Source organism: Sulfurospirillum deleyianum DSM 6946, assembly GCF_000024885.1.
GTDB lineage: Bacteria > Campylobacterota > Campylobacteria > Campylobacterales > Sulfurospirillaceae > Sulfurospirillum > Sulfurospirillum deleyianum.
The window spans coordinates 1037010-1267695 of the sequence record NC_013512.1 but is presented as its reverse complement, the minus strand read 5'-3'; the positions used below and the strand labels follow the sequence as shown (position 1 = coordinate 1267695).

Below are 230686 nucleotides of genomic sequence, written 5' to 3'. Positions count from 1 at the left end.
ATCATCTTGTTGCTCAGGTGTTAATTTAGAATATTCCAATATAAAAAGAGTGTCAAAAAAATCTTTTTCTAGTTTTTTTAACATTGGATTTTCTTCATTTTTTAAATCTATAGAAGTTTCAATTTCTTTATTTTGATCATTCTCTTCGTGATCATATATTTTTTTCATACGATTATAAACGTCTAATTCTGTTTCATGTTCTTTGACGGTTAAATTTAGTTCATTATTAAGTGGAATAATTTTTTCATTATCTGACCATTGTTGTTCATATTCAATATTTTTTTTGATTGAAGTATCCAAGTTTTTATAATTTTTTAAATATTTGAGAGAAGATTTTATTTTATATATTTGCTCGCTAATATAAATAGGGGAGAAATACTGTAAAAAATCATAAATTAATGGAGGCGATTCTTTTGCTATGTCTTTGTAGTATTTTGATTCTGAAATACTCAAAAGTTGACACGATATTTTTTTATATTGTTGTTTCATTTTTTTTCACTTCTTTTGCCGTCCTTGAAGAAATTACACCATTTGTATAAAAGAAATTTTAGCTTATATGAAAGTAATTATGAAAGGGGAAAATAGAATTTTTTGTAATTAGTATCGGACGAAGTGCTATTTAAGTCTTTTTCTATTAGAATGAGATTTTAGTATTACTTCTTGCAAAACTATAAAATAATCAAAATGCGAATATATAGCAATTTAGTAAATATGCATTATTTACATGTTTTCGTAGCATTATTTAAACAATAATACTATTTATTACTATTTTAAGGTTAAAGGGAATAAAATAATATCCCATTAGACAATCAGATATATTTGCGTAACTCAAAACGGGGGCGTATTGAGCTGTAGAATTATCTGGATGGTAAAAAGTATTGATCAAACGTTAATGGACTTCAATCTCTTTCCTTCCTACTATAGTTTCTCTCTAACATTTCCTCAACGTGTGATAATCGCTCTTTATACATTACTTTAGTCACGTATTGCCTTTACATGTAAAATGTGTCCGTAGGACATAGACAATAACCGCCTTTAAAAAAATAAGGTTACATGAAAGAAAATAAAATGATCCATCAGCATTTAAGTATTGTAGTACCCTTTTATAATCCACCGTATGAAGCTTTTAAAACATGTCTGGAAAATATTCGTGTTCTTGATCCTTTAGAAGTTATCTTAGTTGATGATTGCTCAACAGATACAGCCATTATTGCTCTTGCAAAACAAAGTGGATTTACCTATCTCAAAACACCTTATCAATCAGGGCATGATGGTTTACCTTTTAACATAGGCTTGCAGCATGTTAAAGGTACCTATGTTTGTAAAGTTGATGCTGATGATCTTCTCTTAGAACTACCTGCTACTATGCCCTATAACATCCATCTTGCAAGAATCAATCGTAGTGTAGATCCAACCAATCTAACGCTTGAAGAACTTATCTTAGCTCCAAGGTCGATTCATAACGGTGCTATTATTACCACGGATATAGCAAGAGATGTAACATTTTCAAACGATCATGCTATTTTTAATGATGTCCTAACACTTCTTCGTCTTTTATACCGTAAAGAGCGCTTTAGTGTACATCCCACAATGAATTATATTTACAATGATATTCCTAATTCTATTCAAACCAGTAAACCAAGACATTACCACCGCTTGCGTCATATTCAAACGGTGGCACGCTTTTGTCAGTTAGAGGCTGTATCGCATGAACAAAGCGAATACTTCCTCAAACTTGCCATGCTCAATTTCCGTTATGGTGCCAAAGCGAGAAATATGTTAAAAACACATATTTCTAGTAAGGAACTAGCATAGTGTTCACTCAAATAGAAATAAATCTTTTTACATGTAAAGACAAAAACAAAAACCAAGGGAAGCAAATGATGGGGAAAAGAGTGAAGTGGCGTGAGCTAAAACCAATCACTAGTAAACACAAAGAGACGGTATGTTGAGAGAAAAAAAAGAAAAAAGTAGGATAAAAAGTAGCCTGTCCCCTTTTTTTGTTTTAATAGGCATTGGTATAGGTTTTGCTGTTTTGGATTACCTTGATTCTAACAATTACGATCCCGATGAAATAATGAATGATATTAACCTGATTAAAGACGGAATTTTAAATTGGCTAAAAGAGTTTGATTTGGCTGAGGATATTCTCCCAGATGTTTCCAACAATGAAGGCCATAACGAAAACTTCTCCTCACCACTCGTCCTAGACCTAAACGGAAACGGAACCACATCAACCTTCATTGCCCAAACCAATACTTACTTCGATATGGACGGAGATGGCTTTAAAGAACGAACATCATGGGCTGAAAGTAGTGATGGCCTCTTAACCCTAGATTTAAACAATGATGGTGTTGTTACTAACGGAGCTGAACTTTTTGGAAATAACACGAAACTAGCAAATGGTACCTTAGCTAAAGATGGCTTTGCAGCCCTAAGCCAATACGATCTAAATCATGATAATATCATAGATACCAAAGATAGCATTTACGCGCATCTTAAAGTCTGGATGGACACCAACAGCGATGGTATCAGTACCTCAGATGAACTTAAAACACTCGAAGAGTTAAACATCACCTCCATTAACCTAAACGCCACAGAGACTTCAACCTCAGAAGCTTATAACCAAATCTCAGATAGTTCTTCTTTTACCCAAGATGGACAAACAAAAACCATCAATGACGTCTGGTTTTACCAAAACAAATCCGATACCACCTATGACTACACCACACCCATCAAAGAAAGCGTTGCGGCACTTCCAACCATTGAAGGCAGTGGCAGAGTCAAAGACCTAAGAGATGCGATGAATGATGATAGTGTCTTAGAAGCTAAAGTTACTAACCTTCTTAACAATGCTTCTTCTATGAGCTTTGCTAACTTTAGTACCACCTTTAAAGATATGGTCGCACGTTGGAGTGGTACCGATACCATCAGTGCCACGGCAACCAGAGGAGAACAATACATCCTTAACCATCCTTACGGATATATCAATGCAACACCCATTAAAGTCAAAGAAGTCTATGCCTATGCCAGAGATGTTGCCATCTTAGAAGCCTTTGCAGGAAAAAGCTTTAGTATGGTTGCCGATGGAGTAACGACATCTGATGTTATAGGAACTGAAGCCAGTGTGGCGATGAATGAAGCCTATAAAGAGCTTCAATATTCCCAAATGATAGCCTTCCTCAGTGATGCCCTGTACGGTGAATCTTTAAGTAAAGATGAACTCATCACCAATCTTCAAACCACACTTACCACTACACCGAGTGACACACTTTCTACCTTACTCCTTTCCACCATGGTCTATCGTTATGGGTTAGATACTTTAGAGAGTTTCGATGACACACTACTTTCAAATACAACCTTTAAAACAGCATTGAGTACCAATGGCATTAATTATAGCATCAATGCTTTAGGTGAAGTGGTTGGGACGTATGGCGATGTTGGGGAGGGGAGTAGTGGGAACTTTTACCTTTTTACATGTAAACATTTTACAACACTAAAATCTTTACATGTAAGAAATGAAATTCAACACAAAGGGGCACAACGTGGTGAAGAAAACAGGGTGGCGTGAGCTAGAAAAACTATACAAAAAGCAAGGAAAGTAGAATGAACCAAACAGAACAGCAAACTACACGAGAAACAAAAGTGGCACATGCCATAGTGTCCTATCCTGAGTTGTTTCCTCAAACCATTCAAGATGCTGTTATAAAAGGAGAGATAACACTTGGGATGAATCCTTATCAAGCACATCTTAGTGGAGGAGCTTATGCTTTTAGAGTCATTGCAGACCCAAAACATTGGAAGGATGATGCAGACCCTTACCGTGTCATACAAGCACAAACACTTCATCCTGATGATAGTCAAATATGGATGACATTCCAAAATGAAACACAATACCCAACTGAGGGACTACAAGCTTTTCAAGTTACCTTTCAACAAGGAAAAGTAGTAGATATTCAACCTCTTGCAAAGGAAACAAAATGCTAAAAATAGGAGTAATCACCATGGTACTACTTAGTTTTTTAAATGCAGGTTGGTTTAGCTTGCTCTTTGGTAGCAATCCAAACCCCATTAGTATTCCTATCGACTTAAGCCAAGCGGGAAGTGTGGTGGAAAAGGAAGTAAAGATAGAGGAATCGTGGAGTTATCATTTGATTTTACAGTTTGCCGTTCATGATCGCAAGGAAGATGGCGGTCTGGATGGTAAAAGAGTATGGAAATTTCTAGGATTTAATAGCTATGACCCACGTGATGGGAAGCAAGTAGGATATGTAGATTATAGACTAGCAAAGAGTGAATTGGGTGATTTGATCGATGAAACGTATGATTGTGATGGAACCGTTGTTCCTATCAAAATAACGATACATCAAATCAATCAAGACAATACGAAGAAGTTAATTGCAGATAATCTCTACATGACAAAAGGTAATGGCAGTGGAGCATACACAAGAGATATTACGACTATTTCTTTAGATAAAGGCAAATATATTTTTCGCATCGAAAATATTGAAGCCTTTTCTGAGATGATCGGTCGAAAAGTTGATTTTACTATCTATATCAATAAAAGAGATAAATAACATAAAGGAAAAAAACAATGTACACTATAACCATAAAAATAGCAGCGAGTGGAACGGCTTACACCAATCCTGATGAGCCTCACAACTCTTTAATGTCAAGGGCGGAGTTAAAATGGGCAGTATAAAAAGCTGCTAAAAAGTAGTTTTTACAACCAAAAGCTTAAATGAGCAGATTAGTTCTGCTAAAGTCTTTTTTCAAATATATTGAAAGGAGACAGATGCTTAAAAAAGGTGATGTAAAAATGATTCATAAGATGCTCAAAGATGGTCTGAGTAAGAGTGCTATTGCACGTAAACTTGACATTAACAGAGATACCGTTGCGAAGTATGCGAAGCTGCCAGAGGGTTATATTCCTGTTATAAAAAGAGAACCTGTAGAGACAACGGTTGATCCGTATCTGCCCAATATAGCAAGAATGCTAGAAGAGGCACACGCATTAGGTATTTCTATCCCCAATACATCCATATATGATGAGATTCAGAAACTTGGTTATCGAGGAAGTCTTCGGTGGATGAAAGATATTATGCTTCGTTATGAGCTTCGTCAGAAAGTAAAAAACGAAGAACCACTTGTCAGATTTGAGACAAACAAGGCTCAACAGATGCAAGTGGATTGGGTTGAATTTCCCAAAGATAATTTATCTGCATTTGTTGCAACTATGGGATACTCTAGAGCATCTTATGTGGAATATGTGATGGATGAGAAAGTAGACACTCTCATAAAATGCCACATGAACGCCTTTAGTTATTTTGGTGGTGTGCCACATGAGGCACTCTATGATAATATGAAGACGGTTATTTCCAAACGCAATGCTTATGGATATGGTAAGCATAAATTCAATGAACAATTCCGCGACTTTGCCCAAAAACATTGTGGTATGGCTTTAAAAGTTTGTAAACCTTATCGTGCACAAACCAAGGGAAAAGTAGAGAGATTTAATCACTATTTCCGATACAGTTTTCACAATATGTTTAAAGTGAGACTTTCCCTGATGGGCTATAAGATGACATTAGAAAATGCCAATGCGGCAGTCATAGATTGGTTAGATTTTACAGCAAATGCGAGAATACATCAAACAACACTCCACAGACCGTTTGATCTGTTAGCAGAAGAGCAATTGCAGTTGCTTCCTCTGCCTAAGACTTATCATGGGATACACCCGCTCAAAGCCACCACTAAAAGTGTAACACAAGATAGCCAAACATCCAATAGAATAACTATTCACATTCCCACTCGTGATCTTCAAAGTTACGATCAATTTATACCTATGTTAGCGTATATAGTTTTACCTGCCTATACGCTAGGAGGTATATTATGGCATTAAATACACATATCGAAACGTTATGCAAAGAGCTTCAACTCTCAACCGTTAATGACGTTCATCATGAAATGGCTAATCGTGCCGCAAAAGAGGGTTGGAAATATGGTGAATATCTTTATGAGATACTCAAACTCGAAGCAAACAATAGAGCTGTACGCTCTCGTGCTACTTTGACAAAAATGGCAGGATTTCCAACCATTAAAACACTTGAACAGTTTGATTTTAATTTCACAGTTGGTGTAAATAGAAGACAAATTGAGGAGCTCTCAACATTAGAGTTTATCAAGCGAAATGAAAATATCATCCTTCTTGGACACTCTGGTGTTGGGAAAACCCATCTGGCTATTGCACTGGCGTATCAAGCTGTTCAAAAACGTATTAAAGCAAGATTTATCACAGTAGCTGATCTTATTTTGCAGATGAGTAACGCAAAAAAAGAGAAACGCTATGATTCATTTATACGTCAAGCCATTATGGCACCAGCGTTATTAGTCATTGATGAGATTGGCTATTTCCCAATGAGCAAAGAAGATGCTCATCATTTCTTTCAAGTGATCTCTAAACGCTATGAACGTGGTGCAACTATCGTTACATCCAATCTCGTCTTTAGTCAGTGGAGTGGCATCTTTGCCAATGATAAAGTGGTAACGACTGCCATTTTAGATAGATTATTACATCACTCCCATATTATCAATATTCTAGGAGATTCATTTCGTTTAAAAGAGAAAAAAGATGAGGGAATCGTAGATTCAGATTTGTATAAGTTTAAAGCTAAAAATTCGGTGAAAGGAGAAGAAATAACGCAAGGTGCTTAAGGTTACGTTTCGTAATTTTTTTACGAAAAAACTGCTGAATTTAACTCCGCCCTTGACAAGCGCATTGACCCTTTGCTCTCTATCAAAACACAGAAGCTACACGATAATCGATTAAGTGACAGTATTGACTATATAAGAATAGATGATACCAATAGCAAAGTAGAACAACTCCAAGGGATTGAATATGATAGCTTAGAAGCTATGCAAAAAGGTCGAATATTTGACATCGAAAAAGGTGGCAAGCCTGGTATCTTACTTGTCAGTGTTAACACCTATAAACAGCTAAAAGCTCATTTATTGAAACATGATGTTTTTTGCATAGATGCGAATAAATACAGAATCGCTCTTAAAAAAGCTGCTCAAATCACTAACCAAGACTACCAAGGTAGTCATGGATTGAGATGGAATTTTGCACGGGAGCGTTTTTCAAAGATTCAAGTAATTGGCGGGTTGACTTACGATCAAGCACTACAGCAAGTAAGCTGGGAAATGAAACATGAGAGGGCAAGTATTACGGAGCATTACCTGAGATAAGAATTGAGCGATATGATAAAGTACTTTTAAATTATAAGAAATAAAACAAATAGGTAAATATATTCAATGAATAGGAAAAAATCATGGAAATACAATTGAAAAAAAAGCGTACCAGTCTATGGGATTTATATGAAGATAAAATTCAATTTTTTATTGCAAAAGGTATATCTCTAGCATCTGTTCATAAATTGATCATTTCGGAAATGGATATTCTTCAGAAACCCACATATGATGGATTTTACAGATGGGTTAAGAGAAAAGGCTTCTAGCCTTTTCTCTTATAAACATATTCTTTATGAAAATTGCTTAGCGTGATACTCTAACAAAAACGGTGGCATGTTTTGTTCAATTACATTAAGAGTGATAGATACATTATCTAATAGAATGTGACATTCATCATCATCTAGCTTTGTATTTATTAAACTAGCCATATATTTTGAAAAAGAACGTAAAAATAATGGTCTTGTATTTAATGATCCCAGCTGAAAATCATTAATTGCATTCACGAGGTCTTGTTTAGATTGAATACTTTTTTGCTGCGTTGATAAAAGTGTGATTTTAAAAAAGTAATATAAAAATAAATATGGTCTTGCTCTAATAGAATCTTCTAGGTCAAAAAATTTCAACAGTTTTTCACCAATTTTTTTAAAAAAGTTTGCTGCATTGTTATGATCAAATAATTTAATCAATATTGCATCTATCAATGTGCTTTTGACAAGTTTTGCAGCATTGTTCCGAGATCCACTATATAAGATAACATCATCAACGAGATTTTGAAGCTCATCATTATCTTCCCCACTTGCACTATTAGGGTTAAGAAATATAGGAAGAGAGCCTAAGAAAATAAATGATGGATTGATATCTAACTGAGTAAATAATTGAAGAAAAAAAGTGTGCGGTAGTGCCGCCACTCCACCAGATTCATAATTTTGAATATTTCGTAAACTTACATTGATTTTATCTGCAAATTCTTTTTGCGTTAATTTCATGTGATTACGAACGTAAATAATCCGTTCTATTATAGAAATATTTTTAAAATCAAACAATATTTTCCCCATAATCTTGACATTGTAATCATAATAATGATAATATACGAAATATTATGTTATTTAATACATTATAATGATAAAGGAGAAAATATGAGTTCGACCGCCCCTGTTGATCTCCTTGACCTTACGGTTAAGGATGATTATAACATTTTTATAATTAAAGAATTTGGTGTATGTGCATCTAAAGATGTTAATGAAAATATACTAAAAAAGCTTTTTTTCATGAGTACTTTTGCTGAAATATCACAATGGGTTGAAAAATTTTCAAAATCAAAAAAATTTATTGCTAACCCCTCTTCTGCGAATAATATAGATCGTGAAGTTTGTTTAGCAGCAATTCACAAACTTATCTATAAAGCTATAAAGGGTCTTAATGATCGTAAAAATGGGCGTGATTTAAAATTACTTTATGCCTCCAAAATAGGCGATTACAATCTAATTGCAGCAATCCTCTCAAGTATAGCTCGAACATATTGGCTTGACCATGGGTTTATGTCGAATTCTAAGAATTGACTTGCCATGTTTGAAGAATTAGAAAATGTATTAATTGATATCAAAAATGAGCTGAGTTTAATGAGGCAACTGTTCGTCTTAACGATGGATAGTATAACTACTAAAAAGCAAGTTGCGAAGTTTTTATGTGTAAGTACCAAGACTATCGACAACTATATAACGGATGGAAGATTTCAAAAGAATGTGCATTATTTTCTTGATCATAACGATGTTATTGTATTTATACCAGAGTCAATTCTCATGTATAAAAAAGAACGAAAAAATAATAAAATTGAGAAGTCACCACAACAAATACATCCAATTTCAAATAAGTTTTTACAAAATAAAGGTATGAAAGTTGGCTAAGCAAATTGTCAAATATGTTTATGCAGACATAAAATTTACTATAAAAGAGTTATTTGGATATTGGTATCTAGACTTTTATTTGCCCAGTGGTCAACGTAAAAGAGGGACAACAAAAGAAAAAGCAAGCCAAAGTGGGCTCAGAATTGTTAAAAAGCAAATAATCCCAGATATAGTTGTTGGACTAGGGAAAGAACCAGAAAAGTGTAAAGATGAATATAAAGAATGGACGCTTAATGAATTTGCTCAAGAGTATTTTGAGTTACAAAAAACGCAATTGAGAGAACATACTCTCTATCGTAATATTTGTCACTATAGGAAGCAAATACTACCATATTTTGGACATAGATTATTGACTACATTGACACCACTTGACTTAGAGAAATGGCAAAATCAATTGCTGTCAAAATATAAACATTCAACAGTACAGCGTTATCGTTCGATATTGTATTCCATGTTTAAAAAAGCCTTTATTAATGATATTATTCCTAGAAATCCGCTTGAAAAAGTAACCGCTCCCAAAATGCTTCCAAATGCTATGGAGGAAGAAGAGTCTCAAGATCCTTTCACACAAGATGAAATCAATACTATCATGAGTCACGCTACAGGATATATGGCAAATTTTATAAAAATCATGCTTTCAACAGGTATGCGGCCAGGTGAACTTGTTGCCTTAACATGGACAGATATAGATTTTAGTCGCAAAATTATCAGTGTAAACAAAACAAGACTTCGTTCGCCTAGGTCGAAAGCAGTAGTTGATGGGCCTGTAAAAACCAATGCAGGAAAACGTAGTATAGATCTTTTCCCTGCTACTGAAAAAGCTTTTTTAGAACAACAAGAGCTTACAGGATGGCAAAAATATATTTTTCTTAATCCCTCTAATAGACCTTTTTATAACCATGATGTTATTGGAGTCAACTTTAGAAATATACTCAAAAGAAGCAGTATAAAAGAGAGAGTCTTATATAATTTAAGGCATACTTTTGCATCACAATTGATTTCAAATGGAGCAGATATTGTGTATGTAAGTAAAACTTTAGGTCATAAAGATGTGTCCATTACTCTTAAAATTTACACTAAATTTATCAAAGAAGAAGATGCTGTAAGATTAGAGAAAATGAAAAAAATAGACAAGTTTATGGTCAAGTTTGAAAATGATGATTGATTAAATACCGAAGATAAGGGCTTTTGAGATGAAAACACGTGTTTATTATGATGATACTGACGCAGGTGGTGTGGTTTACCATGCCAATTATTTGAAATTTTGTGAACGAGCGCGCAGTGATTTGTTTTATGAGCAGGGGAAAAGTCCCGCAGTAAATGGTGGGCATTTTGTGGTGCGCCATTTAGAGGCTGATTTTTTTAAACCAGCTCTTTTGGGTGATCTTCTCGAAGTGAAAAATAAGCTTATAGAATTAAAAAATGCTTCTTTGATTTTACAGCAAGAGGTCTTTCGAGGCACAGAAAAACTCTTTAGCATGACCTCCACTTTAGCCTATGTTAAAGAGGGGAAGCCATGCAAAATCGACGAGGAGACAAAAGCTTTTTTTATCTTGGTGTTTAAGGAACACGTATAAATTGGTTACGTTCTGGTTGGTAAAGTGAAGTGTTATAGACAACTTGATTTTGAAGTATAGGCTCATCAAAGAGACGTTTTGCTTGACCTTCAAAGAAGTCATAACACAAATAATCAATCCCTATTGAGGTTGAGTAATTGACCCAGTCATAGACAATGTCATGCCCAAACATGGCATTGATCTCTTCTAGCCCTGCGGGTGCTTTTTGAATCGAGTTGGCAATGTACATATGGTCTCTATCCTCATACTGTGTGAGGGTAAGAAGCAGTGGATTGTAGTTAATTTGGGTTGAGAGCAGAGCGTAAGGGTTGAGGCTGTTGGCTCGAAGTTGAGAAGCTATTAAACTTGACGTTACAATCGGGGTGTTCAGAAATAAAGAGGCTTTATTTAAAGAGCCGTTGCCTTTGAACATTTGTTTAAAGTTCGCTTTGGCATTTTCAACACGTTTTTCATAAAAAACATTTGCAGTGTGTTTTTTAACCGATGCATTGAGCTGATAACTGAGGCTACTGCCATCTTCAAAGGTTCCTACACGGGTATTGGCTTTTTCACTTAAAAGAGCAATCTGTTGGTCATAGTCAATGCCACCAAAGATGATGTTGGTATTGGTTGTTGGAAAGCTTGTATGGTGAAGTGTCGGAATAAATACAGGAATATGCTGTTCATGAGAAGCAATGACTGCTGCACCTTCTTGTGTGACGGGTGCAATAATGTAATGATATCCACCCGCTTTAATCGCATCGAGTTCTTTAATAATCGAATCAGCTCTTTCATCGCCTGAGTTAAAAACATTAAGGTCAAAATAGTAATTTTTATAGAGTAAATAAGAAATAACGGAATTGACAGAGGTAATAGCATACTTTTTAATGGTTCTTTGTGGCACTAAAACTGCGATTTTAATCATACTGTTATCATCGTTCAGTGGAGGAGGGGTTAGCGCACTGCTTGGTGTTGATGCAACACTTTCTGCTTCGATGCTTGAAGGTGTTTCTAAAGTACTTTTGGGTGTTGGCGTTGCCATGGCAAGGGTTGAAGAGGTGATCGTAGTGTCAATCGTGACGGCTTCATCAGGTATGCTTTGGCTTGGTTTAACCGTTTGGGTAGAGGGTTGTGAACCAGGATAGCGTGTTGTACTTTTTGTTGGGGTAGAGCGTTTCGCACTGGAAACATTGAATGTACTTGGTTTATAAGGTTGAGCGGTATTGGTGGTACCACATCCCGTCAGTAACAAAAGCCCAATGGCAAGGCTTAGCCAGATTTTCATAACATACTCCTTACTTTTAACAAATCTGCATAAACCTCTTTTTTAGCACTAGGGTTTCGCAGTAAAAAATTGGGATGAAACGTCGGAATCAATTTTGCTTCGCCAAAATGAAGCACGCTTCCACGTATCGTATCCATAGGTGTTTCGTATTCGCCTGTAAGATGGTGAAAACTTGTTGAGCCAAGCGTTACGATAATTTTCGGTTGAATCAGTTGAATTTGCTGCATCATATAAGGCTTACAACATGCCACTTCTTCAGGTGTTGGAACACGATTTTCAGGTGTTTTACACTTTAAAATATGGGTCACATAGACTTCTTCTTTAGGAATTAAAAGAACATTTTCGATCATTTTAGCCAGTAATTCGCCGCTTTTCCCACTAAAGAGCATTCCCGTTTCATCTTCGCTAACACTTGGATTATCTCCAATGAACATCACTTTAGCTTTGAGATTTCCTGCACCAAAAATGATATTTTTACGGCTTTTAGAGAGGGCGCACAAATGACACTGAGCTACAGTGGCTTTCAGCTCTTCAAGATTGCACGAAAGAGCCGATGATGTGCTCAGCGCAAGAGGTCGATACTCTTGAAAGTATTCAAATCCCATTGCTCTGTATTGGTATAAGAGTTTTAAAAGTCGTATTTTTTCAATCTGAGTCATTCTTATATGGTAGCTAAGCGGTAGTTAAAGTATCCTTATCCCCTTAAGTAAGCCTTGGTTTAGGGGTGTCCTTTCATTTTGTTTTGGATGACAAAGCGTCTCTATTTTGTTTTCTATGAGAAGTCTATGTCCATAAAAAGTGAAGAATATTTGCAAAATTATGAGCTTTATGTATATAATTAGCGTATCTAAATAGGGAGTGTTGATCGAAATGCAGAAAAAAATTAAAGTTCTTTTGATTGAAGATGATGTGGCGGCCGCAAAGGAAGTTGCTGATTTTTTAGATACGGTGGGTTTTGAAGTTAGCGTTGCTGAGACTGCTGTTGATGGACTTTCTAAACTGCTTTCTTCATCGTATGAACTCCTACTGCTGGATCTTTCTTTGCCTGATTTTAGCGGGTTTGAGGTGATTAAACAGATTAACAATCAAAATACTATTCCTATTATTGTTTTAAGTTGTCATTCAGACCTTGAGGCAAAGGTAAAAGCGTTTCGTTTTGGGGTTGATGATTATTTGTGCAAGCCCTTTATGCTTGAAGAGTTAGAAGTGAGAATGTGGGCGATTTTAAAACGCTGTTCGATGATTAAGTTTGAATACTCTAAAACCAGTTTGAGTGTTGACTATAAAAATCAAACGATTTCTCTCAATGGCATTCCTCTCTCCCTTACTGCCATCGAATACAAAATACTCTCTTTCCTTATAGAGAATAAAAATAGGGTTGTTTATCGGGATGTTTTAGCGATACATCTTTCTTCTTTAAGTTCTCGCCAATCGCTTAATTACCACATTCAGAACATTCGAAAAAAGCTTGGGGATAACTCTAAAAAGCCAAAATTCATTATTACAGAGTACGGAACAGGATACCGTTTGGTTATGTAAAAAAAGGTTTAAAACTTATAATCCTCATAAAAAACAGATAATATGTGATAATCTTTCAGTATAATCAGGCCTCTATTTGAAATGCTTGAAGGAATATTATGACGCAATCAGCAGTAAAAAGCTTAAAAGAGCGTTGTCAAGGGATGCGTGTTTTATATGTTGAAGATGATGAGGTAACGCAAAAATATACCTATGCGCTTTTGTCCAATATCTTTGAACATATTGATATGGTCAGTGATGGACAGAGTGCTTACGATAAATTTGTGGATGCAAAAATCACGATTCCTTCTCTTGAATTACCTCTTAAACTCTCTTATGATTTGATTGTCGTTGATTTAAAAATCCCCAAACTCGATGGTATTTCACTGATTGCAAAAATACGTAAAATTTGTCATGAAACGGCGATTATTATTACCTCTGCGTATAATGACAGTGACTACTTTTTGGAGTCTATTCGTTTAGGGGTGAATGGCTATGTGTTAAAACCATTCGATTTTGACTATTTTTTAGAGACATTAATTCGGGTTGTTGATAGCGTGAATCTTCAAAAAGCGACACACACGCATATGCAACAACTCGCACAAAAAGTTGAATTGCAAGAGTCTGCTTTGTATGATCAAAGTTTTAAGGAGATTCATACCAAACTTCCCAATAAAAAATTTTTAGAGGAGCATTTAGCCCTTTTATCACCCCTTGAAATTCCTCTTTTTTTTCTCATTCATATGGATCATTTAACGCATTATATGAAACTGTATGGCGCTAAGATAAGCCATGAAATTGTCCAACGTTTCGCAAGAGAGTTACATCATGTCGCTCAAACGCTAGGTTATCGTGCGTTTGAGCTCTCTTCGAATGACTTTGTTTTGTTTAAAGCCACATGTGCTTTGGATACGGAGCAGATTTACGCAGATATTATGCACGTGGTTGATACGCTCAATGAACATCCTTTGGAGATAGAATCTTTACCTAAAAAGATCATGATAGGGATTACTGTTGGGGTAACATTTGATCACGAGGAACTTTTTAAAAAAGCTTATACCGCACTTGATTTTGCCAAGCAGATGGGCAAAAAATTTGTGGTTTATACCAGCAATTTAGATGAAACGGCGTGTTTGAGCAGTGATTTTTATTGGCAAGAAGTGATTGCAGATACCCTTGATAATGATGATGTGATTCCTTTTTATCAACCCGTTGTCAATGCCTGCGGTGAGATTTTAAAATATGAGGCATTAATGCGCATTAAAACCAAAGATGAAGCTGGACAGGATATGTACGTTTCGCCCTCTTTGTTTTTAGATTTATCCAAACGTACCCGCCAGTATGATCGCTTAAGTTACCGTATGATTGAGAAGGTATTGGCGAAGATGTTTTTAAATCCCACCGTGCTTTTTTCGATTAATTTAAGTGAACGTGATATCGTCAATAAAGAGATTCGTACGCTGTTGCGTACACAGTTGCATATGTTTAAAGCGTCGTATGGATGTTCGATGTTGATGTTTGAGATTTTGGAGAGTGAAAAAGGGATGAATGCACAAGTCATCAAAGAGTTTTTGCGTGATATTGGGTACGATGATGCGCCTATCGCTGTGGATGATTTTGGCACAGGCTATTCTAATTTTGCACATCTACTCCATCTCTCTCCGACACATCTTAAAATTGATGGTTCTTTAATTCGTCAAATTGATAACGATGAAAAGGTACTGCATCTTGTAGAGGGTATTGTTGCTTTTGCACACGCTTTACATGTAAAAACGATTGCAGAGTATGTTCACAATGAAATAATTTTTAAACGCTTATGCCAAATCGGTGTGGATGGTTTTCAAGGTTATTTTGTAGGGGAACCCTCTTTGGAGTTACGATGCCTTTAACATGGGATTATAGTCATATTTTTTTGCTAGGCTTACTCTCTTTTAGTGGTGTTGGTTTTGTGCTGTGGCAACGAAGTCAATCACAATTAGCCCGTTTTATGGATTTGAGTATTGAGGGGATGGTTTTGTCCCACAATGGTGTGATTGTCGAGGTCAACCAGCGGGCTATTCATCTTTTTGGTTGTTTTTCTAGGCATCAGTTAATTGGAAAAAATCTTTTGGAGTTAGTGGCTCCTGAGTCTTTAACATTGGTTGAAGCACAGCTTCGTTTGCCTCGTGTGGATATGTATGAGTGTATGCTTCAAAAATGTGATGGTACAGCGTTTTGTGCATTGATTCGTGGAACAACGGTGATGAAAAATGAGAAAAGTTTGCGTGTCACAGCTTTTTTGGATTTAAGTGAACTCAAACAATCTTACTGTATACGTGAGAGCAATGCCCAACTTATGCAACAGATAGAAAAAAACAAACAACAAGCCATGGTGCTCATCCAACAATCCCGCCATGCGCAAATGGGCGAGATGATAAGCATGATAGCCCATCAATGGCGCCAACCGCTCAACATTCTCTCTTTGATGACGCAAAATATTGTCTTTAAATACAAAATGAAAGCGCTGGATGATACGCTCATGGATATGTTTAAAGAAGATGCCATGCGCCAAATTTCACAGATGTCTAAAACCGTGGATGATTTTCGTGATTTTTTTAGACCCGATAAAACAAAAAAAGTGTTTGATGTTAAAAAACAGCTCTTGCATGTTATTCAGATGGTCAAACCTTTGTACACGATGCATCGCATTGAGCTTTCATTAGAGGTCGATGAGGGACTGAAACTAGAGAGTTATCCCAATGAGTTTAATCAATGCATGATTACGCTTTTAAATAACGCTAAAGATGTGTTGATAAAAGCACATCATGTAGCGGAAAAATTTATTATTATCACAGCATTTATCAATGATGCGGGGCAGGTTGTCATTTTGGTAGAAGATAATGGCGGAGGCATTGATGAGAAAATAGTCGCACATCTGTTTGAGCCTTATGTCTCAACCAAAGAGGCAAAGAGGGGTACAGGGTTGGGACTTTATATGACCAAAATGATTGTGGAAGAGCATATGCAAGGAAAAATCAGCGCTACCAATGCACAAGGCGGTGCACGGTTTGAGATTATTTTATAATTAGACTTCTTTCATAACCCTTGAAAAGATAAAGAGTTTGCTAAAAGTGCGTTGATTTTTAAAACTCAAAATTGAGTCATAGCCGTAGCTATAATGATCTTTTTAGTTTTAAAAAGTGATGTGCTATCATCGATACTCTTTTTTCAATGGGTTATGAAAGAAGTCTAGTAAAAACTTAAGCGTTTTTACATGTAAAAGTATTTAACTCAGCTAAAGTGCTCATGCACATAGATGTTAAGTATAGTAACGCTAGTGAGAGCATGAAGAAACGTAAGCTCACTTATTTCTCATGTTTAGTGGGTGTGTTATACTCTGTTGACTTAAAAGGAGTTGTGATGCGTTACATCATGGTTATCTTAGTGGTTGTCTGTTTTTTTGGTTGTGAGAATAAAGGGGTGCAAACAACACGCATTGACTCCTTAGAATCATTGAAAAGTTTTATCAAAGATGGGCAAGAGAAGGGGTATTTCCCCAAAGAAATTTTAACGGGGCTCCCCACGTTTCCAAAAAGACTCCAACCCGTTGATCTGGAAAACCGCACGATGCTGACGTGGGATATGCACGCAAGGTGTGAGGGCAGTGGCAAAAAAATCGTGTTAGCCCTTGATGCAACAAACCATTCTATCGTGTGTGATGCGGGTGATGTGGCGTATATCGCAGGGGATGGCGATGACTGGGTCGATGACGCCGTTGATAATGACATTTTTTACATGGGCAAAGGCGACGATACGGTTCACAATAGCTATGGAAGCGATATCTTTATCTTTGAAGAAAATTGGGGGCATGATGTCATCGAATTTAGACCCGAAAGTGTCGATACGGCTCAAATTAAGGGTTATGATGGCTCGTATCCGTGGAAATATACGTCGTTTATCATCTTTGGAAAAGGGATAGAACGTGAAGATATTCACTGGGAGGGCGAGCGTTTAGTTCATACAAAAACGGGTGATTCTATCAAACTTAGCTCACGAGAAATCAATATTTTGTTTGCGAATGAAAACAGCGCAAAGCTCAAAGATAAAAACTTTATTCCCACCAAAAAAGTACCCCAAACCATAGCACTAGAGCAGATTAAAGGCGAATCCCTTCATATTCAAAACAACACGCTTTTTCTTGCCAACCAAGGTTTACTCATCATTGATGTCCACGACATCAAAAACCCCATGTTACTCTCAGCGTTGCACCATCTTCCAGGCATCGCAACATCGGTGAGCATCGTGGGCGACATCGCTTATGTGACACAAGCGGCTCCTTATTTTTCGGAGGGTGCTGGGGGTTGGGTGAGCATCGTGGACATTAAAGACTTGCAAAATCCAACCATACTAAGCACTCTCAATTTTGGAAACAACATCTTTAGCATAGCCACAAATGGCAAGTACCTCTACGTCGCCGATACCAACTTTAGCCATAAAGACCAAAGGGCATTGTCGATTTTTGATGTTTCTACACCCAGTGAGCCTAAGCTGGTTTCAAAGACAAAGCTACACGAGTACAGTCGGTTTATGGCGTATGCCAATGGGCTTTTAATCCTCTCCACATTCCAAGACTATGTGAGTATTTTTGATGTTGAAAACCCAAAAGAACCACAAAAGATGGCACACACGTTAGCGTTTGATGGAAGAGCCGTGGGGCTAAAAATGTACCACAACACACTTCTCATCAACCAAGACAAAGGGGCATTAAGCCTGTTTGAAATCACCAAAGACAAACACATCGTGCCTCTGTGTGATGCGCAAACAAACCCTACCAATCGCTATGCAAGCAACAGTCCTAGTGCGATGACGCTTCACAATGGAATCATCTACAAAGCACAATACCAAGATGGCGTGAGTCTCATCGACATGAAAAACTGTCAAGTTTTAAAAACAATCCCGTTTGATGGCGTCTCCATTGCATCGGTGGGTGTTGTGGGAAACACGCTGATTGCGATGAATAAAGAAAAAGCTTTTTTCCATGACCTCAATGCCAAGCAAGTGAGTACCAAACCATCGGCGCAAACAGACCCGTACGCAAATCTGAGCAAAGACCAACTTCAAACCCTTCTGTACCAAGCCGCCCAAGACGATAAAGCAAACGACGTCATCGCTTTATGCAAAGCAGGAGCAAACCCAAATTTTGCAGGACATGAGCGGCACACACCTGTGCAAATTAGCGCACGCTTAGGAAAACTCAACGCCTTGAAGGCACTCTTGGAAAATGGCGGAAGAGCCGATGGAGAAAGCATGATGTTCGCAGCCCTTAGAGAGCAAATAGAAGCAATGAAATTGCTTGAACACTACGGAGGCAACATCGCCCAAACCGATAAAGACGGCTGTAGCACACTCCACTATATCGCCCAAGATGGCACCGTAGAAATGGTACGCTACCTCGTCGAAAAAGGCGTCCCCCTCAACGCAACATGCAGAGGCAAAGAGAGTGCTTTAAAATGGGCAAATTATGGCAAAAATATCGAGGTGATACAGTACTTGGAGAGTAAGGGGGCTAGGTGACACATAGAGTTTCTAACACCCTGAGAGCGTTCCCTAATTTTGCGGGAAAATTGAAAGGGCGTTTTCTGCTAAATTGAGTTTTTTGTTTAAATCATATCTTGATTTCGAAGACTTAAAGTAACCATTATGTGAATAAGTTAGTGATTTTTCTTCTAAAAACTTTTTTTCTTCTTCAGTGATTTCTTTTATAGTCTTACACACTTTTTCATAGTTCTTTTCTAGTTCCCCTTCGAGTTTATACAAACCGTATGAGATAAGTTCATCAGCATAGTTGATAAAGTCGCTTTCTGGTGTTTTTTCATTTCGCTTATTTACGACAAATTTATAGATTTTATAGGCTTCTAAAAGTTGTTGATAAATAGGAGAATCTTTTTCTCCATTGAATAGTTTATAAAGTTTATGGCTTTTATCAACGGTTGAATCATAAACTTCTTCAAGTATTTTGGATTTAGAATTTTTCGCAACTTCTGGCATTTCATAAAACGTTGCATACCAAAATTTGAGAACCATGTCGCTATGAATTGATTCATTGAGATTTTTACTAAAATGATTTTCAAATGTATCACCTCTTTTAGCAAGATAACCCACGTGATTTAATTCAAAAAGTGTTTTAGTGTATGTATTAAAATTCCTATTACTAATTTTGTCTCTAAAATTTATGGGAGACTGGGTATTGGTAGCGTCTGTTATTTTATCAATTACATCTTGCTCGTTAGTCTCATAGAGTCGGATAAGGACATAAATTCCATCTAGCTTCGTTCGATCTTGTTGGTAAATATCATAAATGACATTGGTAGTTTGTAAACCATTGACGATGACTGGATTTTTGGTTTCAATCGGATAATATCCAGCTTGCATTTCTCTTGGAATTTTGATTTGTTCTGATATGATGGTGATGCCATTATTTAGAAAAGGGAAGTACTCTGCAAAATCACTTTCTATGGTCTCTTTTATATTTTTATTGGTTTTGTTGTATCGTAAAAACCCTCGAATGTTATCACTAAATGCTGTATCTATTCGTTTATTAATGCTTTTTTCTTCATCTAATAATTTACACAATTCTAAAGCTTTAAGTCTAAAATTTATGGCTTTAATATTTTGGATTTGAAATGATATGATGGCTTGAGGGTCATGTTTGAGTGAAATATTTGATTTTTCTGCCATAAAACTAAATTTAACATCTTTTCGCTTTTTGTTCTCAGATATTAAATTGTCTATTTTGTTGTAAAGGTCGTTAATATCATATATCTTTAAATTTTCATTTTCATCAAGGTGTCTTTTGATTAGGTCGTCATATTGCTTATCTTTTTCTCCAGCGAAAATAAAATAGAGTTTTGTATCTACTATTTTTCCAGAAGAAACAATATCTTTATATTTAACAAGACCTGTGTTTACTTTTGTATTTAATGGTAAATTTGTACTATTATCGTAGACAAAAATATTTCTGTAATCATTAATAAATTTAGATAAAACAGTATCACCAAGACCTTTGCCATGTTTTATTTGAAAGATGTGCATGGTGCATTCATTCTCGTCTTCATCAATATAAATACCATCTATACCACCATCATGGCTTCCTGTTCCATTTTCTATAGTGCTAATATTTTGCATGACTTCATCAAAGCTTTGATCTAAAAAGGCAGATATACAGAGTATTTCAAACGCTAAATCATCAGAAAGATTAAACTTATTTTTTATTCTATCAAGATAACCAGTAATAAATAATTCTTTGTTCATGAAATACCTTTTTAGTATTTGAATTTGAAGATATATAGTATAACATATATAGAAATGTAAACTGTTTTGATTGAGAAAATTAAGAAATACCACAATGATAATTCATAATAATGATCTATCAAATCGTTTACATGTAAACTAAAACTTAGCTATGATATACCGTAAAATTTTTGAGGAAAAACGTATGAATCCCCTAACTCCTTTTTTAGAAAATCAATTCGTGTTTATTTTAGATGGTGCGTTTGGTACGGAACTTGAGCGCAAGGGCTATGACATTAACGATTCACTCTGGTCAGCGAAGTTTCTCATGGAAAAGCCTGAAGCCATTGCTGAGGTGCATTTGGATTATTTAAGAGCGGGGAGTGATTGTATTACGACGGCGAGTTATCAAGCCAGTTTTGAGGGGTTTATGAAACGAGGGATGAGTGAAGAGGAAGCCAAAGCGCTCATCGCCTCTTCGGTGCAGATTGCCAAAAAAGTACGAGATGATTTTTGGGCGGATGAGACAAACCGCACGAAGCGATTAAAACCGTTGGTCGCAGCTTCCGTTGGGCCTTATGGGGCGTATTTAGCCGATGGTTCGGAGTTTCGTGGTGATTATGCGCTGGATGTTGAAGCCCTTCAAGCTTTTCATGCCAAACGACTTTTAACGCTCATCGAAGCCAAACCCGATTTGCTGGCGTGTGAGACCATTCCGTGTCTGAAGGAGGCGAAAGCCTTGTGTACGCTTTTAGAGGACTATCCTGATGTGAGCGCATGGATGAGTTTTAGTGCCAAAGATGGCGAACACATTAACAGTGGTGAGAGTGTGCGTGAATGTGCGCAGTTTCTGGAGAATCAAAAAAACATTGTGGCTATTGGCATTAACTGCACGGCGCCCGAGTTTATCGAATCACTCATTGGCGAAATCAAAGCGGTCTCTTCAAAGCTCATTATTGTCTACCCAAACGGTGGAGCTACGTATAATGCGCTTACCAAAACATGGAATGGTCTTTCTAAAAATGCTTCGTATGGAAAAATGGCGTACGGGTGGTATCAAAAAGGGGCAAGGTTAATTGGGGGATGTTGTCAAACCACGCCTGAAGATATCGCTCAGATTGCGAAGTGGGTACGAGGTTAAAAGGGTTTACATGTAAGGAAAAAATCCTTACATGTAAGAAACTCAGGCAGGTTCACCTGCTGGCATTGTTGCTGCCATCGTGGCTTTTTTCTTACTGCGCTCCATCGATTGAAGCACTAAGTATTGTTCACCAAATTTAAGCATATTTTCCATTTCATCGTCAAATTCTGCGTAGTGTCCTTCTTCTTCTAAGACCAGTTCTTCAAAGAGTTTTTTAGAGACGCTATCGGCATGATTGCCACACTCAAGGGCAAAGTTGTTGTACATCACAATAGCATCTTCTTCGCTTTGGCGTGCAAACTCAATCATCTCTTTAACGGTAATAATCTGTTTCACCTCTTCAGCGGCTTTCATCTCAATGGTACCTTTTAAAAACAAAACCCTATCGGCTAAGCGTTCAATGTGCAACATTTCCATAATGGCGATACGCTTAAAGAGGCTGGAGAGAAGGTCGTATCCTTGGTCATCACAATGGAAGTGAAAGAACATGTACTGATGGACTGCTGAGAGTTCATCTCCAATCGCACGGTTGAGTAATTCTATACTTTTATCACGTTTCATTCTATCTCCTTAAAGGGGGTATTTGTGGAACATACTACCATAAAAAGTGAAAATAAAATCTAAGAATTTATTGGATTATCGTCTAATAATCGTGTGGAATCCCTTTGATGTGCAACATAAAATGCTCCCGATTGTCCAGGTCATTGAGCCAACCATAATTGGCATCACTTTTATCGTCAAGTTCTTTGATATAAGGTTTAATGTCCAAAAGCGGTGTGCTATCAAAAACATCCAGTCCTGAGACGTAGAGTCTGTTATCAATGACATTGATAAGTTTGACAATGCTTAACCCAATGGGATTGGGGCGGCAGGGTGTTCGTGTGGCGAAAAGTCCTAACTCTTTGTTGGCTAACCACGGTGGGGTAAAACGCATTTTAGGCTTCTCTTGGAGCTTGTCAATATAAAAAATGACATAGATGTATTTAAAACGTAGTAACTCTTTAAGACCCTCTTCGTATCTTTCATCAAGCTCAATGTAAAACTCACCTGTATCGTTGTGCACAGGCTGATAAGGGGCATTGGTGCTATAAGGCGTGTGAATCACTCCAATAGCTTCAAGGGAAATCATAAAGGCACTCCTTGTAATACTTTTTTAGAGTTTATCGTATCTGAGTTTAAATTTTCTACGGAATTGTAAGTCTGTGATGAAAGTGTATTCAAAAGAGAAAAAAAGTATTTACATGTAAAGTTACCATGAATTGTTTAGTCTGCCAATTAGAAGACTAAATTCTTTACATGTAAACTGTTTTTTGCGCTTTGACAAAGAGTTTTAAATCTTCGTAATTGAGGGGTTTTGCGTACAAATAGCCTTGAAATCTGTCGCATCCTAGTCTTTTGAGTTTAACCTCTTGCTCTTTGGTTTCCACCCCTTCTGCAAGGATAGCTAACTCTAAATTTTTACCGATGCTAATGATGTTTTGAACCATCTTCTCAGCGGTGATATCTTCAATGAGTGTATCCACAAAGCTTTTATCGATTTTAAGTTCATCTATGGGGAGTTTTCGTAAAATACTCAAAGAAGAATATCCTGTACCAAAGTCATCCATAGAGATAGAAAGCCCCATAGAACGAATTTTTTGCAAAAGCGGTAAGAGGTATTCGATATCTTCAATAAATAAGCTCTCTGTAATTTCAAGGCATAAAACAATGTTGGTAAGTTTAATCGTCTCAATTTCGTGCGTGAGATGTTCTAAGAAATTGGCTTCCATAAATTGTTTAATAGAAATATTCAGCGAAACTTGAAAGCTAAAGCCCATCTCTTCTTGAAAGCTTTTCATCTCCTCTAACGTTCGCTTCATAATAAAATCGCCCAGTTTTGGCATGAGACCTGATGCTTCAGCGACAGGAATAAATTTATCAGGTGGAACAATGCCCAACTCCTTGCTGTTCCACCTGACCAACGCCTCAACGCCATACATCACTCCCTCATGTGTCATCTGTGGCTGATAGACCATATAGAGTTCATTTTTTCCTAAGGCTTGACGTAAATTTTGCTCTAGGGTGACACGGTTGAGATAGCCTTCTTGCATGGAAGGGGCAAAAAGGCGCACACTGTTTTTATGTTTTTTGGCTTCATACATCGCAATATCGGAAGCACGCAAAAGCATATCCAGAGTGTGCCCATGCTCAGGATATTTGGCAATGCCAATGCTCGCTCCAATAGCAAAATTAAACTGCCCAATGACATAGGGTTTGGAGACTTCTTGCATGATTTTTTCAGCTTGTGCTAAGAGTTCTTGCTCATCAACGAGGTAACTTAAGAGAATAAACTCATCGCCTCCTTGACGAATGGCAATACTCTGAGTTGCTTTTACATGTAATAAGCGTTTGGAGAATTCAATGAGAATTAAATCGCCAAAGTGGTGACCAAAACTGTCATTGACATTTTTAAAATGGTCTAAGTCAATATACAAAAGGCTAAAAGGCGGGGCATTCTCATAAATCCAATCGTTCATGCATTGTTGAAAATAGGCTCGATTGGGCAGTTTGGTTAGTGAATCGTGGGTCGCTTGAAAAATCAAATCCGCTCGTCGTTTTTCTTCTGCATGGGCAATCATTCTAAATAAGAAAAACAGCAGAATATAGATGCCTACAAAAATGAAAAGATAAAACAAAACGTTGTGAATAAACTCTGTGATAATGTGCGCACTCTCAATCTCTGAGAGAATCCATAACGCATAGCGAGGCTCGTATTTGAGGGCTATTTGGATGGAATGCCCTTGCGCATCGTATGCGGTGGCAGTATACGTACGGGTGTTGGTTTTAAGCGTCTCTTCGGCAATAGCGTATTTTTGCGTAATAGCGTTAAAAATGCCTTGCACAAAGTGCTCAGGAAGCGCTTTGGTGTAGAGTTCTTTGGGAATTTCGTGATTGGAGGATTGAAACTGAACAAATTTGTCCCGATCTCGAATCAGTGTCACTTTATTGTAATCGCCCAAAGAGAGGTTTTCGGTGTAAAGTTTAAAGGCTCCTTCGATGCCAAGACCAGCGGTCATGACGCCTAAAAGTTCACCTTCATCGCTGTAAATACTTTTACGAAGAGGAATACCCCAGCGCCCACTAGCAGCGATAAAATAGGTAGTGCCTAAGACCATCTGTTTTTGAGTGAGCGTGTATTCAAAAGAGTCTTTAGTGATGGGATTTTGGCGTAAATTGGGGAGTTTTGCTTTATCAAATGCGCTATTGACATGCAGATAATTTCCCTCAACATCCACAAAACCAAAAGCAACGACTGAGGGGTTGATGCGTAAAAGTTCATCCAAAATGCGAGGCTCTTTTTCTTCTAAGACGCGTTTACCCAAAACATCAAGAATCATCTCCTGAGAGAGAAGCAGTGAGTGTGTAGCATTGCCCACAAGTTTGACCAAATTGGTTTGATCCGTGGCGTACTGTTCATTAAGATTTTGCCACTTATGATAAGAGACAATGCCTAAAAATAAACACCCACCGATAAGAAGAATGTAAAAAAGCATCCAAATATTCTTTTGAATTAGCGCCATACACTCTCCTTAAAAATTCTTCTTTAATAATCTTAACATAAAAATCGTCAGCCAATACTTCACTTTTTAGTAATTTTGATAACCGATATTATAAATTCTTAAGAAGAAGGGACTATAATCACGGTTTTAAACGTAGCCTAAGAGATAAAAATAAGAGTTCAGTATGTTAAAGTATTATAAAGAGTTGGTTTTTTTTGTCCAAAAATTAGTGGGTGATAAAGAGCTTGCTATGGATATTACGCAAGAGACGTATAGCAAAACACTTGAAAAATCCAAAGAGATGTTCATTGAAAATGAGCGGGCTTTTTTATACAAAGTCGCTCGAAATATTGCTATTGACCTTTCACGAAAAGATAAAAATAGAGTTTTTATCGCTTATGAAGAGGAAGATTATTGTTGTCAAAAGAAGGAAGAACCGCAAGAAATTGCCCTTGAAGAGTACAAACAAGAACTCCTTTTAAAAGCCCTTGATACACTACCTAAACATTTAAAGCATGTGTTTGTTTTGCATGTTATGGAAGGATACAGTAAAAAAGAGATTGCTTCCATGATGAATCTAAACATTAACAGTGTTCAAAAATACATTATTAACGCCACAGCCAAACTAACCGAGTACATCCACAATGAATAAGGAAGTGAAGCATGAATCCTACCCTAGATAAAGAAGCAAGTTATTTTTTAACCTGTATGAAGGATGGTTTTACCCAAGAGCAAAAAGAGGCGTTTGCGCTTTGGATAAAGCAGAGCCCTTTACATGAAAAAGCATTTGAGGATGTAAAAAAACTCACCTCTTTTTACAGAGCTTTGCCTCAAAACAAGCAAACAGAGGTGATTGAACATGTGCATGCTGAGATAAAAAGAGAGCGCATTTTTAAACGTAGGCGAGTGTTGGCAATGGCGGCATCGTTACTTATTTTCTTTTGTGCCATTAGTTATGAACGCTATCTCGCTTTTTTTGTACCGCATCACTACTCGACTCAAAAAGAGAGGCAACACATAATCCTTCCCGATGATTCAACGGTTCTTTTAGACGCTAAAACCAAAGCCTCCATTCGCTGTAGTTCCTCCAAACGAGAAGTGCTCTTAGAAAAGGGTAAAGTTTTGTTAAGTGTGACTAAAAATCCAGACAAACCCTTTTGGGTGCAAACAGGTGGGATTAGCATTAAGGTTTTAGGGACACGCTTTGAAGTAGAGCATTACGATGATCATGTTGATATCAGTGTTCTTGAGGGCATTGTTAGCGTTCAAAAAGGAGAAGAGCATCTTTTAGCAACCCTTACAAAAGGCGAAAAACTCTCCTATTTAGCAACGAGTGATCGTATTTTGCTTCAAAAAGTTGCTCCAGAGATGATTGCCTCATGGAAAGAGGGGGTATTACGATTTCAAAATGAGACGCTTTATAGTGCTATTGATGCCTTTAGTTACTATCATGACCTTAATATTTCCCTTCAACCTGAGCTGGAAAATCAGCGTATTTCAGGCTCTTTTGCTATTGATGAAGTTGATAAATTTTTATACGCTTTAAGCAAAATTTATACTCTTAATGTACGTAAAATAGGCGATACACTGTATATTCAAAAAAAACAGAGAAAAAATAATTAAATTTTTTCTTCTGCGTTATATCCATTTTTTGCATACCGAAACGTCTTATTATTTAGAGAATAGTTCTCAATATTGTTATTATGCGTAAAAAGGGGGAAAATGGATGGGTATTAAGTATTCAAAAATAGCGCTGTGTTTGGCGTTATATTCAAGTGTGTATGCACAGAGTTTTAGTGTAAATTCGCAAAGTTTAGAAGAGGCGATTCAAAGTATCGCAACACAAGCGAAGATGCCTTATATGGCTGATGGAAAGTTACTTAAAGGTAAAAAAGCACCTACCTTTTCCAATGTTGAGACACTCAAAGAAGCTTTACGTAAGGTTTTAGAAGGCAGTGGTTTAGAAGCTGTGATTGAGAATGAAACAATTATGATTCAGCCAAAAGCACAGGTGGTTTCAACTCAAACTAACGATAGCGATGCGGTACTTTTAAAGCCCATTAGTATCTCCTCCACACCACAAAGTACGGTGGCAACAACGGTGATTGATAGTACGTACATTCAAAGCGCACCCACAGCCAATCATACCATTACGGATTTATTTAGAGGAAAATCGTATGTACAATTTGATCAAAGCTCTCTTAGTTCTGCCACAGGAGGCGAGATAACACCACCTAAGGTTTCCATTTTTGGAAGTAAGCATTATGAAAATAATTTTATGCTCAATGGTGTGAGCAATAACAATGACTTAAATCCAGGGGGTTCAGAGCTTGGAACTTCTGATCTGACTGGGCAACCTAGCGGTGAAGCGCAGTCTTTATTTATTGACACCTCTTTGGTAGAGAGTGTGACCATGCATACGGAAAATGTCTCCTCTGAATATGGCGATTTTTTAGGGGGAGTGGTGAATGCAAAGCTTAAAGATGCGGCAAAAGATGGCTGGCATGGCTCACTCAGTGCTCGTTATACTGAGGATTCATGGGCAAGATTTCACTTAACTGAGGATGAGCGAGAAGAGGCTGAAACTACCACAACAGCAAAGCTCCAACCTGAATTTAAGAAGAAAGATTACTCTCTTTCCTTACATGGACCTATCAGTGAGCATTGGGGGTTGATGGTAAGCTACGCTAAAAAGGAGTCGGAGATTCCTTTGGTGACCAAGTATGTAGTCCCCGATGGTAATGGGGGTTGGACACGGGATAAACTAAACCAATACAGAGAGAGTGAAAACTTTTTAATCAAGCTCAATACCCAAGATTATGATAATTTTAAAGCCAGTTTGACGGCCATTTACGCACCCTATACCCAGTCTAAATTTAATCCAAATTTTAAAGATTCAAACTATGACATTAAAGGGGGTGGTTATACACTCATTTACGAGATGGAAAATGATTTAAGTTTTGGTAAGTGGAAAAATACACTCAGTTATCAAATGAATGAAGTCTCAAGGGATTCGAGCAGTAACATCAATTACGGTTGGAGAAATACGCTTGCAGGAGCCAATTTAGATTGGAAAAACAGTACAACATCGACCACCTCTTCTGAGGGTGGTTTTGATGATTATGAGCAAAAAAAGCAAATCTATGCATGGAAAAGTGTTTTAGATGTTGAGCCTTTTAAAACCTCTGAGCTAGAACATGCCATAAAAGTAGGGTATGAAGCGAAGTATTCCCTTGTGAGTGCCGAGCGAGAAGGCTACACTGCTTATGCGGTTGTCAATGCAAAAGCCGATACCAGTGTGGTGGGGAGTAAGGAAGATGGTATTTTAACAGGAAGTCAATACTTCACTCGAAAAGTGATAGGTATGGCGCAAGAGCGAGAGGTCGATTATGCTTCGTATGCCGCCTTTTTAGAAGATAGCATTAAAATTGAGCGTTTTACCATCCGACCAGGCATTAGGGTTTCTACAGAGAGCATTACCCATAACATTGACCCTGCGTGGAGACTTTTTGTCAATGCCGATGTTTTTCACGATAACGTCTTAAATATCTATGGTGGAAGCAACCGCTATTATGGTGGACAAATTCTCTCCTATGCAACTCATATGCCACTTCAACCCTATGTTTTCACACGAACGAGTGCGACCGCCGCATGGGTTGCTGGTACAACAAGCAACGCCGTGTCGTATGGTTTGGGTGATTTGAAAACGCCTTATTCGGATGAGTACAATGTAGGAACCTCGCTCAATGTTTACGATACCCTCTTTAGCGTGGATTATGTCAATCGCTCTTATAAAGACCAAATTCGTTCTAAAACCATTAGTACAGGGCCGACGTACCGCGAGTATACCAATGAAGGTGAGAGCAGTTATTGGGGTGTGACGTTTGCTATCTCTAAAGAGTATGATTTAGGTTCTTTGGGAAAACACGCCTCTAAATTTTCCGCCACACGCTCGTTTTCAAAGTCTAATAGCTTTGATCCACTGAGTGCCTTTACGGACAATGAAGAGAAAAGTTATTCCAATACCCATATTACCTATAATGGACGTTTGACGCCAGTAGAAGATGCACCTGCTACTGATTTTAATCGTCCATGGGTCATTGCGTACACGCATGTGGCAGAACCGTATGATTGGCTCAACCTCACAGGCGTTTTACGTTATCAAACCGCTTCTAAAGGGATGCTAACGGATGGTTCTGGTTTGGTTGATCCTAAGGGTGTTTTAACCAACGCCTATGTCGATGTGGACTATAAGCCAACCTTCAATGTGGATTTATCGACTGCTATCACCACAAAAATCAATGGTCAAAAGTTTATTTTTGGGGTGGATATTTTAAACCTTTTCAACCGTAAAAACGATGCAACCACAGGTTATGGAAGCAGTAGCAGTGTCTCAACGGTGACCTATACGATGGGTCGTCAATTTTACGCCAATGTCAGGTATGAATTTTAAGCATACACCCTTTTACATGTAAAGCTTTTTTCTTTACATGTAAAGGTTTTAAACACCACCACATTTTAAAGGTTTTAACAATGAATATAAAAAAAATAGGTTTAACATGTTTGCTGGCGATGTGCTGTACGCTAAGCGTATCCGCACACGAACTGGTATGGTACGATGGAAAGTGGGCGCACGAGGGAAGTGATTTAACGCCTGATAAAAAAGTAACGTTTGGCACCCTTAAAAATGGGGTACGCTACGCCATTATTCCCAATAAACTGCCCAAAGGAAGGGTATCGCTTTATTTAAACATGCAAGTTGGCTCTTTAATGGAGGAGGAGAGTGAAAAAGGGTTTGCCCATTTTGTGGAACATATGGCATTTAATGGCACGAAACATTTTCCAGCAGGCTCTTTAATTCCCTTTTTTCAAGAAAATGGGATGAGTTTTGGAGGCGACACCAATGCCCACACTTCACTGGCGGAGACGGTTTATAAACTTAACCTTGCCAAAGTCGATGATGCCTCTGTAGAGAAAGCCTTATTCATTTTACGTGATTTTGCCGATGGCATGCTCATGGAAGAACACGAGGTGAAAGATGAAATAGGGGTGATTCTCTCTGAGAAAAAAACACGAGAGAGTGAAGAATCTTTAGCCAAAGATGCCAGACGAACACATCTCTACAAGGGGACAAAATTTGAGGATAATGTCATTGGAACGGAACAAAGTATTCAAAGTGTTACGTCAAGCAACTTAACGCACTTTTACACCACATGGTACCGACCTGAGCGTGCGATGGTTGTGGTGGTTGGTGATATAGAGGTTTCAAAATTAGCCCCTATGGTGGAGAAAACGTTTCATAGTTTTAAAAACGACACACCCCCTCCTGTGGTTCACGATTTTGGTGAAGTTAAGCGACCAGTCTTTGAGCTTTTTGTTCAGCCTCGTGAGATGGACGGGGTTAGTTTTTCACTCTCGATTATCCATCCACGCATCTTCTACAAAGACACCCAAGAGAGACTAAGAGAGTCATTCGTTCAATCCATGGCATCGTATATTTTCAATCAACGCTTACGAGAAATAGGACTCAAACATCCACATCTTTGGGGCAAAGCGCAATTTTATAACAGCTCTAAAAAAGGACTTTTACCCTCAGCTGGGCTTAGCTTCATCAGCAACAGTGAGCATTGGGAAGAGGCGTTAAAGAGCTTGATAAAAGAGAGTAAGAGTGCGCAAGCGTTTGGCTTTAGTGTGGAGGAGCTTAGTCAGGCTAAAACAGTAATAGGTAGAAACCTCGATAAAGCCATCTTAAATGAGGCGAACCAAAAAAGCAGTGACATCGCCAATGGATTTGTCACCATTGCCAACAGCGGTGCGGTGTATACCTCCTCACAAGAGGATAAAAAGCATTATGAACAGTTTTTACCGACCATTACGCTTGCTGAAGTCAATGCGGCGTTTAACGAGGCGTTTGCTCCAGAGAATAGAACGCTGGTTGTGAGTGGTAAGCTCAAAGCGAGCCATGAGCAGATAACGCAAGCATGGAAGAGTGCTCAAAAACAACCGTTTCAGGCGTACGAAGCCAGTGTAAAAAAGGAATTTCCTTACTTAAGTCTCCCAAAGGAGGTTACAAGCCTGCCTAAATTAGAGAAAAAATCATTGGGTAAAGATGCCCCCACACTGTATGTCGCACACTATAACGACACACTGGATATTTACATGATTCCAACCAAATACGAGCACAATCAGGTGATGGCTCGTTTGATTTTTGGAGAAGATAAACCTTTTGGCGAGAGCGTTTTACCTTTACGTAAAATCGCCTCGACAGTGTTATCAGGAAGTGGCATTGGAGCGCTTTCTCCCACAGAGGTTTCCAAACTCTTTGGTGGGTTAGGACTGAGTGTGAGTGAAGGATTTGATGATGCCAACTCGGTGATTAATGGCAGTGCAACAAGCAAAGATTTCTCCCCTCTTATGCAAACGATGTGGACGCAGTATGTAGACCCAACGCCCAAAGAGTCTGCGCTGATTCGCTTTAAACAATCGCTTGAACTGGGTGAACACCAAAAAGAAAAGAGTGTGGAGGGCGTGGATCAAGCGTACAGTGCTTCGTATTTTCATGGGGACTCAAAGCGTTATGCGTCTATGAGCCTTGAGAGCTTAGAGCAGTATCGCTTAGAGGATATTCGTACATTTGTGAAAAATCAAAGGGATTTTAGTCGCAAAGCAACCATGATTATTACCGGAGATTTTGAACCCAAAAGTGTTCTCAAAGAGGTGGTACGCTACTTTGGAGTGCATGAGAAAAAGGCTCATAAAGCTTATGACACACACCTTCAATCCGCCTCATTTCCAAGCCAGAGTTACCATGAGCGCATCGTAGAGGATAAGGTCGATAAAAGTGTGGTGTACCGTGTGTTTGAAAGTCCTGTTGAAAACATAGAAGATAGAAAAAGGATTGCAACCATCAACATTTTATCTGCGGTACTTAAAGACAGGCTTCGCAAAGAACTGCGTGAAAAATCAGGCGTTGCGTATAGTCCCTCCGCTTCGTTTAAACATTCAATCAATCCTGTGGACAAAGGCTTTGGACTGTTAAGCATGAAAGTCACCACACAAACTAAAAACAAGCAAGAAGCGCTGGCGAAGATGGATGAGATAGTGGCAGATTTGCTTTGCAGTGGTGTGAGTGAGGATGAGATAGAGCGCTTAAAAGCTCCAATGCTCACTTCATGGAAGAGCGGCCTGCGTAAAAGTGAGCTTTGGCATAATCTCTTAGATAGAGAACTGCGCCATGAACTCCCTTTTGTGCAATGGCATGAAAATTATCCCAAACTCTTAGAGCAGATTCATGCGAAAGATGTCAATGAAGCCTTAGCGGTCATTTTAAACACGCAAAAGAGCGCTGCGTATGTGATAACCTCAAAGGGAGTAGTCAATGAATGAATTAATTGTGTGTAAAGATTTGCGCTTTGGATACGGTAAAAAAGAGGTCTTGCATGGGCTCAATTTTACGGTTAATGAAGGCGGAATTGTGGGTCTTTTGGGCAGAAACGGTGCGGGGAAGAGTACCACCATTAATATTTTAATGGGCTTTTTAGAGCAAACTTCAGGGGAGTGTTCCATTTTGGGGCATCCAAGTTATTCCATTCCGTCTTATGTGAGGCGGGATATTGGCTTGTTGCATGAGGGGTTTATTCAGTACGATTTTATGAGCATTGAGGGGATTGAGAAGTATTACGCTTCGTTTTATCCGCAGTGGAATAGGGATTTGTATTATGATTTGGTGAGCCGCATTAAAGTGCCGTATTCGAGGAAGATTACCCGTCTCTCATGCGGACAGCGTTCTCAAATTACCTTAGGGCTTATTTTAGCGCAATCACCAAAGCTAATGATTTTGGATGACTTTTCCATGGGGTTAGATGTGGGGTATCGAAGGTTGTTTTTAGAGTTTTTGCGTGATTACGTGGATACGTACAAAACCACGGTCTTACTCACCTCGCATGTCATTCAAGAATTGGACTCGTTTTTGGACAAAATCGTCTTTATTAAAGAGGGGGATATTATCTACGATGGTACGAAAGAGTCGTTTCTCTCCTCGTTTTACGCGTATACCATTCCCATTGAAGAGTCCAAAAAAATTCTTACATGTAAAGCGATAGAAAACATTGAATACGGCAATAAATACGCCCATATCTTTGGCTACAGATCCAAAGAAGCGATGCAAACATGTTTGAGAGAATTTGGTGTGGATGAAGCGGTGGTTAGGGCGTTAGAACCCAATGTACTTCATTTAGAAGATGCCTTTGTTGGGCTTACAGGGAGATATTAGATGCAACAGATAGATACAAAAACAATGTTTAGTGCGGTCTTGCTCAAAGAGTGGATCAAGTTACGCCTTTTGGTATGGGTGCCTTTTTTGGTTTTAATCGCTGTGTTGATAGATGTCTACATGCGCTACAAAGGGGTGGTGGCATCGCATGGGGCGGCGGCATTGTGGCTGGATTTGATTTATAAGCAGAGCATTCATTTTGTGAAGCTCAAGTGGGTCTTCATTGGAGGAGGCATTTGGTTTGCGTGTTTGCAGTTCTTGCCTGAGTGCTCCAATAAACGTCTGCGTTTGCTCTTTCATATTCCAGTGGCGCATCAAATTCCGATGTATGCGATGCTTTTTGTAGGAGTTTCTATCATGGCGTTGTTATTTTTGGGTGCGTATGTGGGACTGTATGGGGTCTTTTCATTTTTCTATTTTCCACAAGAGCTCTCCTCTGTGATGCTTCAAACCACACTTCCGTGGGCATTGGCAGGATTGGTTGCTTACTGTGCGAGTGGCGCAGTCATTGCTCAATCGGGCGTGTATCGTAAATTAGCATTTGTCTTTTTGGGGTATGTCCACGTAGGCATATTAACCCAAACAAATGGCTTTGATGCCTTTAATGACCTAGGGCTTTACGCCCTAAGCACACTGGCGTGGCTTTTTGTCTTTGAAGCTGCGGCATTGGGTGTGAAGGAGGGAAGAGCATGAGAGTGAGTCTGCCTAAATTAGCACTCTTTTTTCTGGTTGTTTTTGTCCTCTCCTCGTTCATTCCTACGGTGTACAACCGTGCGACACGGGTGGATCGTTTTAGTTTGAGTGGCGATTTTAGTCCGCTTTTGAAGTCGTTTATTATTTGGGAAAATAGCCCTGATGAGATGTTCTTTAAAACGCAAAAGGGCGAACTCCTTGAGAAAGCAGAGGCGCATAAAAACATGCCGTTTATCTTCTCTAGCAATGTCAATAAATGGGGCGGTTTTCCTTTACATGTAGACAATCAAACCTTTAGTTACGAAGAGGCAAAACGAAACTCACAACGGATGCAACTCTCCCCTCGTTATGTCTTCTCAAAGCCGATGCCGTTGCAGATTTTATTTGAAAATACCCCTTTTGGAACGCAATTTCCTCTGCCAAAAGATGTGGTCATTTTTAAAGAAAAAGGACTTGAATTTACAACCATGAGTGATGGTGTGGTGGATGCAGCAAAATCGCTAAAATTTACCAAAGCCTTAAGTGATGCGGGACTGACATTTCCCATTGCTTACGTTGCCACCAATCCAACGCCTCTTAAATCCTTTGATGAGGGCATGATGCTCATGGATGCAAAGCACAAGCTTTTCCAACTTAAAATGCTCAACAATGAGCCTTTCGTGCGTGATATGAAGATAAATCTTCCTGAAAAACCACTCTATATGACCTTAGAAGAGAATTCTAGGAAGCTCTATTATGGGTTGATTGCAACCTCTTCAAATGTCTATATCTACACCTATAATCATGAGCTGATTGAGCTGCCTTTGAAAGGGTATGAGCCTAAAAAACACGCTGTGGTGATTCGTATGAGTCCTCTCTATCAGAGTTTGATTCAAACCGATATTAGCGATAAAAATGTTCCTGTGGAGTACATTGCCACTGATACAGCGTTTAAACCCTTCTCGTTTTATCAGCAACGTTTTCCTGAGTCTATTGTGGAGACTTTAGCATTGAACGAAAAAGGACTCTCCTTTTTAACACCCCTGCGTCTTAAACAGTTTTCAAATACCGAGGGTGGCATTGTTTTTGATATGAGTCTGGCAGAAGATAAGCTCTTTATGGGATTAGGTATTCTCTTAGCGCTCTTCATATATGTGGGGTATAGTCGCTTCAAGCACAAAGCCATCAACGCGCTTTCCATGCTCTTGATTGCACTCTTTGGTTTGCCAGCACTCATCGCTATTTTGGTGTTTGGGGATGTGAGTCAATACGCTCGCAAAAGAGAAAACTAAGCGATGATGCTTTTACATGTAAAGTCTTCAGGGCTTTACATGTAATGCTTTACGCTCTAGGTTTATGAATTTTTCGAAGGGTTTTTAAAACACTAATCGCAAGGGCAACGAGGGCTGGTCCTATAATAAATCCCCAAAAGCCAAACGCTCCAAGACCTGCGACAATGGAGAAGAAAATAATAAACTCATTGGTGCGTACTTCGCCTCCATTCATCGAGCGATTGACATAGTTTAACATGAGCAGTTTGACGATGTTATCAATAAAAAATGCCATCATCGCCCATGAATAGAGGGCAATAATGACCGCATTCATCACATCCCCTTGCCAATACTCACTAATCGCTACAGGTATCCACACAAGCGCTGTTCCGACAATGGGAATCACCGAGCTTATACCGGCTAAAAATCCAAGCAAGAGAGCATTATAGCCATCGAAAAAAGCGATAAAAAGCCCAAATGCTAAGCCTTGCGTTACCATAACTCCTAAAAGGGTGTAAAAAACGACGGAAAGCGTAATGCTCATCTCAGAGATAAATTGGCGTTTAATGGTACGAGAGAGAGGAACGATAGGTATTAAGAAGAGAAATAAAGAACGCCCATAGAGGTTAAAAAAGAAGAAAAAGACGATAATCATCACCATTTCACTTAGCATTCCCAAAAAGGTTTTAAGCCCACTGCCTAGCCACTTAGAAAGTAAGGCTATAATCTCATCTTTGTGCATGTTTGAGAGCATAATCAGCGTTTCAAAAGGCTCTTTTGCCCACGAGAGATAAGAAGGCAGTAAAGTGATATCTAAATGAATTTGGCTATCAAACGTCCGAATCGTTTCAATGATGGTTGTTGGGTGTTGAAAGAGTTGGAAGAAAAAAAGACTTAGAGGTAAAAAGATGATAAGGGATAAAAAGAGTGTCATTAACGCCGCACTAAACAGGTTCTTTTTTGCGGTGGAGAGTGAGGTTTTTTGCGTCAATAGTTTTAAAAGAAAACGTTGAAGCGGTGCCATAGTAAGGGCGAGTAAAAGAGCCACGCCTAAGCTTTTAAGAAACGGAGCAAAGAGCCAAATGAGCACACATAATGTAGCAATACTGAGCCAAATGAGAAAGGTGTTATTTTTCATAAATGTTTCGCTTCGTGTTAAGATGGTTTTATTTTAACATACAAAGAAGAAATAAGCTATCATTCGCTTTTAAATGATAATGGAGTCATAAAAATGAAATTAAAGCTATGGATAATAAGTTCGCTAGCACTGCCTTTGCTGCTCTGTGCGGGGGTCGATTTTGAGTGGCGTTACAGCTTAAACAATCGCTACCATGCAGACCCTTATGGGTATCGTTACGCATTGGTGGAGCGTTTTAAGGTGAGAGAATCAGGTGTGGTTTATCTGCTCGATAGTGTGCGTGAACCCTCAGATGCGTATATGATTTTTAGATTAGCCGAACTCTCAGGCAAATCGTATGAGCATATTTTGCGTATTTATCGTCAAAATGCCTCATGGCGTGATATTGCTCTTCTTGCAGGGATAGACCCGCATTCTCACGCCTATGAGGCACTTCGTCATACGCACGATTTACGAGATGATTATCGTAGTGATCGAAGACGCTATGAGCGTTATGAAGATAAGGGCGTGGTGATTAGGCGGGAGGAGATTTACATTCCTCAAACGTACCAAGAACAGCAAAGACGCTACCCTGATCATCGAAAGTACCAAGATGAAGGGTATGATGAAAGGTACAGAGGGCATTAAGCCCTCTTACTCTTTACGCTCTAAAAAGGTCTCTATCTCTTGAATAGCTTTTTTATTGGAGAGGCTAAATTTAATCTCAATACGGCGTGAAGCGTTTTTATCTTCTAGTCCATTTTTAAAGATTCTATCGCTATAAGAGCGTCCAATGGCACTGATGTAGCGTTGCAAAAGGGCATTTTTGCTCTCATCCCATGAGTAGATAAACGCCATGACCGCATAGGCTCTTTTTTGCGATAAATCAAGATTATTCATGTAACTTCCATCCGAATCGGTATGACCTTCAATCATAATATGGTCAATGTTATCCCTGATATCCGCATCGTTTAAAAGCACCTCTAAGTAAGGCTGTAAGGTCTCTTTGAGCTGTTTTTTTGCCTCAGGTTTAAGCTCATACGAGCCTACATCAAACAAAATGCCTGAGGGTAAACGAATCGCACCGCTGTTGGGGTCGATGTTGATTTTTTGCCCTAGCTTTGATTTTAACTCTTGCACCACTTTAATGCGAATGCCTGTCAGGTTTTTAATCCGTACTTTGGTGATATTCAAATCCTCTACCAAACGCTGGTGTGCAGTGCTCGTATCTAAGAGTTTTTGGGAGAGCAGGGCAAGTTCACCTTGTTTGAGCTTAAGGGTATTGCTGGTGTTGCTTAGCTCATTTTGTGTAACCATCAACGCTCCCTTGCTCTCATCTCGCTCGTTTTCAACCTCTAAAAGTAGGCGTTTGAGGCTCTCTATCTCTTTAGCGCTGAGTTCTAACTTTGCATCATTTTCCTCAAGAGCTTTGCCTTTTTCGGCTAAGAGTGCACGTGCGGCAAGTAAGGACTCTTCCGAGAGGATAACATCGCTTTTGAGCTTTGAAAGCTCCTCTTGCAAACGGGCTTGAAGCGTGGTGAGCTCTAAGGTTTTTTGCTCTGAGGCAATCAGTTTATCGCTGATACGTGCGACATCTCGTTTCTTTTGTGCGAGTTCTTCTTCACTCATCACCAAGGCTTTTTTCTGAGCGTCAAGGTCGGTTTTAATGGCACTTAAATCGCTTTGAGCATAGACGTATTTGATAATAATCGCCCCAATGAGTAAAATAAAAACAAACAACAAACCTGCCATTAAGTCCGCATACGAAACCCAAAAGGTCTGGTCACTGCTTTTTGAATGAAGTTGTCTCATGAGCGTAGCGCATCCATTTTATGAATAATCTCCTCCGTCTCCGCATCAATGATTTTTAGACTCTCTTTGAGCGATTCGACTTCAAGATTGGGTTCGGTTTCCACACGGGTGAGTGTACTCTCTTTTAAGGAGCGAAGCAGTTCTTGTTGGGTGGCTAACATCTCTTCGTTTGCCTCTTGCATCTTTACATGTAAAGATGTGGTGTTGGCGTTGAAGGTGTCTAGTTTGCTCAGCATTTCATTGTGAAGTTGTACTAAATTGCGCTGTTTTTCGCTTGAATGTGCCAACATTTCCATGCCCGTCTTAAAATGCTCTGCACTCTTTTTAACCGCTTCGCCTTCAAGTTTGAGCATTTCATCAAACAGGCTAAATTTACCCTCGATGGTGCGACCTAAGCGTTCAAAAAAGTCGCTAGAACTTAGACGTTCAAACATCTTGCCAATGTTCTCAAAGTGTTGTAAATTTTCTTTGAGGTAGGCTTGTTCTATCTCCTCTTTCGTCCAAAAAAGTGAAGCCGAAGCGCTCTTAATGCGCTGAACTTCTCTATCAAAATGACTTAAGCCCCGCTTTTCAAAAAAGAGCCACCACAACGAGAGCAAAATACCGTAAATAGAGACATAAAACGCTGTGCCTACTCCGCTTAAAAGCACGGAAATTTCTTGTTCTAGCGCACTAGAGGTTTGCGAAGAAAAATCGGGCAAAGTAAGAGCAATAGAAATAAACGTTCCTAAAATACCCATTGTTGGGAAAACCCCAGCGGCGATGGAAGCGTAGTTATCGTTGCGGATATTTTTGGCATAATCGTCCATAAAATTATCAAAACTGGCATTGGATTTTTCCATCTCGCCAATACGCATCAGATTTTTATGAATGTAGCTGTTGAGTTCGGTCTGAAAGCTCTGTTTGAGGCGTTTAAATTGGCACATACCAAACTCGCCATTGTGTTTGGCAAAGACCAAAGCCACGATAAAAATAAGTCCAATGAGCACAATACTATGTGTCCCCACAGCAAAGTGAAGAACACCCACATAGCCTAAAAGAAAGTAGAGATAAGCAAGAGTGGGTAGGGCAATGAGTTTGGCGTAAACGAGCGCACAGTTCTCTTCTTTACTCTCCAAAGCGCTTAAATCTTTAAGCATGGTATCCATTTTTTGATGCATGTAAAACCTTTCGAACAATATCTGTTTGCGATTATAACGCACCTTTTTATACAAAGGGTTAATACTAATTTTTACTTAATCCTAAAAGACTACAATATTTGTAGGCATTCATAGAAAAACTTAAAAAAAAGGAGTCGTAGATGGGTGAAGTTTTACAAACCGTTGCAAGCAGAGATATGGTTTTACCAAATGCTTCCAAGCTTGTTGAAACAGCTTTTTTGGGTTATGGTTATGATGTGACAGGGCTTTATTGTCATCCCAATGGTGTACGTGCCAATGTGATTGATATGCCTCGTTTGTTGGAAGAAAAGCCAGAGAGATTTGAGAAAAAAATTGGAACGAGCTCGGATACGAAGGTTGTGGTTGCTGAAAATGCTATGGAGTACTGCTCTAAGCTCACAGCAAAATTAGCAGTAGATGCATCTTATAAAAAAGTCTTTTCAGGCGCATTGTCTTTAAAATTTGATTATGCCAATAGTTGCTCTTCCAAATACTCTTTTGGTAGTTTTTTCCTCATTATGCGTAAAGCAAGTCTCTCTTTGGTTGTTGATGCCAATGATTTAAAGCCCTATGTCAAAGCGCAGTTCTTAGAAGATGTGCAGACAAAATCGTGCGAAACACTGATTCGTCTCTATGGTACACACTTGATGAGTAACATTACCTTAGGGGGACGACTGGAGGTTTTGTGCCGTTCTATTGTAGAAGATGAGCGTAAAGAGTACTCCATTGAAGTGGGTGTGAAAGCATCGGTTAAAAAAATTGTCAATGTCTCCTCGGAGCTGAGTTACGATGAGAGTGTTGTTTCAAAAAATAAAGAATTAACCGTCAATATTGAAACTATTGGAGGTGATCCTTCTAAATGTATGATTGATTCGTTTGATTATACAAAGGCAAGCAGTGAACTTAAGAGTGATTTTTCCGCATGGCAAAATAGTCTCAACGATGAGAACATGACCTTAGTTGATATGGCAAAAGGCTCTTTAATCTCGATTGCAGATCTTATTCCTAATGATGCTGTGTATGCAAGTAAAAAAGAAGCACTCGTTCTTGCTATTGATCGTTATCTTCAAGAGAATCAATTTTCAATGGTGGATGCCCCAAAACCACTCTATCGCTATTTTTCGCCTTACATGGATGACCATTTTTATACGATGAATTGGAATGAACTTAAATTTGGCAATGGCAATTACAGTTTTGAACGCATTGAGTGTTTGATTTATGATTTAAAAGTGCCTCATTCTATTCCACTGTATCGCTATTATAGTGAACAAGAGGGTGATCATCTGTATAGCACGAGATGGAGTGAGCTTAAAAATGGTGATAAAGGGTATGTTTTTGAGGGCATTTGTGGGTATGTTTTTCCTGATGCCAGTAGTGATAAACGACTCGTTCCCCTCCATCGATACGTGCATGTAGGTAAAACACGAGGTAAAGAGATGCGAATGGATCATTTTTACACGCTGAATCCTTCGGATGTAGCAGGTGGAGGATGGATTGATGAGGGAGTTATTGGGTATGTGTTACCGCCGCTAAAAGACTGATGTGTTTACATGTAAAGGTTTCTCATGTCAAAGTATATAAAGATGTTACGAGAGTATAGTGTTCAATCTTTCTTGCAGATTCGATTTGAACAACTTTATGGGAACATACAAACGCAGTTACATACCTTTATGGCAATTGGCGATGAGGAAGCTTTACATCAGTACCGTGTGGCGATTCGCTCCATGCGCTCTTTATGTCAGAGTTTTGAGGCGTTTATTGAAGAAATGCATTTTAAAGCTTTAAACAAGGCGTTAAAAAGCTTACAAAAAGAGAGCAATGCGATGCGTGAGCGTGATGTTTTTTTAGGCTACCTTCAAACATTAGTACCGCTAAAGCATGAAGATTTTCATGCTTTAGTATCTTTAAAAGAGCGTCTTTCTCAAGAAAAAGAAGAGGCGTATACCTCTTTTTGTGGAGACGATATAACAAGACAAAAAAATCTTTTAAGTATTCAGCACTATGTCAAAGATGCTACATTTTACAAGGCATCTTCTACGCAAAGTTTAATCAAGCCACTCTATACGATTATAAAACAATTACTGAAAAAAATCATTAAGAACTCTTCTTCCTTAGATATCTATGACAAGCCTAAAAAATTTCATGCTTTGCGCCTTGGTTACAAAACATTGCGCTATGTTCTTGAGTTCGCTCATGTAAAGCAGAGCGCTAAAAAATCTAAAATGATGCAAAATAAGTTTGGTTTGGTACAAGATACCTATAATTACTGCATCCTCCTAAAACGATATGCTCCATCCAATTCTTCTTTTTTTTATGCTACGCTTAGCTCTTTAGAAAAGGATTTGCAAACCTATAAGCGTTTATGCCTTCAAAAAGAAAATCTTAAAACGCTTCAAAATATGAAACAAAAACTAAAAAAAATCTTTACATGTAAAAAGGGATAGATGCCAAAGTTAACCTATATTGCCCATTATCCAGAACATTTAAAAGCGCAGATTCGTACGTTGATAGAAGAAGAAAAATTGGGAAAATACCTGCTCTTAAAGTATCCAACGACACATTCACTCACCAGCGATAAAGCACTTTATGCTTACGTGATGGAACTTCGCACAGCTTTTTTACGTAAAAGTGAACCCATAACCAAAGTGCTTTATGACGGTAAAATCAGCGACATCAACGATGCTCTAGGTTTGCACCGCATTACCATCAAAAACCACGGAGGCAGGCTTCGTAGTAAAAGCGAGATTCGGGTGGCAAGTGTGTTTAAAACAGCCCCTGAAGCCTTTTTAAAGATGATATGTGTCCATGAACTCTCCCATCTCAAAGAGAGAGAACACAACAAAGCCTTTTACGCTTTGTGTGAAAAAATGGAGCCAAGCTACCATCAATTAGAGTTTGATGTCAGGATTTATCTCACGCATTTGGAGTTATTTGGAAAGCTTTACATGTAAGCTCCAAAATAGGATAAAATAACGCATTTTTTTTGAGGATATGCTCATGAGAGTTTGGATTTGGATGGTACTATGTTGTGGATGGGTTTATGCGCAAACCCCTCAGAAAAATAGTCTCTCCTTTGCGCTTACTCCTGAAATGTACGCATCGTTGATGGCGCAAAGTGTACAAGGCTCTCTTCCTCAAACCTTCAAATATGAAACGATAGAGTTACTCGTGCAAAAAGTGTACAGCAAACAAAACAGAGTGCACTTAGAAGCGACAACCAAACAGTATGACGCTTTATTAAAAGAGCTAAAAAAGCATACGGTTTTACCTGCAAAAGTCAAAAAAGAGTGCAAAGAGTTTTCCTCATTGGTTATGGTGAGTCAGGGTGTTGAGTATATTTTGCATATCAATGCTAAAGAAAAAAAACCTTTAGAAATTCTCTACGACAAAGAGGCGTGTTTGGAACATTTCAATCCGCAAGAAAAACTTTTTATCGGTGGGTATAACAAAAAAGGGGTTTTTCTCAATGCCAATGGCGATAAAAAGCGTTTAGCCACGCATTAACGTATGCAGTTGCGTCCTGCTTTTTTAGCTTCGTAGAGTTTTTGATCGGCTTTCATATAAAGTTCATCAAGGGTTTGTATTGGTGGTTGTAACATCGCAAGTCCAATACTTACGGTAACACTCAAAGTTTTATCCACTCCGTATTCGATGATACATTCACTAATCTCTTGACGCAAACGCTCCATCTTCGCTCTGGCTTGTTCTTCGTTTACATGTAAGAGTAAAAAGGCAAACTCTTCACCTCCAATGCGTGCGACAATATCGCTTTGACGGATACTGTGTTTTAAATGGCGTGCGAGGGTGCTAACCACAATATCCCCCACAGGATGCCCTAGCGTGTCATTGATGCGCTTAAAAAAGTCAATATCCAAAACAGCAAAACAGAGAGAATGTTCATAACGCAGAGCTTTGATGATCTCTTGTTGCGCTAAAGTTAAAAAATGCCTGCGGTTAAACAAAGAAGTGAGGATGTCGGTTTGGGCGAGGTGCTGGAGTTCTTCTTCAAGCACAATACGCCTTTGAATCTCTTTTTTGAGCAGTGCTTGTTCTTTTAAAAGCGCTTCTTGAGTTTGAAAAGATTCTTGTTCATAACGTGAACGATGATACTCAATCCAACTAGCAATAAAAGAGATCGTTAAATAAATAATAGAAAAACGCATTTGAAAAGAGAAAGAATAAAGCGTATGAATATGTTCAACGAAGATAAATAAGCTAAGAATAATGCCTAAAAACAGCGTACTAAACATAAAACCTGTACGACTTCCCAGTAAAAAAATGATGCCTAAAGGATAGGTAAAAAGCCATAAAATAAGAGAGCGGTCTTGATATGAATGGTAAAGCAAATACAAAAATAAAATAGTGAAAAAGAGAATGACAGAGTAGTAAATCTGATAGACTTTGTGGGTGGAGGGAATAATAAACAGTGAACCAATCAGATAAACACAAAAAATAATCAAATAAGAAGATAAAAAAAGATGTTCCAAGTAGATATTAAAAAGAGCCGCTCCAAGCGATAAAGGCACCATCAAAAATGTAATCCACACATAATGGTTTAATCGTGCCAAATCCTCTTTGTTAGTGACAGGAGAATGAGAAACAATACGGTCAACAAGGTGTTGCATTTTGACAAAAAGCGTGACCATCAGTTTCTCCCTTCTTTAAAAATCAAAGACAAAACGTAATTGTGAGGTTTATGTGTAAAAACAAAAAGGCGACGCATTATATCGCCTTTTTATAAAAATTACTTACTTTCGTTAGCTTCTTTAAGGGCTGCTTCTACATACATTTCACGCAGTTTTTTTGCCATAGGACCTGGTTTTCCATTGCCAATAGGCTTGCCATCAATCTCAATAATCGGTAAAACAAACGTCGTCGCACTTGCCATAAACGCTTCATCCGCATTAAGTGCTTCTTCAATGCTAAAGAGACGCTCTTCCACTTTGATGCCATGCTCTTTAGTGTGTTCGAGTAAAAGTTTTCTTCGAATACTCGGCAAAATAGCATTAGAAAGCGGGCGGGTGATAATCACGCCATCTTTCACGATAAACGCCGCAGAAGAAGTTCCCTCAGTCACCATGCCATCTTCAACCATCCACCCTTCATAGACGCCTTTTTGGTGGACTTCTTCTTTGGCTAAGACTTGACCTAAAAGGGAAGTAGACTTGATGTCACGGCGTTTCCATCTAATATCTGTCACACTAGCGACTTTTACACCAGTGGTTGCTAGAGGGTTGTTGATAATGTTCTTTTTAAAGGTAAACGCCATAAATGTAGGAGGTGTGTTTTCAGGAAAGAAAAATTCACGAGGAGCAACACCACGTGTTACTTGCATATAAATGCCACCTTCAACAATTTCATTTTTAGCGATGAGAACATCTAAAATGGCATCAAGTTCTGCTCTGCAAAAAGGCGATGCAAGGCTAATTTTCTTCAAACTCGCTTCAAAACGCTCATAAAAAGGAGCTTTGTCTATCACTTTACCGTTAATAACAGGTACCACTTCATAAATACCATCACCAAAAATAAATCCTCTATCAAAAATAGAAATCTTGGCATCTTCTGCCTTACAAAAATCACCGTTTAGAAATACAATATTCTCCATTGCTAACTCCATAAAAAAATATCCGCCATTTTACTCCATAATAGCTTAGGGGAGTGCGTAATAAGTAAGCAATGACAATTTTTTAGGTAAGACTATTTTTTCGCCCTAAGGTAATAATCACAGCCTCTCGTGACCAAAACAAAAGAAATCGCTTACTTTCAATAATTTGAAAAACCACTTGCCATCCATGCACCACTTCGTTATTGAGTGTTTCTTCCATTTTTTTAACAGGAATACCAGACGCTCCTAGAAAAATGGTTCCAAACCCTCCCTCAACAATGGTGACTACTTTGTATTCACTAAATTCCATATCGACTCCTGAGTGTTTTTTGGCATTGTAACATCTTCATAACGGCTTTTACATGAGGCAATGGGGTTAATGAAATTAAGCAATAAAATCTTTACATGTAAAGTGAAAAATTTTAAAAGTAGCCTCGTCCCCATTGACACATTTACATTTGTGTTAATGTCCCCTTTCATCCAAAAAGAATTTTAGGGGAGGGCTAAACTTTTAACTTTTCATCAATTTATTAGACTAAAGGTCTTGGAAATAAAGACGAAAACAGGCTTAGGGTTTATTTCATTTTTTCCAAGTCTAGCTTCATCTGTTTAAGCACCATCAACAAATCACCAATCTTATTTTTGCAGATACCAAATATCACTTCTGCATCCAAATCAAAATAGTGATGCGATATAAAATCTCGAATTCCTTTTATCTTTTTCCATTCAATAAGAGAGTAAGATGCTAAAAGCTTATTATCAGTAATTTTATCGATATTTTTTAAACTCTCTCCGATAGCAATGAGCTTCATGCAGATACTGTCTAGCTTTTCTTGTCCTTCTTTGGTGTCCATAAAATCATTTTGGCAGATTGCAAATGTGCATCGCTCTTGTACGATGACTATTGCTTCGATAATCTGTTCTAAAATATCCAGTACAAGCTCTTTATCATACATAGATGCCATCCTTTAAAATTCTCTTTTTTAAAGAAGGGTTCATCTTGTCTCTGAGTCTTACAATATCCACTTTGGTATCAAATGCTTTTTCGAGGCTCTCTTTTAAATCATAAAGTAAAAAATAGTCACTTAGTTTTGTATCGATAGCAATATCAATATCGCTGTCATAACGATTTTCATTGCGTGCAAATGAACCAAAGAGTGCTATGTTTGATATGTGATATTTTTGTGCAAACTCATCTTTGTGCTTTGTTAGGTAGACCAAGATTGCATCTTTGTTCATAGATTGCCTCCTTTGTTCAAATTTTCATAAAGTTAAGTATATCAAAAATACAATACCTTCTCTTTTCCTCTCTTTACATGTAAAAAAATTTCTGTCCATTTTTTCTACGGAATAGGGCAATGTGGAGGCTACTTTAATGAAATTAAGCAATCAAATCTTTACATGTAAAGTGAAAAATTTTAAAAGTAGCTTCGTCCCCGTTTATCTGAATGGCACATGGCTCAAACGCTTTTTTTCAACAAAACTGATGGATTACGTGGCACGAAAATCAAGTGATTAAAGCCCTAAAATAGGGCTTTAACTTATGTTCTAAATTGATTGAGAATGGTGTTGAGTTTTTCGGTAAGGGTATTGAGGTGCTCACTTGCCCCTGCGATTTCTTCCACACTTCTGGTATTTTGCGTTGCTAACGTATTGATCTCTTCGATTTTGGAAACGATGGTATCGATTTTTTCACCTGTTTGGATGTAGTCGTTAACCGTTTTTTCATTGAGTTTGGTTGCAACATTCATCATAGAAACAGTGTTATCCAGTTTGCTTTCCACATCCCCCGCGAGCGCATTTAATTCTTGGATTTGTGCTGAATTAACATTCATTCTCTCTGAGCTGTCCGTGATAGCTTGAACAATGACATTAATGGTTGCGTTGATTTCAACCAAACTTTTTTGGGTGCGCTCTGCTAAGGTGCGTACTTCATCGGCAACGACTGCAAAGCCTCTTCCATGCTCTCCTGCACGTGCAGCTTCGATGGCAGCATTGAGTGCTAGAAGGTTTGTTTGATCAGCAATATCGCCGATGACGGTAAGAACATTTTTAACTTGGTCGGCATCAGAGTTAAGTTGTTGGATTTTTTGTGCAAGTTCTTGCTCTGTTTGCGCACTCTCTTGAACACGCTGTCCTAGTTTTTGAAGGAACGTACGAGCACTTTGGAGTTCATTATTTGCCTTAACAATCTCTTCTTTTGAAGCTTTTGCTTCATTGACGGAAGAGACAATTTCTTGTTTGGTTTCGCTTGACATGTGTGTGGCTTGAGCAATGATAATTGAAGAGTCTTCCACACGTTTGCCCACTTGCAGGGTTGTCGCTGAGAGCTCATGCGCAATCGATGCATTTTCAGAACTGGTCTCTTTTGCTAATTTGATGGTTGAGTGAACTTTATCGATAAATTGGTTAATCTCATGGGAAGCATCACCAATTTCATCTTGATTTTTAATAGCTAATTTTTTGGTTAAATCACCATCACCCGTTGCCAAATCATGGGCAGTTTCTTTAAGGCTTAAAAGAGGTTTGGCAATCATACTGGTGGTAAGAAAATAGATTGCAATAATAGCCAGTAAAGCAACGATAAAACCAGCGACAACTTGCAATGAAGCATTGCTGTAAAGTCGATCGCTCATATTTTTATCCAGCACCAACGCTTTCGCCAATATAATGTCTCGTGGTACTTGAATCAAAACCGCCCAGGGTTTACCCGTCTGCCCCAGCTGGATGGGAGCAACCGTTTCTATCATGCCACTCTCATTGTTGATACGAACCAATGCCTTACCTGCTTGAATGGCTTCGTATATTTTTTCCCAATCTTTAGGCATTACTTGTTTAAAATGACCTCCGATCATGGAAGGATTCTCGCTTTGGGCTACTAACAGACCATTGTCAGCAATGATGGACACCTGTCCATGCGCTTCAAACAATCCTGAATCAACTTTTTTGGCAATTTGCTGAACAAAATCTAAGTTATAATCCGCACCCGCAACTCCATAAAATTTTCCATTTACAGTAATGGGCACAGACATCGTTGCTAGGAATACTTGCTTGCCTTGTACGATATAAGGTAAAGGTCCAAGCACACTCTCTTTATTTTGCTCACGTGGGGTAATATACCAGCCACCTTTTAGAACACCGTTAGGATGCTTGTCGTAGGTGTCGTACTCGACTAAAGGTTGAACGGCAATGTTGCCTTTATCATCACGCGTCCAATAAGGGGTAAAACGCCCGGTAGTAGGATTGTTACCGTCTTTGTCTACATGGAAGTTGGTATCCAAGCCATCGATTGCATTTGGCTCCCAACAGGAGTAGGTACCATTAAAGCCCTTGTTACGTTTCAATACATTAAGAAGCACAGCGTTGAGCTGATCACGACCAATATTCAGAGCTCCATTAGCATCTTTAGGTTTGAGTTTACTCACTTCAAAGGTATTAGCCATCGTACGCGCAGCATTCAACGCCAACTCCAATTCAGACTGAATGGTACCGCTTTGCTCGCCGGCTAAATTTTGCAGTCTCTCCATGTTGAGTTCCGTCAATAAAGAAGAAACCTCCGAGGATACGACATCTTGTGTGCTTTTAGATGAATACAACCCATACCCCACCAATAAAATCACTGCTGAAATCAGACAAAGACCAGCTATTAAAACAATCTTCGTTTGAATTGATTTAAATATCATCGCACACCCCCTTTTTTATTATTGTTTGTATATAAACTATACCATTCACTAACGTTGCTATTCAGTGTTTACTCCTTGAGATGAAACTTATTAATTGAATGTGTGTTACACGGTAACAAATATTAGAATTATGAGAAATATAATCAAATTTCTTCATGCCATAATTTAAATGTTCAAGATTTACTTAAAAAATAATCGTCATATCATCAATGAATGATGAACAATAATAGGGATTTGAGCTAAACTTTTAACTTTTATTTCGTCATTTTAAGTTACTCATGCAATTTTTTGAGATGAAAAACCAAACATGAGCTTTCATATTTTTAAAGTCTAAGTTCGCCCGTTTGAGTCTCATCTAATCATAGGGAACTACTAAAAACAATTAACATCTTGCTTTCTATTTTTATTTTTTTCTAAAGTATTTTTCTACGGAACACTCTATGCAATTCTCTGTTGTGAAATAAACTCACACAAGGAGAAGAGAATGTCAGAACTTAGACAAATTGCTTTTTATGGCAAAGGCGGAATTGTGGTAAGTCTACCACTCACAAAATACACTCGCTGGTATAACAGATTATTTCTTCAACTGCGTAAGATAAGAGGAGAGCTTTCGCTCCTCTCTTTACATGTAAAGAGTTGTTTTTAACTTTTTATTGCAACAATTTAGAATGCTTTCCAACTTCCACCAAAACCAATTCCACTTCATCGTTATTGATTTTGTATTTTTCACTATTTTTGTCACGTTCTAAGCGATTGTATAGCAAAATGAGACTATAAAGTGAGGATGAAATTACAAGGGGTTGTATGCAAAACACTCACGCACCAAGCGACATAAACGTCTCTTTATGGACGGACAAATATTTTTCCAATACCAAAACCATCATCGAGCACTTTGGCGATATCGAGGTGACGTATGCCTTCTTTTTGCGTCGTCCCGTGCTCTGCGCAACACGTTTAGCCACCGAGTGGATTCAAGCACAAGCGTTGCATCGAGGCATAGAGGTCAGTATTGACGTGACGCATGAGGAGGGCGAATGGGTAGGAGCGGGTGAGCCTCTGTTTTATCTGAGCGGTTCTTTTTTTCATTTGGCGGAGCTTGAAACGCTCATCTTGCAAAAGTTGGGCTCAGCGTGTGTGGCGGCGTACAATGCGTATGAGATGTGCGAGAGCCTTCCTTATGTTGCTTTTTTGGCGATGGATGCACGCCATTGTGCAGGAGTGGATATGGCTGAGATGATGGCGTATGGGGCATCGGTTGGCTCAAAGGCCGCACAGTGTAGACTAAAAGCCGTAGGCTTTATCGGCAATGCAACCGATGCAACGGCGCATTTTTTTGGTCGTGAAAAAGGGCTAGGTACGGTTCCTCATGCGCTTATCGGTTATGCGGGCTCAACGATTAAAGCGGCACAGATGTTCCACGAATGTTTTCCGAAAGAATCTATTCCTATTTTGGCGGATTATTTTGGTCGTGAAATCACCGATACCCTAGAGGTGTGTAACGCTTTTGCTGATTTAGCGCACGAGGGAAAGATCGCCGTACGCCTTGATACGCATGGCGGTCGCTTTTTAGAAGGGCTGGATACGCAAGAGAGCTATGCTGTTTTAGGACGCCATGCGCCTGATGCCATGCGGGATTATCGTACCGAAGCGGAGTTGCATGATCTTATTGGCACGGGTGTTTCAGCAGCGGCATTGTGGCGTATGCGTGAAGTGCTTGATGATGCAGGATTTCCAAAGGTTGGCATCATCGCTTCTTCAGGCTTTACCCCACAAAAATGCAAAAGTATGGCATGTGCCAAAGCACCCATTGACATTATTGGCACAGGCTCGTTTCTTCCTGAACGCTGGAGTGAGAGCAATGCCACAGCTGACATCGTTGCATACGGTGGAAAACCAATGGTCAAAGTGGGACGGGAGTTTTTGCTCTTAAAGTAGTTTTCTAAACGGCATCAATGCATAAGAGCGTTTAAAACGCTCTCATGCCTTTTTACATGTAAAGCCTAAAAATTAGAGGGCTAAACTTTTCTATGATAAAAACAAAGCCTTTTCAGAGTTTATTTTTGACTAGGGACGCTCTTTTTTTTAGACTTTAAATTCGTTGAGTTTCTCCTCCAGTGCAACGCCCCAGTGATCTAAGATGGTTGAAATCTCCATAATCTCTCCACCTTTTTCATGGTTGGCATGGAAGATGGATTCCATGGTGAGAGAAGAGGTTTTGATGTGCTCTGTTGTTTGTTTCACATCCAATGATTTTGTAGCGATGGCATTGGAGAGTGTAATGTTCTTTTGCGCTACCAGTACGAGTTCATTGAGGAGATGATTGGTTGTTTCTGAGACACTTTGGAGCATGTTGATTTCGGTGGCATTCTCTTTCATCTGTCCACTAATCGAGGTGATAGCATTGACGATGCTTGAAATCGTGATGTTGATTTCCTCAAGGCTTTTTTGAGTCTTTTCTGCCAAATTTCGCACTTCATCCGCAACCACGGCAAAGCCACGACCATGCTCTCCCGCACGTGCGGCTTCTATGGCGGCATTGAGGGCTAAAAGATTGGTTTGATCGGCAATATCATCAATGACACTGAGAACATTTTGCGTTGTTTTTGCCTCTTGGCTTAACGCCATTAATTGATTGACTAAGAGGTTTTCTTTATGCACACTTTGGGTAATTTTTTGATTTAACGCAAGGATGTTTTGTTGGGTGTTGTTGAGATGATCTCCCATATTTTGCATCTGCGTTTTACTCTCATGGGCATTGTCATTAATTTCATCAAAAACGCTCTGCATTGCAGTAACATGGCTAATACTCTGGTCAATAATCACCTTCTCTTTTTGCGTTTGGGTCTGGAAAAATGAGGCAATCTGCTTGAGTTGCGAAGCAATTTGGGCATGTTTACTCGCATGGGTTTGAAATCCTGTGATGGCATGTCTCATTTTCTCTTTGAAAAAAAGAACAGAATCTAGCATTTTGGCTGACTCTTCGTTAAAACGGGTGTTAATGTGAAAGGTTTTGGTCAAATCCATAGACGCTAAGGCTTGGTTGATTTGACGACTCAAATCCACACCCCATTTTTTCTCATCAATATCGTGAAAGACTAAAATGAGGGCAAGAAGGTATTGAATGATAGCGCCTATGGTGCTTGTTGTAAAAAAATAAGCGTTAAAAGGAAGTATCAAAAAAGCGGCAATATGGATAATTCTCATTCGTAAAAAAAGAGATTTCATTTTTGGGTCTCCTGTATGAATTAAAAGTGGCATTGTACTTCATACAGAAAAATAAAGGATTGATGTGTGTCAAAAAAGAAGATAAATTTACTCCTTTTTAGAGACAAAACTCTTTACACCTTAAAAAAATCCCTCAAATGCCCAATACTACTGTATCCCATATTTAAAATACTCTCTTTTGAATTGCCGCCTAAATGTGGTGTGCAGATGAGATTTGGCAGGCAGATAAGCTCTGTGTCTTCCACAGGTTCTTTCTCAAAGGCTTCGAGTGCCGCCCCTGCGATTTGTCCCGTTTTGAGTGCAACTTTAAGGGCGTATTCATCAATAATTCCACCCCGTGCGGTGTTAATAATAAACGCATCACGTTTCATACGTTCAAACTCTTTGCTTGAAAACATGCCGTGTGATTCAGCTGTGAGGGGAAGGTGAATGGAAATGATGTCGGCTTTTTCAAGTATCTCCTCTTTGCTGGCAAAGGTAATGCCATAGCGTTTGGCTTCTGCTTCGTTGTGGGTGCGATTGTAGACTAAAATCGTGCAAGAAAAGGGAGCTAAAAGCTCAATGACACGTTTGCTAATATGCCCAAACCCAAAGAGTCCAATGGTTTTACCGCTAAGCTCTCTTCCCCCATTGACTTTCCAAATGCCCTCTTTTAAAAGGGTGGTGGAGATATGCAGGTTGCGAATGAGCGAGAGCATAAAACTAAGCGTTATCTCCGCAACAGAGTTGGCGTTGGTTCCACCACTCCAGCCAAGCGTAATGCCTCGTTTTTTCATCGTTTCGACATCAAGATTATCGAGCCCTACACCATAGCGAGAGATGATTTTTAACGAGGGAGTCTGCGCTAAAATCGCCTCATCCATAATCTCTCGCCCCACAATCGCTCCATCCACACCCTCTAAAAACGAAACGATGTCTTGAGGTGTTTTAAGGCGGTTTTCTACGTTAAGACGCACATCGCTAAAGTGTGTTTTAAGCTCTGCAACCAACGCTGATGAGCGTGAAAATAAAGGGGAAAGTACCGCTATTTTCATTCTATCTCCTTGTTACATGTAAAGTAAATTTTTTTTGGCAACGCCTAGTTTTTGAGCAATGCCAAGGGCAGCGGTTCTTCCATCAAGCGCAGCATTGACGACTAAGTTTGCGCCTCGAACCATGTCGCCTCCTGCAAAAATAAACGGGTGGCTTGTCTCTTTGTTTTCATTCACCACCAAAGTGTGAGCACGTCCATAATCCAGATGAAGCGCATCAAAAAAGTCATATTTTTGCGCATCAAACCCTAAAGCTAAAATGATGCTATCGGCTTTAATGCAGGTGTGTTCCTCTTCGTTGTAGCAGAGTTTTCCCGCTTTATTCATGTAGGTTTTAACGATATCAACGCCTACAACGTGGTGGTTGTCATTGAGAATGGCACGTTTGGGTGCATGGCTAAATAAAAACTCTACCCCTTCTTCTTTAGCGTAGGCAATCTCTAAGGCACTGCTAGGCATGTGTGCCTCATCTCTGCGGTAAACACAGGTTACCCGTTTGGCACGATGGCGAATGGCGGTACGAAGTGCATCCATGGCAGAGTTTCCTCCTCCAATGACCACGACGTGTTTGTTTTCAAAAATCGCCTCATGAAAGTTGTGATTGAAAAGATTTTTTTGAGTGAGCATGAGGAGTTCCATCACATGATGCACCCCTTTGGCATGCTCATTTTCCATGCCCGATTGACGACCAAGTGGAGTACCCATGCCTAGAAAAATGGCATCAAACTCCTCTTTGAGGCTTTGCAGACTCACATCTTTGCCCACTTCGGTGCGGTAATGCACTGTAAGTCCCGCCTCTTTCATCCACTCCACACGCCGTAAAATAGTGTGTTTAGGCAGTTTAAAGTTAGGAATACCATACGTTAAAAGCCCACCGACTTTATCCTCTTTCTCAAAAATTTCGACGCTAATGCCCATACGCATGAGAAACGTCGCACAGCTAAGTCCAGCAGGGCCACCACCGACAACAGCCACTTTGTAAGGTGTGGGATTGGGGTGTGAGTAGGAAGGAACGGCATGGTTTTCAAAGGCCGTTTCATTGAGATAGACTTCAATGTTTCCAATGCTCACGGCATGATGAGGCGTTTTCTCTAAAGTACACGAACTCTCGCATAAGCCCTGTTTTGGACAGACCCGTCCTAGAATTTCAGGAAAGGGCGAGCGAGCATTGGAGAGTTCAAATGCCCCTAAAATATCCCCATCGTATGTTTTTTTTAACCATTTTGGAATCTCATTATTTAAAGGACATCCTGTACGGCAAAAGTGAAATTTACTCTGAAGCCCTCGCATAATATCCACAGGACACTGAATACACCGACTCGCTTGCTCCATGGCTTCTTGCGCATCAAAATCGTGATAAATAGGGTGAAAATCAAAAATGCGCTTTTGTGCGTCACGTCTTTTGGGATATGCTTTGGTTAAATGATATTTTCTCATATTTACGCCTCTTTAATAACAATACTGTTTACATGTAACTCTTGCCCACCCACCATGCGTACCGATTCGCTCTGGCATTTGGGGCAGATAAAATGGTTCTTTTTGAGCACACTTCGCTCATGGCACACCTCGCACTCTAAGATGACATCGCACAGCTCGATGACTAAGGTAGCACCTTCACAAAGCGTCTCCTCTTTAAAGGTGTCAAAAGAGCTTTGCAGTAAATGAGGCTCAACCCCGCTTAAACGCCCCAATGCGATTTCAATGCGCTCAATGGCTTTGGCGTGGTGTTTTTTTGCCTCTTTTTCGCACACATCAATTAACGATGCAACGATGGAATACTCATGCATGAAAGCCCTCAACGTGGGCGTAATCCATCAGCGAGAGTGCATGCGTTGGGCAATGCTCCACACAGGCTGGATTGTTGTCTCGCTCAAAACAGAGGTTGCATTTAAGCGCATAGACTCTCTCATCTTCTTTGACCATTGAAATAGCACCATACGGACACGCTAAAGCACAGCATCCACACCCCACACAGGCTGTTTCATCCAGTTTGATAAATCCTTCTTCCAATGAAATGACGCCATGCGGACAAATCGCCAAACACGAAGGCGTTTCACAGTGCATACACTGAAGCGGTGCCATTTTGCCGTAGCTTTGAATGACACGGTTACGTGAAAGGAGTGGTAGTGACGTGGTGTACGCCTCTTCAAAAGAGATGTTCGCATGTGCCGCCGCACAGGCTAATTCGCAACTTAAACACCCAATACAAGCATCGGTTTGTGTGATAATAAATTGATGGCGCATACTCAACGCTCACTGCACGAAATACAAGGGTCAATGCTATTAAAAATGAGTGCGACATCTTCGATGGCATTGTCTTTGAGCATCACTTTTAGTGCTTCCCAGTTCATATAACTGGGCACTCGCCACTTCATGCGCTCAGGCTTTTGAGATCCATTGCTTTTGAGATAATACATCAGCTCTCCTCTGGGTGCTTCACTGCGAGAAGTGGCTTCGCCTTTTTGCACCACACTCTTTACATGTAAAGCAATTTCTCCCTCAGGTAAGGCGTCAAAGGCTTGTTCTAAAAGGCTCATGGATTCGAAAATTTCATAAAGCCTGACCATTGCCCTTGCGTAAACATCGCCTTCACTTCGGGTGATGACCTTAAAGCTAAGCGCATCATAAACAGCGTAAGGAGCGCAAAAGCGTACATCGTTATTGACCCCGCTGGCTCGTGCGACAGGGCCTACGACACCCAGACTCAGTGCCTTTTCGTGTGGTAAAACGCCCACACCTTGAATGCGCTTTTTAAGGCTCTCATCGGTTTCAAAGATGTGAACAATCGCTTCAAGCGCTGTGCGTGTTAACACCATTTTTTCTTTCATAAACGCAATTTTTTCAGAATTTAAGTCGTATTTGACACCACCAATGACATTGGCGCTCAAATCCATACGATTGCCCCAAATCTGCTCTTTAATATCTTGAAAATGCTCCCTTGCTTCTAACAAAGAACCCATTAAAGTGTGGCGTTTGAGAAGGTGCGCAAGCATGGCGACATTGAAAAGATGGCTTGCTACCCGTTTGGTTTCATCGGCAATCACCCGTAAATAGGCTGCACGTTTAGGAATGGTGATGTGCGAGAGTTTTTCCACTGCCATGCAGTAGGTAAAAGGGTGATTATTGGAGCAAAGCCCACACACCTTTTCCGTGATAATCAGGTTTTGTAAAAAGTTTTTTCGAAGAACAATCGACTCCATGCCACGGTGCACAAAGCCATTGATCATCTCAACACTTTGAATGGTTTTTCCATCCGCATTGGGGGTGATGTTAAAATAGACAGGCTCTTCAAGGGCGACATCAAACGGTCCTAAAATGCATTTCACATCAGCCATTGTTTTCTCCTTGTGCCATTTTTACCTTTTCCCATAAGTGGCGAGAAACCTCACCATTCATCGCTGAAGAAAGAGGAACATACGCCTCATAAATAGCCTCTTTAATGCTCTCATCAATGAAGAGTTTAGCAGGATTAGGATGATTTTCTAACGTAATGCCATAAAGCTCACTGAGTTCTCTTTCCGCCCAATTCGCACTCTCAAATAACGGCGTAATGGAGGGAAGCAGGGGCGTTTTGAGGTGCAATTTTAAATTAAAAAGTACCCCTTTGATATCAAAATGATAGAGAATGTCATGCCCCTCATCCACGCGAGCACAGGTTATCATGCACACCCTTGCGTGCATAGTTTGTAAGCCTTTGGCAAACTCCTCTAAAGCGTTGGTATCTTCTATAGAAGCCCACAACGCATCGTTGGAAATTTCAAAGGAGGTTGGAATGTCAAGGGTGTTGGCAAGGTGGGTGAGGTTAGATTGTAGGTGTTTCATGGGTTTAAGACTCGTTGTGAAAAGGTATGGGTGCGTCTGCACGTTGGGCAGAGGCGAAAGTGTTCTTCTAAGGAAGTAGACGTGTGACCAAAGGCTTTGTGTAAAAACGAATCGCTCAGGGCTACCATCTCTTTTCCACACGAAGAACAGGTTGTAAGAGAAACGTTTGCATGGATGGCGTGGGTGTATTTGTGTTCTTGAAGTGAGATGGCAGTGGTTTCATCGCTCATACGAAGCGCACCTGAGGGACAGTAATAAATACAGTTACCACACAGCGTACAGCTATTGTGCCAAAGGGTAAAGTCATACATAGACTCTGTTTGCGCTGTTTTTTCAATGCAAATGGCATTAGCTGGGCAAACAAAAAGACAGGTATTGCACAGAACACACAGGGTGTTTTCAAATTTAATGGGCATGGTATCGCTCCCTCCAGAGTTCACACGCTTGCGCAAGTCCTTGGGCTATCTCTTTGGGAGAAGGCGGACAGCCTGAGATATTGACGTCCACATCGACAAAGGTATCCAAAGGACCTGTAATAGCGTAACTATCACGAAATACGCCTCCACTAATCGGACAAATGCCTAAGGCTACGACAATTTTTTTTGAGGGTAGTTGTTTCAGCGCTGCTTGTAAATAGGGAGTAGAACGTGCGGTAATCGCTCCAGTAACCAGAAGAATATTAGCAAGGGTAGGGTCATTTGTATAGACACATCCTAGGGCGTCAAAACCAAACTTAGGTAAAAGCACACTGGCCAAAATCTCAACATCGCATCCATTACACGAACCCGTGTTGATGCGGTAAACATAAAGTGTATCATTCATAGCATCTCTTTAGGGGTAAAAAAGATTAAAGAGGGCATTGTAACAAAAAAGTGTGAGATTATGAGGACTTACATGTAAAATAATCACACAGCATATTTATTAAGCATTAATTCTATAAAGTTCTTCACGAAATAGGAGTTAGGAGGCGTATGAATGCAATGGAAGCATAACTTAAAATTAAGTCTATCCATGATAGCTCTGTTGTGGCTGGTTGTGGGATGTGCAACCACAGCACAGATGCTCCCACAATACGAAGCAAAGTTTAGAGCAGGGGATTTTAAAGGGGCAAAAGAGGTCTCAAAAGGAGTTTCCAATGACATTTTATGGTCACTGCAAGAAGCCACCGCACTTAGGATGCAAAAAGAGTATAAAGCGTCCATTCAAGTCTTTGATAGTGTCGATAGTGCCTTTAAAAAGTATGATGAACAACTTTTACTAGGCAGTGCGACTCAAAATGTGGGTGCGGTGCTCATTAACGATACGATTATGGATTATGAGGGGATGACGTATGATAAGGTGATGACCAATACGTATAAGGCGATGAACTTTATGCTTTTAGGCGACCACGCTAATGCGAGAGTAGAGTTTAATCGAGCTTTAGAGCGCCAACGAATGGCACAAGAGTATTTTGGAAAAGAGATTGCTATTGAAGAAGCGAAGTTAGCCAAAGAGAGAGCGCAAAATCAGCAAAAAAACATTACCGTAGGGCAGAGTAAAGAGGCAGATTCGATTATTGCGCAAAACTACAAGTTTTTAGATGCGTATGAGAAATATCCTAACTTTAATAACCCCTTTGTCAATTACATGGCGGGGCTTTATTTTTTAAAAATGAAGGATTATCAAAAGGCGGTTGATTTGCTCAAAGAAGCCTATGGTATGACAAAAAACCCACTGATTGAGCATGATTTAGCGGTGTGTCTGAGTGCGCTTTCTGGTAAGGTCGATAGCAAAGCTTATGCGCATATTATTTATGAGAGCGGGTACGCAAGCAAGAAGAGAGATTGGAAGATAGCCCTTCCTATTCCCATTCGTCATAACAACCATTGGCAAGTCTATATGCCAAGTTTAGCGCTTCCTACCCTAGAGCCTGTGCTAGATGAAATGCCTTATATTAGTGTTGTCAATGGGGATTTTAAAAGTAATACCTTTAAAATCGCTTCGATGGATGGCGTGATTGCCAGTGAGTTTGAAAAGCGTTTTCCTGCTATTTTAACCAGAGCCATTATGCGTACGACCACCGATTTGGTGTTGCAAAAAATCGCAGCCGATCAGGGAAATATTTTAGCGCAAGTGGGTGTAGGCTTAGTTGGGGTACTTAAAAACAATGCGGATGTGCGAAGTTGGCAGAGTTTGCCTAAAAATTTTAGTGCCCTTAAAGTCCCCCTTAGCAATGGTGTGTTAGAAATATACGATGCACACGGCAGATTGTTGTTACGCGATAGTGTGGATGTGAGTAAAAATTATATTTATGTGGTAAGAACCTACAATACACAAGGAGGCGTTTATTATGACAAAGTTGCTTTCTAAAGCCCTAAGCGTTGCGTTTGTCGCAGCTCTTTTAAGTGGTTGCGCACCCAAAATGTGCGTATTACCTGAAAATATTTCTATCGCTCAAAACTTTTGCGACACCTTTGAGATTACCAAAAACGAGCGTTGGCTGAATGAAAACAAAGAGGTGCAATTTAGCGTACGCAATCTCTCCTCTTTCCCACAAACTTTCCTGTATAAAGTGGAGTGGAAAGATGCGCAAGGCTTTGTCATTGATTCTCGTTTAAATCGTTGGCAAAAAGCAGAACTCAAAGAAGGGCGCACACACGTCATTGATGCGGTAGCTCCTATTGCTGAGGTGAGCAGTTATATGCTTTTCATTGAAAAAGAGGAGTCAGCGACGACTGATTCAACAACATCCAATTCTCATTAAAAGGATAAAAAATGTTAGTTAAAAAGAGTTTTACAGCAGTGCTATTAGGAACACTGCTTTTAAGTGGATGTGCAAGACAAGCCACTTATGTTAAACCCACCGATGTACAAAGCAATGAGGCGGTCTCTTTAGGCATTGATGAGGTGGATATTGAAAAAGCAGTAGCTGAGGCGGTTCAAAGTATGCTAAAAAATCCATACCTTATGAAAAATGACGGAAGACAGTATGTGGTTGCCATTTCAACCGTTATCAACGATACGATGCAACGCTTCGATACTGATTTATTAACCAAAAAAATTCGTATCGAGTTGCTTCAAAACGGTAAAGGTAAGTTTATTACCACCACTGCCATTCGTGCGGGTGGACCTGAGGATGCCATGAGTTACCAAGTCCGAGAGCTTAGAAATATCAAAGAGTTTAACCAAAAAACCATTGCAGCTGAGGGACAGATAATAGCGCCTGATTATTCACTTTCAGGTAAAGTGATTCAAAGAGACACCAAAATTGGCTCAGGTGATAAACGTGTGGATTACTCGTTTCAACTGACTATGACCGATATTAAAACAGGTTTGGCGCTTTGGGAAGGTGAGACGAAGGTGAGCAAAATTGGCTCAAATGATTCAACATCGTGGTAATTCACGGTTACATGTAAAGGCATTTAAAGAGGCAATTTTGCCTCTTTAAACATTAGACTTCTTTACATGTAACTCTCTTTTTAGAACATTAACGTGCGTATTGGCACTCAATTTCCTCTTTGGTTGCTTTTCTTACATCGGCTACAACGGCATGAAAAATAACATCAGTTCCCGCAAAAGGGTGATTGCCATCTAAGATGACATGCTCAGGCGTTACTTCTTTAACGAGGTAAATAATGCTCTCTTCTTCGCCACTGAGTTCATCTTCAACAATCTCTTCAAACTGTTCACCCACATGGATATGTTCGTCAAACTCAGCTCTAGGTTGCGTTACAATCAACTCTTCATCAAATTCCCCAAACGACTCTTTGGCAAGCAGTGAGACTTCCACTTCATCGCCCACATTTTTTCCCTCAAGTTCTTTTTCCACTTTGGCAAAAATATCGCCATATCCACCATGCAGATAAATGAGTGGTTCATCGCCTGTATCTAAGGGGTTGCCTTTTTTATCGACCACACGGTAACTGAGCGTTACCACACTGTTTTTACTGATTTTCATTTTTTTCCTTTAAATAGTTTTTGAGTCTCTCAACACCTTCTCTCATATGCTCGATGCTTCTCGTGTAAGCAAAACGGATGTAGCAGTTGGTGCCATTGGTTCCAAAATCAACCCCTGGGGTCGTGGCGATGTGGATATTTTCCAAAAGCTCTTTGGCAAAGCTGAAACTATCGTCTGAATAGTGTGAGACGTTTGCCCAGATGTAAAAGGCTCCCTCAGGCTTAGCGTCAATGTCAAAAAGTTGCGATAATTCACCATAAAGGTAGTCACGTCGCTTTTGAAACTCAGCTTTAATCTCTTTTAAGTAGGCGTCATCAAAAGCCTCTAGTGCTCCATACTGACTAAGCGTAGGTGCACAGATAAAGAGATTTTGAGCGACCATCTCGGCATGGCGGATTTTCTCTTTTGGCACAATGACCCAACCTAAACGCTGACCAGGGAGACAGTAGTATTTTGAAAAACCGTTAATGACATAGACGTTTTTACTTCCAAATTCCAGCGCACAGGAAGCTTCTTTTTCATACGTAAGCCCATGATAAAGCTCATCAGAGATAAAAGCAATATTTTTCTTCTCACAGTACGTTACCAAACTTTTGAGGTTTTCTCTATCGTAGATGTTGCCTGTGGGGTTGGCAGGTGAGGAGATTTGCAGAGCATCGAGTGCGTGCGGTTCTAGGTGTTTTACATGTAACTCAAAATTGTCCTCTTTTCCAATGGGCATAAAACAAGGATGAATCTCTAAAAGATAGGCAAAATTTTTATAGCACGGATACGAAGGGTCGCTAAAGCCAAGCGTTGTGCCTTTTCCAAGCGTTAAAGCATAAGCAATGAGAAACGCACCACTCGTACCTGGGGTTAGAAAAATCTGTTCGATGTCTATTGTAACGCCATACGTCGTTTGATAATGCTGGGCGATTTTTTCACGAAGTTCTACTAAACCATGACTTTGGGTATAAGAAAATTTATTCTCATCAATACTTACATGTAAAGCTTGTTTGACTTTAGGTGAAGGAGGAAGGTCAGGCTGACCGATTTCAAAATGAATACAATCTTTATAGTTTTCTGCTTCTTTTACTATGTCCATAACAATAAAAGAGCTCATCTGGCTACAACGCATTAGCTTTTCCGTTTTTAACGCAATTATAGCCAAATATGCTTACACACAAGCGGTAGAGAGAAACCTTTGTTTTAGTGCTTCAAAAGGGAGTTTTCGACCAATAACGACCAATAACGAGTGACGTTTTTGCTCAAATGGTGAACCATAATCAAATCCAACGACCTTATGTACGCCTTGCACAATCAGGCGATTGGGTTCATCTTTAATGGCGAGAACTCCTTTGTATCGGAGCATATCGTTGCCATACTCTTCAACAAGCTCTTCCATAAAAGCACCTATTTTTTTTATATCTAGTTCTTCTGCCTCAAATACATATGAGATGATATCGTCATTCCATGATTGGGATGGTTTTTGGGTAGAAAAATTTTTAAATTGGATGTGTTTGACATCTTTAGCTTGATAAAATCCTTGAGAAACGCCTAAGGCATCATTGATTTCAAAAGCATCCAGTCCTAGCCAAATCTCTTTAGGTAAAGCACCCTTATAGGCTTCAAAAATTTCTGCTTTAGAGTTAATTGTATGAAGGCGTGAGAGTACAAGCTCTTTTTGTGCATCATCAATTTGGTCTGTTTTGGTTAAAATGATACGATCCGCAAACCCAATTTGTGCCGCACAGACGCGGTGTTCATCAAGTTGTTTAAGGACATGAATGGCATCGACTAAAACAATGACGGCATCTAGCATAATACGCTCTGCGATTTCTTCATCAAAGAAGAAGGTTTGTACAATGGGAGAAGGATCCGCCACCCCTGTCGTTTCTAAAATCAAACGATCGACTTGTAATTTTCCTGTGTCTATTTTACGGAGGAGATCATGCAAGGCTTCTGTGAGTTCTCCTCGTATACTGCAACACACACATCCATTACTCAGTTCAATGACTTCACTGTTTGCATTGCCTTTAAGTAATGCGCCATCAACACCCACAGAACCAAATTCATTTTCGATAATGGCTACTTTCTCACCATCATTATGTTCTAAAAGGTAGTTAAGAAGGGTTGTTTTCCCTGCGCCTAAAAAACCTGTTAAAATTGTAACAGGTAGTACGTTTTTTGTTGACATAAAAAGTATCCTTGTAAAAAGTCTGAAAGCAAAAAGTAATGTTTACTGCACCACTACAGTCTCTTTTTGCTAACAGCAGCGTATCGAACCGTTTGCGCCTCCATAACGGGCTTCAACACGGTTACGGTAAAACTCTTCATAACTCATTGGTTTTTCATCGGGATGGGTTAATTTCATATGTTGGACGTAAATATCATAATCAGGCATTCCTACGATTTGACGGGCGGCTTGACCAAGATATTTTCCAGCTTTAACCAGTTTGTCAAACATCGTTTTTCCTTTACATGTAAAGAAGGCTAAATCTCTTAGCCTTCTTAGGGTGTGGTCTTAGTGTACCGCACCTCTTAAAATTTCATCTGCGTTTGCAGGAAATGGAGCATAAGGAACTTCAACAACGGTTGGTTTATCGGTTTGAAGTGCTTTTAAGCATGCTTGAACGGTGAAGTAAATCATCGTAACCACAACAATCATAAAGAAAACAATCAAAATACCGTCAATTTGGTTATTGAAAATAACACGCTCAACCGCCTCTTGAGATTTAAAAATGGCATTGGGTTTGAAGTTTCCACTTGTTAAAAGGTCTTTGAGTTGATTTGCTTTAGCGAAGAATCCAATCGCAGGATCTGCACTAAATGCTTTATACCAACCAGCACTCATCGTACAAATGACCAACCATGTCGCAGGAACGATGGTGACCCATGCGTACATTTGGTGTTTCATTTTAAAGAGCACAACCGTACATAACATCAAGGCAATAGCCGCCAACATTTGATTGGTAATACCAAAGAGAGGCCATAACGTATTAATACCACCCAATGGATCGACAACGCCTACATAGAGGAAGTATCCCCATGATGCAACGACTAAACCTGTTGCTAAAAGGTTAGCAAAAAGTGAGTCTGTTTTTTTAAGATTTGGATTAATAAGTCCTAGCAAATCTTGTAACATAAAGCGTGCGGCACGGGTACCTGCATCGACTGCTGTTAAGATAAAAAGGGCTTCAAAAAGAATGGCGAAGTGGTACCAAAAGGACATAGAACCAAGACCACCAAGAGCACCATGAAGAATTTGAGCCATACCTACAGCGAGTGTTGGAGCACCACCGGCACGAGAAATAATACTACTCTCGCCCACATCAACAGCCAGTTGCTTTAGAACATCAGGGGTAATGACAAAGCCCCATTGGCTCACTGTTGCAGAAGCAGCAGCAGCAACGTCAGCTAAACCTGTTGGATTCAGCGCTGCAAGTGGGGAGTTCATCGCAAAGTAGACACCTGGGTCGATAATAGACGCAGAAATCAATGCCATCATACCAACAAAAGATTCCATCAACATCGCACCATAACCGATAAAACGTGCTTGTTCTTCATTGGCAAGCATTTTAGGGGTTGTACCTGAAGAGATAAGGGCATGAAATCCTGATACCGCACCACACGCAATCGTAATAAACAAGAAAGGAAAGAGACTTCCTGTCCATACTGGACCGTGGTCACCAAAAGCGTATTTGGTCATGGCTGGCATTTTCATATCAGGCATTAAAATAACAATACCAATAGCAAGACCAACAATAGCACCAATTTTTAAGAAAGTAGAGAGGTAATCACGAGGAGCTAAAAGTAACCAAACCGGAAGTACTGCTGCAATAAAACCATAAGCAATCAATGACCATGTTAGCGCAATACCGCTAAGATCAAAGTAAGGTGCCCATGTTGGACTTGCGGCAACTTGTCCTCCTAACATAATACCTGCAATTAAGCCTACAAAGCCGACAAGAGAAATCTCTAAAATGCGACCTGGACGGATATAACGTAGGTAAACGCCCATAAAAAGAGCCAGAGGAATGGTAAACGCAACGGTAAAGGTTCCCCAAGGACTATGGGTAAGAGCTTTGACAACAACCATTGCTAAAACGGCTAAGATAATCACCATAATCATAAAGCACGCAACGAGCGCAATGATACCAGGGAGCGTGCCTAGTTCTGCTTTGACTAATTCACCTAAAGAGCGTGCGTCTCTTCTCGTGGAAACAAATAACACCATATAATCTTGAACTGCACCTGCGATAATTACACCCGCTAAAAGCCATAGCATACCTGGCAAATAACCTAGTTGTGCTGCAAGTACAGGACCAACTAACGGACCAGCACCTGCAATCGCTGCAAAGTGGTGACCAAATAAAATGACTTTATTGGTTGGTACAAAATCCAATCCGTCATTATGACGAAACGCTGGGGTCATACGGGTATTATCAACTTTTAATACCGTATTGGCAATGTAAAGACTGTAGTAGCGATACCCAATCAAATATACACACACCGAAGCAGTGAGAATCCACATCGCATTAATCGTCTCACCACGATTTAGTGCAACATATCCGAGTGCAAAAGCGCCTAATATGGCTATAAATAGCCAAATGATCTTTGAAGATGCGCTGGTACTTTGTCCTGTCATCTTTTCCTCTCCTTTATGAAATGCATTTATATAAACTCAACACGCCTAAAACGTATCATATATTTTTTGATTTTGGGTTTAATTTTTTGCTTTTGTAATAAAAGATATTCAAAATGTTTCAAAAAGTAGTTGAGCATGAAAATATGGGGTTTGCATGAGATGTTGTGTGAGATAAAACGAAGATAAAAAAAAGAAAGTGTGAAGAAAATACACATATTTTTCTAAGGAATAAATCGTATGAAGTGAAAGAAGTTAAAGTAGCAAAAATGCGTGGTGGGGATTTCACTTAAGGTTATCCAGTGTGAATCTATTCTTTAGAGGTTTGTTTTAAAGATTTTTTGAAATTTTTGAAGGAACTCTTGTAAAAAGGTGCCCATTAAGGGCACGCTTGTTATTCGGCTACGCTAACTTCAACAGGATCACTTTCCCAAATACCGTGTTTGGTGCAGTAACTGTGTGCGACAAGGTTAAGTTTTTTACCTGTAGGGATGATAGTAAACGTCACTTCTGCTTGTCCTTTTTTATCTTGACCACCGAGTGTTCCTGCGACAAAATCGGCTCTGGCTAAAAGGGTATCTGCATTGTAAAGTTGGACATTGGCAATGTAGTGGTCAAAATCATCAGGATGTGAATAAGCATTACCTACTTTGACAGTGACTTTAAACGGCTCATTTTGTTTCGCCTCGTTCTCACAGGTAATAAAAGGTGAGTGTCTATCGATATAATCCTTTTTTGCTTCTCTCTCAACGGTGTCAATATCAACATAACGATTGATTTTTGGCATTTTAACTCCTTTGTTATCTTTTAAAGTTTTAAAATGATACAGAAAAGTCACACATAAAGAGATAAAAAATAAGATTAAATGACTCTGATTTATAAAAATTTAAGAAGCAGAGTCGTTCTGCTTCTTTTGAGACTTAAATAAGGGTAAGGGGAACTTTATGGTGATCAAGCCCAAGGCGTTTTTTATCGTGAATGCCCAATGCGAGTGCAAGAAGTTCTGGAAGGGTTAAAACAAAAAGGTTTATCTCTCTTCCGGCAACCTTTTCAAGCTCTTTTTGATAAAAATCAAACATCACAAAACTGCGTGCATCAACCACAAGAACAAAGTCTGCAGCGTGGTCGAACATATCAAGCATGGCACGTGATGCGAGTTGTTTGGCTAAAAGAGAAGATGTGCTTAGAACCTCATACCCATCACTTTCATACACACTTGCATGTGAAACCATTTTGAGATCGACACGCTTAAGAATGGTAGATAGAAGTGTTTCATCAAGATATTTTCTTGCACGACAGGCATTGGTTCCTCTAAAAAGAGCTACTTGAAACTCAGAAAAAGGGTGCTTAAGTTCTTCTTGAAGTTTTTCAAGACCAATCTCTTCTATCAAGAGCTGTTCTAGTGAACACACTTCAACGTCTAGGGAAAGAGTGAGGTTCTGTTTTTCTAAACGCTCTGCTATGGTCGCACTAAGTGTCGCATCATTTTGCAGGATATCTTTGGTGTAGGCATGTGAGATGAAAGAGCTTTGTTCAACACAAAGAATAGCACGTTTTTCACGTGCAGCAAGGCTTAAGTTGTAGGCATAGTGTTCTAAAAATTTTTGTTCATCAATCCCTTTATACTCAGAACCTACATCCGCTTTTGCCCCTTTAAAAGGAATAGCGTCGATGTGCAAATGCTCAAGAAGTACCAAGGCAGAGCGAAGAAATGGAGCCGTTTTTTCACGTTCAATCAGGCTATCAAAAAGAAAATAGTGTTTCATAGACTTCCCTTATAAAAGAGTGGTAAAGTGTGAATGTTTTTCAACAAACGAAGAGAGAAAAGGACGGTGTTGCATGACTTCATTTTTAAGCGCAACAATCTTCTTTTCAACATCTGCACTACAAGGATAGATCTTTTTGCAGAGCTTTACATGTAAAAACAGACCGATGTGTTCGTTGGCAATCACGTTTAAAATGTGATGTTTTTGTTCAGGATGTTTTTGAAGCATATCGTAGGCAAAAGCAAACAGGGCATCTCCTTGATAATCCTCAACAAAATCAAGGACAGGCGAAGCGTAATGATAGATGATATAACGCTCAAAAAGCGCTCTCTCTTTGCCATCCACATAGGCATCTAAAAGGTCAAATTTTTGGTAAAAATCATCGGTATTGATGATAAGGTCTTTGGTAACACGTTTAGAACTTAATGGCTCTAGGGTTAAGCTTTTTCCAAAACGTTCAATGACACCTTTAAGTAAAGCATCACTAAAGAGAGCTTTGCCGTTGATTTTTAAGGCACTAAGACTTCCCTTGGGATAATCAAAGTTCACCTCTTCATTTTGAATCTGCGCTAGAAGTTCATACACTGTTTTTGTGGTGTCAATCGTAATGAAATGCTTTTTATAATAAGGCAAAAAATCTGTTTTAGCATCAAAGCGAAAGACGCTAAGTTCGAGTTTACACTCCATATTATAGGGCTCCTTTTAGATGGGTTGATTTATAGTAGCGCAAGATTACTTGCAAAAATCTGTTACAATCAAAGTACTTTCCCTCTAATGGCTTCTTAATGGCAAACATCATACAATAGAGCACTTTAGTAAGCGAGGCATCATGTCAAAAGAGGCGTTTTTTATTTCCCTTTTTAACAGCAAACAGATTGGTGATGATGGGGCAGTTCTTGGAAACTATGTCTATTCAAAAGACCTTTTTTGCGAGGATATTCACTTTAAACGTTCGTGGATGAGCTTAGAGCAGATTGCGCAAAAAAGCATGTTAGTCAATCTCTCTGATGCCATTGCGATGAACGCAAAACCACGCTATGCGCTCATTGGAGTCGTGCTTCCCAAATCTTTTCATTATGAAGAGATGCGTGCGTTAAGCAAAGGGTTTTTAAACATTGCTCATGCGTATGGTGTGGAGATTGTCGGAGGCGATACCACCGCAGGTGAAAAGGTGATGATTTCCATTACCGTTGTGTCTACGCTTCAAGGAAAAGCTTTGGAGCGAAAAAATGCCAAAGTGGGTGATTTGGTAGCATACACAGGCAAACTGGGGGAGTCTTATCGAGGACTCACTCGGCTTTTACGAGGAGGCTCTCTTTCAAAAAAAGCACGGTTTATCACACCGACACTCAAAGCCAACTTTGTCTATAAAAGTGCTAAATACCTAAGCGCTGGTATGGATATCTCCGATGGACTCTCCAAAGATCTCTCTAGGCTCTTAAAAGAGAGTGGCAATGTCGGTTTACATGTAAAGAAAAAACTCCCTAAACGCCTTTTGTGCAGTGGTGAGGAGTACGAGATGCTTTTTAGTTTCAATCCTCGCCATAAAAAGCACATTTTACGTTTGGCACAGCAGACACGAACAAAGATTAGTATCATTGGTAAAGTAGCACGAAAACGTTACCGATGCATCTGTAAAGAACACCATTTTTAACCATTTTAAGGACAACCATGACACGACAATTTTTCCTCACCCATTCACCCATTAACGCTACGTTTACGAAAAGCAGTAGTGACTTTGTGGTGAATGAAATCCCCCTTTATCCGTTTAGTGGAGAGGGTGAGCATCTCGTTTTACATGTAAGAAAAAAAGATATGACCACATGGGATATGCTTCAGTATTTAAGCGAAGTGAGTGGCTGTAAAGTGCGCGATTTTGGCTATGCGGGGCTTAAAGATAAAGAGGGCATGACCACACAGTACATCTCCTTACATAAAAGTTTTGAAGCAAAACTTGCCAATTTTTCCCATGAAAAAATCAAGATTTTAGAGAAAACCTACCACAACAATAAAATTCGCACAGGGCACTTGAAAGGTAACCGCTTTTTTATACGTCTTAAAAAAGTCAGCCACATTGATGCGAAAAAACTTCAAGATGGGCTTAAAAAAATTGCTAAAGAGGGCTTTCCAAACTTTTTTGGCTACCAGCGTTTTGGCATTGATGGCGATAATTACCTCAAAGGCAAAGCGATTTTAGAGGGCAGTCGTAAAGAGCGAAATCCGAAGATGAAAGAGTTTTTTATTAACGCTTATCAGAGTTATTTGTTCAATAATTGGCTCTCAAAACGCATCGAAATTAGCCGTTTGATTGAAGAGTTTGGTGTGAGTGATGGGGCGAGGGCGACTAATCTTCCTAAAGAGATGGTTGCAAATCTTAAAAAACAACCCCAATTTTTTAAAATGATGCACGGTGATGTCTTACACCACTACCCAGCGGGAAAAGCCTTTGTGTGTGAAAATGTAACAGAAGAGTTGCCCCGCTTTTTAGAGCGAGGCATTAGCATTGCTGGTTGGTTAGTGGGTGGAAAAAACATCAGAGCCGAACATGAAGCGGGTGTGATTGAGCAAGAGATGTTCAAAGAGAGCGAGCCATTTTTAGACAAAATCAACGGAAGCCGTCGTTTTGCATGGAGTTTTGCCGAAGAGGTGGAGGGGAGCTACAAAGAAGAAGAGGCATGGTTTGAGATGCACTTTTCACTCCCTAAAGGCTCTTACGCTACGGTAATAATAGAAGAACTTATCAAAAATAATGTGTAAATCTAAGCTTCTATGAGCACACAAGAGAATAGCCAACGCCTTTAATGACTTGAATAGATTTAGGAGGAATTTTAAGGCGTAGTCTTTTTACTAAAGCTCGGATATTGCCTTCTGTTGTTGATTTTCCTTCCCAAACATACTCTTCAATCTCGTAATAAGAGTATGTTTTGTTGCGTTTTTTGCTCAATAATTCAAGAAAAAGTATCTCTTGTTTTGATAGTTTAATCTCTGTCGTTTGATGCAATAAAATGTGGTTTTTACAATCAAAGGTAAATCCTTCTCCTAATGAAATAATTTGCGTTTCATTTTTACAAAGATTTTTTATTTTTTGTACCAATTCATAAACGAAAAAAGGTTTTTTGATATAGTCATTACAGCCAAACTCATACGATTTTTTGATTTTCTCCAAGCCAACATCCGAACTAATCATAATGACGGGCGTATCTTTATAGTTGATGCGTAAATATTCTAACACATCCAAACCACTTAAAGAGGGAACATTAATATCAAAAATAAAGCACGAATACCCATTGGTTAAAGCGCTAAGAGCTTCTTCACCATCTGTAAAGGTATCGACTTTGAAGTTTTCATTTTCAAGCCCTATTTTGATAGTACGCAAGAGTCTTACGTTGTCTTCAAGCACGAGAATTTTCATAATGACATACCTTTAATTGAATCGTAAATTTTGCTCCAAAGCGTGAATTTTCAACGCTTATTTTGCCATGCATCTTATCTTCTATAATCATTTTACTCATATACAAACCTATACCTAAACCGTTTGATTTTGTTGTGACATACGGGTTGAAAATATCTTCAATGTTAGGCTGAGATACGCCTCCTCCATTGTCTTCGATAGTGAGAATGAGATAATCGTTTTGATTAAAGATGGTTATTTTAATCATCCCTTTTAAGGTTTTAGTCTTCTCTTTTTGTTTTAAAATCTGCTCTTTCGCATTATTGATAATATTTAAAAGACTTTGCATAAATTCATTTTTATATCCGTAAATACATAAATTGGAGTTTTCTTCTATATCCATAAGAATTTCAATGTGGTTATAACGAATGGTATGATCGACAATGGAGAGGATTTTTTCAATGGATTCTTGAATATTAAAGGTGATTTTTTCATTCGAAGGTTTGAGAAACGTTTGAAAATCATCAATGGTATCGGTCATGTACTTAATTTGAGTCATCACATCATTTTGATACGCCGCGTGTTCTTCTTCTAGGAGTCTGTGTTGAACATAAAAATACTCTTGAACAATCGCTGAAATTTCAATGAGGGGTGTTTTCCATTGATGGGCTATGGAACTTAAAATTTCGCCTATTTCCGCAAGTTTTGATTGTTGAATAATAAACTCTTGCTGTTTTCTCTGCTTTTGCATAGCGTGACGTATGTCTGTTATATCAAGAAAAATAGCAACATTGCCTTTTAAATTATAGGTATTTTGTGCGTATTCAGGATTTTTAATAATAAAAGTATGCTTTTTGTTATTGTCTTTACATGTAAGATCAATTTCAAGTGCAGAAAAGTTTTTTCTGGTGTGTTCAAAGAGGCGTTTCATTAAAACGTTAATCGTGTTATCTTCAATCAACGTTTTGAGTTGGATGTGGGGTGAATTTTCAAAAGATAACTCTAAAAATCTTTCAAAGTTTTTATTGCTCTCCACAATAAAACCATTTTCGTTGTACCAGACAATGGGATGGTCTAGGGATTCGAGCAAGATTTTATCAAATTCCATTCTCTGCTCTAAGAGATGTGTTTTCTTGATACGAACATAGATATTATAAATCAAGCCAATAATTAAAATGAGTAAAAAAGGCGAAAGAATAAAGACGATGTTAATGAACAGTTTGTATTTGTCGAAAAAATTTTCAGGTGAGTTGATAAGTTTTGTTGTATTGGAGAGAGAAATAGTGAACTGTTTTTGAAACGATTCTAGTTTTTTATAATTGATGACCTTCTCAAAAAGAGTGTATGTATTGATTTGGGGATGAAACGTATACGATTTTAAGATATTATTGATTTCAATAGATGCTTGATGAGCCATTTTTTCTACATGTAAAATGTACCCTCCAAATACAAAATCAATAAATTCATTATCCGTGACAAAAACTGGTATTTTGCATTCGTTTAAAAACAGGGTTAATTGTAGATTGTCAACTAAATTTCCCTCTTTATCGTTATAAAATCTTACAAAAAAAAGTGCTTCATCTTCACGAAACGCATGAAATAAGCTTTTAAGTTCACTTAAAGAAGAAGACCTTATGTACTTAAATTCAATCTCATCTTTAAATCGCATCATGGCTTCTTCTATAAACGTATGCGTGTCATTGCCATTTTTACTCTCATCATTGACGATGTATATTTTTTTAATGCGAGGCAAGGTTTCTTTGATAAAAAAAATATTTTCCACAATGAGTCTTTTTTCCATCAGCCCTGAAGTTTTAGGGAGAAGATTGTATGTTTGCGCTATTTCTGATGGAGATTTTTCTAACCCGATAAAGTAAATATTTTGATTTAATCTTAATTTTTCATAGTTTTTGCAGACAAAATCATAGGCAAAATTATCGACGGCAACAATGAGGTCAAACTCTCTTTTTTCAAGCTGAAGTTGATAGCTTTTTGTTAAACTATCTAAGTAATTTTCTGTGTTAATTCTTTTAGAATCCATATATAAAACATGTAAATAGCAGTTTTCTTTTTCAAGATTTTTTTGCAAAGTATCAATAATGGTATCACTCCAGTAATACCCTTTATGATAAGAATTAATAATTAAAACATTTTTGATATCTAACGCAAATGCGGTATGTACAAAAAGAAATAAAGCAACGAAGACTAAAGGTATTTTGTTCATTCATCTCTCATATAAGCTGTATTAAGTGCGGACAAAACGTCCGCACTTCTCACTAATATTTAAAGAATAGTTCTTGTAAATATTTAGGATTATTTGATTTGGTAAGACCTAACATCAATAAAACTCTTGCTTTTGGAGTACTCAGTGTTCCTCCTGCAATTGTGCCATATTTGTCATCAGCCACTTCCATATTATGGTTAATCATACCCAAAGATGTTCTAGGCGTTCGAACAATGGCAACACCTTTTTTAGTCGCTTTTTCAACAGATGGTAAAACAAATTCACTCATAGAAGCGGTACCTGCACCTGCGTGTACGATTCCTTTTGCTCCACTTGCAACCAACGCATCAATGACGGTACCTGAATCGTGAGCATAGCCATAGTTAATATCAACTCTTGGTAGTTTAGTGATAGTGCTAATATCAAACTCAGATTCGTACGTATGTTTATTAAGAGGGTTTTTAAAGAATACAACTTTACCATCTACAATTTGACCAAGATAACCAAAAATAGGCGCTTTAAAGGTATCAATAGTAATTGAATCTGTTTTTTGGACATCTCTTGCAGCGATAATTCGATCATTTAAAACTATCATGACACCCTTGCCAACAGCCTCTTTTGAACCAGCCGTAAGAACCGCATCATAGAGGTTCATTGGACCATCCGCACTAATGGCAGTACCTGGTCTCATAGCACCTACCATAACCACAGGTTTTTTACTTTTAACGACAAGATTGAGAAAATAAGCTGTTTCTTCCATTGTATTTGTACCATGGGTGATGACAACGCCATCTACATTGTCTTGCTTTAAGAGACTATTCACTCTTTTTGCTAATTTTAGCCAAATATCAGTCGATATATCTTGACTTGCCACTTGTGCCACTTGTTCTCCAGAAAGATTAGCGATATTTTTCAGTTCAGGAACGGCTTGCAATAATTTGTCAACGCCTGTGACTGCGGCTTGATACCCTTCATATTGTGTACTTGAAACTCCAGAACCTGCAATTGTTCCACCTGTAGCTAATACAACGACATTTGGTTTGGCTAATGCCAAAGAACTAGCAATAACGGCTAAAACGGCGACTTTTCTTAACATCTTTTCCTCCATGAGAATAGGGTATTTTTTAGGATTAAACGCTTTGTGCACAAGTATTTAATTGCAGAAAGTTTATAATGTCAAAATTACATTATTGTGAATTTTTAGACTTTATATGAAAACTTTTTGTGCGGAATCTCTGTTCTTTAAAAAGCTTTTATGTGAGGGTGATTAAGGGTGGTTATAGGAGAACTTATTAAACTTTAGCTATAATCCAAGCTTCAAAAGGTGTAGCAGGTGATTGCTTGGGCACTCACGCTCAAGAGGAAAGTCCGGGCTGCATGTGAGACATGGTTCCGCCTAACGGACGGCTAGGGTAACCTAAGGGACAGTGCAACAGAAAGTAAACTACCATTCTGTCGCCCTTGCGAAAGCATAGCTTTCGTGAGATAAATGGAAGATGAGCTTTGCTTGTCTCTAAAAAGACAGTTTAATGGAAAAGGTGAAACGGCGGGGTAAGAGCCCACCAGCGCTTTGAGTAATCATCGCGGCTATGTAAACCCAACCTGCAGCAAGAAGGGATGGTTTTGGTCTCACACACGATAAACCCTTCGCTAGAGGCTTACTGTAAAGTAAGCAGTAGATAAATAATCACCCAACGACAGAACCCGGCTTATCGCTACACCTTTTGACACAAAAGCCTAAAATCAAGGATACATTTGGAAAATCTTATCTTTTTAGCGCATGTGGTGCTTTTGATGGTTCTCTCTCCCATTATCTCTCGTCTTTTTCGTATTCCAACGCCTGTGGTCGAGATACTTCTTGGCTCTTTAGCCGTTTGGGTTGGCTTTTTACATGTAGACAATGAAGTCTTTAAAAATCTCGCAAAAATTGGTTTTTTCTATCTGATGTTTTTAGCAGGGCTTGAGATTGATATTCAACGGTTTTTACATTATAAAGACCGTTTTTTAAAAAAAGCTATTTTGTATTTTTTCTGTTTGTATAGTATCTCTTTTGTTTTATATCTCTTTTTTGATTTATCCCCTGTTTATATTGTTGCTATTCCGATTGTTTCGCTGGGTATGATTATGGCGTTAATCAATCAGCATGGGCGTGAACATCGTTGGTTGGAACTTTCCTTGATTATTGGCGTGATTGGTGAATTGGTAAGTATTGGGGCATTGGTTATCTTTGATGGTGCTATTACCCATGGACTTGGATGGCATTTTGCGAAGAGTATTTTAATTTTGATTGCGGTCTTTTTTGCAACTTATTTTTTATTTCATTTTCTTAAAATTCTTTTTTGGTGGTATCCTGAGTTAAAACGCATTATTATGCCCAACGACGATACGATGCATCAAAGCTTACGTTTTAGTATGGCACTCTTCTTTATCTTAATTGCTACGATGCAGTGGCTTGAAATTGATATGGTATTGGGTGCCTTTCTTGCGGGTATTTTTATCTCTAACTTTTTTGCGCATAAAAAAGAGCTTCCGCATCAGCTCTCTATGTTTGGGTTTGGTTTTTTAGTCCCACTCTTTTTTATTTTCGTTGGAACAACGCTTAATTTAAATTTGGTTTTTACACCAGATATCTTAACTCATGCACTTTGGATTGTCCTTGCTATGGTTGGAGCGAGAATGCTCAGTTCCTTTGCGGCGTATTACAGTTATTTAGGATTAAAAGAGACGATTCTTTTTTCTTTAGGTGATTCGATGCCTTTAACCTTCTTGGTTGCTATTGCTACGATTGCGGCTAAAAATGGGGCGATTGGTGAAAATGAGTATGCTTCTTTCATCGTAGCGGCATTGATGGAAGGCGTTGTCATTATGATTTTAATTCAGCTTTTAATGCATGTTTTTAAACGGTATGATGTTAAAAATAAAATCAATGAGTAAGAGGCGATTGTTTTAAGTTACAATGTTTATTTTACTTTACATGTAAACTATTGGAGTGAGGAACACAATGAAACACTGTTTAACAATCGCAGGCTCAGATAGTAGTGGCGGGGCTGGAATTCAAGCTGACTTAAAAGCGTTTAGTGCCAATGGGGTGTTTGGTATGAGCGTCATTACCGCTATCACTGCGCAAAATACGCAAGGTGTTTTTGATGTACAAGATGTGACACCTTCCATGATTGCTCATCAAATCGAAGCGATTTTTGATGATATTCGTGTAGATGCGATTAAAATTGGTATGGTTTCACGCCCTGAAACGATTGAAATCATTGCAAAAACACTCAAAAAATACCCTCTGCCTCCATTGGTGATTGACCCCGTAATGATTTCAAAAAGTGGATACAACCTTTTACAACCAGAAGCGCAAAAAGCACTGATTGAGCTTTTATTGCCAATGGCAACGCTTATTACTCCCAATCTTCCAGAAGCTGAAGTCATCGTAGGTTATAAGATTAATACCTTAGCGTTGATGCAACAAGCCGCATGTGATTTACATACACTTGGATGCACGTATGTTTTAGTAAAAGGCGGACACTTAGAAGATGATGCTACGGATGTTTTGTTTGATGGAGAGACGTTTTCTTTTTTACATGTAAAGAGGTTGGAGACAAAAAATACGCACGGAACAGGGTGTACACTTTCCTCAGCCATTGCGGCAAATTTAGCCAAAGGCATGTGCGTTAAAACAGCGGTTGAAGAGGCAAAAGCGTATATTACCGAAGCGATTGCACATGGGTTTGCGCTTGGAAAAGGGGTAGGACCTGTGCATCATTTTTACGCTTTGTACGAAAAAGCAGGGATAAAGGAGTAAAGGATGCAGATAGAAGCTAAGATAAAAGAGGCGTTTGAAATCTTAGAAAAGCGTGTACCACTGGTTCATCATATCACCAATTATGTCACTGTTAATGACTGTGCCAATGTGGTTTTAGCCATTGGTGCATCCCCGATTATGGCGGATGAAGAGAGTGAAATGGAAGAGATGGTAAGCTTAGCGGATGCGTTGGTTTTAAACATTGGTACAGCAAATGAGCGAACTATTGCTTCCATGCTTAAAGCAGGAAGCGTTGCGAATGCAAAAAACATTCCTGTGGTGCTTGATCCTGTGGGCGTGGGTGCGACAACTTTTCGACGTGAAAGTACACAAAAGTTATTGGATGCTATTGCGTTTAGTGTCATTCGTGGCAATCGGGCGGAAATGAAGACGTTAGCAGGACGTGAAGCCAAAAGTTCAGGCGTGGATTCACGAGATGAAGGTGATGATGGGATAAACATTACTCAGGATTTAGCGCAAAAATTAGGCTGTGTCATTGCAATGACAGGCAAAGAGGATATTGTCTGTCATGCAAAAGAGTGTTACACCCTTCACAACGGCGACAAAGCTTTACAAAATGTTACAGGCACGGGATGCATGAGTAGTGCGTTGATTGGTGGATTTGTAGGAGCGACTCATGACCCTTTACTGAGTGCTATTTTAGGAATTTCAACGATGGCGATTGCGGGTGAAATAGCAGATAAAAGTAAAGGGATAAGCTCTTTTAAAATGGCTTTGATAGATACGATTGGTGTGATGAATGGCTCTTTGATGCTCGAAAAAATTGAGATAAAGCAGATTTTTTAAAAAAGGTTTTCTATGGAAACAATCACACTCTCCCAATTTGCTCCTGCTTTTTTTCTCACCCTTTTTGCAGGACTTAGTACAGGCTTTGGTGCCTTGTTGGCATTTTTTTCCAAAGCCAAAGATCATACATTTTTATCGATTGGGATGGGATTTTCAGCGGGTGTGATGGTGTATGTCTCTTTTGTGGAGATTCTTGATAAATCAAAAAGCTCTTTTGGCACACTCTACAATAGTGAAGTTTTAGGGGAGACTTTGGCACTGCTTTGTTTCTTTGGAGGCATTGGCTTAAGTGCGTTAATTGATAAATTTATTCCCGAGGATGTCAATCCGCACGAGCTTAAAAGCGATAAAGAACTGAGTGTTTTAAAAGAGGGAAATAAACACTCTGTACTGCATGATTCAGCTTTAAAACGTACGGGTATTTTTACGGCTCTTGCGATTGGTATTCACAACTTTCCAGAAGGGTTTGCGACGTTTATTTCAGCATTGGATGATTTAAGTTTAGGTGTGAGTATTGCCCTTGCGATTGCGATTCACAATATTCCTGAAGGCATGGCGGTTTCATTACCGATTTATCATGCAACAGGTAATCGAAAAAGTGCTTTTTGGTATGCGTTTATCTCAGGATTGGCTGAGCCTGTGGGGGCTGTTGTGGGATTTTTCTTGCTTTTGCCTTTAATGGGAGAGTTAACGCTGGGTATTACCTTTGGGATGGTTGCGGGCATTATGGTGTACATCTCTTTTGATGAGCTTTTGCCTTCCGCTAGGATGTATGGGAATGCGCATACGACGATTTTAGGCATTGTGCTTGGGATGTTGGTGATGGCGGTGAGTTTGGTTGCGTTTAAGTTAATTTAATGTGTAGAAAAGAGAGCGTCTGTGAAATTTGAATTTTTAGGAACAGCTGATACAGGTGGAATTCCTTTGCATTTATGTTCGTGTGAAGTGTGTGAAGAGGCACGGCTTAATCAAACGAGTAATCGCTCTACAAGTGCCTTTTTAGAGTTGGATGATGGCAGTGTCATTTTATTGGATGCGGGGTGTGATAGCTTGATGGATCGTTTTAACACAACGACGATTCGAGCTGTTTTTTTGACCCATTTTCATGCGGATCATGTTTTAGGATTGATTCGTTTGCGCAAATCAGCCCAGAAAATTATCTGTTATACACCCGATGATACAGAGGGATTTGGGGATTTGTTGGTGCATAAAAACAACATTGAGTACCGTATTGTAGCGCCATTTGAAACCGTAGAGATTGCAGGTGTTAAAATAGTGGCGGTGCCTTTACTTCACTCCAAAGTTACACATGGTTTTGTACTCTTTACATGTAAAAAGCGTGTGGCGTATTTGACCGATTGTGGAGGGATGAGTGAGGAGAGTCTTCTTTTTTTAAAGGAGCAACACCTTGATTATCTCTTTTTGGACGCTGCGTATACACCTTCGTTTGATTCTGATAAACATCTAAATTGGGAGAGTGCGCACGCTTTGATTGAACGCATTAACCCTGAGTATGGCTATTTGATTCATGCGAGTTGCCACACGCTTTTGGGGCTTAAAAAAAGAGGTGTGAGCTTAACGTACCCGTACATTGAACAGGGATTTAGCCTAGAGGTTTAACTACTTGGCTAAATCTTTTAGCTCACGCTTAAAATGTTGTACTTTGGGCGAGACGACAAAGAGACAGTACCCTTGATTGGGGTTGTTTTTGAAGTAGTCTTGATGGTAGGCTTCTGCTTTGTAAAAAACTTCTAAAGGCTTGATTTCGGTGACCATAGGTTTCGTAAATTTGGAGCTAAACGTTTTAAGTGAATTTTGCGCCTTTGCTTTTTGCGTTTCATCGTGGTAGAAAATGATTGATCGGTACTGGGTACCCACGTCATTTCCTTGCGCATTGAGGCTGGTTGGGTCATGAATGAGCCAGAAAATTTTTAAAATTTCTTCATAAGAAATGATGGAAACATCATACGTAATCTGCACCACTTCAGCATGTTCTGTTGTACCAGAGCTAACCGCCTCATAGGTTGGATTTGGAAGTTTGCCACCTGCATAACCACTGATGACATCTATCACACCTCGTGTCTCTTCAAAGACGGCTTCTAAACACCAAAAACATCCGCCCCCTAGGGTTGCGACTTCGTGTTTCATAGCGGTATCCTTTGCATGGATAAAAGTAGAAAAAGTAAAAAATAATAAAAAAAAGGGTAAGAAAAGAGAGTAGGGGGAAAAAGAGAAGAGTTTACTCTTCATCCTCATCCTCTTCAAAAGGCTCTTCGCCATCTTCATCTTCAAAGTAGATATCCCCTTCATTGCCATCATAATTATAATCGCTTTGATAGATCGGATCATCCTCTTCATCATCAAACTCATCCTCTTCATCAAGTTCCTCTTCGTAATCATCTTCATTCATTAAAATCTCTTCCACTCTGTCAATAAACGCATCAACATCACCTATAAAGAGTTTTTCATAGCGTAACGCATCCAAAATAAATTCACTTGAACACCCGCTTTCTAAAAGAAGTTCTTTCAAATCAGCCATCATCTACCTTTGCATTTTTTCGCAATTTTACACTAATTTTGGATGTTTTTCAATTCTTCTTCATAGGCTTCAAAAAGCGCATCATGTTTTACATGTAAAGACTCAAACTGCTTATAAAGGAGATTTAACGTCTCTTCATCGCCTTTAAGTTCTTTAGAGAGACGTTGTAATTCGCAAAGGTCATTGCCAGAAGAGATGCGTATTAAAGCCTCATTTTTTGCCTTTATTGCCTCTTCAAGATGCATAATCTTTGCTTCACATTTTTCTATCTCTTTTTTCAAAGGAGAGAGTTTAGAACTGCGCTCTTGAATGAGTTTGGTACGCAACTTTTTCGTTTCATTGTAGTCACTTTGAGCGACTTTTTTAGGTGTATTTTCAGACTCTTCTTCCCAGCCAATTTTTTCTAAAAATGCTTCATAGCTTCCATCAAAAAATTCAGCTTTTCCTTGGTGAAAAATAATCAGCGCATCGGCTAAGGTTTTAAGCATCATCTCCGAGTGGGTGACTAAAATGGTTGAGCCTTCAAAGCTTTGAATTGCTTCTGTGAGTGCTTCAATGGAGTACATATCAAGGTGGTTGGTAGGCTCATCCAAAAAGAGAAGGTTGGCAGGGGTAGCGATAATTTTTCCGAGCATGACACGACTTCTCTCACCACCTGAGAGCACAGAAATCTCTTTTTCCGCACTTTTGCCTGAGAACATCATCCCTCCACAGATGGCTCGCACTTTGGTAATGCCTAAAAGGGGATCGACTTCATAAATTTCATCGATAATCGTATGTTTAAGGTTAAGTCTTTGAATATTGGTTTGCCCAAAATGAGCGATAGCTGTTTCAGGATGAAAAGAAAGAGAGCCTTGTTGTAGAGCTAATTCACCCGCTAAAACATTTAAGAGAGTTGATTTTCCTTTTCCATTTTTACCGATAATCGCAAGGCATTTTCCTTTTTCAAGTTTAAAGGAGAGGTTTTCAAAGAGGGGCTTTGTTTCCTCATAGCCAAACCCAATGTTTTGCGCATCTAAAATAATTTTAGCAGGTGTTTTTTTATAGTTAAACGAAAAGGAGAGACTGCTTTCCTCTTCCAAATCATCCATTTCACCCATTTTTTCAAGCTGTTTAGCTTTACTTTGCGCCATAACGGCTTTAGAGGCTTTGGCTTTTTGACGGATAATAAAATCTTCTAATTCTGCTCTTTTTTTATCCAAATTGGCTTTGGTTTTAAGATAGCGTTCATCGTCCTCTTCAAGTTTGGCGTAGTATTTGTGCGTGTTTCCCTCAATGAGTAAAAGGCTTTTTCGTCTCAGTCCCATCGTGTGCGTGGTTACCGCATCCATAAAATCCCTATCATGGGTGATGAGAATCAGCTCACCCTTAAACTCTTTTAAAAAGGTTTTTAACCAACGCATTGAGACGATGTCAAGATAGTTTGTCGGCTCATCCAAAAGAAGCATGGAAGGGTTGGTCGCTAAAAGTTTGACGAGGTTGAGTCTGATTTGATAACCGCCTGAAAAACTCATGGGGTCTTTTTCCAAATCTTCCTTTGAAAAACCAAGACCAAAAAGCATTTTTTCAATTTTATAGACATCAAACGCTTCATCACCATGCAGAGCTGAAGCGCACTCCTCACGGACGGTTTTGTGCGTGAAGTGAAGATGCTGACGCAGTGTTCCAATGGTGTAGTTTTTAGGAATAAAAACCTCGCCACTATCGGCTTCTTCTTCGCCTAAAAGGATTTTAAACAGGGTTGATTTTCCTGAACCATTACGTCCTACAAAGCCTATTTTATTGCCTCGATTGAGCGTAAAACTGATATTTTCAAAAAGGGTTTGTTCTCCAAAATGTTTAGAGAGGTTAGTAACTTGAATCATACAAAAAGCTCTTTACATGTAAAAGTGGTTTAGGCTTCTAATGAAGCCTAAAAAAAACTCATTCGCCTTGTTTTTCTAAGGTGTTGAGGGTATCTAAAATAGATTTTTTAGCAGCATTGCTAGGACCTGAAATACGCATGGTAAATTCGACACGGCTATTTTTTTCACGTCCTTCATCAGTGTCGTTACTTGCAATCGCTTTGGTATCGCCATATCCTGCTGAACTTAAACGCTCTTTAGCAATGCCATTACGAATTAAGACACGAATGACCGCATTGGCACGCGCACTGGAAAGTTCCAGATTATCCTGATATTTTGAACCACGAGGTGGAGGCGTGGTATCGGTAAACCCTTTGACAACGACATCGACATTTTGAGGAAGCATGGTGATAATATCAGAAATGCGCTTTAAAAAGAGCATAGAATCACTGTTGGTAATCTCCGCAGAACCTGGTGCAAAAAGCATTTTGGTTGGAAGTTTAAAGATCGCCCCATCAATCTTTTGATCCAATGAGCCTTCTCCTAAACTCATCTTCTCAATCATTTGCGCCATTCTAGCAATCTCTTCGAGTTGAGCACTCATCCCACCCACATTGCCTTTGTCTTTCTCTTTTTCTTTTCCCGCATCGCCTGATTTGACATTGAGGTTCATAACAGGAGTGGTTTCTTCAGGTTTGGCACTGTAATCGTAAATTTTGACAAACTCTTCTTTAAGTGCCTTCATCTTCTCCGTATTGACAGAAGCCAATGCGTAAAGCGCAATAAAAAGCGCCAGTAGAAGGCTTAAAAAGTCAGCATAAGGCACTGCCCATTTTTCACCGGCTGGGCACTCTGTTGGTTTACATTTCTTTTTACCCACAGTGATTCCTTACGCTTTATCGAACTGGCTTTTTTTCTCTTCCATTGGAGAGAGATAATTAAGAAGTTTTGTCTCTAACATACGAGGATTGTCACCATGTGAAATGCCTAAAATACCCGCTAAGATAACCTTTTTTTCTTTAATAAAATCATGCGATTTTGCTTTGAGTTTATTTCCCCACGGTCCCATAAAAATATACGCACCCGCAATACCTGTTACGGTTGCCGTAAATGCACCCGCAATACCAGCTGCCATCTCCGCTGGGTTATCTAGTTTTTGAAGGGCGAGAATCAGTCCTAAAACCGCACCAATCAAACCAATAACAGGACACGACTCACCAGCTAGAAGCCAATAGTGCGCCGCACCATGATAATACTCTTCTGTCTCTTCGAGCATAATCTCTAAAGTCTCTTCAATCTCGTGCGCTTCGGTGCCATCGACTGCCATACTGAGTCCTTTTTTAAAGAACTCATCGTCCATAGCATTTGCATGGGTTTCAAGTGCCAAAATGCCATCACGACGTGCGATAACCGCTAAATCAATGATCTGTTTAATGCGTGCATGTAAATCAACGGGAGATTTTTTGAAAACCAGTTTAATCTCTTTAAATGCGGCACGAACATACTCAGGGTGTGTACCTGTCATGGCTGAAGCCATCGCTGTAGGAACAACAATAATAAAAGAGGTGATATGAAGAACATGCAGAGGATTGCCACCCTCCATAATATCTCCAATAGCGATAGAGGCAATTGAGATGACCATGCCAAGGATGACGGTTAAATCCATAAAGGTAGCTCCAAAAATAATATTTAAACAGTTTTAGCCATTATCGGTTAATATGTAAAAAAGTTTACATGTAAAGGAATCATATAACAAAAATCCTTAGTAAAAACAGTTTTAAGAAGCAAAAAGGGTAAAAATGGATTTGTTGTATAATGACAAAAAAATTGTAGGAGGTGCATGGCTATGAAAGACCATACCTGTTGCATCAGTAGCTTTTTTAAACACTTGAGTGGCAAGGCTGAGTCGAGGTGTGCAAAAATTGTTGATGTAGCGCATAGGCTTTTTTTAGATAAAGGCTATGAAAATGTCAGTATGAATGATATTGTCAAAGAATCCGGTGGCTCTTTATCGACTCTGTATAAGCATTTTGGTAACAAATCGCAACTGCTCATTTATGTATTAGAGCAAAAATCGGAAGAGCTTTTTGGTGAGTGGGGCAGACAAAGTGCGAATTATGAAGGGCGTTTGGAAGCGTTTTTAATGATGATTGGTACATCCTATTTGGATATCTTAGTGGAAGATGATGCTATTTTATTTAATCGATTAGCGGCTTCGTTAGGCTATCTTGAAGAGACAAAATCCATCAATGAAAAATTTTTACATGTTATGATGCGTCCGGTTACGATGGTCGCTGAATATTTAGAGCATGAAAAAGAGTGTGGAAGAATCGAGGTAGAAGATACAATGCTGTGTGCGCATCAATTTTTAAGCTCACTCGAAGAGCCTTTTATGTTTCCCCGTATTTTAGGTGTGGAAACGGATGTTTCTGAAGCGCTTCGTATGAAGGCGTTAAAACAGATTGTTACCATTTTTTGTCGTGGGATTGGCGTATCAAAAGAGTCGTAAATGCTTGACTTATTTACATTTTGGGATTATAATTCGCCCAAAAAATGTAATGTAATGTACATTACACAATTTAAATGGAGCAAATAGATGAATAAAAAAGAAGTGTTACACTACGCAATAGCTCTTGGTTTAGGGGCTTTTGTTTTAGTAGGGTGCAGTGGTGAAAAAAAAGATGCACACGCAGGTGGGATGCATGCGATGCCTCCTTTACATGTAACGACTTACACGGTTAAAGCAGAGAATATCCCTGTGAGTTTAGAGTATCCTGCTAAAGTAAAAAGCATGCAACAGGTCAATGTAGTTGCCCGTGTGAGTGGTATTTTGGAGAAGAAATCTTTTGTAGAGGGAAGCTTTGTCAAAGCGGGGGAGAGTTTGTATCAGATAGATTCTAACCGTTACGAAGCTCTCGTACAAGAAGCTCTTGCGGATGTCGGTGTGAAAGAGGCGACCTTGAAACAAGCCACCCGAGATTGGGATAGAATCAAAGTCTTATTTGAACAAGATGCCATCAGCAAAAAAGAGCGAGATAGCGCACTTTCTGCGTATGAATCAGCTCAGGCTTCTTTAAAAGCTTCACAAGCGACGTTGAAAAAAGCACAGATTGATTTAGGCTATACCGCGGTCAAAGCGCCAATTTCAGGTTTAACCAGTCTGAATACTCAAGATATTGGAAGCTATGTAGGCTCAAGCAGTGAAAATCTCAATCTAACCACTATTACCCAAATGGATCCTATTTATGTTGAGTTTTCTTTACCTGACATTGAACTTTTGAAAAAACGATATACGATGAATGAAGCTCAGTGGAATAGCATTGCTAAGGCGAAGTTGCCTGTACAGATTAGCACGCCTGATGGCAGTGTTTATGACAAAGTAGGAACCTTAGACTTTTTAGACAGTTATGTCGATGAGCAAACATCAACCATTAAAGCTAGAGCTACCTTTGCCAACCCTAATCACAGTTTGATTCCCGGACTTTTTGTACGTGTGAATGTCGGTGGATTGATTTATAAAGATGCACTGAGTATTCCTCAAAAAGCACTGCTTCAAGATGCCACAGGTTCATACGTTTATGTCGCTAAAGAGGGTAAAGCAGCTAAAGTTCCTGTTAAAGCTGGAACGGTACACAATGATGCTTACATCATTGAAAATGGTTTACATGTAAACGATGTCGTGATTACCAATAACCTCACTAAGCTTCGTCCAGGTTCTGCCATTGTGGTTGCAGAAGCAAAGGAATAAGGTATGTTTTCAAAATTCTTTATCAACAGACCTATTTTTGCAACCGTCCTTTCGATAGTTGTGATTATTGCGGGTTTGATGAGTATTCGGGCGTTGCCCATTGAGGAGTATCCTGAGGTAACCCCTCCGCAAGTAAGCGTTGAGGCAACTTATGCGGGTGCGAGTGCGGAGACCATCTCTAAAACCGTAGCAGCCCCACTAGAGCAGCAAATTAATGGTGTGGAAGATATGATTTATATGTCTTCAACGGCTTCTTCAACAGGCTCATTAAGCATTAATGTTTACTTTAAAATTGGAACTGATCCTGATCAAGCGACCATTAACGTCAATAACCGTGTCCAAGCCGCCCTTAACAAGCTTCCAAGCGAAGTTCAAGCGCAAGGTGTGACGGTCACCAAGCAGTCTTCGACCATTTTAAAAGTTATCTCGATTATCTCACCCAATAACAGTTATGATGAAATTTACATGGCTAACTATGCGCTCATTAACGTCATTGATGAGCTTAAAAGGGTTGAGGGCGTGGGTAATGCTTCTTTGTTTGGCAATCAAAACTACTCCATGCGTGTTTGGATGAAACCTGACCAGCTGGCAAAATACAATCTCACACCCACCGATGTCATCAATGCCATCTCCGAGCAAAATGCGCAGTTCGCAACGGGTCGTTTTAACCAATCACCTTCTAAAACCTCTCAAGCGTATACGTTTACCGTGACCACGCAAGGACGTTTTGACAAAGTGGAAGAGTTTGAGAAAATTATTTTAAAATCAAACAAAGATGGCTCAACCCTTCGCTTAAAAGATGTAGCACGTTTGGAATTGGGTGCTGAATCCTACGATGTGACATCTACTTTAAATGGGCAAACGATGGTACCTATTGGTATCTATTTGCAATCAGGTGCGAATGCGCTTGATACCGCTAAGCGAGTGGATGAGGCGATGGAGAGATTATCGAAGTCTTTTCCTGAAAATATGGAGTATCGAACACCTTATGATACGACTAAATTTATCCAAATTTCAGTCAATGAAGTCGTAAAAACGTTTGTGGAAGCGCTTTTGCTCGTTATTGCGATTGTCTATCTTTTCTTGCAAAATATGCGTGCAACGATTATTCCTGTTTTGGCGATTCCTGTTTCCATCATCGGAACGTTTGCGGGAATGTATGCTTTAGGCTATTCCATTAACCTTCTGACGCTCTTTGGGTTGGTTTTAGCCATTGGTATTGTTGTGGATGACGCGATTATCGTCATTGAAAACGTGGAGCGGATTTTACACTCTGAAAAAGAGATAAGTGTAAAAGAGGCTACCATTAAGGCGATGCAAGAGGTTACAGGTCCTGTTGTGGCGATTGTGCTTGTTTTGTGTGCGGTCTTTATTCCTGTATCGTTTATGGGTGGGTTTACGGGGCAAATGTACCAACAATTCGCTATTACCATTGTTATTTCCGTGATTATCTCAGGTATGGTCGCATTGACATTAACTCCTGCTTTGTGTGCGATTTTTCTGAGCAAAAAAGAGCCAAAACCGTTTTGGTTTGTTAGAAAATTTAATGAATTTTTTGATGCCTCAACCAACTGGTTCACGAGTGGTGTTAGTTTAGTGGTACGTCATAGTGTGATTAGTGTGATTGTTTTTGCAGTGCTGATGGGAATGACCTATGGACTCTTTCAAAAAGTGCCAAGTTCTCTTGTGCCTATGGAAGATAAAGGCTATTTGATTGCGGTGACAGCTCTGCCTCCTGCTTCTTCCTTGCACCGTACGCAAGCGGTCAGTGCGCAGGTGAGTGACATTACCAATCAAATGCCAGAAATTGCTTATAACATCTCTATTTCAGGCTTTGACCTTTTAAGCGGTGCGGCAAAAACCAATGCGGCAACCACCTTTTTACCACTCAAAGATTGGAGTGAGCGAAAAGCCCCCAATCAGCACTCAGAAGCCATCAGTGGTGCGCTCAATGGAGCCCTTTTTGGTGTCTCTGATGCGACCATTTTTGCACTCAACCCTCCACCGATTATGGGGCTTAGTATCTCAGGTGGTTTTGAGATGTACTTGCAAGATAGAACAGGCGGTTCACTAGAGGCACTAGGTGATATCGCGGATCAAATCGTGGCAAAAGCGAATCAAAGACCAGAACTTGCAAGGGTTAGAAATTCACTCAATATGAAAATTCCTCAGTATAAAGTGAATTTGGATAGAGAAAAAGCCAAAGCTTTAGGCGTTTCGATTGATGATGCGTTTAAAACCATGCAAGCAACCTTTGGTGCGTACTATGTGAATGACTTTAACCTCTTTGGTAGAACCTATCAGGTCAATGTCCAATCTGAGGCTGATTTTAGAGAAAAACCTGAGGATTTAAAACATGTGTTTGTTAAATCCAGTACGGGTAAATTGATTCCTTTAAGTTCGTTAGTGAGTTACGAGCGAAGTGTCGGTGGCGATGTGATTGAGCGTTTTAACGTCTTTGCTGCAGCCAAAATTGAGGGTGAACCTAAACCTGGATATACCTCTGGTGATGCACTCAAAGCCATTGAAGAGGTAGTTAAGGAAGTAGCTCCTGAGGGATACGCAACTGCGTGGGCGGGAACGTCTTACCAAGAAAAAGCGATGTCAGGCAGTGGAAGCCAAGCCTTCATTTTTGGTATCATTTTTATCTTCTTGATTTTAGCGGCGCAGTATGAAAGGTGGCTCATGCCACTTGCCGTTGTAACAGCGGTTCCGTTTGCGGTATTTGGAGCGATTATGGCGGTTTATTTACGAGGGTTAAGTAATGACATTTACTTCCAAATCGGGCTTTTGGTCTTGATTGGACTTTCAGCAAAAAATGCCATCTTAATTGTTGAGTTTGCGATGCAAGCTCAAGAGAGAGGCAAGTCTATTTTTGATGCGACGCTTGAAGCGGCACGTCTTCGTTTCCGCCCGATTGTTATGACCTCTTTAGCCTTTACCATTGGTGTTTTACCACTGGCTTTAAGCTCAGGTGCAGGTGCAGGGAGTCGTCATGCGATTGGTACGGGTGTTATTGGAGGGATGATTGCCGCAACAACCATTGCGATTTTCTTTATTCCCCTGTTTTACAACGCTTTAGCTAGACTCAATGCAAAATTTTCTAAAAAAGGAGAGCGTCATGATGCGTAATATCTATGCCCTCTCATTATCAGCATTCATTTTTGCTGGGTGTTCACTCTCTCCAGAGCTAAACATCCCCACAACACAGTTTCCAGAGCGCTATGAAGCGGTGGCTTCAACGCCAAGCAGCACAACGCTCATGCAGTGGTGGAAAGCCTATGGCGATGAAAAATTAAGTGCGCTTATTGAGGAGGCATTGGCAAATAACTATGACCTTCAAACCTCTATGGCAAACATCTCACTTGCCCGTGCCACACTCTCTAGCAATACGTCCAATCGCTACCCAAGCCTTGATGTGGAGGGAAGTGGAAGAAAGTATCGTAGCAGTGCAGATACCTTTAGCTCAACCACGCACAACACCTATAACACTTTTGGGCTGAGTGCCGTTTTGAGTTATGAGCTTGATTTGTGGGGAAAATACAAAGAAGCAGAAGCCTCTGCAAGAGCCTCTTTAATTGCCAGTTATGCCGCCAAAGAGACGGTGAAAATCGCTTTGATTGCCAGTGTGGCGGATGGATATTTTACGCTTGTTAGCCTCAATGAACAGCTTGATATTGTGAAGGAAACCATCACGGCACGAGAAGAGGGCTTGAAGCGTTATCGTGTTCAGTACCAAGCAGGCTCCATCACCAAAGCGACCCTTTTACAAGAAGAAGCGGAGCTCCGCAGTGCGCAAATCAATAAAGACAGCCTAGAGCAGTCCATCGTGACACAACAAAGTGCGTTGGCGGTATTGGTAGGAAAGTCACCTAAAGCGATTGCGGAATTTGCCAAAAACAGTTTGCCTAGAGTGCTTCCTCAGGACATTGCCGTGCCTTCCTCCTTGCCATCAGAACTCTTAAACAATCGTCCTGACATTAAACAGGCTGAAGAAAACCTCAAAGCGGCGAATGCGAACATTGGGGTTGCCAGAGCGGCGTATTTTCCTAGCATTAGCCTCTCGGGCGTTTTAGGCTATGAGAGTACACAGCTTTCCAATTTGGTCAGTTCTCGCTCAGCCATGCATAACTTTGGGGGAAGCGTGGCATCACCTCTGTTTAACATGGGAAAAACCAGCTCAAGCGTTGAGAGTGCCAAAGCCAATAAAGAATTAGCAGAGATTAGCTATGCTCAAACGGTTCAAAAAGCGTTTCAAGAGAGTTATGATGCGCTTAATACCCGTCATATTTTAAGCACCAAGCTTGAACACCAAAAAGCCTATCTGGATAGCATGGCACAAGTGTTTGTGCTGAGTAAGCGACAGTATGAGGCAGGGTATGGAGATTATTTAGCGCTCTTAGATGCGAAACGTAACTACCTCTCCGCCCAGCTAGCGCTTATTCAAGTCAAACAAGAGCTTTTAAGCTCAGGTGTCTCTTTGTATAAAGCCTTAGGTGGTGGCTTTGATACAGAGCGTTTTAGTAAAGAAACCTCTGCTCTTTAACCTTTATATGTAAAGCTTCTTGTATCATAGCAAGAGGCTTTACTGCTTCATTTTTTTCTTAGAACATTGTAGAATTAGGCATGTTTTTTGGAGAATTTATCTAGCTTAAAAGCGCATTTCTCTCTATAATCTACAGTTACATGTAAACGATAATGAAAGGAATTTGGATGAATGAAGCGATGGAAAAGTGTCGTTTAGACATCATTGACGTGATTGAAAGGTTATACCCCAAAAGCGATGAGATGGTGCAAAGTAAGATTTCAGCGCTTAGTTTTTTCCTAGCTTCTTCTCCCAATGAATTTAAAAGTATTGTTTATGAGCCATCCCTTTGTATTATTCTTCAAGGTTCAAAAGCGGTGGGATTTGGACATCAGATGTATCACTATCGGGAAAATGAGTACCTTTTAGCCTCAACGCATATTCCTGCGGATGTTAAAATCATCGAAGCCTCTACGCAAAAGCCTTATCGAGGGTTGACCCTTACGTTTAGTTTGGAAGCCATCTATGAGGTACTTAAAAATGTTGATGCTAACAAACTTAAAGTTCAGCAAAAATCAGAGAAAGGACTCTTTTTTGATACCTTACATGTAAAGCTTTACGAACCTATTTTACGGCTGGTAAAGTTACTTGAACGCTCCAATGAAGAGATTGCTTTTCTCTCGCCATTGATTATGAAAGAGATTTTATACACGCTGATTAACGAGAAGAGTGGTTACTTTCTCACTAAATTTGCGATGGAAGGAACGACTTCCAATAAAATCGTTAAAGCCATTTCTGAAATCAAACATAATTTTAGTGAAAAACTGAACATGGCTGAACTTGCTAGGCGTATTGATATGAGTGAGTCACATTTGTATCAGAATTTTAAAACCATCACCTCTCTCTCCCCACTGCAATTTCAAAAGAAACTTCGCCTTGAAGAGGCTAAAAAAATGCTCAGCGTTCGCAATATCGACATCTCAGAAGTGGCGTTTTTGGTTGGTTATGAAAGTCCTTCACAGTTTAGCAGGGAATATTCCCGTATGTTTGGTATGCCTCCTAAGGAACATCTTAAGCATTTGCATGCGTAATTTGCATTTTTTGGAGAAATAGGCATCTGTTATAAAGAATTGGTCTAGGGGTAAAAACAGATTTTTTTTATAATGACTTCGAAACATTTTAGGAAGAGGAGTTCATTATGAATAACCAAATGAAGGCATCAAGACGTGATTTTATGAAAAAAAGCGCATTGGTTGGTGCGGGATTGGTAGCAGTGAGTGTTGACGCACTGGCTACCAATACAAAAGAAGCCTCTTTGCAACCCCAAGGAGGCATGGTCGTGACAAAAGTATGGGATAAAACATTCCCAAAGAGTCAAAACGTAGAACACCAAAAAGTGAGTTTTAAAAACCGTTATGGCATTACCCTTGTTGGTGATGTGTATATGCCTAAACATCTCAAAACACCTTCTCCTGCCTTAGCGATTTCGGGTGCATATGGAGCGGTTAAAGAGCAATCATCAGGACTTTATGCGCAAATTATGGCTGAGCGAGGCTTTGTCACACTAGCGTTTGACCCTTCTTTTACAGGGGAGAGTGGAGGCGAGCCACGCAATGTCTCTTCGCCTGATATTAACACCGAAGATTTTAGTGCGGCGGTGGATTATCTAGGGATTCAAACCTTTGTTGATAAAAATCGCATGGGTATTATCGGTATTTGTGGTTTTGGAGGCATGGGTTTAAATGCCACTGCCATTGATAAACGAGTTAAAGCCGTTGCGGTAACCAGTATGTACGATATGTCTCGGGTAATGTCTAAAGGTTACTTTGATGCAATGAGTCTTGAAGAGCGCACAAAATTACTTGAAACACTCAGTTTGCAACGCTGGGAAGATGCCAAAAAAGGAACGCCAACTTTGGGTGGTCGTATATTGCCTGAGACACTAAAGGGGGATGAACCGCAATTTGTTAAAGAGTATTTTGATTATTATCGAACCTCTCGTGGATTTCATGTACGTTCGCTTAATTCCAATGGGGCATGGAGTGCCACCAACGCACTGTCGTTTATGAATATGCCACTGATGAGTTATATCAAAGAGATTTCTCCACGTCCATTGCTTATCATCGCAGGGGAGAATGCACACTCACGCTATTTTAGTGAAGATGCCTACAAAGCGGCCAATGAGCCTAAAGAGCTGATGATCATCCCCAATACCGTTCATGTGGATTTGTATGACAAAGTAGAAAAAATTCCGTTTGACAAACTTGATGCTTTCTTTAAAACGAATTTGAAATAAAAGCATAGTAGGAGTAACGATGAAACGATATGTTCTTTTAGGATTAATCGGTGTGTGTTTGAGTACACATATTTTTGCGCAAGAGGGAGAAAAAACAATGCAAACCATTTCTAAAGTAGAGTCACGAGCGTCGATTGATGTGAAACAATCCGAGTATAAAAACTATTTTACAGGCGATGTCAGAGTCGATATGCTCTATCCACAAAGCAATACAAAAACGCATAGCGGTGCCCATGTGACGTTTGAACCTCGTGCTAGAACAAATTGGCATGTTCATCCTGCGGGACAGCATATTATCGTGACCTCAGGGGTTGGGTATTATCAAACGTGGGGCGAGCCTATGCAGATCATCAAAGCGGGTGATGTTGTTTGGATTCCAGTAGGTGTTAAACACTGGCATGGTGCCTCTAAAGAGATTGCTATGACGCATTTAGTGGTGACAGGAGCCGATGAACATGGAAAAAATGTGGAGTGGTTAGAGCCAGTAAGTGATGAGCAGTATTTTTCCAAAAACTAATCTTTTTTAGGCTAGGGTAACAAACTCCTAGCCTAACATGTACATTTAACAAAACTTCTACACTTGTTTTACCTTCACATAACATTCAATACAAATGTAAATTTTTAATGAAAAAGGCTATTTATGAAACATACCCGTACCCATGTACACAAGAACGATGCAACACCTCTTTGGAGCGCTGTTTGGGCGATGTCGTTGTGTGCTATGGTCTTAGTCGCATCCGAATTCATGCCCGTGAGCCTTCTCACGCCCATTGCAACAGATCTGCATATGAGCGAAGGGTTTACAGGGCAGTCCATTGCTATTTCAGGGCTTTTTGCGCTCATCACCAGTTTATGGCTGACATCATGGATAGGGCATGCAAATCGTCGTAAGGTTTTACTCTTTTTTACATTTTTGATGGGCATATCGGGCATTGTAGTCTCTTTTGCTCCCAATGCAACGGTTCTTATGGTCGGTCGCGCGTTATTGGGTGCATGTATCGGTGGATTTTGGTCGATGTCTGCCGCTGTTGTGATGCGGCTTGTACCTGAAAAAGCTATACCAAAGGCGTTAGCATTGCTTAATGGCGGTAACGCACTATCAACCACCATTGCCGCACCTTTGGGGAGTTTTTTAGGAGGTATCATTGGTTGGAGAGGGGCATTTTTTACTATTGTTCCTTTGGCTGCGATTGCTTTTATATGGCAATGGCGCTCATTGCCTTCTTTGCCTGCTACAAGACGAGAAGATGGTAAAAAAACATCGGTGAGACATGTGTTAAAACTTTTAAAACGCACGGATGTGAGCTTGGGAATGTTAGGAGCGATGTTTCTCTTTATGGGGCAGTTTGCGCTTTTTACCTATTTACGACCTTTTTTAGAGAGTGTATTAGGAATTAATGTTGAAGTGCTTTCATTTATTTTATTGGCAATGGGTCTTTGCGGTTTATTAGGAACATTCGCAATCGGTCATGCTTTAAAAACACTGCTTTATAGCCTCTTAATTGGCACACCATTCTTGATGATGGTGATAGCTCTTGCCTTAACCTATATGGGTTCATCATTTTTTTGGGTAGTTGTTTTACTCTCTTTGTGGGGGTTTTTAGGAACTTCCATACCTGTTGCATGGTGGACGTGGCTCGCTCAGACACTACCGCATGAAGCAGAAGTAGGGGGAGGGCTTATGGTGGCGATTGTTCAACTCGCTATTACATTGGGCGCTTCCATTGGTGGGATTTTTTTTGATGCATTTGGCTATCAAAGTACGTTTTTATTTGCAAGTTTATGTTTTGCTAGTTCTGTGTTTGTGGCTCTTATTATTGCTTTTCAACACTCTTTACATGTAAAGTCATAAAAGAAGTAAAAAAGACTCTTTGAAAAACCTTTAGTTCATTACAATTCTTTTTATAACTCATCTTTCGCACCTAAATCCCAGCAATTCTTGAGTTGCACTTCGTAGTGTAGCAATTATACTGGTAAAATCCTTATTGTTCTTTACAATCTCATCAATTTGTGCTATTTTGTCCATTATTTCAATAAACGCTTGCATAGCAATAGAAAGCGTGTAGAGTTCACACTCCAAATCTTTAAATAATCCACCAATGGTTTTTGGCTCATGGCTGATTCTATTGATGTAGCTGACAATATTGTAAGCAAAGAATGAAAGTGTCATTCTAGCAATCAGTGCTTCATAGATTCTATTTTCTTCTTGTCCAAACCCAAAGTATTCTCTGAGCTCTTTATAGCCTTGTTCTATATCCCATCGTCGTTTATAAATCTCAATAATCTCTTCATCATTGAGTTCTAAATCGGTGGAGACAATAGGGATGAGATTGTCGGTGGTTTTAATAAAAACAATTTTGAGTTTCCCTGCATTTTTATGTTCAACAACGGTTGAAAAATAGCTAAAGCGAATCTTCTTGCCATATGTTCCCACTTTGGCATTTTTAAGCTTTTTGTGTTTTTCATACATGGCATTCAGTGTTTTTTCTTTGTCATTAAAGTTCCAAATCTTAGTGTTGTTAGCAATTCTTGAAATGACCTTTAGACCCAAATCGTTCATCTCTTGGATAAAGGCTGGTTTAGAGTACCAACTGTCAACCAGCAAGTAATCAGCGTATATACCACTGTGTACAGCTCTTTTTACCATAGCCAATGCTATCTTAGACTTACCCTCCATAATCTCCATTCTTCGTTTGTAAGCGTTGCAACGGATATCGAGTTCTGTACTAAACTCTTCAACTTTAACGCGGGCATAGTTTCCCATGCTCATTGCAAAATCTATCATAAAATTTGAATAACCATCACTATAATTCAAAGAAACAACATTGATCCCTCTAATGGTTCGCTTCTCTTTATTGCTCCAAAGTCCATCACGACTCCCCTCTATATATTTACCTGTTTTACCCTCAACCGTATCATCCATAATAAAGACTTTTATTGACGAAGCATCTTGGACTTTATGCAAAAGCTTGATGATTTTTAAAGTGCTTAAAGAGAGAAGTTTTCTCCAGTTGTAGCTACTATTTTGCAAAAGTCTGTAGTAGGTGTCTTTTTTAAAACTCTCATTGCTTTGGTGCATAAACGAAGATATCTTTTTATTCATCACCAACATATAGACAAAGTGTAATACAACAAGATAGGGGGCTACGCCTTCTCTTTTCTTTACAAAGTTAGCACGGTGTAAAATACTCTTGATGTTTAAGAGTTGCAGTGTTTGATATATGGGGTTTTTAAGCGTTGTATTTATGGCCGATAGGATCTGTTCTTGAAGATTCATGGATGATATTCTTTATTTTTATTATAGCTAAAAGTGCCTAATATAGGGCTTTAACAGACTTTTTTCATTTGTCAATATGGAGATGGCACTCTTCTAAACGCTCGAAAGAATAGCCTTTTTAGACTATTCTTTTATTGGAATTAGGTGCGAAAGCTCAGTTATAATTCAACTAAGGTGGAAAAAATGAAATTTAAAGTTTTTGCTTTTGGTCTTTTATGTGTTTGGTGTTTTAGTGTTAATCTTATCTTTAACGGACAAGATCATCGCTATACGGAGATGGCTAAGGTTCAGGCACAAGAAATCCTCAAATCACACGAGCAGTCCCTGCTTATTGTACACTCTTAAGAGCTTCGTGTGATAGAAGCGGTGGCATTTAATGTCACCGCTACCAAATCTACAAAGCTTTTTTGAGAATCTTCTCAATAACTTCTTTCGTATACACTTCATCCATTCCAAAATAGTGCGCATTATCGACAGCGTTTTCAATAATAGCAGGAATGCTTTTTTCTTCGATGCCACAGTGTGCAAATTTCGTTGGTGTACCAATTTTTTTAAACCATGCCTCAAGAGCCTCAATGCCTTCTTTAGCACTTTCACGTCCAAAAATAGTTTGGGCAAAACGCTTAAATTGTGCCTCATTTTTGTCTTGATACCACTTCATCCATGCTGGCATAATAATGGAAAGTCCCGCACCGTGAGGAACATTGCAAATGGCGGAGATGGCATGTTCTATCATATGGTTTGGAAATGTAACCCCTGCAACCCCCACATGCGTTAAGCCGTTTAAGGCACACGTAGCAGCCCACGCAAATTCGCCTCTTGCATCGTAATCATCTGGATTGATAAGGAGTTTTTCGGTCGTTTCCATCACCGTTGTAATAATCGCCTCAATCTGTTTACTGATAAATACAGGATGCGTCGTTGCCGTAAAATACCCCTCGATACAGTGTGCAATAACATCTGAAGCCGAATAGACCAAATATGCCTTGCTCACAGAGCTTTGAAGCAAAGGATTGATGATGGAGAGTGTTGGGTAAAGTGCTGGTGCTTGAATAAAATACTTTTGGTGTGTTGCATCGTTGGTAATAACCGCTCCATGGTTCATCTCACTGCCAGTGGCGGCTAAGGTTATGATGTCAAAGATAGGTAACGCCTTTTCAATGGTAGCTTTGCCTAAGAAAAAATCCCACACATCACCCTCATAGAGTGCCCCTGCCGCAATGGCTTTAGAGCTATCTAGCACAGAACCACCACCCACCGATAAAATCGCATCGACCTTTTCTCTTTTAGCGACTTCAATGCCTTCATACACTTTGGAAAGCAGAGGATTGCTCACAATGCCACCACATTCAACAAAAGCAATGTTATGCGATTTTAAGCTGAGCACAACGCTCTCAAACAGACCATCGTGTTTAATGCGCTCACTGCCGTAGGTGAGTAAGACTTTTTGAATGCCATTCTTTGCTAAGTGTTTGCCTATCTCTTTTTCTTTATCTTTGCCAAACTCAATGCGTGTCGGGTTCCAAAAGGTGAAATTTTCCATGGTTTTCCTTTAATTTTGTTTAGCGTATTATAAAATGAAATGGGCTTTTATCGCTAGATTGATTGTCTGTAAAATTTGCCTAATTCTCCAAAATGCTTTACATGTAAAGCATTTAAGTCTGAAATTCACTCATATAGGTGCGATACAAAAGCGGTACTAGATTGCGTTGTAACTTAGGATTGTGTCTGCTTTGAATGGTGGTGGCTTGAAAAAAGCGTTGCCATTGCTGTTTCACCTCTACTTCTTCTTTAGAGTAAAGCGGTGTGTCAAAGGAGACAATGGAGTGAATTTCATGGCTTGATTCATCCCTCAAAAAGGCTAAAGAGCGTGTTGTGTCGTGAATAATAAAAGGGATTTTGCCTAAGCGTTTGGAGAAGTGTTCGCCCAAAAAGGGCAAAATGTTAAATTTACTTGCAACTTTTGCGTAGAGTGTGCCATCTTCTAGCTCTTCAAAACGGGTAAATCCGTACATTTTATGCACTAAACTCAACAGTTCTTTTTCCAGATTTTGGATATAAAAAAGATGCGCATTGGTGATATTTGCAAGCTCTTTTGGGTTTTTAAATCCGATACGAATGTACTCGAAAAGCGCCATTTCATGCTCTTTTGTATCGCATAAGAAGATGTTAAAAATGGTGCGTTGCCTCTCTTTGCTAAAGTGTTTTTTAATGGCATGTAATACTTTTTGTGCTTTCTGCTCATCGCTAAAGATTTCATGACAGCGCTCAAAACAGAGTGAATCTAACGGTTGTTTAACAATGCGTGTGAGCGGTAGCTTTTCATAATATACCTCATACACCAGCGTTAAAAACCCCTCAAAACTCCCATCATACAGCAGTATCATTAGAGCTCTCCTGTGTAGATGGAGGTATCAAAGAGTGTGGGCTGAATAATGTCGCCTCCTTGATGAATGAGAGCAAGTTTGAGCCTCTCTTCATAAAGGGTAGAGCCACGATGAAAATCATTTCCTGCAACGATAAAATAGCGTGCTTTTTTTAGCGAGATTTTGAGTTGTTTTAAATCCTCAAAATGAAGTGTTTTAAAACGTCTGGCTTGTAAAATTTTTAGGACACTTCGAATGCCAAGTCCAGGGATGCGAATCATCACCTCTTTGGGTGCGGTGTTAATGTCAATGGGAAAAAAGTCTAAATGGCGCAGTGCCCAGAAGGTTTTGGGGTCAAACTGCATATCTAGGTTTTCATCTTCGTTTAAAATCTCATCGTACGAAAAACCATAAAAGCGAAGTAACCAATCGGCCTGATAAAGCCGGTGCTCACGAAGCAGTGGCGGTTTACAAAGCTCAGGAACGGGGAGATGTTTATGGTGATTGACCGCAATGTACGCCGAGTAATAGACCCGCTTTAAAAGAGCCTTTTGGTATAAAGAGGAGGAGAGTTTTAAAATGTCAAAATCACTTTCACTGGTGGCGCCTACAATCATCTGTGTGCTCATAGAAATGGGTTTGTTCTGACGCTCTAACGTAATGTCACGTGCGTGTTTAAGAGGTGAGAGGAGTTTTTCTTTGCTTTTATCGGGTGCTAAAAGCGCCAAACTTTTGGCACTAGGAAGCTCAATGTTGGAGCTCACACGATTGGCTAAAAGGGTGGCTTCGTGAATCAGCTCTTTGGAGCTTCCAGGAATGAGTTTGACGTGAATGTAGCCGTTAAAGCGGTACTCATGGCGTAAAATGCGCAGGGTTTGCAAAAGAAGGCTCATCGTATGGTCTTCGTTTTTAATGATGCCTGAACTTAAAAAAAGCCCCTCAATGTAATTTCGTTTGTAAAAAGCAATGGTAAGGTCCGCTAGTTCTCGTGGGCTAAAGGCGGTGCGAGGCGTGTCGTTGCTCACACGGTTAATGCAGTACGCACAGTCATAAATGCAGATGTTGGAGAGTAAGACTTTTAAGAGCGATATGCACCGTCCATCGCTGGTAAAACTGTGGCAAATCCCGCTGTTGTGGGTGCATCCAAGCTCACCCGTTTTATAGTTGTTCTCGCTGCCACTAGAGGAGCAGGAGACATCGTATTTGGCGCTATCGGCTAAAAGGGTTAGTTTATCCATGGGTGACATTTTCATACAAAAAGCATACTGTGTTTTTACATGTAAAGGCTAAAATATTTCAAAATGAAATGTGTTAATCTCACAATTTAATTAAATAAGACAAAAATTGGGTTATAATTTTGAAAACAGTTTAAGGAGTGATGATGGATAAGAAAAAATTATTTTTAGAGGCGATGAATTATCGTCATGCGTGTAAATTATTTGATACCAGCAAAAGGATTTCGCCAGAAGATTTGAACTTTATTTTAGAGGTGGGACGACTCAGCCCTAGTTCCTTTGGCGTCGAGCAGTGGAAATTTGTTGTGGTGCAAAACCAAGGCTTAAAAGAGGCGATTGAAAAAGCATCATGGAATCAAAAACAGATTTCGACGTGCAGTGATTTGTTGGTGATTTTGGCTAGAAAAGATGTTAGAAGTAGGGATGTTTATACCCAAAAACAACTTAGCCGTTTGGGTTTGGCTCCTGAGGCGTATCAGGGTTTTTTAGGGGTTTATAAGGGTTGGGTTGATGGCAGAGATGACCATACCATCGAGATGTGGAGTGAGAAACAGTGCTACATTGCAGCAGGAAACATGATGAGCGCAGCGGCGTTTATTGGAATTGATTCGTGTCCGATTGAGGGATTTGAGTTTGAGAAAGTTGATGCGCTTTTAGAGATTGACACATCCGTGTATCAAAGTGCTTTGCTCATTCCTTTTGGGTATCGTGCGGGTGAGCAAAGAAGCAAACACCGCTTAAGCTTTGAAGAAGTGGTTGCGTTTAAAAAATAATACGTGCCAATCCAAGCGTAAATAAAATCAGTGCGACCTCTTTTAATGAGGGGTCGTATGTGAGTGTAAAAAGCGCACTTAAGAGCAGTATTGCCCCCAAAAGAAAGGGTTTAAGATAGGCTTTTAACTCTTTTTTGAGCCACTCTAATTGGGATAGAGAGAGTTCGACTTTAAGCTCCCCATCGCTGATTTGTTTGATGGAGGATTTGACATGATGAATGGTTAAGGGAAGTGATTTAAACTCTTTTATTATGCTCTCCAAAATGCCTTCATCCGCCCCTAAGGCTTTAGGAATATTGTCTTGTAAAATGGGCAAAATATCTTTAATCCCATTAAAATTTTCAATATACGTTGTCCCCAACCCCTCAATAATCGCACTCACACGCAAAATATAAATCGCCTCTTGCGGGAGTTTAAAGGGTAAATCACGGGTAGAATTTAAAACATCAAAGGCGAGTTTTTGCATGCTCTCAGAGCTTAAATTTTCATTGCCAAAGATGTCAAACATACGCTCACTTAAAAGGGCTAATTCACTCACAGGTGCTTCATACGCAACGGTTCCTAAGCGTTTACTCGCACTGATGTAGAGCTCATAATCTTTCTCATTGGCAGCTTTTAAGAGCTCAATGATGGCAATGCGTGTTTGATTTGGGATGGATTTGACCATACCAAAATCAAGCAGGATTAGCTCACCTTTTGGGGTAACAAGCAAGTTTCCAGGGTGAGGATCGGCATGAAAGTAGCCACGAAGGAGCATCTGTTCGGTATAAAACGAGATAAGCTTTCCAATAATCGCTCTAAAATCAATCTTCTCTTTTTTCAAACGCTCTTTATCGTCAAAACGAAAACCCTCTTCAAAACTCATCACCAAAGCATCTTCACTGCAATACGCTTCCAAAGGCGTTGGAAAACGAATACCTGAGCGGACGTACATGGTAGCGAATTTTTGAAGGTTATGAAGCTCGGTGGTCATATTGACCTCTTGAAGAATCATCTTTGAAAACTCAACAATCACCGCTTCAATAGAGTTTTTCGTGTAGTGCGAAAACAGAGGTCTGAAAAGTCGATTGAAAAAAGAGATAATGCGTATGTCTGCACGGACACGTTTTTCAATGTCCAAACGTCTTAGTTTAATGGCTACTTTTTGCTCATCCAAACGTGCTTCATGCACTTGCCCAATCGACGCTGAGGCAATGGGTCCCTCGTTGAAAGCTTCAAAAGGCATGGTAGGAAAAGCACGAGAAAGGACAATGTTTAACTCGGCTTTGGACATGGGAGGCAGTTGGTCGTGGAGGGATTTTAACGCATCCAAATACTGAGCACTAAAAAAGTCCGCTCGAGTGGCTAGGACTTGCGCTAGTTTAATAAAACTCGCCCCAAGCCTTACAATCGTCTGTGAAAAGGCAATGGGGGAGAGGGGTTTTAGAAGAAAAAGACGCTCCTTTTTTTTGAGCAGAAGGTAAACACTCAGCAAAAAAGAGAAAACATCATAAACCCTTTTGGGATTGAATAGATGCCAATACATCAAGAGAGTTTTGATTTGAGCTCCTCAATGTCACTTTTCGTCGCAAGACCTAATTCATCCACCACTTCTTTAATCATCTCTTTGATTTTGGCTTTGATGCGCTCATCTTCATCTTTGCCTCTTTGAGAGATAGACTCGATAAAACTCTTTGCATCGCTAGTGCTGATTTTCCCTTTTTCTTCAAGCACTTTTAGCTCTTCTTCGATTTTTTCTTTGAGCACAACCATTCCGCCTAAGCCTACATGTAGAAATTCTTTTAACATGAAATACTCCTTTTGTTTTGTCACTATTTTAACACGATTTGAGTAACACGGAGTAAACGAAATTAGGTTGTGTGTGCAAAGGCGTTTAAAAAGCGCTTTCGAGCCTTTTCATGCTGGATGATAGGCTTTGGATAGTGGGGAATGTTGTGGCTTAAAAGGTAACTCTCTTTGTGAAGCAAGGATGATGGAATGTCTCTTAGCTGTGGCAAAAAGCGTTTGATGTAAAGCGCTTCTTTGTCAAATTTAAGTGACTGAGCGTAAGGGTTAAAGATGCGAAAATAAGGCTGTGGGTCGATGCCCGTTCCCGCACACCACTGCCATGAAAGAATGTTTGCTGAAGCGTCATAGTCCAAAAGATGTTCCGCAAAAAAGGCTTCTCCCCTTTGCCATGGAAGCAGTAAATGTTTGGTAAAAAATGAGCCAACCACCATACGGGCACGATTGTGCATCAGCCCAGTTTCTAACAGTTCACGCACGGCGGCATCCACCAAAGGATAGCCTGTTTGTGCAGTGATAAAACGCTCATAACTCTCTTGATTCTCCTCGTAGGGTGGGGTGTACTTGTAATTTTTCCACGCAAGATGGGGAAAATGGTAGAGCAAATAGGCGTAAAACTCACGAAAAATGAGCTGTCTAAAAAAGGGCTCTGTGGTGTGTCCTTGTTTTTTGAGCGCCACTAAATAGCGTACCACTTCACGAATGCCAATCGTTCCAAAACGTAGATGCACACTCAGGTGTGAGGTGGCATCACATGCTAAAAAGTCTCTATCGTGCGCATATGCATCTAGTTTACATGTAAAGGCTTCTAGGGCTTTGTGTGGCTCTAAAAGCTTTACATGTAAAGGTATAAATCCTATGTTTTCCATCTTTACATGTAAAGCTGTTTTGCTCTCTTTTTCAATGTGCCACAGTGCGCTACAATCAAACTCGCAGAGTCTTTGTGTCGCTTTTGTGTATTTTAATACATGAAATTGTGTGTAAAGTTGCTGACACGCTTTGTAAAAAGGGGTAAAGACAAGATAAGGCGTGCCATCTTTTTTGAGCACTTCAGTGGGCTCAAACAGATAGCTGTCATTGAGCGCATGAAAGCGTAGGATGGCTCCCACCTTTTCATCTCGCTCTTTAGCGTACGCATCGTAATCCACACTGGCGTACACATCGCTAAAGCCCAAGGTTTTAAGATAGGAAAAAACCTCCAAAGGTGTGCCATAAAAGAGTGCCAAATCAAGCCCTAAGGCTTTTAGTTTGGCTTTAAGACTCAACACCTGCTCGAAGATAAAGGCTACTCGTCGGTCAGTTTTTGGCAAAGAATTTAAGATGTGTGTATCGAAGATAAAAATGGGCAAAACCTCGCCCTCAACGCTTAAAAGCATCGAGTCATCGACTCGTAAATCTCGTCTAAACCAAAGCACCTTTTTCATGCCTATTTTCCCTCTTGTATGACTGAACGCAGTGCCAAATCTTTCGGATAAGGATTGAGGAATTTTTGGTTAAGTAAGTAATGAATATCATACTTTTTTGCTAAAAACTCTATGGTACTCATCACTGCAATCAGTGGGACTATCTCATCTCGAAACTCCTCAATTTGCAGATGAAGCGCTTGTTTTTCAACGCTTGTTAGCTCTTTTTTGAAAAAGCCCACCATGTGTTGAAGCACATTGACCGTTTTGGCGATGGTGCTTTTATGCGCAATCGTTTTTTTAAACAGCGTAATGTACTCTTGTGTGAGTTCTTGTAGGCTTTGATTCTCGTGATTGGCAACAATTTTGCCCAAAAGGCGGTAGTTTCCCTCATGTTTGCTTTGCAGTAAAAATTTATACGCCGTATGAAATGCTACCAACTCATTCATGCTCTGTGCGTGTTTTTCTAAACGCATAGCATCGTGGTAGGCAAAGAGTTGCATGATGAAGTTTTCTCGAAGCCACGGGTCAAGCAAGCGTGCCTCTTCTTCGATGGGAAAATCCTCAAAAGCCTCTTTACATGTAAGCGCAAAAAGCCCATCTTTTTTGCCTTCACCCATTTCCCCAACGTAATACTTCGTACTGCCAAGCCCACAACTAGGAGACTTTGACTTCAAGATAATGCCACAAATGGGCTCATGCTGAATTTTATAAAGCTCTTTTTGCATCGCCTCATGCATCGCCTCCGTGACATCCTTTTTAGAAAAGACGGTGATGACGTTTTTATGCCCCTCTTCCAGCACAATGCGTATCGTCTCACGAGGTGTACCAAAGGCTAAATGCTCAGGACAAAAGGGGATAAACGAAGCGTATTTGCCAAGCTTATCCGTGAGAAATCTATCTCTCTGCCCCGTCTTGTCATAACGAATCGGCTCACCTAGTAAACAGGCAGAAATAGCGACTTTAAGCATCAGTTCTCCTTTGAAAAAGCTATGAATATTATAGCGATTCTTTTGATAAAAGGCTTAGTGAAAAAACGAAAAATGAACTCTCTCGTGTTGAGCAAGATTTTATAGAGTATATTGATACAACAGTAAAGATGCTTAAAAAAGTGAAAAAATAATCTTTACATGTAAAAGTAAAAACAGAAGAAGAGGGTGGTTTACCCTCTGTATTCGTAGTGAAGTGTTTTTTTATGACCTGCAAGGAAGGTGCGTGTTTTTTTGATTTTTTGCATGGTTTCTAGCGTTTTAGCTTTTTCACTTTCCATGAGACGCAAGGCTTCTTGAATGAGAGCAGAAGCTTGAAGTCTCTGCTCTTTTGTATCAAATTCTGGCATCGTAGAAATGAGCTTTTCTATGCGACGCTCATCTGCGATGACAACCGCAGCGGTAAACGCATCAATCCACGATTTCATCGGTTTCATCTTTCCATGCTTGCAATAACTCTTTGGCGACATTAAGGACTTCATCGAGTCTTTTAGCGTCATTGTGTAAGTTCGCTTCGGTGAGAAGTTTTAACTGCTGTGTGTAAAGTCCACGAAGATAATAGGCTACGGTTCCACCCTCATAATTTAAAGAGTGAATCAGCTCTGCGAAAATGGCAGACGTACGATTAATCCAATACGTTCTCTTTTCAATGTCCCCATCTTCAACAGCTTTTTTAGCTTGAGAAGTAAATCGCAAAATTCCTTCATAGAGCATTTTAATCAGTTTTTCAGATGACTCTATCGAGAGGTTGTTCTGTGAATAAGTCGAATAAGCTAAATTGGTATACATAAGTTTTCCTTTGATGATTAATCGTCGCTATCAGCGTTGATAAGATACGATAATGATTGAAATGAAGAAGTCAGTTTGCTAATTAAGGTATCGTATGCGGCAAACTTTTTCGCCATTGTTTCATACTTCGTATCGAGATTTTCTACAAGTTTAGCACGTTGCTCTGTTAAAGACGTTTCTTCTGTGGTCAAAGACTCTGCGTAAATCGATAAAATACCTGTACTGCTATCGGTATACGTTTTTAACAAATCATTGAGTGATGAGAAAATACCCACACTCGTTGTACTTGTGCCATAGGTTGTTGTTGCTTTTAGTCCCAAGGATGTGAGTGCGGTGCTGTTTCCTGTAATAGCGATATCTTCACCTACGGTACTTTTGAGCACAATGGCATTGTTGGTATCTACACTCGCCGTTACTCCTGAAATTCCCGCCGCATTAATGGCATTTTGTAGGGCAAGGGCATTTTCTTCTGCTGTTGCACCAGCGGTTGTGCTAAAGCGAATACCTATATCGTTAATGGTTAAGTCACCATAGGTAATATTGAGTGCGTCAGATGCAACACTTGTGCCTTGAAATGTTGTTGTCCCATAACTGGTCGAACCTGAAAAATAGTCTTGAATATCTTCTGGGTTACTGGTTACTTTTTCATTAAACGTATCTTCGTCAAATTCAAGTGAGCCTGAAGAGTTCAATGAGATACCATAATCCATCAAGCTTCTGCCTTCTTCATCAAGTGCTAAAAGGTCTTTACGGAGTGAAGCACTCAATGTTGTTAATTGGGTGACACCTTGAAAGACTCCCGCTGTTTCTGTTGAACTGTCATATGAAGTAGCGGATGTGAGGTTTGACATAAGATTGTTGTAGGCACTCACAAGATTATTGAGTTGTTCTTTGACATCGCTCCAATCTTGCGTAATAGAAACTTGTGTTGATTCTGTACTTTCTTGCGCTTCATTCAGTGTGAGGGTGACTCCCACCATTAAATCATCAATGGTATTGGATGAACGGGTAATGCTAACCCCATTATAAGTAAATTGTGCATCTTTTGCTTGTTGAATGTTGGTGAGTCCCAATGCATCCGCAGCTGTTCCCGCTTGAATGGTGATGGCATTGTCTGCGCCCATTTCATCAGATTTTAAAACCAATTTATAAGGATTGCTTCCTCCAACATTAAGCAAAGAAGCGGTCACTTTACCATCCATTTTATCGTTGATCATATCTGTTAAATCTGAAAGTGTTGTCGCAGATGAAACGCTAAAATCATAAGTTGTGCCGTCAAACTCAATGCTAATGGTATCTTCAGCGGATGCAAAAGTACTCGTCGTTGCAGCATAGGCATTGCTTTGATAGATATCTTGTTGTGCGAGTTGTGAAACATTGATTTTAAAATCTTGTATATTGGTACCACCATCCACGCTGACACTGATTGCATCATTTGAAACTGTTGTGGTTCGCTGTAAATAGGAAATTTCATCTGAAAGCGCACTGGTTGAAGCTTTAAGCGTAGATGCCAGTGACGTTAGCGTTGAAAGGTCAGTCTGCTTGGTTGAATTGCTTGTTATTTTCGTATCAATAGGCGTAATTTGTGCCGTTTTATCTACTTCTTTGAGTTGATCAATGACATCATAACTTAAAACGCCATCACTACCAAGTCCTAATGAACTTAAGCTAGAACTTGCCATTGTTTATCCTTTTTTATCAAAAATTATTCCTACAATTTCTTTCATTTTCGCCGAAAGAGCCATTGCCTCTTCGGTTGGAATTTTACGGATACTCTTTCCCGTACTTTTTTCCATTACATTAACATACATTAAACTGATTTCATCGTTAAAACCAAAAGCGATGTTGGTTTCAAGTTTATCCATCTGTTCATTCAAATCGTTCACAGTTTTGTTTAATACATCACTGCTAGGCTTTGCTATTTCTTGATTACTTTTTGCTATTTTATCACTCTGCTCAATTTTTTGGGTCGAAGGCGTTTCAGCAACTTTAGGAGCGGTTGCTGTTCCAACTTGTTTGCTGGTTGCGCTAAATACATCCATCATCATCCTCCTTTTGAGATTCTCTTTCCTTTTCTTGTGAACCAAATCGACAGAAGTTTTGTTTTGTTTAATACGCTCTTTGCATAACGCTGATTATTAAGAAGGTGTGTGTTATATTTCGCAATATGAAAGAAATTAAAAAGGGGCTTTATGAAAGTTGCTTTGGTATGCCAGTCTTTATTGCTCAGTCGTGCTTTGAAGAGTTTTTTAGGGGAAAATGTGGTTCCTTATAAACAGTGCGATTTTGTAATAAGTGATAAAAAAATTGAGCTGGACAAGCCTATTTTTTACATCGGTTCTAATGAGGGAAATCTTCTGGTTCCTTTTGCCAAATCAACCTTGTGGATTGCATTAGATAAGTTTTTTCAAGAGCTATTAATGAAACAAAGCAGTGTGGATGATATGGTTTCTCAACCCAATAATACTCATCTTTTAGAAGAAAAAATCAATGCGCTCACTGAAAAATTTAGAACAGAGCTGATTCAAACGATTCGAGGATTTTATGGAAACTAAACCACTTTTTTCAACCATCAATGCAGGAAAATACAAGGGCAAAAAGATTTTGCTTCCCTCTTTGGAGAGTACCCGTAGCACGAAGGCTATTTTAAAAGGCTCTTTTTTTGATTCGGTGCACTATGATATTGTCGATGAACTTTTTGTGGAAGTTTTTGGGGGAAGTGGTTCTATGGGGCTTGAAGCGCTCAGTCGTGGGGCAAAACATGCCTATTTTATTGAAAAAGACAAAGCTGCTTTTTCAACATTAAAACGAAACTGCGAAAGCATTGATAAAACACATACAACAGCTTTACATGGCGATAGTTTTCTTCTCTTTCCAACCCTCGTTGCTCACTTTACATGTAAAGCCTATTTCTACTTTGATCCTCCTTTTTCGATTCGTGAGGGGATGGAAAGTGTGTACGAAAAAGTGCTGAGTCTCATTGCTTCTATACCACAAGAGAAAGTTCATTTAATTGCGATAGAGCATATGAGTACCCTTGTTTTACCTGAGGTAATTGGTGCTTTTACGTTGCAAAAAACTAAAAAATTTGGTAAAAGTTCACTCTCTTATTACGCCTAAGTGTGTTACATGTAAAAATATTTGGAACATTAATTGCTTTTATAGGCAAAAGAAAAGCCATATAAAGGGAATGAATGAAACTGGTAAAACTCTTTCTAATCTCAACGTTTGCCTTAGGAACACTTTACGCACAGCGTTTGGGTGATATCGCTAATGTCATTGGCGTGCGAGATAACCAACTTATAGGGTATGGATTAGTAGTAGGGCTTAACGGTACGGGTGATGGCTCTTCTTCTGAATTTACCCTTCGTTCGCTCTCTAACCTTCTCCAAACGGTGAATGTAAAAATTGACCCTGATGATATCAAATCCAAAAATATTGCCGCTGTTGTTGTAACAGGTAAACTCCCTGCATTTGCGAGACAAGGCGACAAGATAGATGTCACAGTTTCTTCCATTGGTGACGCAAAATCGCTTCAAGGAGGAACTCTCCTTTTAACCCCTTTAAAAGGTGTGGATGGAAAAATTTACTCTCTTGCGCAAGGTTCTTTAACCATTGGTGGTATGAATGGCAAAGAAAAAGGACAACTTAACCATCCTGCTGCTGCAAATATTTTTAGTGGAGCGGTTGTAGAGAGGGAGATTGAGTATGATTTGCATGGACAGGAGTTTGTTAATCTCTCTTTAAAAGAGGCAAATTTTAACACCGCGGTTTCTGTTCAAAACAGACTCAATGGTGCTTTTGGAAAGAAAATTGCCGTAGCGACTGATTCACGAACGATTCGTATGATGAAACCTTCTCATTTATCGACAGTTGAGTTTCTAGCACAAGCTTTGGATATGGACGTGGAGTATGAAAGAGAAGAGAAAATTGTGATTGATGAGCGTACGGGTACGATTGTTTCTGGGGTCAATATTAAAGTAGCCCCTGTGGTTGTTACTCATGGCGATATTACCATTAAGATTGAGGCTAGTGAAATCGTACCAAATGACAATAGTGTGGACATCGGCGATAATGTACAAATTGTGGGCAATGAGAATCGCATTAAAATCAAAGAAGAGAGCATGACTGTTGCTAATATTGCACGAGCGCTGAGTAAATTGGGAGCACGTCCTAAAGATATTATCTCTATTTTGGAGAATATTAAACGTTCAGGTGCTATTACGGCGCCACTGGAGATTATCTAATGCAGGTTGATAATAGCATCGCATTAATGAATGCGCAGTATAACTCTTCTACGACATCTACTTTATCAACGCCAACAGATGCGCTGCTTAAAGAACAAACCGATAAGTTTGAAGCCTTTTTTCTGAAACAAGTGCTCGATATTGCGATGAACAGTGAAGAAGAAAATGGACTTTTTGAGAAAGATGCGGGTGATAAAATTTATAAATCTATGTATAACGATACCATGAGTAGTGCGTTAAGTGGTGGTTTAGGTTTAAGTCAGATGTTATTTGACTATCTCAAAGAGGGGCGTTAAAGTTTTATTGTTTTGGACGATATGGTTGTAAAGATTATCAACCAAAAGGGTTTAAAATGATTTCACAAGTTCAAGCGTCTAATGTGGCGTATGTTAAGCCGAGCGCTCTTAAAGAAGAGTCCTCAAAAAATGTTAATCAAACAGAAAAGAGTGAGGGAGTAGATAAACTCTCTGCTATTAAAGCGCAGATTGAAAATGGAAGCTATGAAGTCAATCTCGCAAAAACAGCTAAGGCTGTGGCGGAGGAGTTGCTTTAATCCTTACATGTAAAAAAAGGATCGATGATGTTAGCGCACTATTTACGCAATGCAATACAAGACATAGATAATCTTATTGAGCAGACACACAAGGATATTGCAGATATAAAAGTTGCAAAACACAGTGAAGTCTTTGAAAGAGCGAAGATTAAGGAAGAACTGATTCACTCATTTGAAAATAAAAAATCACTCCTCGATAATGAACTTATGAAAATGCTTCGAGAAAGTGGTAAAAAATCTTTAGAAGAGTTATTAAATAAAGAGCAACAAGAGCTTTTAGCCCTTATGAAACAAAGACTTTTTGAACTTAAAGTGTGCAATAAACAGTATGCGAAATATGTCGTTACCATCAGCCAGTTTTACAATGTTTTATTGGATAGTATCTTCCCACGTGATTTGGAAGGGTATAAGGTTGCCAACCATAAACCTGCTTCCTTATTGACTGTCGAGGCGTAAAATGGGTATCTTTAGTACACTCAATACAGGTACTTCAGCACTTAATGCCGCACAAGTGGCTGTGGCGACAACCAGTCAAAATATCGCTAATGTCGATAATCCTTACTACACCCGTCAGCGTGTTACGCTAAGTGCCAGTGATGCTTTAAATACCAAAGGTGTTAGCATTGGTACGGGGGTAAGCATAACCTCTATTGTTCGTATTCATGATGAATTTGTATTTTCAAAATTACGTACTTCATCAACCAGCCTTGCGTATGATAGTTACTCCAAACAAGTCTTAGAAGAGGTCGCACAAAAATTTCCTGATTTAGATGATTCGGGTATTTCACAAAATGTTGCTGATTATTTTGCGGCATGGAATGATTTATCAACCAATGCGAGTGAGGGTTCTCAAAAAATTGCTTTGGTTCAATTAGCCTCAACGCTGACTTCTAATATTCAATCGAGTAAAGAGTCACTGCGTTCTCTTCAAGATACACTCAATGAGCAACTCAAAACGTCTGTGGATGAGATTAATAGTATTGGTCAACAAATGGCGGATTTAAATAAGCAAATCAATTTGATTGAATCAGAGGAGGGCAATTATGCCAATGATTTACGTGATCAAAGAGATGAACTTGAACTAACACTTTCCAATCTTGTAGGCGTAACGGTCTCTAAAGGTAAGGTGAACAGTGATACGACTGTTGATGCGAATATGACGGATTCAGGGACAGATTATTATATTAATATTGCGGGATCTTCTTTTGTGGATGGTTCTACTTTTCATCCTATTGTCATTGATAATACATCAAACACGAGTAATTTTTATTCTGTTTATTCAGAATCACAAGATGGTACACGCTATGATTTAACAGAACTACTCAGTGGTGGAAAAGTCGGTGCTACGCTGGATTTAAGAGGAAGAATTGTTGATGCTTCCCAAAATGATGGTTATCCGCTAGATGGTACTATTCAAGGTTATATTGACAATCTTGATACTTTTGCGCAAACATTAATTACTGAAACCAATAATATTTACGCACAAAGTGCGCAAGAGGGTATGCAAAGTCCTGTGTTGGATTTGAAAGCGAATACTGCTTTACAAAATGCGTACAATAACATTCAAAATGGTACATTTGATTTGATTGTCTATAATAGCGAAGGGGAAGAGGTTGCGCGCAAATCAGTCTCTATCAATAGCGCAACAACCATGGGAGATGATACTTTCTCTGAAAGTATTTTGACTCAAATTAATACCAATAGTGATGATAACGGTGACAACAACGGTTTAAATGATTTGGATGATTATTTTACGGCGACATTCTTAGATGATGGGACGTTTTCTTTGACACCTAAAGGGTATAATACGGGGTATACCATTGCTTTTGAAGATAAGGGAACCAATTTTCCAGGAGTGATTGGTGTCAGTCAATTTCTTACAGGAACCAATGCTTCAGATATCAGTGTGGCAACACAGTATAAAAAAGATCCTTCTTTAATGCAAGGATACAGTGCTCCTGTCGATGGCAATAACAAAGTAGCCAATGCCATGGTTCAAATGCAATATAGCACCCTTGGTTTTTACTCTAAAACAGGGAGCAGTGTTCAAGATACGATTGAGGGATTTTACAGTTCCTTAACCACAAAAATTGGTTCAGACGCTTCAACAGCAAATAGTAATTATGATACCAATGATGCTCTTTATAGTAGTGTTTATACGCAGTATCAATCCGTTAGTGGTGTTAATAAAGACGAAGAGTTAGCCAATTTGATTCAGTATCAAAGTTCTTACAGTGCGGCCGCTAAAATTATTACAACCATTGATCAGATGTTAGAAACCCTTTTAGGTATAAAATCTTAGTGAAACGATTTCCTTGGATAAGCACCACTTTTTTGGTGCTTATTGTTCTTTTTGTTTGGATAGGTCCTTTTCTTTATACCTCCTCTGCGTATGCTCTAAATCCCTCTGCAATTTTAGTTGCGCCTAGCATGGAGTATCCTTTTGGTACAGACCGTTTGGGTCGAGATGTATGTGCACGCTTAATGCTAGGAGGTCAAACCTCTTTAATTATAGGTCTTTTAAGTGCTTGTTTTGCAAGTTTTTTAGGGCTTATAATTGGAATTAGTGCAGGGTTTTTTCAAAAAAAAGTGGATAGGGCGATTATTATTGGGATTGATCTTTTTTTAACGTTTCCTACCTTTTTTCTTTTGTTAGCGTTGATTAGTTATATGAATGCTTCCGTATGGGTACTTATTTTTATTATTTCCATTACAGGTTGGATGGGGATGGCTCGGCTGATTCGAAGTGAGAGTTTTGCCATTACCAATGCGCCTTTTATTAAAATTTTAAAACTAAGTCATGTGGGTTCTTTTAAAATTATCGTGAAATATTTTGCACCACTTTTAGCACCACTTTTTTTTATCAATTTTACCTTTGGCTTAAGTGGAGCGATTTTAGCAGAGAGTGGACTGAGCTTTTTAGGTATTGGTATCACGCCGCCTGATATGAGTTGGGGTGTCATTTTAAGTGAAGGTAAAGAGGTGATTGACATTGCGTGGTGGCTGAGTTTTTTTCCTGGTTTATTCATTTTTTTGGTTACATTTTCACTGATTAATCTTTCAGACTATCTACAATCTAAAAGTAATGAAAAAGATGTCTTAAATGACATATGATACGTTAGTTGAGTATTTAAAGAAAGAAGCGACTAAACGCAATAACACTTTAGATATCAATCAAGATCATCCTGATCCTTTAATGATAGCATCCTTGTATGCAGATGAGTTTTCTGCCCTTATTTGCGCATTGTTTTCATATGGGAATGCTAAAGCGATTGTAGCATTTTTACAACGCTTGGATTTTAATTTATTGGATGTGGAGGAATCTATGATTTCTCAAGCCTTGCAATCGTATCGCTATCGGTTTCAAACACCAGAGGATATTCAAGCGTTATTTATTACCCTTAATCGTATTAAAAAGAGCTCTTTATCGTTGGAAAAGTTTTTTTTACCTGCGTATCAAAAACATCACAATGTTATGGATGGGCTAGGTGCTCTTATTGAAATATTGTATGATGTCAATCCCTATCGTTCACGTGGATATCAGTTTTTATTAGGTACAATTCCCTCTGCACAGCCTACTTCTCCTTACAAACGATGGCATATGTATTTAAGGTGGATGGTACGAAAAGATAATCTTGATCTTGGACTATGGAAAGGGGTTGATACCAAAGATCTTTTAATGCCTCTGGATACGCATACCTTTACGTTAGGAAAAAAGTTAGGATTGATTCAGCGAAAAACCTATGATTTTAAAGCGGTTTTAGAATTAAGCAGTGCACTGAAAAAAATTGATCCAAGTGATCCAATCAAATACGATTTTGCTCTCTATCGCTTAGGTCAAGAAAAAATTCTATCTTAAGGCTTCACGATGAATGTGAAATATTGGCTCCCAAGGAGCTTTTTAATTTTAAAAGAAGGATATTCTGCTCGTCATTTTTCTTCGGATATCGTAGCAGGTATCACGGTTGCAATTATCGCTCTACCTTTAGCTATGGCATTTGCGATTGCCAGTGGTGTTGGTCCTGAAAAAGGTCTTTTTACAGCGATTGTTGCAGGTTTTATTATTTCCTTGCTAGGAGGAAGTAGGTATCAGATTGGAGGTCCTACGGGGGCTTTTGTTGTGGTACTCTATGGTGTTATTTTAAAACATGGTTATGATGGGTTAGCGATTGCGACGTTTATTGCAGGGGCTATACTTTTTTTAATGGGTTTATTTAAATTAGGTAACATTATTAAGTTTATTCCTTATCCTGTCACTGTTGGGTTTACATCGGGTATTGCTCTTATTATTTTTTCATCTCAAATGAAAGATTTTTTTGGATTACCTATTGCTTCCATGCCTGCGGCATTTGTTGATCAGTGGCAACTGTATTCGACGCAGTTTATGCATATCAATTATTATGCGTTAGCGATTGGTTTGGTGAGTATGATTTTACTGATTAAATTGCGTCATATTTTTCCTAAAATTCCAGCGCCGATTGTTGTGATTGTGCTCTCTTCTGCGGTTGTTTTTTTCTTTAATATGCCTGTGGAAACCATTGGCTCAAAATTTGGACATTTGCCTTCAACCCTTCCATATCCTCACATTCCAACTTTTTCTTTTGAAAAAATTCGTTTAGTATTTCCTGATGCGATTACAATAGCGCTTTTAGGTGCGATTGAGTCTTTGCTTTCGTGTGTGGTTGCAGATGGAATGACAGGAGATCGTCATCACTCTAACAAAGAATTGATGGCTCAAGGTCTTGCCAATATTGGTTCCGTTTTATTTGGAGGTATTGCCGCAACAGGTGCGATTGCTCGTACCGCAACCAATATAAAATCAGGTGCCTACAGTCCTATTTCGGGAATGATTCATGCGGTGATGTTGCTTGTCTTTATGTTTTTGTTTGCTCAGTTAATTTTATTGATTCCTCTTGCGGCTCTTGCTGCTATTTTAGTGGTTGTTGCATGGAATATGAGTGAGTTCCACCATTTTAAGGCGATTGCTCTTAAATCGGAACGTAATGATGTCATTGTTCTTTTAATTACTTTCTTTTTAACGGTCTTAATTGATTTAAATACAGGGGTACAAACGGGCATTATGCTTGCAGGTATTTTGTTTATTAAACGTATGATTGATGTGACAGATATTGAGGATAAAAAAGAGCAAGTGTGTATGTCTTTTGATGAAGAAGACGAACCTTATGAGATGGAAGATATCCATGCTATTTCTAAAAAAAGTGTTCCTTTAGGTGTGGAAGTATATGAAATCAATGGTCCTTTTTTCTTTGGGATTGCAGACCGACTCAAAAATATTTTAAATGAAATTGAAGAGAGTCCTAAAATTTTTATTTTACGTATGCGACATGTGCCTATGATTGATGCTACGGGATTGCATGCGTTAGAAGAGTTTTTAGACTTGTGTAAAGGGAATGGGACGGTTTTGGTGCTCTCAGGTGTGAATGAACGTATTAAAGGCAAAATTAAACGTATTGGGCTAGATATTCAAATAGGTCAAGACAATATTACAGATCATATTGATAGTGCACTTGATCGAACCAATGAAATTTTAGCAAAGGAGTCTCGTCATGCCGTATGTGAACATTAAAATCACCAAAGAGGGTGCCACAAAAGAGCAGAAAGAGAAGCTTATTTTGGGAGTGACACAGCTCTTAGTGGATGTATTGGGAAAAAATCCAGCAACAACGGTTGTGACTATTGATGAAGTGGATATGGATAATTGGGGAATTGGTGGAATTCAAGTCAGTGAACTTCGTAAAAAAACGAAGTCTTAATGAACTATTAAATGATTTATAGATACAATCTCGCAAAATTATTAACTGAAGGAAAAGTGTAATGGGTGAAATTTTTACATTTTTAGGGCTTATTAACCATTCTCATGACTTTATTTTTGTCTCCCATGTTGTTTTGGTTGCATTGATTAGTCTTGGCTTAGCAAAACTGGCAACATCCAAAATGCAATTAGTACCAAGCGGTATTCAAAACATTATGGAAGCTTATTTGGAAGCAGTCCTTAATATGGGCAAAGGTGTTTTAGGTGAAGAGTTGGCGCGTAAGTATTTACCATTGGTCGCAACATTGGGATTTATGGTTTTTCTTTCAAACTTTATTGGGATTATTCCAGGTTTTGAAGCACCTACTAGTAACCTAAATATGACGTTAACCCTTGCGTTTATTGTTTTTGTCTATTACCATTTTGAAGGTATTCGTGTGAATGGGGTAATTCACTATTTTGGACACTTTATGGGACCTGTTAAGCTTTTAGCCCCTTTAATGTTCCCTATTGAGATTGTTTCACATTTTTCACGTTTGGTTTCTTTGTCATTCCGACTTTTTGGTAATATCAAAGGAGATGACCTTTTCTTAGCTGTTGTACTGATGCTTGCACCTTGGATTGCGCCGCTTCCTGCATATGTTCTTTTAACATTTTCAGGTTTGTTACAAACCTTTATTTTTATGATTTTGACATATGTTTATCTTGCAGGTGCTGTGCTTATTGGCGAAGAACATTAATCCTCTAAAGAGCCAACGTGTTAAAAACAGATAAAACACGTTTTGAAAAGTTCCTCAGTTTATTGCAAGGCGCTTCATTAGCTTTTGCAATAGCTGGGGGCTCTTATCTCTTTCTTATTTTACTTCCTTTTGGATTTCTCTTTTCTCTTGCCGTAGGATTTTTTTTCTTTCTTCTGGGCTCTTTTTTCTTTGTTATGTTTGAAATAGCGCAACTCCAAATTGACAAAGCAGAAGAGGTTAAAAAACAAACGCAACTGTTAGAAAAATTGGTTCATCATGATAAAACGTTATCTGATTACTGATCCCTCTTTTTATACCTCTGATGCGACACAATTCCTTCAAAAACTTTTACATGTAAAGGCAAAACATCAACCTGATTATGTTTGTTTAAGGGATAAAGAGAACGTTTCTTATAAAACTCTTGCCAAAACCTTAGCAAAAAGTGATATTCAAGATGAAAATACGAAGCTCTTCCTTCATACCGATTTTGCTCTTGCCCACTCCCTAGGATGTGCTGGTGTTCATTTACCTTCTCACTCCTTTGATCAGATTGAAAAAGCTAAAGCATTAGGGCTGGAGGTGATCGTAAGTACGCACACTTTTGATGAAGCTTGTATGGCAGAAAAATATGGCGCAGACGCCATTACCTTTAGTCCGATTTTTGCAACGCCCAATAAGGGAAAACCCGTTGGTTTAGAGAAGTTAAAAGAAATAAATGATAAAATCAAACCCAAATGTTTTGCGCTTGGTGGCATCATCAATGAAGAACACGTGAAGGCGTGTGAAGCGATTGGTGTGTATGGTTTTGCCTCAATTCGCTTTTTTATAGATTAATTCCAAAGGCTATTTATGCAATTTGAAGTTGTGATTGGACTTGAAGTTCATGCTCAATTAAATACTAAAACCAAGATTTTTTGCAGTTGTCCAACCAGTTTTGGAGATGAACCAAATACCAATGTTTGTGAAGTATGTTTAGGTCTACCGGGTGCACTTCCCGTTTTAAATAAGGAGGCTGTTAAAAAAGCGATTGCTTTAGGAACAGCCATTCATGCGACTGTCAATCAAAAATCTATTTTTAATCGTAAAAACTACTTCTATCCTGACCTTCCCAAAGGGTATCAGATTAGCCAATTTGAAATTCCTATTGTTGAGAATGGAGAAATTGTGATTGATTTTGAAGATGGTAGGACAAAACGTATTGGTGTTACACGTGCTCACCTTGAAGAAGATGCGGGTAAAAATATTCACCATGGCGCTCTTTCGCATGTGGATTTAAACCGTGCAGGAACCCCGCTTCTTGAAATTGTGAGTGAGCCTGATATGCGAAGCAGTGAAGAGGCTGTGTTGTATCTTAAAAAACTCCATGCTATTTTGCGTTATTTGGATATCAGCGATGCCAATATGCAAGAGGGAAGCTTCCGTTGTGATGCCAATGTCTCTATTCGCCCCAAAGGCGATACAAAGCTTTATACCAGAGCAGAGATTAAAAACCTAAACTCCTTTAAATTTATCCAAAAAGCGATTGATTACGAAGTAGAGCGTCAAATTGAAGCATGGGAAGATGGTGTTTATGAGAAGGAAGTGGTTCAAGAAACCAGATTGTACGATACTGAAAAAAATGAAACGAGAAGTATGAGAGGGAAAGAAGATAGTGCGGAGTATCGCTATTTTCCAGATCCTGATTTATTGCCGGTATTGATTCCTGATGAGATGATGGCTGAATGTATTCAAATTCCTGAACTTCCTGACCAAAAACGTGATCGTTTCTTAAAAGAGTATGGCATTAAAGAGTATGATGCCAATGTTATTACCTCTAGCGTTGAGATGGCACATTTTTATGAGACGATGATCAAAGAGGGTGCTGGAGCCAAAAACGCTGTAACGTGGCTTACAGTTGAGCTTCTCGCCCGTCTGAATAACGGTATAACGCTAATGACCTCCCCTGTGGATGCGGTTAAATTAGCCATGATTGTTAAACGCATTGAAGATGGAACCATTAGTGGAAAAGCTGCTAAAGAGGTGTTGGATTATTTGATGGAACATGAAGCCAGTGTTGATGATACGATAGAAACATTAGGACTCAAACAAGTCAGCGATGATGGGGCTATTTTAGCGATTATTGATACGATTATCGCATCTAATATGGATAAAGTTGCGGAGTATAGAGCGGGCAAAGAGAAACTGTTTGGTTTCTTTGTTGGGCAAACCATGAAAGAGAGTAAGGGAACGGCTAATCCTGCAAAAGTCAATGAGCTCTTAAAATCAAAACTTGATGTTTGATAAAGAGAGACGTGCGTGAGTATCGCTGTTATTGGAGCAGGAAAATGGGGGCAAGCGTTACAGTTTGCACTCTCTAAAAACGTTACATGTAAGATTACATCTCGTCAAAGAAAATCTCTTGAAAATTTTGTTAGTCTTGAAGAGGCATTGGCGTGTGAATACCTTGTTTTTGCTCTTCCTGCTCAAGTTGTTCGTACATGGTTGGATGAGCATTTTCAGTTTTTAGGACAAAAAATCCTTGTGGCTGCCAAAGGCATAGAAAAAGGCAGTGGAGCTTTTTTAAATGAAATTTTTGCTGCGTATATCCCTGAGGAAAATCTTAGTTTTCTCTCCGGTCCTTCTTTTGCTTCAGAGGTGATGCAAGGATTACCAACGGCAGTGGTAATTAATTCAAGCAATGAAGGACTTGCAAAAGAGTTTGCTTCGTTTTTTCCCTCTTTTATGAAAACCTACACTTCAAACGATGTTATTGGTGCGGAAGTATGCGGTGCTTATAAAAATGTTTTGGCAATCGCTAGTGGCATTTGTGATGGATTAAAGCTTGGCAATAACGCGAGGGCTAGTTTGATTGCACGAGGTCTTGTTGAAATGCATCGTTTTGGAAAATATTTTGGTGCAACGGACGAGACTTTTTTGGGTTTAAGTGGCGCAGGTGACCTTTTTTTAACAGCATCGAGCACACTGTCTCGTAATTACCGTGTTGGATTCTTTTTAGCAGAAGGGAAAAAATTGGATGCTATTCTTGAAGCATTAGGTGAAGTGGCTGAGGGTGTTTTTACCTCAGAGGCTATTTTTGAACTTTCGTCAAAACATGGAATCTATACTCCCATCGCTCATGAAATTGCGCTGATTTTAAAAGGTAAAAACCCTAAAGAAAGCGTCAAAGACCTTCTTGCGGATTCATAATGATGCGACTATTTTTAGCCTTTTTGCTTTTAATCGTTTCGGTGTATGCTAAGACACCTTCATTAGAAACAATGGTTTCTCAGATGATTGTTATTGGTTTTGATGGGGAAAAAGAGGGCGATAAGTGGGTTGAGCAGGTTGCAAAAGATATTAAACGTGAAAAAATTGGTGGGATTTTTCTTTCACAAAAAAATATTCATACCCCTGAACAAGTCAGAAAATTAACGGCTTATCTAAAAAAACAAACTTCCAAAACGCCTCTTATGGTGGCGGTGGAGTTTGACGGCAGTACTTCTTTAGAAGGATTTACTCCTTTACTTTCTCCTCGTGAAATGGTGGAAAAGAGTGATATCTTAGAGGCAGAAGCCCGTTATATAAAAAGTGCTCAAGAGTTAGCAGACGCAGGAATCAATCTGAATTTTGCACCTACGTTGGATTTGCAAAGTGATGTAAAAAGCGAACAGCGTTATTCAGCACTTGAAGAAGTCATTACCACCTATGCCATGCTCTTTAGTACGGCGCTTACACAAAAAGGTGTGCTTCCTGTTGTGAAATATTTTCCCAGTGCAGGTGAAAATATATGGAATAACTTTTCAACCGAAGCTACACTCACTTCATGGCGTTTTGAACAGTTAAAGCCTTATTATGATTTGATTGCTTTTGGTAAGATGGACGCAGTTTTGATCTCTCATGCTATGTGTGAAGATTTGGATGAAAAAAATCCTATGCTTTTTTCTTCCAAAGTGATTGAGACACTCTTGCGCCAGAAAATGCACTTTGAGGGTGTCGTTTTTGCAAATCATTTACGGACAAATTCGCTTTCAAGCAAAGTCGATTTTAAACAGCGTATTCTTCGTTCGCTTCATGCGGGTGTCGATGTGTTTGTCTTTCCAAACTATTTTGGGGATGATGCGAGTATTCCTTTTACGGTACAGCGAATTATTATGGAGGGTGTGCGCAAAGGAGAAATTCGTCCCCAACGCATTGAACTTTCTTATAAGCGTATTATGGCATTAAAACAAAAAATGGCTCATTAGACTTCTCGCAAAACTCATTTTGCAAGAAGAAAAAGTAGCAAGGGTGCGAGGGCTTTCTGCTGAAGAAAACGCAGTGTTAACGTAGCCTTTTCACAGAAACTGCGTTTTGAGCTTTGCTTTAAAGGCGTATTAAGAGTTCTGCAAAAACTCTATTGAAATAGTGATATTTGCGTATCTTATGTCTCGTAAAAAATACGTGAAAGATAGAGTCCACTGGGTGGAAGAAGTGTTGTGGAAACTTTTTTTTCTCTTCGTAATTGGGCTATCAGCTCTTCTTCTCTTATTTCATCGTAGCAAACTTTAAGAAGCGCATCACACATCATGCGAATTTGTGAGCGTAAAAAAGCATCTCCCAAAAAGTAGATAACAATCAAATGTTTATAACGATAGGCTCCTACTTTATAAAGGATACGCTCATCGCGTGTTAGTCCTCCCCCTTGTTTTTTAAAAAATTCAAAATTATGAGCACCTTGAAAAGATTGTGCAACATGATGTAAGCGTTGTACGTCTAAGGCGTTTACATGTAAAGCGTAGTGTGCATAAAAAGGCTGATACACTCCATCGTAAAGAAAGTAGCGATAGAGCCTTTTTTGAGCGCTAAAACGTGCATGAAAGTTGGGAAGGGTAGGGTGTATCTGTTGGATGTACAGGTGTGGCATTAGGCTACGATTGAGTAATGAGCGTAGCTTTTCGTACTCTTTTTCCCAAAAAAGGGGAAGGTCAAGATGTACAACTTGCCTAAGGGCATGAACTCCTCTATCCGTTCTTCCACTTCCAACGATAGGTGTGTGAATCCCCAATGCTTTTAAACTTTTTTCAAGTATCCCTGTAACGGTTTGAAAGTGCTCATTTTCATTATTTTGGCGTTGGAAGCCATAAAAATGACTTCCATCGTAGCTTAAAATCAATTTAACACGCATGGGTTTAATAAACCGTTTTAATGTACTTTAGATAGATACGATAAGCGATAAAGAAGGTAAGGATAAACACAACAAGAGGCGCACTTTGTGGGTGCCATGTGGAAAAGAGCGTTGCAGCAGCAAAATAGATAAAAATTGTTGCAAACATGGCGATATAAATACCCCCTTTGTTATAGCGATAGGTCACAATCCCAATACTCAACGCAATCAGTGTTGACGCTAAAGGGAAAAGCGCAATCAGTAGAAAGAAAGCTAACTCATACGCACGTTTTGAATTGACAAAAACGCCATTCCAATACTCTTTGACACTTTGAATCGTGCCAATACCTGCTTTGGGCTGCGAGTTGATATGCATACGTTCAAAATTGATTTGTTCTATCTCATTTTTTTTAAACTCAAAGATTTTTCCCTCTTCGAGATTGAGTCGTAGTTTTCCATCGGTATTTTCAATGAGAGCATTATTCGCTAGGATGAGTCTTTCATCCTCGTTTGGCGTGGGTACTTGATAGAGTGTGACACCACTAAAGTGTTTTTGATCATCACTCTTTTCAATGTAAACAAGCCATTGTGAAAATTTTTGACCAAATTCACTGGCTTTGATATTAAATTTGGCTTCTGCTTTTTTGTAATCGATAAAATTGCTATTGAGTTCTTTTGAAATAGGAATGAGTACGAAAATATTGAGGATTAAAAGGAGCGATAGCCCTGTTGCAAGCAACAAAAAAAGACGTGCAATTTTTTGGGGATTATAGCCTAGCGTAAAGAGTACAATCGTTTCATTCTCTTTTGAAAGATTAAAAAGGGTAATACACAATGCGATAAAAAAGGTAATAGGCAAGGTATAGACAAGGGTTCTTGGGAGCAGGTAAATATAAAGCGTTCCTAATTCTAAAAAATTCATCTGAATAATGGCTGTAAGTGCCGTAATTTTGATAAAAAACACAATAGACGTAATGAAAAAAAGAATAAAAAATAATGAGCTAAAGAGTGCTCCAAAATGTTTTAAAAGATAACGACTGGTTCTATTCATATAGCGATTCCATAAAAGATAAGATAGGCTCACTCCAAAGCCATGTGATAAAAAGCCCTAAGGAGAGGAAGGGAATAAAGGGGAGTTCATATCCTCTCTTTCGTACAACCATAAAGGCTATCAATGCAATAAGAGCAGCTATGTAAATGGCTGCCATTCCTAGTTTAATGCCTAAAAGTGCACCGATAATTCCCGCAATAATAATATCAGCTTCTCCCATCGCCTCTTTTTGGGTTAAAAACGAAACCAAAAAGCGAAGTAAACTCAATGCACCCATGAATAAAAGTCCATTTTGAAGTGACTCCAAAGGTGAAGCTGTGCAAAAAGCAATGATCAATGCAGGCAAACTCAGTGCGTCAGGTACAGCTTTATAACGCAAATCAATGATACTTAGCGCTAACAATAGGGCAAAAATAGAACCTATCAGCAAAGCCTGAACCAGCGCAGGTTCTCTAAAATAGACGATTCCATACACGAAGGCACTGCTAAGTTCAATAAGAGGGTATTGTACCGAAATTGGGCTGTGACAAAAGGCACATTTGCCTCGAAGAAAGATCCATGAAAGGAGGGGAATGTTATGGTACCAGCGCAAAGGGTGTAAACAGAGGGGACAGTGCGATGCGGGAAGATTGATACTCTCTCCTTTAGGAAGCCTCAAAATGGCGACATTTAAAAAAGAACCTACGCATAAACCAAAGAGTATAACTAAAAGAAGTTCAATCATCATTAACCTTTAATATCTAAAACTAAATCACTGCCCTCAAAAAAAGGCTCTATCTCTTTTTCAAGTCCCAACTCCAGTGCCACACTCTTATGCTGACGCAGAGCTTTTTCTAGGAGGATAAAAGTGTTTTCATAAAGACAGGTGAGTGTCGTATGATTTGCCATTAATTGACCATGTAGGGGGCCTAAATGTTCAAAGGCAAGGTAAAAATGAATCGAAGAAGCCTCATGATAAAGTTGCACCAAAACCTTTTTCCCTTCATGCAACAGTGGCGCATGCACAATCCCTTTACTCAGCGCAAGAAGCATTGTTGTATAGGTTTGAAAAAGGGATTTGGATATGGTTTTATCGCTTAGAATTTGCAGTAAAAAGTGTTTGAAGGTTTCGTATTGGATAGGTTCATTTTCAAAAAAATCTTCTAACGCAATGGGGAGAAAGTAGGTCTCATCTTGAAAAAGGCGTGGTTGTTTATAAAGGTGAGAGAGGGTCAAAACCCCTCCTTTTCCTTCAAAAAAATTACCCCAATAAACTTGCCCCTCATCTAGGGTTTTATGGCTTTTGGTACTTAACTCTTTACGTCCAACCCTGAGTCGATAGCGCATTGCATCTATCTTTTTCAGCACTTCAATGCTAATGGGTAAGGCGGCATTGAAAGGAACGGAAGAGCTACTTGTGCGCCCTATATCACTACCAATACCAACGAGTTTTTGCAACGAAGAGATCATATATTTTGTGATTGTTCAACGATGGCTTGAGCGATATGAAACTTATCTGAGAGAGGGAGGGTTTCAACATGCGTTTTGGTAATAAACGTGATCTCATTTTTATTGCTTCCAAAATTATTTTGCTCTTTGAGTATGTTCAGACACACAGCATCTAGCTCTTTGGCTTCTAGCATTTTTTGGGCATTAATCAGACCATTTTTTTCATCTAGCTCTGCTTTAAAACCAATGACTTTGTAGCCTTTTTTAGGAATGGTGGAGAGAATATCAAGGTTGCGTTTGAGCTCTAGGATAAAAATCTCTCCAAGGGTCTCTTTTTTAAGTTTTCCACTGTGAGAATGAAGGGGTACATAATCACTCACGGCGGCTGCCATAAAAAGATAGGGCATTTTCTCTGAGCGTTTTTGTTGTTCCATTTGATGCGTTAACGCATGGTGTAACTCAAAACTACTCTTTACATGTAAAAGATTTATCTCTTGTAAAAGGGGCGTTTCTCCACTGCTAATTAACGTCACATTTGCCCCTTTGAGGTATAAGCAGAGTGCTAAAGCAGAGGCTTGTTTACCACTGGAAAAGTTGCTTAAACAGCGCACATCGTCTATTTTTTCCCTTGTACCACCACCGGTAATGATGACATTACGACCTTGCCAAAAGGGCTCTTTAAGAAGCGCTTTGGCACTGCGATAAAATATCTCCTCCACATCCGCTAAAGCGCCTACACCTTCATCATTGCAAGCAAGCAGTTTGGATTGAGGTTGGATGATTTCATAACCATAGTGGGCGAGTTTACTCAAACTCTCTTGCGTGATGGGATTGAGCATCATATTGGTATTGGCAGATGGTGCTAACATAAGCGTTTTCGTAAAGGCAATAGCCGTTTGTGTGAGTAGGTTATCGGCGATGCCGTGAGAAAGTTTATTGATGGTGTTCACAGAAGCTGGAGCTATAAGAAAAAGGTCTGCCCACTTGCCTGTGTGAATGTGACTCAGCCCTTCACTCCAACTCTCTGTTTCACCATGTAAAACCTTGTTTTGACTCAGCGTCTCAAAGGTAAGCGGTGCGATAAATTTCTTCGCATCTTCACTCATCACCACTTTTACCTCAGCGCCCGATTTAATGAAAAGACGAATCAGCTCTAAGGCTTTATAAATCGCAATACTGCCTGTAATGCCTAGAAGAATTTTTTTGCCTAGCAACAGTTCTTTATGCATGGTTTTTTCCAAAAAATTTATAGAAGAAGCCTTCCATGATTTTAAGAGGGGCACGATTAATGGCTAAGGCACCTTTGGGGATGTTTTTGGTAACGGTTGTCCCTGAAGCGATAAGCACATCATCCGCAATCGTGAGGGGTGCTACGAGTTGGCTATCGCTTCCGACAAAGACGTTTTTACCGATGATGGTTTGGTATTTGGCTTTGCCATCGTAATTACATGTAATCGTCCCACAGCCGATGTTCGTTCCCTCATCAATGCTTGCATCACCAAGGTAGCTTAAGTGTCCCGCTTTAACCCCTTTGAGGGTTGATTTTTTGACTTCTACGAAGTTTCCAATGTGTGTATCTTCAATGATAGAACCAGGACGAATGCGTGCCATGGGTCCAATATCAGAGTTTTTAATCACGCTTTTTTCAATCACCGAATGCGCTTTAATATGGGCATTTTCTAAAACCGTGCCTTTAAGCAGTGTGACGCCATTTTCGAGTTTGCACTCACCCCTTATCTGTACATCCGCTTCAATGTAGATGGTTGAAGGAAGGCGCATACTCACTCCTTGCTCCATAAAACGACGTTTCATGCGCTCTTGCATCAGCTCCTCAGCGATGGAAAGATGGTGCTTCGAGTTTACGCCCATAAAGGTTTTTTCATCGACAAAAAGGGCTTTAACAGCTCTATTTTGAGCATTGGCAAGAGCAATCAAATCAGTGATGTAATACTCTTTTTGACTGTTCTCATTGGTAAGTTTGCAGAGGTTTTCCTTTAAAAAATCGCTTCTAAAAAGATACACACCCGCATTCACCGCAGTGACTTTTTTCTCTTCAGTATTCGCATCTTTTTCTTCAACGATTTTGAGGACATTGTGCTCGTTATCCATGATGACACGTCCATAACCAAAAGGCTCTTTACATGTAAAGGTACTCATAACGACATCGGCTTCTAAATGTGCAAAATTTTGCATATTTTCTGCTTCAAGCAGAGGCATATCGCCATTTAAGACGAGTAGTTTTTCATATTTTGGGTTGACTCCACGAATGGCACCCCCTGTTCCTGGAAAATTTTGGTGGTCTTGAATGACATAGTGAATCCCTGAAAAATAGCGATTCATCTTCTCTTGAACGAGCTCTGCTTGATGGTATAAAATGACATGGATGTCATCGCTGATTTTTTGGGATTCTTTGATGATGTGGTATAACATCTCAAAGCCGCTGATTTCATGAAGGACTTTTGGGAGTGTGGACTTCATTCTCGTGCCTAGCCCCGCTGCCATAATTGCAATTGAAATATTCATAAATTGGTCTTCCTACGCATTGTTTGGCGTCTATTTTAACGAAAAGTTGTTTAAAGATTAAAAGGTTTTTAACGCAAAAGCAACTAAAATCATGCAATTACATTGAAGGACGTTATTTGAAAAACTTAAAGAGGGTGTTACTCTTGCTTTTGCTCTCCCTTACTCCTATGGCGTTTGGTGCTGACACCATTCCGACCGTCAATCTCTCTTTGAGTGCGCCAGACTCTCCGCAACAGCTTGTGACCAGTATGAATTTGGTATTGGTTTTAACCATTTTGGTTTTAGCCCCTTCACTCATTTTCATGATGACCAGTTTTTTACGTCTCTTGATTGTCTTCTCATTTTTGCGTCAAGCCTTAGGAACACAGCAGATGCCACCTTCACAAGTGATGGTTTCTTTGGCGATGATTTTGACCTTTTTTATCATGGAACCTGTCATGAAAGAGTCCTATGATGTGGCAATTAAGCCTTATTTAGCAGAGAAAATGAGCTATCAAGAGGCTTTTGAGAAAGGCTCAGCGCCTTTTAAAGCCTTTATGATTCGAAATACCCGTGAGAAAGATTTGGCACTCTTCTTTCGTATTCGTAACCTTGAAAACCCTAAAAATATTGAAGATGTGCCCTTAACCGTCGCGATGCCCGCCTTTATGATTAGTGAGTTAAAAACAGCCTTTGAGATAGGCTTTTTGCTCTACTTGCCTTTTTTGGTTATCGATATGGTGGTGAGTTCTGTGTTGATGGCAATGGGTATGATGATGCTTCCCCCTGCGATGATTTCGCTACCTTTTAAGCTGCTTATCTTTGTACTCGTGGATGGGTGGAATTTACTGGTACAACGCTTGGTGGAGAGTTTTCACTAACGCCTATTTTAGGATGTTTGTTGGTATTTTACTAAATATTAAATTATAATAATTTATTATTTTAAACAAGAGAAAGTATTTGCGGTCAAAATCAATCAAGTGACTTTGTTTTTTGACTAAAAAAGCTAAAATAATCTACAAATAATCTACACTGCCTACGAAACAAATGAACTCACAAAAGTATATGATGCGTATTGGGAGATGTTGAGAAGTTAAATTCAGATTGACTCAGTGGGCTTAAAAAATTCGCAGATATCAACTTCTAAGATGTGAGCTATTTTATAAAGGTGTTCCAAATTAAAATGTTTTTTGTTGTAATAAACTTCTGAGACAGAAATTGTACCTACTCCTGTATGACCAAGAGCAAGTCCTAACTCCATTTGAGTCAAACCTTTTTTCTGTCTAAGTTTTTTAACGTTTCTTCCAATGCAGCGATAAAACTCTGACATTTCTTCTTCGCTGAATTCAAAATATAGATTTTCCAATAACTTACCATAGTCGCTAATTTTAAACTAAGTTTAGTGGGTTATAATTTTGATTACAACAGACTATAGTCTGTAAAAAAGGGGAATGGATGAAAAAAAGTTTAATCGTAGCATCGTTGCTATTGGTTGGTAGTTCTGCACTAGTGGCAGCGGATATGGATAACAGTTGGTTTGTTGGTGGTGAGTTTGGTGCACAAAAAATGAAATTCACGGATACAGCAACAGTAACTCTTGCCGGTGTTACTGCCTCTGAGTCAGAAACATCTAAGTTAAATGCAACTTACGAGGCTTTAAAAGTTGGTAAATATTTTGAATATGGAAGAGTTTATGGCAGTTTAGGTAAGCAAAATGAAAAAGATGATTTTTCATCTTATTCACTAGGCTTAGGCTATGACTATATGTTTAAAAATAAGTCTGACTTTACACCTTTTTTAGGCGTTAATGCTTCTTATACAAAAGGAAAAATAGACGATGCCGACCTTGCTTTGATGGGAATGGATAAGCTAAAAGGCTTTAATTATGGCATTGAAGCGGGAATTGTTTATGCTGCTACTAAAAATATTGAACTTGAGATTGGCGCTAGATATATGAAAAGTAATGTAGACTCATCAGGCTCAGACTCTGTTACTTATGCTCCAGCAGTCGTAAATGCAAAAATAGAAGCTGATAATGTTGTCCAATACTATGTAGGTCTTAACTACAAATTCTAAACCTCTCAAGAAGCAAAGAAATCTCTTTGCTTCTTCTCCCCTCTGCCAAATATAATGCAAAAAGAGTAAAAGTAGGGTTAAATTTTTAACTTTTTCTTTGTTTTACGTGAATAAAAAAGTTAAAATTCAAGGCATCTTAAATCTTCTGTTAAAGTGACAAAATATGACCCTTTGTACATTGTGCTCTTACCTTTTTTACCCACAATATTCAAACACATCCCCATCCACTTCAAAGTAATTTCCATCACAATCCAGCTCCCTTGCCACGCCTTCGTAGTCAATGTTATTGGCAATAATAGGCGGTAATTTATCGAGCTCATAACACTCTTGAAGCAGATAATACGCCACATCTTCTAAAGTTTGATTTTCATGGATAATCACATCATCGGCTTTACCAATAGCGTCATCCACATCGTAGGTAATCTGTTGACTCAGAAGAAATGCCACTGCCTTTTGCTTGGACTCACTCAGTTCTAATACTTTGCCAACATCATCATTCACATCCCAAGGAGAGTCATACTCACTGACATTAAAGAGTTCAAGTCCCATCCACTCATAATCAGTGATAAAGATTTCTTCATGGATTGAATCTGATTGACACAGGTATTCTCCTTCGTTAAGCACTTGTTGGATAGCTAGATAGAGCTCTTTACCACTTAAAGGCAGCGTTACCCATTCTCCAACTAAGAATCCATTGTTGTAAGCACTGAGGTCTGTAATATAAAGTTTTAACATCTGATTTCCTTTATGATTTTATAGTTGATTATAGGCTCACCTAGATAGCTAGAATGAGCCTATACTTGTTACCTACGCTGCCAATAAATGGTGACGCACATAGTAGTTTATAACACTTCCAAACAGAACTTCAATCGCACGTTTCAAAGCTCTGGTTTCAGCTCGTGCCATCATAAAATGAAGTCCACCTGTACCTTTAAGTTCTTTTAGCTCACAAATCCCTAACCCAGAAGATTGACGCTCAAGTTCTCCTACTTTAACATGGAGTGTTCCTTCCACATGGGCGTAATTGTCTTTGAGTTCACTCTTCTCCAACTGCCACTGATAACTTATAGGTAGTGATGAGAGAATCTTGATAAGACCATCCCTTTTAGCTTCATACACCCCATTAATGAGGACAAAGTCATGCGATTTAAGCAGTCTTAACACTTGCTTTTTGGTAGCATTGAGCAGTGCTTCATCGCCACTGAGCTCTTCGGTAATAATCTCACCTGTGGTAGGATTGAACGAGATAGCATTTTCCTTTTGTTGTCGGTAGTATTCGTTGGAGTGACTCATGATGCCTGCTCCTCTTTGGTAGATAATGAAGCAAGATTGTTCACAGCTCGTCGCTTGTTAATCTTTAAACGCTTAGGGCTTGTGGATGCATGCAGTTCAATTTCACAACAAGCATGAATCAACTCTACATACTGACCACCAAGGTAGGCTTCTTTAATGGCTTCGGTATCTGCGACCCTCTTTACAAATCCAGCTTCGATAAGTGCCATCTCATTGGTAATGGTAAGAGAGAGCTTTGGAGATTGTAGGGGTTGATAGAGCGTAATGGATGAAATACCTGCCCCTTCAAGTTTTGCGATGCCGTATTCACTAAAGAGTTCGGCTCCTACTTCTAATGCCAGCTCTTTTGCACCTTTGAGTTTGTCTTTAACAAAGCGTAACTCTTTGATTTCATCTTCTAACAGCTGTACTTTTGCATCAATACCAAGGATGGAGTATCCTAGATAATCACACTTTCTTGTGAGCTCCTTATTGCTTTCAAGTACTTCTTTAAAGCGTTCTTTGAGCCACTGAACATTGCTTTCATTGGCACTTTCGATATCACGCTCTAAGGCGTAACGGTTGGTTTGTTGAATCAATGACATGGTTTGCTCCTTTGTTTTTTGATTGATTTATTTATTGTGGTGGGAGTAGATAAGATGGTATGCTCATTGTGCAATGACACAACTATCTACTCCCAAATCTGACCTTAACGTAGCTCATAAAGCCTTGTTGGCTCAAAGTAAATATCACGTTCAATGCTAAGACCCAGTGGTCCTTTGATGGATTCGAGTTCATCCAAACGAAAGTACCCAAGCTCTTTTTCCAAGCCATCTACTAGACCAAAGAACACACGCTCCACTGGGTCATACTCCGTGGCATACCATGTCCAAGAAGAGTCTGGCGTAAAGAACTTTACCAAGGCTAGAGCTTCATCACCTTTACCATCTTGAGAATACAAAGGGGGTAGTTTGGCTTCAAGCTCTTTGGTTAAAAGCTTCATATCACACCGCCTAAGCTTTGGTACGATACATTATTGCTTGCACTATTATCTACCAGTCCATGACGCTTTAAGACCGCATAATAGTCACCTTTGATGATTTCATCGAATGAGGCATCGCTTAAGTCTAAACCAAATTTAGCTAAAATGGTTTCGAATGTACTTCGGTATGCAATCGCAGTGGGTGCTGGAACACTCACTGTCTTATCTACCTCTTCGTAGGTTGCATCTTTATCTACAGGAGAGATACTCGCTTTATTCTCCGCTTCGTAATAGCCAAACATCGCATTGAGGTATTCATCTAAACTTTCTCCTTGATACCATGATGCGAGCACCTTTCCTTGTTCGTTGTAACGCATGATAAACTCCTTATGATGTTAAACGATACGTTGCGTATTGCTTGGTATCGTTATTGGGATTGACTCTTTAGAGAGCACCGTAGATAAAACGTTGGTTGTGAATGGGAACCTCCTTTGTTGGGATAAGATTGTTGTTTTCTGTTATGTTTTATTTTTGAATGAATGAAATAGCGATGAATAGGGACGTGAAATAAGGGTGATGGGTAGAGTGCGATAGATGGCTTCTGTGAAGGTCATTTTTACGAAATAAGAGGACTTAACTTTGAAGGTGAGTGATGGGTTGTGTACGCATCGCTTTAGGGCTTATTTCTACTGCCAAGGTGATGGAATCGCTATGTTTAGGATAGAGCTTTATGGATAAACCAAAGCGCAACCTTACCCCATCATAAAAGCAAAGAAAAACGATAGTTTTGATGGTGTGGGAAATAAGCATGAGGTATCAAGGGATGTGTGGGTGTAGATATGCGTGTAAAAGCATCCTTGTGTGGGAGTGATGTCGGGGGGGCAGGGTCTTGTTGTGTGGTATAAAAGGAATCTACCCTGCTCAGATTTCGTGCGATAATTTACAATGCAATTGGGTGTAGGTTGGTGTATGCTTTTTAAAAGATTGGAGTGTATGTTATTGTCGATAGCTGTATTATCTACCGTAGATTATGAAGTCTTGCGCAACAACCACCACCCCTTCTTTTGTTGGAAGTGGTCATCCCAAGCCTGAAGCGTTCATTGAGGAGTGAGAGAGCAGCGCAAGCGAAGGAGCTTGCGACTGAGTGCGCAGCGCATCGAATGAACGAGAATGAAAAGCTGAGGGTGAGGGATGATGAGCTCTGAAAGAGCGAAAACTTCATTGGCGTAGAGCCATCGTATTTTAGTTTAAAAAAAATAACAAAGAGATACGGAGACTTTCCTCCCCTTGTCAGAGCTTTTGCGCTTATGCTTTCATCCCTCTTCAAAAAGCTTTCGCTCAGTAAACTTCGCAAAGCTTTTTTTGAGGTATGACGCAACACGCAACACTCTTCCAAGCGGTACGTCTCCTAAGTGAGGAGTGGGGTAGGTGTGTTTGGTAGATTATTAGAGATTAAATCTTAATTATAGCTTTATTGTTCCATTTCCTCATAAATAATACATATTTTCAAATGGAACAATCATTGTAGAACAAAGTATTTTTCCTTACCGTTTCTATATTGTAGGCTATAACCATTTACCTGAAGTTGTTGCAAAAAGTACTCATCGGTCGCAATTCGACTCATCGTAGATTTTGGAATTGAGGTTTGCTCTATAACATCACTCAGTAAGCAAGTTGTCTGCGTAGCTTCTTTAATTTTTAATAGATCAATAACTTTATCAGCATTGAGCATCGGTTTTGTCTTTTTGTATGAGAGTGAGACGCCTATTGGATTCCATTGTTGTATTTTAGCCATTGGAAACTGCTTCTCAAAGATTTCCAATACTCTGTTGCTCATTGGATCATCATGATAAAAAAGATAAACTTCCGTAGGGTTACAATCAGAATCATCAGTCGCAATTGTTCTAGCTTTTGAGCGCATAATGGCTTGGACTAGATCGTCAGCAAGTTGTGTTATAACAAAAGTATCAATGATATCATCATTGAGATAAAGTGAAACGAGATCAATTTCTCTAGCCGCATTATAAATATCTGAAATATTCTTCAAAGGGTTTAAATAGTTCCAACCTATAACCATGACTTTATTGCAATCACTCCAGTCATTTTTGCCAACATGATCTCCCCAGTGAGTCATTTCAATTCTTGGATCATCTAGTGTAGTTTTAAGAGTGTTTTTGAAAGTCTTATGACAGATGATTAAAAGTTTATCATCCACATCGGTTAATACAGACATAGCATAAGATGCATACACTTTAGCATTGTTGGCTGTATAATCATCGCCTTTTTTATACAAAGCATATCTTGTTTGTTTGAACCCTTTGGCTTTATGAATGGTGAGATTTTCATATTTTCTGATTTGTTTTGCATTATACATGCCAACATATCCAAAAGCTCTATTGGCAATCTTGTAAAATTCATTAACGGTTGCTGTGGCATCTAGCACTACATTTTTTCCAAGCTTGTGAGATATATCTCCTACTCGAAAAATTGCCTTTTCATAATTGCTTTTATAGAGTAAAAACCACTCATTTAAAACCTCTTCTAAAATGCTAATTGGCTCTAAGGAGTTTTTGAGTGTTTGTTCTTTATAGACTGGATTATCTAAACCTCCCAAATCCTTTATTTCACTAAATAACTGATTGATTCTTGCTTCAAGCAGCTGTTTCATCAATGTGATTGTGCTTATAATATCAAGGTTTTTTTCCTGCATTAAATCATTAATATATTTATTTGGAATCATAACTATCGGACAAGATGCTTTAAAAAATCTGGAATCATTAATATCAATAGTTTCAAGTTCTTCGTCGGAAATATCATCTCCAATGAAACGTAAGGCTTGTTTATCTGTAATAATGTCATTTTCACGTTTTTCAAGGTAGTTTTGTAGTGTACTTAAAAAATTGATGGTAGCTTGTGTTGGATCAATTTTTATAGAATCTTTAACTTTTGAGAATATGGATTCTAGATTATTTTTTAAATTATCTAAATCACTGTATGTGACTTTATACTGTTCATACATTGATAGCTTTTCATCTATGACAACTAAGTCTCTTTGCTTGCCTTTGTAAAGTTTATAAGTATCGACATCAACTTTTTGATTCAATTTTTTAAACATACTATGGGTAATAACAATTGCTCTGTAATCTTTTAAGGCATAACCTTCAACCCTTAAAATATGCTGTTTGTTTTTTTCATTAAGTGCATAAGTGGTTCTTGCATACGTGGCATCATCACTTAGTTGATTGATGGTCTCACAATAAGTAATAGCTGCATCAACAGTGGATACAACAATAAGTGATGAGTGATCTTTGAGCATGGAAACATAAACTTGAAGCGATAGAGATTTCCCTGTACCTGTTTGGGCAGGATAAACCATTGAGCTAATCATTGAATACTTATTTTGACTAGAAATACAATTATTAAAAACAATACATAATTCTTTGATAACTTCAGGTAAATCTTTTGACAGAACAACACCTTTGGATTTTAGAAAACTGGTGGCTTTTATCAAAAAATGAGTTGGACAGATTGGGTAGATGCAATTTGGAATGATATCTAGGTTAATAATTGTTTGATTATTGGGTTGATAAAGTTCAGCTTGTTCTTCTATTAGCAAAAGATCCTCTTCTGATAAATCTTCAGTATATGTAATCATTTTATCTGCAATCTCTTGAGGAACCTCTACACCTTTTAAATTGTCATATTTATTTACCAAAGCATTACCTTAATATAAACTTTATAGTTCTATTTTCTCATAAAATATATATAAATATTCTTATGGAACTATATCTAATAAATCTTTGCCAAGGAGCACAAAATAGTAAGTAGTTTTAGTAAATTTTCAATATAATTTGCTGTCGCTTGATTGATTGCGAATGCTTTTCTTGTGCAAATAAGAAAGGAGTTCGGCAATTGGCATCTATTTTCGTGCACAGAGGTAATCTGTATATGAATGTTAGATTGGATGGGATTCAGGTTAAAAAAACAACGGGGTTGGCTGACACAAAAGCAAACCGTTTGTTGGTTCAAAAAGAAATACTGCCAAAGTTTTTACAAAGCCTCGAAAAGCCTGACGAGAATGTAACGCTTCAGTATTACATCGATAGGTTCATCAAAGAAAAGAAGCATTTTCTCAAGGAAAGAACATTTTATCGATACAAAAGTATTATAGACCAGTACATCACTCCTAAGTATGCTCATAAAAAGGTTGTAGATATTAAAACAAGCCTTTTAAAAGAGTATCTGAACTACCAGTTTGGATTAGGAAAAAGTGCTAAGAGTATTGAGCTTTATAGAACTGTTTTTAGTGGGTTGCTTCAAGAGGCGTTGTTTGACAATGTGATTAGTTCTAATCCGTTTGTCAATATCAAACGTAAGCCCATACAAAAGCCAGTCATAACACCATTTTCCAAAAGTGAAGTGAGACTTTTGCTTGAAGAATCTGAGGGTTGGTTACAGAACTATATCGCAGTAGCTACTTACACTGGTTTGCGCAGTGGTGAAATTATTGGTTTAAAATGGAATGATATTAGTCATAATGTCATCAGTGTTAGAAGGACAAGGGACTTTAACAGAGACACGAAGCCTAAAACACTGAACTCAATGAGGGATGTACCTTTATTTGAGGGATTGAAACCATTTTTAGACAACCAAAGAAAGATTACGGGTCAGTGTGAATATGTTTTTGTTCGTAGGGATAAAAAGCCATGGAGTGACACACAAAATATATCATGTGCTTATTGGTATCCCTTGTTGGATAGGTTAGGGCTCAAACGAAGAAGGCTGTATGAGATGAGACATACATTTGCAACCAATATGCTAAATTCTGGAAAATACAAAGTGACAGATATAGCACAAATGTTAGGTCATTCAACTACGGAATATCTTTTTAATGTCTATTCTCGGTATATTGAAGCTGAGAGAAAAAATGTAGATTCGACAGTCGATATTTACAAAATAAGCTAAAAATAATCTACCGTAAAGGTCAAGAATGGTTCAAAAACCTCATAATATAGGGCTTTCTTTGATGGCAATGGGTATGATGATGCTTCCCCCTGCGATGATTTCTTTGCCTTTTAAGTTACTGATTTTCGTGCTAGTCGATGGATGGAATTTATTGGTACAACGCTTGGTGGAGAGTTTTCATTAGAGCATAAAACCCTCCAGAGCTTTTACATGTAAAGCTCAAATCCCTTTTGTTGTTTTAAAATCGTATCAAAAAGTTTTTGTGCTTCTTGAAGCATTTTCTCATTTTGATTTTGCGCTTGTTCTAAGATTTTATCTAGGCTTTTGAGTAAAGAATCATTGGCATAATTTTGGGTGTCAAGATTTTCGCTCTTTGGAAGTAGGGCGTTGATGTCGTAGGCGGTGTTGGTCAGTTTTGCAGTATTTGCTTCTGTTTGTTCAACACTTTTGAGGTATTCATCCATCATGGGCCCAATCACTTTCATCGCCTCATCTATCTCTTTTTGATCATTGGCATCAATGCCATTTCCCTCATACGAAAAGCTGTATCCATACGCATTTGAGAGGGAGAGTGTTGTCGCTCTTGTATTGCCATTGGTCGTTTGTGAAAATTCAGAAGAGCGCTCGTTATACATACTTAAATCAATCGTATCACCACTACTCGTTTGCAGTGAAAAGCCAAAGCTATTGTAATTATAGGTGCTTGCACTAATGTTTTGCATAGGAACTCCTCTTGGATGTTAGAAAGTATATCGGCAAAAAGATTAGCTACTAAAGCCACTTTTGAACGAAGACTCCTTAGCAATGACAATGGCTTTTTGTTTCTCTTTTTTGAGGGTATCTTTTTCCACAAAAAGAGGTTGTCGTGTTTTATAATGAAGCCCTGTGTAGTACATCAGCGTCGAGTAGGTCGAAGGCGTTGGGGTAAAGACCTGCGCTTGTTCGGGATTGATTTTTAAAACCTGAGAGGCAAACTGTTTGAGTGAGTGCATATGGCGCTCATCGCATCCGGGGTGTGCGGCAATAAGATAGTAGGTAAGAAACTGTTTTTTGCCTGATTCTTTAGAGAGTTTATCAAAGAGGGCTTTAAATTCAACCAGCGCCTCTTTACCTGGTTTTCCCATTAGGCTCAAGATTTCATCGTCAATATGCTCAGGCGCAATTTTCATTTGACCGCTGGTGTGATGCTGGATAATCTCTTTTAAGTATTCATAGCCATAGGCTTTATCCTCACTGATTAAATCGTATCGAATCCCTGAAGCCACAAAGGCTTTTTTTACATGCGGAAGGGCTCTGATGTGTCGCAATAAATCGAGCTGTTTTTTATGGGTGGGTTTAAGTGCCTTGCACATTTTAGGAAACATACACCGCTTACTTTCACAGCTCCCTTTGGTTATTTTTTTTTCACACTCATAACCGTACATATTCGCCGTAGGACCTCCTAAGTCGGAGATAATGCCTTTAAAATCTTTGTAGGTCGCAAAGTGTTTGGCTTCATTCACAATGGACGTGGTGGAGCGAGAACGGATGGTTCTACCTTGATGCACACTAATCGCACAGAAATTACACTCACCATAACAGCCTTGATGGGTTGAGATAGAAAATTTAATCGTCTCTAAGGCTTTAATGGCTCCCATTTTTTTATAATAAGGATGGGCATCACGCATAAAAGGTAAGCTACTTACTTCATCCATCTCTTCCGTACTCAAATAGAGTGCAGGTGGGTTTTGAATAAGGTAACGAGTATCGACTTTTTGACATAAGCCCTTAGCGCTTAGCGGGTCATTATTGTGGTAAAAAAGATCAAACATATCCATGAATTTCAGTTTATCACTGACACATTCATCATGGCTTGGAAGAACAAGATACGCCTCGTTTGGCTCTTTGGAGATGTAAGAAAGCCCTCTTACATGTAAAGGTTTTTCACCGTTTTTAAGCGCATCGGCAAACTCTAAAATACTTTTATCGGACATGCCATAAAGCAGGTAATCCGCTTTGGCATCAAATAAAATGGGTTTTCGAAGTTTATTGCTCCAAAAGTCGTAGTGGGTGACACGCCTAAGACTCGCTTCAATGCCTCCTAACATGATGGGAACAGTCTCTTTGAAACATTGTCGAATCAGATTGGTGTAGACTAAACTGGCACGATCAGGACGTTTGTTGTTGATGCCTCCTGGTGTGTAGTCATCTAAATTTCGAAATTTTTTTGTTGCGGTGTAGTTAGAGACCATCGAATCCACACTGCCACCACTCACACCCCAAAAAAGTTTAGGTTCACCCAAACGTGAAATATCCTCTTTACATGTAACATCAGGTTGAGCGATAATGCCTACCTTGTATCCCGCTTTTTCTAAGATACGCCCCACAACAGAAACCCCCATATAAGGGCTATCGATATACGCATCTGAGGTAATAAGAATGACATCAAGTTGCTTCCAGCCTCTTTGGTGCATTTCTTCTTGGGTTGTGGGTAAAAACATGGCTTTCCTATGGTCATAAATATGAAGATAAATATAGCACAGCACCCCTATATTTTGGCTTTTTTAAGATTGTTAGTAGTAATATCACAGCAATTATCACATGGAGGATACGTTTGAAAAATTCACTCTATTTTAACATTAAAGTAGAAGAGGGCATCTTCGATAAAATCGTTGCGGAACAAAAAAGCATTGGTTATTATACGTTGCCTGAGCAAGACATTAGTTATTTGTTAAATTACTTAGAAGAGTTTAAATCTAAAAATGATTACGATGCGATTAAAGATATTGCGATTATCGGTATTGGGGGAAGTTCTTTAGGTCCTAAAGCTATTTTTAGAGCTTTACAAGGGATTCGTGATTTTGACAAACGCTTACATCTTTTTGAAAGTACTGACCCAGCTTCCATTCGCTCCACACTCAATAAACTCGACATTAAAAATACCCACTTTTTTGTTATCAGTAAGTCAGGTACGACGATTGAAACGATTTCAGTTTACAAATACGTCATTTCCCTTCTTAAAACCAAAGATATCCCTTTAGATTATCGCTTTACCTTTGTAACGGATGATGGTTCAAAACTTGAAGCACATGCTAAAACGTTTAACTCTTTTGTGTTGCATATTCCTGTCAATGTGGGTGGACGTTTCTCCGTTTTAAGTGCGGCAGGTCTTGCGCCACTGTTTTTAGCGGGTGTGGATATTCAACGTCTTCTTGATGGGGCATTAGCGATTAAACAAAGCTTTTTTGAAGATGGTTACATTAAAGAGACCTTGCTGAAAAAAGCGACCTATTATGCGAAGAACTCCATGAATTACAACATTAATACGCTCTTTGCGTACTCTGAGAGTTTAGACAGTTTTACGGACTGGTATGTTCAGCTTTGGGGTGAGAGTTTGGGTAAAAAACAGCGTCACAGCAGTTTTAACGTGGGTCTAACACCTGTGGGACTGATTGGTCCAAAAGATCAACACTCTTTCTTACAGCTCATTGTTGAGGGACTTCGTGATAAGAGTGTTACCGTTTTGAAAATTGAAAATTTTGATGATAAGATTAAAATTCCCGCTATTACACTCAAAGAGCTTGAAGGGCTTGATTTGATGAATGGCATTGCATTTTGTGATTTGATTAATATGCAAGCAGATTCCACCATTGAAGCATTGTTGGATAAAAAAGATATTCCTATTGACACGATTACCCTTCAACATATTGATGAAGAAAATATTGGAAAGCTTATTTACTATTATGAGTTACTGACCTCTCTTGTTGGTCAAATGATGAATGTCAATACCTACGACCAACCTGGTGTTGAGAGTGGAAAGAAAATCCTTGAGGGTAAATTGCTTGAGGAGAGAAAAAACTTTCCTCCTAAAAAAGGAAAATAGCCTTTAAAGAATTTTTCTTAAGAGGCTAAAGTAATCTAGCCTCTTAATCTTCTATAAAAACGAGTGCTTGTTCATAAATCGCTGAACCTGCTTTCCCCCACATGGAGAAGAGATGCATTTGTCTCTCATCTAAATGAAATTTTTGTGCGATATTGTACATAACTTTATGTTCATAAATACCGTATTTATCATCAATATGAATTAAAACCATTAACGAAAGCATCGCTATTTTTTGGCTTTTGGCTGATTTGAAAACAGCTAAGATACTCTCTAAATCAAAAAGTTCTATATTGATTTCTACATTTTCTATACCCATTTCTGTACAATATTCATTAACCACTTCTCTCTCTTTTGGACCATACTCTCCATCTAACTTTGCAATATATTGTGCTAACTGCAAAAAAGCAAACTTCTCTTCGGTCGCAAGTTTCATTAACAACACACCAGACTCCTTTTTTTATTCTTTTAAGAATGAAAGTATAGTGTAAGATGGTAAATAACTTGGTATACATTTGTTGACTTTTATCGAAATTTAGGAGCAAAAACAGTATTAAATTTTATTTTTTTTTAATACTATACACTTTTTATCCTCTTTTTTTGTTACGTTTTTACTCTATTTTGGGGAGATGCTTACTCAGAATGGACTTTTCTAGGAGCTTATAAAAAGAAATTAGATTTTATACTAAATGAATAATCATGTAAGTAAAATATTTTTGCCTATATGAGCGTTTAAATTGATCTTGGAAATTTTACACAGGAGAAACTATATGGAACACGCAAAACTTTACGAGAGACTTGCGCAAAGATTGAGCAGTCTTGAGAAGTTCCCTCGTATCAAAGAGGGCAAATCCATTGCGGCATTGATGGAGGAAAATGGAATTAGCCGTAGAGATTTTATGAAGTGGGCAGCGGGCGTTACTGCCATGTTATCTCTACCTTCATCTTTTACTCCGCTAATGGCGCAGGCTGCAGAGTTAACAGATCGTTTACCTGTTGTGTGGTTGCACATGGCAGAGTGTACAGGATGTAGTGAGAGTTTGTTACGATCAGATGCTCCAACGATTGATAGTTTGATTTTTGATCACATCTCTTTAGAGTACCATGAAACAGTGATGGTTGCTTGTGGATGGCAAGCTGAGCACAATTTAGAGAGTGCACTTGAAAAATACAAAGGTAAATTTATCTTAATGGTAGAAGGTGGTATTCCAGCGGGCAATAGCGAATACTTCTTGACCGTTGGACCACATGGACATACCGGTCAAAGTACGGCTAAGAAAGCGGCGGATGCTGCTGCGGCTATTTTTGCGATTGGTTCTTGTTCAAGTTTTGGTGGTATCCAAGCGGCGCATCCAAACCCAACCAACGCACAGCCATTGAGTAAAATTACGAATAAGCCAGTCATTAATGTTCCAGGATGTCCTCCAAGCGAGAAAAACATTGTGGGTAACGTATTGCATTATATTTTATTTGGCACACTTCCAGCATTGGATGCATATAATCGTCCAAAATGGGCTTATGGTCTTAGAATTCATGATCTTTGTGAGAGACGTGGTCACTTTGATGCGGGTGAATTTGTTGAGACTTTTGGTGATGAGGGCGCAAAAAAAGGTTTTTGTCTTTACAAAGTAGGTTGTAAAGGTCCTTATACCTTTAATAACTGTTCACGTGAGAGATTTAACCAACATACTTCATGGCCAGTTCAAGCAGGACATGGTTGTATTGGTTGTTCAGAACCTGGCTTCTGGGACAATATGGGACCATTTGAAGAACCATTAGGTGATAGACTCTATCATACTGTTTATGGTGATGGTGCTGATAAAACTGCTGATAAAGTAGGTGTTGCACTTTTAACAGCAACAGCAGTAGGTATTGCGGCTCACGCAGCGATTGCAGCCGTTAAGGGCAGTGGAAAAAGCGAAGAATAAGAGAAGGATAAATAAATGAGCAAAAGAATCGTAGTTGACCCAATTACCAGAATTGAAGGACACTTAAGAGTTGAAGTCATTGTTGATGATAACAATGTAGTCACAGAAGCATATGCTTCTTCTACCCTTTGGAGAGGTATTGAAACAATCCTTAAGGGCAGAGATCCAAGAGATGCAGGTTTTATGGTTCAAAGAATTTGTGGTGTTTGTACTTATTCTCACTATAAAGCAGGTATTGCAGCAGTTGAAAATGCATTAGGTATTGAGCCTCCATTGAATGCAAAATTAACACGTACATTGATGAACTGTGCGCTTTTCTTGCATGACCACGTGGTTCACTTTTATCATCTTCATGGACTTGACTGGGTTGATGTTGTGTCTGCCCTTAAAGCTGATCCACATAAAGCAGCGGCTGAAGCATTTAAATATACTGATGCACCTATTGCGTGTGGTGCAGATGATTTGGTTGTTGTTCAAAAAAGAGTAGCAGAGTTTGTTAAAAAAGGAAACCTTGGACCATTTGCTAATGCATACTGGGGACACGCAACTTATAAATTGACACCTGAGCAAAATTTAATTGCGGTATCTCACTACTTAAAAGCACTTGAGATGCAACGTGTTGCTGCTCAAATGATGGCTATTTTTGGTGCAAAACAACCGCATCCTCAAAGCTTAACCGTGGGTGGTGTGACATGTATTATGGATCTTCAAACACCTTCACGTTTGGGTGAATATATGACAAAATTCAAAGAGATGGCAGAGTTTGTGAACCGTGCATACTATGCGGACGTTGTTATGGCTGGACTTGCGTATGCGAATGAACCAAGCGTCACAGGCGGTCTTGGCGTTCCAAATCTTTGGACACATCAAGAGTTCCAAGTCAATGCAAGTGAATATTTGTTTAACAGTGGTTTGATGATGGGTGAGGATGTTGTCAATCTCATTAGTGGAAAACCATTTAAAGTTCAACAAATTGATGAGAGTAAAATTACCGAAGAAGCAACCCATGCATGGTACAAAGACAATGCTGCATATCATCCTTATGAGGGTCGTCAAGAACCAAATTACACAGGTCTTAAAGATGCTCAAACCATTAATGATAAAGGCGTGTTAGCACCTACTAAAGTCGTGGATGAAAAAGGTAAATATACATGGGTTAAAGCACCACGTTATGATGGCAAACCACTTCAAGTAGGACCATTGGCAAATATCGTTGTGAACTATGCCCTTGGCAACAAACGTGTCAAAACAGTTGTGGATAAATTCCTAAAAGATACAGGTCTTCCTATTTCAGCTGTCGCTTCAACACTTGGACGTACTGCATGTCGTATGTTGGAGACTAAAGTGGTTGCTGATTATGGTTTAGAAGCATTTACATCATTGATTAATAACTTGAAAGTAGATGATTCAACATGTGCGACATACAAAATTGATAAAAACAAAGAGTATAAAGGTCGCTACATTGGTCACGTACCACGTGGTACCCTCAGTCACTGGGTTAAAATCAAAAATGGCGTCATTGAAAATTACCAAGCAGTTGTTCCAACCACATGGAATGCAAGTCCAAAGGATGCAAAAGGGATAAGAGGTTCTTATGAAGAATCATTGATCGGTCTTAAAATTGCAGATCTTTCTCAGCCACTCGAAATTGTAAGACTTGTTCACTCTTATGACCCATGTCTTGCATGTGCTGTACATGTCATGGATGCAAAAGGTAATGAGATGAGCAGTTATAAGGTGAATGTTAGCGGCTCATCTTGTTCTTGCTAAATGCCAAAGAGGAGTCTAAAATGAAACGAAATATGGAATTTGAATTCTCGGCGGGGCTTCGTTGGACGCACTGGCTAAGAGCTATAGCAATGGTTGTTTTAACGGTAACGGGATTTTATATCACGTACGGTTTTATTACACCAGAAGCGTCGGACGAGCCGATTTTATTTCTAAATGCAAAGTTTAGAATGTGGCATGAAATTTTTGGATTTTTATTGATTGCGATTACAATCTATAAAACATACCTTTTCTTTTTTGATAAAACCAGTGCAAAAGAGAGGGTTTCATTGCGAGATTGTTTAAGTCCAACGATTTGGATTAAGCAGATTAAATATTACCTTTTTATGGGAGAACATCCACATTTAAGAGGGGTATATAATCCTTTACAATTTGCGGCATACGTAGGGTTGTATATGATGATTTTTGTCTTGTGTGTAACAGGACTTATTTTATATGTACATTGTTATCAAGGTGGGGGTATTGGTCTTTTCTTGTATGACTACATGCGTCCGCTTGAAGCAATGATGGGTGGTTTAGCAATGGTAAGAGAGATTCACCATATTTTTATGTGGGGAATTTTAATCTTTTTACCAATCCATATGTACTTAGCGATGTTTAACTCTATTATGGGTAAAGAGGGTGCAATGGATGCTATTATCAGTGGTTATAAGTTTCTTAAAAACGACCATAAGCATTAAGCGAGCCTTGAATTGAAAGTATTGGTTTTAGGCATTGGCAATGTGATGTTCTCCGACGAAGGTGTCGGAGTTCATCTTTGCCGCCTTGTTGAACAAAAGTATGCGTTTTCTTCAGATGAACACACCCTCACTTTTATTGATGGTGGTACCCTTGCTGAGAGATTAATTCCCATTATTGCCGAGTACGATTATCTTATTGTACTTGATTGTGTGGATGCCCGTGATGGAGAAATAGGTGATGTCTATTTTTTCGATTTTGAAAATGTCCCTAATTCTATTACATGGCAGGGTAGTGTGCATGAAGTTGAAATGCTTCAAACACTCTCAATGATGGACCTTGTAGGCGATAGACCTCCGACAAAAGTTGTAGGTATTATTCCTGAAGTTGTCGATATCACAACACTTCAAATGACTCCTGCTGTTTTAAAAGGGAGTGAAATTATGGAAAAAACTCTTCTAAAACATTTAAGTGAGTTAGGATTTTCGTATCGACAAGTTAAAGAGATTGATATTCAAAGTGTTGCAGATACGTCCTGTTTGGAGGAGCGATGATTTTAGCATTTGATTTTTATTATGTTTCCAAAAATGGTGTTTTAGAGCATTTGCTTCAAGAGATTGCAACAGATTTTGGTATTACCCATAAAGTGCTTCGTAAAGATTCGATTGTAACGCTTTTTGTTGAAGCTGATGAAAACAAACTGGGTGCCTTTGCGGATGTTCTCTCCGTATCGCTTCCTCTTTCTATTTTCTTTAAATCCTCTAGTGTGGAAGTTGTGGATTCAATGCCTAGTGAAGAGCAAACGCTTCCTGCTCTCATGATTCCTCTTGTGTTTACGCCAAAGCAATTATCATGGGTTGAACGTGCGGATTCACCACGCTATTTATCGCCATCTATCTTTCCATCCGCTGTGACGATGACACTTTTAGAAGATGAAAAACCATCCTTATCTGTCAATGAGCCTAAAGGCTACAAAAGCGTTTATCTGCGTATTGCAGAGTTTATTGCCCAAGGAGAGTCTCTTTGTGTGCAGTGTGAAGAGGGTAGTTATGTCATTGGTAAGCTAGAGCAAAGTCAGATGTGTGATGCTTTTGAAGTCATTGCGACTGATTTGAGTGTGGTTGAGCGCATGGTGGTATGTAAAGAGAATGAGATTAAAGCTTTAGCATCCCTAGAGAGACCTGCGATTCGCTTTAAGATTAATGCACTTTTTGCGGAAAAAGGTATCATCTCTGTAGAACGTGTTTTCTTACGCCTTGCTGATTCACTGTTTTTATACCATCTCTGTAAAGAGCTTTTTGCGCAAGGGATTTTCTTTTTGTTCAAAACAGATAGCTTTACATGTAAAACGACGTACAGCCTTGTGTGTGAACCGATGCTTGAAAGGAGTGTAGAACCTGTTTCTGTCTCTGTGCTTGAAAACGGTGAGATTTTAGTGCTTCAAGGAATGGGTTATGCGTCACGTGCGTTAAAAGAGAGTTTGAAGAAGTTTGATGAACCTTCCCATGCAGCATTTGCTTCGATTATGCAAGAGCATGCGCTTTTTGATACGGAATCTAGCTGTTTTTATCTCAGTAAAACACATGATGATACCATTATGAACTATTCAAAAGAACATGGTATGCTCAATCTTGTTACGGTTTCATTACCTGCTTCTTTTTCAGAACTTTTTACCGCGATTGAAAACAGTAGTGCAAGTGCTAAGCGTCTTGTAGAAAATTATCGTGAAAAGTTTCCTGAGTTATATGAAAAATCAATGCAAACAACGATTCCATTAGATGCACCTAAGAACATCTATACTCTTTGGCAAGTCGTTAGTATCGTACTAGGCATGAGCGACACATTTGAGAAAGGTGCGGAAAAGCTTATCGAAAATGCGGAAGATTACGGTGGAGAAAAAGGACCTCGTATGGATTATTATCTTGAACGAGAAGATGCTCTAAGTGCTGATTTTGATTATGCGAGATTGGTACGAAGTGGCATGAGCTATAAACTAGCAGGTACAGATGACAATACTCTTAGCTTTGGATACATGGAGAGTTTATCGTATTTTATCTCCGATACCGCAGATGCGCATCGAGAAAATCTTTCAACAAAGAAAATCGCACTAGCAGGTGTATTATTTGGGTATAAACGTTTGAGTGAAATGGTCTGTAAAAACTTAAAACCTAACCACACCATCTGTTTTAATAAAGAGCTTCCTATTGATCAGTGATATACGGTTTCGATATGGTATTGAGGGAATAGTTCAAGGGGTTGGTTTTCGCCCCTTTGTCTATACCCTAGCACTTCGTTATGGGCTTTTTGGTTTTGTGCTGAACAATGAAAAAGGTGTGGTTATTGAGGTTGAGGGCTCTTTCATGAGCCTTGAATCTTTTGAATCCGCTTTGTTCCATGAACTTCCGTCGTTAGCTCGTATTGATTTTTTTACCAAAGAAGAGATACCTCCTCAGTATGAAAAGAGCTTTGAGATTGCTCATAGCACAAAGGGAAGCCATAAATCCTCTTTAATCTTGCCTGACATGTCGTTGTGCGATGCGTGTTTGAAAGAGTTACACGACCCCAATAATCGACGCTATCACTATTTTTTTACAAACTGTACCAACTGTGGCCCTCGTTACTCCATCGTGAAAACAGTTCCTTATGACAGACCCAACACCTCTATGCATCCTTTTTGCATGTGTGAAGCGTGTCAGAAGGAGTACACTAATCCGCTTGATAGACGCTATCATGCCCAACCCATTAGTTGTATAGAGTGTGGACCAACACTCTTTTTACGTTCTATTGAGGGGAAAATTGTTGCGACCAATGAAGCAGCTTTACACCATCTAGCCGCATTAATTCGCGCTGGAAATATCGTTGCAATGAAGGGTATGGGTGGGTTTCATTTGGTGTGTGACGCAAGCAATGAAAAAGTTGTCCATCGTTTAAGAGAGCGTAAAAAAAGAGCGTCAAAACCGTTTGCGGTGATGTTTAAAACCATAGAGGCTATTGAAGCGGTGTGTGAAGTTGGCATCAAAGAAAAAGAAGCCATAACCTCTTTACTTCGACCGATTGTTTTAGTTAAACATCAAACGAAGAATACCCTCATCGCACCGAGTGTCGCTCCAAGGTTGGATCGACTGGGCGTTTTCTTACCCTATACTCCTTTACATGTTATGTTATTTGAGTACCTTAAAAATCCTATGGTTGCTACCAGCGCAAACCTCTCTGGTGAACCTATTCTATACGATGCCAAACAGGTCGTTGAAAAGTTAAGCCATGTGATTGACTATTATCTTGACTACAACCGTGAAATTGTCAATTCAAGTGATGATAGCGTGGTACAGTTTGTAGGAGATGCAAGGATACTCATGCGCTCCTCACGTGGAATTGCGCCACAAAGTTTTCGCTTTGTGGGTGAGGATGAACGAAAGATTCTCTGCGTGGGAGCACATCAAAAAAATGCGATTGCTATTTATTGGAATCATCAAATGGTGATTAGCCCTTATATTGGAGATTTGGATACGCTTGCGTCGTGTGAATTGTTTGAAGCGATGCTCGAACGGTTTAAACGTTTTTATAATTTTGAGCCAGAATTGATTGTTGCAGATAAGCATCCTCGTTATTTTTCAACCCAATGGGCACAAAAACAAGGAATTCCTTATGTTTTAGTTCAGCACCATTATGCACACATCCTCTCTGCGATGTGTGAACATAAACTGAATGAGACTGTTTTAGGCATTGCGTGGGATGGAACAGGCTATGGAGAGGATGGGACAATTTGGGGTGGTGAGTTTTTGGTGTGCGATAGAGAAAAGTATGAGCGTGTGGCGTATTTTGAACCCTTTGCACTTTTAGGTGGGGATGCGAGCATTAAAGATATTAAGCGCATTCTAGCTTCTCTTCTTTGGGATGCTCTAGGAGAAGATGCGAATGCTGTATTGTTGGAGTATTTTGATGCTTTGGCACTGAAGCGTTTACACCAAGTCTATCATAAAAAAATCAATTCTCCTTTATGCTCTTCTGTGGGACGGCTTTTTGATGCTGTGGCTGTTCTGTGCGGTTTGGAGGGTGAAGTGAGTTACGATGGAGAGAGTGGATTACTGATTGAAGGATTGTTTAATCCCTCTATTCGTGAACACTATACGGTGACATTTAGAGAAAAAGAGATTGGCTATAAAGTGATGTTTATAGAGATGATTCAGGATAAGGAACCTTCTTTAATTGCTTCAAAATTTCTCAATACATTGGTTTATATTTTTAATGAAGTAACGCAAAAATATCCTTATAAAAAAGTAGTTGCAGGAGGCGTGTTTCAAAATCGCACACTTTTAGAACAACTCCTTGAGAAAAGGGAAGAAAAGCTCTATTTTCCACATAATATTGCCATTAATGATGGAGGAATTTGTGTGGGTCAACTCTATAAAGTGTTACAAAATAGTACATATTTGTTATAATCAAAACATTAATCTTTTTTTCTTTTAGCTTTTAAAGCATAGAGAGATTAGAATAAAAAAAATAAAAAAAAGGATAAGACATGGATAAAATTATTCGTTTTAGTGTCTCTTTGCCTGAAAAATTACTAGAAGAGTTAGATAAAAAAGTGGATGCCCAAGGGTATGCGTCACGCAGTGAATTTACACGGGATTTAATTCGTGAAAAAATTGTCAAAGATGAATGGCAAGACGATACCAGTGATGTTATAGGTGTTGTAACGATGATTTATACGCATCATCAAAATGAGTTGGTTCAGAAAATTTTGGAAATTCAACACGATGCAAAAGTGCATATTATGTGTAATACCCATGTGCATGTGAATCATGAAAATTGCTTAGAGACGATTATGGTTACGGGTAAAGTCTCTGAAGTGAAAGATTTTTCTCAAAAAATTGCAGGACTGAAGGGTGTGAAATTTTGTAAATTGGTTGAAGCGTCTATTCCTGCTTCTTAGGTCTTTACATGTAAAAAGCTTTTTGCCACAACGCTTCTAGGATGGAGCGTTGTTCTGCTTCGTTTTTATGATTAAATTTAAATTCGGCTTCTTTTAAATAAGCGATAAAATTCTCCTCTTTGACGCCTTTAAAATGTTCCATCCATGTTTCTAAATAACGCCAAAAATTGCTCAGAGGATTTTCAAAACTCTCATAATGCGCAACTCTATGTTGCATTAAAAAACGAGCATACATCTCTTTTTCAATCGCTTCCTCTTCCAAATGTTTAAGATGTGCAAATTGGTTGGGCAAGAGAAGGGTGTAAATATGCGTCTCATAGACCATGCCTAAAATGCCTATTGCATCGAAAAGATAGTGTGGATTTTTACGTTTACATGTAGGAAGAAAATAGTACTCATCATACTGTGAAAAGGTGTGTGTTTGTTGGTGGTAGATATTTTCTGAATATTCCATAAGGAGTAGGCGTATTTTTTGGTACATTTTTTTAACCGTTGCATAGTTTAACCCTAAAGAAGAAGCGCATAAAGAGGCACTTTGATTGGCAATAAATGCTTGAATCATGGCTTGTTCATGCTGGTATTTTTGCAGACTAAATTTTTTCTTACATGTAAAACACTTAAACTGTGTAGGCGAAACCTGATAAAGTCTTTTCTCTTTGCAAAAAATGCACGATACTGTCTCTTTTTTCATTGTTCTATTTTTCCCAAAAATAACTAAGAAACTTCTTTTTTTAGCTAGTATTTAACCGTCTGTACTTATAATGAGATAAAAACAAAAAGGATTTTTTATGTGTAAAGATTGCGGTTGTTCTATTACCCCTACCCAATGGGCAGCTCATGAACATGAGCACACACATGATGGGCATACGCATAGCCACTCTCACGACCATGCGGATCACAGCCATCATGACCATCCCCACGCGCACGACCACGCACATGTGGCTGAGCATTTTCACGCCAACCCTCAGTTGAATGATAAAAAAACGATTGCGGTGATTACTAAAATCTTAGATGCCAATGACACCGAAGCGGCAAAAAATAGAGCCTATTTTGAACAACATGGTGTTTTAGCAATTAATCTAATGAGTAGTCCTGGTAGTGGGAAAACCACGCTTTTAGAAGCAACGATTGAGACGAAGCAGATTAAATTAGGTGTGATTGAGGGAGATTTAGAAACCAATCAAGATGCCGATAGAATCATCGCCAAAGGCGCACCAGCGCATCAAATCGCAACAGGTCAAGCGTGTCATTTGGATGCGTTTATGGTGCATGAGGGATTACATCATTTACCGATTGATGGCTTAGATGTAGTCTTTGTTGAGAATGTCGGAAATCTTGTGTGTCCTGCGAGTTATGATGTAGGAACACATCTCAATGTTGTGCTACTTTCCGTTCCTGAAGGCGATGACAAACCTTCAAAATATCCTGTGATGTTTCGCAGTGCGGACCTCTTTTTGATTACAAAGTGTGATTTGTTGCCTTATTTTGACTTTGATATTGAAAAAGCGATTCGTGAGGCACGTAAGCTCAATCCTAAAGTGGATGTCATTGAAATTGACAGTAAGTCAGGCAAAGGGATAGAGCAGTGGGTTAATTATTTAAAAATGAAAAAAGCATTGAGGTAGTCATGTGTTTATCTATTCCTTCTAAAGTCGTTGAAATTGACGAAAATAACTATGCAACTGTGGATACTCTAGGTGTTAAGCGTAAGGTAACGCTTGATTTGATCGTAGAACCTGTAGAGGTGGGTGATTATGTTTTGATTCATGTCGGTTTTGCCATGAATAAAATCAGTAAAGAGGAGGCGGAAGATAGTATTGCCGCCTACAATGAAATCGCTGAAGCGATGAAGAACGGCGAGATAGACGATAACGAGGGAAACAGTAACTATGTGTGAGGTAGATCTTATCGAAGGGTTTCGTGATCCTACACACATGCAAGCACTCGCTGCTCTCATTAAAAAAGAGTGTCACTCAAAGATTAACATTATGGAGGTGTGCGGCGGACATACGCATACCATTATGAAATTTGGGCTTTCTCAGATTTTACCAGAGCAGATTGAATTTGTTCATGGGCCAGGATGTCCTGTGTGCATTATGCCTAAAGAGCGCATTGACCACGCTATTGCCTTAGCATCCATGCCCAATACGATTTTAACCACGCTTGGTGATATGATACGTGTTCCTGGAAGCCAAACCTCCTTACAAAAATTGCGTGCGGAGGGAAAGGCTATCCGTTCTTTATACTCGCCTTTGGATGCGCTTAAAATTGCTCAGGAAAATCCGGATAAAAATGTGGTCTTTTTTGCGATTGGATTTGAAACAACAACGCCTATGAGTGCTGTTTTGATTCAACACGCCATAGCACTCAATCTCAAAAATCTCTTTTTCCATATCAATCATGTCACCGTTCCTGAAGCTGTCGATGCGATTATGGGAGGAGGCGATGCGCATATTGATGCTTTTTTGGGACCTTCTCATGTTAGCGTGATTACGGGGTATAAAATTTATGAAACCATTGCATCAACTTATCATACCCCTGTGGTCGTTGCGGGATTTGAGCCGACTGATGTAATGGAGTCTGTTTTGCGCGTTGTTCGTCAAATTAACGCGGGTAAAAGTGAGGTTGAAAATGAGTACGCAAGGGCGGTTTCCAGAGAAGGTAATCTTAAAGCGCAAGAACTCATTGAAACCTATTTTGAGAAACGAGAGCACTTTAGATGGCGGGGTATTGGAGATATTGCTAAGAGCGCTTTGAAACTCAAAGCTGAGTATGCCATGTATGATGCTGAAGTGGTTTTTGATGACATTCTTCCTAAAGTAGAATTAAATGACCATAAACTCTGTATTTGTGGGGATATTTTAAAAGGTAAGGCAAAACCGTTTGATTGTAAAGTCTTTGGAAAAGCCTGTACACCAAGCAATCCTATGGGTTCTTGTATGGTTTCAAGCGAGGGTGCGTGTGCGGCGTATTTCAAATACGGTGCTTTTAATTTAAAAGGAGTCAAGCGTGACTAAAAATATTTTGCTTTCTCACGGCGGTGGCGGTGAAGAGACGCAACATTTAATCAAAGAGCTATTTTTTAAACATTTTGATAACGATATTTTGCTCCGTATGGAAGATGCCGCAGCACTTACCATGGAGAGTACTCAGATTGCTTTTACGACAGATTCTTTTACGGTATCTCCACTTTTTTTTAAGGGAGGCAATATTGGTAAGCTCTCCATTGCAGGAACGGTGAATGACCTTTCTATGATGGGTGCAAAGCCTAGATATTTAACCTGTTCGTTTATGATAGAAGAGGGCTTTTCGTATGAAAAACTTGAAGAGATAGTTATTTCGATGCGAGATGAAATGGCAAAAACGGGTGTTAAAATCGTAGCAGGAGATACCAAAGTTGTACCACGAGGGAGTGTGGATGGGCTTTTTATTACCACAACGGGTATTGGTGAGATTATTTATCAAGGGATTTCTGCACACCATATTGCACAAGGCGATGTGATCATTGTTTCGCACGAAGTGGGCAATCATGGCGCATGTATTTTAGCGACGCGTGAAGAGTTAGAGTTAGAGAGCGAACTTCAAACCGATTGTGCGAGTTTATGGGCCCCTGTGGAAGCGTTGATCCATGCGGGAGTTAAACTCCATGCACTGCGTGATGCGACACGTGGAGGACTGAGTGCTGTTTTAAATGAGTGGGCTGAAACATCGCATGTATGTATTGAGGTAGAGGAAGTGAAGATTCCTGTGGCACAAGAGGTTAAAGGGGTGTGCGAACTGTTAGGGTTTGAGCCGTATGAATTTGCCAATGAGGGAACGATGGTTATAGCTCTGCCGAAAGAAGAGGCGCAAAAAGCCCTTGAGGTTTTAAAAGGTTTTCAAGAAACAGCGCAATCAACCATCATAGGGGATGTAAGTTCACGTTTTATGGATAAAGTGATTTTGCATACCCCGTGGGAGAGTGAGCGTTTCTTAGAGCCTCCTAAAGGTGAGCTTCTCCCGAGGATTTGCTGATGCATGAGTTTTCTATTGTCAATGCGCTTCTTGAAATGTGCGAAAAAAATGCACAAGCCAATCAAGCGTCTAGGGTAACCAAAGTGGAGATTAAAATAGGAAAGTTAAGTGGCGTTGAACCGCATCTGCTCGAAACAGCGTTTCATACGTTTAAAGAAGAGAGTGTGTGTGATGGCGCAGAACTGGTAATGCATCTACAAGACGTCGTGGTTCGGTGTCACGCATGCAATTATGAGGGCGCATTAAGTCAAAATGAGTTTGTGTGTCCTACATGTAAAAGTGCTGATGTCACTGTTATTGATGGTGAAGAGATGTATTTGATGCATTTGGAAATGGAGTAATCAACGCCTAAGTCATCGTAATGTAAAATAAGTTATCACATTCAAAATGAGAATTATGAAAAAAGAGAAGAAATGTTAGGTGACTTAAGACGTGCAGAGCGTGAAGATTTAGCCGAAATTATTAAAATTTACAATGAAGCGATTAAAGATGGAATTTCGACTTCAGATAGTACAACCGTCAGTGTAGAAGAGAAAGAGGAGTGGTTCTTATCGCATAATGAAACCCTCCCTCTTTTGGTTAAAACCTATTGTGGGCGCATTATTGCATGGATTAGTTTTCAGCCCTTTTATGCTAACCTTCCAGCGTATTCGAAGAGTGCTTTTGTGAATATTTTTATCGATAAAAACTTTCAAGGTAAAAAACTCGGACAACAATTTTTAAAAGAAGCGATAGAACATGTACAAAAAGGGCGCATTAAAACCCTGCTTGCACTCATTTTTGCAGATAATCCTGTAAGTTTAAAATTGTTTAAAAAATTAAACTTTAAAGAGTGGGGTCACTTAAATCGTGTAGCGACTATTGAAGGTGTGGATAAAGACCTTCTTGTTCTAGGACTTCGTATAGAAGAGTAGGGTATGAAAAAAGAGATATCTATTATTTTTGATATGGATGGAACGCTCATTGATTCAAGTGAAGCGATGACTCAAAGTGTGAATTATGTAAGAAAAAGTATTGGTCTTGATACACCACTGAGTAAAGAGGCATTGGAGTACCATATTAATGCGCTAGATCAGCAGTTACCTAAGATTTTCTACAATACAGAAACCTATGACCCTGCCCATCGGGCTTTATTTAAAGAACATTATATGGAGCATGCTCCTAAGACAATCTCCTTGTATCCTGATGTGAAAGAGATGTTGCATCTTTTAAGCCAAAAGGCTTATTTGGCGATTGCGACCAATGCCCATGAATGTTTTGCACACAATATGCTTGAGGCATTAGGTATTGAGCGTTATTTTTCCAGTGTGGTAGGCTCAAACAATGTTGCAGAACCAAAGCCTAGTCCCTTAATGGTCTATCATGTGATGGAAACGCTAGGAACATCCAGTGAGCAGACGGTGTTAGTAGGCGATAGCATTAAAGATGAACGAGCAGCCTTAAATGCGGGTATCTCTTTTATTTTTGCGAATTGGGGATATGGCAAAAGTGAAAATGCAAATCTGCGTGCGCACAATGTGCATGAGCTTTTAGCTCTTTTAAACACCTTTATTTAAGTAACTCCAGCGGTGCTTCTAGGGTACGCTTTAGAATATTAACGGGTGATTTGAGAGTATCTAAAAGAAGATGTGTCTCAATGCTAGGATCGCTAAGCGTTCCTGTAACGTCTACATGGGTTGAGATACGTTTATCTTCCCCTAAGATCAGCCCTCCCACAAGAGGAATCATATCGAGTGCTTGACTGAAGGTTTTAAGCGTTTTAATGTTGAGTTGCATATTGAGTGTATCGTTCGTTAAATTGACATTTCCAAAGCCTACGATATCCGCATTTTTCCCTCGTAATTGAATCTCTTTAATAAGAAGAGTCTCTTTCGTTTGTTCAAAAACAATAGAACCATTTTCAACAAAATAACCTTGCTGACTAAAATTAGGGTCATTAAAGACAAGCAAAGAAGGAATGGTATTGATGGTTGCCATGAGATTGTTGAAAAATTTTAAATCTTTGATATAGGTGTTGTGCATTTTAAAAACACCGGTTTGAATCTGTGCAGTTTTTGGCTCTAAGGTTAAATCAAAGCTCCCTTTGTGAAAATAGTGTCTGTTAAAAAGGGCATTGATCATAGCATCGTTCATGGCATGAGCATCAATGTTGAGCATATCGCCTCTCTTTTGATAGACAAAAGAACCCTCATCTTTTTTTGCTTCTAAATGAACCTTATTTTGAAAAAGCATTAAAGTGTAGCGATCACTTAAAATGGTTCGACTGCTGTTTTCGTCGAGGATGGAAGAGTTTTCACCGTAAAGCGTTGTTTTAATGGGAATGTTGAGTGAGGCGCTACTTTGAGGAACGAGAAGATCCAAATCTTTTACATGTAAAATGATTTCATCGCTGACATGTAACGCTAGTGTGTAATCTAGCGTATGCGCATCGAGTGTGTGTGTATCGGTTGAAAGCGCAATATCTAACGCTTTAATGGGTTCTTCTTGATTTTTAAAAGGGGTTGAAACTTCATAGAGGTGTAGTCGTGCGTTAAAGTGTTCAAAGTCATCCGTTGTGACACTGACATTGCCTTCTTTTAGACCATTGTCTAACATTAGAGGTGAGATGGAAGCAACTTTGGAAAGGTCTTCAAGAATAAACTGATTTTTTTTAGGCTCAAACAAAATGGTTGTGTTCAGTTCTGGAAGGAGCATTGTTGTGGTGCCATTTTCTATGCTAAAAGAGGCTTCTTGACGTGGTAGTTTTTGGGCATTTAAGAGTTGGGCTTTCCCAAATTCAAGCATGAGCGAATGAATATCGACAAAACCATTAAAACGTGATTTTTTGGTATCAAAATCGCCTGTGGCATCAATATCAAAAAGATTTTTGTACCGTAGATTGGCACGATTGAGGTTGACAAAGTAGTTGTGAAAGGAAACTTCTCCTGAGCGTGTGGACATGGGTACACCACTGAGGTTAAAATGGCTAGGGGAGAGTTTGAAGGTACCTGAGGCATTGATATCGTAGGGAAGAAATTTAATATCCAGTGTGACATGTGCATCTGTTTTTCCCGATGTTTGCGTAAGGGGAACATCAATCTTAAATGCGTGCAAAATTTTATGAATAGAAGCATCCAGTTTTGCGTGGGTTTTCAAATCAACCACAATACCTGTTCCTTTGGTCAAAAGATTGTAGATAAAGACATCAGCTTTTTCAATACTTTTTTGCTCATATTCTGGTGCGCTAATGTCAAATAGCAGTTTATCTTCAGTTAAAGTAATACCTATTTCTTTGGCATAGGCGGGAGGAACGCTTTTCTCAAAGATAATCGTTGCTTCTTGAACGGTTGCGTGCCCTCGCATTTGCATAGGGAAGTACTCTCCTGTTTGGATGTCTAATATACCCTCTAAGAAATGCAGTACATAATTTTTACCGACAATATTGGTATGAATCCAATCCTTCACAATCTGTTCTAATTCCACTTTTGGCGCTAAAAAATCCATAAAATTGGAGAGCTCAACGTTGCTAAAAGGCTCACTTTGAAGATGGTAACTTAAGAGGTTTTTTTTCAGCTCTAAAAGCGTACTCCCTTTAAGTCCAAAGGTTTCATAGAATCCCTCAAAGGTGTAGTGCTCTTCTTTTAAATCAAGATGCGCTTCACCGTTTACATGTAAAAAGAAATCTTTGAGGTATGCCTTGCTGATGTGAAGGGTTAGCTCTGTTTTGGAAAGCGGTGTAATCGCAACATCCACATCAAGATGTTGGCTCGTAAGCCTAAAGTGATTCTCCTCATAATGAAGGGTAATGTGTTCATTATCGTAGAGAAGATTGTGGATATGAATTTGGCTAAAAAACTGATCCAAATAAGGAAAATTTTCAAGCACAATAGCACTCTCTTCAAGACTCGTATCGGTTTGCGTATGTGTGTCTAATTCGAGGGTTTGAATGCTTACAATAAATTTTTTATCTAGTTTTATATATAATTGATCAATTTTTACCTTGGGCAGCGTAATACTCTCAATGGTGACACCATACATAAGAGTGCCAATTAATACTACGAAAAAAAGAGCCATGAACAAAACAAATTTCCAAATATTTCTAATACTGTGCGATATCGCTTTAATAATCATCTATACACTTCTCTTTCACTTAAGCAGACCTATGAGTACGGCTTCTGTTGCGTTTGTTCCTCAAGGCTCAATCGCCCAAATTATAACATATATGGTTGAGAAAAAATTTGACCTGCATCCTTATGCAGACAAATACCTTTTGCGCCTTATTGGCAAGCCTCAAGCAGGTTGGGTGAATTTTAACCAAGAAGTGTTAACCAGAGGAGATTTTCTCTATAAATTAAGTCATTCTAAAGCGCCATTAAAAGTTATTACCTATATTCCTGGTGAAACCAAAGAGATACTGTTTGCCGAACTTGCTTTAGCGTTTGAGCTTTCCTATGAAAAATTACATCAAGAGTATGCCGCCGCAACGCCTTACGTGGAGGGACTGATTGTGCCTGAAACTTACTATATTCCTGTGGGGATTAGTGAAAAACATTTGATTCATTTTTTATTGGCACATGCTAAAAGTTATCATAAGAGTGTTTTTGAAAAGATTTTTGGTGAATTTAATGAAACCAAATGGCAAAAATTTATCATTATTGCTTCCATTATCCAAAAAGAAGCCGCTAATGCTGAAGAGATGCCGTTGGTCTCTTCGGTCATCTATAATCGTCTGAAAAAAGATATGAAGTTGCAAATGGATGGAACGCTTAATTATGGAGAGTATTCTCACACAAAAGTAACACCCAAACGCATTAAAGAAGATACCTCACCTTATAACACCTATATGCATAAAGGCTTACCGCCTTATCCCGTATGCAGTGTGAGTAAAGAAGCGATATTTGCGGCGATTTTTCCTAAAACAACCAATTATCTCTATTTCGTTAAAAATAAAAATGGAACCCATACCTTTTCTCAAAATTATGAAACGCATTTGGAAAATATTCGTAACTGATTTTAATAAAGAAATGGGTAGCATTTTCAAATCTATTTTTTTTAAAGGCGCACGATGGCACACACACCCCATAAGATTATTTATACGCAAGTAGACGAAGCACCCGCACTTGCAACCTATTCCCTTTTGCCTATTATTAAGGCATTTGTCAAACGCTCTTCCATTAAGATTGAGACACGTGATATCTCTTTATCAGGGCGTATTTTGGCACATTTTTCCGATTATCTAACAAACGAACAACGGGTCAATGATGATTTGGCGTATTTAGGAACGTTAGCAAATACGCCTGAGGCAAATATCATCAAACTACCCAATATCAGCGCTTCATTACCTCAATTAAACGCAGCGATTAAAGAGCTACAAGATAAAGGATATTTGATTCCTTCGTATCCTGAAAATCCAGCCAATGAAAAAGAACAAGAGATTAAAGCACGTTATGCAAAAGTTTTAGGAAGTGCGGTGAATCCTGTGCTTCGAGAAGGAAATTCTGATAGACGAGCGCCCTTGTGCGTCAAAGAGTATGTTCGTAAAAATCCACATCGCATGGGTGAATGGCATCAAAACTCCCGATCCCACGTGGCATATATGCACGAGGGTGATTTTTATGGTAATGAAAAATCTATCACGATGGATAAAGCAACCACGCTTCGCATTGAACTGCTCTCTTCTGAGGGTAAAACAACCGTTTTAAAAGAGAAGCTAGAGCTATTGGAGGGTGAAATTATTGATGGCACATATATGAGTGCCTCTAAATTAGCACAGTTTTATGAAACTCAAATGGAAGAGGCAAAAGCTCAAAATCTTTTACTCTCCTTGCATCTTAAAGCAACCATGATGAAGGTGAGTGATCCTATTATGTTTGGTTATGCGGTGAAAACATATTTTAAAGAGGTGTTTGAGAAATACGCAGCGACTTTTGAGCGATTGGGTGTGAATGCTAACAATGGTTTGGGTGATGTTTACGCCAAAATAGCCACCTTGCCTGAGAGAGAAAAAAATGCGATAGAAGCAGATATTGAGGCATGTTATACCAAACGAGCTTCGCTTGCGATGGTCAACTCCGATAAAGGTATTACCAATTTACATGTACCCAGCGATGTGATTATTGATGCGTCTATGCCAGCATGTATTCGAGAATCAGGCAAAATGTGGGGAAAAGATGGTGCTCTACACGAGACAAAAGCATTGATTCCTGATCGTGCTTATGCGCGCATTTATGAAGAAACGATGAATTTTTGTAGACAAAATGGCGCATTGGACCCTAAAACAATGGGTTCCGTACCCAATGTGGGCTTAATGGCACAAAAAGCTGAAGAGTACGGCTCTCACGACAAAACATTTGAGATTCCTTATGCGGGTGTGGTGCGTATGGTGGAGAGTGAAAATGGTGCAGTGTTGATGGAACATAGGGTTGAAAAAGGGGATATTTACCGTGCGTGTCAAGCCAAAGATGCACCGATTCGTGATTGGGTTAAATTGGCGATTTCTCGTGCGAGGCTGAGTCAGACCCCAGCGATTTTCTGGTTAGATGATAAGCGTGCGCATGATGCGCAAATGATAAAAAAAGTAGAACACTATCTTAAAGCGTATGATTTAAGTGGGCTTGATATTAAAATTATGAGTCCAGAAGATGCGATCAAGCTCTCTTTAGAGCGCATTGTGAAAGGGCTTGATACTATTGCGGTAACAGGCAATGTATTGCGTGATTATTTGACCGATTTGTTTCCAATTTTAGAAGTGGGTACCAGTGCGAAAATGCTCTCGATTGTGCCTTTAATGAAGGGTGGAGGATTGTTTGAAACAGGTGCGGGTGGCTCTGCTCCTAAACATGTTCAGCAGTTCGTGGAAGAGAACCATTTACGATGGGATTCTTTGGGTGAATTTATGGCACTGAGCGCATCTTTAGAGCATTTAAGTACAGTTATGGGAAATAAACAAGCGGCAATTTTAGCTAAAACGCTCGATAGTGCGACAGGAAAAGTATTGGATGAAAAAAAATCTCCTTCTCCTAAGGTAGGTGAATTGGATAATCGAGGAAGCCATTTCTATTTAGCGCTTTATTGGGCGGAAGCATTGTCACAACAAGATGATGATGAAAACCTTGCTATTGCGTTTCAACCGCTTGCAGAAGCTTTGCGTGTGAATGAAAAAACGATTGTAGAAGAGTTAAATAGTGTACAAGGTAAGAGGGTTGATTTAGGGGGATATTATAAATTGGATGTTGAAAAAGTCAATAAAGCCATGCGTCCAAGTCCAACGTTTAATCACGCTTTAGAGATTTTTAATGCTTAGCCATTTGTGTTACATGTAAAGAAGGAGTCAATATGGCGCAAGGAAAAAAAGTCTCCATTATAGGTGCGGGAAATGTTGGGGCGACCATTTGTTATTGGTTGGCGATGCGGAAGAGTTGCCGTGAGATTGTCATGATTGATTTGATAGAAGGTGTTGCTAGGGGTAAAGCACTTGATATTGCTCAAGCAACCAGCCCTGAGGGAAGTCATACACAAATTAAGGCTTCTAGTGATTATCAAGCACTTGCACAAAGTGATATTGTTGTGATTACGGCTGGAACTCCTCGAAAACCTGGAATGAGTAGGGATGATTTACTTTTAGTGAACGCCAATATTACCAAAGGGATTATCGAACAAGTCGTTCAACATGCGCCTGATGCCATTATCATTACCGTATCAAATCCTTTAGATGCAATTACCTATGTAGCTCTTAAAATAGGCAAGTATCCACGTAATCGTGTGATTGGTATGGCAGGTATTTTGGATAGTTCACGGATGGAGACGTTTATCTCTGAGAAATTAGGCTTTGGGTATGGACAAGTCACAGCGAGTGTTATGGGTGGTCATGGAGACGATATGGTGCCTTTACCTCGTTACTCATCCGTGAATGGTGTCGCGCTTAATGATTTGCTTTCCGTGGAAGAAATGAATGAAATTATCGAAAAAACACGCTACGGTGGCGCTCAAATCGTTAGTTGCATGGGAACATCGGCTTACTATGCGCCTGCCAATGCGACGGTGAAAATGATAGAAGCTATTTTGAGTGATTCACACGCTATTTTCCCATGTGCAACACTTTTAGAAGGTGAATATGGCTATAAAGATACGGTCAATGGTGTACCGGTTGTTTTAGGTAAAAATGGAATTGAACGTATTGTCGAGTTGCCTTTAAATGAGCAGGAAAAACAGCAGTTTGATAAAAGCATTGCTTCGGTGAATACACTGTTGCAGACTTTAAAAACACATCATTTTTTTGATGTGTGATTTTTTTGTTATAACTTAAGATTCCAGCAAAAAAAAGATGTAGTTTGAGAATTTTCTTGATTATGCGCAAGGGTTCGCTATAAAGTTAACTATCTATTGACCAAAGGTGTAGTGTAATGAATATTCATGAGTATCAGTCCAAAGAGATTTTTAGACGTTATGGCGTTGCTACGCCACGAGGGTATGTCGCAACAAGCGTTGAGGAAGCTGTCGAGAATGCACACAAGTTAGGGGGTGCACTTTGGGTGGTTAAAGCACAGATTCACGCAGGTGGACGTGGTTTAGCAGGAGGCGTTAAACTGGCTCGCAGTATCGAAGAAGTTGCTCGGTACACTCAATCACTGTTAGGAAAAAATCTCGTTACCCATCAAACAGGACCTTTAGGAACAGTGGTTCAAAAAGTCTATATTGAAGAGGGAATGGATATCGCTGATGAGTTTTATTTAGGTATTGTCTTAGATAGAGCACAAGAAATGCCTGTCATTATGGCCTCTCGTGAAGGTGGTATGGAAATTGAGAAAATTGCCCATGAAACGCCTGAAAAAATTATCAAAGTTACGATTGACCCTTTTATTGGGTTTCAACCTTATCACGGAAGAGAACTGGCTTTTGGATTGTCTCTTGCTAAAGAGGAAATGGCGGATTTTATAGCATTTGCGAAAGCCTTATATCAGGCATATATGGACAATGATGCCTCGATGATTGAGATTAATCCTTTGGTGAAAACGAAACAGGGAAGATTTATAGCGCTTGATGGCAAAATGAGTTTTGATGATAATGCGCTTTTCCGTCATCCTGAGATTGTTGCTATGCGTGATTATAGTGAGGAAAATCCCATCGAGAGGGAAGCTTCTGAGTATGGACTGAGTTATGTAAAACTCAATGGCAATGTAGGGTGTATGGTCAATGGCGCAGGTCTTGCTATGGGCACCATGGACATTATTGATTATATGGGGGGAGAACCTGCAAATTTTTTAGATGTGGGTGGTGGAGCGAATGCTTCGACGGTTGCTAAAGGATTTGAAATCATTTTAAAAGACCCCAATGTAAAATCTATTTTTGTCAATATCTTTGGCGGAATTGTACGGTGTGATCGCATTGCCAATGGTATTTTAGAAGCGACAAAAATGGTGAATGTGCATGTGCCTGTTATCGTTCGTTTAGATGGAACCAATGCCAAAGAAGCGGTTGAAATTTTAAAAAATGCCAATATTAAAAATATTATCAGTGCCACAGATTTGAGTGATGGCGCTCAAAAAGCAGTTGCCGCCGCAAAAGGAGCGTTAGTATGAGTATTTTAATTCATAAAGATACGAAAGTTGTGGTGCAAGGTTTCACGGGCAAAGAGGGTAGCTTTCACGCTGAGCAGTGTATGGCATATGGTACACAGATTGTAGGTGGTGTAACTCCTGGTAAAGGTGGAAGTGTTCATTTAGGAAAACCCGTTTTTAATACCATGAAAGAGGCGATTGCTAGCACAGGCGCAACGGTGAGCATGGTGTTTGTTCCACCTGCTTTTGTTGCCGATGCGATTTTAGAAGCAGCGGATGCGGGAATTGAACTGGCCGTTATTATTACCGAGGGTGCTCCTGTTCGTGATATGCAACGCTCCAAAGCGTATGCGACGAAAAAAGGGATGAAAACCATTGGTCCTAACTGCCCTGGGATTATTACCGCAGAGGAGTGTAAAATTGGCATTATGCCCGGTGCTATTTTTAAAAAAGGCTCGATTGGACTCATTAGCAAATCAGGAACGTTAACCTATGAGGGCGCCAATCAAGTCTGTAAAGAGGGTTTTGGTATCTCAACGGCGATTGGTATTGGCGGAGACCCGATTATTGGACTTTCGTATAAAGAATTATTGGCGATGTTTGAAGAGGATAGCCAGACTGAGGCGATTGTGATGATTGGAGAAATTGGGGGAGACCTTGAAATTCAAGCGGCACAATTTATTAAGGAGCATATTTCAAAACCTATTGTAGCGTTTATTGCAGGACAGAGTGCACCAAAAGGAAAACGCATGGGACATGCAGGTGCCATTGTGAGTGGCAGTTCGTGTACGGCACAAGAGAAGATGTCGGCATTGGCTTTGGTTGGAGTCCACGTGGTTAAATCTCCCGCCCAGATTGGAAAAAAAGTAGCAGAGGTACTTAACAAATGAAAAAAAGTTATGAAGTCTTAAATATTAAATGCGGTGGATGTGCAGGGACAGTGAAATCAAAGCTCAAAGAGCGTTTTCCTGATATAGAAGTGAGTTTAGAGAGTGAGCCTAGAGTCGTGAGTGCAACGATCGAATCAGACGAAGATGAGCGCTATTTGCTAGAGACTTTAAAGTCATTGGGATATCCTTCCATCCATGAAGATTTAGGAAGTTTAGAGGGTGCGCTTTTAAAAGGAAAAAGTTTTGTTTCGTGTGCGATTGGTAAAATGAGTCAGGATAAAGGAGAGTAAGTTATGAGCCTAATGACCGCTCCAACAAATACCCCTGTATGGGTGGATACATCACGGTGCAAAGCGTGTGATATTTGTGTGAGTTTATGTCCTGCGGGAGTTTTGGCAATGATTCAAGCGCCAAACTCTACGCAAGGTTCTATGATAGAAGTGGTCGTGCCTGAAGCCTGTATTGGCTGTCGGGATTGCGAGTTGCATTGTCCTGATTTTGCGATTTATGTTGCCGATAAGAGTGAGTTTAAATTTTCAAAACTCTCTGAAGCCTCTAAAGAGCGTGCAGAAGCAATTAAAAACAATCATTTTAGAAAACTCGGTGCATAAGGAAGCAAGATGGCAAGAGAAGTAATATCAAGCGGTAATGCACTGGTGGCAAAAGCAGCGGTTGAGTGTGGTTGTAAGTTTTTTGGTGGCTATCCCATCACGCCTTCAAGTGAAATCGCAGAAGATTTGAGTGTTTTACTCCCAAAATTTGGCGGTAAGTTTATTCAGATGGAAGATGAAATCGCAGGGATTTGTGTAGCCCTAGGTGCATCAATGAGTGGTACCAAAGCGATGACAGCCTCTTCTGGTCCTGGTATTTCGCTTAAAGCGGAGCAAATTGGGTATGGATTTATTGCGGAGATTCCTTTAGTGATTGTGAACGTCATGCGTGGAGGTCCTTCGACTGGACTTCCAACCCGTGTTTCTCAGGCCGATATTGGGCAGGCAAAATACCCAACACACGGTGATTTTGCTTCTATCGCCCTTTGCCCTGGTAGTTTAGAAGAAGCGTACACTGAAACCATTCGTGCGTTTAATATTGCAGAAACCTATATGACGCCAGTGTTTGTTCTCTTAGATGAAACACTAGGGCATATGCATGGAAAGGCGATTTTACCTGATTTGGATGTGGTTCAAAAAAGTGTCAAAAACCGTGCTGAATTTAGCGGTGATCCTAAAGCGTATAAACCTTACGCGGCAGCACCTTGTGAAGCTGCCATTCTTAATCCTTTCTTTAAAGGGTATCACTACCATGTTACAGGATTGCATCATGGCGATAATGGATTTCCAACCGAAGATGGCAAAATCTGTGAGTATAACATTGAGCGTTTGATGAATAAAATTAAAACCAAAAGTGATGATTTGGTGACGTATGAAGAGTTTATGTTAGACGATGCGGAGGTATGTATTATCGCCTATGGTAGCATTAGTCGTGGCGCAAAAGAAGCGGTCATGAAGCTTCGAAATGAAGGCATTAAAGCGGGTCTTTTTAGACCCATTACCCTCTGGCCAAGTCCTGTGGCAAAATTACAAGAAATTGGTAAACGCTTCTCCAAAATTATGGTCACAGAGCTGAATATGGGTCAATACTTAGAAGAGATTCAACGGGTGATGAAACGTGATGATTTTGCCACACTGCATAAGGCAAACGGTCGTCCTATTGCACCACTTGAAATGGTGGCTAAAGTGAAGGAGATGATGTAATGGCATTTAATTACGATACCTATTTACGTGTGGATAAAATGCCAACCTTATGGTGTTGGGGCTGTGGTGATGGGGTTATTTTAAAAGCGGTCATTCGTGCCATTGATAAGATGGGCTGGGATATGAACGATGTGTGTGTGGTTTCAGGTATTGGGTGTAGTGGACGTTTTAGCTCTTACATCGACTGTAACACGGTTCATACCACGCACGGTCGTGCCATTGCGTATGCGACGGGCATTAAACTTGCCAATCCAGACAAACATGTTATTGTCGTCACAGGTGATGGCGATGGGTTAGCCATTGGTGGCAATCACACCATTCATGGCTGTCGTAGAAACATTGACTTAAACCACATCTTAATTAACAATTTTATTTATGGATTAACCAATTCTCAAACCAGTCCAACCACACCGCAAGGCATGTGGACATCGACGGCGCATTATGGCAATGTTGACCCTAGTTTTGATGCAGCTAAATTAGCCGATGCGGCAGGAGCGACCTTTGTAGGTCGTGAATCGGTGATAGACCCTCAAAAGCTTGAGAAAGTATTGGTTGCGGGATTTTCGCATAAAGGTTACTCCTTTTTTGATATTTTCTCTAACTGTCATATTAACTTAGGGCGTAAAAATAAAATGGGCGAGGCAGTGCAAAATCTCAAATGGATAGAGAATCGCATTGTGGGTAAAAATAAGTTTGATCTTTTAAGTGATGAAGAGCGTGTAGGAAAATTTCCAACAGGTATTTTAAAACACGAAGAGGGCAAACTTGAGTACTGTGAAGCGTACGATAAAGTTATCTACGCAGCACAAAATAAAACTACCGTAGCGTTATAAGGAGCCCTTGATGCGAAGACAATTACGTTTTGTAGGTGTGGGTGGTCAAGGGGTTATTCTAGCGGGTGAGATTTTGGCGGTAGCAAAAATCAAGCAAGGTGGTTATGGGGTGAAAGCCTCCACGTATACCTCTCAAGTGCGAGGTGGTCCTACGAAGGTTGATATTTTACTTGATGAGAGTGAGATTTTATTTCCTTATGCAAATGAGGGTGAGATTGAGTTTATGATTGCCACAGCGCAGGTGAGTTTTAACCAGTTTAAAGAAGGCGTAAAAGAGGGTGGTATCATCGTGGTGGAGCCTAACCTTGTGAAACCTAGCGAAGAAGACCGTAAAAAATGGAGAATTATTGAGATTCCACTCATTACCATTGCCAAAGAAGAGGTAGGAAATGTCATTACCCAATCGGTCGTAGCCCTTTCCATTACTGTTGAGATGACACAGGTGCTTCCGCATGAGTTGGTACGTGAAGTGATGCTTTCAAAAGTGCCTGAAAAAGTCCATGCCGCCAACAATAAAGCGTATGAATTAGGCGTAAAATACGCTAAAGAGGCGCTTGCGAAGCTTTAAATAAAGATTACATGTAAAGAAGTTTTTTCTTTACATGTAAAGATTAAAAAAATAACCAAACGAGTAATGCAATTCCAATACTCAAATTAAGCCAGCTCATTCCATCTTCAAAAAGTTCAATCAAGATTTTGTAGTTATAGGTTTCAATGGTTGAAGGCTCAAAGCTTAAGCTTTCTTTAGCATATGCTACAATCTCATTGGCATAAAAATACGCCACAATTTCGGGGGCAATAAAAAAGAGGATAACGCCTAAAATTCCCCAAAGTGATTTTTGTGGTTTTAGATCAAGTAGTACCTTTTTTGTAAGCGCATGGTCTGTAATTTTTTTGAATTTTTCTTTCATCATAAACCTTTTTTATCTTTACATGTAAGCCTAAATCTCTTTAAGACTCAAACTTACTTTCCCTTTTTCTTTGTCCACTTCAAGCACTCGAATGCGGGTTAACTGCTGGTTGATGCTCAAGACTTCCAAAGGATGCGCGATGCGTTTCTCACTCATCTGCGATATGTGAATGAGCCCATCATTCTTCAGTCCAATATCCACAAACGCTCCAAAATCAGCAATATTTCGCACCACGCCTGAGACGATGGAACCCTCACTCAGTTCACTAATATCCGTGAGGTCTGAGCGAAACGCAATGGGAGGCAGTTCTTCTCTGGGGTCAAATCCTGGTTTTAAAAGCTCTGCAATAATGTCTTGAAGCGTTGCTTCACCGATGCCTTGCTCTAGCGCTAAAGCGATAATCTGCTCTTTGCTCAGTGTCGCCAAATCGGGACGTGCTAAAAGCTTTTGCGCGATGGCATAATTCTCAGGGTGAACGCCTGTATTGTCCAACACACTTTTGCCCTCACGAATGCGGAAAAACCCTGCACATTGCTCGTACGCTTTAGCACCCAAACCCTTTACATGTAAAAGCTCCGACTTACATGTAAACGCCCCTTTGCTCTCACGGTGCTCAACTATCGCTTTGGCAAGTTTTGCGCCAACACCCGCCACATAGGAGAGTAGCGAGATCGAAGCGCTGTTGGGGTCAACACCGATGCGATTGACCAAATCTTCGGTCACTTCGTGGAGTTTTTTCTCCAACTGTTTTTGATCGACATCGTGTTGGTACTGCCCGATGCCTAGCGATTTAGGGTCGATTTTCACCAACGCTGCCATCGGGTCACGCAGACGTTGTGCAATGGAGATGGCTCCACGTATGGTGACATCAAGATTTGGGTATTCTTCGGTGGCAATCTTTGAAGCCGAGTAGATGGAAGCACCCGCTTCGGAAACCACCGTGTAGGCAAGGCTTAATCCTTCTTCACGGTTAAGTCTCGCAAAAAACTCTTGTGTTTCACGAGAACCCGTTCCATTGCCAATCGCCACAGCGCTGATATGGTACTTTTGCGCTAACTCCTTGATCACTCTAGAAGCGTTTTCATAGTCACTTTGTGGAGGAGTGGGGTAGATGACCGCATGGCTCATGTAGGTGCCATGCTCATCCACAACGGCGAGTTTACACCCTGTGCGATATGCTGGATCAACCCCTAAAATCACACGCTTGGTCACAGGTGGTGTGTTTAAGAGTTGTGAGAGGTTTTTCCCAAAGGTCGCAATCGCCCCAGTGTCTGCTTTTTCTTTAATCAGGGCGTGAATTTCTCGCTCAATGGAAGGGAATAAAAGACGCTTAAATCCATCCCCATACGCTTCTAAAAGATAGGTTTTAGAACTCTTCGCATTACTGGGAATGCGGTAACGCTCTATCGAACTTTGCACACGCTCCATCTCGTAGCTGATTTTTACATGTAACTCTTTTTCTGCAACTCCTCGCATCATCGCAAGGTAACGGTGAGAGGGAATGGATGCAATGCGCTCATTCTTACCTGCAAGCTTGGCATAAAGACCCTCAGCCTGTAAGGTTTTGGACGCTTTTATCTCAAAGGAGGAAAAATCATGCAGTTGCACTCTCCAATACTCCCGCTCTTTGGCATCATCACTGTAACGCTCCGCAATAATATCTTGCGCCCCTGAAATCGCCTCTTTGACACTTTCAACTTTCTCATTCACAAAGCTCTGCGCTTTTTTCTCAAACGCTTCGGCTTCAAGCTCGGCTTTTTCTAGTATATCTGCCAAAGGGGTTAATCTATTTGCTATCGCCACGGTAGCACGGCTATTTTTCTTCTCTTTGTACGGACGGTAAATATCTTCCACGGCTTGAAGCATCTGTGCTTTTTCAACCGCACTTTTTATCTCGGGTGTGAGGGTAGCTTTTTCCTCAATGAGTCGCAACACCTCTTCTTTTCGACTTTGTAATTTTTTCGCATAGGCGTAAATGCTCTCAAACTCTCGAAGAGCTTCATCACTCGCCCCGTCCGTCATCTCTTTGCGATACCGTGCGATAAAAGGAATGGTCGAGCCTTCTTCTAAAAGCTTTAAAATGTTGATAATATTTTCTTTGGCAATGCCTGTTTTTTGGACTAAAATGGGAATAAGTGGGTTCATAATTTCTCTTTTACATGTAAAGATTTTTGGAGGGGTATTTTAGCGGAAAAGTTATGAGATGCATAACGTGTTATCTCATAACTTGATGATTTTTTTTAGTTACAGTTTTTTACATATAAAAAATATCACCACTGAATTTTAGGTTCAACATGCTTTTTTGCACAATCCATCAAAAATGAATTAATCAACATTTGGTAAGGCATACCGACTTTAGCGGATAATGCTTTAAAATAGTCTTTGATTTATCAACAAAAAAAATAAATATTTTTCTTAATATTCAAAACTCATTGACCACTGAATACCAGTTAATTCTTTAAAAACTTTCATTTGCATTAATCCATAAAAAATTCTATATTCTTGAAGATTTGAATACTGCTCCATCAATAAATTGAATGAATGATTATACTCATTGCTTTCTATCATAACTTCATTGACTATTGATGTGAATGAAGTTAATTTGTCAAAACTAAAATCTTGACCATCTATATTGTTTAAAGTTTTTAGCAAATCAACATTTTCAATTTCTTCTAGTTGACTAAATGCTTTTGAGATTGTTCCCGCTTGAACAAATGTATTTTTATGATGCCCTGACAAGTTTGACACTTTTTGAAAGTTTGTTTTTTCAATTATCTGTTTTTTTATACTTGCTTCTACTAATTCTTCCACATTTTTAATAGCAGGGGCAGCATATAAAACCAATGCTTGTTGTCCAAACTGACTTTCAAGATGCTCAAGTAATTTTTGCTGTTTTGGATATATTTCATATCTAAAATAGGGTTGATTCCAATGACGCCATTGTCCACTCGAAGGTAATATCAAATATTTAGATCTTTTGTACTGAAATAATAAGTTGGTTTTTATTTTTGGTATATTCTGAATACTTGCTTTTGTATGATGCTCCATTTCCTGTGCAATATCCTGTAAATCTCTACCTCTGTAAGGTGGCTGAAACCAAAACCAAGGATAACCGAACATCTTCCATAGGTGCCTATTTTTTGAATATGCTACAGAATCTGCACCTATGACTCCTTCTTGTGTCTGACCAAGAGGAAAATAGACAGAACTTAAATTACCCAATTCTGCATTAAAATAATTTTCAAATGTTTTTTCTTCATACGATGTATTCATTATTTTCCTTTAATAATACATTTATCAAACCCAAACTGCTAGTTAAACAGAAGAATTTTTTGGTCATCTCTAAGCTTCAAAAAGCAGTTGATAGCAAAAAACAAAAAAAAGATCGAGACTGAATTTTTAACTTTTATCTTCTATTAACTCTTTTTTCATCACTTCTATCTGCATTTTAAGTGTTGGAAACTGCTCGGTAATCACTTTCCAGACAATCTCTTCATCGATTTCAAAGTACCAGTGAATGAGTTTATCGCGCATTTTTGCCATAAGTGACCAAGGGATTTGAAGGTATTTTGAGGCTATTTCATCAGGAATTTGTTTGGTGGCTTCGCCGATGACTTCAAGTTCGCGGACACATGCGCTCACCGTTTTATCATCAGTTTTGAAGCGTTCAAAGTCATAGCCAGCCGTGAAGGTTTCAATCTTTTGAATGCTTTTAAGAATGTCATCCAGATACAAAAGATAATTGCGTTTCATACCGCAATCGCCTCTTTGAGAATACTTTGGGAGAGTTCAGCTCGGAGTTTTCGTTTAGGAACAAGATCAACATTTTTACCCAAGGCATTTTTGAGTTTTTCCTCAAGTTCGATAAACGTCAACAAATCAGGTGTTTGCGAGAAATCGACAAGCACATCAACATCACTATTTTGGGTTGCTTCATCTCGTGCCATTGAACCAAAAAGGGCAAGCGATATGATGTGATAGTTGGATGCAAGTTGAGCTTTTAAAACAGATAATTTTTGTAAAATCAGCTCTTTTTCACTCATCGCATCTTCTCCTGAAATTTTAATTTCATTGTAGCAAAATTAGATAATAGTATCTTTACATGTAAAAGCAATTATTTTAAAAAAATCATTTCTGCATTGTATTTGCACCCTGCACTAAAGGAACTCTTCGTACCACAAAGCCTGTTGGGGTTTTGTAGATTTCAAAGCGTTGGTTGAGCGTGATTTCTTGATAGACCGAGCTTCCGTATTCGATGTCGACGAAGGGATTCCAGCCAAGAAGGGTGAAGTGGTCTAGTAACGTGTTTTCACCAAGATCATGCGAGAGTTTTTGCTGATTGTTTTGGTCTTCGCTCTTTTTGTAACGCCCTTCAAAGCGCTCTAAAACGTAGCGTGAGTCTAGTTTGAGAAGATTGGACCAGTATTTCATTTTCATAAATTTAGCATCGATGCGCCACTGTTCGCCGTAGATCTTAAAATCCCCAACGACTTTGCCGTCTTCGCCACTTAGATGTGCGATGTGAAAACCACTGCTGTCGTAAGGTTTGCTAAAAGAAACCGTTGCGATGAGTGTTTCTTGGGTAAGCGCTGTGTAGGTCCATGAAAAAAGAACCACCAAAACGGCATTTAACACAAGACTTGCTAAGATCAACCCAAAAGACATTCGCATCAAAAATCGTCTCATTTTTTCCTCCAATAGCACGTTTATCTTTCCATTATCATAGCCAAATTGCTCCATAGAAACTCCTTGTATCAGAAATGTAATAGAGTCTTTGTAAAATAAAAACCACTTCAAACAAAGGAATTTCAATGAATTTTGGATTTAAGCAAAAAATAGCCTTTTCCTCAGGTATATTTTTGGCAGCATCACTCTTCATTTTTGGAATTGTAAGTTTTATCAATGCCAAAGACGCTCTTCATAAAGAGATAAGGCAGACACAATTAGCCAAAGCAAATGCACTCAAAATAGATATCGAATCATGGCTTAATGCCCAAAAAATTGTCTTAGAGACCAGTGCTGATGATATCTCCCATTTGCAAGAGTTTACAAATAAAGAGGCTATGCTTCCCTACCTCTTAACGGCACTTCAAAAAACCAAAGCTGGTATGACGTACATAGGAATAGAAGAGAATGGTTTAATGCTTTACAGTGACAAATCTCAGCCAAAAGAAGGGTATGACCCTAGAAAACGACCTTGGTATATCCAAGCCAAAAAAGAAGGCAAATCTATCGTCACCGATATCTATGTTGATGCATCGACAGGTCAACTTGGCATTTCTGCGGCAGCGCCTGTTTTTGTGAATGGCGTACTCAAAGGGGTTATCGGCAATGATGTCTACTTAACCCAAGTGGTTGAGAAGATCAATGCAACCAAATTTCCAGGAGGGTACGCTTTTGTCACCGACGCTTCGGGAAAAATAAATTTCCATCCTAATAAAGAGATGATTGATAAGGTTTTGTATGAAATCACAGATTCTCTCAAAAATCTTGAACCCTTAGTTAAAAACCATGCAACAGGGACGTATGAGTACCAAGTTACCGATGGAGTCGAGAAGCTTTTAGCGTTCACTAAACTTGAAAATGGCTGGACGCTTTATGTCACCATCGATAAAAGTGTCGCTTTTGCTTCCATTCAAAACATGCTGATCGTACTTGGCATTTCGGGCATTATTATGGTCTTGCTTTCACTGGCGTTGTTACAGTTCATTCTCAATGCTCAGTTTAAGCCTCTTGTAAAACTCAACGACGTGATCAAAAATCTCTCCAGCAGTGAGGGCGACTTGACGCAGCGTCTTACCATACAGTCCCGTGATGAACTTGGTAAAATCAGTGAAAACATCAATCTCTTCATCCAAAAAATTCATACCATCATCACAACGGCAAAAACAAACAGCGCGGAGAATGCTTCCGTGGCACATGAACTCTCTATCTCTGCGATTGATGTCGGCAAACGTGCCGAAGAAGAGTCATTTATTGTTACCAAAACAACCACAGATGCGACCTCGTTAAAAGTCTATTTGCAAGAGTCTATTGCGAGTGCGGTGACTTCTAAAAATGAGCTTGAAGAGGTAACGCATAGTCTTAAAAAGGTCGAAGAAAACGTTTCAAACCTTTCAAATCTTCTTCAAAATACCGCACACAACGAGGTTGAACTTGCGCACAAACTCACCCTCGTCAGTGACAATACCAATGAAGTTAAAAATGTTCTCAATGTGATCAATGACATCGCCGATCAAACCAATCTTTTAGCCCTCAATGCTGCCATCGAGGCGGCGCGTGCGGGTGAACATGGTCGTGGATTTGCCGTGGTTGCCGATGAAGTGCGAAAATTGGCTGAGCGTACCCAAAAATCTTTGGTTGAGATCAACGCTACCATCAACGTTGTCACCCAATCTATCAATGGTGTGAGTGTGGAGATGAATACCAACTCCGATACGATCAACAAAATCTCTGATATTTCGGTTGATGTGCAGTCCAATGTTTCCGACGTTACGGCTGTTCTTGGACGCACCATCACCAACACCCAAAAAACAGTGCAAGATTATATCGATACATCCAGTCAAATTGATGCGATCACCAAAGACATCGAAGCAATCAGCGTACTGACCAATACTAACACACGCAGTGTCGAAGAGATCGCAGGCGCAAGTGAGCACCTTCACGAACTTACCGAAACGCTCAATAACGAACTCTCCAAGTTTAAATCGTAGTTTTTTTCAGGGGCAACCAAATGGTTGCCCACACGTTTACATGTAAAGATTTTTAAGGCTACTCGTCCTTAAACGCAAACCCTTGTACAACCAAGTCTTTAGCGGTACTTCGATAATAAACGTCGGCGTAGTAATTGGTCGTGATCTCGGCATACGTCGGCATCGAGCCGCTACCGGTTTTATCGCGAAATGCTTTAAGCGTGTGCTCGTATTCCAATGCGCCTTTTTTGACTTTGTCGCTGTCATACACGTCTTCCATGGCAAACGTATCGAGAGCGACGCGCGGTTTTAAAGGAGCGCCCTTAGCGCGCTCGCTCGGTACGCCGATGATGCAACCGAGTGCTAAAAAGGTTTTTTGAGGAAGGTTAAAGAGCTTTGTAAACGCTTCGCTCTCTTTGCGTACCGCTCCAATGGCAGTTGTTCCGTATCCTAACGCTTCTGCCGCACTTTGGAGATGACTTAGCATAATGCCAGCATCAATGGCTCCCACCATAATTCCCTCAGCGCTTTGTTCTATGATGTGATTTCTTCCCACACTCTCCACGATGGCACTGGTGCGGTTAAAGTCGATGATGATGCCTACAAATACATCTGCTTCAGCAATGTGTGTTTGTCCCCCACACAGCGCTGCAATCTTCTCAAGTTTGGCTTTATCACGGGTGTAAACGAGACTAATTTGTTGTCCGTTGATGGAAGTGGGGGCACGTTGCGCTGTTTTAAAAATGGTTTCTAAGTCCTCTTCACTTATGGCTTCGCCCGTAAAGTGGCGGATGGATTTTCGATTTTGCAGTTGTGTTAGGGTTGGATTTTCCATGATTTATCCTAAAAAGTTTTGTGACAAAACAGCGATAAATTTGGCTTTTTGAGCTTCAATATTCAAATCGCCCTTAAAGATGTCATGCACGGAGTAGGTCTGCATCGGTGTTGCACTGCAGAATTGCCATGTTTTGTGTGTAGCAATATTGGCTTCATCAAGGCTTAGACCATCAAAAAAGCCCTCTTTGTTGCTAAATTCAGATGTTGGGCAGTTGTAGGTGAGTGAGAGCATGTATTTTTTACCTTGCATCAAACCACCGCTTCCATAGTGTTTAGTTGCATCACTTCTGCTTCGTCCATCGTTGGCGTAAATGCCATTGTTCGCACCTGCTGAGAAGACTTCGTCGATGTATTTTTTCATCATCCATGGCACACCCATCCAGTAAACGGGGTATTGAATGATGAAAAAATCTGCCCATTTAAACTTTTCAACCTCTTCTAAAGCGTTGTAGTTACTCTCTGCCTTGGCATGTTTGACGTTAAAGCCTTTACTTTGTAAAAACGCTTCTGCGGTGTCGATGTAGAGTTGTGTGAGTTTGCCTTCTGCAATGTTTGGGTAGTATTGGTGTCCATTAAGTATAAGTACATTTTTCATTCTGTTTCCTTCTGTTTTGTTTGAGTGAGTATAAAATTTAGGCACTTAAAATATCCTTACGATACTTTTGTAATGTAATGATAAAAATATTTAAATCACGCTATAATCCTTCCAATAGTTTTTTAAAAGATAAAGGAATAGCGTGTATATTGTGAACGATAAAGAGTATAAATGCTCTGTTTTAATTGTGCAAGATATTTTCAACGATAGATGGAAATTGGGCATTATTTGGCATTTATTGGAGGGAGAAAAGCGCTATAAAGATTTATTTGAAGAGGTTTCTGAAATTACGCAAAAGACACTGACGGTTAAATTGCGAGATTTGGAAGAAAAAAAGCTCATCAAACGAGAAGTTTTTGCTGAAATTCCACCTAAAGTTGTCTATTCGCTGACGCCCATTGGCGAGAAATTACGTCCTGTGCTTAAAGAGATGTTCGATTGGGGAATCGAGTACGTCAAAGAGTGTGGTACGTTGACACAAGAGGGTGTTTGTGAAGCCAAACGTATCGATAAACCCTTACGATCCTAATCTCATTTCGATTCTCAAAGGTATTCCTATCGAAACGAATCACTTGGCTCTCTTTAAACATTTTTTTTATTTTTTTTATCATTACATGTAACGATATTTCGTTACAATAGGCGATACACTCATAGGAGGTAGCAATGCAAAAGCATTATCTGGATGCGCACGAATTAGCGCAATTAGATGCCTATTGGCGAGCGTCAAATTATATTAGTGTGGGTCAGATTTACCTGCTAGACAATCCTCTGCTTAAAAAATCTCTGAGCCTTCATGATGTCAAACCTAGACTCTTAGGGCATTGGGGAACGACTCCGGGGCTTAATTTTATTTATACTCATATGAATCGTTTGATTAATCATGATGACTTAAACATGTTTTTTATCGCAGGCCCTGGGCACGGTGGACCTTCTGTCGTGGCACAAACCTATTTGGAAGGCGTATACAGCGAGGTTTATCCTAAGATTACGCAAGATGAAGTAGGGCTTCAAATGTTGTTTAAACAGTTTTCGTTCCCAGGAGGCATTCCTAGCCATGCCGCACCTCAAACGCCTGGTTCCATTCACGAGGGAGGAGAACTTGGGTACGCACTCTCTCATGCGTATGGAGCAGTGTTTGATAACAAAGATGTGATAGCGTGTTGTGTGGTGGGGGATGGCGAAGCTGAGACGGGTCCACTTGCGACATCATGGCACTCCAATAAATTTTTAAATCCTAAAACAGATGGTGTTGTTTTACCCATTTTGCATCTAAATGGCTATAAAATCGCCAGTCCAACGATTCTTTCTCGCATTTCGCATGAGGAGTTAGAAGCGCTTTTTCGTGGTTATGGGTATGAGCCTTTTTTTGTGGAGGGCGATGAACCAGAGGCAATGCATTCTAAAATGGCAGAAGTTTTGGATGTGATAGTCAAACGTATTCAAACCATTTGGCATGAGGCTCGAGTGTTAAACAAAGAGGAACGTCCACGTTGGCCGATGCTCATTTTACGAACGCCTAAGGGGTGGAGCGGTCCTAAAGAAGTGGATGGGCTAAAGAGTGAGGGGCATTGTAGGTCGCATCAAGTGCCATTTGCTACGTTTGGGAGTAGCCCAGAACATTTAACTCTTTTAGAGAGATGGCTTAAAAGTTATAAACCCGAAGAGCTTTTTGATGAAAAAGGCAGACTCTTTTCACACATTGCTTCTTTTGCGCCTAAGGGTGAAAAACGCATGGGCGCAAATCCTCATACAAATGGAGGAGCGTTGTTAAAACCTTTAGTTTTGCCTGATTTTAAAGCGTATGCGGTAGATGTTCCTAGTCCCGCTGGAGGGCTGGCAGAATCCACCCGTGTTTTAGGTAACTACTTGCGGGATGTGATGGCTCAAAACAGGCAGAATTTTCGTGTCTTTGGCCCTGATGAAACCGCTTCAAATCGCCTAAACGCACTTTTTGAAGTGACCAATCGTACATGGATGGCGCAAAAAGATAGTTTTGATGAGCACTTAAGTGCGGATGGACGGGTGATGGAAATTCTCTCAGAGCATACCTGTCAAGGGTGGCTTGAGGGGTATTTACTCACAGGTCGTCATGGCTTTTTCTCTTGCTATGAGGCGTTTATTCATATCGTTGATTCGATGTTTAATCAACACGCCAAATGGCTTAAAGTCACCAGTCGTGAAATCCCATGGCGAAAGCCTATCGCTTCTTTAAACTACCTTTTAACCTCGCATGTCTGGCGACAAGACCACAATGGGTTTTCGCATCAAGACCCTGGATTTATTGATGTGGTGGTCAATAAAAAAGCACACATTATCAATGTCTATTTTCCACCCGATGCTAACACGCTTTTATGGGTGGGAGATTGGTGTTTAAAAAGCAAGAACTCCATTAATGTCATTGTGGCGGGAAAACAGCCTGAAGTGCAGTGGCTTAGTATGCCTGATGCCATAGCGCATTGCGAACAGGGGATGGGCATTTGGGAGTGGGCGAGTGATAGAGGTGAGCCTGATGTCATTTTGGCATGTTGTGGTGATGTTCCAACCCTTGAAACGTTAGCCGCAGTGCGTCTTTTAAGAGAGCTGGTTCCTAGCGTGAAGATTCGAGTGGTAAATGTGGTGGATTTAATGGCGTTACAACCTCACAGTGAGCATCCGCATGGATGGAGTGATGAAGCCTACAATGCGCTTTTTCCTAAAGATGTTCCGACCATTTTTGCCTATCATGGCTATCCGTGGTTGATTCACCGTTTGGCATACAAACGAGCGCACCATGAGCATTTACATGTAAGAGGTTATAAGGAAGAGGGCACTACCACAACTCCTTTTGATATGGTAGTTTTAAACGACACCGATCGGTTTCATTTGGTGATGGATGTGATGCATCGTGTCTCTAAAATGAAACCTTATGAAGAGGAAATATGCCAAAAGATGACTGAAAAATTGGCGGAGCATAAGGCGTATATTGAAAGATATGGGATTGATATGCCTGAAATTTTAGAGTGGCGATGGAAATGATTCATTTTTAAGCAGTTTTTCTCTTTTACATGTAAGAAAAAGGGAGTAGACTGCCCTTTTTAATTTCGCTTTTAGAGCAGTTTTGTTATAACTTTACGCTTTGTTGATTTTATTTAGAATTTTTTAAGGAAGTTGAATGAATCCTGTTGTTGTTGCTGTTTTTTTAATGTTGGCGCTGAGTTTACTACGTGTTAATGTGGTGATAGCCTTGACATTAAGTGCATTGATAGGCGGTTTGATTGCGGGGATGCCTTTAAGTGACACAATAGAAGCGTTCAATAAAGGATTGGGCGGTGGGGCGACCATTGCGCTGAGTTATGCAATGTTAGGTGCTTTTGCTGTTGCTATTTCACATTCAGGCATTACGGATATTTTAGCACGCTATGTGATTAAAAAAATGGGAAAAGAAGCGACTCCCGCTCAAAAAACGTATCTAAAAATGGGACTTTTAAGTGCGATTTTACTCATTGCCATTAGCTCTCAAAATCTTATTCCCGTGCATATTGCTTTTATCCCAATTTTAATTCCACCTCTTTTACACACAATGGCGCAGCTTAAAATTGATAGACGTATGGTGGCGTGTATTATAGCGTTTGGCTTAACGGCGACATACATGCTACTGCCTGTGGGATTTGGCGGTATCTTCCTCAATAACATTTTAATGAAACATATTGTTGAAAATGGGATGATGGTCACTTCTGCTCAAATGCCTGTGGGGATGATGATTCCTGTATTAGGAATGGCAGTTGGACTTTTGGTGGCGGTGTTTGTGAGTTATAAAAAACCCAGAGAGTATTGTTTAAAAACGATTTTGGCTACGGAACCAGAAACACGTACCTTAAATAAAACGCATGTTGTGATTGCGCTTATGGCGATTGTTTTAGCGCTCTCTTTGCAACTTTACAGCGATTCGATTATCGTAGGGTCACTTGCGGGGCTTTTAATGTTTATTTTAGGAGGCGTTGTCAAAGCCAATCAAACGCAAGATGTCTTTACCAAAGGCGTTTATATGATGGGTATGATAGGGTTTATTATGATTGCGGCGAGTGGATTTGCTGAAGTGATGAAAGCAACACAGGGTGTGAGCACACTGGTTAGTTCTGTCTCTCATGCGATGGGTGATCATAAAGCGTTGGTGGCGTTGTTGATGTTATTGGTAGGACTTTTAATTACGATGGGAATTGGCTCATCGTTTTCGACTATTCCGATTATTGCAACCATTTATGTACCTTTGTGCGTGGAGTTTGGATTTTCTCCTTTAGCAACGATTGCGCTTGTAGGGGCGGCGGCGGCTTTGGGGGATGCAGGTTCTCCCGCATCCGATACAACCTTAGGACCAACATCAGGACTCAATGTGGATGGACAGCATGACCATATTTGGGATACGGTTGTTCCTACGTTTATTCATTACAACATTCCATTGGTTATCTTTGGATGGATTGCGGCGATGGTGCTTTAACATGGCGTTACATGTAAACATCAATGACGTTTTTGTAACTTTACTTAACACTTTTATGTTTATAAATTTCACACTGTAACCTTTTTCCCCAATAAAATGTAGCTTATTTACACACACGAGATTTTTTCTGGGGATATTGGTGTTTAAAAAAGAAAAAGTCTCTTTCGGGTCACTTTGGGTTTCTAAGATAGACTGTTTTCATAACTCTTCTCTTTTTTTTCGAAGGGTTATGAAAACAGTTTGAGAAAAATATTTTACAAAAAGGAAGAAAAATGATGGCATGGTGGAAACACTTAGCGCTTTGGAAGAAGATCTTTATAGGTCTTTGTTTAGGTTTGGTTGTGGGGCTTTTATTTAAGGATGTTGCCTTAATGCTTAAACCTGTGGGGACACTGTTTCTTAATATGATTAAAATGTTGATTGTTCCATTGGTGTTTGTAACGTTGGTAACGGGTATTACATCCATGGAAGATTTGACAAAGATGCGTCGTATTGGTCTTAAAACATTTTCTATCTATTTGGTAACCACAGCGATTGCGGTTGCGATTGGTTTGGCGTTTGGTATTATTTTTGAACCAGGTTCAGGTGTCGCCCTTGCAAATGATGCAACGGTAGCGGCTAAAAAAGCTCCTCCACTCATTGATACGCTTTTAGCGCTGATCCCATCCAATCCAATGGATAGTTTGGTCAAAGGTGATATTTTACAAATTATCGTATTTGCTATCTTTTTGGGTGTTTCGATTAATCTAGCAGGTGAAAAAGGTAAACCTGTTGCGGCATTTTTTGAATCATTTTCAGAGACGATGTTTAAAATGACAGAAATTGTGATCTCCTTTGCACCGATTGGTGTCTTTGGTTTAATGGCATGGGTTTCTGCTTCGTATGGCGTTGATGTGTTAATGAGTCTTGCAAAAGTGATTGCATGTGTGTATGTTGCATCAATCGTTCATATGGCATTTACAATGGGTGGTGCTATCTCTGTTTTTGCACGTTTAAATCCACTTAAGTTTTTCAAAGGGGTTGCGTCTGCACAAACAGTTGCGTTTACAACAACCAGTAGTTCAGGAACCTTGCCTGTGACCACAAGTAACACTATTCACAATTTGGGTGTTTCTAAACCGATTGCGAGTTTTGTATTGCCTTTGGGTGCGACTATCAATATGGACGGAACAGCGATTTATCAAGGTATTTGTGCGATGTTCGTGGCACAAGCGTTTGGTGTTGATTTAGGGTTTGCGGATTATATAACGATTATTTTAACAGCTACGTTAGCCTCTATTGGAACCGCAGGTGTGCCTGGTGCAGGTTTGATTATGCTCTCTTTGGTACTGGCATCTGTTAATCTACCATTAGAAGGTATTGCAATTATTGCGGGAATTGATAGAATCTTAGATATGGCTCGAACGACAGTCAACGTAACAGGTGATGCGATGACCGCAGTCCTTGTTGCGAAAAGTGAAGGCGAGTTGGATGAGAAAATCTACAATCAAGAGAACGTTGAATAAGTTTTAAATCGTTTTACATGTAAGGATTTTTCCTTACATGTAAACCCTCATTTCTTCTTTTTACACACCTTCTTCTGTCTTTGATGGCATATGCTTAGAGTAAAAAGTTTTTAATGCCTGTAAAGATAAGTTGCGCAGCAAGTGCGGCTAAAACAAGACCTGTCACTTTACTTAAAACAATCAGTCCTGTACGTCCAATGAGTCTTTCAATATGTCCTGAGAGGTACAACAGTAAACCAATACTCACAATAGCCCCTAAAAGTGCGCTTGAGCCTAAAAGCATCTCATTGAGCGTGTCAATTTCCGCACCCATAACCATCAGCGCACCCACTGTTCCAGGACCTACCGTTACAGGAATGGCTAAGGGAACAACCGCATGTTTTGAAATATCCGTTTGACACGTCACATCTGCTTTAATCTCTTTTTGAACCAAATCAATCGCTGTTAAAAACAAAAGCGCACCCGCACCAATACGAAACGCATCTAGGGTAATGCCAAAAAGCTCAAAAATATATTTACCAAAAAAAAGAATAATAAAACACGTCATCGAAATAGCCAGTGTTACTTTAATCGCCAACCGTTTTTTATCGCCCTCATCAATTCCCTTAGTCATGGAGAGAAAAATCGTTGTGACAAAAAAAGGTGTCATAATAAAAAAGAATTTGACATAAATAGCAAAAAATGCTGAGAGGTGTATCATGCGTCGCTCCTTAAAAAGCGAGTATTATAGCACTTTTTCAGTTCTACTTTGGCAGAATAAGCCCATGAAAAAAGAGACACTTTACCTTATTGAATACCTTGCAAAAAGCGAGAAAAATCCTTTTTATGCTCGTGTGATAGAGCATTTAACCTCTTGTATGCTTTATTCGCCCTCTAGCCTGACGCAAACACGTTTATCTACCATGATGCATCACTACGGTTTGGAGATTCCAAAGGATGAAAACGATGCCCAAAAAAGGCTAGATGTTGCTTTGGATGCGGTATTGCCTTCATCCTTAAATGAGGGCAAAAAAGCACTTTTTATGACACTTTTAGCCTCTAATTTTCCTAAGAAAAAAGGCTTTCTCACTCTCTCTTTAGAGCTTTTTCTCTCTCAACTTGAGCCTGTGGAAAAAAGTATTTATGAAAATCTTTTGGCGTATGTTTCAGGACTCAATCGAGGTTTAGCCCTCTTTTATGTGTTAGCAAAAGATCAAACAACACCCTTTACGCCAGAGCAGTTAGTCTCTTTAGGCTCCTTTTTACATGTAACTTTATGTCAGCTCATTTTTAATGAAGAAGAGCTTGGGGCTTTAGAAGAGGGTTTAAAATCTCTTATGAGTGTTTATCTGACACTTTATGGCAAATATCTTTACATGTAAGGGAAAATCATCCTTTTTTTATCTTTTGATTGGATTATAATTTTTATTATATTTCATAAAGGATAACCATGAATCAAGAAGAAGAAAAAATGTTAAGTTGTGCTGACTGCGGTACCATTAACTGCCACAAACAGGAGAGTAGCTATCCCAAATTTTGTTTAACCACCCATGTGGATGAAGTGATGCTTGAAGAGTCTATTGCCTGTTATAAAGAGGAGGGAATAGATAGAAATATTGCTATTGCTTCTGCGCAAATTGAAGGAAAATACTACGGAAAACTCACCCGTGTTGAGGAAATTATGGCATTCGCAAGGCGTATTGATGCAAAGAAAATTGGTATTGCTTGTTGTGTAGGCTTGGTGAGTGAAGCCAAACTTTTTACAAAAATTTTAAAAATTAACGGCTTTGATCCTTTTATGGTGGTGTGTAAAGTAGGTTCACGAGACAAAACAGAAATTGGGCTCAAAGAGGAAGAAAAAATTCGCCCAGGAACATTCGAGCCCATGTGCAATCCTATCCTACAAGCCAAATACCTTAATAAAGTTGAAACAGAGCTCAATGTCATTATAGGACTGTGTGTTGGACATGATTCGCAGTTTATGAAATATGCTAAAGCACCGACAACGTATCTGATTGTCAAAGACCGTGTTTTAGGTCACAATCCAGCAGCAGCACTTTACTTAAGTGGTTCGTATTATAAAAGAATGATGACACCAAACGAGTATTAATCGGATATAATAGCTCCATATCTTACGTATATGGGGCGCAGGTGAGAAAGTTACGATGGTGTGGCATATTAGGAATACTCTGGTTACCTTTCTCACTTTTAGGCATTGAGCTTTTGGATGTCGAAAAAGAGTACCTCCAACACCATAAGAGCATTCGGGTGTGTGTTGATCCTGATTGGGCGCCTTTTGAAATGATGGATGAGCACCATCATTACACGGGAATCGGCGCTGATCTTTTATATCTCATCGCAAAGCGCCTTGATATCAGCGTAGAAGTAGTGCCAACAAGCGATTGGGCAGAGAGTATGCGAGCTTCTAGGGAAGGGAAATGTGATATTGTAAGCTTTCTGAATCAAACACCCCTTCGTGATGCATGGCTTTTATTTACAAAACCTCATTTTCGTGATCCTAATGTTTTCATTACACGAGAAGAGCATGATTTTATCTCCGATCTTCATGCTTTAAAAGCAGAGCGCATCGTCTTCCCTTTAGGCACAGCAATGGAAGAGCGCATACGAAAAACATACCCAAATCTTAAGGTTATGACCGTTCACTCAGAAGCCAAAGCTTTTGAGATGGTCTCATCAAAAAAAGCAGATATTGCGATGCGTTCTTTAATTGTGGCTGCGTATACGATTAAAAATGAAGGGATGTTTAATCTCAAAATTGCAGGACAATTTCCTGATTATATCAATGAATTACGAATCGGTGTTATCAAGAGTGAACCTCTTTTACGCGATATTTTAGATAAAGCGATTGTAACAATCAGTGAAGATGAGCGCAGAGAAATTGTCAATAAATATGTTTCGATTAAAGCTCAAACCGTCCATGATTATGATTTGATTGTTAAATTGATTTTAGGATTTATAGCGCTTGGTATGATTTTTTTATGGCGTTATCTTGAGCTTAGAAAATACAATTTAGAGTTACTTTATCTCTCCGAAACAGACCTATTGACAAAAATTTACAATCGTATGAAAATCGAAAAGCTTTTACTGACTTTAACACAAGAAGCGCATCAAAAACGAACATTCCTTTGTGTTTTACTGTTGGATATTGACCATTTTAAAAAGGTCAATGATACCTTTGGACATCCCATAGGAGATCAGGTATTGATTCAAATGGCAACACTCATAAAGATATCACTCAGAGAAGGAGATTTTCTTGGGCGTTGGGGTGGTGAAGAATTTTTAATGATTTGTCCAAACACTTCACTAGAAGAGGGGTTTAAGATTGGTGAGCGTCTTCAAGAGTGCGTGAAAAAAGCAGAGTTTCCTACACAACAACACCACACCGTAAGCATTGGTGTTGCGATGTTACATGAAGAAGAGAGTGCGTATGATGTGATTGTTCGAGCTGATAATGCTCTGTATCATGCTAAAAAAAGTGGTAGAAATAACGTTTGTGTCTCTTCGTAAACACTAAAAAGGAGTGTTTTTGCTCCTTTTTTATTAGAGTTCTTACAGAACTCTAAACACGCCTTTAAAGCAAAGCTCTAAAGACTACGCTAACACTGGGTTTTCTTTGGCAGAAGGCCCACGCACCCTTGGTGCTTTTTCTTCTTGCAAAATGATTTTTACAAGAAGTTTATTTAAATAACAGACTTCCCAATCGAACCATATTTGATCCACACGCAATCGCCAGTTCAAAATCATTACTCATACCCATGGAACAGTATTTCGCCCCTTTGTTTTGCAAAGATTCAAAGAGTTTATGGGTGGCTTCAAAGCTTTTTTGAATAGCCTTTGTATCCTCACTGTGCGCACCAATACTCATGACACCTTTAAGCTGAATGTGTTTACATGTAAGGCTAATTTGCTCATAAATCTCCAACGCTTCCTCAGAAAGCACACCCGCTTTTTGCTCTTCGTAAGCACTGTTGATTTGTAAAAGCGCAGACATCGTTTTACTTTTTACATGTAAACGTTTATCGATCTCTTGTGCCAGTTCTAAAGAACTGAGTGAGTGCATTAAAAAAGGGTCTAAATCAATGAGTTGATTGATTTTATTGGTTTGTAAGCGCCCAATAAAATGCCACTCTAAAGGAAGATGCGAGAGTGCATGGACTTTATCGCTCATATCTTGAATTTTATTTTCACCAAAACTACGTTGCCCAATCTCATACATGGCTTCAATCATCTGCGGTGTTGCGCTTTTACTGGCGGCAACAATTTTGACGATGTGATGACCACTGACACCCAAACGTGCTTTTTCAATGCGATTTAAAATCGCATCAAAGGTTCTTTCAAAAGAGTTAGTTTCCATGGATTAACCTGTCGATATCATTGTAAATGGTAAAAGTCATAAGGCTTAAAAGTAAAGCCCATCCTGCCATTGTTAAAGAGGTAAAGAGTGCCTCACTGGGTTTTTTACGTGTCACAAGTTCGTATGCATTAAAGACAATATGTCCGCCATCTAATGCGGGAATAGGTAAAAGGTTAAATACCCCTAAATTGACAGAAATCAGTGCTGTCAGGGTAAAAAGTGCGATGAGTCCAGCGTCACTGGCATCCGATGTCACTTTTACAATACTAATAATTCCTCCCATCTCTTTAGGAGAGACAACACCTTCTATCAGCTTTTGAAGTCCTGTGATAATCAGCGTTGTTGCTTTTAGCGTTTGCTCATAAGCAAATTGTGGTAATTCACTCACGCCATAGGTGAGGGTGATAGTCTGTCCATTGGGGGCAATGCCTAACATCTTCTTTTGGATGGTTTCACCAAACATGGTTGTTGATTCGCTGATTTTAGGAAGAATAGAGAATGTATGCACCGCACCTTGTCGCTCTACTTTAATCGTAATAGCCTCTTGGCTTTTTTGAATCAAAGTACTCACATCTTCCCATGCACGAATCAATACACCATTGATCATGACGATACGGTCATTTTCCATCAATCCTGCTTCAAAAGCTGCTGAGTTTTCAACAATTTTACCAATGGTAGGAGCGTATTTGGTTACACCCATAGCCCCAATCGCTAGGTATAAGAAAAAGGCCAATAAGAAATTTGCGAAAGGACCTGCTAGAAGAATAACGATGCGCTTCCACGGTGATTGAATGCTATAACTATCGGTATCAGTACTTGTTTTTTTCGGGTCACTATCGTCTTGACCTTTCATTTGAACATAACCGCCAAGGGGAATTAACGAGAAACAATACTCTGTTTTACCAATGACTTTAGAGAAGACTTTTTTTCCAAACCCAATGCTAAAAACTTCTACATGTACCCCAAAAAAACGTGCGGCTAAAAAATGTCCTAATTCATGAAAAAAAATCAAAAAAGAGAGGACGAGAAGAGATGTAAGTGTACCCATTATTTGACCTCTTTTTTGGTATATCCAATAATATATTCATAGCCTGAATAGAGTGTTAGTGCCACTGCAATCCATAAAAGAAGCTCTGCAAATGGCCAATTCATCAGTAAAAAACCAATGGCAATCATCTGAAGAACCGTTTTGACTTTACCTGCCATACTGGCTGCAATATCTTTGCCTTCACTCACTGCCGCAACACGAAGTCCTGTGATAAAAAATTCACGGGTTAAAATAAGAAAAATCGCCCAAGGATTGGCTCTATCAATCATCATTAAGCCAAGAAAAGCAGCTAGTGTGAGCATTTTATCCGCAAGGGGGTCTAAGATAGCGCCTAATTGCGTCTTTTGGTTCCAATTTCGAGCGATGTATCCATCAAAAAAGTCTGTTGCACTCGCAAGGACAAAAATCAACGCCGCAAAATAGTCCAACCAGCTTACATGTAATCCTTCAAAAAAAATCGAATCTCGATTGACAAGAAAAATAAACATTAAAGGTGCCATCCCAATACGAAGGGAGGCTAAAAAGTTTGGAAGGTTCATCATTTAAAGGTTGTACCACCATCAATGAGCATGGTGTGTCCCGTAATCCAAGAGGCTTTTTCAGAACAGAGAAACAAACATGCACCTGCTAAGTCTTGCGGTTGTCCCATACGCCCTAGTGGTGAAAGTTTAGCGGTGACATCACGGACTTCCTCATAATTCGTAAAGGCACGTAGGGCATCCGTTTCAATAGGCCCGCCACTAACGGCATTAACACGAATACCCTTGCAACCAAGTTCTGCGGCTGCGTAACGAACCATCGTCTCAACCGCTGCTTTTGCCGTACCATGACCCGCATAATTTTCAATGTAAACCAAATTACCTGTGGATGAAAGGGAAATAATACTTCCTCCTCCCACTTTTTCCATACGTTTGGTAGCTTCTTGAGCACCCACAACAAACGCATTAACGGTAGCGGTAAAAATATTGTTAATACCTCTTGGTTTTAACTTCATAAATTTAGTGTAACCGCCAACGACGGGGCGACCTGAAATAATGGCGTTAGAGATGAAAAAATCGACACGATCAAAATCGTTATCAATCTCTAAAAAGAGGTCTTTATAGGTTTCTGGTTCTAAAATATTAAGAGGATAAGCTTTGGCTTTAATGCCAAAATTTTCTTCTAAATCTTTAACTTGCTCATGTGCTAATGCTTCATTGGAATTATAGGTAAACGCAATATTTACGCCCTCACGAGCAAATTCATAGACAATCGCTTTTCCGATACCTCTCGTACCGCCACTAATAACAAGCGTTTTTCCTCTCATCAAAATCCTTTAATAGTATATTTTTTAAGTGTATTTTCAATACGTTTCATATTTTCAACGGTGGGTGCACAGAGTGGTAAACGATACTCTAAGGTATCTAATAACCCAGCGATATACATCGCCGCTTTAATTGGAATAGGGTTACTCTCACAAAAGAGAATTTTATTGATTTCATAAAGTGAATCATTAATCGCTTTTGCGCCATGATAATCCCCCTCAAGCGCTAAATGAGTCAACTCTGAGATTTGGTCTGGTAATATATTTGATGTCACAGAGATAACCCCTGAGCCGCCATTGGAAAGAATAGGGTAGTTAATGGCATCATCACCGCTAAAAACAGAAAGTTTAGGTTGATGCGCCAGTAAATCAACACAACGATCAATTGAACCAGTTGCCTCTTTAACCCCAAAAATATTCTGACACGCATCAAAGAGTCTAAAAATAGTATCAGGAAGTAAATCACATCCTGTACGCCCAGGTACATTGTAGAGTAAAACAGGGATATCAACCGAATCGGCAATCGCTTTGTAGTGTAAAAAGAGCCCTTCTTGTGTCGGTTTATTGTAATAAGGTGTCACCGATAAAATGCCATGTGCTCCGTGTGCTTGAGCAAATTTTGCTAAGCCAATCGCTTCGTGGGTTGCATTGCTTCCCGCTCCTGCTAAAACTTTGACATTGCTTTTAGAGCAGACATCTACCGCAATTTCAATACAACGTCGATGTTCATCATGGTCTAAAGTCGCACTTTCTCCTGTTGTCCCAACGGGAACAACCACATCAATACCATTTTTAATTTGCCGCTCAATGAGTTTCGCATACTGTACTTCATCTAAATTACCATTTTTAAAGGGTGTGACAAGCGCAGTCATAGCGCCTTGTAAGCAGTGTTGCATCTTAATAATCCTTTCGTAAAATCACAGTGGTTGATGTCTGTGGTATTAAATATTTTTTGACAACCTCAATAATATCTTTTTTGGTCAGTTTTTGGATACCCTCTTCATAATGAAGCAATGGGGCGATATCCCCTTTTGCATAATAGGAACCAAAAAGCGTTGCCAGCTCACTAGAACTCTCTAAATTATGGATAAAGTCAGCTTTTGTATTGATTTTTATTTTTTCGATTTCTTTTTCATCCACATCCCCTTTTTTGAGGCTTTCAATTACGGCTAAAATCTCTTTTTCAACATCTTCAGCCTTTACGCCAGGGTTACAAACCGCTAAGAAAAGAAAAACGGAGGGATCTTTGGTTTGCATAGCATAGCCATAGACTTGATTTACCAGTTGCTTTTCATCAATTAAAATGCGTTGCAATCGACTGCTTTTACCACTACTAAGAAGTTCGCTCAATGCGGAAAGCGCAATTTGGTCTTCGTGTTTAAAATCTGGAATTTTATAAGCAATCGCTACCATCTCAACTTCACTCTCTTTTTTAAGCATCACCCGTTTTGCACCATCTTGTTGGGGTTCAATTTGATGGTGCGGGGTAGGGAGTTCATTGCTATTTTTAATTCCACCAAAATAGGTCTCAACGTTTTTAAAAACAAGTTCTGGGGTAATATCTCCTGCAACCACAACGATGGCATTGGCTGGTTGATAATACTTGGAGTGAAAACTACGGATATCTTCTATTGTCCAATTTTTAATATCGTCTTTAAACCCAATCGGTGTCCAATGATAAGGGTGATAGGTAAAAGCGTTATTGAAAAGTCTAAAATAGAGATAACCAATCGGTGAGTTATCGGTTCGCCACAAACGCTCTTCTAAGACAACATTGCGTTCAGGTTGAAACTCTTCATCAGAGAGTCTTAAATTTTGCATCAGTTCTGCAAAAAGTTCTAAGGACTTTGGAAGGTTTTTAGAAGAACTTTTAATAAAATAATGGGTATAGTCAAAACCTGTGGAAGCGTTATTGACCCCACCAAATCCTTTGACAATTTCATCAAACTCACCTGATTTAAGGTTTTTGGTTGATTTGAAATTGAGGTGTTCTAACATATGGGCAATACCACTTTTACCCATAATTTCATTACCACTACCAACTTTGTAATAGATATCTGTCGTGATGACATCACTGTTATTATTCATGGGAATCACAACGACTTGAAGACCATTGTCTAAAGTTTTTGTGACATACTTTGGAAGAGAACTAGCCATTAATGCTCCTAAAAATGTTAAAAAAAGTAGTAAAAATTTCATCATCTATCATCTCCTATCGCATCCTATTACTTCACTGATGTGATGGAATCCATCACGTTCCATACGCTCTAAAATGCCTAAATTTATCGTTCGGTTAAGGGAGGGACCTTTAAAAATAAACGCAGAATAAATCTGAAGTAAACTAGCCCCTGCTTTGAGTCTTCGATAGGCTTCTTCTGCTGAATCAATACCTCCCACAGAAATAAGCGTTGTTTTTCCAAAAAACTCTTTGGCAATGCCTTCAAACATCCTAAAACTTTTTTCACAGAGTACTTTGCCGCTAATGCCACCAAAATCTTTAGCGTTTGGCAACAGGGAATAGTCAATGGTTGTGTTGGTCGCAACAATGCCTTTTGCTCCATTTTCAAGAGCACATGAACAGAGCTCTATCGCCTCTTTTATCTCTAAATCAGGAGCGATTTTTAGTAAAACAGGTTTACATGTAAGCTCTTTTGCCATCATAAAAAGCTCTTTAATAAACGCTTCATTTTGTAAATCACGCAGTCCTGGTGTATTCGGAGAAGAGATATTAACAACCAAAAAATCACTGACATCTTTAAAACGCTTGATGAGCTTCTCATAATCTTTTAACGCATTTTCCGCACTGGTGATTTTGTTTTTGCCAATATTGGCAGCTAAAGGCGTTGCAAAAGGGTAGAGTGATTCTAAACGTTTGGCAATTTTATGCATACCTTCGTTATTAAATCCCATCGCATTTTGAATCGATTCTTCCTCAGGAAAACGAAAACAACGTGGTTTTGCATTGCCACTTTGAGGCTCTGGCGTCATGGTGCCATACTCAATATGTCCAAAACCAAGCGCTGTAAGCATTTTAATCATTGTGGCATTTTTATCAAATCCTGCGGCTAAGCCAATAGGGTTGTGAAAAGTACGATCAAAAAGTGTTTGTTCCAAGCGTTTATCGTGTATAAAAAAGCGTTCTGCTAAAGGGGCAAGAATAAAAGGCGCATAGTTTGCTCCATGTTTAAAGAAAAATTCTGCAATGTTATGTGCCGTTTCAGGCGAGAAATTGAACATTATTTTCTTCATCAATCCATAGCAATCAACCATCATCTCTTTCCTTTGTATAAAGTATGCGATTATACTCCACAAAAGATAAAAGATGGTTGATTTTAGGCGTTTTTAGTGCTGAAGACCTTTTAGATTTAAGTACTCTTTTGAGTTTTGTAGAAGCTCTTCATCGCTTCCCATCGCACAAATTTTCCCATGTTTAAGCAAGATAATTTTGTTAGCTTTTTTAATGGTTGAGAGGCGATGTGCAATGACAAAGGTGATTTTATCTTTGATAAGATTTTCGATGGCTTGTGTGATTTTTTGTTCACTTTGAGAATCCAACGCCGAGGTTGCTTCATCTAAAATAAGCACTTGAGGGTTGGTATAAATCGCTCGTGCGATGGCGATACGTTGTCTTTGTCCTCCTGAGAGATTGGTTCCAAATTCATCTAAATGTGTCCAAATTCCCTCAGGTAATGTTTGGACAAAATCATACGCATTGGCTTTTTCAAGCGCATCAATCACTTTTGTTTCATCTATTTCTTTACCATAAGCTACATTAGCAGCAATACTATCATGAAAAATATAGACTCGTTGTGTCACCATGGCAACGTTTTCTCGAAGCTCTTTTAAAGATATCTCTTTAAGATTGTGCCCATTGATATAAATTGTGCCAGAAGAGGGGTCATAAAAACGCATGAGCATATTCATAAGGGAACTTTTTCCTCCACCACTATCTCCAATAAGCGCAATCATCTCTCCTGCTTTTGCTTCAAGCTTAACCTCATGAAGCGCTTGTTTTTCTCCATAAAAGAGAGAAACATCGTCAAAAGAAATGGTAGTAATTTTTTCAGGCATTTTTTCATTGCCACTTTGAATAGTCGATGTTTGGTCAAGTAAGAAGAAGATACGCTCACTTGCGACTAAGGCATCTTGCATTTTATTGTACAGTGAAGAGATTTTTTTAATGGGTGTATAAAGCATAAAAAGGGCTGTTAGAAACGAGAAAAAAGAGCCCACACTTAAACTTCCATCAATGACTTCATTACCACCTACAATCACCACAACCGCAACACCAATAGCACCAATCGTTTCCATCAATGGACTCACCAGTTCATTAACACGGACTGATTTCATCGTGAGTTTAAAGTAACGTTCATTATCGTTTTTAAAAAGTGAGTGTTCGTAGTTTTGTGCATTATTGGCTTGAATAATCTCAATATTATTAAAAATTTCACTGAGTTTTGCCGTAATATCTGAAATCTTCTCTTGCGACGCTTTTGAGATTTTTTTCATTCTTTTGGCTAATCTACTAAGTGGATAAATAGCCAAAGGCATGATAATCAGTGCAAAAAAGGCGAGTTTGGGACTTTGATAAATCACCACGCCCATCAATCCAAAAATCGTAAAAGTCTCTCGTAAAAATTCAGGAATCAAACTAGAAACAACAGCACGTATACGTTCTACGTCACTCGTGTTACGGCTAATTAGTTCACCTGTTCGATAGGTGTGAAAAAAAGAGAGGTCTAACGAGAGAAGATTTTCTAAGATATTTTCACGCAATCGCTTAATGATATGCTGTCCAATATAGGCAGTGGAGCATGCTTGAAGGTATTTTCCTCCCTCTTTAGCGGCATAAACGACAATAATCGCATAGGGCAGTAACGAGAGCATTTCTCTGTCTTTATTGATAAAAATTTCATCCAACAAAGGTTTCACCAAATACGCAGAAGCAGCTGTTCCGCTACTGGCTAAAACCATTCCAATCACAACCAAAATAAACGTGGGAATATAATCTTTATAAAACGGTATAAAACGCTTAAGCACATCTTTAAGGCTGTACATTAAAGGCTCACCTTTTCCCATTGTGTACCATTGACCGTATCCATGAGTTGAATCTGTTTGGCTTCTAATTTATGACGAATTTCATCAGCCGTTGCAAAATCTTTTGCTTTTTTTGCCTCAGCTCTTTGGTTTAGTAATCTCTCTATTGCTATTTTTTCTTCTTCGCTCACGCCCATTTGAAAATAGTGATAAGGATTGTAAAGCCCAATGCCTAAGAGAGCCTCTATCCATTGTAAATTCGCACAAGTTATCGCCTTAAACGCTTTATCTTTCGGATTGGCATCGAGCATTTCATTGGCATAGGAGAGCATTTCATCTAAACTGGCTAAGGCTTTTGAAATATTCAAATCATCACTTAACGCTTCAAGCATAGTTTCCTTAAAGCTTGAAGAAGCTTCACTAGGGGTGGTTTCAAAAACTCTTTTTTTAAGACGGTAAAGTTTGTCTAAACGTTTTTTGGTATTCAGTAAATCCTCTTCCGCAAAGTTAAAATTGGCTCGGTAGTGCGTTGCTAAGAGGTAAAAGCGAAGCACTTCCCCACTGTAAATAGCAAGGGCATCTTTTAAGAAAAAGCTATTGCCTAAAGATTTACTCATTTTTTCACCGCTGATGGTTACAAAACCATTATGCATCCAGTATTTGGCAAGTTCTTGATGGCTTTTGCATCTGGTTTGCGCGGCTTCATTTTCATGATGAGGAAAGAGCAAATCAGCGCCACCTGCATGAATATCAATTTGAAAATCACCGTCGCTTGCAAGATGTTTTTCTATCATCGCCGAACATTCAATGTGCCATCCTGGACGACCTATTCCAAAAGGAGCAGGGTAGGAGGGTTCATTCTCTTTAGAGAATTTCCACAGAGCAAAATCTTTTTGATCTTTTTTCTCTTCTTTTTGTTCAACTCTGGCTTGAGAAGCCTCTTCTTCTACGAAGCGATGGCTTAAGCTTAAATATTTGCTATCTTTGGATGTGTCAAAGTAAATGCCATCACTGGTAGCATACGCAACCTTTTGTTGAAGCATAGAATCAATAAACGCAATGATCTCACCAATGGTCTCTGTCGCCTTGGGTTCAATGTCCGCATCGTTTACATGTAAAGCATGCATCTCTGCTTTATAACGCTCAATATAATACGTTGTAATCACCTCAAGAGATTTCCCACTCTCATGCATTTTCTTAATGATTTTGTCATCAATATCCGTAAAATTTTTTACAAAAGTAACGTCATACCCTAAGGCTATTAAAACACGACGCAACAGATCAAAAGCAATCGCACTTCTTGCATGTCCCAAATGGGCATCATCATAAACCGTGGGTCCACAAACATACAGTTTAACCTTGTTCTCTTCGATGGGGATAAAGTTAACTTTTTGTTTTTGTACCGAATCATAAATAAACATAAATCAGTTCCTTTGCGTAGCTTAAAAGACCCCATTCCACTAAAAGCAGAAGAAGTAAAATAATCAGTTTTTTATCAAATAGTATAGCAAAAAAGGCTTTGAAGCCAAACGAGCGGAGTGTAAAAAAGAGTAATATCAGTGCAGAGAGTGATCCTGCAAGAGCCAACCCCGCTGCACCCATGGGTTTAATCAGGGCAAATGAAAAAATGAGATTAGCGCTTAGTGCATACATCGCAATAATGGCTGCCTCTTTTTGTCGCATTTGCGCATACAACCACAAAGAAAAGAGTTTTGCAAGTCCAAAAGGAATCAGTCCTATCATATACATGGCAAGAATCCATCCTGTTTGGGTTGTATCATCCCTTGTAAAAGAACCATATTCAAATAAAAGCCGCACTATTTCATGGCTGAGCATATACCCGCCTAGCGTTGAAAGTGCCAATAAAAAGATAAGTATCCAAAAGCCTTGAGAGAGAAGTTTCGATGCGTCTGCTTCGTTTTTGGCTTTGAGTAAACGTGTCATTTTAGGGAAAATCCCTGTTGTAAGCGCAATGGCAAAGAGTGCTAAAGGGAGCTGAAAAATACGGTTACCATAGTAGAGATAACTGATACTTCCTGTCACCAAAAAACTTGCGAGGGTTGTATCGACAAAAGAGACAATTTGTGGCGTAGAATTTCCAATAATCGCATGCCAAAAAGAACGATTAAAGGTTGTCTCTGTTTTACGTAGGATTTCATCTTGTTTATGACGATGTTTAAATCCCAACATCAATAATTTGCATAAATGCTCTTTTTTTAAAGCAATGAGATGGGCAATCACTTGCAATACACCACCGAGTAAAACACCATAACTCAAAGCATAAACGATGGTTTTAGCATCAGCGTTTTGAAATAAGAGCAAAGCGCCTATCATCCCAAGGTTCAGTAACGCAGTAGAAAAAGCAGTGACGGCAAAGTGATGTTTGTACTGAAGTAAAGAGCCAAAGAGCGTGACACAAAAAATAAGGGGTAAATAGTAAAAATTAATGGCTACAAAAGGTGCACAAAGCGCTATGGTTTCTTTATCAAAACCAAAAGCAATGATTTTGGCGAAAAATTCACTAAAAAGCGTTACAATAAGTGAAAAGAAGAGTAAAAACAAAAGGAAACGAATAAAAATTTTATAGGTAAAAAGCGCTTTGTGCGGTGTTTGAACAAAACTTGGAATGAAACTTTGTGTAAAAGCGCCTTCTGCAAAAATACGACGAAAGAGATTGGGAAATTTAAAAGCAACAAAGAAGATGTCACTGTAGATATTCGCCCCTAAAATAGAGGCGCTGAGCATATCTCGAATAAAACCAAAAATACGTGATACGAGTGTTCCAATACTGTTTGTAAAAAATGATTTAATAAGCATGTTGAATTGTAGCAAAATATGGTTTAAACGAAATTTTTATCTATTTTTCGTTACTATACCAACCCTAATGTTTATAGCGAATGGGTCGATATTTTAGGCAGAACGTTTTAAAGTTTATTTTAGTAGGGGCGCCATCTTGGGAATACTTGATAAAATCAAAGGACAAAATTCAGAGACGAAAAAGCAGAACGCACAACCATCTTCTGAATTTAGTTCTATTATTATTGATACGACAAATGTCATCAAAGAGATTAAAAATATCGCAACTGCCAATCGTTTAAATGCGTCTGAACTTTCGTTTAAACTTTTAAAAGTGACAACCTATATGAGTGATGAAAAAAGTGAAAATCATGAAATGAGTGCTGAAGAGATGAGCTTGTTTCTTGATGATACGTTTTTACTCAATCCCTCTCTTAAAATTTCACAAAATTATCGGGTTGAGATTTTTAAAACGGCGCTTTATCCTACCTCATTGCATCTGCCTGACATTACACTCAGTGGCAATAAAAATTTAACAAAAGTTATTGCAACAATCTCTCAAAGCCATGATGTGGTCTATACGCCTGATTTAGAACAAGCGATTATTGATGATATCCAAATAAAAAAGATGAAAACAGGTATTTTACTAGGTATTCGTGATCAAAATATGTATAAAGAGGTTAAAAAACTGGTTGCTGCGATTCATGTCAATGGTTTTTTAGATAAAAATCATTCATTTATTGTCTGTTCCGGTGTGGATGAAATTGCTCCTGTTAATGACAATCTTCTTTTGCATTACAAGAAAAAAGTCAATCCAAAAACAGCTGATGGTAAAGTGGATTATGCCAAGCGAGGTTTTGTTTTAGCGGTTGAAAAAGATGAGTGTGTGCTTGAATACATCAAGCCTCAAAGTGGAACACCAGGACGCAACTGTCGTGGAGGTTTTATCGCTGTTCCTGAGCCTCGTGTCTCGAATAATGAAGTGATTAACATCACAGAGAATCTTACGAAAAAAGAGAGTGAAACCAGTATTAAATACATCGCTAATCTTGGCGGGTACGTTCATTTGGAAAAAGGAACGTATGATATTCAAGAGCATATGGAAATTAATGAGATTAGCTTTAAATCAACAGGTTCCATTGACACAAGTTTGGACTCTAATATTAAAATCAATATTAAAGAAACAGATATTTTAAAAGATGCCATTGGGGCAGGGATGAGTGTTGAAACAGCTGAAGTGCATGTCCAAGGCAATGTCGCTAGTGGTGCTAGGGTGAAGGCAAAAATTGTCGAAATTGGTGGTCAAACACATCAAAGTGCTTATATCGAAGCGGATAAGATTATCATTACCGTACATCATGGCGAAGCGAATGGTCAGGATGTTGAGATAGATCGCCTTGAAGGTGGACGTGTAATTGCCGATACGGTGTATGTTAAAAATATGACAGGAGGCGAAATTATCGCTAAAGTGATTAAAATAGACAATCTAATGTCCAACGCAAAAATCACAGCCTCAGAAAAAATAGAGATTATGGAATTAAAAGGGAGTAATAATAAATTGATTATTGACCCGAGTGTGACGAAAGAATTTCATGAGATGATAGAGTCTATTAACCATAAAATTGAGCAATTAGAAGAAGAGTTAAAAGCCTATCCTAGGCAGCTTAGCAGTAAAAAAGAGTATATTGATAAAAATAAACCTATGGCGGAAATGGTCAAAGAGAAGATTATGGAGTTAAAACGCAATCGCGTGGAGCCTCCTTTAACACTGTTCGCTAAAGTGAAAGATTTTCAAGAAAAAGTGATGGAATACAACACCTTTTTACAAACATTTAAAGATAAAAAAGAAGAGTTACGTGACTATAAAGAGGAACTCAGCGGTGTTCAAAATAAAGTATTTTTAGCACGTATTATTAATCACTCTGTTTGGAAAGAGTTTAATGAAGTACGTTTTAAACTTATTTATCCTCCTAGGGATATGACGTACAATCCCAAAGAGAATGAGGTCATTCGTGAAATTAGCTTGAAAGATATGGGAACAGGGGAGTATAGAATTATGCGTTCAAATGAGTACAGTAACTCATGATTGTGGGAATTGAGGGAATTGTTGTCAAAAAAGAGGTGACGTTTGTCTATCTAAAAACAACATCGGGTTTGAGTTATAAGGTTTTTATATCACTTTTTAGCAGTGCTCGTATTCAACTTAATGAAAAAATCTCTTTACATGTAAGTCAAATTATTCGTGAAGACCAACACAGTTTATATGGTTTTGTGGATGAAAATGAAAAAAAGGTTTTTGATACACTTGTTAAACTCAATGGCATTGGACCTTCGACTGCACTTGCTGTGTGTTCAACGTTAAGTCCTGATGATTTTGCACACGCTCTAGTTTCGCAAAACATCAGTGCGTTTCAAAAAGTACCAGGGATTGGACCTAAAAGTGCCAAACGCATTTTGGTTGAATTGAGTGACTTTTCACTGCAACTTCTCCATGAAGACTTCACCAATAGTAGTCTGCAAGAAGCATCTATGGCATTAGAAAGTTTAGGATTTAAAAAAGAGATGATTAAAAAAGTGTTGAGTCAGATTCAAGGTGGAGATACTCAAACAATTATTAAAGAAGCCCTTAAGAAGCTTGGATAACAAAGGAAAAAGATGAAAATAGCCGTTTTATTTGGCGCACAGAGTTTTGAACATGAGATTAGCGTGGTAAGTGCTATTGCCTTAAAAAAAGTTTTAAAGAGTGAAATTGTCTACATTTTTTGTGATTATGAACGTAACTTTTATTTAATACCCACAGATAAAATCACCTCTAAACGCTTTAGCAGTGGCGAGTATAAAAAAGATAAAGCTTTACATGTAAAGCAAGGTGGCTTTTACGCTAAAAAAATGCTTGGAGAAGAGCAGATTAGCTTTGATGTAATGATCAATCTGGTACATGGAAGAGATGGCGAAGATGGAAAATTAAGTGCACTGCTTGATTTCTTTGGTATTCCTTACATTGGTCCTCGTATGGAAGCATGTAGCATCAGTTACAATAAACTTTTTACAAAGCTCTATGCCAAAGAAGTGGGTGTCAATGTTTTGCCATATCAACTTTTGCATAAAGGGAGCAACGAGGCGATTTCTATTGCGTATCCCTTTATTGTGAAGCCTTTACGTTTAGGAAGTTCCATTGGGATTGGCATTGTCAAGGAAGAAAAAGAGTTGGCTTATGCGCTCGATGTTGCCTTTGAATTTGATGATACGGTTTTAATTGAGCCTTTTATCAGTGGGGTGAAAGAGTACAACCTTGCAGGATGTAAAACAGATAGTTTTACATTTTCCATTATTGAAGAGCCTCAAAAAGAGGCGTTTTTAGATTTTGATAAAAAATACCTTGATTTTTCACGTACCAAAAGAGTTAATGAAGCATCCCTTGAGGTAACTTTGGAAAAAGAGATTCAAACTTCATTTATAAAGCTGTATGATCCTCTCTTTTTAGGAGCTTTGATTCGTTGTGATTTTTTTGTGATTGATGGTGTGGTCTATCTCAATGAAATCAATCCTGTTCCAGGAAGCATGGCAAATTACCTTTTTGATGATTTTGATGGAGTGATTAAGCGTTTGGTCAATTATCTGCCACATACGACAACCGTTACCAAAGAGTACCGTTATATCAATTCAATACAAGCGGCAAAAGGCAAATAAAAGCCTTTTTTACATAAGATAATACATAAAATTTTGCAAAAAAAGGTTTTTACATGACCTATGCTAAAAATGAAATCATGACAGCAACCGATATGGTGCGCAATTTTAGTTCAGTGCTTGGTAGCTTAACTAAAGGAGAGCATAAACGCATTGTAATTGTTAAAAACAACCGTTTTGAAGCGGTTATGGTTACGATGGATGAGTATGAAAAAATGAGTGAAGCGGTTAATATTTTAGAAAAAATTTATGCAAACACAAAAAAGAAGAGTGATGGCTAAGAAAGAGATTGTTTATGAAGGAATTTCCTATTCGCTGAGTTATGAGATTTTAAATCTTCATCAGCCTAAAACACTTCTTTTCCTGCATGGTTGGGGAAGCAATAAACGGGTGATGAAACAAGCCTTTGGAGATTGTTTTTCAGCGTATCAACATATCTATTTAGACCTCCCAGGATTTGGGGATTCTTCAATTCAAGGTGTCATCAATACAGCTACGTATGCCACTATCGTTCGTGCATTTTTGGAGGCTTTACATGTAAAACCTGTGATGGTTTTTGGACACTCTTTTGGAGGAAAGGTGGCAACACTGCTCTCTCCTGATGTTTTAGTGCTTCTTTCAAGTGCGGGTATTGTTGTTCCTAAGTCCTTTAAAGTTCGCACAAAAATAGCGTTATTTAAGTTTTTTAAACCTCTTTTTCCCAAAGGATTTTACCGTTTCTTTGCCACAAAAGATGTCGAGGGTATGAGTGAAACCATGTACGAGATTTTGAAACGAGTGGTAAACGAAGATTTTACCCATCATTTTCTTACATGTAACGCTAAAACGTTCATTTTTTGGGGGAAAGAGGATAGGGCAACGCCCCTTAGTAGTGGAGAGACGATTGCAAGTCTCATACCACAAAGTCGTTTTTTTGCTTTAGAAGGAGATCATTTTTTCTTTTTGAAAGAGGGAAAACGCATTGAAACATTGCTTTTGGAGTCTGGTTTTTGAATACTTATCGGTTAATTGTAACAGGACGTGTGCAAGGTGTAGGGTATCGTCGTTTTGTCGTTGAAATGGCAGAAACTCTAGGATATGGTGGTTATGTAAAAAATTTGCCAGATGGGAGTGTTGAAGTGGTACTTAATGCGACGTATGAAGAAGATTTGGAATTTTTTATTTCAAAACTTTATGATGGTTCGATGTTTTCTAATGTTCAAGATGTGACATGTCGCAAGGTCGAACATTGTTATTTTGACCATTTTGAAAAGAGATAAGTCATGGCGTGGTTTATAGAAGCGTTAGTCCATTTTGGTTTTGTCATAGGATTGGGGTACTACTTTATTTTGGCGATGCAGTGGTATGGCTACCGTTTAGAGCGTGTTTTGTTTCATTTTAATCGCTACGATTGGCATCTTTACTTTTTTCTTTTACCTTTATTGGCGTATTATTTCTTAGAAGGTCTCTTTCTTTATGGCGTCTGTGGTCTCTATCTTTTAGCTCTTTTTCTTTGGAACCGTAAAAATGATAAAAAATTGGTTTTAACTGCTCGAATCAAACGTTTTTTCCTTTTTTTAGTGCTTGCCATACTCTTTCAAAATCTTTTATGTGTGGGGGCTTGTTTTAAATTTGGAGTTATCATTCCTTTAGCCATTGCACAGCTTCTTAGTATGTTTTTTGAAAAAATGCTCTTTTTAAGTTATCAAAAAGAAGCGGAAAAAAAATTGGCACAACGCCCTTCCATGAAAGTGATTGCGATTACGGCAAGTTATGGGAAAACGAGCATTAAAAATTTTTTAGCGTCTATTCTCTCTAAAGAGTTTAACGTGTATCATACCCCTCGAAGTGTCAATACTTTAGCGGGGATTGTGAAAGATATCAATAACGATTTACCTGATACGTGTGATATCTATATTGTTGAGGCTGGTGCTCGTATGCAAGGGGATATTGATGAAATAGCACGATGTGTCAATCCTCATATTGCCGTTGTTGGGCGTATTGGAGAACAACACATTGAGTATTTTAAAACGCTTGAAAATATCCGCAATACTAAAATGGAAATGATTCACTCCAATCGGCTTCAAAAAGCATTTATTCATGAGAGTGCACAGATCAAAGAGACTCCAACTATTCTCTCCTTTGGGAGTGAAATTAAAGAGGTAAAAGCCTCGCTGGATGGACTAACCTTTAGCATGCTTCTTGAAGGAAAAGAGGAGCACTTTAGCGCTTCCTTGCTTGGAGATTTTAATGCCATTAATCTTGCGGCGTGTGTACATGTGGCTAGAGAATTGGGCATGAGTATTGAGATGATTCAAGAGGCAATGAGAGAGCTCAAAGGGGTAGAACATCGTCTTCAAAAAATTGAAGCAGGTGGAAAAATAATTATTGATGATAGTTTTAATGGTAATTTAGAAGGAATGCTTAGCTCTTACGAGTTGGTTTCGCACTATGAAGGACGTAAAGTGATTGTTACGCCTGGTATTGTAGAGAGTACGGAAGAAGCCAATAAATGTCTCGCAGAAAAAATAGATGCTATTTTTGATGTTGTGATTATTACAGGTAAAAGCAATATGCCTATTTTAGATTTACATGTAAAGAGAGCGCAAAAGATTCTTTTATCGGATAAATCAGAATTGCAAGCGCTCTTAGCGGAGCAAACCTATGCGGGTGATTTGATTTTATTTTCCAATGATGCGCCAGGGTTTATCTAAAAAAGATGTAAAAAATATAGGTTATATTGCAATCCTTAGAAACCTGTCAAATGTTTATTCGTATGATGAAATGAGTTGTTGAAGTAAACACAAAGGAGCTAGATGCAAACCAAAAGCTTATATATCTCGTCGTTAGAGCCCGCAGCGGGTAGTTTGATCGTAACGATGGGCATTATGGAGTTGCTTAAAGGTCGTCTTGGAAGGGTCGCTTTTTTTAGACCTGTCATTGTTAATGTAGGTGAACCTGATCAAGATATCAGTTTTATGCTCGAACATTATGCCCTTAAAATGGCGTATGACGATACTTATGGTTACACTGTGCATGAAGTTGAAAGTCTGATTGCTGAAAATAAATACAATGAGGTTTTAGAGACACTGATTGAAAAGTTTAAAACCTTAGAAAATCAGTACGATTTTGTGCTCGTTGAGGGCTTAAATCAAGCCAATTTCTCAAATACGCTCGATTTTGATATTAACCTCTCCATCGCAAAAAATTTAAGTAGTCCTTTTATTAGCGTTTTAAAAGGAAAAAATAAAAGTGTTAAAGAAGTTGTCGATGAGATTCATATTGAAGCAGAAGCGATTCGAGCAGCAGGATGTCAACACTTTGCCACATTTGTCAATCGTTTAGGAAAAGCGGAATCTGAAGCACTTCAAGAACTTGCTGCTTCTGTTGCGTTGCAAAACAGCCCTATTTATTTTCTTCCAGAAGTTCCCGAATTAGATACTCCAACCGTTGCTGAAATTCAAAAAAAATTGGGATGTATGCGTATTTACGGGGAAGAAAAAGATTTAAGACGTGTGGTAAAGCAGAGTAAAATCGCAGCGATGCGTTTAGAGAATTTTTTAGAACACATTGAAGAAGGTGATTTAATCATCACACCAGGTGATAGATCAGATGTTATTTTAGGGTGTCTTAGTGCGGCTTTATCGAAAAATTATCCAACGATTTCAGGTATGTTATTGACAGGTGGTTTATTGCCAGATAAAGCGATTAATAAACTCTTTTTAGGTTTTAATGATTTTTCGATTCCCGTGTTAAGCGTTGAAAGCGACACTTATCATACGGCTGTAAATGTTGCACAAGTTCCTGCGACCATTACGGCACAGAGTATTCGAAAAATTGCACTTGCAATGGGACTTTTCTCATCTAACGTTAATCTCAAAGAGATAGAAACGATGATTAATGCGGAGTCTTCTCTTTCGTCTATTACCCCCGTTATGTTTGAATATGCACTCTTTGAGCGTGCACGCAGTGACCGTAAAAAAATTGTTCTACCTGAAAGTAACGATGAGCGTATTTTAAGGGCAACGGAGATTTTATTGCGCCGTAATGTTGCGGATATTATTCTTCTAGGAAACCCTGAAGAGGTCTTGCGTAAAAGTGCTTCATTGGGGTTAGATATTGGCAAGGCGACGATTATTGACCCTGCAAATTCACCTCTGATGGATGAATTTGTGCGTACTTTTTATGAAATGCGAAAATCCAAAGGGCTCTCTTTAGATGTGGCTCGTGATAGTATGATGATGACCAATTACTTTGCTACCATGATGGTTTATTCAGGGCACGCTGATGGAATGGTTTCAGGTGCGATTCATACGACACAAGAGACGATTCGTCCAGCTCTTCAAATTATTAAAACAAAACCGGGTATTTCTATTGTTTCCAGTCTCTTTTTTATGTGTTTAGAGACACGTGTGTTAGTGTATGGTGATTGTGCTGTCAATCAAGACCCTAATGCGGAAGAGTTGGCTCAAATTGCTATCTCCTCGGCGGATACGGCTAAAATGTTTGGCATTGAACCAAAAATTGCGATGCTTTCTTATTCAACAGGTGATTCAGGTAAGGGTGAAGAGGTTGAAAAAGTTCGCCTTGCTACAAAAATTGTTAAAGAAACACGTCCTGATTTATTGGTCGAAGGACCCATTCAGTATGATGCTGCGATTGATCCAACGGTTGCAAAAACAAAACTCCCCAACAGTCAAGTTGCAGGAGAAGCGACTATTTTTATTTTCCCAGATTTAAATACAGGTAATAATACTTACAAAGCGGTTCAAAGAAGTTCAGGTGCTGTGGCTATTGGTCCAGTACTTCAAGGGCTTCGTAAACCAGTCAATGACCTCAGCCGAGGCTGTTTGGTTCCTGATATCGTCAATACCGTAGCCATTACTGCTATTCAAGCACAAACCAACGATGGAGTAAGCAATTGAAAATCTTAGTTTTAAACGCAGGGAGTTCTTCTGTTAAATTTCAACTCTTCAACATGGCAAACAATGCAGTGTTAGCCAGTGGATTGATTGAGCAAATTAGTGAGCCAATGTCACGAACACGCATGAAGTACAAAAATGCTTCTGGCGTCGAGCAGCTTATTGAGCAAACAGCACCCATTGCTGACCACCATGAGGCTCTTAAAAAAATGAGTCTGCTTTTAATTGAATCAGGTGTTATTCATAATCTCAATGACCTTGATGGAATAGGGCATCGTGTGGTACAAGGTGGTGCCTCCTTTCAAGCTCCTGCAATGGTTGATGAATATGTCATGTCTGAAATTGAAAGGCTTATTCCTCTAGCGCCACTTCATAATCCAGGACATCTCTCAGGGATGAAAGTTTCGGTAGAGCAAAGTCCAAATGTGCCTCAAGTGGCTATTTTCGACACCGCTTTTCATTCAACTTTACCCAAATATGCGTATATGTATGCACTTCCCTATAAATATTATGAAGAGCTTAGAATTAGACGGTATGGGTTTCATGGAACCTCTCATCGATATATCGTTAAAGAAGCTGCCAATTATCTAAAGCAAGATATAAACACACTCAATGCCATTACGCTTCATTTAGGAAATGGTGCGAGTGTGGCTGCCATCGAAAATGGTAAAAGTGTGGATACGTCTATGGGATTGACGCCACTAGAAGGACTCATCATGGGAACACGTAGCGGGGATATAGACCCTGCTATTTTGTTCTATTTGGCACGCAAAAAAGGTTTAACACTTGATGAGCTAGATCGTATGTTGAACAAAGAGAGTGGCTTAAAAGGGATTTGTGGAAGCAATGATATGCGAGAAATTAACCGTTTGGCACACGAAGGCAATGAACAAGCACAATTAGCACGAGAGATGTTTAACTACCGTCTTAAAAAATACATTGGTTCTTATAGCGCTGTTTTGGGACGTGTGGATTGTATTGTTTTTACAGGAGGTATTGGTGAAAATGATAGTGAAGTGCGCTTTGAATCTTGTAGTCGGCTAGAAAACTTTGGTATTAAAATTGATACCGTGCGTAATGCGGAGCGCACAGAGGGTATTCGACAAATTAGTACGGATGATAGCCCTGTAAAAGTGTTGGTTATTCCAACCAATGAAGAGCTAGAAATCGCTGTTGAAACCATGGAAATGATAGAAAAACATTGTAAAAAATAGAGTTACATGTAGAGATATTCTCTACATGTAATTTAGGCTAAAAGCTCTTTAGCGAGGGTGTTGATTCTTTTTCCATCGGCAACACCTTCGCATTCCACTAAGACAACACCCATCAATTTTCCAATTTCTTTCATACTAGAAAGACCTTGGGCGTTGATATGTTTCGCAATAATTGCTTTGAGTGCTTCATCACTGAGTTGCTCTGGTAAATACGATTTTAAAATTGCTGCTTCGGCTAACTCTTTTTCATACAAATCCATTCTTCCCGCATCTTTGAAAGCAATGGCTGCATCATCACGCTGTTTAAGAGATTTTTGAATTATTTTAACAATATCTGCATCACTAAGCTCTTTGCGTTCATCTACTTCGATTTGCTTTAGCGAACTCATTAAAAAACGAATGGCATCACGCATAAAATTATCTTTATTTTTCATTGCGTTTTTGAGGTCTTCTTGAAGTTTTGCTTTTAATTCTGACATAAAATTTCCTTTTTGGTAGCTTTTTTCATTCAAGAGGCATTTTATTGTATAATTTTGTAAAATAGAATAAAATGGAGCGCTATGAGAGTTTTTACATGTAGCCTTGTCACTGCGTTTATCGTTTTAGGATGTTCTAATCATCCTGCAAGTCCAGAGATTAGTATGAAGCCTCCTGTTTATGTGGATGAAATACCCAGTCGTGTTAATGAAAATATTGCCTCAAATCCAGGGAGTCTTTTTGGTCAAGGAGACAATCCCCTTTTTGCCGATTTAAAAGCGATGCATGTTAATGATATTGTAACCATTACCATTACAGAACAAACGGTTCAAACGTCTTCTGGAAAAAAAGCTTTGTCTAAAGAGAGTAGTAGTGATTTAAATGCAGGTGTTATCGCAGGTGTTCCTTTTGGTGGTGTTGTAGGCAATGTTGCGGATAAAATAGCAACCAAATCTGCCAATTTGGGCTTTAATGCAGGTTCCACTAACTCGTTTACAGGAACAGGGAGCACGAGTCGTAATGAGAGTTTTACGACAACTATTTCTGCTCGGATTATCAAAGTTTTAAATAATGGAAATTATTTTATTGAGGGTAGTCGTGAATTGCTGATTAATGGCGAAAAACAGTTGATTCAAGTAAGCGGCGTGATTCGTCCCTATGATATCGACCAATACAACAACATTGATTCCAAATATATTGCAGATGCTAAAATCCTTTACAAAACAGAAGGAGACATCGACCAGACAACTACAAAACCTTGGGGAAGCAAATTTATGGAAACAATTTGGCCATTTTAATTTTGCAGAGATAAAAACTATTTAAGAAGGATATATTCACTTGGAAACACGACAAGAACCAAAATTTATTGATAGAGACAAGATTTTTAAAGCAAAAGATATTATTGTAGCACTAAAGTATTTTGGCGTAAGCTTTGATAAAGTAAAAACCAATACACCTAACCGTGCTCGTGCTATCGTACTTGGATATAAGGCGTGGAAATTAGGGCTGAATGAGACGCAACTGCGCTCTGTTATGGATCATAAGGTTGAAGATAGAGAGATTTTAGATGTTCTTGAGTACAAAGAAAAGAAGAGTATTCGCAGTTGGAGTATTTCAACAAAAGTCAAAGAGGATGACTATAAAATTAAAATTGAACGTTTATGGTGCAAAAAGTTAGGTGCATTGTGTTTAATTGGAAAATTGAATCAGAAAGAGCTGATTACGTTAGCAAAAGAGAAGTTTCAAAACGAACTCAACTGTGCTATTCCTAAAGAATTTTAATTGTTTGAGCGTTACATGTAACACGGTAACGCTCAAACAAACGTTTATTACGATTTGACTGCTTTTGCCATATCCCACATCGGCATAAAAATACCCAATGCCATCAATAAGACCATCGCAGCAATAAAACCCAACAAGATAGGTTCAATATAACTTGCGATATTGTCAATAATCTGATTAAAACGGGATTTAAAATAAAGTGTTACTTTTTCTAACATTTTATCTAAGGTACCACTTTGTTCTCCTGCTTGAATCATCTGAATCAGCATTCCTTCAAATAATCCAGTATCACGAAACGACTCTGTCAGTGAAACACCACGTTGGACAGAAATTTTAACACCCGAAAGTCTTTTTTTCAAATGGGTGTTTTCCAAAGTTAACAATGAAGTATCTAAGGCATCTGCAATAGGAATACCCGCTCGAATCAACTCTGTAAAAACAAGGCAAAAACGACTCAGTGTTGCATAAAAAATAATATCACCAATCAAATAGACTTTTAAAATGTATTGGTCAAAATTTTTCTTAAACTCTTCGTTATTATTGAGCAAATATTTAATAAGTACAATAATGGCAATTAAACCTGCTAAGAGGTAAAGTCCATAGTGATTAATCATATTTTCCATAAAAAGAAGGATTTTTGTAGGTAAAGGAAGTTCTGCTTTGAGTTTGGAAAAGATATCTTTAAACTTTGGTACAACATAGACCATCAAAATTGTAAAAGCAATGGCAATAGCAATGACAACCGTAGTAGGATAGCGTAGCGCTTTCTTGAATTTTTGCCTATTCTCTTCAATTTCTTCAAGAATCTCCGCAAGTTTTTCAAGCGATTCAGCCATATTACCCGTACTTTCACCCAGCTCAACCATAGCAATCGTAACATCCCCCACATCTTCACGATAAGACATCAAAGATTGCGTCAGGCTTAAACCAGAGTTCAAGTCATCATTGATACTTTGAAAAATCGTTTTTAATGTTTTATCAACTGTTGCATTGGCAACTTCTTTCACACTATCGTGAATAGAAATTCCAGCATTCGTCATAACACTAAGTTGCCTAATGGCAGCAATCAACGATGTTATCTTGATTTTTTTACGTATTACTGTTCCTAAAAGGGCATTTCTGAACGAGCGTAATTTATCTTCAATAGGTGCAGATGTCTCCTTTATCGTAACAATAATTCCAGGAACTTGATGTTTAGCAATCGCGATCGCATCTTTACGATCAGGAGACTTAATAATGGTCTTTAACTTTTGACCCTTAAATAGGTAATTGACTTCAAAGTATTTCATCCTTTTGCCACCCTTGCAATTTCATCTAGTGTTGTGACACCATTGGCTGCTCGTGTAATACCATCTTGATACATATCGACAAACCCTTCTTTAAGAGCCTGCTCTTTAATTTCACTTTTTCCAGCACCCTGTGCTATCATACTCGAAATGGTTTCACTGATTGTTAAAATTTCAGAAATCATTTCCCTTCCAAGATAGCCTGTTTGAGAACATTTTTCGCACCCAACATTTTTATAAAATTGATAATTATCTGGCAACATATCTTTGATTTCATCGTAGGCTGTTTTGGGTAATGTGTATTTTGTTTTGCAGTGAGGACAAAGTTTTCGTACAAGCCTTTGCGCTTCAATCGCAACAAGTGAACCACTCATTAAATAAGGTTCAATTCCCATATCTACAACCCTTGTCACCGCACTGATCGCATCATTGGTATGGAGTGTTGAAAAAACTAAGTGACCTGTAAGGGCAGCTTGTACTGCAATACGAAGAGTTTCTGTATCACGAATCTCACCAATCATAATAACATCAGGATCTTGTCTTAAGATGGAACGTAACGCAGATGAAAAAGTAAGATTTGCTTTTTCATTCACTTGCACTTGTTGTGTCAATGTAAGTTGATACTCCACAGGGTCTTCAACCGTGATAATTTTTGTTTGAACACTTTTAATCGCATTGAGTGCGGCATAAAGTGTTGTAGTTTTACCACTACCTGTAGGACCAGTAACCAATATAATACCATAAGGTGCGTGCATAGCCTGTTCAAATTTCACATAATTGTTAGGATGCATACCCAAATCTTCAATTTTAATCATTACTTTGGATTTATCTAAAATACGAATAACAATTGATTCACCATTTATAGTTGGAAGCGCAGAAATCCTAAAGTCATACTCTTTTCCCAAAATCGTTGCTGAAAAACGCCCATCTTGAGGTTTTCTTTTTTCTGCAATATCCATATTTGAGAGAAGTTTCATACGTGAACCAAGGGGCGGGTAAATATCTTTATCAAAAATAAAGGTTTCAGTCAGCATACCATCAATACGACTGCGCACAATACAGTTATTTTCTGTTGGTTCAATATGAATATCACTTGCTCTTGCTAAAATGGATGTTTTTAAAATAATTTCAATGAGTTTTAAAATACCTGAAGATTCCTGAGGATTTTCAGCTGCACTGGATGTAATCTCTTTGCGAATTTCACCAATTAAGCCTTTAATACTCTCTCCAAGTTCCATTTTAACAAGATATTTATCAATTTGTGTGGGATCTGCAATAATAACTTTTAAAAGCTTTCGTGGGAAAATTCTTTGGACACCTTCTTGCGCATTAATATCCAAAGGATCTTTGAGTGCAATAAAAATATTGATCTCATCTTCTCGAATAGGAAGGGCTTTGAATTTTTTTAGTTGCATAAAGGGAAGTTTAGATGCTAGGCGATAATCAATGTCAATCGAATCTAAATCTAAATATTCATAATTTAAATGCTTGGCTAAAGACTTTAAAAATTTTTCACTTTCAATTGCAAAATGCGTATTCACATCTTCTAGTGTTAAATATCCTTTTTTAAAAAATTCAATCACTAAAATAAGCAAATCTTCTTTGGTAAAAAAGTTATTTTCAACTAAAATTTCACCAAGAACTTTATGTTGATTCTCTTTAAGCTCTTCTTTGATTTTTGATGCTGTATTTTCATCAATAATACGATTATGAATAAGATAGGTTAGTAACGGAGTTGCAATATCACTCATAGGTTATATCCATTTTTGTAATTTTCCAATAGTGTAGCATAGGTATGGATAACATTTTGTTTATTCAACATTAGCTCCCATATTAATTTGATTTAACAACCCTTGTGCTGCTTTTGATTTATTACTTTTAAGATAAGCTTGTAGTGCGATAACTGCATCCTCTTTTTGCCCTAATTTAAACTTTGACTTAGCAAATAAAATCCAACTTTTTTCATTTTCAGATTCCATATTATTTGCAATAAGTGCCCATTTATTGCTTTCACTATAATTTTTATTTTTATAATATTCTTCAGAAAGCATTAATGCAAAAACAATATTGTGCGTCTTTTCAAAACGCTCTTTGAGGTACTGCAACGAGTTAACTTCTTTAGTTTCAATCTGAATAAACCCTTTTGCTTTAGGCTCTTCTAGAAGAAGAGGAGGAGGCAATAAAGCTGTTTCTAATTTTTCTTCTTTCGTTTTATAAGAGAGCTCTTCTTGATGGGGCAAAGGGAGTTTTCGCATAAGCCTTTTTGATTCCATCTCTTCTTCGTAAACACCAGAATAGCCTGTTTGCATAGAAGCACTTTTTTCAATTTCAGGCAAATTGAGTTTTAAAGAGTCATCAGATTCAGTTTTTGATACAGGAGGTGGTGTATAAGTTGTTACATTGTTTTCTGCGGTAAGTAGTGGTTTTTGAGGTATTGAAAGATTGACATCGTGACTGATAGTTTCATTCGAAGAGAGAACTTTGACTGGTTGTTTTTCTTGAAAAAAGTCAGGATACAGATAGAAACTAAGTAGCGTAATACACACCACCATAACACCCAATGCAATCGAATATATCCTTTGCTTTAAACGATAACGAGAAACTTTTTTTTCCAGTTCAGCTATTTCATTAGCACTAAGCATCAATCATCCCCAAACTAATTCCTGCCATTTCAAGATATTTTACATGTAACGCATTCGCTTTAATTGCAGAAGGTTTATTGTGGTCGTAATATTCCAATATTTCAAATAAACGATACATAAATTTATTGATTGTTCTTAAATTGCCGTGTGTTAACTTTGAAATTAAGAGATAATGTCTTTGTGAAAAAAGATTTAAATACTCAAAACGGTTATGAAAAAGAAGCTTTTTCTCGATATAAGTTTTAATTTCACCACTTGAAGCATTATCTATTTCAATGGTTTCCCAAATACGTGTTTGAAAATAATCTTTTGCAAGCACATCCTCTTTCTCTGTTTTATGAACAGTGAAAAGAAATTTAAATAGCCTAGAATCAGCCATAAGGCGTATTTTTTCTACTAAATCTGTTGGATAGAGCTGAGCCTCATCAATTAGAACGGTAATTGCCTGATCCGTAGAGGTAATGTGCTTTCGAATCATCTCTAAAAACTCATTGTAATTTGAGAATTCAGGAGATTTTTTTCCAAATATGTGCTCATACAAGGAGGCAAGAAAAACTTTTTCTTCAAAAAAAGGACGTGGAAAAAAAATAATACGCTTCTTTTTTTTCAAATCATTATAAATTTTTTGAAGCAAAAATGTTTTTCCCGTTCCTGGCTTTCCATAAAAAAGTATTAACTTTAATGGCTTATCCAAGGACTGTACCAATTTATCATACGTTGTTACAGACCTATCAAGATTAATATAATCAAAAATCTCACCATCAACAAAAATTTTTTTTAAATCACTATAAGAACTATTCATAAATTTTTTGACTAAACCCTAAATCTTTAAGTGTTGCTTTATCTGTTCCTTTTGCACCAATAATACGTGGAGTAATGACAAACACAAGTTCTTTTGTTTTAAGGGTTTCTTCAGAGTGTTTAAAAGCTTCTCCTAGTAAAGGTATACTACTTAAGAGTGGTACACTAGAGTTCTCATGTCCTTTTTCTGAAGCAATCAATCCTCCTAAAATAATCGTACTACCATCTTTAACTTTAACTACCGTAGAGAGTTTTTTCTCTTGCGTATCTGGTGCAATTTCTCTAGGCTCTGTTGTTTTTTGATCATCATCAGTATATTTAAAACTACTTACAGAAGGGTTGATACGTAAAATAATTTCATTATCTTCTGAAATTTCTGGTGTAATATTAAGTAACACACCAATAAAAATTGAATAATTCATATATGTCACAGATAATGTTGCTGTACCCGATGTTGTTGCAGCATCTGTCTCTTCAGGAATACGGTAATTAATATTATCTCCTACCGTAATAAGTGCTTGTTGATTGTTCATTGTAAGAACTTTTGGACTAGAAACAACCTTTGCATCGCCACTACTCCCCAAAAAGTCAATCAATCCTGAGACTGAAAAAACAGCATCATTGACAACGGTTAAATTGTTTAAAATAGGCGTTCCGCTTAATCCTACCTCAGAGTACGGAGACGTATGATACATATTTGCATTATCATTATTATTATTAAACATAGATGTGCTATTAAAACCAAGCTGAAATTTACTCCAATCAATACCTGTTTTATTACTACTATCCAAAGCAACCGAAATAATTGAGACATCAATTAAAACTTGTTTATGTAATCTTTCTTTTAAAAGCTCAATATATTCGGAAACTCTATCGAGCTGTTTTTTTGTTCCAGTGACGGTAATTATGCCTGCATTTGCATTGATAATAGGGGCTTGTGCTTTATATCCCTCCGCTCCTGTGTTAACAATGGCTAAAAGTTCAGCTGAAATAGTTTTCCAAAAATCAAAAGATTCATTAGAAGAGATACTGTTTTGACTTTGAGTTGTTTTATCTTTTTCCTCTCCATCTTCTGTGGGTGTTGCATCAACAGAAGCATTCATAACTGCTTTACCTTCTCTAGCAGAAGAGATATAATCTACTTTAAAAGATTTGGTAGAGAGGGCAGATATTTTAAGAAAATTTTTATCGTAAGTATAAAAAAGATCATTATCACTAATAACCGAATGGAATACTTCATCCAAAGAAAGATTTTTAATATTAATCCCATGTAGATTTTTCGCCAAAATACGTTCTGCTTCTGTATCTTTAACAGCAATGCTAAAATCACAAACATCCGCAAGTTCGCTCAGTAATTCAGCACCTGTTGCTTTGTTATTGGTTTTGATATTAAAAGATCTGTATTCACAAGCATTTTTATTTTTTTCAGCTGCTTGAAGAGGCAGTAGAGCGACAGTTACAAGTGCCACTGCTGAAAGATATTTATTTAGTGAAAATTTTGATATTGCGCTCATCTTTTGTCCTTATCACAAGTTCTTTTTTTTCAATCTCATTTTGTAAAATAACACGATCACGATAGATAGTTACAAGTTTAAAAAGTCCTATTTGATCATTTCTTTTATACCACTCTCCATTGATTTTTGCTTTTTGATTTAGAATTGCTTCTAATGCATAAAGAGGTTCTTGTAGCGTTTGATTTGCATCTTTATTGATACTTTCTTCTACAACAATAATAAAAGGATTTTTGAGTTCATTAAGCATGACAGTATCCGCACCTATTCTTCGCTCTGCTATTTTCTCAAACAATAAATCGTACTCTTTGAAATTATTATGAAGAGAAACAACTTCTTGTGCATGAGTTAATGTTAAGAAATAACACGAAGTTATTCCTATTTTTAGTAATGTTTTCAATACTTCATCCCCCAGACAGCGATGTTGAATTCACCTTCAATATTTTTTTTACCCGTACAATTAAGTTCATGAACATCGACAACTAATTCACTCTCTTCAATAGCATTCATAAATTTCATAGTATTTGTAAAAGCACCATTAAAGTTCACTTTTAAATTAAGAATTTGTTCTATTTTTTGAAGATTGGGTTCGTTGATTTTATTTTCTAAGACCTTGATTCTTACAGAATATTTTTGTGCCAAATGTGCGATAGAGTCTAAAAACTTTGCCCAATTTTCATTGTTAAATAGAAGATAGGATAACTCTCTTAGTTTTGTGTCAATATAAAGATTTGTATGCGTTGTTCTTTCTAAAAGTACTTTGGCATTTTCAATATCCGATTTTACTTTCTTGATAAGAAAAGTTTCATCACCATCTCTTGAAACAGATGCAAGATAAGCTTGTTCATCTCGTAGTTTTTTCTCTATTTCGTTTGCATCTCGCATTGTTCTTTTAAGCATTGTATCAGTAACAGGAGATAAATACGAATAAGAAACAAACGCAAACAGAACAAATAGCATAGCAAAAATAAGGTAGACCTCACTCTCTTTTTTATCGCGAAAGTAAAGATCGATTTTGTTTAAAAATGCATCAATACTATTCATGGGACAATCCTATTGAAATTTTACTGGTATAAACTCTTAGCTCATCATTTTGAGAAATTTTTTCTGTATTAATATGATATTTTTTTAAAGCAGTTAAATCTTTAATAAATTCTGTAATTTTTTTCTCGCTGTTGTTTCGAATATAAAAATTAAATGTATTATTTTTAAATTCAATAGATTCTACTTTGCATTCATTTTGATTTGAGAGCTTGAAAATCTCTACAAGGATTAAAGCTTTCATAGGATATGAGATTTTTTTACTATAAATTTCATTAAGCAATTTTTTACGAAATTCAAACTTTGATGTCTCTCCTTGAACGAGAGTATCAACTTTTTCTTTTTCTGTTTTTAATCGTCCTAATTCTTGTCTAATGACAGATGTTTTTTGAAGCAGTGTCGTGTATTCGCTTGTTTGCTTTGCGGCTTTAAGGCTGAGAATGGAATGATAAGCAAATTGATAAGCAGGATAAGCAAAGCCGATGAGAATACTCGCAGCAACAATTCCCAGCAATTTCCCAGCAGGTCTGTCTTTTAAGGCAGGAGGTCGTTGATAAATTGAAAAATTTAATGTATCATCTGGATTTTCCATATAACATTGTGCAGCAAGCATCATCAAAATATGCACTTGATCAATGTACCATTCTTTTGAGTTAATGGCAATACTAAAATTTAATTCAAAAGATTCTAATCCAAGATAACTCTTGCTGTACTCTTCTATACCTGATAAAGGTCCCACTTCTGAACCTAAGTAAATCTTATCAATGATATCAATGTTATATGTTCTTTTGGTAAAAACTAAAACATCACTAATGTATAAAAAGATTTCTCCAAAAAGTTGCATTAAACTTTGTTGGAAATGACCATTTGAGGTACGTAATCCTTCATTGGTTAAGAGTTTATAAAAATCATCTTCATCAACTCTTTCTCCTAAAAGTTCACAAAATTTTTCATTGATTTCTTTTAAAGAGTAGTGTAGGGATTTTGAATAGAGATACTCTCCATTTTTATAAATTGCCAAAAAGGCGTCTGATTTTTGAAAATAAACAAAACAATGTGTTCCATCAGCATCAATAAAATTTTTATGATAAAGCGATTTGAGAAGAAAGGGAGTCGGAGTAATGTAATCAATATAGCGCGTTTTTTCACGAATAGGATTAAATTTAGATGCTACTAAGCTACTGTCTATTAAAAAAACATTGAATGTTCTGTTTTTGACATCTTTAGATTCTGTCTCTAAGTAGCTAATGGTATATGCGATTGAAGAATCCAATGCCAATTCATCATAAACTTTGATTTCTATAGCATCTTTTAAATCACTATCAGGAATATTGCGACTGACATCAATCACTGTGCTAATGACATCTCTTGTTTGTAAATAAGAGATGAAAAAAGCATCTTTATTGCTCTTTTCTAACTTATTTAACTTAATTTCATTTTTAGCATACACATACGAAACAAGAGAGTTTGAATCTATAGAAATAATTTCCGAGTTATAACGTTTATCCCCAGTCATGGCCATTTTTAAAACCTTTTAGTTTAAAAATTATCGCTTGTTATGAAACGATTTTAACACACTTCTTTTATTCGACTATATAACCAATTTTCTTCAAAATATCTTTATCTTGGCTCCATCCTTGTTTTACAACAACAACGAGTTTCAAAAAAGCACGCTTTTGCGATAAAGATTCGATTAATTTACGAGCATGAGAGCCAATTCTTTTAATGGTTTGCCCCTCTTTGCCAATCAAAATCCCTTTTTGACTTTTTTTGTCAACAATAATGGTAGCATAAATATTTTCAATCGTCTCCTTTTCTTCGACTTTATCGATGATAACATCAGAAAAATAAGGAATTTCATCACTCGTGTTCTCAAAAATAGCTTCTCGAATTAACTCTTTGTAAATATCTCGCAACCGCTCTGTGGTCAGGATTTCGGGGTCATACAAATAAGGGTGTTCAGGCATCTGTTTACTAATCGTCTCTAAAAGATAGGATTGTGAGATTCCTTTTTTAATAGAAACAGGAATTAAGGCTAAAAATTTATCTTGAAAGGCTTGATACTCTTTTATTTTATCAAAGAGTGCGGTTTGAGAAACACTATCGGTTTTGGTCAATAAAACCATATGCTGAATATGGTTTTTATTGAGGGCTAAAAAATCAATATAATTTTGAATCGAATCACTTGCCGGAGCCAAAAACAAAATAAGATCGCAATCACCCATTGCTTTCATGGCTTCTTCGAGCATAAATTGATTTAAAAGGCGTTCTTGTTCATGAATACCTGGCGTATCAATAAAAATAATCTGGGTATTTTCATGCATCGCAATAATATTTAATCGCTTGCGTGTTGCATTGGCTTTATGCGATACCAACGCTAGTTTTTCACCAATTAACCAATTAAGCAGAGAGCTTTTTCCTGCGTTAGGTCGCCCAATGACTGCTACATATCCTGTTTTTGTTTGTATGCTCATTTATCTTCTTTTCTTATAAAATATAGCGACTACTGTCTTCACTTTCAACAATAGCATCTAGTTTTTCGTGAACCAATTCTTTCGTTACATGTAAGGTTTCACCCTTGTGTTCATCGGCTGTAAAGCTAATATCTTCCAACACTTTTTCAATAATGGTATGAAGTCTTCGTGCTCCGATATCTTCTGTTTTTTCATTGGTAATTTGCGCAATTTTTGCAATAGAGCGAATCGCCTCATCTTCAAAGAGAAGTTCAACACCTTCTGTTTGGAGCAGTGCTTGATATTGACGGAGTAAAGAGTTTTTAGGTTGTGTTAAAATTTGGTACAACACCTCTTCCGTTAAGGAGCTTAGTTCAACACGCAGGGGAAAACGTCCTTGAAGTTCAGGGATAAGATCACTAGGTTTGCTTAAATGAAATGCACCTGCGGAGATAAAAAGAATATGATCAGTTTTGAGACTTCCATACTTCGTTGTAACATTGCTCCCCTCAACGATGGGAAGTAAATCTCTTTGAACACCTTCTTTGCTTGGATCGCTTCGATGTGATTGTGAAGAATTAACTGCGATTTTGTCGATTTCATCAATAAAAATAATACCGCCATTTTCCGCACGTTCTTTTGCCTCGCTTTTAACGGCTTCCATATCCAAAAGCTTTTCACTTGCTTCTGTTTTAAGGACTTCTTGCGCTTCTTTAACCGTCATCTCTTTTTTGACACTGCTTTGCCCTGAACCTAAGATTTTAATAAAAGACTCTTGCACCTTAATCATTTCAGGAGGCAAAGAGGAGTCTCCTAAATCACTACTGTTTTGTGAAATCTCAATTTCAATTTTAAGGGCATTTAATTCGCCATCACGCAACTTTTGACGCATTCTCTCAAAACTTTTTTCATAATCCGCTTTTTTCTCTTCACTCACACCTTTAGGAAGAGGAGGTAGCAGTTTTTCAATAATGCTTCTTTCTACATGTAAAGCAATATTGGCTTGATTTTTCTCTTTATGTTCGGCTTTGACAAGGTTAATGGATGCCATCATCAAGTCTCTCACCATTGATTCAACATCCCGTCCTACAAAACCCACTTCAGTATATTTACTCGCTTCAACTTTTACAAAGGGAAGGGAAAGCATTTTTGCCATACGACGGGCAATTTCTGTTTTGCCCACACCCGTGGAGCCAATCATCAAAATGTTTTTTGGCATCACTTCTTCGACCATCTCGCCCTCAAGCTTAAGTCTACGATAACGGTTTCGAAGGGCTATGGCAATCGCTTTTTTTGCATGAAATTGACCAATAATATACTCATCAAGGTATGCGACAATTTGTTTGGGTGTTAAGTTCATGATTCACTGCTCTCTAAGACAAATGTTTTAATATGATTGTTGGTATAAATGCACAGTTCACTCGCAATTTTTAAACTCTCTTTTACGAGGGTTTCTTCATCTAAAGAAGCATGACGATCGAGTGCTCTTGCCGCAGAAATAGCATAATTTCCACCACTGCCAATGGCTGCGATTTTCCCATCTTCAGGTTCAACCACATCGCCTGTTCCGCTTAAAATAAAAATATGCTGGCAGTCTAAAACAATCATCATGGCTTCTAAGCGGCGTAACATCTTGTCTTTACGCCACTCTTTTGAAAATTCAATCACTGATTTGTACAAGTCACCTTTTTTTTGCTCTAAAATATTTTCAAACATATCAAAAAGATTAAAGGCATCGGCGGTACTTCCCGCAAACCCCGCAAGAATTTTGCCATTATAGAGTTTACGGATTTTGGTTGCGTTGTTTTTTAAAACAGTATTGCCGAACGTGACTTGTCCATCACCGCCAATAACTGCTTTTTTATCGCCACGGCAAGCGAGAATGGTGGTTGCTTCAAACATAGGATCTATTCTCCAAGAATGCTAAGTTTTAAAACAGCGTGAATACCATGACCTAGCTTGATGCTCACATCAAAATCCCCCGTTGTTTTAATCGCATGCTCAATTTCGATGCTTTTTTTGTCAATTTCAATGCTGTGTTGTTCTTTAAGCTCATGTGCTATCTCATCTTTGGTTACAGCGCCAAAGAGGCTACCATTTGCGCCTAATTTACGTTTAATAGTTAATTTGAATTGAGCTAATTGTTTTTCAATGGTTTTAAGATTGGCTATTTCTTCTGCTTCTGCCGCTGCTTTTTTACGTTGGTCAGATTCATATTTTCGCATGACTTCATTGGTTGCAAGTAAGGCATAGCCCTTACCAATTAAAAAGTTTTGACCGTAGCCATCTTTAACGTCTTTAATTTCACCTTTTTTACCAAGATCTTTAACATCTTTAATCAATAAAACTTTCATTTTTTCTCCTTAAGATCGAATAGTTTGAGGGAGGGGCGCATTTTTAATTTTTTCACCTTGATACGCAATAATCCCTCCGCTTAAATGAGCAACTTTTGTAAATCCCATACGTTTCAAACCGTGTAAAAGGTGCAAGGTGCGATTAGCACTCCTGCAATAAAAAACCAACAAAGAATCATGGAGCTTTGTTAACTGCTCAAGATGCAAATGAAGGGTTGATGTGGGAAGTAACATATCCGTCCCCTTGATACTTAAAGCCGAGTATTCATGCATTTCACGAATATCAATTAAGACAAAATCTATCTTTCCTTGTGTACGTAAGCGCAACATTACATGTAACGCTTCAGCGCTCACTTCCGCACTTTTCGTCACCGCTTGTACCAAATTCATAACTGCTTCTTCACTCCATTCATCTTTGCTTGGTGTTTCCATACTTTATGCAAATTATGCTTTACCTTGATTTTTACGGTTTTTTCCGCTGATGATAAAACGCAAAGCATTTAGTTTGATAAACCCTGCGGCATCTTTTTGATTGTAAACTTCATCCTCTTCAAAGGTACAAAATGCCTCACTAAAGAGGTTATTGGTTTTTGAGTCTCTTCCGATGACGGAAACATTGCCTTTGTAGAGTTTAAGTCTCACTGTGCCATTGACACTCTCTTGTGATTTATCAATCGCTGCTTGCATCATTTCACGCTCAGGGGAGAACCAGAAGCCATTGTAAATGGTTTTAGCATAACGTGGCATGATCTCATCTTTAAAGTGCGCCGCTTCTCTATCTAAAGTGATACTCTCAATCGCACGATGCGCTCTTAACATAATCGTTCCGCCTGGTGTTTCATAGCATCCTCTGCTTTTCATACCTACAAAACGGTTTTCAACGATATCCGTACGTCCAATGCCATGTTTACATCCCAATTCATTGAGTTTTGTAAGCATGGTTGCAGGACTTAGTTTCACGCCGTTAAGTGCAACGGGATCACCTTTTTCATAGGTAAGTTCAATCACTTCTGATTGGTCAGGTGCTTTTTCTGGGCTGACTGTCCAACGCCACATATCTTCTTCTGGCTCTGCATTTGGGTTTTCAAGAACAAGACCTTCATAAGAGATATGCAGTAGATTGGCATCCATAGAGTAAGGTGATTTGCCTGGTTTCTTCTCAATACTAATACCATTTTTTTCAGCATACGCAAGCAGTTTTTCACGAGAATTTAAATCCCACTCACGCCATGGAGCGATAATCACAAGGTCTGAATTCATAGAGAGATAACCCATTTCAAAACGTACTTGATCGTTTCCCTTACCTGTGGCACCATGGCTTACACCATCGGCACCCACCATGGCTGCGATCTCTGCTTGACGTTTAGCAATCAACGGTCTTGCAATGGAGGTGCCCAAAAGGTATTCGCCTTCATAAATGGCATTGGCGCGAAACATAGGAAAGACATAATCACGCACAAATTCTTCTTTTAAATCCTCAATAAAAATATTTTCCGGCTTAATGCCTAAAGAGAGCGCTTTCTTGCGTGCAGGCTCTAGCTCTTCGCCTTGCCCAATGTCTGCTGTAAAGGTAACGACTTCACACTGATACTCATCTTGGAGCCATTTTAAAATAATACTAGTATCCAATCCACCTGAATACGCTAAAACCACTTTTTTGACATTTTTTTTCATAATACAAATCCTCACAGAGTTTATAGAATGCCGTGATGGTAGCGCAATTTTGTAAAAACTTTGCTTATAACCGTAGGTCTGTTTTACATGTAAAATCTTAAAAAGCAAATTTAAATATTCTTTCGATAAAATGGGTACTCTATCCTATTTTAAAGAAGTGTTACATGCGTGTGGATAAATTTTTAAACAGTGTGAATATTACCAAACGAAGAGCCATCTCCGAGGACATGTGCAAAAACGGTGTGGTGCGTGTCAATGGCGTTGTTGTCAAACCTGCGAAAGATGTGAAAGTAGGGGATATTATAACGATTGCGTACCTTGATAAGACACAAAGCTACGAAGTCTTGCAAATTCCTGAAACGAAGACGATTCCAAAAACAAAACAAACTGAATACGTAAGGGAACAATTATGAACTATCAAGAGGCCTATGAAACATTTGATGCCCTCTTCAACAATACGCTAAGTCCAGAAGAAGCGACTCACTTTTTAGTGGAACTTTATGAAAGAGGTGAAAGCTTTGAAGAGATAGCCGCAGCCGCAAATGTAATGCGAAAACACAGTGTTAAACTCGATATCCCTAGCTCTTTGCAAAATGAGGTGATTGATATTGTAGGGACGGGTGGTGATAAAAGTGGAACATTTAACATCTCAACAACAGCGTCCATTGTTTTAGCTTCTCTTGGATGTAAAGTCGCCAAACACGGCAGTGGTTCGGCAACAAGCCTCTCAGGGAGTGCGGATGTTTTAAAAGCGTTAGGTCTTAACCTCAGTATGAGCCCTGAAAAACAGATTAAAATGCTAGAGGCATGTGGATTTGTTTTTATGTTTGCAATGAACCATCATCCGTGTATGAAACACATTATGCCGATTCGAAGAAGTTTATCGCATCGTACGATTTTTAATATGCTAGGACCTCTTGCCAATCCAGCAGGTGCACAAAAACAAGTTATTGGTGTTTTTCATGTCGATTATATTGAGCGTTTTAGCAAAGCTTTGTGCGAATTGGGCACCAAAAAAAGCATGGTTTTAAGCTCTCTTGATGGATTAGATGAAATAAGCATCTGTTCTCCAACACGCTATACCATGATTTCAGGTAAAGAGATGCACGAGGGTGAGCTTGACCCACGAGAATACGGCTTTCACTTTGCTCCTTTAGAAGCGATTCAAGGAGGCGATAGCATTCAAAACGCAGAGATTACACGTTCGATTTTGCGAGGTGAGGAAAAGGGTGCGAAACGTGATATTGTGCTCTTAAATGGAGCCTGTGCATTGATGGTGGATGAAAAAACACGGGATATGCAAGAAGGTCTTGAGATGATGCGTGAAGCCATCGATAGTAAAAAAGCGTGGGACAAGCTTGGCGAAATTATCAAGCTTTCATACCTCATATGAGTTTGGTGTATGAAGAGGTGTGTGATTTAGCACACTTACCTGCCTTGGTCACAAAGATAAAAGAAGCGCTTGGTGATTCAGGTGTTTTGCTGTTGCGAGGCAATTTAGCGAGTGGAAAAACGGCGTTTGTTAAAGCGTTTGCAACACTTTTAGGTCTTAAAGAAGCTATCTCTTCACCCACCTTTTCAATTTTGCAAGAATACGATGGAAAACTCTTTCATTACGATATCTATCAATGCGGTGTTGAAGGCTTTGTTCAAAGTGGTTTAATGGAAAAATTTGAAAGTGATGGGTATCATTTGGTTGAGTGGGGTGGGGCAGAATTTGAAAAATTATTGCAACATTATGGAGTTCCCTACAGCACTCTTGATATTACGCCATTACCATCACAACGTCATTATAAGGTAACGATACATGCATACGCTTAACGTTCAGAATTTAGAAAAAACGATTAAAAAAACACGTATCATTAAAGGGGTTTCTCTTGAAGTGCATAGCGGTGAAGTTGTGGGACTTTTAGGCCCTAATGGTGCGGGTAAAACAACGATGTTTTATATGATTTGTGGTTTGATTCCTCCAAGCTCTGGAGATATCTATTTTGACAACCAAAATGTAACCCATATCCCTTTACATGTAAGAGCAAAACTTGGCATCGGATATTTGCCTCAAGAATCAAGCATTTTTAAAGATTTGAGTGTGGAAGAGAACATTATGTTAGCCGCTGAAATTATTCACCCCGATAAAGAAGAAGCGATGAAGCGTGTGGAAGAGTTGCTCAATCTTTTAAACATTGAACCCATTCGAAAGCGCAATGGGGTGAGTTTAAGTGGAGGGGAGAGAAGACGATGTGAAATCGCTCGTTCACTGGTTCTTCAACCTAAATTTTTGCTCTTAGATGAACCTTTTGCGGGGGTTGATCCTATTGCTGTTTCTGATATTCAAAGCATTGTTCAAGAACTCTCAAAGCTTGGGATTGGCGTTTTGATTACTGACCACAATGTGCGAGAAACACTAGCCATTTGTGACCGTGCGTATGTTTTGAAAGATGGAGCCTTACTCGCAAGTGGAACGAGTGCAGAAGTGGCGCAAAACACATTGGTCAAAACACATTATCTTGGTGAAGATTTTCGTTTTTAATCCATTGAGGAGATAAGGTTTGAAACTTAGAGTTTCTCAGACACAAACAACCAAACAAAAGTTTTCCTCTACCCTTCGAGGTTGGCTGCCCATTCTTCAAGCCAATCTTGATACCTTGGTTGAAACCCTAGAGCCTTTTGTGGAAGAAAATCCTTTCATCAGTGTTAAAGCAGGTTCTGAAATTCCTGAAAAACCTTTTGAAAAGAAAAATATTTTTAGAGAAAGTGCTAAAACATCTGTTTCCGATACGATTGAAGCTTTAACGCTCGATAAAAAGTCACTCTTCCAAACCTTGTATGAACAGGTTAATCCACCTCTTTTCCCTACAGAAAAATCCCAACGTATTGCCTATGAAATCATTGAAAATATCAATGCTGAGGGGTATTTTGAAGCAGATGCTTTAGTAGAGATTGCTCACACGTTAAACGTGAAGGAGACAGAGGTCGAAAAAATTCGTCAGCGTTTTGCGTATCTTGAACCTCTAGGTGTTGGCGCACAAGATGTTAAAGAAGCATTTTTATTTCAATTACAAGATTTAACGCTTGAAAATACTCTTTATGAAATGGCTGAAAAACTGATTTTAAACTTTGATGTCATAGAATCCTTTGGAAAAGAGCCTCTCTTCCATGAGGCGTTAAATATCATCAAACGTTTTCACAATCCACCTGCCATTGATTTTTTAGAGGAGGAAAAAGAGGTCGTTCCTGATATTTTTATCTATACTATCGAAGGTGCGATTGAGGTACGTCTCAACGATACATACTATCCAGAAGTGATTATTGATACGGAAGGCGTGGATGAAAGTAATAGTTTTGTCTCTCAAAAACTCAAAGACGCAAAGGATTTAATTGATGCTTTGGAGATGCGCAAAGCAACGTTGTATAAAATTGGCTTGATGATCATCGAGTATCAGTATGATTTTTTCTTTGGAAAAGCTATCAAACCGATGAAACTAAAAGATTTGGCGGATGATTTAGGGCGAAATCCCTCTACTATTTCTCGTGCCATTGCAGGGAAGTACCTCTCGTGTGCTAGAGGCGTTATCCCCTTAAAGCAGTTTTTTGCGACCGCTGTAGAAGAAGATATCTCTAACAGTGCTATTAAAGAGTATATGATTGAGTTGGTTAAACATGAAAATAAACAAAAGCCTCTAAGCGATATTAAGCTTTTAAGCCTCATTGAAAAACAATTTAATGTCAAAATGGTCAGACGCACCATCACCAAATATCGCCAACAGTTCAATATCGCCAGTTCGTCTGAGCGAAAAAAACTCTACACACTCGTGGGTTAAGCGATTTTGGCTTCCGTGTGTTTAAAATGCACTTTAAGCATTTCATACGCATTTTGAATTTCTTGAAATTTCGCCACATACTTTACATGTAAATCCCCATCATACAATCCACAACTATCAGGGTGGTACTTCTTAACCAGACTTAAATAATTACGTCGAATCATCTCAAACGAATCTTCAACACGGCATCCCAAAATTCCAAAATACTCCTCTAAAAGAGAAAAGAGGGCATTGTAGCGTTGGCGTTTCACCCGTTTGGCTAAAAGACTTTTTTTGTAAAGGGCAAGGGCTTCTTCGTTACATGTAAAGTGAACAAAACAACCAAAAAGCTCTTTTTGTACCAATAATTTTTCTAAAAGTCTTACCGTTACATCCGAATTTGGATAAAGCGTAATGGTTCCATTTTTAGGTCGAATACGCACTAAATGATCTTTAAAATAGCTTTTGAGGTAAGAGGCAAAAAGGGTATTGTGAGAGCCTAAATGAAACACAACGGCGTAATTATCTTCTATCACAAGGTGAATATTCATTTTTTGTAAAACTTGATTGGATTTTAAAAGAGAAATTTTGATGCTTTTATCGAGCGCATTTTCAATCGTATGCGCATTTTCACTATCATCTGTTTTACGAAGATAGATTTTACTAAGCAGTTTTAAAAAGTAGCGACGCTGAACTATTTCATCCTCTTCTTTGAAAATAATCATCTTCTCTTTACGACCAATTTTTTTGCAAAAATGTTTATCCGCAATATTTTGAAGATAATAAAACGTCTTAGAATCCTCTTGAATCGTGATAGCTAACATATCATGTGTGAGTGAAAGGTGCATCGATTTCATCCTTTTGTATCAAGTTATACTTACAAAAGCAAAAAAGATTCCAACATGAAAGTATTAACGCCAGATTGCCTCTTCATTAAGTTCTGGAAGACCTTGAAGTATCTCATAAGGGGTATACGTGGCTTTGTATGTAAGGCTTTGACACTCTTTAACGTAGTATCCCAAATAAATCCATTTGAGGTTATACTCTTTACCTAAAAGAATTTGTTCATAAATCGATAAACGCCCTAAAGAGAGATGCGCAAAATCAGGGTCGTAATAAAAGTAGATAGAAGAGATGCCATTATCCAAAAAGTCAATTAAATCCACGCCAATGAGTTTTTGCCCCTGAAAATAGAGAATTTCTTTTCCAAAATTGTGCGAACCACTGACATAAAGTTCATGATAGCTTTGAGGTTTAAGATAGTAGTAGTGCCAACCACGTTTTTGCTCCATAAAACGGTGGTATTTGTCGTAAAGTTCTAAGTGTTGGGTACTCATCGTTGGTGCTTGAATCACATACGAGATGCCCTCTGCTTTTTTAAAGGTGCGTTTAGCTGAGCGTGAAAAGTGGTATTTTTCGACATCAATACGTAAGCTTAAACATTCAACACATCCTTGACACTGCGGTCTTGAGTAGTAGTTTCCAAAACGTCTCCACCCGCGTTCAACCAAAGCTTGATTGAGCTCCATAGAGGCATTTTCGATGTATTGATAGGCCATGCGTGTTTTACGTTCTTTAAGATACGAGCACTCTGTATCGAGGGTTGAAAAGTGTACAATGCGAGAAGCGCTAGTCATCTGTTTAGTGTAGTTTTTTCACGCCAGAATTGTGCATAAATTTTTCAAACTGTTCGTGCAATTTTGCTTCTTTCTCTTTTCTTTGTCGTTCCATAATTTTTTCGACATTCTCTTTTTCTTCTTGATTCATCTTCTCTTTGAGTGATTTTAAATCATCAAATAAATTTCCTTGCATTTTGGAGACCTTTACATGTAAAAAGATTAAAATAAGGTTGGATTATAGCAAAAAATAGAAAAACATAGCAGAAGAGAAGAAGGTGTATAGGAAAAGGTAGTAAAAGAAGACAAAAATGGTCGGAGCGACGTGATTCGAACACGCGACCTCTACCACCCCAAGGTAGCGCGCTAGCCAGGCTGCGCTACGCCCCGATTCCATTTAAGCGGAAGGATTTTAACAAAGATAACCAAAAAGTTTTATTATAATAAAACAAAAAATATGAGAAGCCATGAAAGAGATTTTACTCACCACCTTTAACGCACGCTATACGCACACCTCCATTGCTCAGCGCTATTTGTTTGCCAATTTAGAAGAACTTCAAGAGAAGGCTCACATTTTAGAATTTGTCATTAATGGCAGTGTCGCCGATGCAGCGGAGGAGATTTTACGTTATAACCCTAAAATTGTTGGCATTGGTGCGTACATTTGGAATGCTTTGGAAGTCCATGAATTACTAGAGATTTTAAAAAAAGTAGCCCCTAGTGTTATTATTATTTTAGGAGGACCTGAAGCGAGCCATTTTCCCCATCGTGTCGATTTTGAAAAAGCCGATTATATCATTCAAGGGGAGGGTGATGTTGCCTTTTATGCGCTGTGTAAAGCCATTTTAAGTGACAATGCTCTGAGTGAAAAAGTGATAAAAGCACCGATGGTCGATATGAGCACCATTAAACTTCCCTATGATTATTACACCGATCATGACATTAAAAACCGCTACTGTTACGTGGAAGCGAGCCGTGGATGTCCCTTTACCTGTGAGTTTTGTCTCTCTTCAGCGGAGAAAAAAGTACGAGATATTGAGATAGGACGTTTTATCGGTGAGCTTGAAAAGCTGTGGCACCGAGGGGTTAGAAATTTTAAATTTATTGATAGAACCTTTAATTTAAGCATTGAAAACGCCACCAAACTTTTAGACTTTTTTTTGGAAAAAGAGGAGGAATATTTTGTCCATTTTGAGGTGATTCCAGATCATTTCCCCCAAAAACTAAGAGAAAAAATAGCTTTATTTCCACCTGCGGCACTTCAGTTAGAAGTAGGCATTCAAACGCTAGACCCACTCATTTCTAAAAATATTCACAGGCGTTTGAATCTTCCAAAAATTGAGGATAACCTTGCATTTTTGCAGCAACAGACCCATGCGCATTTACATGTAGACTTAATTATTGGCTTACCAGGGGAGAGTTTAGAAGGGTTTGGGCGCAATTTGGACATGCTCTATTCGCTCACCCAGTGCGAGATTCAAATTGGCATTTTAAAAAAGCTCTCAGGCACCACCCTCTCACGTCACGATGAAATCTATGGCATGGTCTATTCGGACAAACCGCCGTATGATATTTTGCAAAATGATTTGATTTCATTTGCGCAGATGCAAAAAATGAAACGCTTTGCACGCTTTTGGGATATGGTCTACAACAGTGGAAATTTTAAAAGAAGTGCCGCACTTTTATGGAAAGAGGGCAAAGTTTACGCGGGATTTTATGCCTTTAGCGAATGGCTTTATAGCCAAACAGAGTCTACATGGCAAATTTCACTCGACCGCTTAGCTCAGCTAATATTTCGATACCTCTGTGAAGTTTTAGGGCATGAGGAAGAGGAGATAAAAGCGCTTTTGATTGAAGATATTATGACCGTTCGTGGGCGTAAAATGCCCTCCTTTTTACGGGAAAACTATACCCCTCGTGAAGAGCAAAAAGAGGGTGTTGCGAAGCTCAATAAACGTCAGTTAAAACATGCCACAGTATAATGGCGCAATTTTTTACAAGGAGAAGAGATGATACTCGATAAAAGTTGGTTAACCAATTTAATAAGCATAGTCATAACACTATTGTCATTTGCCCTGCCAGAACCCTACGCCAAATGGTGTTTACTAGCAGGCTTGTTTGCGCTCTCAGGAGCCATCACCAATCAAATTGCCATTCATATGCTCTTTGAAAAAGTCCCTTTTTTCTATGGAAGTGGAGTGATTGAGCTTCGTTTTGAAGCCTTTAAAACGTCCATTAAAAATTTAATGATGACACAATTCTTCACCAAAGAGCAATTGGATAGCTTTTTTGCCAAAGAGGAAAAAGGTCTTAATTTAACACCTATCATCGAAGAAATGGATGTGAGTCCTGCTTTTGATGCGCTTACTAAAACCGTTATGGAGTCCTCTTTTGGAGGAATGCTAGGAATGTTTGGAGGAGCAAGTGCCCTAGAAGGACTTCGTCAACCGTTTAGTATAAAACTCAAAAACTCCATTGTTGAGATATCAAAAAGTAATGAATTTCAACAAAAAATAGCACAAAATATAAAAAATTCATCACTCAGCAACGATATGCTTCAAACCGTTGAGCAGATGATCGATGCGAGACTGAGTGAGTTAAGCCCTCAAATGGTCAAAGAAATTGTCCAAGAGTTTATGAGAGAACACTTAGGTTGGTTGGTCGTTTGGGGTGGTGTTTTTGGTGGACTCATTGGTGTACTTTCAAGCGCCGTGCTTTAATACATAAAATTTTATATAAAATAATACATAAAGAGGGTTTATGGAGTGTTCATATTTTGGAAAGTGTGGGAGCTGTACGCTCTATGCGTTGGATTATCAGGCGCAAGTTGCCCATAAAAAAACTGCCATTAAAACCTTGTTTGAGCCTTTACATGTAAAAGAGTTTACCTTCTTTGAATCCGCTTGCGAACACTACCGTGGACGGGCGGAGTTTCGTATTTGGAAGGAGGGAGAAAAAATTCATTATGCTATGGGAGCGATGGATAAAAAAAGAGCGGTGTGCATTGATGCTTGTCCAAAAGTAGAAGAGCGCATTGACACACTGATGCCAAAATTACTCAAAGCGATTGAAGGCGTTGATGTGCTTCGTGAACGCATCTTTGCTATTGAGTTTTTAAGCTCTTCGGAGCATCTTTTAGTCACACTCATTTACCATAAACCTTTAGATAAGGCGTGGGAGAAAGAGGCTAAAAAGCTTGAAGAAGTGTTTAATATTTTTGTGATTGGGCGCAGTCGTGGCATTAAAAAAGTGCTCAGTCAAGATTTTATTGAAGAGCGTTTTGCACTAGAAGCTAAAAGCTATCGCTACCACATCATCGAGGGAGGATTTTCCCAACCCAACCGTACGATGAATCAGACCATGATTGGCTGGGTATTAAGCCATCTTGAATCGTGTGAGGATTTGTTAGAGCTCTACTGCGGGTATGGCAATTTTACCCTTCCCATGGCTGGAAAATTTAACAAAGTGCTTGCCACAGAAATTTCAAAAACTTCCATTGCCTCAGCGCTGAAAAACTGTGAACTCAACGATGTCTCTAACATTACCTTTTTACGGCTTAGTGCGGAGGAGCTTACTTCTGCGCTCAATAAAGAGCGTACCTTTAACCGTTTGGCGGGCATGAATTTAGACGATTATGCCTTTTCGCATGTTTTTGTTGACCCTCCTCGTTCGGGTATGGATGAGAAGAGTTTGGCGTTTATCTCTCGCTTTGAGAACATCATTTACATCTCCTGTAACCCCCAAACGCTCAAGCGTGATTTGGAGGTGTTATGCCAAAACTACACTATTGAGCATTTTGCCCTGTTTGATCAATTTCCCAATACCGAGCATCTCGAATCTGGGGTCATTTTAAAGCGTCATTAGTCTTTACATGTAAAAAAGATAATCCCAATAAAAGCTATGAAGTGCTACACTTTTGGCTTAATTTATTTTAAGGAGCCAAAATGGAATGTGAAATTTCAAACATTAAAATGCCCGACGATGGAAGCATTAAAGATATTTTTTCGATGTGCAAAAGCATTGCCATTATTGGACTCTCACCTGATCCAACTAAAGATAGCCATAAAGTAGCACGTTATTTGCAAGAAAAAGGGTTTAAAATCTACCCCGTCTATCCTAAAGAAGAGACGATTTTAGGAGAGAAAGTGTACCGAAGTCTTTTAGACATTCCAGAGCAAGTGGATATGGTGGATATGTTTCGTAAACCTGCCATTGC

233 protein-coding genes, 1 tRNA gene, 1 other RNA gene and 1 pseudogene (2 of these 236 only partly in view) are annotated in these 230686 nt (G+C 38.9%); 126 read left to right on the top strand and 110 right to left on the bottom strand.

Annotated elements, in window-relative coordinates; all coding sequences use genetic code 11:
• Positions 1-489 carry the start of a hypothetical protein gene (locus SDEL_RS06345; RefSeq protein ID WP_012857029.1) on the bottom strand. It extends 699 nt beyond the left edge of the window, so 489 of the gene's 1188 nt are visible here — the first part of the coding sequence; its start codon is at positions 487-489; its stop codon lies beyond the left edge, outside the window.
• Between the two features lie 564 nt (positions 490-1053).
• On the opposite strand from SDEL_RS06345, the gene SDEL_RS06340 reads away from it, so the two are divergent.
• From SDEL_RS06340 to SDEL_RS06310, 7 genes are all read left to right on the top strand, one after another.
• Positions 1054-1815 (top strand): glycosyltransferase family 2 protein, encoded by a 762-nt coding sequence (locus tag SDEL_RS06340; protein WP_012857028.1) that lies wholly within the window; start codon positions 1054-1056, stop codon positions 1813-1815.
• 130 nt (positions 1816-1945) lie between these two features.
• Positions 1946-3571 (top strand): hypothetical protein, encoded by a 1626-nt coding sequence (locus SDEL_RS12285; RefSeq protein WP_012857027.1) that lies wholly within the window; start codon positions 1946-1948, stop codon positions 3569-3571.
• 35 nt (positions 3572-3606) lie between these two features.
• Positions 3607-3987 (top strand): hypothetical protein, encoded by a 381-nt coding sequence (locus tag SDEL_RS06330; RefSeq protein WP_012857026.1) that lies wholly within the window; start codon positions 3607-3609, stop codon positions 3985-3987.
• A gap of 17 nt (positions 3988-4004) precedes the next feature.
• Positions 4005-4577, top strand: a complete 573-nt coding sequence (locus SDEL_RS06325; protein WP_012857025.1) for a DUF5625 family protein — start codon at positions 4005-4007, stop codon at positions 4575-4577.
• Positions 4578-4795: 218 nt separating this feature from the next.
• The gene (gene istA / locus SDEL_RS06320) at positions 4796-5902 is read left to right on the top strand and encodes an IS21 family transposase (RefSeq protein ID WP_012856716.1); all 1107 of its coding nucleotides are present in this window, start codon (positions 4796-4798) and stop codon (positions 5900-5902) included.
• The gene (gene istB / locus SDEL_RS06315; protein WP_012856717.1) at positions 5893-6714 is read left to right on the top strand and encodes an IS21-like element helper ATPase IstB; all 822 of its coding nucleotides are present in this window, start codon (positions 5893-5895) and stop codon (positions 6712-6714) included. The genes istA and istB overlap by 10 nt, the downstream gene beginning before the upstream one ends.
• 72 nt (positions 6715-6786) lie before the next feature.
• Entirely contained in the window at positions 6787-7248 is a 462-nt protein-coding gene (locus tag SDEL_RS06310) for a hypothetical protein (RefSeq protein WP_049767068.1), read from the top strand.
• 293 nt (positions 7249-7541) lie between these two features.
• Here SDEL_RS06310 and SDEL_RS06300 read toward each other — a convergent pair whose 3' ends face one another.
• On the bottom strand, positions 7542-8294 hold the full coding sequence (locus SDEL_RS06300; RefSeq protein ID WP_041666319.1) for a helix-turn-helix domain-containing protein: 753 nt from the start codon (positions 8292-8294) through the stop codon (positions 7542-7544).
• Between the two features lie 93 nt (positions 8295-8387).
• Here SDEL_RS06300 and SDEL_RS06295 point away from each other — a divergent pair, with 93 nt between their 5' ends.
• From SDEL_RS06295 to SDEL_RS06280, 4 genes are read left to right on the top strand one after another with little or no spacing between them, the layout of a single operon-like run.
• Positions 8388-8810: a hypothetical protein gene (locus tag SDEL_RS06295; protein ID WP_012857021.1), complete on the top strand. Its 423-nt coding sequence runs from the start codon at positions 8388-8390 to the stop codon at positions 8808-8810.
• 6 nt (positions 8811-8816) lie between these two features.
• Entirely contained in the window at positions 8817-9155 is a 339-nt protein-coding gene (locus SDEL_RS06290; protein ID WP_012857020.1) for a hypothetical protein, read from the top strand.
• On the top strand, positions 9148-10320 hold the full coding sequence (locus tag SDEL_RS06285) for a tyrosine-type recombinase/integrase (protein WP_012857019.1): 1173 nt from the start codon (positions 9148-9150) through the stop codon (positions 10318-10320). The genes SDEL_RS06290 and SDEL_RS06285 overlap by 8 nt, the downstream gene beginning before the upstream one ends.
• 28 nt (positions 10321-10348) lie before the next feature.
• Complete coding sequence (locus tag SDEL_RS06280) at positions 10349-10732, top strand: YbgC/FadM family acyl-CoA thioesterase (RefSeq protein ID WP_012857018.1); 384 nt, start codon at positions 10349-10351, stop codon at positions 10730-10732.
• Here SDEL_RS06280 and SDEL_RS06275 read toward each other — a convergent pair.
• A complete protein-coding gene (locus SDEL_RS06275) occupies positions 10716-11996 on the bottom strand; it encodes a hypothetical protein (protein ID WP_012857017.1) in 1281 nt (426 codons plus the stop codon). The genes SDEL_RS06280 and SDEL_RS06275 overlap by 17 nt on opposite strands.
• Positions 11993-12655, bottom strand: a complete 663-nt coding sequence (locus SDEL_RS06270; protein ID WP_012857016.1) for a uracil-DNA glycosylase — start codon at positions 12653-12655, stop codon at positions 11993-11995. The genes SDEL_RS06275 and SDEL_RS06270 overlap by 4 nt, the downstream gene beginning before the upstream one ends.
• A 211-nt stretch (positions 12656-12866) precedes the next feature.
• Here SDEL_RS06270 and SDEL_RS06265 point away from each other — a divergent pair, with 211 nt between their 5' ends.
• From SDEL_RS06265 to SDEL_RS06250, 4 genes are all read left to right on the top strand, one after another.
• Positions 12867-13535, top strand: a complete 669-nt coding sequence (locus SDEL_RS06265; RefSeq protein WP_012857015.1) for a response regulator transcription factor — start codon at positions 12867-12869, stop codon at positions 13533-13535.
• A gap of 98 nt (positions 13536-13633) precedes the next feature.
• Positions 13634-15403 carry an EAL domain-containing response regulator gene (locus SDEL_RS06260; RefSeq protein ID WP_012857014.1) on the top strand — a complete coding sequence of 590 codons (1770 nt, stop codon included), beginning with the start codon at positions 13634-13636 and terminating at the stop codon, positions 15401-15403.
• Positions 15394-16578, top strand: a complete 1185-nt coding sequence (locus SDEL_RS06255) for a PAS domain-containing sensor histidine kinase (RefSeq protein ID WP_012857013.1) — start codon at positions 15394-15396, stop codon at positions 16576-16578. The genes SDEL_RS06260 and SDEL_RS06255 overlap by 10 nt, the downstream gene beginning before the upstream one ends.
• Positions 16579-16913: 335 nt before the next feature.
• Positions 16914-19067 (top strand): ankyrin repeat domain-containing protein, encoded by a 2154-nt coding sequence (locus tag SDEL_RS06250; protein ID WP_012857012.1) that lies wholly within the window; start codon positions 16914-16916, stop codon positions 19065-19067.
• A gap of 33 nt (positions 19068-19100) precedes the next feature.
• On the opposite strand, the gene SDEL_RS06245 is transcribed toward SDEL_RS06250, so the two are convergent.
• Positions 19101-20804 carry an AIPR family protein gene (locus SDEL_RS06245; protein ID WP_012857011.1) on the bottom strand — a complete coding sequence of 568 codons (1704 nt, stop codon included), beginning with the start codon at positions 20802-20804 and terminating at the stop codon, positions 19101-19103.
• A gap of 184 nt (positions 20805-20988) precedes the next feature.
• On the opposite strand from SDEL_RS06245, the gene mmuM reads away from it, so the two are divergent.
• The gene (gene mmuM, locus SDEL_RS06240; RefSeq protein ID WP_012857010.1) at positions 20989-21924 is read left to right on the top strand and encodes a homocysteine S-methyltransferase; all 936 of its coding nucleotides are present in this window, start codon (positions 20989-20991) and stop codon (positions 21922-21924) included.
• 42 nt (positions 21925-21966) lie between these two features.
• Here mmuM and SDEL_RS06235 read toward each other — a convergent pair whose 3' ends face one another.
• From SDEL_RS06235 to SDEL_RS06225, 3 genes are all read right to left on the bottom strand, one after another.
• On the bottom strand, positions 21967-22485 hold the full coding sequence (locus SDEL_RS06235) for a ferritin-like domain-containing protein (protein ID WP_012857009.1): 519 nt from the start codon (positions 22483-22485) through the stop codon (positions 21967-21969).
• Positions 22486-22567: 82 nt separating this feature from the next.
• Positions 22568-23053 (bottom strand): tRNA (N6-threonylcarbamoyladenosine(37)-N6)-methyltransferase TrmO, encoded by a 486-nt coding sequence (tsaA, locus tag SDEL_RS06230; RefSeq protein ID WP_012857008.1) that lies wholly within the window; start codon positions 23051-23053, stop codon positions 22568-22570.
• A 163-nt stretch (positions 23054-23216) separates the two neighbouring features.
• The gene (locus SDEL_RS06225) at positions 23217-25484 is read right to left on the bottom strand and encodes a bifunctional diguanylate cyclase/phosphodiesterase (protein ID WP_012857007.1); all 2268 of its coding nucleotides are present in this window, start codon (positions 25482-25484) and stop codon (positions 23217-23219) included.
• 163 nt (positions 25485-25647) lie between these two features.
• Here SDEL_RS06225 and SDEL_RS06220 point away from each other — a divergent pair, with 163 nt between their 5' ends.
• From SDEL_RS06220 to SDEL_RS11695, 7 genes are all read left to right on the top strand, one after another.
• Positions 25648-26115 (top strand): RNA polymerase sigma factor, encoded by a 468-nt coding sequence (locus tag SDEL_RS06220; RefSeq protein WP_012857006.1) that lies wholly within the window; start codon positions 25648-25650, stop codon positions 26113-26115.
• 11 nt (positions 26116-26126) lie between these two features.
• Positions 26127-27086, top strand: a complete 960-nt coding sequence (locus tag SDEL_RS06215; RefSeq protein WP_012857005.1) for a FecR family protein — start codon at positions 26127-26129, stop codon at positions 27084-27086.
• A gap of 103 nt (positions 27087-27189) precedes the next feature.
• Positions 27190-29916: a secretin and TonB N-terminal domain-containing protein gene (locus SDEL_RS06210; protein ID WP_012857004.1), complete on the top strand. Its 2727-nt coding sequence runs from the start codon at positions 27190-27192 to the stop codon at positions 29914-29916.
• Positions 29917-29996: 80 nt separating this feature from the next.
• Entirely contained in the window at positions 29997-32849 is a 2853-nt protein-coding gene (locus SDEL_RS06205) for a M16 family metallopeptidase (RefSeq protein WP_012857003.1), read from the top strand.
• The gene (locus tag SDEL_RS06200; protein ID WP_012857002.1) at positions 32842-33735 is read left to right on the top strand and encodes an ABC transporter ATP-binding protein; all 894 of its coding nucleotides are present in this window, start codon (positions 32842-32844) and stop codon (positions 33733-33735) included. Before SDEL_RS06205 ends, SDEL_RS06200 begins: the two co-directional genes overlap by 8 nt.
• A complete protein-coding gene (locus SDEL_RS06195) occupies positions 33736-34428 on the top strand; it encodes a hypothetical protein (RefSeq protein ID WP_012857001.1) in 693 nt (230 codons plus the stop codon).
• The gene (locus SDEL_RS11695) at positions 34425-35699 is read left to right on the top strand and encodes a DUF4857 domain-containing protein (protein ID WP_012857000.1); all 1275 of its coding nucleotides are present in this window, start codon (positions 34425-34427) and stop codon (positions 35697-35699) included. Before SDEL_RS06195 ends, SDEL_RS11695 begins: the two co-directional genes overlap by 4 nt.
• Positions 35700-35748: 49 nt before the next feature.
• On the opposite strand, the gene SDEL_RS06185 is transcribed toward SDEL_RS11695, so the two are convergent.
• The gene (locus SDEL_RS06185) at positions 35749-36816 is read right to left on the bottom strand and encodes an AI-2E family transporter (RefSeq protein ID WP_012856999.1); all 1068 of its coding nucleotides are present in this window, start codon (positions 36814-36816) and stop codon (positions 35749-35751) included.
• A 93-nt stretch (positions 36817-36909) separates the two neighbouring features.
• Between SDEL_RS06185 and SDEL_RS06180 the strand changes: the two genes are divergently transcribed.
• The gene (locus SDEL_RS06180; RefSeq protein WP_012856998.1) at positions 36910-37443 is read left to right on the top strand and encodes a hypothetical protein; all 534 of its coding nucleotides are present in this window, start codon (positions 36910-36912) and stop codon (positions 37441-37443) included.
• Positions 37444-37449: 6 nt separating this feature from the next.
• Here SDEL_RS06180 and SDEL_RS06175 read toward each other — a convergent pair whose 3' ends face one another.
• Positions 37450-38607, bottom strand: a complete 1158-nt coding sequence (locus SDEL_RS06175) for an OmpA family protein (protein ID WP_012856997.1) — start codon at positions 38605-38607, stop codon at positions 37450-37452.
• The gene (locus SDEL_RS06170) at positions 38604-39767 is read right to left on the bottom strand and encodes a MotA/TolQ/ExbB proton channel family protein (RefSeq protein WP_012856996.1); all 1164 of its coding nucleotides are present in this window, start codon (positions 39765-39767) and stop codon (positions 38604-38606) included. The genes SDEL_RS06175 and SDEL_RS06170 overlap by 4 nt, the downstream gene beginning before the upstream one ends.
• 140 nt (positions 39768-39907) lie before the next feature.
• On the opposite strand from SDEL_RS06170, the gene SDEL_RS06165 reads away from it, so the two are divergent.
• Genes SDEL_RS06165 through SDEL_RS06150 form a run of 4 tightly spaced genes read left to right on the top strand, consistent with a single transcriptional unit; the run spans position 39908 to position 43271 of the window.
• Positions 39908-41308, top strand: coding sequence for an MAC/perforin domain-containing protein (locus SDEL_RS06165; RefSeq protein WP_012856995.1), 1401 nt, complete (start codon positions 39908-39910; stop codon positions 41306-41308).
• 24 nt (positions 41309-41332) lie between these two features.
• Positions 41333-42211, top strand: coding sequence for a CHAD domain-containing protein (locus SDEL_RS06160; protein WP_012856994.1), 879 nt, complete (start codon positions 41333-41335; stop codon positions 42209-42211).
• Positions 42212-42718, top strand: a complete 507-nt coding sequence (locus SDEL_RS06155; protein ID WP_012856993.1) for a M48 metallopeptidase family protein — start codon at positions 42212-42214, stop codon at positions 42716-42718.
• 46 nt (positions 42719-42764) lie between these two features.
• A complete protein-coding gene (locus SDEL_RS06150) occupies positions 42765-43271 on the top strand; it encodes a hypothetical protein (RefSeq protein WP_012856992.1) in 507 nt (168 codons plus the stop codon).
• Here the strand turns inward: SDEL_RS06150 and SDEL_RS06145 are convergent.
• From SDEL_RS06145 to mntA, 5 genes are all read right to left on the bottom strand, one after another.
• The gene (locus SDEL_RS06145) at positions 43268-44413 is read right to left on the bottom strand and encodes a GGDEF domain-containing protein (protein ID WP_012856991.1); all 1146 of its coding nucleotides are present in this window, start codon (positions 44411-44413) and stop codon (positions 43268-43270) included. The two genes, SDEL_RS06150 and SDEL_RS06145, sit on opposite strands and share 4 nt — an antisense overlap.
• Positions 44414-44511: 98 nt before the next feature.
• Positions 44512-45372 (bottom strand): D-amino-acid transaminase, encoded by an 861-nt coding sequence (locus SDEL_RS06140; RefSeq protein ID WP_012856990.1) that lies wholly within the window; start codon positions 45370-45372, stop codon positions 44512-44514.
• Positions 45373-45454: 82 nt separating this feature from the next.
• Positions 45455-45682, bottom strand: coding sequence for a DUF4177 domain-containing protein (locus SDEL_RS06135; protein ID WP_012856989.1), 228 nt, complete (start codon positions 45680-45682; stop codon positions 45455-45457).
• A gap of 265 nt (positions 45683-45947) precedes the next feature.
• Positions 45948-46328 carry a HepT-like ribonuclease domain-containing protein gene (locus SDEL_RS06130; protein WP_012856988.1) on the bottom strand — a complete coding sequence of 127 codons (381 nt, stop codon included), beginning with the start codon at positions 46326-46328 and terminating at the stop codon, positions 45948-45950.
• The gene (mntA, locus tag SDEL_RS06125) at positions 46321-46611 is read right to left on the bottom strand and encodes a type VII toxin-antitoxin system MntA family adenylyltransferase antitoxin (protein WP_012856987.1); all 291 of its coding nucleotides are present in this window, start codon (positions 46609-46611) and stop codon (positions 46321-46323) included. The genes SDEL_RS06130 and mntA overlap by 8 nt, the downstream gene beginning before the upstream one ends.
• A 136-nt stretch (positions 46612-46747) precedes the next feature.
• Here mntA and SDEL_RS12140 point away from each other — a divergent pair, with 136 nt between their 5' ends.
• Positions 46748-46891 (top strand): hypothetical protein, encoded by a 144-nt coding sequence (locus SDEL_RS12140; protein WP_012856986.1) that lies wholly within the window; start codon positions 46748-46750, stop codon positions 46889-46891.
• Positions 46892-46913: 22 nt separating this feature from the next.
• Here SDEL_RS12140 and SDEL_RS06120 read toward each other — a convergent pair whose 3' ends face one another.
• Positions 46914-49055, bottom strand: coding sequence for a methyl-accepting chemotaxis protein (locus tag SDEL_RS06120; RefSeq protein ID WP_012856985.1), 2142 nt, complete (start codon positions 49053-49055; stop codon positions 46914-46916).
• 484 nt (positions 49056-49539) lie between these two features.
• Here SDEL_RS06120 and SDEL_RS12135 point away from each other — a divergent pair, with 484 nt between their 5' ends.
• Positions 49540-49701 carry a hypothetical protein gene (locus SDEL_RS12135; protein ID WP_012856984.1) on the top strand — a complete coding sequence of 54 codons (162 nt, stop codon included), beginning with the start codon at positions 49540-49542 and terminating at the stop codon, positions 49699-49701.
• A gap of 158 nt (positions 49702-49859) precedes the next feature.
• A complete protein-coding gene (locus tag SDEL_RS06115; protein ID WP_012856983.1) occupies positions 49860-50990 on the top strand; it encodes a nicotinate phosphoribosyltransferase in 1131 nt (376 codons plus the stop codon).
• 147 nt (positions 50991-51137) lie between these two features.
• On the opposite strand, the gene SDEL_RS12425 is transcribed toward SDEL_RS06115, so the two are convergent.
• From SDEL_RS12425 to SDEL_RS06070, 9 genes are all read right to left on the bottom strand, one after another.
• Positions 51138-51779 carry a methyl-accepting chemotaxis protein gene (locus SDEL_RS12425; RefSeq protein WP_245391392.1) on the bottom strand — a complete coding sequence of 214 codons (642 nt, stop codon included), beginning with the start codon at positions 51777-51779 and terminating at the stop codon, positions 51138-51140.
• A 614-nt stretch (positions 51780-52393) separates the two neighbouring features.
• Entirely contained in the window at positions 52394-53314 is a 921-nt protein-coding gene (locus SDEL_RS06105; protein ID WP_012856981.1) for a phosphoglycerate dehydrogenase, read from the bottom strand.
• A 12-nt stretch (positions 53315-53326) separates the two neighbouring features.
• Positions 53327-54748, bottom strand: coding sequence for an NAD(P)-dependent oxidoreductase (locus SDEL_RS06100; RefSeq protein ID WP_012856980.1), 1422 nt, complete (start codon positions 54746-54748; stop codon positions 53327-53329).
• Positions 54749-54750: 2 nt separating this feature from the next.
• Positions 54751-55098: a hydrogenase maturation nickel metallochaperone HypA gene (hypA, locus tag SDEL_RS06095; RefSeq protein ID WP_012856979.1), complete on the bottom strand. Its 348-nt coding sequence runs from the start codon at positions 55096-55098 to the stop codon at positions 54751-54753.
• Complete coding sequence (locus SDEL_RS06090; RefSeq protein WP_012856978.1) at positions 55091-55555, bottom strand: 4Fe-4S dicluster domain-containing protein; 465 nt, start codon at positions 55553-55555, stop codon at positions 55091-55093. The genes hypA (SDEL_RS06095) and SDEL_RS06090 overlap by 8 nt, the downstream gene beginning before the upstream one ends.
• A 2-nt stretch (positions 55556-55557) precedes the next feature.
• Positions 55558-56646, bottom strand: a complete 1089-nt coding sequence (locus tag SDEL_RS06085; RefSeq protein WP_012856977.1) for a hydrogenase large subunit — start codon at positions 56644-56646, stop codon at positions 55558-55560.
• On the bottom strand, positions 56639-57133 hold the full coding sequence (locus tag SDEL_RS06080) for an NADH-quinone oxidoreductase subunit C (RefSeq protein ID WP_012856976.1): 495 nt from the start codon (positions 57131-57133) through the stop codon (positions 56639-56641). The genes SDEL_RS06085 and SDEL_RS06080 overlap by 8 nt, the downstream gene beginning before the upstream one ends.
• Positions 57130-57549, bottom strand: coding sequence for a 4Fe-4S dicluster domain-containing protein (locus SDEL_RS06075; RefSeq protein ID WP_012856975.1), 420 nt, complete (start codon positions 57547-57549; stop codon positions 57130-57132). The genes SDEL_RS06080 and SDEL_RS06075 overlap by 4 nt, the downstream gene beginning before the upstream one ends.
• Positions 57539-57955 (bottom strand): NADH-quinone oxidoreductase subunit B family protein, encoded by a 417-nt coding sequence (locus SDEL_RS06070; protein WP_012856974.1) that lies wholly within the window; start codon positions 57953-57955, stop codon positions 57539-57541. The genes SDEL_RS06075 and SDEL_RS06070 overlap by 11 nt, the downstream gene beginning before the upstream one ends.
• A gap of 153 nt (positions 57956-58108) precedes the next feature.
• Between SDEL_RS06070 and SDEL_RS06065 the strand changes: the two genes are divergently transcribed.
• The 3 genes from SDEL_RS06065 to lpoB are packed head-to-tail and all read left to right on the top strand — an operon-like array spanning position 58109 to position 60511.
• Positions 58109-59482: a COG3014 family protein gene (locus SDEL_RS06065; protein ID WP_012856973.1), complete on the top strand. Its 1374-nt coding sequence runs from the start codon at positions 58109-58111 to the stop codon at positions 59480-59482.
• Entirely contained in the window at positions 59463-59876 is a 414-nt protein-coding gene (locus SDEL_RS06060) for a YcfL family putative periplasmic lipoprotein (RefSeq protein ID WP_012856972.1), read from the top strand. Before SDEL_RS06065 ends, SDEL_RS06060 begins: the two co-directional genes overlap by 20 nt.
• An 11-nt stretch (positions 59877-59887) precedes the next feature.
• On the top strand, positions 59888-60511 hold the full coding sequence (gene lpoB, locus SDEL_RS06055) for a penicillin-binding protein activator LpoB (RefSeq protein ID WP_012856971.1): 624 nt from the start codon (positions 59888-59890) through the stop codon (positions 60509-60511).
• Positions 60512-60599: 88 nt separating this feature from the next.
• On the opposite strand, the gene SDEL_RS06050 is transcribed toward lpoB, so the two are convergent.
• The 8 genes from SDEL_RS06050 to SDEL_RS06015 all read right to left on the bottom strand — a co-directional run bounded on the left by SDEL_RS06050 (position 60600) and on the right by SDEL_RS06015 (position 68147).
• Complete coding sequence (locus tag SDEL_RS06050; protein WP_012856970.1) at positions 60600-61070, bottom strand: FKBP-type peptidyl-prolyl cis-trans isomerase; 471 nt, start codon at positions 61068-61070, stop codon at positions 60600-60602.
• Positions 61057-62187, bottom strand: coding sequence for a pyridoxal phosphate-dependent aminotransferase (locus SDEL_RS06045; RefSeq protein WP_012856969.1), 1131 nt, complete (start codon positions 62185-62187; stop codon positions 61057-61059). Before SDEL_RS06045 ends, SDEL_RS06050 begins: the two co-directional genes overlap by 14 nt.
• Before the next feature lie 39 nt (positions 62188-62226).
• Entirely contained in the window at positions 62227-63246 is a 1020-nt protein-coding gene (locus SDEL_RS06040; RefSeq protein ID WP_012856968.1) for a CobW family GTP-binding protein, read from the bottom strand.
• A 69-nt stretch (positions 63247-63315) separates the two neighbouring features.
• Positions 63316-63516, bottom strand: coding sequence for a YbdD/YjiX family protein (locus tag SDEL_RS06035; RefSeq protein WP_012856967.1), 201 nt, complete (start codon positions 63514-63516; stop codon positions 63316-63318).
• Between the two features lie 57 nt (positions 63517-63573).
• Positions 63574-65697: a pyruvate/proton symporter CstA gene (cstA, locus tag SDEL_RS06030; protein ID WP_012856966.1), complete on the bottom strand. Its 2124-nt coding sequence runs from the start codon at positions 65695-65697 to the stop codon at positions 63574-63576.
• A gap of 391 nt (positions 65698-66088) precedes the next feature.
• Positions 66089-66481, bottom strand: a complete 393-nt coding sequence (locus SDEL_RS06025) for a class II SORL domain-containing protein (RefSeq protein ID WP_012856965.1) — start codon at positions 66479-66481, stop codon at positions 66089-66091.
• 133 nt (positions 66482-66614) lie between these two features.
• Entirely contained in the window at positions 66615-67460 is an 846-nt protein-coding gene (locus tag SDEL_RS06020; protein WP_012856964.1) for an HdrB C-terminal domain-containing protein, read from the bottom strand.
• A gap of 9 nt (positions 67461-67469) precedes the next feature.
• Positions 67470-68147: a DUF5644 domain-containing protein gene (locus SDEL_RS06015; protein WP_012856963.1), complete on the bottom strand. Its 678-nt coding sequence runs from the start codon at positions 68145-68147 to the stop codon at positions 67470-67472.
• 142 nt (positions 68148-68289) lie between these two features.
• On the opposite strand from SDEL_RS06015, the gene SDEL_RS06010 reads away from it, so the two are divergent.
• On the top strand, positions 68290-69114 hold the full coding sequence (locus tag SDEL_RS06010) for a thiamine-phosphate kinase (protein WP_012856962.1): 825 nt from the start codon (positions 68290-68292) through the stop codon (positions 69112-69114).
• A gap of 17 nt (positions 69115-69131) precedes the next feature.
• Complete coding sequence (gene truD / locus SDEL_RS06005; RefSeq protein ID WP_012856961.1) at positions 69132-70217, top strand: tRNA pseudouridine(13) synthase TruD; 1086 nt, start codon at positions 69132-69134, stop codon at positions 70215-70217.
• 10 nt (positions 70218-70227) lie between these two features.
• Here the strand turns inward: truD and SDEL_RS06000 are convergent, their stop codons facing one another.
• Genes SDEL_RS06000 through SDEL_RS05985 form a run of 3 tightly spaced genes read right to left on the bottom strand, consistent with a single transcriptional unit; the run spans position 70228 to position 74171 of the window.
• Positions 70228-70872 carry a response regulator transcription factor gene (locus tag SDEL_RS06000; protein ID WP_012856960.1) on the bottom strand — a complete coding sequence of 215 codons (645 nt, stop codon included), beginning with the start codon at positions 70870-70872 and terminating at the stop codon, positions 70228-70230.
• A complete protein-coding gene (locus SDEL_RS11690) occupies positions 70853-73075 on the bottom strand; it encodes a sensor histidine kinase (protein WP_012856959.1) in 2223 nt (740 codons plus the stop codon). The genes SDEL_RS06000 and SDEL_RS11690 overlap by 20 nt, the downstream gene beginning before the upstream one ends.
• Positions 73076-73127: 52 nt before the next feature.
• On the bottom strand, positions 73128-74171 hold the full coding sequence (locus SDEL_RS05985; RefSeq protein ID WP_012856958.1) for a type II asparaginase: 1044 nt from the start codon (positions 74169-74171) through the stop codon (positions 73128-73130).
• Positions 74172-74396: 225 nt separating this feature from the next.
• Here SDEL_RS05985 and rnpB point away from each other — a divergent pair.
• The 6 genes from rnpB (at position 74397) to SDEL_RS05960 (ending at position 79307) form a co-directional block, all read left to right on the top strand.
• Positions 74397-74803: RNase P RNA component class A (rnpB, locus tag SDEL_RS11745), an RNA gene on the top strand.
• Between the two features lie 27 nt (positions 74804-74830).
• Positions 74831-76009 (top strand): cation:proton antiporter, encoded by a 1179-nt coding sequence (locus SDEL_RS05980; protein WP_012856957.1) that lies wholly within the window; start codon positions 74831-74833, stop codon positions 76007-76009.
• A gap of 67 nt (positions 76010-76076) precedes the next feature.
• Positions 76077-76880 carry a bifunctional hydroxymethylpyrimidine kinase/phosphomethylpyrimidine kinase gene (gene thiD / locus SDEL_RS05975; RefSeq protein WP_012856956.1) on the top strand — a complete coding sequence of 268 codons (804 nt, stop codon included), beginning with the start codon at positions 76077-76079 and terminating at the stop codon, positions 76878-76880.
• 3 nt (positions 76881-76883) lie between these two features.
• Entirely contained in the window at positions 76884-77687 is an 804-nt protein-coding gene (gene thiM / locus SDEL_RS05970; RefSeq protein WP_012856955.1) for a hydroxyethylthiazole kinase, read from the top strand.
• A gap of 12 nt (positions 77688-77699) precedes the next feature.
• On the top strand, positions 77700-78545 hold the full coding sequence (gene zupT, locus SDEL_RS05965; RefSeq protein WP_012856954.1) for a zinc transporter ZupT: 846 nt from the start codon (positions 77700-77702) through the stop codon (positions 78543-78545).
• Between the two features lie 21 nt (positions 78546-78566).
• Complete coding sequence (locus tag SDEL_RS05960) at positions 78567-79307, top strand: MBL fold metallo-hydrolase (RefSeq protein WP_012856953.1); 741 nt, start codon at positions 78567-78569, stop codon at positions 79305-79307.
• On the opposite strand, the gene msrA is transcribed toward SDEL_RS05960, so the two are convergent.
• The 5 genes from msrA to motA form a co-directional block, all read right to left on the bottom strand.
• Positions 79308-79835: a peptide-methionine (S)-S-oxide reductase MsrA gene (gene msrA, locus SDEL_RS05955; RefSeq protein ID WP_012856952.1), complete on the bottom strand. Its 528-nt coding sequence runs from the start codon at positions 79833-79835 to the stop codon at positions 79308-79310. It lies immediately after the preceding gene.
• Between the two features lie 91 nt (positions 79836-79926).
• The gene (locus SDEL_RS05950) at positions 79927-80226 is read right to left on the bottom strand and encodes a hypothetical protein (protein ID WP_012856951.1); all 300 of its coding nucleotides are present in this window, start codon (positions 80224-80226) and stop codon (positions 79927-79929) included.
• 32 nt (positions 80227-80258) lie between these two features.
• Positions 80259-82091, bottom strand: coding sequence for an ABC-F family ATP-binding cassette domain-containing protein (locus tag SDEL_RS05945; protein WP_012856950.1), 1833 nt, complete (start codon positions 82089-82091; stop codon positions 80259-80261).
• A 58-nt stretch (positions 82092-82149) separates the two neighbouring features.
• Positions 82150-82950 (bottom strand): flagellar motor protein MotB, encoded by an 801-nt coding sequence (gene motB / locus SDEL_RS05940; RefSeq protein ID WP_012856949.1) that lies wholly within the window; start codon positions 82948-82950, stop codon positions 82150-82152.
• A gap of 9 nt (positions 82951-82959) precedes the next feature.
• Positions 82960-83736 (bottom strand): flagellar motor stator protein MotA, encoded by a 777-nt coding sequence (gene motA, locus SDEL_RS05935; protein ID WP_012856948.1) that lies wholly within the window; start codon positions 83734-83736, stop codon positions 82960-82962.
• Between the two features lie 174 nt (positions 83737-83910).
• Between motA and SDEL_RS05930 the strand changes: the two genes are divergently transcribed.
• The 8 genes from SDEL_RS05930 to SDEL_RS05895 all read left to right on the top strand — a co-directional run bounded on the left by SDEL_RS05930 (position 83911) and on the right by SDEL_RS05895 (position 94491).
• Positions 83911-84579, top strand: coding sequence for a TetR/AcrR family transcriptional regulator (locus tag SDEL_RS05930; RefSeq protein WP_223295810.1), 669 nt, complete (start codon positions 83911-83913; stop codon positions 84577-84579).
• Positions 84580-84666: 87 nt separating this feature from the next.
• Positions 84667-85818 (top strand): efflux RND transporter periplasmic adaptor subunit, encoded by a 1152-nt coding sequence (locus SDEL_RS05925; protein WP_012856946.1) that lies wholly within the window; start codon positions 84667-84669, stop codon positions 85816-85818.
• Positions 85819-85821: 3 nt separating this feature from the next.
• Positions 85822-88950, top strand: coding sequence for an efflux RND transporter permease subunit (locus SDEL_RS05920; protein ID WP_012856945.1), 3129 nt, complete (start codon positions 85822-85824; stop codon positions 88948-88950).
• Positions 88940-90364, top strand: a complete 1425-nt coding sequence (locus tag SDEL_RS05915; RefSeq protein WP_041666315.1) for an efflux transporter outer membrane subunit — start codon at positions 88940-88942, stop codon at positions 90362-90364. The genes SDEL_RS05920 and SDEL_RS05915 overlap by 11 nt, the downstream gene beginning before the upstream one ends.
• Positions 90365-90531: 167 nt before the next feature.
• Entirely contained in the window at positions 90532-91434 is a 903-nt protein-coding gene (locus SDEL_RS05910; protein ID WP_012856943.1) for an AraC family transcriptional regulator, read from the top strand.
• 107 nt (positions 91435-91541) lie between these two features.
• Positions 91542-92639: an alpha/beta hydrolase gene (locus tag SDEL_RS05905; protein WP_012856942.1), complete on the top strand. Its 1098-nt coding sequence runs from the start codon at positions 91542-91544 to the stop codon at positions 92637-92639.
• Between the two features lie 19 nt (positions 92640-92658).
• Entirely contained in the window at positions 92659-93156 is a 498-nt protein-coding gene (locus tag SDEL_RS05900; protein ID WP_012856941.1) for a (R)-mandelonitrile lyase, read from the top strand.
• A 123-nt stretch (positions 93157-93279) separates the two neighbouring features.
• A complete protein-coding gene (locus SDEL_RS05895) occupies positions 93280-94491 on the top strand; it encodes an MFS transporter (RefSeq protein ID WP_012856940.1) in 1212 nt (403 codons plus the stop codon).
• 57 nt (positions 94492-94548) lie between these two features.
• Here the strand turns inward: SDEL_RS05895 and SDEL_RS05890 are convergent, their stop codons facing one another.
• Positions 94549-95916 (bottom strand): IS4 family transposase, encoded by a 1368-nt coding sequence (locus SDEL_RS05890; RefSeq protein ID WP_012856485.1) that lies wholly within the window; start codon positions 95914-95916, stop codon positions 94549-94551.
• A gap of 183 nt (positions 95917-96099) precedes the next feature.
• Between SDEL_RS05890 and SDEL_RS12130 the strand changes: the two genes are divergently transcribed.
• Positions 96100-96261 (top strand): hypothetical protein, encoded by a 162-nt coding sequence (locus SDEL_RS12130; protein WP_012856939.1) that lies wholly within the window; start codon positions 96100-96102, stop codon positions 96259-96261.
• A gap of 49 nt (positions 96262-96310) precedes the next feature.
• Here the strand turns inward: SDEL_RS12130 and SDEL_RS05885 are convergent, their stop codons facing one another.
• From SDEL_RS05885 to SDEL_RS05875, 3 genes are all read right to left on the bottom strand, one after another.
• Complete coding sequence (locus SDEL_RS05885) at positions 96311-97459, bottom strand: iron-containing alcohol dehydrogenase (RefSeq protein WP_012856938.1); 1149 nt, start codon at positions 97457-97459, stop codon at positions 96311-96313.
• Between the two features lie 112 nt (positions 97460-97571).
• Positions 97572-98303 carry a TIGR03915 family putative DNA repair protein gene (locus tag SDEL_RS05880; RefSeq protein ID WP_012856937.1) on the bottom strand — a complete coding sequence of 244 codons (732 nt, stop codon included), beginning with the start codon at positions 98301-98303 and terminating at the stop codon, positions 97572-97574.
• Complete coding sequence (locus SDEL_RS05875; protein ID WP_012856936.1) at positions 98303-99520, bottom strand: putative DNA modification/repair radical SAM protein; 1218 nt, start codon at positions 99518-99520, stop codon at positions 98303-98305. The genes SDEL_RS05880 and SDEL_RS05875 overlap by 1 nt, the downstream gene beginning before the upstream one ends.
• Positions 99521-99663: 143 nt before the next feature.
• On the opposite strand from SDEL_RS05875, the gene SDEL_RS05870 reads away from it, so the two are divergent.
• Positions 99664-100290, top strand: a complete 627-nt coding sequence (locus SDEL_RS05870) for an NAD(P)H-dependent oxidoreductase (protein WP_012856935.1) — start codon at positions 99664-99666, stop codon at positions 100288-100290.
• On the opposite strand, the gene SDEL_RS05865 is transcribed toward SDEL_RS05870, so the two are convergent.
• The 8 genes from SDEL_RS05865 to SDEL_RS05830 all read right to left on the bottom strand — a co-directional run bounded on the left by SDEL_RS05865 (position 100280) and on the right by SDEL_RS05830 (position 107301).
• Positions 100280-101815, bottom strand: coding sequence for an ABC1 kinase family protein (locus SDEL_RS05865; RefSeq protein WP_012856934.1), 1536 nt, complete (start codon positions 101813-101815; stop codon positions 100280-100282). The two genes, SDEL_RS05870 and SDEL_RS05865, sit on opposite strands and share 11 nt — an antisense overlap.
• Positions 101815-102078, bottom strand: coding sequence for a hypothetical protein (locus SDEL_RS05860; protein ID WP_012856933.1), 264 nt, complete (start codon positions 102076-102078; stop codon positions 101815-101817). Before SDEL_RS05860 ends, SDEL_RS05865 begins: the two co-directional genes overlap by 1 nt.
• Positions 102079-102140: 62 nt before the next feature.
• On the bottom strand, positions 102141-103499 hold the full coding sequence (locus SDEL_RS05855) for a cryptochrome/photolyase family protein (protein ID WP_012856932.1): 1359 nt from the start codon (positions 103497-103499) through the stop codon (positions 102141-102143).
• A 2-nt stretch (positions 103500-103501) separates the two neighbouring features.
• A complete protein-coding gene (locus tag SDEL_RS05850; protein WP_012856931.1) occupies positions 103502-104449 on the bottom strand; it encodes a YbgA family protein in 948 nt (315 codons plus the stop codon).
• Between the two features lie 191 nt (positions 104450-104640).
• Positions 104641-104895 carry a hypothetical protein gene (locus SDEL_RS05845; protein ID WP_012856930.1) on the bottom strand — a complete coding sequence of 85 codons (255 nt, stop codon included), beginning with the start codon at positions 104893-104895 and terminating at the stop codon, positions 104641-104643.
• Positions 104879-105256 carry a flagellar export chaperone FliS gene (fliS, locus tag SDEL_RS05840; RefSeq protein WP_012856929.1) on the bottom strand — a complete coding sequence of 126 codons (378 nt, stop codon included), beginning with the start codon at positions 105254-105256 and terminating at the stop codon, positions 104879-104881. Before fliS ends, SDEL_RS05845 begins: the two co-directional genes overlap by 17 nt.
• Before the next feature lie 17 nt (positions 105257-105273).
• Positions 105274-106938, bottom strand: coding sequence for a flagellar filament capping protein FliD (gene fliD / locus SDEL_RS05835; protein ID WP_012856928.1), 1665 nt, complete (start codon positions 106936-106938; stop codon positions 105274-105276).
• 3 nt (positions 106939-106941) lie between these two features.
• Positions 106942-107301: a flagellar protein FlaG gene (locus tag SDEL_RS05830; protein ID WP_223295809.1), complete on the bottom strand. Its 360-nt coding sequence runs from the start codon at positions 107299-107301 to the stop codon at positions 106942-106944.
• Positions 107302-107448: 147 nt separating this feature from the next.
• Between SDEL_RS05830 and SDEL_RS05825 the strand changes: the two genes are divergently transcribed.
• From SDEL_RS05825 to SDEL_RS05745, 17 genes are all read left to right on the top strand, one after another.
• Positions 107449-107811: a hypothetical protein gene (locus SDEL_RS05825; RefSeq protein WP_012856926.1), complete on the top strand. Its 363-nt coding sequence runs from the start codon at positions 107449-107451 to the stop codon at positions 107809-107811.
• Positions 107801-108376 carry a 16S rRNA (guanine(966)-N(2))-methyltransferase RsmD gene (gene rsmD / locus SDEL_RS05820; protein ID WP_012856925.1) on the top strand — a complete coding sequence of 192 codons (576 nt, stop codon included), beginning with the start codon at positions 107801-107803 and terminating at the stop codon, positions 108374-108376. The genes SDEL_RS05825 and rsmD overlap by 11 nt, the downstream gene beginning before the upstream one ends.
• A gap of 74 nt (positions 108377-108450) precedes the next feature.
• Positions 108451-109503, top strand: a complete 1053-nt coding sequence (locus tag SDEL_RS05815) for a flagellar basal body P-ring protein FlgI (protein ID WP_012856924.1) — start codon at positions 108451-108453, stop codon at positions 109501-109503.
• Positions 109503-109799, top strand: coding sequence for a rod-binding protein (locus SDEL_RS05810; protein ID WP_012856923.1), 297 nt, complete (start codon positions 109503-109505; stop codon positions 109797-109799). Before SDEL_RS05815 ends, SDEL_RS05810 begins: the two co-directional genes overlap by 1 nt.
• 56 nt (positions 109800-109855) lie before the next feature.
• A complete protein-coding gene (locus SDEL_RS05805) occupies positions 109856-110056 on the top strand; it encodes a flagellar biosynthesis anti-sigma factor FlgM (protein ID WP_012856922.1) in 201 nt (66 codons plus the stop codon).
• Between the two features lie 27 nt (positions 110057-110083).
• Positions 110084-110512 (top strand): nucleoside/nucleotide kinase family protein, encoded by a 429-nt coding sequence (locus tag SDEL_RS05800; protein WP_012856921.1) that lies wholly within the window; start codon positions 110084-110086, stop codon positions 110510-110512.
• Position 110513: 1 nt separating this feature from the next.
• Positions 110514-112358, top strand: a complete 1845-nt coding sequence (gene flgK / locus SDEL_RS05795) for a flagellar hook-associated protein FlgK (protein WP_012856920.1) — start codon at positions 110514-110516, stop codon at positions 112356-112358.
• Positions 112358-113170: an ABC transporter permease gene (locus SDEL_RS05790; RefSeq protein WP_012856919.1), complete on the top strand. Its 813-nt coding sequence runs from the start codon at positions 112358-112360 to the stop codon at positions 113168-113170. Before flgK ends, SDEL_RS05790 begins: the two co-directional genes overlap by 1 nt.
• Positions 113160-113915, top strand: coding sequence for a TIGR02757 family protein (locus SDEL_RS05785; RefSeq protein ID WP_012856918.1), 756 nt, complete (start codon positions 113160-113162; stop codon positions 113913-113915). Before SDEL_RS05790 ends, SDEL_RS05785 begins: the two co-directional genes overlap by 11 nt.
• A gap of 9 nt (positions 113916-113924) precedes the next feature.
• Positions 113925-115643, top strand: coding sequence for a SulP family inorganic anion transporter (locus SDEL_RS05780; protein ID WP_012856917.1), 1719 nt, complete (start codon positions 113925-113927; stop codon positions 115641-115643).
• Entirely contained in the window at positions 115624-115830 is a 207-nt protein-coding gene (locus tag SDEL_RS05775; RefSeq protein ID WP_012856916.1) for a 2-hydroxymuconate tautomerase family protein, read from the top strand. Before SDEL_RS05780 ends, SDEL_RS05775 begins: the two co-directional genes overlap by 20 nt.
• 61 nt (positions 115831-115891) lie before the next feature.
• The gene (locus SDEL_RS05770; protein ID WP_012856915.1) at positions 115892-116569 is read left to right on the top strand and encodes a F0F1 ATP synthase subunit A; all 678 of its coding nucleotides are present in this window, start codon (positions 115892-115894) and stop codon (positions 116567-116569) included.
• A 17-nt stretch (positions 116570-116586) separates the two neighbouring features.
• Positions 116587-116871 carry a hypothetical protein gene (locus SDEL_RS05765; RefSeq protein WP_012856914.1) on the top strand — a complete coding sequence of 95 codons (285 nt, stop codon included), beginning with the start codon at positions 116587-116589 and terminating at the stop codon, positions 116869-116871.
• The gene (locus tag SDEL_RS05760) at positions 116846-117403 is read left to right on the top strand and encodes a thiamine phosphate synthase (protein ID WP_012856913.1); all 558 of its coding nucleotides are present in this window, start codon (positions 116846-116848) and stop codon (positions 117401-117403) included. The genes SDEL_RS05765 and SDEL_RS05760 overlap by 26 nt, the downstream gene beginning before the upstream one ends.
• Before the next feature lie 15 nt (positions 117404-117418).
• Positions 117419-118849, top strand: a complete 1431-nt coding sequence (gatB, locus tag SDEL_RS05755) for an Asp-tRNA(Asn)/Glu-tRNA(Gln) amidotransferase subunit GatB (protein WP_012856912.1) — start codon at positions 117419-117421, stop codon at positions 118847-118849.
• Between the two features lie 15 nt (positions 118850-118864).
• Positions 118865-119755: an NAD(P)H-dependent glycerol-3-phosphate dehydrogenase gene (locus SDEL_RS05750; protein WP_012856911.1), complete on the top strand. Its 891-nt coding sequence runs from the start codon at positions 118865-118867 to the stop codon at positions 119753-119755.
• Positions 119755-120792 (top strand): glycoside hydrolase family 3 N-terminal domain-containing protein, encoded by a 1038-nt coding sequence (locus SDEL_RS05745; RefSeq protein ID WP_012856910.1) that lies wholly within the window; start codon positions 119755-119757, stop codon positions 120790-120792. Before SDEL_RS05750 ends, SDEL_RS05745 begins: the two co-directional genes overlap by 1 nt.
• Positions 120793-120968: 176 nt before the next feature.
• Here SDEL_RS05745 and truA read toward each other — a convergent pair whose 3' ends face one another.
• The 6 genes from truA to glmU are packed head-to-tail and all read right to left on the bottom strand — an operon-like array spanning position 120969 to position 126693.
• Positions 120969-121712, bottom strand: coding sequence for a tRNA pseudouridine(38-40) synthase TruA (gene truA / locus SDEL_RS05740; protein WP_012856909.1), 744 nt, complete (start codon positions 121710-121712; stop codon positions 120969-120971).
• Positions 121713-121716: 4 nt separating this feature from the next.
• The gene (locus tag SDEL_RS05735; RefSeq protein WP_012856908.1) at positions 121717-122742 is read right to left on the bottom strand and encodes an LptF/LptG family permease; all 1026 of its coding nucleotides are present in this window, start codon (positions 122740-122742) and stop codon (positions 121717-121719) included.
• On the bottom strand, positions 122735-123466 hold the full coding sequence (locus tag SDEL_RS05730; RefSeq protein WP_012856907.1) for a prepilin peptidase: 732 nt from the start codon (positions 123464-123466) through the stop codon (positions 122735-122737). Before SDEL_RS05730 ends, SDEL_RS05735 begins: the two co-directional genes overlap by 8 nt.
• Before the next feature lie 2 nt (positions 123467-123468).
• On the bottom strand, positions 123469-124179 hold the full coding sequence (locus SDEL_RS05725; RefSeq protein ID WP_223295850.1) for a hypothetical protein: 711 nt from the start codon (positions 124177-124179) through the stop codon (positions 123469-123471).
• Between the two features lie 8 nt (positions 124180-124187).
• Positions 124188-125399 carry a bifunctional phosphopantothenoylcysteine decarboxylase/phosphopantothenate--cysteine ligase CoaBC gene (coaBC, locus tag SDEL_RS05720; RefSeq protein WP_012856905.1) on the bottom strand — a complete coding sequence of 404 codons (1212 nt, stop codon included), beginning with the start codon at positions 125397-125399 and terminating at the stop codon, positions 124188-124190.
• The gene (gene glmU, locus SDEL_RS05715; protein WP_012856904.1) at positions 125392-126693 is read right to left on the bottom strand and encodes a bifunctional UDP-N-acetylglucosamine diphosphorylase/glucosamine-1-phosphate N-acetyltransferase GlmU; all 1302 of its coding nucleotides are present in this window, start codon (positions 126691-126693) and stop codon (positions 125392-125394) included. Before glmU ends, coaBC begins: the two co-directional genes overlap by 8 nt.
• 167 nt (positions 126694-126860) lie before the next feature.
• Between glmU and fliP the strand changes: the two genes are divergently transcribed.
• Entirely contained in the window at positions 126861-127553 is a 693-nt protein-coding gene (fliP, locus tag SDEL_RS05710; RefSeq protein ID WP_049767081.1) for a flagellar type III secretion system pore protein FliP, read from the top strand.
• A gap of 218 nt (positions 127554-127771) precedes the next feature.
• Here the strand turns inward: fliP and SDEL_RS05705 are convergent, their stop codons facing one another.
• Positions 127772-128038 carry a helix-turn-helix domain-containing protein gene (locus tag SDEL_RS05705; RefSeq protein WP_012856902.1) on the bottom strand — a complete coding sequence of 89 codons (267 nt, stop codon included), beginning with the start codon at positions 128036-128038 and terminating at the stop codon, positions 127772-127774.
• A gap of 89 nt (positions 128039-128127) precedes the next feature.
• Here SDEL_RS05705 and SDEL_RS05700 point away from each other — a divergent pair, with 89 nt between their 5' ends.
• Positions 128128-128748, top strand: a complete 621-nt coding sequence (locus SDEL_RS05700) for an opacity family porin (RefSeq protein ID WP_012856901.1) — start codon at positions 128128-128130, stop codon at positions 128746-128748.
• A gap of 195 nt (positions 128749-128943) precedes the next feature.
• Here SDEL_RS05700 and SDEL_RS05695 read toward each other — a convergent pair whose 3' ends face one another.
• The 6 genes from SDEL_RS05695 to SDEL_RS05670 form a co-directional block, all read right to left on the bottom strand.
• Complete coding sequence (locus SDEL_RS05695) at positions 128944-129483, bottom strand: antirestriction protein ArdA (protein WP_012856900.1); 540 nt, start codon at positions 129481-129483, stop codon at positions 128944-128946.
• A 72-nt stretch (positions 129484-129555) separates the two neighbouring features.
• On the bottom strand, positions 129556-130041 hold the full coding sequence (locus SDEL_RS05690) for a hypothetical protein (RefSeq protein ID WP_012856899.1): 486 nt from the start codon (positions 130039-130041) through the stop codon (positions 129556-129558).
• Positions 130038-130625 (bottom strand): hypothetical protein, encoded by a 588-nt coding sequence (locus tag SDEL_RS05685; protein WP_012856898.1) that lies wholly within the window; start codon positions 130623-130625, stop codon positions 130038-130040. Before SDEL_RS05685 ends, SDEL_RS05690 begins: the two co-directional genes overlap by 4 nt.
• A 104-nt stretch (positions 130626-130729) precedes the next feature.
• Positions 130730-131023: a DUF2958 domain-containing protein gene (locus tag SDEL_RS05680; RefSeq protein ID WP_012856897.1), complete on the bottom strand. Its 294-nt coding sequence runs from the start codon at positions 131021-131023 to the stop codon at positions 130730-130732.
• Entirely contained in the window at positions 131020-131379 is a 360-nt protein-coding gene (locus SDEL_RS05675) for a hypothetical protein (protein WP_012856896.1), read from the bottom strand. Before SDEL_RS05675 ends, SDEL_RS05680 begins: the two co-directional genes overlap by 4 nt.
• A gap of 1142 nt (positions 131380-132521) precedes the next feature.
• Positions 132522-134717 carry a hypothetical protein gene (locus SDEL_RS05670; RefSeq protein WP_012856894.1) on the bottom strand — a complete coding sequence of 732 codons (2196 nt, stop codon included), beginning with the start codon at positions 134715-134717 and terminating at the stop codon, positions 132522-132524.
• A gap of 233 nt (positions 134718-134950) precedes the next feature.
• Between SDEL_RS05670 and SDEL_RS05665 the strand changes: the two genes are divergently transcribed.
• Entirely contained in the window at positions 134951-135967 is a 1017-nt protein-coding gene (locus SDEL_RS05665) for a tyrosine-type recombinase/integrase (RefSeq protein WP_012856893.1), read from the top strand.
• A 58-nt stretch (positions 135968-136025) separates the two neighbouring features.
• Positions 136026-136151, top strand: a pseudogene (locus SDEL_RS11835) (flagellar type III secretion system pore protein FliP); the annotation flags it as partial.
• 22 nt (positions 136152-136173) lie between these two features.
• Here the strand turns inward: SDEL_RS11835 and SDEL_RS05660 are convergent.
• Together SDEL_RS05660 and SDEL_RS05655 are read right to left on the bottom strand one after the other, a co-directional pair.
• Entirely contained in the window at positions 136174-136689 is a 516-nt protein-coding gene (locus SDEL_RS05660) for a hypothetical protein (RefSeq protein WP_012856892.1), read from the bottom strand.
• Between the two features lie 42 nt (positions 136690-136731).
• Positions 136732-138447, bottom strand: a complete 1716-nt coding sequence (locus SDEL_RS05655; RefSeq protein ID WP_012856891.1) for a YgiQ family radical SAM protein — start codon at positions 138445-138447, stop codon at positions 136732-136734.
• 113 nt (positions 138448-138560) lie between these two features.
• Here SDEL_RS05655 and SDEL_RS05650 point away from each other — a divergent pair, with 113 nt between their 5' ends.
• Complete coding sequence (locus SDEL_RS05650; protein WP_012856890.1) at positions 138561-139829, top strand: glucose-6-phosphate isomerase; 1269 nt, start codon at positions 138561-138563, stop codon at positions 139827-139829.
• A 43-nt stretch (positions 139830-139872) separates the two neighbouring features.
• Here the strand turns inward: SDEL_RS05650 and SDEL_RS05645 are convergent, their stop codons facing one another.
• Entirely contained in the window at positions 139873-140262 is a 390-nt protein-coding gene (locus tag SDEL_RS05645; protein ID WP_223295861.1) for a TerB family tellurite resistance protein, read from the bottom strand.
• 334 nt (positions 140263-140596) lie between these two features.
• Between SDEL_RS05645 and SDEL_RS05640 the strand changes: the two genes are divergently transcribed.
• The 7 genes from SDEL_RS05640 to nikR all read left to right on the top strand — a co-directional run bounded on the left by SDEL_RS05640 (position 140597) and on the right by nikR (position 149153).
• Positions 140597-141754: a hydrogenase small subunit gene (locus tag SDEL_RS05640; RefSeq protein ID WP_012856888.1), complete on the top strand. Its 1158-nt coding sequence runs from the start codon at positions 140597-140599 to the stop codon at positions 141752-141754.
• A gap of 15 nt (positions 141755-141769) precedes the next feature.
• The gene (locus SDEL_RS05635; RefSeq protein ID WP_012856887.1) at positions 141770-143524 is read left to right on the top strand and encodes a nickel-dependent hydrogenase large subunit; all 1755 of its coding nucleotides are present in this window, start codon (positions 141770-141772) and stop codon (positions 143522-143524) included.
• Positions 143525-143544: 20 nt separating this feature from the next.
• Complete coding sequence (gene cybH / locus SDEL_RS05630) at positions 143545-144222, top strand: Ni/Fe-hydrogenase, b-type cytochrome subunit (protein WP_012856886.1); 678 nt, start codon at positions 143545-143547, stop codon at positions 144220-144222.
• A gap of 12 nt (positions 144223-144234) precedes the next feature.
• On the top strand, positions 144235-144774 hold the full coding sequence (locus SDEL_RS05625; protein ID WP_012856885.1) for a HyaD/HybD family hydrogenase maturation endopeptidase: 540 nt from the start codon (positions 144235-144237) through the stop codon (positions 144772-144774).
• Positions 144771-146435, top strand: coding sequence for a hypothetical protein (locus tag SDEL_RS05620; protein WP_012856884.1), 1665 nt, complete (start codon positions 144771-144773; stop codon positions 146433-146435). Before SDEL_RS05625 ends, SDEL_RS05620 begins: the two co-directional genes overlap by 4 nt.
• On the top strand, positions 146425-148659 hold the full coding sequence (gene hypF / locus SDEL_RS05615) for a carbamoyltransferase HypF (RefSeq protein ID WP_012856883.1): 2235 nt from the start codon (positions 146425-146427) through the stop codon (positions 148657-148659). Before SDEL_RS05620 ends, hypF begins: the two co-directional genes overlap by 11 nt.
• An 80-nt stretch (positions 148660-148739) precedes the next feature.
• Positions 148740-149153, top strand: a complete 414-nt coding sequence (gene nikR / locus SDEL_RS05610; RefSeq protein ID WP_012856882.1) for a nickel-responsive transcriptional regulator NikR — start codon at positions 148740-148742, stop codon at positions 149151-149153.
• A 4-nt stretch (positions 149154-149157) separates the two neighbouring features.
• Here the strand turns inward: nikR and SDEL_RS05605 are convergent, their stop codons facing one another.
• Positions 149158-149844: a hypothetical protein gene (locus tag SDEL_RS05605; protein ID WP_012856881.1), complete on the bottom strand. Its 687-nt coding sequence runs from the start codon at positions 149842-149844 to the stop codon at positions 149158-149160.
• A 97-nt stretch (positions 149845-149941) separates the two neighbouring features.
• Between SDEL_RS05605 and hypB the strand changes: the two genes are divergently transcribed.
• From hypB to SDEL_RS05570, 7 genes are all read left to right on the top strand, one after another.
• Positions 149942-150778: a hydrogenase nickel incorporation protein HypB gene (gene hypB / locus SDEL_RS05600; protein WP_012856880.1), complete on the top strand. Its 837-nt coding sequence runs from the start codon at positions 149942-149944 to the stop codon at positions 150776-150778.
• Positions 150779-150780: 2 nt separating this feature from the next.
• On the top strand, positions 150781-151050 hold the full coding sequence (locus SDEL_RS05595; protein WP_012856879.1) for a HypC/HybG/HupF family hydrogenase formation chaperone: 270 nt from the start codon (positions 150781-150783) through the stop codon (positions 151048-151050).
• Entirely contained in the window at positions 151043-152170 is a 1128-nt protein-coding gene (gene hypD, locus SDEL_RS05590; RefSeq protein WP_012856878.1) for a hydrogenase formation protein HypD, read from the top strand. Before SDEL_RS05595 ends, hypD begins: the two co-directional genes overlap by 8 nt.
• Positions 152163-153167: a hydrogenase expression/formation protein HypE gene (hypE, locus tag SDEL_RS05585; protein WP_012856877.1), complete on the top strand. Its 1005-nt coding sequence runs from the start codon at positions 152163-152165 to the stop codon at positions 153165-153167. The genes hypD and hypE overlap by 8 nt, the downstream gene beginning before the upstream one ends.
• Entirely contained in the window at positions 153167-153508 is a 342-nt protein-coding gene (gene hypA, locus SDEL_RS05580; protein WP_012856876.1) for a hydrogenase maturation nickel metallochaperone HypA, read from the top strand. Before hypE ends, hypA (SDEL_RS05580) begins: the two co-directional genes overlap by 1 nt.
• A 72-nt stretch (positions 153509-153580) precedes the next feature.
• Positions 153581-154081, top strand: coding sequence for a GNAT family N-acetyltransferase (locus SDEL_RS05575; protein WP_012856875.1), 501 nt, complete (start codon positions 153581-153583; stop codon positions 154079-154081).
• Positions 154082-154084: 3 nt separating this feature from the next.
• Positions 154085-154723 carry an HAD family hydrolase gene (locus SDEL_RS05570; RefSeq protein ID WP_012856874.1) on the top strand — a complete coding sequence of 213 codons (639 nt, stop codon included), beginning with the start codon at positions 154085-154087 and terminating at the stop codon, positions 154721-154723.
• Here the strand turns inward: SDEL_RS05570 and SDEL_RS05565 are convergent.
• A complete protein-coding gene (locus SDEL_RS05565) occupies positions 154716-157184 on the bottom strand; it encodes a DUF3971 domain-containing protein (RefSeq protein WP_223295849.1) in 2469 nt (822 codons plus the stop codon). The genes SDEL_RS05570 and SDEL_RS05565 overlap by 8 nt on opposite strands.
• Between SDEL_RS05565 and mltG the strand changes: the two genes are divergently transcribed.
• The 10 genes from mltG (at position 157168) to SDEL_RS05515 (ending at position 166748) form a co-directional block, all read left to right on the top strand.
• Positions 157168-158157: an endolytic transglycosylase MltG gene (gene mltG, locus SDEL_RS05560; protein WP_190275668.1), complete on the top strand. Its 990-nt coding sequence runs from the start codon at positions 157168-157170 to the stop codon at positions 158155-158157. The two genes, SDEL_RS05565 and mltG, sit on opposite strands and share 17 nt — an antisense overlap.
• Before the next feature lie 54 nt (positions 158158-158211).
• Complete coding sequence (locus SDEL_RS05555) at positions 158212-160449, top strand: NADP-dependent isocitrate dehydrogenase (protein WP_012856871.1); 2238 nt, start codon at positions 158212-158214, stop codon at positions 160447-160449.
• Positions 160450-160481: 32 nt separating this feature from the next.
• Complete coding sequence (mdh, locus tag SDEL_RS05550; protein WP_012856870.1) at positions 160482-161432, top strand: malate dehydrogenase; 951 nt, start codon at positions 160482-160484, stop codon at positions 161430-161432.
• Positions 161433-161548: 116 nt separating this feature from the next.
• Positions 161549-162724: an ADP-forming succinate--CoA ligase subunit beta gene (gene sucC / locus SDEL_RS05545; RefSeq protein WP_012856869.1), complete on the top strand. Its 1176-nt coding sequence runs from the start codon at positions 161549-161551 to the stop codon at positions 162722-162724.
• On the top strand, positions 162721-163593 hold the full coding sequence (gene sucD / locus SDEL_RS05540) for a succinate--CoA ligase subunit alpha (RefSeq protein WP_012856868.1): 873 nt from the start codon (positions 162721-162723) through the stop codon (positions 163591-163593). The genes sucC and sucD overlap by 4 nt, the downstream gene beginning before the upstream one ends.
• Positions 163590-163883, top strand: coding sequence for a heavy-metal-associated domain-containing protein (locus SDEL_RS05535; RefSeq protein WP_012856867.1), 294 nt, complete (start codon positions 163590-163592; stop codon positions 163881-163883). Before sucD ends, SDEL_RS05535 begins: the two co-directional genes overlap by 4 nt.
• 3 nt (positions 163884-163886) lie before the next feature.
• Positions 163887-164204 carry a 4Fe-4S dicluster domain-containing protein gene (locus SDEL_RS05530; RefSeq protein ID WP_012856866.1) on the top strand — a complete coding sequence of 106 codons (318 nt, stop codon included), beginning with the start codon at positions 163887-163889 and terminating at the stop codon, positions 164202-164204.
• A gap of 9 nt (positions 164205-164213) precedes the next feature.
• Positions 164214-165347 carry a 2-oxoglutarate synthase subunit alpha gene (locus tag SDEL_RS05525; protein WP_012856865.1) on the top strand — a complete coding sequence of 378 codons (1134 nt, stop codon included), beginning with the start codon at positions 164214-164216 and terminating at the stop codon, positions 165345-165347.
• A complete protein-coding gene (locus tag SDEL_RS05520; protein ID WP_012856864.1) occupies positions 165347-166180 on the top strand; it encodes a 2-oxoglutarate ferredoxin oxidoreductase subunit beta in 834 nt (277 codons plus the stop codon). The genes SDEL_RS05525 and SDEL_RS05520 overlap by 1 nt, the downstream gene beginning before the upstream one ends.
• A gap of 10 nt (positions 166181-166190) precedes the next feature.
• Positions 166191-166748, top strand: coding sequence for a 2-oxoglutarate:acceptor oxidoreductase subunit OorC (locus SDEL_RS05515; RefSeq protein ID WP_012856863.1), 558 nt, complete (start codon positions 166191-166193; stop codon positions 166746-166748).
• Between the two features lie 43 nt (positions 166749-166791).
• Here SDEL_RS05515 and SDEL_RS05510 read toward each other — a convergent pair whose 3' ends face one another.
• The 6 genes from SDEL_RS05510 to SDEL_RS05485 form a co-directional block, all read right to left on the bottom strand.
• On the bottom strand, positions 166792-167091 hold the full coding sequence (locus tag SDEL_RS05510; protein ID WP_012856862.1) for a hypothetical protein: 300 nt from the start codon (positions 167089-167091) through the stop codon (positions 166792-166794).
• A 30-nt stretch (positions 167092-167121) separates the two neighbouring features.
• The gene (locus SDEL_RS05505; RefSeq protein ID WP_012856861.1) at positions 167122-169236 is read right to left on the bottom strand and encodes a helix-hairpin-helix domain-containing protein; all 2115 of its coding nucleotides are present in this window, start codon (positions 169234-169236) and stop codon (positions 167122-167124) included.
• 270 nt (positions 169237-169506) lie between these two features.
• Complete coding sequence (locus tag SDEL_RS05500) at positions 169507-170364, bottom strand: hypothetical protein (RefSeq protein WP_012856860.1); 858 nt, start codon at positions 170362-170364, stop codon at positions 169507-169509.
• A 126-nt stretch (positions 170365-170490) separates the two neighbouring features.
• Complete coding sequence (locus SDEL_RS05495) at positions 170491-170844, bottom strand: HepT-like ribonuclease domain-containing protein (protein WP_012856859.1); 354 nt, start codon at positions 170842-170844, stop codon at positions 170491-170493.
• Positions 170841-171134: a nucleotidyltransferase family protein gene (locus SDEL_RS05490; protein WP_012856858.1), complete on the bottom strand. Its 294-nt coding sequence runs from the start codon at positions 171132-171134 to the stop codon at positions 170841-170843. Before SDEL_RS05490 ends, SDEL_RS05495 begins: the two co-directional genes overlap by 4 nt.
• Positions 171135-171219: 85 nt before the next feature.
• Positions 171220-171831, bottom strand: a complete 612-nt coding sequence (locus tag SDEL_RS05485; protein ID WP_012856857.1) for a hypothetical protein — start codon at positions 171829-171831, stop codon at positions 171220-171222.
• Between the two features lie 71 nt (positions 171832-171902).
• Between SDEL_RS05485 and SDEL_RS05480 the strand changes: the two genes are divergently transcribed.
• Positions 171903-173804 carry a methyl-accepting chemotaxis protein gene (locus SDEL_RS05480; protein ID WP_012856856.1) on the top strand — a complete coding sequence of 634 codons (1902 nt, stop codon included), beginning with the start codon at positions 171903-171905 and terminating at the stop codon, positions 173802-173804.
• A gap of 58 nt (positions 173805-173862) precedes the next feature.
• On the opposite strand, the gene SDEL_RS05475 is transcribed toward SDEL_RS05480, so the two are convergent.
• Together SDEL_RS05475 and SDEL_RS05470 are read right to left on the bottom strand one after the other, a co-directional pair.
• Positions 173863-174618, bottom strand: a complete 756-nt coding sequence (locus SDEL_RS05475; RefSeq protein WP_012856855.1) for a nitroreductase family protein — start codon at positions 174616-174618, stop codon at positions 173863-173865.
• 3 nt (positions 174619-174621) lie between these two features.
• A complete protein-coding gene (locus tag SDEL_RS05470; RefSeq protein ID WP_012856854.1) occupies positions 174622-175215 on the bottom strand; it encodes an NAD(P)H-dependent oxidoreductase in 594 nt (197 codons plus the stop codon).
• Between the two features lie 142 nt (positions 175216-175357).
• Between SDEL_RS05470 and SDEL_RS05465 the strand changes: the two genes are divergently transcribed.
• The 4 genes from SDEL_RS05465 to SDEL_RS05450 all read left to right on the top strand — a co-directional run bounded on the left by SDEL_RS05465 (position 175358) and on the right by SDEL_RS05450 (position 181194).
• Positions 175358-175744 carry a winged helix-turn-helix transcriptional regulator gene (locus tag SDEL_RS05465; protein WP_012856853.1) on the top strand — a complete coding sequence of 129 codons (387 nt, stop codon included), beginning with the start codon at positions 175358-175360 and terminating at the stop codon, positions 175742-175744.
• A 134-nt stretch (positions 175745-175878) separates the two neighbouring features.
• Positions 175879-178230, top strand: a complete 2352-nt coding sequence (locus SDEL_RS05460; RefSeq protein ID WP_012856852.1) for a phosphoketolase family protein — start codon at positions 175879-175881, stop codon at positions 178228-178230.
• Between the two features lie 136 nt (positions 178231-178366).
• Positions 178367-179689: a Na+/H+ antiporter family protein gene (locus SDEL_RS05455; protein ID WP_012856851.1), complete on the top strand. Its 1323-nt coding sequence runs from the start codon at positions 178367-178369 to the stop codon at positions 179687-179689.
• Positions 179690-179961: 272 nt separating this feature from the next.
• Positions 179962-181194, top strand: coding sequence for a dicarboxylate/amino acid:cation symporter (locus SDEL_RS05450; protein WP_012856850.1), 1233 nt, complete (start codon positions 179962-179964; stop codon positions 181192-181194).
• A gap of 94 nt (positions 181195-181288) precedes the next feature.
• Here SDEL_RS05450 and SDEL_RS05445 read toward each other — a convergent pair whose 3' ends face one another.
• Complete coding sequence (locus tag SDEL_RS05445; protein ID WP_012856849.1) at positions 181289-181894, bottom strand: MarC family protein; 606 nt, start codon at positions 181892-181894, stop codon at positions 181289-181291.
• On the opposite strand from SDEL_RS05445, the gene SDEL_RS05440 reads away from it, so the two are divergent.
• The 3 genes from SDEL_RS05440 (at position 181893) to SDEL_RS05430 (ending at position 184701) form a co-directional block, all read left to right on the top strand.
• On the top strand, positions 181893-182555 hold the full coding sequence (locus SDEL_RS05440) for a hypothetical protein (protein WP_223295848.1): 663 nt from the start codon (positions 181893-181895) through the stop codon (positions 182553-182555). The genes SDEL_RS05445 and SDEL_RS05440 overlap by 2 nt on opposite strands.
• A 68-nt stretch (positions 182556-182623) precedes the next feature.
• Positions 182624-183283, top strand: a complete 660-nt coding sequence (locus SDEL_RS05435; protein WP_012856847.1) for a DUF1847 domain-containing protein — start codon at positions 182624-182626, stop codon at positions 183281-183283.
• Positions 183284-183324: 41 nt separating this feature from the next.
• A complete protein-coding gene (locus tag SDEL_RS05430) occupies positions 183325-184701 on the top strand; it encodes a diguanylate cyclase (protein WP_012856846.1) in 1377 nt (458 codons plus the stop codon).
• 169 nt (positions 184702-184870) lie between these two features.
• Here the strand turns inward: SDEL_RS05430 and SDEL_RS05425 are convergent, their stop codons facing one another.
• From SDEL_RS05425 to murJ, 10 genes are all read right to left on the bottom strand, one after another.
• On the bottom strand, positions 184871-185548 hold the full coding sequence (locus SDEL_RS05425) for a YggS family pyridoxal phosphate-dependent enzyme (protein ID WP_012856845.1): 678 nt from the start codon (positions 185546-185548) through the stop codon (positions 184871-184873).
• Positions 185538-186596, bottom strand: coding sequence for an RIP metalloprotease RseP (gene rseP, locus SDEL_RS05420; protein WP_012856844.1), 1059 nt, complete (start codon positions 186594-186596; stop codon positions 185538-185540). The genes SDEL_RS05425 and rseP overlap by 11 nt, the downstream gene beginning before the upstream one ends.
• Positions 186596-187138: a CDP-diacylglycerol--glycerol-3-phosphate 3-phosphatidyltransferase gene (gene pgsA / locus SDEL_RS05415; protein ID WP_012856843.1), complete on the bottom strand. Its 543-nt coding sequence runs from the start codon at positions 187136-187138 to the stop codon at positions 186596-186598. Before pgsA ends, rseP begins: the two co-directional genes overlap by 1 nt.
• Positions 187135-187902, bottom strand: a complete 768-nt coding sequence (locus tag SDEL_RS05410) for an enoyl-ACP reductase (RefSeq protein ID WP_012856842.1) — start codon at positions 187900-187902, stop codon at positions 187135-187137. Before SDEL_RS05410 ends, pgsA begins: the two co-directional genes overlap by 4 nt.
• Positions 187902-188795 (bottom strand): 4-hydroxy-tetrahydrodipicolinate synthase, encoded by an 894-nt coding sequence (gene dapA / locus SDEL_RS05405; RefSeq protein ID WP_012856841.1) that lies wholly within the window; start codon positions 188793-188795, stop codon positions 187902-187904. The genes SDEL_RS05410 and dapA overlap by 1 nt, the downstream gene beginning before the upstream one ends.
• A 1-nt stretch (position 188796) precedes the next feature.
• Complete coding sequence (locus tag SDEL_RS05400) at positions 188797-190098, bottom strand: M16 family metallopeptidase (RefSeq protein WP_041666501.1); 1302 nt, start codon at positions 190096-190098, stop codon at positions 188797-188799.
• Positions 190099-190104: 6 nt separating this feature from the next.
• The gene (locus SDEL_RS05395; RefSeq protein ID WP_012856839.1) at positions 190105-191172 is read right to left on the bottom strand and encodes a quinone-dependent dihydroorotate dehydrogenase; all 1068 of its coding nucleotides are present in this window, start codon (positions 191170-191172) and stop codon (positions 190105-190107) included.
• A gap of 69 nt (positions 191173-191241) precedes the next feature.
• Positions 191242-192957 carry an ABC transporter ATP-binding protein gene (locus SDEL_RS05390; protein ID WP_012856838.1) on the bottom strand — a complete coding sequence of 572 codons (1716 nt, stop codon included), beginning with the start codon at positions 192955-192957 and terminating at the stop codon, positions 191242-191244.
• Positions 192957-194357, bottom strand: coding sequence for a cysteine--tRNA ligase (cysS, locus tag SDEL_RS05385; RefSeq protein WP_012856837.1), 1401 nt, complete (start codon positions 194355-194357; stop codon positions 192957-192959). Before cysS ends, SDEL_RS05390 begins: the two co-directional genes overlap by 1 nt.
• Complete coding sequence (murJ, locus tag SDEL_RS05380) at positions 194344-195753, bottom strand: murein biosynthesis integral membrane protein MurJ (RefSeq protein WP_012856836.1); 1410 nt, start codon at positions 195751-195753, stop codon at positions 194344-194346. The genes cysS and murJ overlap by 14 nt, the downstream gene beginning before the upstream one ends.
• A gap of 136 nt (positions 195754-195889) precedes the next feature.
• On the opposite strand from murJ, the gene SDEL_RS05375 reads away from it, so the two are divergent.
• The 9 genes from SDEL_RS05375 to SDEL_RS05335 all read left to right on the top strand — a co-directional run bounded on the left by SDEL_RS05375 (position 195890) and on the right by SDEL_RS05335 (position 205534).
• Complete coding sequence (locus SDEL_RS05375; protein WP_012856835.1) at positions 195890-197818, top strand: flagellar assembly protein A; 1929 nt, start codon at positions 195890-195892, stop codon at positions 197816-197818.
• Entirely contained in the window at positions 197815-198375 is a 561-nt protein-coding gene (ruvA, locus tag SDEL_RS05370; protein WP_012856834.1) for a Holliday junction branch migration protein RuvA, read from the top strand. The genes SDEL_RS05375 and ruvA overlap by 4 nt, the downstream gene beginning before the upstream one ends.
• A 12-nt stretch (positions 198376-198387) precedes the next feature.
• On the top strand, positions 198388-199422 hold the full coding sequence (locus SDEL_RS05365) for a D-alanine--D-alanine ligase (RefSeq protein WP_012856833.1): 1035 nt from the start codon (positions 198388-198390) through the stop codon (positions 199420-199422).
• Positions 199423-199475: 53 nt separating this feature from the next.
• Positions 199476-199700, top strand: a complete 225-nt coding sequence (locus tag SDEL_RS05360; protein ID WP_012856832.1) for a type II toxin-antitoxin system Phd/YefM family antitoxin — start codon at positions 199476-199478, stop codon at positions 199698-199700.
• Complete coding sequence (locus SDEL_RS05355) at positions 199693-200412, top strand: alpha/beta fold hydrolase (RefSeq protein ID WP_012856831.1); 720 nt, start codon at positions 199693-199695, stop codon at positions 200410-200412. Before SDEL_RS05360 ends, SDEL_RS05355 begins: the two co-directional genes overlap by 8 nt.
• Positions 200409-200678 (top strand): acylphosphatase, encoded by a 270-nt coding sequence (locus SDEL_RS05350; RefSeq protein ID WP_012856830.1) that lies wholly within the window; start codon positions 200409-200411, stop codon positions 200676-200678. Before SDEL_RS05355 ends, SDEL_RS05350 begins: the two co-directional genes overlap by 4 nt.
• 3 nt (positions 200679-200681) lie before the next feature.
• Positions 200682-202112: a Mur ligase family protein gene (locus tag SDEL_RS05345; protein ID WP_012856829.1), complete on the top strand. Its 1431-nt coding sequence runs from the start codon at positions 200682-200684 to the stop codon at positions 202110-202112.
• A 102-nt stretch (positions 202113-202214) separates the two neighbouring features.
• A complete protein-coding gene (gene pta / locus SDEL_RS05340) occupies positions 202215-204323 on the top strand; it encodes a phosphate acetyltransferase (protein WP_012856828.1) in 2109 nt (702 codons plus the stop codon).
• Entirely contained in the window at positions 204320-205534 is a 1215-nt protein-coding gene (locus SDEL_RS05335) for an acetate/propionate family kinase (protein WP_012856827.1), read from the top strand. The genes pta and SDEL_RS05335 overlap by 4 nt, the downstream gene beginning before the upstream one ends.
• Before the next feature lie 32 nt (positions 205535-205566).
• Here the strand turns inward: SDEL_RS05335 and SDEL_RS05330 are convergent, their stop codons facing one another.
• Complete coding sequence (locus SDEL_RS05330) at positions 205567-206013, bottom strand: GatB/YqeY domain-containing protein (protein WP_012856826.1); 447 nt, start codon at positions 206011-206013, stop codon at positions 205567-205569.
• 81 nt (positions 206014-206094) lie between these two features.
• On the opposite strand from SDEL_RS05330, the gene flgH reads away from it, so the two are divergent.
• Together flgH and SDEL_RS05320 are read left to right on the top strand one after the other, a co-directional pair.
• Positions 206095-206808: a flagellar basal body L-ring protein FlgH gene (gene flgH / locus SDEL_RS05325; RefSeq protein WP_012856825.1), complete on the top strand. Its 714-nt coding sequence runs from the start codon at positions 206095-206097 to the stop codon at positions 206806-206808.
• A 40-nt stretch (positions 206809-206848) separates the two neighbouring features.
• Positions 206849-207292 carry a hypothetical protein gene (locus SDEL_RS05320; RefSeq protein WP_012856824.1) on the top strand — a complete coding sequence of 148 codons (444 nt, stop codon included), beginning with the start codon at positions 206849-206851 and terminating at the stop codon, positions 207290-207292.
• A 47-nt stretch (positions 207293-207339) separates the two neighbouring features.
• Here the strand turns inward: SDEL_RS05320 and SDEL_RS05315 are convergent, their stop codons facing one another.
• From SDEL_RS05315 to SDEL_RS05250, 14 genes are all read right to left on the bottom strand, one after another.
• Positions 207340-208581: a type II secretion system F family protein gene (locus SDEL_RS05315; RefSeq protein ID WP_012856823.1), complete on the bottom strand. Its 1242-nt coding sequence runs from the start codon at positions 208579-208581 to the stop codon at positions 207340-207342.
• Complete coding sequence (locus SDEL_RS05310) at positions 208578-210329, bottom strand: GspE/PulE family protein (protein ID WP_012856822.1); 1752 nt, start codon at positions 210327-210329, stop codon at positions 208578-208580. Before SDEL_RS05310 ends, SDEL_RS05315 begins: the two co-directional genes overlap by 4 nt.
• Before the next feature lie 60 nt (positions 210330-210389).
• Entirely contained in the window at positions 210390-211220 is an 831-nt protein-coding gene (locus SDEL_RS11685) for a hypothetical protein (RefSeq protein WP_012856821.1), read from the bottom strand.
• Positions 211213-212022 (bottom strand): ATP-binding protein, encoded by an 810-nt coding sequence (locus SDEL_RS05300; RefSeq protein WP_012856820.1) that lies wholly within the window; start codon positions 212020-212022, stop codon positions 211213-211215. The genes SDEL_RS11685 and SDEL_RS05300 overlap by 8 nt, the downstream gene beginning before the upstream one ends.
• A complete protein-coding gene (gene mshL / locus SDEL_RS05295) occupies positions 212015-213535 on the bottom strand; it encodes a pilus (MSHA type) biogenesis protein MshL (RefSeq protein WP_012856819.1) in 1521 nt (506 codons plus the stop codon). Before mshL ends, SDEL_RS05300 begins: the two co-directional genes overlap by 8 nt.
• Positions 213504-213932: a hypothetical protein gene (locus SDEL_RS05290; protein ID WP_012856818.1), complete on the bottom strand. Its 429-nt coding sequence runs from the start codon at positions 213930-213932 to the stop codon at positions 213504-213506. Before SDEL_RS05290 ends, mshL begins: the two co-directional genes overlap by 32 nt.
• Entirely contained in the window at positions 213929-214576 is a 648-nt protein-coding gene (locus tag SDEL_RS05285) for a hypothetical protein (RefSeq protein ID WP_012856817.1), read from the bottom strand. Before SDEL_RS05285 ends, SDEL_RS05290 begins: the two co-directional genes overlap by 4 nt.
• Positions 214569-216095 (bottom strand): hypothetical protein, encoded by a 1527-nt coding sequence (locus SDEL_RS05280; RefSeq protein ID WP_012856816.1) that lies wholly within the window; start codon positions 216093-216095, stop codon positions 214569-214571. The genes SDEL_RS05285 and SDEL_RS05280 overlap by 8 nt, the downstream gene beginning before the upstream one ends.
• 61 nt (positions 216096-216156) lie before the next feature.
• Positions 216157-217047 carry a GTPase Era gene (era, locus tag SDEL_RS05275; RefSeq protein WP_012856815.1) on the bottom strand — a complete coding sequence of 297 codons (891 nt, stop codon included), beginning with the start codon at positions 217045-217047 and terminating at the stop codon, positions 216157-216159.
• Between the two features lie 13 nt (positions 217048-217060).
• Positions 217061-218386: an ATP-dependent protease ATPase subunit HslU gene (gene hslU / locus SDEL_RS05270; RefSeq protein WP_012856814.1), complete on the bottom strand. Its 1326-nt coding sequence runs from the start codon at positions 218384-218386 to the stop codon at positions 217061-217063.
• Complete coding sequence (hslV, locus tag SDEL_RS05265; RefSeq protein ID WP_012856813.1) at positions 218383-218928, bottom strand: ATP-dependent protease subunit HslV; 546 nt, start codon at positions 218926-218928, stop codon at positions 218383-218385. Before hslV ends, hslU begins: the two co-directional genes overlap by 4 nt.
• A gap of 5 nt (positions 218929-218933) precedes the next feature.
• Positions 218934-219380, bottom strand: coding sequence for a 50S ribosomal protein L9 (gene rplI / locus SDEL_RS05260; RefSeq protein WP_012856812.1), 447 nt, complete (start codon positions 219378-219380; stop codon positions 218934-218936).
• A 9-nt stretch (positions 219381-219389) separates the two neighbouring features.
• Positions 219390-219812 carry a rhodanese-like domain-containing protein gene (locus tag SDEL_RS05255; RefSeq protein WP_012856811.1) on the bottom strand — a complete coding sequence of 141 codons (423 nt, stop codon included), beginning with the start codon at positions 219810-219812 and terminating at the stop codon, positions 219390-219392.
• 12 nt (positions 219813-219824) lie between these two features.
• Positions 219825-221054 carry an argininosuccinate synthase gene (locus SDEL_RS05250; RefSeq protein ID WP_012856810.1) on the bottom strand — a complete coding sequence of 410 codons (1230 nt, stop codon included), beginning with the start codon at positions 221052-221054 and terminating at the stop codon, positions 219825-219827.
• Positions 221055-221218: 164 nt separating this feature from the next.
• On the opposite strand from SDEL_RS05250, the gene SDEL_RS05245 reads away from it, so the two are divergent.
• From SDEL_RS05245 to SDEL_RS05225, 5 genes are read left to right on the top strand one after another with little or no spacing between them, the layout of a single operon-like run.
• Positions 221219-221467, top strand: a complete 249-nt coding sequence (locus tag SDEL_RS05245) for a S4 domain-containing protein (RefSeq protein ID WP_012856809.1) — start codon at positions 221219-221221, stop codon at positions 221465-221467.
• The gene (trpD, locus tag SDEL_RS05240; protein ID WP_012856808.1) at positions 221464-222447 is read left to right on the top strand and encodes an anthranilate phosphoribosyltransferase; all 984 of its coding nucleotides are present in this window, start codon (positions 221464-221466) and stop codon (positions 222445-222447) included. Before SDEL_RS05245 ends, trpD begins: the two co-directional genes overlap by 4 nt.
• A complete protein-coding gene (gene tsaE / locus SDEL_RS05235; protein ID WP_012856807.1) occupies positions 222444-222875 on the top strand; it encodes a tRNA (adenosine(37)-N6)-threonylcarbamoyltransferase complex ATPase subunit type 1 TsaE in 432 nt (143 codons plus the stop codon). The genes trpD and tsaE overlap by 4 nt, the downstream gene beginning before the upstream one ends.
• Entirely contained in the window at positions 222862-223584 is a 723-nt protein-coding gene (gene lptB, locus SDEL_RS05230; protein ID WP_012856806.1) for an LPS export ABC transporter ATP-binding protein, read from the top strand. Before tsaE ends, lptB begins: the two co-directional genes overlap by 14 nt.
• Positions 223585-223603: 19 nt before the next feature.
• The gene (locus tag SDEL_RS05225) at positions 223604-224875 is read left to right on the top strand and encodes an RNA polymerase factor sigma-54 (protein WP_012856805.1); all 1272 of its coding nucleotides are present in this window, start codon (positions 223604-223606) and stop codon (positions 224873-224875) included.
• Here SDEL_RS05225 and SDEL_RS05220 read toward each other — a convergent pair.
• The 4 genes from SDEL_RS05220 to SDEL_RS05210 all read right to left on the bottom strand — a co-directional run bounded on the left by SDEL_RS05220 (position 224872) and on the right by SDEL_RS05210 (position 226860).
• Entirely contained in the window at positions 224872-225702 is an 831-nt protein-coding gene (locus SDEL_RS05220) for an adenylosuccinate lyase (protein WP_012856804.1), read from the bottom strand. The genes SDEL_RS05225 and SDEL_RS05220 overlap by 4 nt on opposite strands.
• A 63-nt stretch (positions 225703-225765) precedes the next feature.
• Positions 225766-226491 carry an arginyltransferase gene (locus SDEL_RS05215; protein WP_012856803.1) on the bottom strand — a complete coding sequence of 242 codons (726 nt, stop codon included), beginning with the start codon at positions 226489-226491 and terminating at the stop codon, positions 225766-225768.
• Between the two features lie 4 nt (positions 226492-226495).
• Positions 226496-226666: a hypothetical protein gene (locus SDEL_RS12125; protein WP_012856802.1), complete on the bottom strand. Its 171-nt coding sequence runs from the start codon at positions 226664-226666 to the stop codon at positions 226496-226498.
• 116 nt (positions 226667-226782) lie between these two features.
• Positions 226783-226860, bottom strand: a tRNA-Pro gene (locus tag SDEL_RS05210).
• Positions 226861-226937: 77 nt separating this feature from the next.
• Between SDEL_RS05210 and SDEL_RS05205 the strand changes: the two genes are divergently transcribed.
• The 4 genes from SDEL_RS05205 to SDEL_RS05190 all read left to right on the top strand — a co-directional run.
• Complete coding sequence (locus tag SDEL_RS05205) at positions 226938-228452, top strand: B12-binding domain-containing radical SAM protein (RefSeq protein WP_012856801.1); 1515 nt, start codon at positions 226938-226940, stop codon at positions 228450-228452.
• Positions 228453-228479: 27 nt separating this feature from the next.
• A complete protein-coding gene (locus SDEL_RS05200) occupies positions 228480-229190 on the top strand; it encodes a DUF445 domain-containing protein (RefSeq protein ID WP_012856800.1) in 711 nt (236 codons plus the stop codon).
• Between the two features lie 40 nt (positions 229191-229230).
• Positions 229231-230334 (top strand): tRNA (uridine(54)-C5)-methyltransferase TrmA, encoded by a 1104-nt coding sequence (trmA, locus tag SDEL_RS05195; protein WP_012856799.1) that lies wholly within the window; start codon positions 229231-229233, stop codon positions 230332-230334.
• Between the two features lie 80 nt (positions 230335-230414).
• Positions 230415-230686, top strand: partial view of a CoA-binding protein gene (locus SDEL_RS05190; RefSeq protein ID WP_012856798.1) — the 5' portion only. The gene runs 163 nt beyond the window's last position; 272 of the gene's 435 nt are visible here — the first part of the coding sequence; the start codon lies at positions 230415-230417; its stop codon lies off the right edge, out of view.

Excerpts from the sequence above, each read along its gene's own strand:
- SDEL_RS06340 (WP_012857028.1), top strand. The coding sequence starts at position 1,054 with ATGAAAGAAAATAAAATGATCCATCAGCATTTAAGTATTGTAGTACCC.
- SDEL_RS12285 (WP_012857027.1), top strand. The coding sequence starts at position 1,946 with ATGTTGAGAGAAAAAAAAGAAAAAAGTAGGATAAAAAGTAGCCTGTCC.
- SDEL_RS06330 (WP_012857026.1), top strand. The coding sequence starts at position 3,607 with ATGAACCAAACAGAACAGCAAACTACACGAGAAACAAAAGTGGCACAT.
- SDEL_RS06325 (WP_012857025.1), top strand. The coding sequence starts at position 4,005 with ATGGTACTACTTAGTTTTTTAAATGCAGGTTGGTTTAGCTTGCTCTTT.
- istA (WP_012856716.1), top strand. The coding sequence starts at position 4,796 with ATGCTTAAAAAAGGTGATGTAAAAATGATTCATAAGATGCTCAAAGAT.
- istB (WP_012856717.1), top strand. The coding sequence starts at position 5,893 with ATGGCATTAAATACACATATCGAAACGTTATGCAAAGAGCTTCAACTC.
- SDEL_RS06295 (WP_012857021.1), top strand. The coding sequence starts at position 8,388 with ATGAGTTCGACCGCCCCTGTTGATCTCCTTGACCTTACGGTTAAGGAT.
- SDEL_RS06290 (WP_012857020.1), top strand. The coding sequence starts at position 8,817 with ATGTTTGAAGAATTAGAAAATGTATTAATTGATATCAAAAATGAGCTG.
- SDEL_RS06280 (WP_012857018.1), top strand. The coding sequence starts at position 10,349 with ATGAAAACACGTGTTTATTATGATGATACTGACGCAGGTGGTGTGGTT.
- SDEL_RS06275 (WP_012857017.1), bottom strand. The coding sequence starts at position 11,996 with ATGAAAATCTGGCTAAGCCTTGCCATTGGGCTTTTGTTACTGACGGGA.
- SDEL_RS06270 (WP_012857016.1), bottom strand. The coding sequence starts at position 12,655 with ATGACTCAGATTGAAAAAATACGACTTTTAAAACTCTTATACCAATAC.
- SDEL_RS06265 (WP_012857015.1), top strand. The coding sequence starts at position 12,867 with ATGCAGAAAAAAATTAAAGTTCTTTTGATTGAAGATGATGTGGCGGCC.
- SDEL_RS06260 (WP_012857014.1), top strand. The coding sequence starts at position 13,634 with ATGACGCAATCAGCAGTAAAAAGCTTAAAAGAGCGTTGTCAAGGGATG.
- SDEL_RS06255 (WP_012857013.1), top strand. The coding sequence starts at position 15,394 with ATGCCTTTAACATGGGATTATAGTCATATTTTTTTGCTAGGCTTACTC.
- SDEL_RS06250 (WP_012857012.1), top strand. The coding sequence starts at position 16,914 with ATGCGTTACATCATGGTTATCTTAGTGGTTGTCTGTTTTTTTGGTTGT.
- SDEL_RS06245 (WP_012857011.1), bottom strand. The coding sequence starts at position 20,804 with ATGAACAAAGAATTATTTATTACTGGTTATCTTGATAGAATAAAAAAT.
- mmuM (WP_012857010.1), top strand. The coding sequence starts at position 20,989 with ATGAATCCCCTAACTCCTTTTTTAGAAAATCAATTCGTGTTTATTTTA.
- SDEL_RS06235 (WP_012857009.1), bottom strand. The coding sequence starts at position 22,485 with ATGAAACGTGATAAAAGTATAGAATTACTCAACCGTGCGATTGGAGAT.
- tsaA (WP_012857008.1), bottom strand. The coding sequence starts at position 23,053 with ATGATTTCCCTTGAAGCTATTGGAGTGATTCACACGCCTTATAGCACC.
- SDEL_RS06225 (WP_012857007.1), bottom strand. The coding sequence starts at position 25,484 with ATGGCGCTAATTCAAAAGAATATTTGGATGCTTTTTTACATTCTTCTT.
- SDEL_RS06220 (WP_012857006.1), top strand. The coding sequence starts at position 25,648 with ATGTTAAAGTATTATAAAGAGTTGGTTTTTTTTGTCCAAAAATTAGTG.
- SDEL_RS06215 (WP_012857005.1), top strand. The coding sequence starts at position 26,127 with ATGAATCCTACCCTAGATAAAGAAGCAAGTTATTTTTTAACCTGTATG.
- SDEL_RS06210 (WP_012857004.1), top strand. The coding sequence starts at position 27,190 with ATGGGTATTAAGTATTCAAAAATAGCGCTGTGTTTGGCGTTATATTCA.
- SDEL_RS06205 (WP_012857003.1), top strand. The coding sequence starts at position 29,997 with ATGAATATAAAAAAAATAGGTTTAACATGTTTGCTGGCGATGTGCTGT.
- SDEL_RS06200 (WP_012857002.1), top strand. The coding sequence starts at position 32,842 with ATGAATGAATTAATTGTGTGTAAAGATTTGCGCTTTGGATACGGTAAA.
- SDEL_RS06195 (WP_012857001.1), top strand. The coding sequence starts at position 33,736 with ATGCAACAGATAGATACAAAAACAATGTTTAGTGCGGTCTTGCTCAAA.
- SDEL_RS11695 (WP_012857000.1), top strand. The coding sequence starts at position 34,425 with ATGAGAGTGAGTCTGCCTAAATTAGCACTCTTTTTTCTGGTTGTTTTT.
- SDEL_RS06185 (WP_012856999.1), bottom strand. The coding sequence starts at position 36,816 with ATGAAAAATAACACCTTTCTCATTTGGCTCAGTATTGCTACATTATGT.
- SDEL_RS06180 (WP_012856998.1), top strand. The coding sequence starts at position 36,910 with ATGAAATTAAAGCTATGGATAATAAGTTCGCTAGCACTGCCTTTGCTG.
- SDEL_RS06175 (WP_012856997.1), bottom strand. The coding sequence starts at position 38,607 with ATGAGACAACTTCATTCAAAAAGCAGTGACCAGACCTTTTGGGTTTCG.
- SDEL_RS06170 (WP_012856996.1), bottom strand. The coding sequence starts at position 39,767 with ATGCATCAAAAAATGGATACCATGCTTAAAGATTTAAGCGCTTTGGAG.
- SDEL_RS06165 (WP_012856995.1), top strand. The coding sequence starts at position 39,908 with ATGGGTGAAGTTTTACAAACCGTTGCAAGCAGAGATATGGTTTTACCA.
- SDEL_RS06160 (WP_012856994.1), top strand. The coding sequence starts at position 41,333 with ATGTCAAAGTATATAAAGATGTTACGAGAGTATAGTGTTCAATCTTTC.
- SDEL_RS06155 (WP_012856993.1), top strand. The coding sequence starts at position 42,212 with ATGCCAAAGTTAACCTATATTGCCCATTATCCAGAACATTTAAAAGCG.
- SDEL_RS06150 (WP_012856992.1), top strand. The coding sequence starts at position 42,765 with ATGAGAGTTTGGATTTGGATGGTACTATGTTGTGGATGGGTTTATGCG.
- SDEL_RS06145 (WP_012856991.1), bottom strand. The coding sequence starts at position 44,413 with ATGGTCACGCTTTTTGTCAAAATGCAACACCTTGTTGACCGTATTGTT.
- SDEL_RS06140 (WP_012856990.1), bottom strand. The coding sequence starts at position 45,372 with ATGGAGAATATTGTATTTCTAAACGGTGATTTTTGTAAGGCAGAAGAT.
- SDEL_RS06135 (WP_012856989.1), bottom strand. The coding sequence starts at position 45,682 with ATGGAATTTAGTGAATACAAAGTAGTCACCATTGTTGAGGGAGGGTTT.
- SDEL_RS06130 (WP_012856988.1), bottom strand. The coding sequence starts at position 46,328 with ATGTATGATAAAGAGCTTGTACTGGATATTTTAGAACAGATTATCGAA.
- mntA (WP_012856987.1), bottom strand. The coding sequence starts at position 46,611 with ATGAACAAAGATGCAATCTTGGTCTACCTAACAAAGCACAAAGATGAG.
- SDEL_RS12140 (WP_012856986.1), top strand. The coding sequence starts at position 46,748 with ATGAAATTAAGCAATCAAATCTTTACATGTAAAGTGAAAAATTTTAAA.
- SDEL_RS06120 (WP_012856985.1), bottom strand. The coding sequence starts at position 49,055 with ATGATATTTAAATCAATTCAAACGAAGATTGTTTTAATAGCTGGTCTT.
- SDEL_RS12135 (WP_012856984.1), top strand. The coding sequence starts at position 49,540 with ATGTCAGAACTTAGACAAATTGCTTTTTATGGCAAAGGCGGAATTGTG.
- SDEL_RS06115 (WP_012856983.1), top strand. The coding sequence starts at position 49,860 with ATGCAAAACACTCACGCACCAAGCGACATAAACGTCTCTTTATGGACG.
- SDEL_RS12425 (WP_245391392.1), bottom strand. The coding sequence starts at position 51,779 with ATGGGAGATCATCTCAACAACACCCAACAAAACATCCTTGCGTTAAAT.
- SDEL_RS06105 (WP_012856981.1), bottom strand. The coding sequence starts at position 53,314 with ATGAAAATAGCGGTACTTTCCCCTTTATTTTCACGCTCATCAGCGTTG.
- SDEL_RS06100 (WP_012856980.1), bottom strand. The coding sequence starts at position 54,748 with ATGAGAAAATATCATTTAACCAAAGCATATCCCAAAAGACGTGACGCA.
- hypA (WP_012856979.1), bottom strand. The coding sequence starts at position 55,098 with ATGCATGAGTATTCCATCGTTGCATCGTTAATTGATGTGTGCGAAAAA.
- SDEL_RS06090 (WP_012856978.1), bottom strand. The coding sequence starts at position 55,555 with ATGCGCCATCAATTTATTATCACACAAACCGATGCTTGTATTGGGTGT.
- SDEL_RS06085 (WP_012856977.1), bottom strand. The coding sequence starts at position 56,646 with ATGGCTGATGTGAAATGCATTTTAGGACCGTTTGATGTCGCCCTTGAA.
- SDEL_RS06080 (WP_012856976.1), bottom strand. The coding sequence starts at position 57,133 with ATGAAACACCTACAATCTAACCTCACCCACCTTGCCAACACCCTTGAC.
- SDEL_RS06075 (WP_012856975.1), bottom strand. The coding sequence starts at position 57,549 with ATGCCCATTAAATTTGAAAACACCCTGTGTGTTCTGTGCAATACCTGT.
- SDEL_RS06070 (WP_012856974.1), bottom strand. The coding sequence starts at position 57,955 with ATGAATGATACACTTTATGTTTACCGCATCAACACGGGTTCGTGTAAT.
- SDEL_RS06065 (WP_012856973.1), top strand. The coding sequence starts at position 58,109 with ATGCAATGGAAGCATAACTTAAAATTAAGTCTATCCATGATAGCTCTG.
- SDEL_RS06060 (WP_012856972.1), top strand. The coding sequence starts at position 59,463 with ATGACAAAGTTGCTTTCTAAAGCCCTAAGCGTTGCGTTTGTCGCAGCT.
- lpoB (WP_012856971.1), top strand. The coding sequence starts at position 59,888 with ATGTTAGTTAAAAAGAGTTTTACAGCAGTGCTATTAGGAACACTGCTT.
- SDEL_RS06050 (WP_012856970.1), bottom strand. The coding sequence starts at position 61,070 with ATGAAAATCAGTAAAAACAGTGTGGTAACGCTCAGTTACCGTGTGGTC.
- SDEL_RS06045 (WP_012856969.1), bottom strand. The coding sequence starts at position 62,187 with ATGCGTTGTAGCCAGATGAGCTCTTTTATTGTTATGGACATAGTAAAA.
- SDEL_RS06040 (WP_012856968.1), bottom strand. The coding sequence starts at position 63,246 with ATGTCAACAAAAAACGTACTACCTGTTACAATTTTAACAGGTTTTTTA.
- SDEL_RS06035 (WP_012856967.1), bottom strand. The coding sequence starts at position 63,516 with ATGTTTGACAAACTGGTTAAAGCTGGAAAATATCTTGGTCAAGCCGCC.
- cstA (WP_012856966.1), bottom strand. The coding sequence starts at position 65,697 with ATGACAGGACAAAGTACCAGCGCATCTTCAAAGATCATTTGGCTATTT.
- SDEL_RS06025 (WP_012856965.1), bottom strand. The coding sequence starts at position 66,481 with ATGCCAAAAATCAATCGTTATGTTGATATTGACACCGTTGAGAGAGAA.
- SDEL_RS06020 (WP_012856964.1), bottom strand. The coding sequence starts at position 67,460 with ATGAAACACTATTTTCTTTTTGATAGCCTGATTGAACGTGAAAAAACG.
- SDEL_RS06015 (WP_012856963.1), bottom strand. The coding sequence starts at position 68,147 with ATGGAGTGTAAACTCGAACTTAGCGTCTTTCGCTTTGATGCTAAAACA.
- SDEL_RS06010 (WP_012856962.1), top strand. The coding sequence starts at position 68,290 with ATGTCAAAAGAGGCGTTTTTTATTTCCCTTTTTAACAGCAAACAGATT.
- truD (WP_012856961.1), top strand. The coding sequence starts at position 69,132 with ATGACACGACAATTTTTCCTCACCCATTCACCCATTAACGCTACGTTT.
- SDEL_RS06000 (WP_012856960.1), bottom strand. The coding sequence starts at position 70,872 with ATGAAAATTCTCGTGCTTGAAGACAACGTAAGACTCTTGCGTACTATC.
- SDEL_RS11690 (WP_012856959.1), bottom strand. The coding sequence starts at position 73,075 with ATGAACAAAATACCTTTAGTCTTCGTTGCTTTATTTCTTTTTGTACAT.
- SDEL_RS05985 (WP_012856958.1), bottom strand. The coding sequence starts at position 74,171 with ATGTTAAGAAAAGTCGCCGTTTTAGCCGTTATTGCTAGTTCTTTGGCA.
- thiD (WP_012856956.1), top strand. The coding sequence starts at position 76,077 with ATGAAACACTGTTTAACAATCGCAGGCTCAGATAGTAGTGGCGGGGCT.
- thiM (WP_012856955.1), top strand. The coding sequence starts at position 76,884 with ATGCAGATAGAAGCTAAGATAAAAGAGGCGTTTGAAATCTTAGAAAAG.
- zupT (WP_012856954.1), top strand. The coding sequence starts at position 77,700 with ATGGAAACAATCACACTCTCCCAATTTGCTCCTGCTTTTTTTCTCACC.
- msrA (WP_012856952.1), bottom strand. The coding sequence starts at position 79,835 with ATGAAACACGAAGTCGCAACCCTAGGGGGCGGATGTTTTTGGTGTTTA.
- SDEL_RS05950 (WP_012856951.1), bottom strand. The coding sequence starts at position 80,226 with ATGGCTGATTTGAAAGAACTTCTTTTAGAAAGCGGGTGTTCAAGTGAA.
- SDEL_RS05945 (WP_012856950.1), bottom strand. The coding sequence starts at position 82,091 with ATGATTCAAGTTACTAACCTCTCTAAACATTTTGGAGAACAAACCCTT.
- motA (WP_012856948.1), bottom strand. The coding sequence starts at position 83,736 with ATGGATTTAACCGTCATCCTTGGCATGGTCATCTCAATTGCCTCTATC.
- SDEL_RS05930 (WP_223295810.1), top strand. The coding sequence starts at position 83,911 with ATGGCTATGAAAGACCATACCTGTTGCATCAGTAGCTTTTTTAAACAC.
- SDEL_RS05925 (WP_012856946.1), top strand. The coding sequence starts at position 84,667 with ATGAATAAAAAAGAAGTGTTACACTACGCAATAGCTCTTGGTTTAGGG.
- SDEL_RS05920 (WP_012856945.1), top strand. The coding sequence starts at position 85,822 with ATGTTTTCAAAATTCTTTATCAACAGACCTATTTTTGCAACCGTCCTT.
- SDEL_RS05915 (WP_041666315.1), top strand. The coding sequence starts at position 88,940 with ATGATGCGTAATATCTATGCCCTCTCATTATCAGCATTCATTTTTGCT.
- SDEL_RS05910 (WP_012856943.1), top strand. The coding sequence starts at position 90,532 with ATGAATGAAGCGATGGAAAAGTGTCGTTTAGACATCATTGACGTGATT.
- SDEL_RS05905 (WP_012856942.1), top strand. The coding sequence starts at position 91,542 with ATGAATAACCAAATGAAGGCATCAAGACGTGATTTTATGAAAAAAAGC.
- SDEL_RS05900 (WP_012856941.1), top strand. The coding sequence starts at position 92,659 with ATGAAACGATATGTTCTTTTAGGATTAATCGGTGTGTGTTTGAGTACA.
- SDEL_RS05895 (WP_012856940.1), top strand. The coding sequence starts at position 93,280 with ATGAAACATACCCGTACCCATGTACACAAGAACGATGCAACACCTCTT.
- SDEL_RS05890 (WP_012856485.1), bottom strand. The coding sequence starts at position 95,916 with ATGAATCTTCAAGAACAGATCCTATCGGCCATAAATACAACGCTTAAA.
- SDEL_RS12130 (WP_012856939.1), top strand. The coding sequence starts at position 96,100 with ATGAAATTTAAAGTTTTTGCTTTTGGTCTTTTATGTGTTTGGTGTTTT.
- SDEL_RS05885 (WP_012856938.1), bottom strand. The coding sequence starts at position 97,459 with ATGGAAAATTTCACCTTTTGGAACCCGACACGCATTGAGTTTGGCAAA.
- SDEL_RS05880 (WP_012856937.1), bottom strand. The coding sequence starts at position 98,303 with ATGATACTGCTGTATGATGGGAGTTTTGAGGGGTTTTTAACGCTGGTG.
- SDEL_RS05875 (WP_012856936.1), bottom strand. The coding sequence starts at position 99,520 with ATGGATAAACTAACCCTTTTAGCCGATAGCGCCAAATACGATGTCTCC.
- SDEL_RS05870 (WP_012856935.1), top strand. The coding sequence starts at position 99,664 with ATGGATAAGAAAAAATTATTTTTAGAGGCGATGAATTATCGTCATGCG.
- SDEL_RS05865 (WP_012856934.1), bottom strand. The coding sequence starts at position 101,815 with ATGTATTGGCATCTATTCAATCCCAAAAGGGTTTATGATGTTTTCTCT.
- SDEL_RS05860 (WP_012856933.1), bottom strand. The coding sequence starts at position 102,078 with ATGTTAAAAGAATTTCTACATGTAGGCTTAGGCGGAATGGTTGTGCTC.
- SDEL_RS05855 (WP_012856932.1), bottom strand. The coding sequence starts at position 103,499 with ATGAAAAAGGTGCTTTGGTTTAGACGAGATTTACGAGTCGATGACTCG.
- SDEL_RS05850 (WP_012856931.1), bottom strand. The coding sequence starts at position 104,449 with ATGCTTAAAGTCGCTATTTCTGCCTGTTTACTAGGTGAGCCGATTCGT.
- SDEL_RS05845 (WP_012856930.1), bottom strand. The coding sequence starts at position 104,895 with ATGAAATCGTGGATTGATGCGTTTACCGCTGCGGTTGTCATCGCAGAT.
- fliS (WP_012856929.1), bottom strand. The coding sequence starts at position 105,256 with ATGTATACCAATTTAGCTTATTCGACTTATTCACAGAACAACCTCTCG.
- fliD (WP_012856928.1), bottom strand. The coding sequence starts at position 106,938 with ATGGCAAGTTCTAGCTTAAGTTCATTAGGACTTGGTAGTGATGGCGTT.
- SDEL_RS05830 (WP_223295809.1), bottom strand. The coding sequence starts at position 107,301 with ATGATGGATGTATTTAGCGCAACCAGCAAACAAGTTGGAACAGCAACC.
- SDEL_RS05825 (WP_012856926.1), top strand. The coding sequence starts at position 107,449 with ATGAAAGTTGCTTTGGTATGCCAGTCTTTATTGCTCAGTCGTGCTTTG.
- rsmD (WP_012856925.1), top strand. The coding sequence starts at position 107,801 with ATGGAAACTAAACCACTTTTTTCAACCATCAATGCAGGAAAATACAAG.
- SDEL_RS05815 (WP_012856924.1), top strand. The coding sequence starts at position 108,451 with ATGAAACTGGTAAAACTCTTTCTAATCTCAACGTTTGCCTTAGGAACA.
- SDEL_RS05810 (WP_012856923.1), top strand. The coding sequence starts at position 109,503 with ATGCAGGTTGATAATAGCATCGCATTAATGAATGCGCAGTATAACTCT.
- SDEL_RS05805 (WP_012856922.1), top strand. The coding sequence starts at position 109,856 with ATGATTTCACAAGTTCAAGCGTCTAATGTGGCGTATGTTAAGCCGAGC.
- SDEL_RS05800 (WP_012856921.1), top strand. The coding sequence starts at position 110,084 with ATGTTAGCGCACTATTTACGCAATGCAATACAAGACATAGATAATCTT.
- flgK (WP_012856920.1), top strand. The coding sequence starts at position 110,514 with ATGGGTATCTTTAGTACACTCAATACAGGTACTTCAGCACTTAATGCC.
- SDEL_RS05785 (WP_012856918.1), top strand. The coding sequence starts at position 113,160 with ATGACATATGATACGTTAGTTGAGTATTTAAAGAAAGAAGCGACTAAA.
- SDEL_RS05780 (WP_012856917.1), top strand. The coding sequence starts at position 113,925 with ATGAATGTGAAATATTGGCTCCCAAGGAGCTTTTTAATTTTAAAAGAA.
- SDEL_RS05775 (WP_012856916.1), top strand. The coding sequence starts at position 115,624 with ATGCCGTATGTGAACATTAAAATCACCAAAGAGGGTGCCACAAAAGAG.
- SDEL_RS05770 (WP_012856915.1), top strand. The coding sequence starts at position 115,892 with ATGGGTGAAATTTTTACATTTTTAGGGCTTATTAACCATTCTCATGAC.
- SDEL_RS05760 (WP_012856913.1), top strand. The coding sequence starts at position 116,846 with ATGATAAAACGTTATCTGATTACTGATCCCTCTTTTTATACCTCTGAT.
- gatB (WP_012856912.1), top strand. The coding sequence starts at position 117,419 with ATGCAATTTGAAGTTGTGATTGGACTTGAAGTTCATGCTCAATTAAAT.
- SDEL_RS05745 (WP_012856910.1), top strand. The coding sequence starts at position 119,755 with ATGATGCGACTATTTTTAGCCTTTTTGCTTTTAATCGTTTCGGTGTAT.
- truA (WP_012856909.1), bottom strand. The coding sequence starts at position 121,712 with ATGCGTGTTAAATTGATTTTAAGCTACGATGGAAGTCATTTTTATGGC.
- SDEL_RS05735 (WP_012856908.1), bottom strand. The coding sequence starts at position 122,742 with ATGAATAGAACCAGTCGTTATCTTTTAAAACATTTTGGAGCACTCTTT.
- SDEL_RS05730 (WP_012856907.1), bottom strand. The coding sequence starts at position 123,466 with ATGATTGAACTTCTTTTAGTTATACTCTTTGGTTTATGCGTAGGTTCT.
- coaBC (WP_012856905.1), bottom strand. The coding sequence starts at position 125,399 with ATGCATAAAGAACTGTTGCTAGGCAAAAAAATTCTTCTAGGCATTACA.
- glmU (WP_012856904.1), bottom strand. The coding sequence starts at position 126,693 with ATGAATATTTCAATTGCAATTATGGCAGCGGGGCTAGGCACGAGAATG.
- fliP (WP_049767081.1), top strand. The coding sequence starts at position 126,861 with ATGGCGTTTGGTGCTGACACCATTCCGACCGTCAATCTCTCTTTGAGT.
- SDEL_RS05700 (WP_012856901.1), top strand. The coding sequence starts at position 128,128 with ATGAAAAAAAGTTTAATCGTAGCATCGTTGCTATTGGTTGGTAGTTCT.
- SDEL_RS05695 (WP_012856900.1), bottom strand. The coding sequence starts at position 129,483 with ATGTTAAAACTTTATATTACAGACCTCAGTGCTTACAACAATGGATTC.
- SDEL_RS05690 (WP_012856899.1), bottom strand. The coding sequence starts at position 130,041 with ATGAGTCACTCCAACGAATACTACCGACAACAAAAGGAAAATGCTATC.
- SDEL_RS05685 (WP_012856898.1), bottom strand. The coding sequence starts at position 130,625 with ATGTCATTGATTCAACAAACCAACCGTTACGCCTTAGAGCGTGATATC.
- SDEL_RS05680 (WP_012856897.1), bottom strand. The coding sequence starts at position 131,023 with ATGAAGCTTTTAACCAAAGAGCTTGAAGCCAAACTACCCCCTTTGTAT.
- SDEL_RS05675 (WP_012856896.1), bottom strand. The coding sequence starts at position 131,379 with ATGCGTTACAACGAACAAGGAAAGGTGCTCGCATCATGGTATCAAGGA.
- SDEL_RS05665 (WP_012856893.1), top strand. The coding sequence starts at position 134,951 with ATGAATGTTAGATTGGATGGGATTCAGGTTAAAAAAACAACGGGGTTG.
- SDEL_RS05660 (WP_012856892.1), bottom strand. The coding sequence starts at position 136,689 with ATGCAAAACATTAGTGCAAGCACCTATAATTACAATAGCTTTGGCTTT.
- SDEL_RS05655 (WP_012856891.1), bottom strand. The coding sequence starts at position 138,447 with ATGTTTTTACCCACAACCCAAGAAGAAATGCACCAAAGAGGCTGGAAG.
- SDEL_RS05645 (WP_223295861.1), bottom strand. The coding sequence starts at position 140,262 with ATGAAACTTGCGACCGAAGAGAAGTTTGCTTTTTTGCAGTTAGCACAA.
- SDEL_RS05640 (WP_012856888.1), top strand. The coding sequence starts at position 140,597 with ATGGAACACGCAAAACTTTACGAGAGACTTGCGCAAAGATTGAGCAGT.
- SDEL_RS05635 (WP_012856887.1), top strand. The coding sequence starts at position 141,770 with ATGAGCAAAAGAATCGTAGTTGACCCAATTACCAGAATTGAAGGACAC.
- cybH (WP_012856886.1), top strand. The coding sequence starts at position 143,545 with ATGAAACGAAATATGGAATTTGAATTCTCGGCGGGGCTTCGTTGGACG.
- SDEL_RS05620 (WP_012856884.1), top strand. The coding sequence starts at position 144,771 with ATGATTTTAGCATTTGATTTTTATTATGTTTCCAAAAATGGTGTTTTA.
- nikR (WP_012856882.1), top strand. The coding sequence starts at position 148,740 with ATGGATAAAATTATTCGTTTTAGTGTCTCTTTGCCTGAAAAATTACTA.
- SDEL_RS05605 (WP_012856881.1), bottom strand. The coding sequence starts at position 149,844 with ATGAAAAAAGAGACAGTATCGTGCATTTTTTGCAAAGAGAAAAGACTT.
- hypB (WP_012856880.1), top strand. The coding sequence starts at position 149,942 with ATGTGTAAAGATTGCGGTTGTTCTATTACCCCTACCCAATGGGCAGCT.
- SDEL_RS05595 (WP_012856879.1), top strand. The coding sequence starts at position 150,781 with ATGTGTTTATCTATTCCTTCTAAAGTCGTTGAAATTGACGAAAATAAC.
- hypD (WP_012856878.1), top strand. The coding sequence starts at position 151,043 with ATGTGTGAGGTAGATCTTATCGAAGGGTTTCGTGATCCTACACACATG.
- hypA (WP_012856876.1), top strand. The coding sequence starts at position 153,167 with ATGCATGAGTTTTCTATTGTCAATGCGCTTCTTGAAATGTGCGAAAAA.
- SDEL_RS05575 (WP_012856875.1), top strand. The coding sequence starts at position 153,581 with ATGTTAGGTGACTTAAGACGTGCAGAGCGTGAAGATTTAGCCGAAATT.
- SDEL_RS05570 (WP_012856874.1), top strand. The coding sequence starts at position 154,085 with ATGAAAAAAGAGATATCTATTATTTTTGATATGGATGGAACGCTCATT.
- mltG (WP_190275668.1), top strand. The coding sequence starts at position 157,168 with ATGGTGACACCATACATAAGAGTGCCAATTAATACTACGAAAAAAAGA.
- SDEL_RS05565 (WP_223295849.1), bottom strand. The coding sequence starts at position 157,184 with ATGTATGGTGTCACCATTGAGAGTATTACGCTGCCCAAGGTAAAAATT.
- SDEL_RS05555 (WP_012856871.1), top strand. The coding sequence starts at position 158,212 with ATGGCACACACACCCCATAAGATTATTTATACGCAAGTAGACGAAGCA.
- mdh (WP_012856870.1), top strand. The coding sequence starts at position 160,482 with ATGGCGCAAGGAAAAAAAGTCTCCATTATAGGTGCGGGAAATGTTGGG.
- sucC (WP_012856869.1), top strand. The coding sequence starts at position 161,549 with ATGAATATTCATGAGTATCAGTCCAAAGAGATTTTTAGACGTTATGGC.
- sucD (WP_012856868.1), top strand. The coding sequence starts at position 162,721 with ATGAGTATTTTAATTCATAAAGATACGAAAGTTGTGGTGCAAGGTTTC.
- SDEL_RS05535 (WP_012856867.1), top strand. The coding sequence starts at position 163,590 with ATGAAAAAAAGTTATGAAGTCTTAAATATTAAATGCGGTGGATGTGCA.
- SDEL_RS05530 (WP_012856866.1), top strand. The coding sequence starts at position 163,887 with ATGAGCCTAATGACCGCTCCAACAAATACCCCTGTATGGGTGGATACA.
- SDEL_RS05525 (WP_012856865.1), top strand. The coding sequence starts at position 164,214 with ATGGCAAGAGAAGTAATATCAAGCGGTAATGCACTGGTGGCAAAAGCA.
- SDEL_RS05520 (WP_012856864.1), top strand. The coding sequence starts at position 165,347 with ATGGCATTTAATTACGATACCTATTTACGTGTGGATAAAATGCCAACC.
- SDEL_RS05515 (WP_012856863.1), top strand. The coding sequence starts at position 166,191 with ATGCGAAGACAATTACGTTTTGTAGGTGTGGGTGGTCAAGGGGTTATT.
- SDEL_RS05510 (WP_012856862.1), bottom strand. The coding sequence starts at position 167,091 with ATGAAAGAAAAATTCAAAAAAATTACAGACCATGCGCTTACAAAAAAG.
- SDEL_RS05505 (WP_012856861.1), bottom strand. The coding sequence starts at position 169,236 with ATGAACCCACTTATTCCCATTTTAGTCCAAAAAACAGGCATTGCCAAA.
- SDEL_RS05500 (WP_012856860.1), bottom strand. The coding sequence starts at position 170,364 with ATGAATACATCGTATGAAGAAAAAACATTTGAAAATTATTTTAATGCA.
- SDEL_RS05495 (WP_012856859.1), bottom strand. The coding sequence starts at position 170,844 with ATGAAACGCAATTATCTTTTGTATCTGGATGACATTCTTAAAAGCATT.
- SDEL_RS05490 (WP_012856858.1), bottom strand. The coding sequence starts at position 171,134 with ATGAGTGAAAAAGAGCTGATTTTACAAAAATTATCTGTTTTAAAAGCT.
- SDEL_RS05485 (WP_012856857.1), bottom strand. The coding sequence starts at position 171,831 with ATGGAGCAATTTGGCTATGATAATGGAAAGATAAACGTGCTATTGGAG.
- SDEL_RS05480 (WP_012856856.1), top strand. The coding sequence starts at position 171,903 with ATGAATTTTGGATTTAAGCAAAAAATAGCCTTTTCCTCAGGTATATTT.
- SDEL_RS05475 (WP_012856855.1), bottom strand. The coding sequence starts at position 174,618 with ATGGAAAATCCAACCCTAACACAACTGCAAAATCGAAAATCCATCCGC.
- SDEL_RS05470 (WP_012856854.1), bottom strand. The coding sequence starts at position 175,215 with ATGAAAAATGTACTTATACTTAATGGACACCAATACTACCCAAACATT.
- SDEL_RS05460 (WP_012856852.1), top strand. The coding sequence starts at position 175,879 with ATGCAAAAGCATTATCTGGATGCGCACGAATTAGCGCAATTAGATGCC.
- SDEL_RS05455 (WP_012856851.1), top strand. The coding sequence starts at position 178,367 with ATGAATCCTGTTGTTGTTGCTGTTTTTTTAATGTTGGCGCTGAGTTTA.
- SDEL_RS05450 (WP_012856850.1), top strand. The coding sequence starts at position 179,962 with ATGATGGCATGGTGGAAACACTTAGCGCTTTGGAAGAAGATCTTTATA.
- SDEL_RS05440 (WP_223295848.1), top strand. The coding sequence starts at position 181,893 with ATGCGTCGCTCCTTAAAAAGCGAGTATTATAGCACTTTTTCAGTTCTA.
- SDEL_RS05445 (WP_012856849.1), bottom strand. The coding sequence starts at position 181,894 with ATGATACACCTCTCAGCATTTTTTGCTATTTATGTCAAATTCTTTTTT.
- SDEL_RS05435 (WP_012856847.1), top strand. The coding sequence starts at position 182,624 with ATGAATCAAGAAGAAGAAAAAATGTTAAGTTGTGCTGACTGCGGTACC.
- SDEL_RS05425 (WP_012856845.1), bottom strand. The coding sequence starts at position 185,548 with ATGGAAACTAACTCTTTTGAAAGAACCTTTGATGCGATTTTAAATCGC.
- rseP (WP_012856844.1), bottom strand. The coding sequence starts at position 186,596 with ATGGGTACACTTACATCTCTTCTCGTCCTCTCTTTTTTGATTTTTTTT.
- pgsA (WP_012856843.1), bottom strand. The coding sequence starts at position 187,138 with ATGATGAACCTTCCAAACTTTTTAGCCTCCCTTCGTATTGGGATGGCA.
- SDEL_RS05410 (WP_012856842.1), bottom strand. The coding sequence starts at position 187,902 with ATGAGAGGAAAAACGCTTGTTATTAGTGGCGGTACGAGAGGTATCGGA.
- dapA (WP_012856841.1), bottom strand. The coding sequence starts at position 188,795 with ATGCAACACTGCTTACAAGGCGCTATGACTGCGCTTGTCACACCCTTT.
- SDEL_RS05400 (WP_041666501.1), bottom strand. The coding sequence starts at position 190,098 with ATGAAATTTTTACTACTTTTTTTAACATTTTTAGGAGCATTAATGGCT.
- SDEL_RS05395 (WP_012856839.1), bottom strand. The coding sequence starts at position 191,172 with ATGATGGTTGATTGCTATGGATTGATGAAGAAAATAATGTTCAATTTC.
- SDEL_RS05390 (WP_012856838.1), bottom strand. The coding sequence starts at position 192,957 with ATGTACAGCCTTAAAGATGTGCTTAAGCGTTTTATACCGTTTTATAAA.
- cysS (WP_012856837.1), bottom strand. The coding sequence starts at position 194,357 with ATGTTTATTTATGATTCGGTACAAAAACAAAAAGTTAACTTTATCCCC.
- murJ (WP_012856836.1), bottom strand. The coding sequence starts at position 195,753 with ATGCTTATTAAATCATTTTTTACAAACAGTATTGGAACACTCGTATCA.
- ruvA (WP_012856834.1), top strand. The coding sequence starts at position 197,815 with ATGATTGTGGGAATTGAGGGAATTGTTGTCAAAAAAGAGGTGACGTTT.
- SDEL_RS05365 (WP_012856833.1), top strand. The coding sequence starts at position 198,388 with ATGAAAATAGCCGTTTTATTTGGCGCACAGAGTTTTGAACATGAGATT.
- SDEL_RS05360 (WP_012856832.1), top strand. The coding sequence starts at position 199,476 with ATGACCTATGCTAAAAATGAAATCATGACAGCAACCGATATGGTGCGC.
- SDEL_RS05355 (WP_012856831.1), top strand. The coding sequence starts at position 199,693 with ATGGCTAAGAAAGAGATTGTTTATGAAGGAATTTCCTATTCGCTGAGT.
- SDEL_RS05345 (WP_012856829.1), top strand. The coding sequence starts at position 200,682 with ATGGCGTGGTTTATAGAAGCGTTAGTCCATTTTGGTTTTGTCATAGGA.
- pta (WP_012856828.1), top strand. The coding sequence starts at position 202,215 with ATGCAAACCAAAAGCTTATATATCTCGTCGTTAGAGCCCGCAGCGGGT.
- SDEL_RS05330 (WP_012856826.1), bottom strand. The coding sequence starts at position 206,013 with ATGTCAGAATTAAAAGCAAAACTTCAAGAAGACCTCAAAAACGCAATG.
- flgH (WP_012856825.1), top strand. The coding sequence starts at position 206,095 with ATGAGAGTTTTTACATGTAGCCTTGTCACTGCGTTTATCGTTTTAGGA.
- SDEL_RS05315 (WP_012856823.1), bottom strand. The coding sequence starts at position 208,581 with ATGAAATACTTTGAAGTCAATTACCTATTTAAGGGTCAAAAGTTAAAG.
- SDEL_RS05310 (WP_012856822.1), bottom strand. The coding sequence starts at position 210,329 with ATGAGTGATATTGCAACTCCGTTACTAACCTATCTTATTCATAATCGT.
- SDEL_RS11685 (WP_012856821.1), bottom strand. The coding sequence starts at position 211,220 with ATGCTTAGTGCTAATGAAATAGCTGAACTGGAAAAAAAAGTTTCTCGT.
- SDEL_RS05300 (WP_012856820.1), bottom strand. The coding sequence starts at position 212,022 with ATGAATAGTTCTTATAGTGATTTAAAAAAAATTTTTGTTGATGGTGAG.
- mshL (WP_012856819.1), bottom strand. The coding sequence starts at position 213,535 with ATGAGCGCAATATCAAAATTTTCACTAAATAAATATCTTTCAGCAGTG.
- SDEL_RS05285 (WP_012856817.1), bottom strand. The coding sequence starts at position 214,576 with ATGAATAGTATTGATGCATTTTTAAACAAAATCGATCTTTACTTTCGC.
- SDEL_RS05280 (WP_012856816.1), bottom strand. The coding sequence starts at position 216,095 with ATGGCCATGACTGGGGATAAACGTTATAACTCGGAAATTATTTCTATA.
- era (WP_012856815.1), bottom strand. The coding sequence starts at position 217,047 with ATGAGCATACAAACAAAAACAGGATATGTAGCAGTCATTGGGCGACCT.
- hslU (WP_012856814.1), bottom strand. The coding sequence starts at position 218,386 with ATGAACTTAACACCCAAACAAATTGTCGCATACCTTGATGAGTATATT.
- hslV (WP_012856813.1), bottom strand. The coding sequence starts at position 218,928 with ATGTTTGAAGCAACCACCATTCTCGCTTGCCGTGGCGATAAAAAAGCA.
- rplI (WP_012856812.1), bottom strand. The coding sequence starts at position 219,380 with ATGAAAGTTTTATTGATTAAAGATGTTAAAGATCTTGGTAAAAAAGGT.
- SDEL_RS05255 (WP_012856811.1), bottom strand. The coding sequence starts at position 219,812 with ATGGAAACACCAAGCAAAGATGAATGGAGTGAAGAAGCAGTTATGAAT.
- SDEL_RS05250 (WP_012856810.1), bottom strand. The coding sequence starts at position 221,054 with ATGAAAAAAAATGTCAAAAAAGTGGTTTTAGCGTATTCAGGTGGATTG.
- SDEL_RS05245 (WP_012856809.1), top strand. The coding sequence starts at position 221,219 with ATGCGTGTGGATAAATTTTTAAACAGTGTGAATATTACCAAACGAAGA.
- trpD (WP_012856808.1), top strand. The coding sequence starts at position 221,464 with ATGAACTATCAAGAGGCCTATGAAACATTTGATGCCCTCTTCAACAAT.
- tsaE (WP_012856807.1), top strand. The coding sequence starts at position 222,444 with ATGAGTTTGGTGTATGAAGAGGTGTGTGATTTAGCACACTTACCTGCC.
- lptB (WP_012856806.1), top strand. The coding sequence starts at position 222,862 with ATGCATACGCTTAACGTTCAGAATTTAGAAAAAACGATTAAAAAAACA.
- SDEL_RS05220 (WP_012856804.1), bottom strand. The coding sequence starts at position 225,702 with ATGCACCTTTCACTCACACATGATATGTTAGCTATCACGATTCAAGAG.
- SDEL_RS05215 (WP_012856803.1), bottom strand. The coding sequence starts at position 226,491 with ATGACTAGCGCTTCTCGCATTGTACACTTTTCAACCCTCGATACAGAG.
- SDEL_RS12125 (WP_012856802.1), bottom strand. The coding sequence starts at position 226,666 with ATGCAAGGAAATTTATTTGATGATTTAAAATCACTCAAAGAGAAGATG.
- SDEL_RS05205 (WP_012856801.1), top strand. The coding sequence starts at position 226,938 with ATGAAAGAGATTTTACTCACCACCTTTAACGCACGCTATACGCACACC.
- SDEL_RS05200 (WP_012856800.1), top strand. The coding sequence starts at position 228,480 with ATGATACTCGATAAAAGTTGGTTAACCAATTTAATAAGCATAGTCATA.
- trmA (WP_012856799.1), top strand. The coding sequence starts at position 229,231 with ATGGAGTGTTCATATTTTGGAAAGTGTGGGAGCTGTACGCTCTATGCG.